Genomic DNA, 230,686 nt, shown 5'->3' with positions numbered 1-230,686 from the left:
CGACGTCTTTGATGATTTCGGAAGCCGAATTCATCAGGAACACCGCGACTTCCGCGTCCTCCATCCGATACAGCTCGAGTATCGGATAGTCACGGCCAGTCAGTTCGGCATATTCCTGCCGAATGCGATCATAGACCTCTTCGGCGTTGTACATCGCCATAGACTGCTGGTAGCAGTTATTAATGTAATCCGGTTCATTCATATAAGGACCAACCGTGATCGGGTTATTCCGATCCAACGTATCCGGGAAGCCTTGCGGCTTCTCGCCGATGAAAGCATGCACATCTTCACGATTTGCAAACGTTTGAACTCTGCGTTTCTGGTGGGAAGTGAAATATCCGTCCGAGGCTACCAGAACCGGCAAGCGCACCGCCGGATCTTCAGCCAATTTTAATGCGAGAATATTCATATCGTAAACCGCTTGCGGATCACGGCACATGACAATCGGCCATCCGGTATTTAAGGCGTAGTACAGATCCGAATGATCCCCGTGGATGTTCAAAGGACCGGAGACAGACCGGCAAACCAAGTTCATCACCATTGGGAAGCGTGTGCCGGACTGGACCGGCATTTGTTCCAACATGTACAAATAACCGTTGGCGCTTGTCGCGTTAAATACGCGACCGCCAGCAGTTGAGGCTCCATAACATATACCTGCAGATCCATGCTCTCCGTCTGCGGGAATGAGCACAATATCATGTTGGCCGTTGGATTTCATTAGATCTAGGAATTGGGCTACTTCTGTCGATGGTGAAATCGGGAAATATCCCATGACGTGATAATTAATTTGGTGGGCTGCATAAGCCGCCATCTCGTTGCCTGACTCGTATACAATGCGCTGTTCAACCTTGGCCTGCCCTAATTCCTTCTTGATATCAATGGACATAACGAGTAGTTCCACCCTTCTCCCATAAATACTCTCTAAGAGTTTACAGCTAGATTGAAGCGATGTGGCATACGGTGAATATCGGCATAACCGTCTTCTTCCCGCTCATCTGTGAGCGCTTCGGTCGGACAAGCCTGTACACATTTGAGGCAACCTTTACAGTATTGATAATCAATGCCCTGCAAAAACATCTGCGGACGCCCTTTTTTGTCAGGGAGCTCATCCCATACAAAGCAGAAATCCGGGCAAACATTATCGCAAGAAGCACAGTGAATACATTTATCTTCATGGAAATGCGGCATCATCCCTGCACGTGAAATGCTTAAATCCTTTAAAATACTATTTCCAGGATTTGAAATAACTCCGCCGATTGTCTGCGTTTCGTAGCCAAGAACTGGCGTATCGAAGCGGACGAAATCAGGCATTGTCTCTCCTTCTGGAAGCGCATACGTTTGGAACTTGACTTCGTTGTACCCACGGTCAAACGTTCGTAAGGCCGGTGCAACAGCCAACGGATACTTCTTCTCTAACGATTTACGAATAACACCTCTCATGACATCCGGATCAAGGAAATCACATAACCGGAATAATGCGCCAAGCATCGCCATGTTTACACGATTTTTCTCTTCCAGCGAAATTCCGATGGCATCGATAACTGCAATGGTGCCGCCTCTTAACTTCATCTTTTCCTTAAGCTCATCAGGCGTCTTCGTTGAGTTTACTAACACTGTACTATCTTCATAGATGCCACTGATAACGTTTACAGTCTTGGAAAGCGATTCGTGAAAAACACCTACTACATGCGGTCGTTCTACAGGTGAAGTATCCCGTATTTTCGTATCCATGTCACAAAACCTAATGTGCGCTTTCACTGCTGATCCTTTCTTCTCAGAACCATAAGAAGAAAAACTAACCCCGTTCAATCCCACCCCAACAACTCCCGCTTCCGCAAGCATCTTACCTGCCAGATTAGCGCCGAGACCGCCGATGGATTCCAGTCTTATCTCGAAAAATCCGAGATCGTTCAATTTAGGTAAAGTTACCATGCAAGGTCTCCTTTCAAAAATGAACAGCATAAAGAATAAATAGTATGAATAGTAAATCTACTTTCATTGTAACAAGAAATTGCTGGTAATCAACCTTTTTTTAGACAAGGCCTTTTTAAAGCAAGTAATCGATGATGAGCCCGCACTTTCCCAAATAATAACTTGTTTCTTCTAACCTCTCAGCTTTTGTTTCAAATTCACCCTTCTCGACATGCTCACACTCATCACAAACGTTCACATAATTTTCGTCAATCGGATTAAAGACAACACCGCAAACCTGTGAGCACGCCCGCATCCTCATCTCTCCTCGTTTTCAAATCCCTTGAATTTGTAAACGCTTGCAGTAAGTTAACTCTTATTATACAGCGGTTAATAGCGTTAAGACCATAACTCTTTAGCAAATCTTTAGCAAATCTTTAGCATCCAAAATAGGCCCCTTCTCTTGATAAGGTCTAATTATGTGAGATAATGTAGAAATAACTAAGATAATGTCGTACATATGGAAAGGATGGCACTAATTTGCTCCATTCAATCATTTCCCATGAACTGCATGGTCTCTTCTACCTCATGAGTGCTACATTAATCCATCAGGTTCTCACTCCCTTATTCATTTACAAAGAGCAGCAGCGCAACCTACTATTTGGTATTCTTCTCGTCATTCTACTCGCCTTTTATTGGAATTTTGAAGATATTGATCCCTTTATTTATTCGCTCCACTTTCTTCCATTGAGTTTGACAGCGGTCATTGTATTCGCAGGATTTATCCCTGCTGTGATGACTTGGATCAGTTTTAATATTGGCTGTATCTTTGTCCTTAATTATTATTGGGAACCGGCAATGCTAAGCAGCGCTTTTATCTTGCTCGGTAGCTATTATATTAGAAATAGAGTCAATCAACTAAACCTTAAGCTCAAAATAGCATATGCAACAGTCTTATTGGCCGTGTACGAAGTATTGTATGCACTGCTTGCGACTTACATACGATCTTACTTCTCTCTGTATGTTTTATACACCATATTGTTTACTTTTATTTCTTTATTGTTAATCATTTTTTTAGTTTTCCATGTGAAGAAGCATGAGTTTCATAGACAGCGTATTATCGCAATTGAGAAAGACCGCATGATTGGTCAGCTAGCTGCTACCATCTCGCATGAGATTCGCAATCCGTTAACCTCCACTCGCGGGTTCCTGCAGTTGTTAGAGCAGAGGGAGCTACCGCTCCATGATCAAAAGAGATATATTGAACTAGCGCTATCCGGCGTAGATCAGGCGAATACCATCATCAACGATTATTTGAACTATGCCAAACCGTCTAACGGATTGCAGGAGCAGCTGGATATTAAGGAGGAATTGGAAGCCACGCTTCGATTCATTACTCCACTTGCAACTAATCATCAGGTAGTAATCGAAATCATTCATGAGACAGATGACCCCCTATTCATCCTAGGGGAATCTAAGAAGCTTCGACAATGCTTAATGAATTTGGTTAAAAATGCTATTGAGTCCATGCCTGATGGCGGTCACATTTCCCTACGCACCTGTAAGCTGACGAGTGGCGTTCAAATTTCCATTACCGATACAGGGGTTGGCATGAGCCAGTCGCAATTAGATTCACTTGGTATGCCGTTTTATACGACCAAAGAACAAGGAACTGGACTTGGGCTTGTCGTCGTTATGAGCATCATCAAAATGATGAACGGGAAAATTTCCTTCAGCAGCGTCTTAAACCAGGGTACACAGTGCTCAATCCTTTTTCAGCAAAAATAAACAACCAAGTCCCTCCATTTAACAAGCATGATGATCTATGTTATTCTGTTAAGACAAGCGATCATCATGACTCGTGAAGGAGGGCTTTGCCATGAGTTCGGATTTCATTCAGATAAAATCGCTAGATGGCGACTTGAAAATGTCTCATAAGAAAAAGGATTATGGTTTGACCATCACGACCAAAGAACTGATTCTTCACAAGCCGCATATTAATTATTATTTTAAACTGGAGAACATCATCAGTATTGTTCCCTATAACAACCCATCACTTAAAGCCATATCTTTCGTGAACGCCCGATCGGGTAACCAAGAGACCACCCATTTATCTTCGGGCTCCGATCACTTCCGTATTTATGTTCAAGGAGCAACGGTCCATAACCGAAGCGGATTGTTTGAACTTGGCCCTATTCATATCGTCATTCCTATTTATCCAGTCATGCTTGAAGCTATCTCAGAATGCCTTACGCGCACAGGGCTGATCTCTTTATAAATACCAAAAAAGCAAAGGTTGAGAAAGATTCCCTCTCACCTTTGCTTTTTTATTTTGCTGCATTTATGCAAGCTGTTCCTTATCCATAATATACGTAAGTAATCTGGCGCAGCTCTCTTCAACCATTTCGAAAACTTCTTGGAAATTCCCCGTATAATAAGGGTCTGGTACATCTTTATTCATGCGCCCGGGTGCAAAATCCAATAGCTTGTGAATAGAGGCCCGCTTCTCAGCATCTATCGGTTCAGGAGCGAACGCAGCTAGATTCTGGACATTACTCTCATCCATTGCGATGATGTATGTAAATTGCACGAAGTCATCTGATTTTACTTGCCTCGCTTGCATGCCTTTGTAATCAATCTGATTTTTATCTAAAATGTCCCGTGTTCCTTGGTGCGGTGGATGACCAATATGCCAGTCACCTGTGCCTGCTGAATCAATGGCAATGGCATGTTCAAGACCAGCCTGTTTGACCTGATGACGGAAAACAGCCTCTGCCATGGGGGAGCGACAAATATTTCCCAAACATACGAATAAGACCTGGATCATACTTCACCAAATACAAGCTTTTTCTCACGCATCGTTAACGATCTAGCAGGGATGTCCAGTACGATTTTACCCTCTGCAATTCCCCAAATGCGTGTTGCGAATCGCTCTGCTAATTCAACCTTATGCAACGTAGCGATTACACTCATATTCCTATCTTTACATAATGACTTCAAATCCTGAAGAATGTACTCCGTGGATTTCGGGTCGAGACCAGAAACAGGCTCATCTGCAACAAGCATTTTAGGTCCAAGTATTAAGGCTTTGGCGATTGCTACACGCTGCTGTTCACCGCCACTAAGCTGGCCTACCTTCTTGTCCCCTTTATCCAGCAGGCCTACCTTTTCCAAATAATCCATGCTATCTACATGCTCATCCCTGGATGTCATGCCTGTAATAACGCGTAATGGTGCTTGAAACACTCTGCCCATCATGACATTCTTGACAGCGCTTTTATTTCGATTCAGCGCAGGCTTCTCTTCTAAGTAAGCGAAGTCCTTGCCTAATTTAAAGCGCTCCCATGGTCCGGGTTTGGAGATATCGTTGGAGTTATAGATTAACTGGCCGCTTGTCCACTTTTCTTGATGACTGATGCAGCGCAATAACGTTGTTTTGCCACTCCCGCTGCTTCCTATGACGGCAATAAATTCGCCTTGATCCACTTGAAAACTAACTTGAGAAAGCACTTGATTGTCTGGCGGATATACTTTACTTAGATTACGTACGGTAAGCATGACAATCTCTCCTTCATGTTTCCTATTGGTCCCTTTGGAAAAAATCGCCGCTCACATCAAGCAAAGGCCTGAATAGAGGGCGATTCTCGCTAACCCACGGGAAGTCATCTTTCATCTTAGTCACAAGATGTCGGTGCTTCTGAAGTTCCTGCTTCTACATTGATTTTATCGGAAATCGTATCACGAATGACCGACATGACCAGTTGTAGTAAATAATTGATGTCATCTTGTGTTTGTTTGAATTCACTTACAATTGGAATTCCGTCTAATTCATCTTGCAGAACTTCGATTTCATTCTCGATCTTTTGAACCATTTTCTCGTTCTTAAATGTCTGGAACGCAACAATCTCTTTTTGCTTCTTTTTGATGGAGCCAATTAAAACTTGAATATCCGGGTTTGTAGCGATTTGCTTCTCAGCCTTTTGATAGAACTGTACTTCATTCGAAGTAGTCAACAAAGTAGCCAGTTCTTTGGCTTTGTCCAAAATATCTTCGCGAACGATCATTTCCGTATTCGTAAATTCCTCAACTTTAAATGCATGAGGCTGGTTATCATGTTGGTGATCGCATTGGGACACTTTCCTTCACACTCCTATCTATATTAACAAACGTATTAAATGGATAATTTCAAGGGCTTATGAACAATTTCACCCTTCAAGATCCATGTTTGTGCATGTGTTACTTTTACATCGATCATTTGACCAATTAGCTCTTTGGAGCCGGTAAAATGAATCAACTTATTCGTTCGTGTGCGCCCGGCAAGTACATCAGCGTTATTTTTACTTTCGCCTTCAACGAGTACTTCAACCGTTTGTCCCAGCAATTTCTCATTGCTCGCTTTACTGTGAGCATTCACAAGCTCATTCAAACGATATAAGCGCTGTTTCTTCACTTCCATCGGAACATTATCTTCCATTCCAGCAGCAGGTGTACCTTCACGCGGCGAATAAATGAATGTAAACGCGAAGTCGAATCCTACTTCTTCGTAGAGTGACATCGTTTCATCGAATTGCTCATCTGTCTCACCAGGGAAACCAACGATAATATCGGTAGTCAAAACAACTTCCGGCATCGTTGCTTTAATTTTGCGGGCAAGCTGTAAATAATGATCTCTGGAATACTTTCTGCTCATCCGTTTCAGTACTTCGGTATTCCCCGCTTGAACGGGCAGATGAATATGTTCGACCAGATTACCGCCTTTGCCTAATACTTCGATTAAGTCGTCATCAAAATCCCTTGGATGCGAGGTTGTAAATCGAACTCGCGGAACGTCAATTTTACGAATATCATCCATCAAATTAGCAAAAGAGTAAGTAATATCTTCAAAGTCTTTGCCATAAGCATTGACATTTTGTCCAAGCAGCGTAATTTCTTGAAACCCTTGACGTGCTAGATCTCTTACTTCAGCAAGTACATCCTGCGGCCTGCGGCTTCTCTCTTTACCGCGCGTATACGGAACTATGCAGTATGTACAAAACTTATCGCATCCGAACATGATGTTCACCCAAGCACGGATTCCTTCCCGTTTCTTCGGTAAATTTTCAATGATGTCGCCTTCTTTGGACCATACTTCTACAACCATTTCTTTGTTATAAAAAGCATCCTTCAGTAAACCAGGCAAACAATGAATATTGTGTGTACCAAAAATCAAATCAACAAAAGCATGCTTCTGCATAATTCGATTTACGACAGCTTCTTCCTGTGACATGCAACCACATACACCAAGTACAAGCCCTGGCTTCTGTGCTTTGAGCGCCTTCAGGTGTCCAAGCTCGCCGAACACTTTATCCTCCGCATTTTCACGGATCGCGCAAGTATTCAACAGAATCACATCTGCTTGATACTTGTCTTCCGTCGTCTGATAACCCATTTGTTCAAGCAAGCCCCTCATAACTTCTGTATCATGCTCATTCATCTGGCATCCGTAAGTGCGAATCAAATAATATTTATCTTTGCCGAACCCCTGCATGTCCTCAGGGATATGAAAGTCATAGTGAACGGCGATATCTTCTTTTCCGCGCTTCTTAGCATCTGTCAGTGAAGGAGGCTGAAAATATTGAGAATAATCCTTATCGGATTTCACTTGGTTAGCCACTTTCGTTCCTCCTACGAGTTGCGTTGGTAAAACTTACGTAATTCACAAATAATTACGCAACTTTTATTATAACATCACATGCCTATTTAGTACAAAAGGAAATTGGCACAAAGGTGAAATTAGTCCTTGTTGAACTAGTCAAGAATCTCAGCTATATCCCCTGTTTTTACACCAGCTGCATTCCCCTCATCCGTGTCTATATGCATGTCCAAAGCAAATTGTTCGGATACACGAGCAATGACATTTTCAAAGATCAACGGCCTTTCGCCATTTACTTTGACGCGCAGCAATTGTTTATCTTGAATGCCCCAATTATCTGCGTCTGACGTGTGAAAATGGATATGTCTAGCTGCTACAATCACACCTTGATCAAGCTCTACTTCCCCTACTGGACCTATAACTCGGAGTCCTGGTGTTTGATCGATATGGCCTGATTCACGTACTGGTGGATTAATACCTAATGAAAACGCATCCGTGCGCGAAATTTCAATTTGGGTAAATGGACGCGCAGGTCCCAGAATTCTCACTTTATCCATCTTACATTTTGGTCCAACGATCGACACTGTTTCTTGGGCTGCATATTGTCCTGGCTGAGAAAGGTCTTTAAATTCTTTCAGCTCATACCCTTCTCCAAATAATATGGCAATATGCGCCTCAGATAGGTGTATATGTCTAGCAGACACTCCAACAGGAACTGTTTTCATTCTATATCATCCTTTGATTAGTATAGTTGTCAGTATTACCGCTCAGCAAAAAGGGCATACGGATTATCTCCATATGCCCTCAAGGTTAAGCCATTATTTGAATTCAGTGAGCATTTTGTTGAAGTCTGCTTCTGAAAGTTGAAGATCTTGTTTCGATAGTCCTTCTTTAGCGAAACTAGGGATTGAATTTTCATAGCTCTTTTTATCTTTGTTTTGGTAAATGATACCTGTCAACATGGAGTTTGTTTCCATGATTTTGGTCATTGCCATTACGCGATTTGTGTAGTCATAATCCGGAATTTCATCCAGATCAACAATGTTCTCTTTGAACCAGTCATACGTGTTTACTTTGTTGAAAGTTACGCATGGGCTGAAAACGTTGATCAAGGAGAAACCTTTGTGGTTCAAACCAGCTTCGATAACTGCTGTTAGCTGTTTCAAGTTACTGGAGAAAGATTGTGCTACGAACGTTGCACCAGCAGCCATAGCTACTTCTAACGGAGAAATAGCAGACTCGATTGTACCAAGCGGTGTACTTTTCGTTTTGAAGCCTTCAGCACTACGTGGAGATGCTTGGCCTTTTGTCAAACCGTAGATTTGGTTGTCCATAACGATATAAGTAACATCGATGTTACGACGAATCGCATGTACCGTGTGACCCATACCGATTGCAAAGCCGTCTCCGTCACCACCGGAAGCAATAACTGTAAGGTCGCGGTTAGCCATTTTCACACCTTGTGCGATTGGCAAAGATCTACCGTGAATACCGTGGAAACCATAAGCATTGATGTAACCGGAGATACGTCCGGAACAACCAATACCGGATACGATTGCTAAGCCTTCAGGTTCCAAACCAACATTAGCCGCTGCACGTTGAATAGCTGCTTGTACGGAGAAGTCTCCGCATCCTGGACACCAGTTTGGCTTTACATTGTTACGAAAATCTTTTAATGTTGCCATGCTAAAGTCAACTCCTTACATTTTTGTTCGATTTCTGCTGGAAGGAACGGATTACCGTTGTACTTCAGAACGTTTTTAATTTTATCTGCATGACCAACATGCAGTTTAATTTGATCAGCTAGTTGACCTGTTGCATTGTTTTCAACAACGATAACCGTTTTTGCTTTTTCAACAAGCGGTCTCAGCTGTTCAGCTGGGAACGGGTGAATCAAGCGTACAGTCGCGTGGTTCGTTTTGATGCCTTCTTTTTCAACGCGGCGTCTTGCTTCATCAATTGTACCGCCAGTGGATCCCATACCGATAATCAAAAGATCTGGGTTCTCATGAGGAGCATCTGCTTTGATGGCATCCGTTACTTGAATGTGTTTCAACTTCTCAAGACGTTTATCCATCATTCTTTGACGATTCTCTGTGCTCTCCGAAGGACGACCCGTTTGGTCATGCTCTACCCCTGTTACGTGGTGAATACCATGTTTAACGCCTGGGATAACACGTGGAGATACACCATTCTCAGTGAACTCATAACGTTTGAACAATTGATTTGCTTCTAGCTCAGGGGCTTCTGTTACCAGCGTACCGCGATCGATTACGATACGGTTGTAGTCCAGCATTTCAGCGGATTGTTTACCCAAGGAAAGCTGAAGATCTGTCATCAGAATAACTGGGCATTGGTATTTCTCAGCCAAGTTGAAAGCTTCAATTGTATCATAGAAGCACTCTTCAATTGTGCTTGGGGACAATACGATTTTCGGGATCTCACCGTGCGTACCGTATACCATTGCGTTCAAGTCAGATTGCTCTTGTTTCGTTGGAAGACCTGTACTTGGACCGCCGCGTTGTGTATCAACGATAACAACTGGAGTTTCCGTCATACCAGCCAAACCAATGGCCTCCATCATCAAGGACAGACCAGGACCAGCAGAAGCTGTCAGTGCACGTGCACCAGCATAGTTAGCGCCGATTGCCATTGTGCAAGCTGCGATTTCATCTTCTGTTTGGATAACTGTACCGCCGAATTTAGGAAGTGCTTTAATCAAATATTCCATTACCTCGGAAGCAGGTGTAATCGGATATGCAGGCATGAAACGGCAGCCAGCAGCTACAGCTCCCAGAGCGATTGCATCGTTACCGATCATGAACAATTTTTGCTTGCCGTCAGCCGGCTCTAATTGGAAGTCAGCGATTGGGCCACCAGCCAATTCAAGTACGGATTCAGCACCTTTGCGAACAGCCTCGATGTTTTTCTCAACAACAGCTGCGCCTTTACGACCGAACTCTTCTTCAACAGCTTTATTAAACACATCAAGCGGCAAACCGAGCAATGCCCACGAGGCTCCTGATGCGGCCATGTTCTTAAATAGGGATGTTCCTAGTTCTTCTGCAATTGCAGTAATTGGAACTGGAAACAGACGTGCTTTAATTCCTTCAGGTAAAACAGGGTTAAATTTGGCATCTGCAACGATTACACCATTGTCACGAAGCTCGTGAGCGTTGAAATCGATACTTTCTTGGTCAAATGCAACCAGAATGTCCAAATCATCTGAAATTGCGCGAATCGGCTTGGTGCTGATGCGAATCTTGTTATTTGTATGTCCCCCCTTAATCCGTGAAGAGAAATGACGGTACCCATACAAATAGTAACCGAGACGGTTCAATGCAGTAGAGAAGATGCGGTCAGTACTTTCGACCCCTTCACCCTGTTGACCTCCGATTTTCCAAGATAACTGACTAATCACCGTACGTCCACTCCTTTTGATTGTAGCTGCTCGAACACATGAAAAGCTAAATTGTTTAGTAAGATAAGATCATGCAATAAAAAAAACCTTTCACTTGTCAACCAAATTCTATGCCTTTATGGAGCAAAATGCAAGGGGTACCAACGATTCTAAAAGATAGAGTTTTTAGATCGAATCCATATCAATATTAGATCGATTTTCAATTTTCATTTCGGAAGATTCGCCAGCATGAAATTGCGCCAATTTCCAAACAAAAATGCTTCTACTTGCTTTTCCTTATAGTTTTTACATAATGCTTCTATTAAATTCTCGAATTGACCTGCATGTCTTAACCCTTTGATCCACTGCTCGATGCCATCAAAATCTGATCCAAAACCAATCTGTCTCTCTCCTCCCAATGAGCAGACGTGATCAATATGTTTAAGTAGACCCGCGATAGGAACAGCCAGATTCATGCTATCAACGAAGTAGGGAACGAACGTAAGGCCAATTTGTCCCTGACATTGAATGATAGCTTTGATTTGATCATCTGATAAATTTCTTGGATGGGGGCATATTTTCTGAGCATTGGAGTGAGAAGCAATAAAAGGTTTGTTATAAACCTCAACCATTTCCCAAAATGCCGCAGTCGATAAGTGTGACACATCTGCTATTATACCCATTGTTTCTAATTCTCTTAACATGAGTTTGCCTTTTCTTGTGAAGCCGCCTTTTCTAGGCTCCATTACGCCGTCTGCGGCCCAATTCGCGTAGTTCCAAGTTAACCCTACACTTCGTACACCTAAGTGGTACAGGATTCGTAAATGGGTCAAGTTGCCTGCTAAAGCATCCACACCTTCAAGTGTCAGAATTGCGCCAATTTGTTCTCCTGCCTCTACCTCATGCCAATCCTGCACATTTTGAATTAACTGCATCCCCGAATGACGTACAATTTTACTTTGAAAAATATCAACCATCTGCAAGATATGATCAAATGTGGGCTGTTGAATGGAGTCTGATAAATAAATGGCAAAACACTGCACCTTAACGCCTGCATGCTTTAATCTCGGGTAACTGACATCCAGTTCCTGATCCTCTTTACCAAAATCGAGCTTAGGGTTCACATACAGTTTCGTTAACGCATCGCAATGACCATCCATGATCTTCATCCATCCAGCCTCCTTTATTTATCGCTAAACAAGACAAAAACCTCTTATCAGAGGTTTTGGCGTAGAATAAAAAACCTGTCTACAAGGTAAACAGGCTGCAGGCATTATTATGTATGATTACGCGCATTACCTCGGCTCAACGATTAATTTAATGGCCGTCCGATCTTCCCCGTCAATCACGATATCTGTGAAGGCTGGTACACAAATTAAGTCAACTCCGCTGGGCGCCACAAATCCTCTTGCGATCGCTACTGCTTTGATGGCTTGGTTTAAGGCGCCTGCACCAATAGCTTGGAGCTCAGCTGCCCCGCGCTCACGCAACACACCTGCCAATGCACCTGCAACGGAGTTTGGGTTGGATTTTGCTGAAACTTTTAATACATCCATGAATAGTACCTCCTCGGGAATGATGGATAGTTCCATTAATCATCATATTCTCGAGGTAGCACAAACATGACTTTCTATTTCGTTCAAATTAACTAAATTTTCTGATATATATATAAACTAATCCATGAAAACTTGATCTTCATCGTAACGAATGAGCTGGATCGCTTTCGCTTGCCCAGTTTGATCATTCAACTCTATAACAACAGCATGGAAATGCCATTTCCCTTCATCTGTGACGAATCTTACCGGCAGCTGAGTTTTAAATTTCTGAAGTACAGCATTTCTCTCCACTCCCAGAATGCCATCACGTGGACCCACCATCCCTACATCTGTCACATAAGCCGTACCTTGCGGCAATACGCGGTTATCATTTGTTTGCACGTGAGTATGCGTGCCGACGACAGCAGATACCTTTCCGTCCAAATGCCACCCCATTGCAATTTTCTCAGAAGTCGCTTCAGCATGAAAATCTACAAATATAAATTTGTGCTTTTTCTTATCTGCTTCTAAGATCTCATCCACTTTCCGGAACGGACAATCGATTGGTGGCAAGAACGTGCGCCCTTGTAAATTGATGATCAGCAGCTCCTGATCCTTAACCTTTATGACCGTATGTCCCCTACCCGGAGTACCAGGTGGAAAGTTGGCTGGTCGAACCATTTTCTCATCTCGATCGATAAAATCGAAAATCTCTTTTTGATCCCATGTATGATTGCCCATTGTAAGGGCCTGAATGCCCATCTCATAGATTTCTTTCGCTATGGCTGAAGTAATCCCCTTCCCCGCAGCAGCGTTCTCTCCATTCGCTATGAACACGGCGTGAGGATGCGCTTGTTTTAAACGAGGCATGATATTTTTGAGTGCTTTTCTTCCAACGGATCCAACAATATCTCCAATAAATACAATTTTCATAACAAATTTATAGCTCCTTTATGAACGTAGATGCGCAGATGGCTAGGATACAACCTATCGTCCCGCCTATAAAATAAGGAAAAGTGGCTGTATCAGCCACTTTTCGCATTGGTTACTCTTATTTAGCGTATTCAACAGCTCGTGTTTCACGAATCACGGTAACCTTAATATGTCCTGGATAATCGAGTTCACCCTCGATTTTCTTGGTAATATCGCGGGCTAGGCGGAACGCTTCGGTATCATCCACTTTCTCAGGTTGAACCATAACACGTACTTCACGGCCTGCTTGAATGGCGTATGATTTCTCAACACCTTCAAAAGATTCCGAGATTTCTTCGAGCTTCTCTAGACGCTTAATATATGTTTCGAGCGTTTCCCTGCGTGCTCCAGGTCTCGCCGCGGATAACGCATCTGCTGCTCCGACTAACATCGCAATAACGGACGTTGCTTCTACATCGCCATGATGTGAAGCAATACTGTTAATGACGACTGGATGCTCCTTGTACTTCTTACCAATCTCAACACCGATTTCGACATGAGATCCTTCAACCTCGTGGTCAAGCGCCTTACCGATGTCATGAAGCAGCCCGGCACGTTTCGCCAAAGTTACGTCTACCCCGAGCTCCCCGGCCATCAGACCAGCCAGATAAGCTACCTCCATGGAATGCTTCAATACGTTTTGACCATAACTTGTTCTAAATTTCAGTCGACCCAAAATTTTAATCAAGTCAGGATGCAATCCGTGAACTCCAACTTCAAACGTGGCTTGCTCCCCGTATTCGCGGATACGTTCATCAACTTCTTTACGGGATTTCTCAACCATCTCTTCAATACGTGCTGGATGAATACGACCATCTGCAACAAGCTTCTCTAGGGATGTACGAGCAATTTCCCGACGAATTGGATCAAATCCAGATAAAATAACTGCTTCTGGCGTGTCATCAATAATAAGGTCAATACCCGTTAATGTTTCCAATGCACGGATATTACGTCCCTCACGACCGATAATCCGGCCTTTCATTTCTTCATTTGGCAATGAAACAACTGAAACGGTCGTTTCAGCAACATGATCTGCGGCACAACGTTGAATGGCGAGCGTGATGATTTCACGGGCTTTCTTATCGCCGTCTTCTTTGGCCTGTTGTTCGATTTCTTTAATAAGCTGTGCAGTTTCGTGTCGCACTTCCTGCTCCACATTGGTAAGAATGATGCTTTTCGCTTCTTCCATTGTAAGTCCTGAGATACGCTCTAACTCCGAAACCTGGCTTTTATAAAGCTGATCAATTTGGTTTTGTGTATCCTCGATCCGCTTCTCTTTGTTGGCAACTTGCTCTTCTTTACGCTCGAGAGATTCTAATTTTTTATCCAGCGATTCCTCTTTTTGCAACAATCGTCTTTCTTGTCGTTGAATTTCATTCCGACGCTCACGAATGTCTTTTTCAGCTTCGGACCTAAGTTTGTGTACTTCGTCCTTCGCTTCCAGAACCGTTTCTTTTTTCAGTGCTTCTGCTTCTTTCTTAGCAGCTTCTCTAATCTGCTCAGCGGCTGTTTCAGCACTGGAAATTTTCGCTTCTGCAAGAGATTTACGGATAAAATAACCAATCCCTAAGCATGCAGCTCCAACAATGAGAATGATCGCGATCCAGATGAAAGTCATCTTGTTCACCTCCTCGTTGGTTTCTCCAAGGTGTTAGCCTGGGATTCCGTTCGGTTTTTTAATCCGATTTTTAGTTGTTTGACTAGTCATACATACCCTAAGTTAAAAAGAGTATGGCTTTTAAATGAATGCGCACTGTGCGTTAGAGGCACTATAGTGCTAATAATCCATAATCAACAGTGTAAAAATTGGCGGTTTTTACATCTGTCCCCTCAAAATCAATGAAATAAGTATGATTTTGAATACATTATGAAAATATACACTGTTATTTTATCTTTTGTCGAAGAAGCTTGTCAAGCGATAGTCCATGAGAAGATCATCATGCCCAACTTTATACCCCCGTATTCGTTAATGATATTAACTATTTTCAGTAAATAATTAACAACATTAATAATCGAAGGAATCCTCAATAATCTCATAATCTTCTTCACTCGACTCGCTGCTTAACTGCCCTAAAACCTTACTCACTACAGCTCCCGTGAATCCTCTTCGCATTAGAAAGGCAGCCGTCTTTCTTTTCTTGTCCATAGGTTCCCCTGAGGTTTGCTTCCATTTCGTTTGAGCAAGTTTCATTGCTCCTGCTATTTCATCCTCTGGATTGATGTTCTCCATTGCATGTTTAACCAGCTCTTTGTCGATGCCTTTTTGCTGTAGCTCTTGACGAACAAGATTGCGACCTTTCTTTTGAGAAATGATCCGGCTGTCCGTCCACATCTTGGCAAATTCTTCATCATTAAGGTATTTTTGCAAAGCTAATTTTTCAATTACCCATTCGATAATTGATGGTTCATAGCCTGATTCTTTAAGCTTTCGTTTCAGTTCACTCGATGAATGCGGTCGCCGGCCAATAACGCGCAAAGCCTTCATATACGCATTATTCTGCTCTTCATCTTGAATGATCTTCTCTAACTCTTGTAGGTTAACGATCTCTCCTTTGGCTATCCGATGCTTAATTAGAATATCTTCGTGAACCGAAAAAGCGTACTCTTCATTTAAAAATATATTATAGCGTTGCCTCCCCCGCTTCTGTTTCTCTACTCGTGTGATGATGGAAGTCTGTTGTTCTTCCTGTTCCAAGCTATCGAGCCCCTTTCATGCACGAAAGCACCCTAACCTAAGGTTTAAGGTGCTTTCACGGTATCATATATTCGAATCTTATTCGAAAGCCGCTTCTAATTCATCGTCTTCCTCGTCAACATTGGGTCCAACAGCAACAATCAAATTGCTGTTCTCACGGATTTTTTGCTCGATCGTTTCAGCAATTGCTTTGTTATCTTTCAAAAATTGCTTAGCATTCTCACGACCTTGGCCTAAGCGCTCGCCTTCATAGGAATACCATGCTCCGCTTTTATTCACGATATCCATCTCAGTCCCGATATCAATGATACTACCTTCGCGTGAAATTCCCTCACCGTACATAATATCCACTTCCGCCTGTTTGAACGGAGGCGCTACTTTATTCTTAACGACCTTAATTCTCGTACGGTTACCGACCATGTCATTACCTTGCTTGATTGTTTCTATACGACGAACATCCAGTCGAACAGAAGAGTAGAACTTCAGTGCACGACCACCAGGAGTTGTCTCCGGGTTTCCAAACATAACGCCGACTTTCTCACGCAATTGGTTGATGAAAATCGCAATAACCTTGGATTTATTAATCGCACCTGAAAGCTTACGAAGTGCTTGAGACATCAAACGTGCTTGCAGACCCACGTGAGAGTCTCCCATCTCGCCTTCGATCTCTGCTTTAGGTACTAGTGCTGCTACAGAGTCGATAACGATAATATCTACCGCGCCGCTTCTTACAAGCGCTTCTGCGATCTCTAGAGCTTGCTCACCAGTATCTGGTTGAGAAAGCAGCAGCTCATCTATGTTAATGCCGAGCTTACTTGCATAAGAAGGATCCAAGGCGTGCTCTGCATCGATAAATGCAGCTTGTCCGCCGAACTTTTGGACTTCAGCGATAGCATGTAGAGCTACTGTTGTTTTACCTGAGGATTCAGGTCCGTATACTTCAATAATTCTTCCGCGTGGGAATCCACCTATTCCAAGAGCGATATCAAGGGCTAACGCTCCGCTTGAAATCGTTTCAACTTGCATATGCGTTGATTCTCCAAGCTTCATGATGGAGCCTTTTCCGAATTGTTTTTCAATTTGTCGTAATGCATTATCAAGTGCGGCGCGACGGTCTGTCAAAACACTCACTTCCTTCTATCATTATAGGTATATGATAACTTGTTTCGGGGTGTTTGCCAAGTACTTTTTCGAACATACATTCGACTTTTTCGCGAACAAACAAAAAACCGCAACAAAGTTATCGCTTTGTTACGGTTCTTCCGTTAACACTTCTTACATTATATGCGAAGTCTAGCTTTCTTTCAACTGTTTCCAAAGGTGGTAGAGTGCGCTCTTCGCCGACCTGTGCTTAATTGATTCCCGATTACCGGAAAGCTGCAGCGTAATCACTTGAGTTTCCGCGTTCTTTTGCGCAAAACCTATATAAACAAGTCCAACAGGCTTACCTTCAGACGAGCCAGGACCGGCTACGCCAGTAACGGAAATGCCAAAGTCACTACCAGTTGTCGTAAGCAAGTTTTCCGCTAAAATAACCGCTGTCTCGCTGCTAACAGCACCCGGAGCACCTTCGCCTTCCAGTATCTCCATAGGAACACCGAGAAGTTTGTGTTTTAGCACATTGGAATAGCAGATGATTCCCCCTAGAAAGGAGTTCGAGCTCCCGGGGATAGAAGTTATTAAATCGCTGAGCAAACCACCTGTACAGCTCTCAGCCACAGCAAGTGACATCTTGCGTTCATCCAGCATTTTCAAAACAATCGTTTCAATCGGAACGTCTTGTTCCGCATAAATATGTTGACCTAAACGGCTTCTAATTTCTTGCTCAGTCGCAAACAGCTTGCGTTCGCCCTCTTCTGCGGTATGTGCACGAGTCGTTAAACGAATCGTTACTTCGCCTTCTTTGGCATATGGAGCAATGGTTGGGTCCGTTTGAGCTTGAATCAAATCAATTAATTGATGCTCTAAATTAGATTCACCGATACCGGCAAATTTGAGCATTTTGGAATACAGCGGAACTTCATCTTTCATAATCGTGCGCAGCCAAGGAATTGCATGTTTGGTAAACATAGGCTTCATTTCTTTCGGCGGTCCAGGCAGAAGAATGAAATGAGTCCCTTCAAACGTGAATGCAACGCCTACTGCTAGTCCTGTTTCGTTATGTAATGGATCGCTTCCATCGAGCATCAACGCTTGACGCCTGTTGCTTTCTACCATATGTATCCCGCGTGTTTGAAACATTTGTGTGATCGCACTCATCGACGGCTCATGAATGATCAACTGACGGCCTACATACGCCGCTAGGACATCTTTTGTCAGGTCATCCTGCGTAGGACCTAGACCACCTGTACAAATGACGACGTCGGCTCTGGAGGCGGCTAGTTTGAAGCTTTCCAACAATCTCTGCTCATTATCACCAACTACCGTCTGGAAATAAATGTCCACGCCAATCGCCGCGCACTCCCTAGAAAGAAATTGAGCATTCGTATTTACAATTTGTCCAAGCAAGAGCTCTGTTCCAACAGCAACAATTTCTGCTTTCATCCTAGCATCCTCCTAGAATAGAAAAAAACCAATAGGTTGCCCTATTGTGTCTTTTCTGAAAAGTCTATGACATGTTTATTTTTCACAAAATACTCGATTCCTGAGTAAACCGTAATGATAGCCGCTGCCCAACTTGCTATTACATCAAAAGGGATGTGCAGAAACGTAAACGGAAAATTATTGATAAGTAGCGCTATGATGGCTGTAATCTGAGCTGCCGTTTTTGCTTTTCCCCACTTGCTAGCTGCCATCACCGTGCCCTCGAGCAGAGCAATTTGGCGAAGACCTGTTACAGCCCATTCTCTACTGATAATAACAACCACAATCCAAGCATCTACTTTATCCATTTCCACTAGTGAAACGAGAACAGCCGTAACAAGCAGCTTATCCGCTAAGGGATCAAGCAGCTTGCCTAGATTGGTTACTAAATTGCGTTTTCTGGCAATATAACCATCTAAACTATCTGTACTCGCTGCAATAATGAAAATCAATGCAGCAATAATTTGATTATACGTAATGCTAAATTCCTCAATCCGTATATGAGGGAATTTTACCTTAATCAACAGAAAAAACATGATGATCGGAACTAGTAAAATCCTCGCCACGGTGATGCGGTTGGCCAGGTTCATGCAATTACCTCCCCAGATAAGTCAAACTCATAAGAGTGGGTAATGCGAACTTTGGCGAGCTCACCGATTGTCAGCTTACCATTCGATACGAATACTTCGCCATCGATCTCAGGAGCATCAAATTGAGAACGCCCAATATACACATCACTTCTACCATCGTACCGTTCAATCAACACATCGATTTCTTGACCGATACGGCGTCCGCCGCGAATATTCGAAATTTCTCTTTGGATTTCCATGATGGCATTCGCACGATACTCTTTCACATCATCAGGCACTTGATTCGGCAAACGTGCTGCTGGTGTATCATCTTCTTTGGAATAGGCAAAAACACCAAGACGATCGAACTGAACATCACGAACAAATTGTTTCAAGTTCTCGAAATCTTCTTCCGTTTCTCCAGGGAAGCCTACAATAAGTGAAGTCCGAAGCGCAACATCCGGGATTGATTCGCGAATTTTACGAACCAACTCACGAGTATCCTTTTGACGGCCAGGTCTACGCATGCGTTTAAGAATGGAATCTTCGCTGTGTTGAAGTGGCATATCAATGTATTTACACACTTTCGGATTCGTCGCCATAACTTCAATTAACTCATCACTAAAGAAGCCGGGGTAAGCATAGTGCAGACGTACCCACTCAATTCCTTCTACTTCGCTCACTTTATTCAAAAGCGTAGGCAACATAAAGCTATCATAAATGTCTGTGCCGTAATTCGTAGAATCCTGAGCAATTAAACTAACCTCTTTCACGCCTTGTGAAGCGAGATTAGCTACTTCCGCTACAATGGAATCCATGCTTCTGCTTTTGAAACTACCTCGCATGATCGGAATACTGCAGAAGGTGCAAGCATTATCGCAACCCTCGGCGATTTTTACATACGCTGTGTATCTAGGCGTTGTAACAAGCCTTGGCAGGTCCGCATCATAGTTAAATACCGGATTCCCAACAAGAACCGGTCTTTTCCCGCGCAGAGCCTCGTCTACGATATGATTGATTTTATCAAAATCTCCCGTTCCCACGATTCCGTCAATCTCAGGCATCTCATCCAGCAGCTGCTTTTTGTAACGCTGTGTTAAGCAACCCGATACGATAAGCGCTTTAAGTTTTGCCGTTTCTTTCAGTTCTGCCATATCCAAAATTGTATTTACGGATTCTTCTTTCGCTGCATCAATGAACCCGCAAGTGTTCACGATAATGACAGTGGCATCTTCCTTGTTATCTACAAGCTGAAAACCACGACCATGTATTAATCCTGCCATAATCTCGGAATCGACCATATTCTTCTCGCATCCGAGGGTAACTACTTTAACCTTTTCTGTCATGAACGAAACAACCTCCAATAGTCCTAAAAACACTCCCTACAAGTATAATACAAGCCCTATAGGGTGTCAAAATGTAAAAACCCCCTTGCAATAGGGGGCTTTTGCTTCAATAACATGGTATGTATGCCTATTTTAAATTTACAAATTGCAAATCAAGTGGAATATCCGCCTTGCGCAGCAGAGCGATAACAGCCTGCAAATCATCACGGCTCTTGCCCGTTACCCGAATTTGATCTCCTTGCACTTGCGTTTTCACCTTAAGCTTAGAATCACGAATTAAAATGTTGATTTTTTTCGAATTTTCTTGATCAACACCTTGCTTCATGCTGATTTTCTGTCTGACAGTTGAGCTAGCAGCCGGTTCTACCTTGCTGTAATCAAGATTTTTGATCGAGATCCCGCGTTTCGTCATTTTGGCGTGCAGGATATCAAGAACATTCTGAAGCTTAAACTCGTCATCCGAAGTAACGACTAGTTGATCCTTATCTAACTTAATACTGCTTTTGCTGCCTTTAAAATCAAAGCGGGTTGCAATCTCTTTTTCCGCCTGCTGAATGGCGTTATTTAATTCCTGCATATCCACTTTGGATACAATATCAAACGAGCTTTCTGAACTCATCTTAGACCAAGCACCCTTTCCATCAAATTACAATAGCATTATAGCAAGAAGTCTAATAAAAAGAAACATCCAGCTGCCCCACGGCCTAGGATGTCTCTTGAGGAAATGATTTCATTACCCGGGAAAGCGCAGGAACTGCCAAAATGCTAGTTTTTTTGCAAGTTCAGTTGTACACGCTTAGGATTAGGCGTATCACCAACAGGAACCACGGTGCCATTCACAGTAAGTTCTAGCGCACTTGCTGCTCCTACATTCAGATAGGCGGAACTTGTCAAATCAAAGGCGTCAGTATCTCCAGCTTTGTAAAGCTTTTGTCTTAACATGTCCTTACCGCCTCCCTCTGCAAGAGCATCTACTCGAATCCAGCAGGAACCGTTTATCTTCATCTGTATGTTCAAATTCGCAGTGCCTGTAATCGTGTAGTTGTCTACACCCTTTTCATTACTGCTGAATTTAACTTGTACCGCTGGTGGCGTTGGTGTTGGTGCCGGTGTTGGGGTCGGAAGAGGCTCCACTTTACCTTCACTGGAGGCATTCGTTGAAGTTGTCGGAGTCGTTCCTGCCCCGGGATTCGTGGTATCCGTAATTCTCGGAGACTGCGTTTGAGAAGGCTTTTCTCCTGCCGGTGTTCCCTTGTAATTCTTATATGTATAATAGTACACAATTCCGAAAATGAGCAAAATGAAACAAATAAACATGACGCTTGAAGCCCAACGGCTCATTTTCTCTGTATTACGAACACTCGTTCGATTCTTGCGAATTGTTTCTACTACCGGTTTTTCAACGACTGGAGAAGGATTTGTTGTCTGGTACATATTCAGCACTTCAGTTGGATCCAGCCCTACCGCTTCTGCATAGCTTTTGATAAAAGCTCGTACATAAAAGCTTCCTGGCAGTACTTTATAGTTTCCTTCTTCAATGGCTTCAAGGTAGCGTTTACGAATTTTTGTAACTTCCTGCAAATCGTCAAGCGAAATCTTTCTTTCCAATCGTGTCTTACGTAAAATGTATCCAAGATCAGACATTATGGTCACCTCCCCACGGGAATCTCATTAGTTAATGACGTTACAAACCTTAAAATGGTTCGGACGTGTACGTAAATGAATCGTAATTGATTTCCTCATCCGGACTATTACGAAGCTCAATAATATAATCAAAGTGATTATAAGTATATTCAGATTCACGAATAAATATATCCGGATGCTCGATCACCTTCGTAGAAGGCATAGCCATGATATCCTGCAAAAGAGTATGATGCTTCTCATTAGAACGAATCGTGGAAACGATTCCGTCAATAATGAAAACATTATTAGGAGTCATCTCATCCTCGGATAATTGGCTGCGGACCGTTTGTCGAAGTAATGTGGAAGAAACGAATGTCCAACGTTTATTCGCGCATACACTTCCTGCGATAATCGATTCCGTCTTGCCAACGCGAGGCATGCCACGAAGTCCAATCACATGGTTCCCGTCCCGCTTGAACACCTCTCCAAGGAAGTCAACCAATAACCCTAATTCATCACGGGTAAAACGAAACGTTTTGCGATCATCGGAATCGCGTTCGATATAACGACCATGTCGTACAGCCAAAATATCAACGAGCTTAGGAGGACGCAATGCCGTAATAGTAATATTATCTACTTTTCTTAGCATTTTACCCATTAAGTCAATTTTTTCTTCATCATTGGTTTGAAGGAGCATACCACGCGTACGATCTTCGACACCGTTAATGGTTACAATATTAATATCCAACATCCCCATTAAGGAAGCGATATCCCCTAATAACCCGGGACGGTTCTTGTGAATCTTATACTCCATGTACCATTCTTTAACGTCCAATCCTTCCACCTCATCGCAATATCTATATCGTTCATTTTATTAGCTCTTCAAATAAATTCTACAAATTTCGCCAATTTCCTTCTATAAAAGGCATTAATTTATTTCACTTTAAGTTCAGTAAGCTCTTTTTCATTGTAGTTCAAGGGACCTTTCTGCCATGACTTGCTCGTCATTGCAAGAAGCCGGTTATCTAGAATTTGCGGCCAGTTAAGCTCAGCAGATAATGAATTAGAGACATCCATTGCAGAAATGCCTAGCGTTTTTGCTTTTTGCAGCTGCGCTTCTGTTGCGGGAGTATAGAAAATAATCCAAGTAGCAAAATGCTGTCTTGTTTGAAAAGCTAATTGTTGGAACCACTGTTCATTATTATCGAGCAAAACAATGTGGTCCGCCTCTTCCGAAGGTGCCCATGCAGAAGGAATTGGGCGATCACTTCGCGTTACCCACTCCACTGTAACATTCTGAGCCAAGAGATTTTGAATCCACTGATTCTTCAAGTTCTCAATCTGCTGAGAATCAATTTGCATCAACGCTGCCTGCTCAATGACAGTGCTCGCACTCCCGTTTACATCCAGTTGACTCTGTAATAATGTCCATTTACCCGGATTTAGGCTTTGCTGAATCACCCCATTTGCCGATGGGAACAAATCGTTGCCGATAACATATATGTAATCGTACGAGCTTGCTTTCAATTTCGTGATCACACGATCGTCCACCGCACTCAAATCGTTGACCCAATCATAGGCAATATAATTGGCATCTCTCCACTTTTGGAGCGCACTCCCTACGGACTGCTTAGCGGTTTGAGACAAGTTAACGCTCGAAAGCATCAAGACAGACAATTTCTTATCCAATAACTCCTGTTTGATAACAGGAATTCCTCGATTTCCACAGCCAGCAACAATGAAAGATAAGAGCAAAATCATAAGCATAGAACGTTTGATAATCATAAATTCGATTCCTTTCTACCTAAGAAAGCGTGCAAAAGCCTCCGAAAGAGGAGGCTCTCACATAGTACCCTATTGAATTGTAAAACGGTTATTAACCTTTGTCTACTAATTTTACCATGAGGCGGGCAAGTACACGTTTATCCTGCTCATCCCCTGCATCCCACAGCTCTTTGAGCACACGTTCCTGCTCATTTTCCGGATCAACTTTATCAGCTAGAAATTCACCAATTTGAAAAGCGAGCTTCGAGATGGTTTCCTCACTCATCCCCGCATGTCCAGCTTGACTAACACGTTCAGCCAGAAACTCTTTCCACTTGTCAAATACTTTAAGTACTGTAGCCATTGTAAGAAGCCTCCTTTGAGATATGAGAGATGGTTATTACATAAGTAATATTCGCTTCTCCCACTAGAATTATGCGTGCTTCTTACAATAGAACATTAAGTTAACCAACCACCATTAGGACTTATAATTTGACCTGTGATATAGCCGGATTCGGGGAGCGCCAAGAAATAAACGAGCGAAGCCACTTCGTAAGGCATTGCAAAGCGGCCGGCCGGAATTTCACTGGCGATCGCGTCCCGCTCCACGCTTTGAAACCCGGACATCATATCTGTCTCTACAGCGCCAGGAGCAACTGCATTCACCGTAACACCAGATGGGGCAAGCTCTTTGGCTAATGCCTTAGTGAACGCATTCAGCCCACCCTTTGCCGTTGAATAGACGACTTCACAGGATGCTCCTGAGATGCCCCAAATCGAGGATACATTAATAATTCGACCATATTTTTGGGTAATCATTGCCTTCATAAAGGTTTGCGAACAAAGAAATGCTCCCTTGAGATTAACGTCCATGACAGAATCCCACTCTTCTTCGCTTACATCTGACAACAGCCCATAATGAGCGATGCCAGCATTATTCACGATGATATCAGGAACCATTTCTTTTTGCTCCAGCTTTTCCTTCATCAACACGATTTGTTCACGAGATTTCACATCTGCAGATACGGTTAATACCTTCGCGCCATGCTTCATGCAAGTTCTGGCAACTTCGTTCGCCGCTTCATGAGAATCGCGGTAGTGGATGACTACTTTCATCCCTACCGCGGCGAAACGCTCAGCAATCGCTGCTCCAATTCCTCGGCTGGCTCCTGTAATGAGAACCGTTTGCTCACTGAATGGCTTGGAAAAGGTCACGACTCCTCACGACTTTGAACAATCGAAATAGCAAGCTTACTCCAATCAAAATGTTCCCTGAAACGTTGATTAACATCATCAAGTGTAATTTGCTCATAGACAGGCAAAATGTCAAACAAATCAATCCCTTTGAACCGGTATTTCGTAAACTCATTTGCAATCGACTCCGGAGAATTCATCATCCGTAAGAAATTCCCGATTTTCTTCTTGCGGCTGCGTTCAAAGGTAACCTCATCAAGCCCCGAGCTCTTCCGCTCTTCAACTTCTTCACGAATACGGGCAATAAGCTGATCAGGATCTTTCGTGTCCCCCCCAAGGATAGAGAAGGCATAGCCATCACTGCAATTATATTCATGGCCGAAATTATCAGAAATGAGCTGTTCATCATAAAGCGCTTGATAAATATCAGAGCTTGAGCTGAACAAAATATCCAGCATTAATTTCGTCGTTAATTCTCTGACTAGCAAATCTTTACCTTTCACAGCAGGAGCTTGCTCCTTGAAGCCAATTAAGCACTTCGGCATCGATACCGGAAGCAAGGTAACTCTGCGTGATTCCTTCACATCCAATGGCTCTTCTGGGAAAAACCTTTTGATATCACCTTGCGGTGGAAACGTTTTGGCAGATTGATTTTCCTTAACAAGTGCAATTACCTCTTCAGCATTGACCCCACCTACAACAAACAAGCTCATATTGCTCGGGTGGTAGAAGGTGTGATAGCACTCATATAAAGTTTCCTTTGTAATTTTGGAAATCGATGCTACGGTCCCCGCGATATCGATATGAATAGGATGCTTGGCGTATAAGGATTCAATTAATCCGTAATAGCTTCTCCAATCCGCATTATCTTCGTACATTTTGATCTCTTGACCGATAATCCCTTTTTCCTTCTCCACATTTTCATCTGTAAAATAAGGATTTTGCACGAAATTAATTAATGTCGTTAAATTCGTTAAATAATTGTCCGTAGACGAGAACAAATACGCTGTTCGGTCAAAGCTTGTGAATGCATTGGCTGAAGCCCCGTTTGAAGCAAAAGTGGCGAAAATATCGCCTTCGGGCTCTTCAAACATTTTGTGCTCAAGGAAATGGGCAATACCGTCGGGAACTTGAACGGACTCTTTCCCTTCAACTTGAAAATCGTTATCGATTGAACCATACTGCGTCGTGAACGTCGCATAGGTTTTCTGGAAACCTTCTTTGGGCAGAACAAACACATGAAGCCCATTATCAAGCACTTCGTGATAAATCGTTTCACCCAGGTGTGGATAAGGAATAACTTTCATGGCCTACTCTCCCTTCTGATCCCTTAAAAAGTAAATCGTATCCAATTGAACCCGCTTAGCAGCTTCAGCAATCGCTGGAATACCGATTTGTTCCACGGACTCGATTAATCCCGCTACTGTGCGCTCTTTACCAGATAAGATCGCATTAAAATCAAAAGAAATTAATTCGAAAGCGGAATCCTGGATTTCGCGAAGCTGATTTGCAATCATAGCTCGAGTCTGGCTTAGTTCAATATCATTAATATCTCCCTGCTCCATAGCCGTTAGCTGCTTGCGAATAATGTCAACCGCTTTCTCATAATTCGCCATTTCAATACCTGACTGGATCGTTAATATACCTTTGTGCCCGTCAAATCGAGAAGAAGCATAATAAGCTAGGCTCGCTTTCTCACGGACGTTAATAAACAGCTTGGAGTGCGGATATCCTCCTAGAACCCCATTATACATGAGGGCTACTGGATAAAGCTCATCACCATAGGAAATATTCGTGCGCAGTCCCATGTTCAATTTACCTTGATTAACGTCCAATCTCTCGACGATAGTCTTCACTTCGCCTGAGGCGCCCCGCGGAGCGGTAGTAACGTAACCAACATCTTTATTGCGTTCAATCTTGAATGCAGACGATACAATTCCTTCAACTTCAGCCAGCGTTGTGTTGCCAACCACATAGATATCTATCGGTTGTGATTGAAGCCACTGCCTATACTGTTCGTAAAGCTGTTGGGAATTGATACGGTCAAGATCAGCTATTTTACCTAATGGGTGAAGTCGATACGGATCGTCGCTACACATTTCCTCGATACAGCGCTCAGCCGCATACCGAATTTTATCGTTAATAACGGATTCAATACGCTTCTGAAGCGTTTGCTTCTCGGAATCTACATATTTGCTGCGAAAATGATTACCCTCTAGAGCAGGTCGTGTTAGAGTTTCTCCAACAAAATCGAGGCCTTGCTTTAAGAGTGACTGCGCAGATTTTACGAAACGGTCATTAATAATATCCATCCGCAACTGCACAATTTGATAATCGCCTCTTTTGTAAATATCAAAACCAAAACCTGCGCCATACAGATCATCCAAATACTCTCGAAATTGCTGCGTTTCCGGCCGTAATTCCGTTCCTCTGCGTAAAACAAAAGGAGTTAGTGCGGTATTTGTGACCGTATCTTCATCTAAGGGACGGCCTATGTACACGGAAATAGCAAACGTTTTGAACCGATCTGTCGGCAGCACATGCAAACGAATGTGATTCAGTGTGCTGCGCTCAAATTGTATATGCTTCAAAGGTCTGTCTCCCTTCTAAGATCGTAATAGTTCCATTATATTCCTATACGAGAAGGAGAAGCAACCAATGCCGGTCCCTTCTCCTTGTCCATTTCAAAATTATTTACAAAAAATATGCTTGCCAATATTCTTAACCTGTGGTCTGCTCCAGATCCATTTGGAAGTTGCTGTTTCTGGGTTAAAATAATAGATACACCCGCCTGTAGGATCCCAGCCGCTTAATGCATCTTTGACCGCTTTTTTCGTCGATTCGCTAGGTGTAAGCCAAATTTGACCATCTGCTACGGCAGTGAACGCACCAGGTTGAAAGATAACGCCCGAAACCGTATTGGGGAAGCTTGGGTTCTTGACACGGTTCAAAATGACTGCTGCCACTGCAACTTGTCCAACATACGGCTCTCCGCGGGCTTCACCGTTCACAGCATTAGCCATCAAGTTAATATCCTGCTCCGAAAGCCCGAGGTTATTAGATGGAACCAGATTAGCCGGCTTTTGGTCGGAAGTCACCTTCTCTGTACCACCGGTATTTCCACCGCCACCACTACCAGTGTTTCCACCTGTCGCCGGCGCTGTTGGTTTCCAATTTTTCGTGGCTTCCCAGAGCTTAAGCTTCGTTTTTGCCCCTACAATGCCATCTACTGTCATTCCAAATTCGCCTTGGAAACGTTTCACAGCCGTTAATGTCTTATACCCGTAGTCGCCGTCTATATTACCGCCATAAAAACCGATGAATTTCAAACGCCCTTGCAGTTCATTGACGTCTGCACCCGTAGCTCCATAACGTATCTCATTTTTGCTGAACGTTTCTTCTGCTGGCGGGTTGAACTTTCCTTTCAATTGGAATGCAACAACCAATACGAAAACAATACAAAAGGTTAGTACAATTAATCGTTTATTCATTCCCCTTCTCAACCTCACTTTTCAAATAAGAGCCTTTTCTTGCTTTTCTTAGCTTATTATGAGAAAGGGGGTCTTTGTTTATGCAAACAAAAACACTCTCCAGAAAGAGAGTGTCCATGTATTTGTCCTATATCGGTTATCAACTAATTCGATTGTGTTGGTATTGCTCGATTGACATCAACACCTCACGGGGTTTACTTCCCTCATAAGGACCGACAACTCCTTTGGCTTCCATGGCATCAACAAGCCTTGCTGCACGTGTATAGCCAACCCGCATACGTCTTTGAAGCAAGGAAACAGAGGCTTGTTTCGCTTCTAACACGATTTGAACGGCTTGATCATATAGCTCGTCCTCGAATTCATTTTGCTGCTCAGGCATTTCTTCAACTTGCGGCACCAATTCTTCTTGATAGTTGGCTTGTTCTTGCGTGCGTACAAACGTTACGACATGTTCAACCTCTTGGTCAGATAAAAAAGCTCCCTGTACACGTACAGGCTTGGATGCACCAACTGGTAAATAAAGCATATCGCCTCGACCTAACAGCTTCTCAGCTCCAACCATATCCAAAATGGTCCGTGAATCGACTTGTGAGGAAACACCGAACGCAATACGTGAAGGGATATTTGCTTTGATTACACCCGTGATAACATCAACGGAAGGCCGTTGTGTGGCAATAATCAAGTGAATACCTGCTGCACGAGCCATCTGAGCTAATCGGCAGATCGAATCTTCCACGTCATTAGCCGCGACCATCATCAAATCAGCCAACTCGTCTACAATAACAACGTAATATGGCAGCGGAGCTGCCGTGCCGCTCTCGGTAAGCATAGCATTGTAACCCTCAATATTTCGCGTGCCGCTCTTGGAGAATAGCTCGTATCGTTTCTCCATCTCGACAACGATCTTCTTAAGAGCTAGAGAAGCTCTGCGTGGATCTGTAACAACCGGCGCTAGAAGATGCGGTATTCCGTTGTATACATTTAACTCAACCATCTTCGGATCGATCATCAGAAACTTGACTTCGTTCGGCTTAGCTTTATATAAGATACTCGTAATGATCCCGTTGATACAAACGGATTTACCTGATCCTGTGGCACCAGCTACAAGTAAATGGGGCATTCTAGCCAAATTCCCAACGATCGGTTGTCCGGAAATATCCCTCCCGAGTACAACAGACAAGCGGGAGCTGGATTCTTGAAAAGCTGATGTTTCCATCACTTCTCGCATCGTTACAATCGAAACCTCTAGATTTGGAACCTCAATCCCAATCGCCGATTTACCCGGAATCGGAGCTTCCATCCGAATGTCCTTAGCAGCGAGCGCCAACGCGATATCGTCCGTTAAGGAAACAATTCGACTCACCTTCACCCCGACATCGGGCTGAATCTCATACCGCGTAACAGCAGGTCCTCTGACGACCTCGAGAACTTTGGCACGAACACCGAAGCTTTCCAAGGTGGCTTCCAGCTTTCTGGCATTCGCTTTGTAGTCAGACATCTCACTGCCTTTGCCAACAGCCGGCTTCGCCAATAGTTCGAGTGCCGGCATTTCATAAGGACGAGTTTGCACGACTGGCACATTATCTTGAAATTCTAAGGTAACAGGCTCATCTTCCGCAGCTGCATCACCCGTTGAAGCAGGTTTTGTCTTAGGTAGCACAGTTGTAGAAGTAGCCGAGACAGGTTTAACCGATTGTTGTGCTTCTTGAAAAACCTGCTCCTGGAAATCACGAATGATCGGTGTGACAGGCTGATCCTCCGCAGGAGTATCGGCAGCAGATCGCACTTCATTCGGTTTATAAACTACTTGTTCTGAAGCTTCTGTTTCTTCTGCATTATGTAAAAAGTCATCTTCATTCTCATCGCTTGCCGCTGTAGTTGCCTTCTTCCGGCCTTCTTTAATAGGTCGCAGCAACTCCATAATAAGCGGTGACTTCTTGCGTTTCACTGGCTGGAATACTTCTTCATCGAACTCATCGTCAACAGGGACATAAGCTGGTCTCTTTACTTTCTTATCGTTAGCACCAGATGCTGAAGCTGTAGCAACTTGCGCTGGTTGTCGCCCTTCTCGATCTTGCAGCCATTCTTTCATTCTGTCTTTGAAATTTTGTCCGACATTGCTGAATCGTCCGCGGATTACGTTCCCGATATCCACATAAGAAATGCCAGTAGCCAGAATAAAACCGATTACAAATAAGGCGTATTGGATTAATCTTGCACCCAAGTAGTCAAATAAAAAGTACAAGATACTATACAGCATGGCACCGATCATTCCGCCGCCAATGCCGTGCTCAAGCGCAGCCTTTCCTGCTTCCGTCGGATGCAGCCCTTCCAACATGGCGCTCCATGTCGACGAAATGATTTTACCTGACGTAAATCCGCCATCGGGGTACAACTGAGCAAATAAATCAATATGATTTTTTATCAGCAGTCCAAGAATAAACAGTAAAATACCTGCTTTCTTAGGCGTCACCATCTGTGGCCAGGCACGTTTGATCATGGCATATAAGGCCACATATATGAAAATAAGAGGCACCAACGAATACCATGTCCCAACAAAAAAACGGAAAAGGTAAATCAATGAGTTACCGACATGTCCTTGATGGGCAAGTGCAATGACGGAAAAAATCAAAATGAGAATTCCGTACAATTCGAATAACAAGCTTGTTTTTAAAGCCTTACCCTTCTTCTTGCGTTTCGCCACGCTTGTCACCCCCAAGTCCACATTATACCATATTTGACTTGAGGGATGATACAGGAACAACGCTTTAAGTGAGTGAAGTCCCAACGACTGGACTGTAAGAAATGATAGTTCCAGGGGCATATTGCTCTTTTAAATAATCCTGTGGGTTACAGCTGTACAGCCTAACAATACGTGCTTGAAAGCCGCTAATTGGCTCAATCTGCATCATTATTCCACCCTGGTCAATATCCATGAATTTGGGCTCATACGTATCTGCCCCTTCAAAAATCACTTCCATCGGCACAACCGAGTAATGAATCATTGTACAATGCCACCGCCCATAGCTGCTTTCTTGGATTCAATACGCTTGTTGAGTTCTCGAATGGCATCGCCGATCCCTCCGACTTGGTTGATTAAGCCGTATTTTACAGCATCCTCTCCAATCACCGTTGTCCCGATATCTCTGGTCAGCTCCCCCGTTTTAAACATTAACTCTTTAAACTTTTGTTCCGTTATATTGGAATGTTTCGTTACGAATCGTACGACACGTTCTTGCATTTTATCTAGATACTCAAAGGTTTGTGGAACACCAATAATTAACCCGTTTAACCGGATCGGATGAATCGTCATGGTCGCTGTTTCTGCAATAATGGAATAATCCGCTGAAACCGCTATGGGGACGCCAATGCTGTGCCCTCCCCCTAGAACTAACGCGATCGAAGGCTTCGAGAGGGTGGCTACCATCTCTGCTATCGCTAGCCCAGCCTCAACATCACCGCCAACTGTATTTAAGATGATCATGACGCCTTCAATTTTTGGATTCTGTTCCGCGGCGACCAATTGTGGGATGAGATGCTCATATTTCGTTGTTTTGTTCTGCGGTGGGAGAACGATATGGCCTTCCACTTGTCCGATTATCGTAAGACAAAAAATATTCGATTCACCCGAAATCGTATTGGTTTGGCCTAATTGCTGAATATTCTCGAGGATCGGATTTTTTTTCCCTTCCTCTGTCCCTGGTTCCTGCTGTTTCGTCGGTTCTGTTGATGATGCCACAATAAGTCCCCCTTCATGTTTGACTAACAATCCTTACATGCATGGATCATAATCTCCCATAGTATGAATATTCTTGGTTCCTTTCATGCATCATTTCTTCTTGAGAAGCAACTGAAAAAAGCTCCCTCCAGTGATGGAGAGAGCTTTGCTATTTGCATAGGTTCAAGTGACTGTTCGAGCCTAGACTTCCATGATAATTGGAAGGATCATTGGTCTTCTTCTGGTTTGTTCATATAAAAAGCGTCCTAGAACATCTTTTACGTTAGTTTTTAAAGATGCCCACTCATTTACATTTTCATTCATTAATTTCGTTAAAGTATTGGTAACGATTCGATTGGCTTCTTCCAAGAGGCCCTCTGATTCACGTACATAAACGAATCCACGAGAGATAATATCCGGTCCGGATAAGATTTTGCCATCTTGTTTACTGAGAGTAACGACAACTACAAGAATACCATCCTGAGACAGTAACTTACGGTCACGCAACACAATGTTGCCTACATCTCCGACGCCCAGTCCATCAATCAGAATGTTGCCGCTCTGAACCTTGGATCCTTTGCGTGCAACCCCATTTTGAATTTCTACCGTGTCACCGATATCGCACATAAAAATATCTTCTTTCGCCATACCCACAGACTCCGCAAGGATACCATGTTGACGCAGCATGCGATATTCACCGTGAATTGGAATAAAGTATTTCGGCTTCATCAAATTGAGCATAAGCTTCAATTCTTCTTGACTGCCATGACCTGATACGTGTACACCGGTTACTGAACCTGGTCCATAAATGACATTAGCGCCAATACGGAACAGTTCATCTACGGTACGACCTACATCACGTTCATTCCCTGGAATCGGCGTAGCTGCAATAATGACCGTATCACCTGGTAAAATATCAACTTTACGGTGGGTGGAACGCGCCATTCTTGTAAGTGCAGACATCGGCTCGCCTTGGCTTCCTGTGGAAAGAATGACAACCCGATCAGCAGCAAGCTTGTTCACTTCTTCAGGCTCAATCAACATGCCATCCGGAATGTTCAAGTAGCCTAATTCGCTTGCAATCGATACCACATTTACCATGCTTCGACCTATGACGGTAACTTTACGATTCGTTGCAGCCGCTGCATCAAACACCTGTTGTACACGATGAATGTTAGATGCAAAAGTTGCAATGACAACTCTCTGTTTAGCTTTACGGAACACTTCTTCAATCTCAATGCCCACACTGCGCTCTGAACCTGTGTAACCAGGTCGTTCTGCATTGGTACTGTCAGAAAGCAAGGCTAGAACGCCTTTCTTTCCGATCTCTGCCATACGGTGCAAATCGGCGTATTGATCATTAACAGGAGTTTGATCAAATTTGAAATCCCCTGTATGAACAACGACGCCTTCCGGCGTATCCAGAGCGACACCGACAGAATCAGGGATACTGTGATTGGTTTTGAAGAATGTTGCTGTAATCGTGCCTAAGGAAAGCACAGAATCCGCATTAATGAGGATTCGGTTCGTCGTACCGAGCAAGTTTGCTTCCTTCAGCTTCGCCTCAATGAGACCCATTGTAAGCTTAGTAGCATACAGTGGAACATTAAGGTGCTTAAGCACGTAAGGTAAGCCGCCGATATGATCTTCATGGCCGTGAGTTATGATAATGCCGCGTACTTTATCCCGATTCTCCGTTAAGTATCCGATATCTGGAATGACAATATCAATTCCGAGCATGTCCTGCTCAGGAAACTTCAAACCACTATCAATGACGATGATATCGTTCGCATACTGAACACAATACATATTTTTTCCGATTTCGCCCACGCCGCCAAGAGCGAAGATCAAAAGTTTATCAATATTTTTTTTGGACAAGAATATACCTCCTTCTAAGATTGGACGACGAATTTTAAATGAAAAACCGAACTAGTCACTTGCAACCATTATACATGAAAAAAAACAACAAATACAAGTTAATACCGATTACAATAGCTTCCCCAAAAAAAGAAAACCGATGCCGGAGCACCGATTCATTAGGCGTTATCATACAAAAAGTGATTGGATGAATTGTCCTTCTTGCTCGGATACGCGAACTAACGGAAGTCTCACGCCCCCTGTTTGAATGCCTTTCAGTGCAAGAGCATGCTTAATTGGTGCAGGACTCGGAACACGGAAAATACCAATAAACACAGGGTGCAGCTTACGATGAAGCTCTGCCGCTTGCTGAATGTTACCTTCTAAATAATACTTTACCATAGATTGCATTTCTTTTCCAATCACATGACTCGCAACGCTAATAATTCCATGACAACCAACGGATATTGCTGGCAGGGCATTGCTGTCGTCCCCGCTATATACTAGAAAACCAGGGGCTGCATCGTTAAGAATACGGGTTAATTGATCCGTGTTCGCACAATCCTTGGTTGCCACTATATTCGAAATGTGGGAAAGGCGAATTGTTGTTTCAGCATCCAAATTGACACCAGTACGTCCCGGTACATTATAAAGCATGATACCAACCTTTACGGATTCAGCAACTGCTTTAAAATGCTGGTACAGCCCCTCTTGTGATGGGCGGTTATAGTAAGGAGCAACGATGAGTAAAGCATCGACTCCGAGTTTCTGGGCCTTTTGGGAGAAATGGATGGTGTGTGCAGTGTCATTGCTTCCAGTGCCTGCAATGATTTTGCAACGACCTCGGGCATAACGAACGGATAGCTCGATAAGCTTCAGCTTCTCCTCTTCAGTTAATGTAGGCGCCTCACCAGTGGTCCCACAAATTACGAGGCTATCAGACTGCTGCTCTTCGATCAAATAATTGATTAGCGGTTCTACTTGGTCCCAGTTGACTTGTAATTGCTCGTCAAACGGAGTGACCATGGCTGTGATTACTCTTCCAAAATCCACCGTCTGCACCTCCTCAATCTCATATTCATTTATTTAAACCAAATTTATGATGTAATGCTTTAACTGATTTAATCATATCTTCACCTTGAACAAGCACCCAAATCGTTGTATTCGAATCGGCTGATTGCAGGATCCGTATGTCTTCTACCGTTAAAGCCTCTACAATATGCGCCATAATACCCGGCACACCGTTCATACCCCCGCCAATCACGGATACCTTTGCACATCCACTTAAAGCATGGGGTTCATAACCTTGGCTCCTAAGCAGCTTAACTGCACGCTCGGCCTCGTGATCGAATACGGTATAAACAACTGCCGAAGGATTCACACTGATAAAATCAACACTGATCTGGTTCTGCGCCATCGTTTTGAATACACGAAGCTGCAGATCAAATTGCCCCTCAACGGCGGCCACATGAATTTGCGTAATATTCGTAAAATGGGCAATCCCCGTAACAAAGCGGTCTTTCACTTGATTCAAATCATGCGGGATACTGTCTGAAGCTGTAACCAAAGTGCCTAATTCCTTCGTGAACGTGGATCGCACCCGGATCGGAATATTAGCGTGCATAGCGACTTCTACGGCACGCGGATGAATCACTTTGGCGCCATTATGCGCCATATTGCAAATTTCGGCAAAGCTCACGCGAACAAGCGGTTTAGCGTCCTCTACAATTCTTGGATCCGCTGTCATTATCCCATTCACGTCGGTGAAAATATCAACAATTTCAGCTTTCAGTGCTGCTCCTAATGCAGTCGCTGATGTATCACTACCTCCGCGTCCCAGCGTAGTCAGCTCATCCTCGCTTGTTTTACCTTGAAAACCAGTAACAATAACAACCATGTCTTGTTCCAGTAATTCTAAAATACGGTTAGGCTGCATGGCAACGATCTTAGCGTTACCGTGCACATCATTTGTCAAAATGCCAGCTTGCCCACCCGTCAAAACTGTTGACCGTATGCCTCTAGATTGCAATAAGCTGCACAAATGTACCGCAGAAATTAATTCTCCGCAGCCCATTAGCATATCGAGTTCTCGCGCTGGCAGCCCTTCCCCGTTCTTACGAACAAGGTCTATAAGCGTGTCAGTCGCATAGGGTTCGCCTTTGCGTCCCATCGCAGAAACAACAACAACTAATTTGTAATCATCAATTAGTGCATCTTGGATATGTCCAATAACGTGTTCTCTAGCTTGTGCGGTGGAAAGCGAGGTACCTCCGAATTTCTGTACAAGGATTCGCATGAGTTTCCCCCATATTCACTGCAACTTGATTGCAGTTATGCTGATTATTGTTCTATAGCAATATATTCAGCAATTTGCACAGCATTCCAAGCAGCGCCTTTGAGCAGGTTGTCAGAAACAATCCACATATTCAGTGCTCTTGGGTTGCTCAAATCGCGGCGTACGCGTCCAACAAAAGTTTCCAACTTACCCGCTGCATCTGTCGCTAATGGATATTGCTGCTCAGCAGGGTTGTCAACTAACACGATACCTGGAGCATTCGCAAGCAATGTTTTCACTTCTTCTACGTCGAAATCTTCCTTCAATTCCACGTAAACGGACTCTGAGTGACCATAAACAACAGGAACACGCACACAAGTGGCAGTCACTTCAATGGACTCGTCACCCATAATTTTTTTCGTTTCAAGAATCATTTTCATTTCTTCATTGGTAAACCCATTGTCGAGGAATTTGTCGATTTGGGGGATTGCATTAAAAGCGATTTGGTGTTTCACCGGCAAAGAGCCCACTGGCAAAATTTCCGGATTCGCATCGTTTCCTGCAAGTACCTCTTTCGATTGTCTCAACATTTCATGAATAGCTTTCGCGCCCGCTCCAGAAACAGCTTGATACGTCGACACGATGATACGGGAAATGCCATAACGATCGTATAACGGCTTCAATGTTGCAACCATCTGGATCGTGGAACAGTTCGGATTTGCAATGATACCTTTGTGCTCGTTGATTTTGTCAACATTCACTTCTGGAACAACCAGAGGTGTGTCCGGATCCATCCGGTATGCACTTGTGTTATCAATACAAATTGCGCCCGCTTTAACCGCGTGCGGAGCTAATGCTTTAGTAACGTCGCCGCCAGCGCTAAACAAGGCAATATCTACACCTTCAAAGCTATTAGGGGTAGCTTCTTGAACGGTTACATCTTGGCCTTTGAAAGGGATCTTTACACCTGCTGAGCGAGCGGAAGAAAGCAATTTTAATTCATTGATGGGGAAATTCCGTTCTTCTAATAGACGGATTATTTGTTCACCTACTGCACCTGTTGCTCCGACGACTGCAATGTTGAAAAGCTTCTGGTTGGACATGAGCTGGTCTCTCCCCTTCAAGAATTATATATGAATTAGTATTGAAATCTCTCAATAATCATGGGTTGCAACTGCTTGCCATCCAACGCAGATTCACAAGCTTCCATAATCAAGTCCATGCGAGCCACCAACGAATTTGGCTTAGCTCCAGGTGCATCTTGACCAAAAGGAACAAAATAAATGTTCTTTGTAATCAGAAGCTTAGCGATATTCATCGCATTTAGACCCAGTCCGTCATTAGTTGAAATAGCTAAAACTAGCGGACGTAAGTTCCGCATTTGCGCTTTGGCTGCCATAAGTACAGGGCTTTCTGTCATTGCATTTGCTAGCTTGCTAGTTGTATTTCCTGTGCACGGCGCAATAACCATCACATCAAGCAACTTGGATGGACCTAGTGGTTCTGCATCTACAATTGTCGAAATGATGTTGTTGCCTGTTATGTCCTTTAACTGCTGCTGCCAATCTGCCGATTTACCGAAGCGCGTGTCCGTTGTCATGATCGTATTGGATACAATCGGAATGACACGTGCACCTGCATCTACAAATCTCTGAATTTGAGGCATTACCTCTTCCAGCGTACAGTGAGAACCGGTTAACGCGTAACCGACTGTTTTCCCTTGCCAATTCATTCCACATCGCTCCTGTCTCTGAAGTCTTCCTCGATCAGCTGACTTAATGTGTTAGCCATGATGCGGCCAGCTGTTTTGGGGGCGACGATGCCAGGTAATCCGGGCGCCAGCATCGCTTTGATGCCTCTTTTTTCGGCAAATCGGAAGTCCGTTCCGCCGGGTTTAGAAGCCAAATCGATGATAAGCGCGCGATGTGGGATATTGGTAATAACTTGCGCTGTGACTATCATAGTCGGAATTGTGTTAAAAAGCAAGTCAATATTCCCCACTTCCGGATACAGATCTTCCGTATAAAAAGGCTGAAAACCCATCTCCCACGCCCTTGCGAAATGCTCTGGTCTCCTTACCCCTACCTTAACGGTAGCCCCTAAACCTTGCAGTGTTTTGGCCATGGTGAAACCCGTACGACCAAAACCTAAAACCATACATACAGAACCATGAATTGTAATATCCGTGTTCTGTATCGCCATCATCAGAGCGCCCTCAGCTGTTGGAATAGAGTTGTATATCGCGACATCGTCCCGATCAAATAACTCCACAACGCCGATGCCATGTGCGGCACAAAGTTTTTTCAAATAACTTTTGGCCATTCCCGTGTACACTTTGGCATGCTTCGGCAGCGAAGAAATATGAGCGTCCGTTAATCTCAACTCTTCGCTTGAAAAAATAGATTCCACTTGTCCCGAATCATCCGTACCTACAGCCGGCAAAATAAGAACATCAACAGTTTGAAGCAGCACGGGATCTAGTTTCGCATTGGAAACACCGCTAAATTGCCTCCCGAGATTGTCAAAACCGAATAATGTTACTGTCGCATCAAGCTCGGTAAATTTCTGAATTACTTCTAGCTGCCGGGCGTCTCCACCCATGAAAGCAACCGAAATCCCAGTAAGCATTCTTTGCTTACACCCCTTTCTCGGTCCGTTTCGATACGTTATAGTATGCGTTCGCCTAAGGATGGGTGCCACTGCTTTTTGAAACAAAAAAGAACCCCTTTTCAGAGGTCCTTCCTTCTACTTATTATCGTCCCGTGTGACCGAACCCGCCAGAGCCCCGCTCCGTTTCCGTCAACTCGTTAACTTCCACTAAATCAATCTGTGGTACAAGCTGAAAAACCATTTGTGCAATGCGTTCATTTCGCCCAATCGTGAACGCTTCCTGTCCAAGATTGATCAGCAGTACTTTCACTTCACCGCGATAATCTGCATCGATTGTTCCTGGTGAATTCAGTGTCGTAATGCCATATTTATAAGCTAATCCGCTACGTGGCCGAATCTGAGCTTCTAGCTCTGGTGGCATGCTCAATGCAAAACCAGTAGGAATGAGACGACGCTCGCCTGGAGCAAGAATAACAGGTTCGCTTACAGCAGCATGAAGATCAAATCCACTTGCAGCTGCAGACATTTTCTGAGGCAAAAGGATATCTTCCTGCCCGGAGACTCTTTTTATTTGGACATCAAACTTAGAGAGAGACAAGCTGATCCCTCCTGAAGTTGCTAATCACATCATCGGAATTCCCTACCATAGAGAGAGCGAAAGGCCTTGAGAATAACGTTTTGGTTAATGCTTGAATGTGCTCCATTTGTACACTATCAATACGCTCAAGCATCTCATCCAAACTGTAATGCTTGCCGGTCATCAGCTCATTTTTCCCAAAACGGTTCATTCGGCTGCTTGTACTTTCAAGGCTAAGAATTAAGCTGCCTTTCAGCTGTTCTTTCCCTTTTTTCAACTCGGACTCTAACATGCCCTTTACCGCAATATCATGCAGCAGCTCCATTGTGACTTTCAGTACCTCTTCTGTTTGTTTAGGGGCTGTACCTGTATATATAGTAAACATGCCGCTATCGATATGGGAAGAATGATACGAATATACCGAGTAAGCTAAGCCGCGTTTCTCACGTATTTCCTGAAATAGTCTGGAACTCATGCCCCCGCCGATCGCGTTATTGAGCAGCACCATAGGGTACAGGTTTTCCTCTTGTAGCGAGAGACCCGGCAGTGAGAGGCAGATATGATTTTGTTCTGTTTTTTTAGCATGGAAAATCAATTCACCAAGAAAGTCCGGCGCATCATAACTCGTTTCTGTACCCGTTTGTGTGAATCCCCCGAAATGCTTCTCAATCAGTTCACGAACACTGTCATCAATATTGCCAGCAATACTAAGTACTGTATTCTCCGTATTATAATGTTTCTTCATATAATTACGAAGATCATCGGACTTCATTTTGGATAAATTCTCTGCAGTACCGAGAATCGTATAGCCTAATGGATGAGTTCCATATGAAGCTTTCGCTAACAAATCATGGACCAAGTCGTCAGGTGTATCTTCGTACATAGAAATTTCTTCATAAATGACTCCCTTTTCTTTCTCCAGCTCCCCTTCATCAAAGGAAGAATTGAAGAACATATCGGAAAGCACATCCATAGCTAGCGGCAAATGCTCATCGAGTACTTTGGCATAATAGCACGTATACTCTTTGGAGGTAAATGCATTGACATTCCCGCCAATTCCATCAAATATCTCTGCAATATCTTTTGCTGAATGGCGTTCCGTTCCTTTGAACAGCATGTGTTCAATAAAGTGCGAAATGCCGTTTTGTTCTTGAGACTCATTACGTGAGCCAGTCTTCACCCAAATTCCGAACGTGACCGATCGAAAAGTAGGGATTTGTTCCATAACCACTCTCAAGCCATTATGTAAGCGATATTTGATCACTAAGTTTCCTCCTCAAAATGAAGCCCCGTAAAGTCCCATTTCCAAATTATACTTCCTCAGTCTAACAAAAATGCGCGAGCGACTCAACTTTGCTGGTTGTCCGCCTATCAGTTGACTATTTGCTTCGCTTCTTCTACCCGTTTTGAGGAAAGCAGTTCCGTTACCGTCCCCATTGTTAATCCCTTATTTTTAATCATTCGGATCATCCCTGGCAGAGCATCTCGGGAAGAAGGCGTAGGATGCATCAAAATGAGTGAGCCTGGCTCAACACTAGTGGATAGCCGCTGCAGAATGCGGTCAGCCCCGGGGTTTTTCCAATCAATCGTATCAAAAGTCCATAATACTGTCTTTAAATTCAATTCGGCAGCTACTTGAACCGTTTCTTGTTTAAAATAGCCCGAAGGCGGCGCAAAAAGTGTGTTGTTCACTCCTAACTGCTGCTTGAGCAGTTGTTCGGTTTTGGAAATTTCGTCCACAGCCTTGCTTCGGGTAACATTCCTCATATCCTTATGTGAATAAGCATGATTAGATAATTCATGACCTGCATTCTGGATGGTTTTCGCCATCTCTACATTCTTATTTAACCATGAACCATCGAGAAAAAATGTGGCGTGCACATTTTCTTTGCGAAGCGTCTCTAATATGCTCGGTAAATACTCATTACCCCACGCAACATTGATCATAAAAGAAACCATTGGCTTTTTGGGATTGCCTTTATAGATAGGGTTTGGCCCCAGATCATCTAACTGGATACTAGGAGAAACTTCTTTCATGACGTAATTGATTTTGCCAGGTGTCAACTTGTGTTCAGCAAGTTTAAACGTTTCAGCAATATCGACTTCTAGTCCGTTATAGCCGGGGATTGCTTTCCACACAGGATCTATTTTCGCATTGATAGGAGCAATTTTACGCTTTTCCGCTTCTTGTGTAATTGTATCTAATAAATTATTACTTTTAGGCGGATTAGATGGCTTTGATCCAACTGGGTCCATAGCGAAAACTGGAAGAGCTTCTTCGTCCTCCCAATCCGTCCCGAGTACATAGGGACTTTGTCCACTTTTCACGGACTGAATATAGGCACCTACATTAGGGATAGTATCTAAGGCAAGCATAATCATAGCAAAAAAACTTCCCAATAGAAGCCACTTCTTGTAGCGCATAGACTAGTCCCCCTTCTCCTCATGTCCTGAGTGTATGCAAAAAGGGACAAGAGTAGAACTGGGCATGTCCGTGTCTAGCTGAATAGCAAAAAAGAGACAGATTGATCTGACTCTTTATCCATAACTCAACCTATGAAAAAGGGACTTCACAAGTCACTCAGCCCTAAGTTTGAGCCGGGACTTGCGAAGTTAATGTAGCTTTGCGAGAAAGATTTACTCTGCCTTGTTGGTCAATCTCAGTTACCTTCACTGTGATTTGATCACCAACGTTAACGACATCTTCGACTTTTGCTACGCGTTCTGTGGAGATTTGAGAAATATGAACCAGTCCTTCTTTGCCTGGCAAAATTTCAACGAAAGCTCCGAATTTCTCTACGCGTTTTACAGTACCAAGATACGTTTCACCGACGATAACTTCACGCACAATACCTTCAATAATGGAGCGTGCTTTTTCGTTCATTGCTTGATTAGAAGAAGCAATGAAGACACGACCGTCTTGCTCGATATCAATTTTCACGCCAGTTTCTTCGATAATTTTGTTGATGATTTTACCACCAGCTCCGATAACATCACGGATTTTATCTGGGTTGATATTCATTGTCAAAATTTTCGGCGCGTATTCGGAAAGAGTTTTCTTCGGTTCTGAAATACGTGAAACCATTTTGCCTAAAATGTGCAAACGTCCTTCTTTGGCTTGCTGCAAAGATTGCTGCAGGATGCTGCGATCGATACCATCGATTTTGATATCCATTTGAAGCGCTGTAATACCTTCTGCTGTACCAGCAACTTTGAAGTCCATATCGCCAAGATGATCTTCCATCCCTTGAATATCGGACAAAATCGAGAAATGATCGCCGTCTTTAATCAGACCCATCGCGATACCAGCAACTGGTGCCTTAATTGGAACCCCAGCGTCCATAAGCGCTAATGTACTTGCACAAATACTTGCTTGGGATGTAGATCCGTTGGATTCCAACACCTCAGATACAAGACGAATCGTGTAAGGGAATTCAATTTCGTTAGGAATGATCGGCTCTAAAGCTCTCTCCCCTAGCGCACCATGTCCGATTTCACGACGACCCGGCGGACGAAGCGGTCTTGCTTCACCTACGGAGAACGGAGGGAAATTATAGTGATGCATGAATCGTTTCGTTTCTGTAAGATCCAAGCCATCTAGAATTTGAACATCGCCTAATGCACCCAATGTACAAATGCTCAACGCTTGTGTTTGTCCACGTGTGAACAAGCCTGAACCGTGTGTACGCGGCAGCAAATCAATATCGCAGTCAATCGCGCGAATTTCTTCTAATTTACGTCCATCCGGTCTTACTTTATCATGTGTGATTAAACGGCGAACTTCTTCTTTGACGATATCATAAAGAGTTTCTTTAACATCGCCTAACAACTCTGGTGTTTCAGCATATAACGCTGTAAAATGCTCCACTGCTTCTGCATTCACAATATCAATTGCCTCTTGTCTTGCATGTTTCTCGGAAATTTTGATAGCATCGACTAATCTAGCCTGCGCGAATTCGCGAACTGCTTTGTTGACTTCAGCGTCAACCGCGTGGAGTTTAACTTCCATTTTCGGCTTGCCTGCAATTTCAACCAATTCTTCAATAACAGCAACAATTTTGCGGATTTCATCATGACCGAACATAATAGCTTCGAGCACAACGTCCTCGGATACTTCATTAGCGCCTGCTTCAACCATCATAATGGCGTCTTTCGTTCCTGCGACAGTTAAATGAAGATCACTTTTCTCTGCTGTCTCACCCGTTGGGTTGATAACAAATTGACCATCCACACGTCCAACAATAACGCCACCAACAGGGCCATTGAAAGGAACATCAGAGATGGCAAGAGCAGCGGAAGTCCCGATCATTGCCGCGATTTCTGGTGGACACTCTTGATCCACGCTCATAACCATGGACACGATTTGTACATCGTTACGAAAGCCTTCTGGGAAAAGCGGACGAATCGGACGATCCGTCAAACGGCTCGCAAGAATTGCCTTTTCACTTGGGCGACCTTCACGTTTGATAAATCCGCCTGGAATTTTACCTACGGAATATAGTCTTTCTTCATAATTGACAGTCAACGGGAAGAAATCCAGGTCTTTCGGTCCGCTGGATGCTGTAACTGTACTTAGCACAACCGTGTCGCCATAGCGAACAGTAACTGCTGCGTTGGCTTGTTTGGCAAGTCGGCCCGTTTCAAGAATGAACGGTTTGCCGCCAAGTTCCATTTGTACCCTTTTCTCCATAAAATCCTCCTAAGGAAATTTCTTATTCATTATGTTTCTTGATGCGCATTCACAGAAAAGGAGGTCAATAACCTCAAACTTTAGACTCCGTATGTATTCAAAAAATTGCCTAGCACCTGAGTCATCCTCTATTTCTGCGTTGTGTCTAGTATTTCCTTCTTTTTCCGTTTTAAAAATACAAGAAAAAGCAACCTCGTTGCCACTCTCTGCGCAAGCTTTATCAAGCCCAGCAAAGGAGCAACAGGTTGCTTCTCATTGTCGGTTTTATCGACGCAAACCAAGCTTCTCGATCAAAGCACTATAACGGCTTACATCTTTGTTCTTCACGTATGCTAGAAGCTTACGGCGTTGTCCAACCATTTTAAGCAAACCACGACGGGAGTGGTGATCTTTCTTGTGTGTACGAAGGTGGTTCGTAAGGTTAACAATGTTCTCTGTAAGGATTGCTACTTGTACCTCAGGTGAACCCGTATCGGTATCATGTACCTTGTGAGTTTGAATCAGTTGTGTTTTGCGCTCTTGAGTTAATGCCATGATTGTTCATCTCCTAAATTCTATTGTATCCCCGTAAGCCTAGAAATCGCCGATGATAGCGTCTATCCAAGCTAAGGTTCATGCCAAAGGAATTGTCCTTTGGGCAACGTTAATCAGTATACCATAATCGCATAGTAGAAGTAAATGCTTGGTTCTAGATAGGCAACTATAATTTATTTTTTGCAGCTTCCGCATCGACCTTGATTTGCGCGATCAACTCGTCAATGGACGAAAATTTACGCTCTGGACGAAGGAAAGCAATGAGTTCAACTTTCATGTGTTCGCCATATATTTGCTCGGAGAAATCAAATAAATGTGCTTCAAACGATGGCTTCAATTCTCCTGTTGCGAAAGTAGGCTTTACACCAATATTCATGACGCCTCTATAGGTTTCCCCTTTGATAGAAGCTTTAATCGCATACACGCCGTTTGTAGGGATAACATAAGTCTCATCCAATTGCAGATTAGCCGTTGGAAACCCTAACAGTCTTCCGCGTTTTTCTCCATCTACCACGATGCCGCTAATGCTGTAGGGACGACCAAGAAGTCTAGTAACTGTGTCAATATCCCCTTGTTGCAATGATTCACGAATGAGTGTAGAACTAACTTTTTCGCCGTCCATTTGAAAGGGTCTCACCACTTCTACAGAAAATTTCCCATGACTCAATTCACAAAGCGAATCCGGGTTGCCTTTGCCTTGATAGCCGAAAGTAAAATCAAAACCGCAAATGACACTGTTCACACCAAGCCGATCCAATACTTGATCCACGAATAGTTCCGGGGACAGCCGCATTAGCGAAGCGTCGAAGGTAACAATGTAGGTATGATTGACACCCAGCGAGGCAAATATCTCCATCTTCTCCTTCATTGGTGTCAAGAGATCAATGTATTTATCCTGCCCCATTACCGATCTAGGATGCGGATGAAAGGTCATGATCGCCGTTGGAAGATCAAGCTTTTTGGCGGTAAGTAAGGCTCGTCCAATGACCTCTTGGTGTCCCAAATGTACACCATCAAAATCACCTATAGCCACTACCTGCTCTCCTACAAAAATGCGGGGAGCATCAAAATCAATGGGATATGATATTGGTATTATTTGCATATAAGTTCAATTCACCTATCCATTTCAACCTGTCCCTGAATGTAATGGGTTAAAGAAATACTTTTGAAGGGATCAGGATTTGGCTAGCGCTTATCCATTCAAATAGCCCTAGAAACCGTTTATCGGGAGAATAAGCACGGAGCAAGGTTTGTGAACCTGCTGCTGCACCTGTTATGCGACTCTCAGACACAGAAATCCTTTTTCCTTGCTGGGCATTGATGGCTTCTTGTTCGGAAAGCTCAACAGCAGGAATATGGGAAATGGCTTGATCCATAGGAATCATTCGGTCTTGTAACTCGCCTTGGGCTTTCAATTCTTTGATTTGCTCAAAGGTTAAACACTGTTCCTGGCGGATACTGCCTGTGGAAGTCCGAATCAATCTTCTCATAACCGCAGGATACCCTAAAGCTTTACCAATATCAACACATAAAGTTCGAATATAGGTCCCTTTTGAGCAAGAAACACGAAAATGTATTTCCGGATGCTTTTGCTGTAAATCCATATGAAGAATGTCTAACTGATGGATGGTTACTTTACGAGATTTCCGCTCAACTTCCTTACCTTCCCGGGCTAGTTCATAAAGCCGTTTCCCATCGATCTTAACGGCCGAGAACATAGGAGGAGTCTGTTCGATTTCTCCAACAAAGCGAAGCAATGCCTCGCGGACAACCGTTTCATCCAATTGTACAAGAGAAACTTCCTCCAACACGTTGCCAGTCATATCTTCCGTATCTGTTGAAAGGCCGATTCGAAGGATTGCTTCATATTCCTTCGGCAGTTCCTGTATATATTCAACCATCCGGGTTGCACGACCAATGCAAAGCGGCAGAACGCCTGTCACTTGCGGATCTAACGTTCCAGTATGGCCGATACGTTTAATTCCAAGTATACCTCTGACTTTGGCTACAACATCATGAGATGTGAAGCCTTCCGGTTTCCAAACAGGCAAAATGCCTTCTAGCGTCATATCAGCTTACTCCCTACTTCCTGAACCATTCTTGCTACAGCTTCTTCAATTGTTCCTTGGATTGTGCAGCCTGATGCACGCACATGACCGCCTCCACCAAGGGATTGAGCGATCGCTGCAACATCGACAAGTCCTGAAGAACGAAGACTTACTTTAATTACACCGGGCGCTTTCTCTTTAAATAGCATACCCACTTCGACGCCTTCTACATTACGAGGATAGTTCACGAGCCCATCTAAATCCTCACTAGACGCCCCAGTAGACTCTAGATCAGCTAAAGATACTGCGAGCCATGCTAGTTTGCGTTCATGGGCGAAGGATAGGGTTGATAACGCCTTCTGAAGAAGAACAATCTGCGAATATGTCACTCTCTCTAAAACTTGCTCTGCAATTTCGGAGCCCTGCACACCTAATGCAAGCAAAGACGCTCCAATTTGCATGACTTCCGGTGAAGTATTCGAGTAACGAAAACCGCCTGTATCAGTAAGTAACCCGGTGTAAATGCAGTTTCCAATAGCCAAATTCAAGTTCATGTTCATATGTATGGCTAAATCATACAAGATTTGAACAGTCGCGGCTGCATCATGCTTAATCAAATGACACGAGCCAAATCTATCATTGGTCGGGTGATGATCAACATTGAGCAGCAGGGCTTGTTCATCAAAAAGAGTGCTGACCCTACCTATTCTGGAGAAATCAGCACAATCAACACTTATTATGGTCTTGTAACGTCTACCCGGTATTTCTTTGCTATAATCAAGTACCTGATCGCTTCCCCATAGATAGGAGAATTTAGAAGGCATAGCGCCTTCATTTATCATGGTATATGTCTTTCCAAGCTGGCCCAGAAGCCAACCCATCGCGTATGTAGAGCTGGCGGCATCCCCATCCGGCTGGATGTGAGATACCACCAAGAAATCATCATGCTGCTCGATAAACTTAGCTGCTGCTTCCAGCTGCTGGCTGTATTCGGTGGCATGCATCATTCTGTTACTCATACATTTGGATTTCCTTCCTGGTTTAGCTTATGAAGCAAGTTCTCGATATGACTGCCGTAATCGATAGACGCATCGAACTTGAATTGCAATTCCGGGATCTTCCGTAACCGAATTCGTTTGTTAAGCTCAGAACGGATATAACCGGAACCTGCAGAAAGCGCCTTGAGAGTGGCCTCTTTCTGTTCGTCCGTACCCATAACGCTTAGAAACACACGCGCTAAGGAAAGATCATTTGTTACTTCAACACCCGTAACGGTTAGGAAACCAATTCGCGGGTCTTTTAACTCAGATTGAATGATTTGGCTTATTTCTTTCTTAACTTGCTCGCTAACTCGACCTACACGCACTCTAGCCATTTGTTATCACCTCTCGACGGACTCCATGATGAAGGCTTCGATAATGTCGCCCTCTTTAATATCATGATAACGCTCCAGAGATATACCACATTCATAACCTTGTGCAACTTCTTTTTGATCATCTTTAAATCGTTTCAAGGAATCAATTTTGCCTTCATGAACGACAATACCGCTGCGGATTAAGCGAGTTTGAGCGTTACGAGCAATTTTACCCGAGATAACCATACAACCGGCAATTGTACCTGAGCCCGTAATTTTGAACACGTTACGTACTTCAGCTTGACCAAGAACAACTTCTTTGAAGATTGGATCCAGCATGCCTTTCATTGCTTGCTCGATTTCTTCAATGACATTGTAAATGATATTATGCAGACGAATATCAACTTTCTCTTGATCTGCTGTAGCTTTAGCAGCTGACTCTGGACGAACGTTGAAACCGATAATAATCGCATTGGATGCCGAAGCAAGAATAATGTCAGACTCCGTAATCGCCCCTACACCGTTATGCAGGATTTTGACACGAACGCCTTCCACTTCAATCTTCTCAAGCGAACTTTTCAGTGCTTCAACAGACCCTTGAACGTCACCTTTGATAATGACATTCAAATCCTTGATTTCGCCATCTTTGATATGCTTGAAGAGGTCATCCAATGTTACGCGTGAATTAGCCGTCATCTCGGATTGACGCAGTGCAATGGAACGACGATCCGCGATATCTCTCGCTTTACGCTCATCTTCATACACTAAGAATGGATCTCCAGCTTGAGGAACATCCGTTAGACCTGTGATTTCGACTGGCGTAGATGGACCCGCTTCTTTCAAGCGTTTGCCCTTATCATTAACCATCGCTCTGATACGGCCGAAGTGAACGCCAGCAACGAAGCTGTCTCCTACTTTAAGCGTACCATGTTGAATCAGGACACGAGCCACTGGGCCTCTTCCTTTATCCAACTCAGCTTCAATAACCGTTCCTCTTGCACGTTTGTTCGGGTTAGCTTTGTACTCTTGTACTTCCGCCACGAGCAAGATCATCTCTAAGAGATTTTCAAGTCCGATACGTTGTTTCGCGGAAATTTCACAGAAAATTGTATCGCCGCCCCACTCCTCCGGAACCAATTCATAGGCTGTAAGCGCCTGTTTGATTTGGTCAGGATTCGCGCCTTCTTTATCAATCTTGTTCACAGCTACAATGATTGGAACGCCTGCCGCTTTAGCGTGGTTAATCGCTTCTACGGTTTGTGGCATTACACCGTCATCTGCTGCTACAACGATAATCGTAATATCCGTAACTTGTGCACCGCGGGCACGCATTGTTGTAAACGCTTCGTGACCAGGTGTATCCAAGAATGTGATCTTTTTATGGTTAACTTCAACTTGGTACGCCCCAATGTGCTGCGTAATTCCGCCAGCTTCGCCTTCGGTAACGCTTGTTTTACGAATTGCATCAAGAAGTGTCGTTTTACCATGGTCAACGTGACCCATAATCGTAACAACGGGTGGACGCTCAAGCAGATCTGCCTCATCATCCACTTCTTCAATCGTCTCGAAGTTGTCTTCTTCGACTTTAATTTTAATCTCAACTTCAACGCCGAATTCAGTTGCAATCAATTGAATAGCGTCCAGATCAAGCTCTTGGTTAATCGTCGCCATTGTTCCTAGGAACAATAGTTTTTTGATAACTTCAGAAGCATCTTTGTGGAGCAATTTGGCTGTTTCACCAACCGTCATGCTGCCGCGAACGATGATTTTCTTAGGTGTGTTATCAATTTTCTCTTTCTTAACGGTTTCTTGCTGATATCTGCCGCGGTTGTTGCCACGTTGATTGCCACGGTTATTACCGGATGGCCCACGGTTACCGCCAGAGCGGTTATCATCAAAACGCTTAGGCGTTGGTTTGGATTTCTTAGTTGTGATCACACCAGCCTTCGCTGCTGCATCATCCAATTCAGCTGCTGTTGCTCCAACATGGAACTGCGGCTTAGCTTCTTGAATAACGGGTCTTCCGCTTTGGTTATTGTTACGGTTGTCAAAAGGTTTGTTTTGACGATTAGGTCCTGTACTGCGGTTAGGGGTCGCGCCTTGCGGACGTCCACTATTTGCGCTTTGTCCGCCGCCAGTAGATGCACCTGCACCTTGGTTAGGACGAGATCCCGCATAATTGCTATTGGTGCGTGGAGCTCCGCCTTGGCCTTGACCCTGGTAGGAGCTGCCTTGACCGCTCGGACGTTGGCTGTTATACCCGCCAGGTGATCCACCACTTGGACGTCCATCGTTAGAACGGAAAGGTGGTCTGTCTCCGGAACGTTGACCTTGACCCTGTCCTTGGCCTTGATAGCCTTGGCCACTTGGACGTTGTCCGCCTTGGGAAGATCCTTGATAGCCGGAACGTTGCCCGCCTTGTGAGGAACCTTGACCGCTTGGGCGTTGTCCGCCTTGGCCTTGATAACCCGTGCGTTGTCCACCCTGACCTTGACCGCTTGGACGTTGTCCGCCTTGGGAAGAACCTTGACCACTTGGGCGTCCATCACGCTGAGGTTGGGAAGGGCGACTTGTCGTACTAGGTGTAGCTTGCGTAGTAGTTGGTTGCGGTGTCACTGCACCACTAGTTGAATTGTTGGCTGATTGTTCTGAAGAAGCAACAGGCGTATTGGAAGCCCCCGTTGCTGCACCTTTATTCTCTTGTGCTGGAGCCTGCGATGCAGGATTCTGATTCGTCGTTGATGAACTCACATTTCCTCCGTCCGTAGCTGCTCGTTTGGCAGCCGCATTAGCTTTTATATCACGGAAAAATTTCTCCACGGAACTAACCGCGTCATTTTCCATTACACTCATATGATTGTTAACAGGGATATTTAAACGTTTGAGAATGGTGATAATCTCTTTACTGCTCATATTGAGCTGTTTGGCGTATTCGTATACGCGGGTTTTATCTTTATTATCTTGTTGTTTATTGGTCAATATGTTCCACCTCCGCAGGATTTTCTTGACTTTTCTGCAGCATCTGCGCGAAGCCTCCGTCCAATACACCTATGGTGACACGCATCTCTTTACCAATGCTGCGGCCCAATTCATACTTCGATCCGATTTCCATGAGAGTCACCCCATAAAATTGGCATTTATCCTGAAATTTCTTACGTGTATTAGCCGAAGCATCCTCCGCCATAATGACAAGCTTAGCTTCTCCCGAACGAATGGCTTTAAAGACGCCTTCATCGCCGGTAACCAGCTTTCCTGCCCGCATCGCCAAACCCAATTGGTTAAAAAATTTAGGATTCATCTTCGGATTCCTCCTCTTTGGAGGAGAGAAATTCATCCTCAACCCGAATAAAATCTTGTTCCAGTTGGTCATAAATATCAGCGCTTACGGCATGCTTAAGTGCTCTATCCAAGGCTTTGCTTTTCTTTGCCAATTTAAAACAAGAAACTTTACCGCATAAGTAGGCACCGCGCCCGGATTTTTTCCCTTTAAGATCAATGAGAATGTCATCTTCAGGCGTTTTTACGATGCGGATCAATTCCCTCTTCGGCATCATTTCCTGGCAGGCCACGCATTTTCTCAGAGGGACTTTTCTCTGCTTCATTCCGATCACCCCTTGCTCCCAAACAAAAACTTAATCGATACTGACTGAATCTTGATGCATTTCTTCTGTATAAGTTTTCACTCGGCCAAATTCTTGTTCCGCTTGTGTTTCACTCTTAATGTCGATTTTCCAGCCTGTCAATTTAGCTGCAAGGCGAGCATTTTGCCCTTTGATACCAATTGCCAAAGATAGCTGATAGTCTGGAACAATGACGCGTGCCATCTTTTCATTTTCATGAATTTGGACTTCAAGAACTTTGGAAGGGCTTAGTGCATTGGCCACGTACTCTTCCACGCTTTCCATCCAACGAACAATGTCGATTTTCTCGCCGCGCAGCTCAGTTACGATCGTTTGAACGCGTAATCCTTTGGGTCCTACACAGGAACCTACAGGATCAACCTCAGCATTGCGTGAGTGAACAGCGATTTTGGAACGGAATCCTGCCTCACGAGCCACTGAACGAATTTCGACGACGCCATCAAAAATTTCAGGCACTTCGAGTTCAAATAAACGTTTAAGCAACCCCGGGTGTGTACGGGACAAAATGATTTGCGGTCCTTTAGTCGTATTCTCCACTTTGGTGATATACGCTTTGATCCGATCGCCCTGCTTAAACTTATCTGTTGGCATGAGTTCAGTTAAAGGCAGTACAGCCTCTACTTTACCTAAATCAACATAAATGTTGCGTTGATCTTGACGCTGAAGAATACCCGTAACAATATCTTCCTCTTTGTCAATAAATGCATTGTAAATTAAACCTCGCTCAGCTTCACGAATACGCTGCGTTACGACCTGTTTCGCTGTTTGAGCAGCAATTCTACCAAAATCGCGAGGCGTAACTTCAATTTCAACAATATCTTCCAGTTGATAATTAGGATTAATTTCACGCGAAGCGTGTAGCGAAATTTCCAATCTTGGATCGAGTACTTCCTCAGTTACGGTTTTGCGTGCAAATACCTTGATGAGACCCGTATGACGATTGATATCTACGCGCACGTTTTGTGCGGTGTTGAAATTACGCTTATAACTTGAAATCATCGCTGCTTCAATTGCATCGATAAGTAACTCTTTAGAGATACCCTTCTCACGTTCAATTTCCGACAGCGCTTCGATGAAATCCGTGTTCATTTGAACTGAGTCCCCCCCTTCAATAAGTAACGGTCACTAAAATACGATAGCCAAACGAGCGCTTGCTACCTTAGTAAACGGAATAGTAACTTTCTTTTTGCCAATTTCAATGATGAGATCTTGTTCGTCAAAGGATACCAATAATCCTTCAAACTCCTTGGAGTCCTCGATCTGCTCATAGGTCGTAACAAATACGTGACTGTTCACAGCCTTGTAATAATCCTGCGTCTTCTTCAATGGACGTTCAGCCCCTGGTGAAGAAACCTCCAAGAAATAAGCATCAGCAATCGGATCTTTCTCATCCAATTGAACACTAAGGTATTCACTGATACGGCCGCAATCATCTATATCAATTCCGCCTTCTTTGTCAGCGTAGACGCGAAGGAACCAATTGCTGCCCTCTTTGACATATTCAATATCCACGAGTTCAAATCCATTTTGTTCAATGAAATCCTTCAGCATGTCCTCTATGACGGATTTGATGTGTGCTTGTGTAACCACAGATAAATGTACCTCCTAAATTGACTTTCCCTAGTCACAACCCGAAAAGTCCTATATCAAAATGTAAAGAGTGGGTTTCCCCACTCTTTAATCACAAGATGATATCCTCATTATTGCCAATAAAAATTATACCATAACCAATCTTTGCATTACAATAGCAAACTTGTTAATGATTTTCACTTGACAGCTAATTTTTCAACTAAGCTATCCAATGAAATTTAGAAAAGTGACAACTGATTAGATTCCGGCATACCTCGGAAACATCCCATCGACGTTAATAGCTCAATCACGGTTTTGGAAGCTTTAGAACGATTCTGGAAATCCTCGATGGAGAGGAAATCGCCCTCGTCCTTGGCAGATGCAATATTTTTTGCTGCGTTCTCGCCAATGCCTGACATGGCCGCAAATGGTGGAATCAATGAATTGCCATCAATCGTAAATCGCGTTGCATGCGAACGATAGATATCAATCGGCTTGAAGCTGAAGCCACGAGACGTCATCTCTAGTGACATCTCCAAAATGGAGACCATGGCTTTTTCTTTTGGAAGCGCCTGAAAGCCCTTTTCCTCAATTTCAATCAAGCGTTTCAGAATAGCGTCATATCCTTGGCACAGCAGTTCAAGATCAAAGTCGGCCGCACGAACGCTAAAGTATGTCGCGTAGTACGCAATCGGATGATAAACCTTGAAATAGGCTGTACGAACAGCAGAAATAACGTAAGCAGCAGCATGCGCTTTTGGAAACATATATTCAATCCGTTCACAAGATTCAATATACCAGGCAGGCACGTTACACCGTTTCATTTCGTCTTTCCATTCATCCGTTAGCCCTTTACCTTTACGCACACTCTCTGTGATTTTAAAGGCTAAACCAGCATCCATACCTGCTTTATAAATTAAGAATAGCATGATATCATCCCGACAACCAATAACGGTCTTAATATTGCATATTCCCTTTTTAATCAACTCTTGAGCGTTACCTAACCAAACGCCCGTTCCGTGGGACAGACCAGAAATTTGCAGTAAGTCGGCAAACGAGCTTGGTTGGGTTTCTTGAAGCATCTGACGCACGAACTTCGTTCCCATTTCCGGAACGCCATAAGTGGCAACTGGAGAACGAATCTGATCCGGGGTTACATTAATTGCTTCGGTTGAGTTAAAAATACTCATCGCTTTAGAATCATTCATTGGAATGCTTGTCGGATCAATCCCCGTTAAATCTTGCAGCATCCTCATCATCGTCGGATCGTCGTGTCCGAGAATATCAAGTTTAAGCAAATTGGCATCGAATGCGTGATAGTCAAAATGTGTGGTTTTCCATTCTGAATTCTTATCATCTGCTGGGAATTGAACAGGTGTAATATCATCAACTTCCATATAATCAGGAACTACAACAATTCCCCCTGGATGTTGCCCCGTACTACGCTTAACTCCAGTACAACCAGCGGCTAACCGATTCAACTCAGCGCCCCGCCACTTCTGGCCCTGCTCTTCTTCATACTTTTTCACGAATCCGAAGGCGGTCTTCTCTGCAACAGTACCAATGGTACCGGCACGGAAAACACATTTCTCACCGAAAATTTCTTTCGTGTAATTATGGGCAATCGGCTGATATTCGCCAGAGAAGTTCAAATCGATATCGGGAACTTTATCCCCTTTAAAGCCTAGGAATGTTTCAAAGGGAATGTCATGTCCGTCTCCTTTGAGGTTTCCACCACATTCCGGGCATACCTTGTTCGGGAGATCGAATCCGCTCGGAACACTACCGTCCAGGAACCATTCACTGTGCTGACACGAGGCACAAATATAATGCGGAGGAAGCGGATTAACTTCAGAAATACCAAGCATCATGGCAACTACGGAAGATCCGACAGATCCCCTTGAACCTACAAGGTAACCATCCTTATTAGACTTTTTAACCAGTCTTTCGGAGATCAAATAGTTCGCAGAGAAACCGAATTTAATGATTGGAACAAGCTCTTTTTCCAACCGGGCAACGATAACCTCTGGGAGCTCATCGCCGTAGATACCTTTCGCTGTAGCGTAACAGGTGTTTCGAATTTCATCGTCCGCGCCTTCAATAATTGGCGTAAACAGTTTATCCGGGAAGAGCTCAATCGCTTCGAACCGATCAGCCAGTTCATTTGTACTGCGCACAACAACCTCTAGGGCCTTCTCTTCACCCAGAAATTTAAACTCTTCCAGCATCTCTTTCGTGGTGCGGAAGTGAGCATCCGGCTTCTTCATTGATTTCAGTGGGCTAAAACCGGTAATCCCATTAATGGTTATGTCACGGCATACTTTCTCACGAGGATGTAGGTAATGAACATTTCCTGTCGCAATAACCGGTTTGCCCGTTTTATAACCGATTTCACAAACGCGGCGTACGGCGTTCTCGAGATCCTCAACACTGCCAACAAGCCCTTTTTCAACCAAATGCATATTGTAGCTCACCGGTTGGATTTCCAAAATATCATAGAACTCAGAAACTTGTTCGGCTTCTTCGATCGTTTTGTTAAGAACAGCCTCAAAGAACTCCCCTTTTTCACAACCGGACGTAATGAGAAGCCCTTCTCTTAATTCGACTAACACGCTCTTCGGAATCGTAGCGCCTCTTTGTAAGTAAGTCGTATGGGATAAAGAGATAAGTTTAAATAAGTTCTTTTTGCCAACCGCGTTAAGTGCATAGATACAGCAATGGAATGGTCGCTGATTCGACAAATCTTTGCCGACGTAATCGTTTAGTTTGGCGAGACTCGTTATTTGTCGATCGTTAGCCTCATTAATTAAATGATAGAGCACAAATCCTAAGGCGATGGAGTCATCAATCGCACGGTGATGATTTTCTAAGCCTACCTTAAATTTATCGGATAATGTGTTCAAGCGATGATTCTTCATGGATGGGAACAAAAATCTGGCAAGTTCCAATGTATCTAATACAGAATTCGTAACCTCAGGCAGTCCCATACGCTTCAGATTCGCTTGAAGGAACCCCATATCGAAGCGCGCGTTATGTGCTACAAGGACGGAATCGCCAATAAAATCTATAAACTTTGGAAGCTCCTCCTCAATATCAGGCGCTCCAACTACCATGTCATCTGTAATATTCGTTAATTGCTGAATATTATAAGGGATTTTCTCATGCGGATTAATGAACGTTGCAAAACGATCGATTTCCTTACCATCTTGCATTTTAACACCGGCAAGCTCGATGATTCGGTTATTTGTAACGGATAAACCCGTAGTCTCAACGTCGAAAATAACATATGTCGCTTGCTTCAAGTCAAGATCTCGGCCATTCATGACGATGGGCACAGAGTCGTTGACTACATTAGCTTCAACGCCGTAAATCACTTTAATCCCGTGTTTTTTCGCGGCTTTTCCTGCATCAGGAAAACATTGAATATTGCTGTGGTCCGTAACTGCAATTGCTTTATGACCCCATTTAGCGGCCATTTTCACATAATGATCGATCGGGGTTAGAGCATCCATTGTGCTCATTGTAGTGTGTAGATGGAACTCAACACGCTTCTCAGCAGCATCATCCATTCGATCCTTCGGCGCCATCACTTCTGTCAAATCGTTTGGAATCATAGCAAGCTCAGGGATTTGCATGAATCGGTCATACTCAACCTTACCTCTCGCTCTGATCCAAGTTCCGTTTTGAAGTAAACTCATAATCTTCACGTCATCTTTGGTTTTCGCAAAAACTTTCATCGCCATTGAGTCCGTAAAATCCGTTAAGTTGAAAGTAAACAACGTGTTACCGTTTCTTAATTCCTTAACATCTAAGCCGAATACAGTTCCTTGAACCGTAATTTTCTTCTCTTCTTCTTGAATATCTTTCAGCGGAGTCGGTACTTCCTTAATGTCGTACCCCATGACGAGTTTCAAATCATCCGGTAAAGAGGATTCTTCTTCCTCCATGTCAATCGACATCATGATTTCTTGTGTAATCGTCTTCTCGCTTTGCTCTCGCTGCTTAGCAAACTTTTCGTATTCTGTTTCAACATCCGCAGAATTGCTTATCGCATATTTAACCGTCAATTCCGTTTGGAAAAAGTTATGGAAAAAGTCCCGAATGAATGCATCGATATTCTTTTTCTTAGCAAGCTCTAGACCAATCGCATCGAGCATGATGAGGGATAGTGTTTGCCCTTGTACTTCAAATTTGGCTTTCGCCATCCAGCCGTTAATGGATGGCACTTCGCGCTGCAGCCATTCCATGAATAGGCTCCAGTATTCATCCACCAAAGCAGCTGGCTCCGCCCCTTCAAACTTCCAAATAAAACGAATCTTCGCAATTTGCGCGAATTTTTCTTGAATCATTTTACAAAAAGAGCGGTAAATGTTCTGAGGCACTAATTCATTTTTCACCAAATAAAAAGTCCAGTCGCGATTCTTCCGACTAATTTCTACTTGATCGATATAGCCTTCTGTAAAAAATGATCGCACGATATCGGCTGGAATCTCAGCTTGCTGCATCAAAAGCTCAAAGCGATTCCGTTTATCAGCCAAATTACTCATGAACAGCCTCCCCATAAAAATACGAAGGGCAATGGATGACTTGCCTCCATTTGCCCTTATTGTAGTAATTAGTAACTGCGGCCAAATACGACCGTATGTTTAGCAGCTTCGCCGCATACCAGACATGTTGACTTCGTTTCTGTAGGTGTGAAAGGAATATTACGACTTGTCGCGCCTGTTTCTTGCTTCACTTGTTCCTCGCATGCGTTAGAACCGCACCATCCGGCTAAAGCAAAACCACGTTTCGTCTCAAGGAAGGTTTTGAATTCATCGATAGAATCCACGGCAATATAATGCTCGTCACGGAACTGCTTGGCTTTATCATACATCTGCTGATGAATCTCAGCAAGTAAATTTTGCACTTCTTCGACAAAATTCACTTGTTGAACGGTTTTCTTTTCCCCGCTTACACGGGATACAAGAACAACTTGTCCATTCTCCATGTCACGTGGTCCCAATTCAACACGAATCGGTACGCCGCGCATTTCATATTCATTGAATTTCCAGCCAGGGCTTTGATCCGCACGGTCGTCCACTTTCACTCGGACACCAGCTTTTTTAAGTTCAGTGTACAGCTCGTCTACCCGCGCGATAACTTGATCCCGCGTTTTTGGAGGGCCAATTGGAATCATGATAACTTGCGTCGGAGCGACTTTTGGCGGAAGCACTAAACCTCTGTCATCGCCATGAACCATGATCAGCGCACCGATGAGTCGAGTACTTACCCCCCATGAAGTGGTATGTGCAAATTGATGCTGATTCTCGCGATCCAAGAATTTGATATCAAAAGCAACTGCGAAATTCGTACCCAGGTAGTGAGAGGTCCCCGCTTGTACAGCTTTTCCATCTTTCATCATCGCTTCAATCGAGAACGTATCAATTGCGCCAGCAAATTTTTCAGAAGGCGTTTTTTGACCAACGATGACCGGTATAGCCAAGAAATCTTCCGCAAATTGACGGTACACGTCTAACATTTGCATGGTTTCACGGCGCGCATCCTGCTCATCCTCATGTGCCGTATGGCCTTCTTGCCATAGGAATTCCGTCGTACGCAGGAAAGGTAAAGTACGTTTCTCCCAACGCACCACATTCGCCCATTGGTTAATCAGCAAAGGCAGATCACGATAGGAGTTGATCCACTCGGAGTACATATGCCCGATCATAGTTTCGGAAGTAGGGCGAATCGCCAAACGTTCTTCCAGTTTCTCCCCGCCTGCTTCGGTCACCCATGGTAGTTCTGGATTAAAGCCCTCTACATGCTCTTTTTCCTTTTGGAAGAAACTTTCTGGAATAAATAGAGGGAAATAAGCGTTTCGGTGTCCCGTTTCTTTGAATTTGCTGTCCAACTCGCGTTGAATGTTTTCCCAAATTTCGTAGCCATCCGGTTTAAATACGATACAACCGCGAACTGGCGAGTAGCTCATCAGATCCGCTTTTTTGATCACATCTATGTACCAACGGGAGAAATCTTCCCCCTGTGGTGTAATCTCTTTAACAAACTGCTTATCGTTTGACATAAACCCTCCTAGATCATTTAGAACTATCCCTTAATTAAACGTAAAATATCATTATACGTTACGGCCACCATAAGCAGCATAAGCAGCGCAAACCCAACGAAGTGAACCATGCTCTCCCGGTTCGGATCTATTGGCTTGCCGCGAAGCGCCTCTAGCCCCATGAACAATAGTCTGCTTCCATCCAAAGCAGGGATCGGCAAAAGATTAAATATCCCAAGATATAAGCTTAGTGTAGCTGTCCAAGAGAGAAAAACAGTTATTCCCATTTGGGCAAACTGGGCAGATACCTGGGCTGTTCTTACCGGTCCTCCTAAATCGTCGAGTTTAAATTGCAGCGTCACGAGCTTCTGCAGCCCCGAAACGATTCCAATTGTTGTCCCAACAACTTGTTCATAGGTTCCACTTATTACTTCAGTAAATGAAGCAGTTCTTCGATCACCTGAAATCACAACGCCTAATTTGCCAGAACCAGCTTCCATTTCGGGTGTTACCTGAAGAGTCAATGGGTTTCCTGCGCGGTCAATCACCCAGGTCATTGGCTTCCCGGCAGATGATTGAATCGTCGTTACCAGTTTCTCGCGGTCATCGCCGATTGGCTGATTATCAATCGAAATGATAATATCGCCTTTCTGTAAACCTGCCTTCTCTCCTGCCTTACCAGCAAGAACGGAATCCAGTTTCACATTCGTGAAGACACCGGACATGATTACAACGATCAGGAATAGCACAATCGCTAAAAGAAAGTTCATTACAGGTCCCATTACGATAGCAAGGGCCCGTTGTCCTACGGTTTTCGAACCGAATTGCCGATCATATGGCGCGATCTGTGTTTCGATTCCTTTGGTTACCATCAGCGCTTCTCGGTCAATGGGATAGGTCACTCTTTCTCCATCCACATCGAGTGAAACTTGAAGCGTTCTTTCTAGATCAATTTGTTCCACAACACCCAAAATGACATTGGAGCGACGGTCTAATTGATCGAGAAAAAGGGAGGATACTTCATTTTGTTTATTTAATTTAACGGCAACGGTTTGTCCAGGGTTCACTTGAACAATTTCCGGATCCTCGCCTGCCATACGTACAAAGCCACCGATTGGCAAAATGCGAAGCGTATAGCGAGTTTCCCCTTTTTTATATGAGAAAATCTTGGGTCCAAAACCGATGGCAAACTCTCTAACTAAGATGCCTGCACGTTTTGCAAAGTAAAAATGACCCCATTCATGAATCGTTACAAGAACGAAAAACAACAAAATAACCTTCAATCCAACTTCTATGGCTGACAAGTCGTATTTCCTCCTTCATGGACAGCATGTTCTTAGATTACCATTATTGAACCGCTGAATACAAGCTATGCCCGATAAGCACAGTATACGAGCTGGGAGAATGAATTAGACGTACCTGTCACCAGAGAAAAAAAGAGCCGAGCCACACTCACTGACTTAAGCTCTTAACCCATTAAAATTGAATAGACTCCGCAAATGATCTAGCCCATAGATCCTGCTCATGAATGAGCTCCAGCGCAGGATTGGAATAAGACTCATGCTTCTGTAGAGCTGCTTCAATGATTTCTTCGATTTGTAAAAAAGTAATTTCCCCATTGAGGAAACGTGCAACAGCAATTTCATTGGCAGCATTGAAAACCGTCGGTGTCGTACCACCTTGTCTACCGCTCTCATAAGCCATTCGCAAACACGGATACCTGGTATAATCCATCTCGCGGAAATGTAGTTTGCCAATCGCAGCTAAATCTAACCGCTTAGTCGGAGTTATGTATCTATCAGGATATGTTAATGCATACTGAATCGGCACACGCATGTCCGGGTTACCCAACTGAGCAATAATGCTGTTGTCAACAAATTCAACGTAGGAGTGAATGACACTTTCCGGATGAATCAAGACATCAATTTGATCATAGGAAAGGTCGAATAACCAGTGCGCCTCAATTACCTCAAAACCTTTATTCACCATCGTGGCTGAATCAATTGTAATTTTGGCTCCCATCGACCAGTTCGGATGCTGTAAGGCTTGCTTAACTGTAACGTCCTCTAACTCTGCGCGAGTACGATCCCGAAAAGAGCCGCCGGATGCCGTTATCGTAATTTTGGAAACTTGCGATATGTTTTCACCGTTTAAACATTGATAAATCGCTGAATGCTCACTATCAATAGGCAGTACAGCCACACCTTTTTTACGTACAGCTTCCGTTACAATGTGTCCTGCACTCACTAAAGTTTCCTTGTTCGCAAGTCCGATGTGTTTACCAGCATCTATTGCAGCAAGTGTAGGTCTTAAACCTTGACTTCCTACCAATGCGGTGACAACTAAGTCAGCGTCCGTCGCAGCGGCTACTTCAATAAGCCCATCTTCCCCATGTACAACCTTCGTGCCAGCCGATATGTTCATCTGAACCTCGTCCGCCAACTCCTTCGTTGCAACGGAGACAAGTTTCGGTTTAAATTGGTTAACTTGCTCAATCAATAACTTCGTATTAAATCCGCCAGATAAAGCTTCAACTTGAAATTTCTCTGGGGCATTTTGTATGACGTCTAAGGTTTGTGTACCGATAGAACCTGTTGATCCTAAAATGGCAATCCGTTTCATGACTAAGCACCTCGCCCATGACAATTACATAGGTATTATTCCGATCACATAAACAAATGGAAACACAATTAACCAACTATCCATCCGATCCAGCACACCGCCATGACCAGGAAGTAGTGTCCCCGTATCTTTGATTCCTTTCACACGCTTATAGGCAGACTGAATCAGGTCGCCAACTTGTCCAACAACAGCAATGATAAAACCAAGCGCCAACGCTTTGCCAAACCCTAGTAGATCCGGGGCAAACCAAGCGAATATAAACGCTGCGAACATAGAGATGACAACGCCGCCAATTGCGCCTTCTATTGATTTCTTAGGGCTAATTTGGGGCCACAGAAGGTTCTTGCCTAACTTGGAGCCAACGAAATAGGCGCCCGAATCCGATGCCCAAATACAAACAAAAACTAGGATTGACCAAAACAAGCCGTGCTCTGCTAAACGTGCCGCAATCATATAATAGAAGCCAAATGCGATATAGACAACGCCTAATAAAATGACAGAAACCTGATCAATCGTGATTTTATTTTTCGAAACTACAGTTATAAATAGAAGTAAGAACATAGCAAACCAAATGATCGCACTTGTGGAAATTGGAGAAGTTATCCCAACGAATTCCCAAGGTATTGTTATGTACAAAAGTGCAACTAAACCAACGGCGCTAGTTAACTTATACTTCGTGTAGCCACTCATCTGCAAATATTCCCGATAGCCAATCATCGAGAGCAATACGATTAATCCTGCATACCAGTAACCGCCTAATACTAATAACGTAATAAAAACAAGCCCAGCAATAACGCCTGTGACAATCCTTTGCTTCAAGTTGAATCCTCCTAGATGAACAACTTCAAATCCGGCAGCAATTCGTTAAACCGCCACCGTTAGGAGAAATCGAAAGGGTCACTTACAGTCCTCCGTATCTTCTCCCACGGCGTTGGTATTCAGCGATGGCCTGCAAAAATAAAGATTCTGTAAATTCCGGCCAATAAGCCTCAGTAAACCAAAGCTCTGAATACGCCAACTGCCACAACAGAAAATTGCTAAGTCTCAACTCACCGCTCGTGCGAATTAACAAATCGGGATCTGGTAGATCTGAAGTAAGCATATACGATGAAAAACGAGTCTCGTCCAGCTCTTCGGTTTGCAGCTTGCCGCTTTGAACATCACGAATCATATCTTGCACACCAGCAATCATTTCTTTACGTCCACCATAGTTTAAGGCAAAGTTCAAAATGAGTCCTGTATTATTTTTCGTCCGTTCGATAGCTCCCTCTATAGCGTTCAACGTATAGTCAGGCAAGCCTTCTTTCCAACCCGTCATGCGGATCCGAACATTATTCTCAATTAGCTCTTCAATTTCCAAAGGAAAAAACTCTTGTGGAAGCTTCATCAAAAACTCCACTTCTTCTTTAGGTCTTTTCCAATTTTCTGTAGAAAAAGCATACATCGTCAATACTTTAACACCAATCTCATTAGCTGCCATCGTAATTTTCTTTACATTCTTCATGCCGGAATGGTGCCCGGCTACACGCGGCAAACCTCTTTGTTTTGCCCAGCGGCCATTTCCGTCCATAATGATAGCGACATGCGCTGGCACTTTGTCCAATTCAATTTCTGGTCTAGCTGTAGATGCTTGCTGATCTTTCATTCCAAACCATTGTTTAAATCGCTTGAGCACTGTTGTTCCTCCCAACTAGGGAAAGATGAAAAACCCCCAGCGACTACCCGGGGGCATATCTATCTTATACTTCCATGATTTCTTTTTCTTTAGCAGCCAAAACTTTTTCAACTTCAGCTACGAATTTATCCGTAAACTTCTGGATATCTTCCTGATGCTTACGGGACTCATCTTCCGAGATCCCAGCTTTTTCAAGCTTTTTGATCTCATCATTCGCATCGCGGCGAATATTACGAATAGCCACTTTGGCTTCTTCGCCGAATTTTTTTGTCATTTTAACAAGATCTGTACGGCGCTCTTCCGTCAATGCCGGGATCACAATTCGAATTACGATACCATCATTGGATGGTGTTAGACCCAAATCAGACTTCATGATGGCTTTCTCAATAGATGACATGGAGCTTTTGTCCCATGGTTGAATAAGCAAAGTACGTGAATCAGGAGTAGTTAAATTCGCTAGTTGATTCACAGGTGTCATTGCTCCGTAATATTCCACTTGAATACGATCCAATAAAGAAGGCGTAGCACGACCAGCACGTAGCGAAGTTAAGTCTCTTTTAAGTGCGCCGATGGCTTTATCCATCCGGTCTTCTGCGTTCTTTTTCACTGCTTGTGGCATCGATTAGACACTCCCTTTAACTGTAGTCCCAATTTTCTCGCCAAGGACCACTCGTTTAATATTCCCTTTTTCTGTAATGTTGAACACCACCAACGGGATGTTGTTATCCATACATAGGGAAGATGCGGTTGAGTCCATGACACCTAAATTATTACTGATAACTTCCATATAGGTCAACGTTTCGAATTTCTTAGCTGTTGGATCTTTGAATGGATCTGCAGAGTAAACGCCATCCACTTTATTTTTGGCCATGAGAATGACTTCTGCTTCAATTTCAGCTGCTCTTAATGCCGCTGTCGTATCTGTAGAGAAGTATGGATTCCCTGTACCAGCCGCGAAAATGACAACTCTCGATTTCTCCAGGTGACGAATTGCTTTTCTACGAATGTAGGGCTCAGCCACTTGCTGCATCGTAATAGAGGACTGTACTCGTGTAGGCACTTCGATATTTTCCAAAGCATCCTGCAGAGCCAAGGAATTCATAACGGTCGCAAGCATCCCCATGTAGTCCGCTGTCGCACGGTCCATCCCTTTTTCACTGCCGGCGATTCCACGCCATATGTTACCGCCACCAACAACGATAGCGACTTCCACGTTTAATTCAACTACGTCTTTCACTTGCTGGGCAATGGAGGTAATGACTTCTGAATCAATGCCGTACCCTTGCTGTCCTGCCAGAGCTTCGCCGCTCAATTTGAGCACTATTCTTTTATAAAAAGGTTGACCCAACTTGTATAACCTCCGTTTCCATGCATGAACAAACTTATTGGCTAAAAAAGAAGGAACACCAAGTGTTCCATCTTTTTTGAAAGAGCTATTATAGTTTAACTTGGGACATAACTTCTTCTGCAAAGTTTTCTTGTTTCTTCTCAAGGCCTTCACCAAGACCAAAACGTACGAAACGACGAATGGAGATGTTTTCGCCGATTGCAGCGATCTTCTCGTTCAACAATTGATCGATTGTTTTGTCTGGATCTTTAACGAATTGTTGCTCCATTAAGCAGAACTCTTCGTAATATTTACCGATACGTCCTTCAACCATTTTATCAATGATTTTCTCTGGTTTGCCTTCGTTAAGAGCTTGGTTGCGAAGAATTTCTTTTTCTTTTTCCAAAGCTTCTGTCGGCACTTCTTCACGACGAACATAAGTTGGGTTAGCTGCTGCGATGTGCATTGCGATATCTTTACAGAAAGTTCTGAATTGCTCTGTTTTACCTACGAAGTCAGTTTCACAGTTGATCTCTACAAGAACACCAACTTTACCTCCAGCGTGAATGTAAGATTCTACTGCGCCTTCAGTTGCGATACGACCTGCTTTGTTAGCTGCCGCGGAAAGACCTTTCTCGCGAAGCAATTCACCAGCTTTTGTGATATCACCATTTGCTTCTTCAAGCGCTTTTTTGCAATCCAACATTCCTGCGCCTGTTTTTTCACGTAATTCTTTCACTAGTGCTGCTGTAACTGCCATTGAAAGAAACCTCCCGTTTGTGGTTTAATATGTAATGCTCTTGCTTTAAAAAAAGGGTGGTGACAGGCTGTTACACCTTCCAACCACCCTTTTCCATTCCTATAAATTAAGCTGTTGTTTGTTCGCCTTGGTGTGCTTCGATAACTGCATCAGCAATTTTCGCTGTAAGCAATTTAACTGCACGAATCGCGTCATCGTTACCTGGGATCACGTAGTCGATCTCGTCCGGATCACAGTTCGTATCAACGATACCAACAATTGGGATACCCAATTTACGAGCTTCTGCAACAGCAATACGCTCTTTACGTGGATCGATAATGAATAGTGCGCTAGGCAAGGATTTCATGTTTTTGATTCCGCCCAAGAATTTCTCAAGACGCTCTTTCTCTTTGCGGAGAATGATAACTTCTTTCTTAGGTAGAACTTCGAATGTACCGTCCTCTTCCCATCTTTCAAGAGTTTTCAAACGGTCAATACGTTTTTGAATCGTTTGGAAGTTAGTAAGCGTACCACCCAACCAACGTTGGTTGATGAAGTACATTCCGCAACGTTCTGCTTCTTCAGCAACGGAATCTTGAGCTTGTTTTTTTGTTCCTACGAAAAGGATTGTTCCATTATCTTCAGATACGGATTTAACAAAGTTGTAAGCTTCCTCAACTTTTTTAACCGTTTTTTGTAGATCGATAATGTAAATTCCGTTTCTTTCTGTGAAAATGTACTTGTCCATTTTCGGGTTCCAACGACGTGTTTGGTGACCGAAATGTACGCCAGCTTCTAAAAGCTGTTTCATGGAGATAACTGCCATCCCCAATCCCTCCTCTAAAATGGTTTATTTGGTATCCGCCGCCTGTCGCATCTTTGCATAAAACTTACCAAAGTAAGCACCATTATACAAATTGACTGGCGTGAGTTTTTAACACCGTGAATAAATATACCACAACTCAAATCCCTATGCAACCTTTTGTCGATAACGTATTTTCCCGTGACAATAGGGATGTTTGAATAAAAAAAGACCTCAAAATAAAGATCAATTTGAGCGTCTACTGCTGGGAAGTTATGAGATTCGACACAACTTTCTGTAAATCCATTTGCCCTTCAAAAACGTGGAAGCCAACTTGCAATTTGGTGTTCCCACCTTGCTTTTCAAGCTCAGTTGCAAATGCCTTGCGATCGGAAATTAGACCGGATTTCAAAAGAAGCTCACTAACAGCCGTTGCATCAAGATTTGGCTGCACGTAGACAACCGTTCTAATAACTGTCTCTACTTTAGGCTGGTCTTGAGGTTTAGCCGCGGCTAGTTTGTCCGTTTCTTCTTTCACCTTTTTTTGAACAGAAGCATCCATTTCAGCTTGCGTATACATTTTAGTGCCTAAATCAAACACTTGATAGTATTTAGTGGCTTCCTCTTTCAACTTCTGAGGATCCATTTCATCAAGAGCCAAGCCAGATTTGCCCGGAACGCTTGCCCGAACTGACATCATTTGCAGCAACAATGCTCCAACAATAATCCCAGTTCCAATACCTAAAATATACGAACGATTTTTAAGCACGGGTCTGCTCCTCCTGTCGGGAAAGCTGTAGAATCAAACTAACCTCACCTTTATTCATCCCTAATTTCTTAGCGATAGCTTCAACGCCTTTACCTTGATCATGCAAAGAAAAAAGCTCAGCATATCGGCTTTTCATACTCAAACCCACATAAACCGGCTCTTCTTCCATAATAGGTGGTTCAACGACTAAAGCAGAATTCATGAAATGAGGGTCTACCGCGGCTGCCTGTTGCCCAAACGCTAAATCCACGGCAGGAACTGAAGCTAGGCTAGCTAGGTTCACTTGATCTTTGACATGCACTTTAGTCAACTCTTGCGACAGCTCATGTTTCTGCTTCTCCAAAGTTTCCAGCCTGCCTGCCAGCTTGGCAAGTTCAACCTCGTAATCTTGTTTGGTCTTCGAGAACAGGCTCAGCAGCGATTGATTCTGCTCATCCATCTCAGCGGCAAAGTGTTCTATCGTCTCCTCGATCTCCTGAACGACAGTCATCTTGCCGGAGGCTGTCACTTGTTCCTTAGGTAGGAAACGCGCATAAACAATCACAACCAGTCCTAAAAGCACGACATACATCCAAGGCTGCATAGCCACTTATGTTCACCTTTTTCTATAAATGAAATAACGCATTATAAGGATAAATCAATATGATGACCTTTGTACGGATGATTCGGTTGATGTTCAGGTTCAGAAGAGACTGCGGACGAAGTCTTTCTGTTCTTAGACTTTTTCTCTGCCATCTGCTGCTTCTGCCCACCATGGTCATTGATATCAGCTTTAGCGCTTTCTTCAAGCTTGCTGCTGTGGTGTCGATCTTTCACAGTAGATTGAGCCGCTTGATTTTCTAAGATAGTCTCATCTTGGCGCGGTTTCTGCATCAACTGATTTTGACGAATTCCCGCCTCATCGTTTTTGTGTACAGCGAACTGTAAATCGATGGCTTTAAAACTCATCGCTTACCCACCCCTTCACTCACACGTAGGCACTCATTGAAATATCTCCTTCGTGCAAACGGAACGTCATTCGATTCGTCGAATCTTTGATGAATTTCGTATAGCGCCCAATGACAATCTTAGTTCCTCCGTAAACAGTCGACAAAACCTCAACCTTCGCTTGTTCGGAATCTTCTAATGATTTTTCGATCTCAAGAATACGTTCCTTAATCGTATTTTGCTCTTCGACACCTTGCTTTTTCGTATGATTCAGCTTAACTCGCATCGCAAGTTTATCCGGAGTCAGTTGACCAGCAGCTGCTAATGAATCCAACAATGAAAGGGCTTTATCTGTTTTATCCAAATTCTCCATAAAGACCCTCAGTTGATTTCGCAAATGTATCATTTCATTACGGAGTTCCGGTAATACCCCCACTTCAATGACAGTTGTGGTTGACATGGAGTTTCCGATTGTACGCGCAGTCACACGTTCTCCCGCTTGAATGGTACCTCCAACGATGAGCCCTTTAGCTCCATTGCAGCTAACTGCTTTGCCAGCTCGAATGGTTGAATGCATGATGCTCTGTGAGACTTTCAATTCGCCTAACACTTCAACGGTAGCATCTTGAATAAAAGAGCTCTTTACATTTTTACCGGCTTTCACAAAAGCTTTATTTTGACCTACAATGCCAGCATTTATCTCAATTGAGCCATCCGCTTCAAGCTCTGCAGCTTCAACGCCTCCAGTGACGCGAATATCGCCCGCAGCACGGATTTTAAAACCAGGCAACACATTGCCGCGGACAACAACAGTACCGATAAAATCAATATTTCCAATATGATAGTCTACATCTCCATTCACTTCATAGACAGGAAATACGTTAAACTTATCTCGATCTGTTTTTACAACCATCCCATCAATCAAGGCATAAAGCCCCTTTTGTTCGGCGTCTGCAATGACATTCTTACCAATTTTAAAACGAGCTTCTTTCCCAGCTTTAGTCAAAATCGTCTCACCGGTTACTGCACGTCCGGGAGTTCCTTCAGTAGCCAAGAAACGCTGCCCGATAAGCTGTCCTTTTTTTACATTATGTAGGGATACCACTTCTTTATAGTTGACCCTGCCGTCATCCAGCTCTTGAGGTTTTTTGTCATTCTCATCAAAATCAAAAATATAAGAAATATAGCCGTTAGCACCTGGTTCTGCTTTCGTCCCTGCAGCGATAACTAGATTTTGTTGATAAAAAGACTTAGGATTTGCAGCTATTTGAGCAAGTAATGGTCGATTCAAACCATGTACAATGCGGTTTTTCTGTGCTAAGTCTTCCAATTGATCAGCTGTTACATAAAGAGTATCATCTACATTATTTATAAGTAAAAATGCTGATAATTTATCATTCGAGATGGAAATATTGATGTAATATTCTAAAGGCATGTTCCTCTCAAGCATGGAATTCCACCCTTCAACTTTAGCAAGTTTATATTATGTATCTTGAAATAGCTGATTCTTAAATCGGCTAAGTACACCCTTTAAACGAAGAATCGCTTTTGAATGTAGTTGCGAAATACGCGAAGGAGATAAGCTCATTACTTCGGCGATTTCGCTTAAAGATAGTTCCTCGAAATAAAATAACGAAACCACAGTACGTTCCTTCTCTGTTAAACGTTCAATAGCTTTAGCTAGCGACTCCTTCAGATAAAACTCATTTACTTGAAACTCCGGGTTTTTAGCTTTTTCATCAACAAGTAATGAAAGTCGTGTTTCCGAATCTTCTTCCCGAATTGGATCATCGATGGAACACACAGTAGTAATAGAAATATCTTGAAGCATCTGTTGGAAATCTTGTTCACTAACCTGCAAGTATGCGCTGATTTCGGCATCGGTCACAGAACGAAGATACTGTTGTTCAAGCTTTTGGTAGGCCTCTTCAACCTTTTTGGCCTTTTCTCTAACAGATCGCGGGACCCAATCTCCTTGCCTGAGACCATCGATGATAGAGCCACGGATTCGCCAGGATGCATAAGTTTCGAATTGTAATCCGCGGACGTAATCAAATTTCTCCACGGCATCAATTAGACCCATCACGCCATAGCTGGACAGGTCTTCTTTCGAGACGCTTTTGGGTAGTCCAATGGCTAGACGTCCTGAAACATAATCGACTAAAGGCAAGTAACTTTCAATCAGTGCCTGCTTAGCGGGAACCCAGCCATCTTCCTTCCACTGCTTCCATAAGTCGAAATTCGCTAGTTGTGATTGCTTTTGTTCGATCATGATTTACGTTTCACCATCCTTAGTCTTCTGACATTCGCCTTAGGGCACCCGCCAGTTGTTCAGGGTCCAGATTATTCTTGGTGACTAACTTAGGTGGATTCAGTGGTGAAAATTGCATGTCAGCTGATGAAGGCGTATGATTATTGCCCAAGCTAGCTTTCAACAGTTCACGTGTTTCCTCATCTTCTTCTGGAGTCGTCAAATCCAAAGTTTGACCAACAGATGAATCTGGTGTCAAATTCGCAAGTTGTATGTGTCCTGCCGCGTGTTCAGCCCCAATCATCAGACCTAACACCCATCGAAAGCCAAAGGTAAGAATAAATAAAATAAGAAAACTGTATACACTTTTTAGACAAGAAGATAGCAATAAATTATTGCCAATCGATAAGCTAAAAGTAAATAAACCTGCCAAACCTGCCACAATGAAATTTATTCGAATGGTACCAATCATCATTAAATTTCTTTCACTCCTAATTGGACGCTTCGAATGACTAGAATACCGGTTTCACTATTAAATTCTATCGTTCGACCGTAATTCGCTCCAGTATCCTCTGCACGAATTGGAATTCTGTATTTATTCAACATTTCTTTACAGGATTCAACATTTCTCGGGCCAATTCTCATCGTATCATTATTTCCAGCAAAAGCAAACATTTGAGCCCCGCCGGCAAGCTTAGCTTCAAGCTTATTAATGCTGGCCCCCAACTGCTCCATTCTGGAGATTAACTCAGGAATTGCTGTATCCGCGTATTTCGCAATGTTCAAGGAGCCTTCACGCGCAATTTCAGAGGATGGCAGCATGACATGTGCCATTCCCGCTACTTTCACTCGGCTATCATAAAGCGTGACGCCCACACATGAGCCTAAACCTGTTGTTTTTAACACGCCTGTAAGTTGTGTAACATTCAGGTCAGCCATGCCAACTTTAATCAAATTATCTTGGGTCATGAAGAATCTACTCCTAATGCCGAAAATATTTTGCCAAACGATTCCGGATCAGGAATTAGGAAGAAATGTCCTTGTACTTCATTTTCCCCTTCCAAAAATTTGGTGTCGATGAGGAGCGCCTGATCACCCATTTGACCAAATTGCAATAAACCATAGCTTAATATCGCACCTGCCATATCAATCGCTAATGCTGGGACTGTAGGCTGCATGTTCAAGTTAGTAAAATCAGCAAGAGAAGATAGATAAGACCCGGCAAGAATGTTGCCTATTTCGTTTAAAGCAGATAACTCTAGCTCGGAATACTCTTCTTGATCTTCAATTTTCAAGCCAATCAGATCCCGCAGTATATTCTTGGCAGCATCTAAATTGAGAATAAAGAACATATTTCCCGGAGCATCCCCATCTACCCGTAAGAAAATGGCCAGAACAACCGTCTCAGCCCCGCCAACACTATCACAAATTTCTTCAAAAGGAAGCATCCTGACTTTGGGCACAAGCATATCGATCGGTTTATCCAATAGCGTAGATAGGGCGGTAGCAGCATGCCCCGCGCCTATATTGCCAACTTCCTTGAGAACATCCATTTGAAAATCTGCCAACTGACTAAAAACGTCCACAAGCTAGTCCTCTAATCTTTCTAACTGTAGAATTTCATCGCGGTTTAAAACCTGCTCTAAATTAAGCAGTACTAGCAATCTTTCCTCACCGACACGCGCAATTCCATCCAGATACTTCGCTTTAATGCCGCCAACAACTTCTGGTGGAGTATCAATGTTATCGGTATCAAGGTCAATAACGTCATTGGCTGAATCTACGATTAAGCCGACTTCAAACTCACCTGCTGATACGATGATAATACGAGAAGCATCTGAAGTTGCTTGCTCTTCAAGTCCAAAACGTGAGCGCAAATTGATAATCGGAATGACCACACCACGAAGATTGATCACACCTTTAACAAATTCAGGCGCTTTCGGAACACGTGTCATTGGCTGCATTCTTTCAATCGTTCTGACTTTCTCGACTTCCACGCCATACTCTTCCGATCCAAGTGCGAAGACGATTACTTTTTTTTCTTCTCCCATTGTAATATCCTCCTTAGAATTATGTAGTTATTTAATCAATGCGTTTGGATCAATAATCAAAGCTACTTGCCCATCTCCAAGAATCGTAGCACCCGAGATCGCAAACAGACCTGTTAAATATTTGCCTAGTGTTTTGAGAACAATCTCTTGCTGCCCGATAAATTCATCAACCATCAGTGCCACTTGCTTGTCCCCTTTACGAACAACAACAATCTCAGTTTCCTCTTCAAGATCCTCATTGAAATCCGGCACTTCGAACAATGTGCTCAAAGATACGAGAGGAATAACTGACTTGCGGTAATCCACCATCTTGTTGCCATGGATGTTGCGAATTTGACTCTTTTGAATCGCTGAAGTTTCCACGATAGAGGATAAAGGAATAGCATACTTCTCACTGCCAAGTCGAACCAACATGGCTGAAATAATAGAAAGTGTTAGTGGGAGCTGAACAGAGAATTTACTGCCTACGCCAGGCTTCGAGTCGACTTGTACATGTCCGCCAAGCATTTGAATCTTGGTTTTCACAACATCAAGTCCCACGCCGCGACCAGAGATGTCTGAAATTTTTTCGGCCGTACTAAAGCCAGAAGCGAACAGTAGGTTGTAAACTTCCTTATCCGTCAACTTTGCAGCTTGTTCAGCAGTTACAAGTCCATTTTTAAGAGCCGTTTTTAATACTTTCTCTCTATAAATGCCTCTTCCATCTTCTTCAATCTCGATAAATACATGATTTCCGCTATGGAAGGCACGAAGTTGGATGGTTCCATGTTCACTTTTCCCTGCGGCTACACGGTCACTGATTGACTCAATACCATGATCTACAGCATTACGCAGTAAGTGGACAAGTGGGTCACCAATCTCGTCAATAACAGTACGGTCTAATTCGGTTTCCGCACCAGTGATCACTAAATCTACTTTCTTATCTAGTGATTTCGCCAAATCCCTTATCATCCTCGGGAAGCGATTGAATACGGAATCAACAGGCACCATGCGAAGTTTTAGAACAATATTTTGCAAGTCGCTGCTTACTCTAGACATGTGTTCAACAGTTTCTGTTAGATCATTGCGCTTAACCTCACTAGCCAGCTGTTCCAAACGTACACGATCAATCAGCAATTCGCTAAAAAGATTCATCAATGCGTCTAGCCGCTCTATGTCGACACGAATCGTACGGCTTGCAACTGGGGCGCCGCCAGCAGCCGGCTTTGATGCTGCAGGTTCTACTGCATTCTGTGTGCTCGCTACAGAAACTGCTGGATTTGGCACCTCAACGGCTGCTACAGCAGCAGCGATTTCTTGTCTTGCTGCCTCAACTTCACTCCGAGGAGTAGATAATTCAACCAAAGACTCAGAGTCTACCGTAATAATTACAGCTGATTCAATCTCTGAAACGCTAAGAATCTCTTTTTCTAGCGTTGCCTGGTCAACTTGCGATATAAAATAGAGCGAGAATGAGCGGTCAAATTTCTCTTGCTCGATCTCTTGCACAGATGGCGTCGCTTTGACGATCTCACCCATTCTCTCCAATGCATCAAACACCATATAGGCGCGCGCGGCTTTCAAAACACAGTTCTCATTGACGTTAACTTCTATGTAGAAAACAAGAAAACCCGCATCAATTGATTGCTGTAGGATTGAAAATTGAAATTCATCTACTTCTATGCCTTTAGCAGGTTCCTTATCTGCCGCAGCAACTGTTGCTGAAGCTGTTTTGTACTCACCAGTCACAATGGACCGCAGTGATACCACAATTGGAGTAACATCAGCTTTTCCAGTACCGCCCTGAATAATGTCTTCTACCATGGATTCTAGAGAATCTAAACTTTTAAAAATACAATCAAAAATGAACGAATTCATTTCGATTTTACTGTTGCGGACCATATCCAGAACGTTTTCCATTTCATGTGTGAGAGAAGCAATATCCTCAAATCCCATTGTTGCAGACATGCCCTTCAACGTATGTGCAGAACGAAAAATATTATGTACAATGCTAATATCTTGAGGGTTGCTTTCTAAACTTAGTAAGTTCTCATTCAAAGATTGCAAGTGTTCTTTCGACTCATCGATAAACATGGATAAATATTGACTAAGTTCCAAAACCACACACCTCCAATAGGATCTTCAAGTAACTTGCTTGCATTGTTCCATCAATTAAGGAAGTACACATTGCGTCAGGCGGGCAGCAATATTTTGCTGTGGGAGTACATGCATAGCCGCCTGAATCTCTACAGCAGCCCGAGGCATACCATAAACTACACACGTTTCTTCAGACTCGGCAATGGTTGTCTCCACACCCGACTGCCTCAAGGAAAGCATACCTCTGGCTCCATCGCTACCCATCCCCGTCATTAGGACGATGTGCCTCTTCAACTCCTTCAGGCCAAGCAAGGACTCAAACATGACATCCACCGAAGGACGGTGGCCAGAACGAGGATCTTCTTTTGTAAGTCTAATCTTGTATGTTTTGTTAACATCTTTGTATACAATCATATGCCAACCTCCCGGCGCTACATAAGCAGTTGCTGTTTTGAGCACATCACCCTCCGCTGCCTCAACAACTTGGATCTGAGAGATGTCATTCAAACGCTGTGCTAATGACTTCGTGAAATTAGGCGGCATATGTTGAACAATAAGGATTGGAGCAGGAAAACCTGCCGGAATATTCGAGATCACTTGGTGTAAGGCTCGTGGTCCTCCGGTTGAAGTTCCAATTGCAACAAGATGCTCAAAATTCGGTGAACTTTCCACTAATGATTTCTTCGAATCTAATTGCTTTGATGTACCGACTTTGTGAAGTTGAAGCGGTGCTAAATTGCTTCTCGGCGTCACGGACGGCTGCTGAATGGGCTGAAATGATCTCAACTTGGTTCGAACAGCCATTTGCAGCTTTTCGTGCAGTAGCTGCTTTACTTTATATAAGTCCAAAGAGATGGAACCCGATGGCTTTCGAATAAAGTCGACAGCACCCCATTCAAGCGCTTTAATCGTTTCTGACGCCCCTTCCTCGGTTAAGGAGCTTATCATGATCACCGGAGTTGGCTGCTCAGCCATAATGCGTTGCAGCGCATCCAGACCGTTCATCACGGGCATTTCTACATCCATTGTGACTGCATCAGGTCGTAAAAGCTTCACTTGATCAATAGCTTCTTGTCCGTTTTTGGCTGTTCCAATGATGTTATACTGAGGATTATCTGAAATCAGATCGCTTATTATTTTTCGCATAAAGACGGAGTCGTCTACAACCAGTATGTTATAAAGTGCCATGCTGTTTACCTCCCTTTATGTGCTAATTCGACATAACTCGCGAAAATCCTATTTCAAAAGTTTCATCATTTTATTCAAAAAGCCCTTGACACCGGAAGAAGGAATATCAACGAGGCGATAACCTTTGATATAATCGTCTACTAGTGACTGGAGACTCCTAGCCGCGACTGAATTCGGAAAAGCAACCGTAAAAGGAACTTGCTTTTTGACAGCTTTTGACACTGACGCATCGTCTTCTACAAAGCCTAATGTAGGAATCTGAATTCCTAAAAATTGTTTAGCTACTAAAGCGATTTTGTCAGCTGTTTGCTTGCCTTCCTTCCAATCTGTTACTCGATTAATAATTAATTTAAAGGACACATCGTGTCCCATCGAATTAACCATTTTGATGATCGCATAAGCATCAGTAATGGAGGTTGGCTCTGGAGTCGTTACAACGAAAGTTTCCTCAGCTGCTAGGATGAACTTCAAAGTTTCTTTAGACAATCCAGCACCTGTGTCAAAAATGATGAAATCCACATAACCGTTAAGCTGCATCACTTGCTCAGCAAAGTAGTCAAGCTCAGCTTCCGTTAAACGAAGCAAATCATTGAAACCTGAGCCGCCTGCGATGAAATCCAAATCATTTGAACCCTTCTGGATGATCTCCCAAATGGTTTTTTCCTTTTTCAACAAGTGATACAAATTGTACTTAGAGGAAATGCCCATCAGCACATCAATATTGGCAAGCCCTATGTCGGCATCAAAAACAAGAACCTTATAACCTTGGGACTGAAGCGCTAAAGCAAAGTTAAGCGTAACATTCGATTTCCCTACGCCGCCCTTCCCGCTAGTCACGGTAATAATCCTGGTAGTTTTTGTGCCTTTATCATTCTGAATTTGAACCAGGTTCCGCAACCCTTCTGCTTGATCCTTCATGCTCTAGGTTCCTCCAATAACAAATCAATGATTTGCCACTCGTTCAATTCCGTGATGTCATCAGGAACGCTTTGACCATTGGTCACATACGAAATTTGAAGAGAGAACTCATGAACAATATTAACAATAGCTCCGTAAGAATCCGTTTCATCCATTTTGGTGAAAATGACTTTATCCAGCTTAAATTTGTTAAAGTTGTTCGTGATTGCCTTCATGTCTCTATATTTCGTTGTTAGACTAAGGACTAGAATGGTCTCACTATTTCCTTGTGTCTTGAGCAAGGAATTGAGCTCCGAGACGTACATTTCATTACGGAAATTGCGGCCGGCTGTATCCATGAAAATAACATCACAATCTGCTAAGTTTTGAAATGCTTTTACTAAATCTTGCGGGGAAAACACAACTTCTAATGGAACGTTCAAAATGGTGGCATACGTTTTTAATTGTTCAATAGCCGCAATTCGGTAAGTGTCTGATGTGATAAAACCAACCTTGCGTTGATACTTGAGCACTTGTTCAGCAGCCAACTTGGCAATTGTTGTCGTCTTACCGACTCCGGTCGGGCCTACAAAATGAACAACACGCGTATTCAGTGAAATTTTCTTACCTTGTTCCGACTGAAAAACCTGACCAAGTTTAGCTTTAACTATTTGTATGGCACTCTCATCTGTAACTGGCTCATCCGCAAGCTGAAAGTCAGCAACAGTTTCATCTATTATTTGACGAATTAGCTTTGGATCAACTTCTTGATCGTTTAAGCGCTGCTCAAGCTTTTGTAAAGGCTCAGGTAACGCGAACACGTCCGAGGCTTGTGTTAGCTTCTTCATCATCTCTTTCATCTGTTTGAGTTCCTCAATAAGGTGCTCATCCTTTTGATAGCTAAACTTATTCGGCGCATTAACAGATGCCGGTGTATATGCTTGTTGCGACGATTGAGTTAAAGTTGTTTGCGCATCCACACCATATTTTGCTGCAATAGGTCCATTCACTGCTGAAACATTCGCGAGCACATCCGGGACATCCGGAAAATCAGATTGATGAGATTGAGACTTTGTTGCATACGCTTGAGAAATTATCGGCTGCTGCTTTTGTGGTTGAAGCTGAGGTGCAACCTTCGGTGCCGTTGGAGCTGCATTCGAACTGGTATTATCAATCGCTGCTATGACCTCAATCTTTTTCTTTCCAAACATACCCAGAAATCCACCTGTACGAATTTCTTTGGTATTAAGAATCACCGCATCTTTCCCTAGATCCGTGCGAATTTTCTGGAGTGCATCAGGCATGGAATCAACAACGTATCTTTTTACTCTCATAAATTGACTACCCCCATGCTCTGAATTTCCACGCTAGGCTCTAATTCGCTGTACGATAAAACGGGAATATCTTGCAGTGTTCTTTCAAGCAATTGTCTCAAATACATCCGAATCGTTGGCGATGTTAAAATGACAGGTTGTTGTCCTGATTGAATTAATTTGCTTACTTGTTCACTTACGCGATGATAAATAATTTGAGATGAGGATGGATCAAGGGCTAAATAACTTCCCTGATCTGACTGCTGCACAGAATCAGCAATTTTCTTTTCCACTGACGGACCTACTGTAATCACCTTCAACGAATCTCCTAATGAAGTGAATTGCTGCGTAATTTGTCTAGATAAGGATTGTCTGACGTATTCCGTCAAGATCTCGGGATCCTTCGTATAAGAACCATAATCGGCAAGTGTTTCCAAAATAGTAACCAAGTCGCGAACGGATATTTTCTCCTTAAGCAGCTTAGCCAACACCTTTTGAACGTCGCCAATCGACAAAACGGAAGGAATGAGATCATCAACAAGTGCAGGATAGGATTCGCGAACATTATCAATGAGAGCTTTCGTTTCTTGGCGTCCAAGAAGCTCATGTGTATGTTTCTTAATAACTTCTGTCAGATGAGTGGCCACTACAGATGGAGGATCAACAACCGTGTATCCTGACAACTCGGCTCGTTCTTTGGTCATTTCATCAATCCAGATCGCAGGTAACCCAAAAGCAGGTTCTGTTGTCTCAATACCAGCAATTGAATCATCATCGATTCCTGGGCTCATTGCCAGATAGTGATTAAGGAGTAGTTCGCCACGTGCCACTGTATTGCCTTTAATTTTGATGATATACTCATTCGGACGTAACTGAATATTGTCTCGTATCCGAATAACAGGTACGACTACGCCTAATTCAAGTGCACATTGCCTACGAATCAATATAATCCGATCAAGTAGATCTCCGCCTTGCTGTGTATCCGCGAGTGGAATTAAGCCGTAACCAAACTCGAACTCAATGGGATCGACTTGAAGTAAGGAGATAACACTTTCGGGACTGCGAACTTCCTCAATTTGTTGCTCTTCCACCAATTGTTCTTCTTTGAAAGCTTCTCGTTCCAAGTTTTTTTGCATTTTGTAACCAGCAAAAACCAACAATCCAGCAATCGGAAAAGTCGTAAACCAATGAATTGGTGTGAAAATCCCTAACATCACTAAAGTACCTGCAACAATATAAAGAAGTTTAGGCTGTGCAGTTAATTGTTTGGTAACATCATGGCCTAAGTTCCCTTCAGAAGATGCTCTTGTAACGATAATACCAGCAGCCGTTGAAATCAGTAGTGCAGGAATTTGGGAAACTAATCCATCCCCAATCGTCAGAATCGAGAAGGTTTGAAGGGCTTCCGAGAAATCCATGCCTTTCATCGTCATCCCAATAATAAAGCCACCAATTAAATTGATGACCAAGATGACAATACCAGCAATAGCATCCCCTTTTACGAATTTACTGGCACCATCCATGGCACCATAAAAATCTGCTTCTCGTTCAATCTTTTGCCTACGTTCGCGGGCTTGTACTTCGTTAATCAAACCGGCATTTAAATCGGCATCGATACTCATTTGTTTACCTGGCATCGCATCGAGCGTAAATCTCGCCGCAACCTCGGCAACGCGCTCAGAACCTTTGGTAATTACGATGAATTGAACCAAGACAAGGATAAGGAATACGACAAATCCCACTACGATATTTCCTTGCGCTACGAAAGAACCAAAAGTTCTGACCACGTCGCCTGCTTCTGCATGAGACAAAATGTTTCGAGTTGTAGAAACGTTTAATGCTAACCGAAACAACGTTGTAATCAGTAATAAGGATGGGAAAATTGAGAATTGCAAGGCTTCTTGCGTGTTCATGGCTACCAAGATAATCATTAAAGCAATAGAGATATTAATGATTAGAAGAAAATCCAACAAAGGGATTGGAACTGGTACAATCATCATTAAAACAATACCAATAATACCTATAAGAACGAACAAATCCTTGACTCTCATTAGATTGTACCTCCCTTCTTATTAATTCGTCTTGCCCTTCATTTTATATACATACGCCAACACTTCTGCGACAGCTTGGAACAGCTCAGCCGGAATCGAGTCTCCTATTTCCACCTGTGCAAAGATCGCACGAGCAAGCGGTTTATTTTCCATCGTGATAATACCGTTGGTCTTGGCAACTTCTTTAATTTTCAATGCTACGTAGTCAGCGCCTTTCGCAATAACGGTAGGGGCTTGCATATTGGTGGAGTCATATTTCAGAGCAACTGCAAAGTGAGTTGGGTTCGTAATAATGACATCCGCTTTGGGAACTTCCTGCATCATTCGCTGCATCGCCATCTGACGCTGCTTGGCACGTATCTTTCCTTTAATGAGGGGATCTCCCTCACTTTTTTTGTACTCATCTTTAATGTCCTGCTTGGACATTCTAAGACTTTTCTCATGTTCATATTTTTGATAAATATAGTCAAAAATGGCAAGTACAATGAGAACTGCCCCTATTTTTATACCCAGCTTTAAAGTAACCGCCGCTATGAACGAGAACGTGCTTTCCAACGGGGCATGGCCCAAGCCCAATAGTCTAGCCTTTTCTCCCATTAATGTCGTGTAAACCACATAGCCGATAATTGTCATTTTCAAAGTAGACTTCAAAAATTCCATTACGGTCCGCAAAGAGAAAATCCGTTTAAATCCTTCTATAGGATTAATCTTGTTGAATTTCATCAGCAAGGGCTCACCGATAAACATAAACCCGACCTGCGCATAGTTCCCAATAATCGCGATGATCATTACTAGAAGGAAAATAGGACCTAAAATAAAAAATCCTTGCTTGAGCAGTTCAGCGAAAAGCGCATGAACATTGCTATCCGTTACATCCATCGTCAGTTGATTCTCATACACATTTCGAAAAATGTTAATTATTTTCTCTTTCATGTACCCGCCAAACATTAGAAAAGACATGAATGAAAGGAGTAAGATAAGTGCAGCGGGTAAGTCCATACTTTTTGCAACTTGCCCTTTTTTGCGTGCATCCTGCCTTTTCTTCGCCGTAGCTGGCTCTGTCTTTTCCCCAGCAAACCATTGTAAATCAAGCTGCAAACGACGTTGTTGGGACACGGCTTTCCTCCTACTTAGGGAGATGGTTGCTGTGTTCCGCTAATAATTTGGAGCAACTTCTCCATGTTATCGAAAATGGTTGAGAACAAATATTGGAATTGTGATATTAATTCCGGGAATAAAACAACAAGTAGGAATAAGCCCAGAATCATTTTTAGCGGTGCACCGATAACAAAAATGTTAAATTGAGGAGCAACCCTCGTTAATAGCCCTAGACCTAAATCTGTCAAAAAAAGCGCTGCTATAATTGGAGCAGCAAGTTGAAACGATAGATAAAACATTTTGGCCAAAGAATGAAACAAGAAATCAGAAATTTCGCCGTTATAGATGCGAGCAAAGAGCTGATTGTCCAATGGAACCCATTTGTAACTATCCATAATTGCTCTAAGGAGATAATGATGCCCGTCAAATGAAAGAAATAGCAGGACGGCTATCATATATTTGAGGTTGCCTAACATAGGCGCTGAGTGCCCTGTTAGAGGGTCAATTACACTTGACATGCTGTAACCAATTTGCATATCCATAAAAGAACCGGCGGTTTGAACGACCGTAAAAAAAATATAGGCAAGAAAACCAAGTAAAATGCCTATCAGCATTTCACGAATGATCAAAAGAACATATTCACCATCCATGGGAATTGGCTTATCCAACCCCATGCTTGCAAAAATAAGGAATGAGATGAATACGGAGAGACCGATTTTGAACATCATGGGTACATTTCTTGAAGATAAGATCGGCACCACGACAAAGAACGATGTAATTCGACAAAAGATAAGCAAAAAAATAGGAATTGCCTGAAAAACTAATGTCATCGCGCTCACAACCTATCCAACGAATTTGTAAAGGTTGTTGAGTAAATTGAACGTAAAATCAACCAATGTGTTCATGATCCACGGCCCAAAGACGAGGATAGACAGCAATACAGCGACGATTTTTGGAACAAAAGCTAGAGTTTGTTCCTGGATCTGGGTTGTCGCTTGAAAAACACTTATAATCAGACCTACTACTAGTCCGATGATAAGCATGGGAGCACTTGCTTTTAACACCGTATAAACAGCTTCACCAGCAATTCGTATTACAAATTCCGAACCCATTTAGGAAACCTCCGTTATCTTGATCCTCAACTATAGCTTAGGAGTAATGATCTCACCACAAGATACCAGCCATCTACCAAGATAAAAAGTAGAATCTTAAACGGTAATGAAATCATAACAGGCGGCAGCATCATCATCCCCATTGCCATCAAGGTACTGGAAACTACCATGTCAATGACCAGGAACGGAATGAATATCATAAATCCCATTTGGAAAGCAGACTTCAACTCACTTATCGCATAAGCTGGAACTAATGAAGTTAGCGGAATATCTTCTACGCCAGTAGGTGCCTTTGCTTTGGTGTAATCTAAAAATAACTTTAAATCCTTCTGACGCGTATGCTTGAACATAAATTTCTTCATTGGCAATGAAGCCTTCTCGAAAGCCTGGGTTTGATTGATCTCACCCTTCATATATGGCTGAAGAGCTACTTGATTAACTTCTCCTAAAGTTGGAGACATGATAAAGAAGGTTAAAAACAGAGCGAGTCCGATTAGAACCTGGTTAGGTGGCATCTGCTGGGTTCCTAGTGAAGTACGGACGAAACCGAGCACAATGACGATTCGTGTAAAACTAGTCATTAAAATGAGAAAAGATGGTGCGAGACTCAAAACGGTTAACAGCAGCAATAGCGTTACTGTGTTGGAAGACCCTCCGGCAGTCCCTCCAGTCCCAATGTTTACGTTCAAACCTGGAATTGGATTGTTTGGATCGGTCTCCGCAGCTGATGCTGTCAAAGAGAGTAGAAACACAGAAACCAACACAATGAGAAGTGTAAGAACTATTTTATTTCGTTTCATTCATCATTCAACCGATCTTTTTGTTTTTGATCAGAAAGCCATTCTTCCACATTGCGATTACGATTCGTTACACGCTGCAGCTTATCATGAAATACTTGCTGGAACGTTGAAGTAATTTCTACTTCTTCTTCGATGTCTTTTTTTCTAATTGGCAGTTTACTGATCCACTTGCTAACAGTTCCGAATCCCATTCGATCATCCTGAGAAGAAATCAAAAGCTCGGTGATGTATGCTACTTCATCGGCGTCATTGATTTTATCCAGTAGTTGGATGTTATCTCCGACGCCAACCACGAAGAGCGAATGTCCAATTTCAACGATTTGAATTGATTTATTTTGGCCTAGGGGAACTCCACCTAAAGATCGAATTGAGTTCCCAAACATTGTTCCTTTATTTTTCTTCGCTACGTATCTAATAAGCACATAGAAAAGAAGAATAATTAAAATCAAGAAAAATATGACCTTAAAAATCATGCCAAACGTCCCCGTTGGATCGGTACTCGGATAATCCGATGTTGGAAGTCCTTGCCCGGGTTCTGTTTCAGCAAAACCAACGGACCTTGTATACAACATAGCGGTTAAACTAAGTAATCCTGTTAGCAGTCTTTTCGAGCGGAGTCTTCTCATATCCACATTCCTTTCGGTGTATGTAAGACTCGACCGAATGAAGACGGCTTAACCTAGAGTCTTTTTAATAGCTTCAATAACACGGTCTGCTTGGAAAGGCTTCACGATAAAGTCCTTCGCACCAGCTTGAATTGCATCAATTACCATAGCTTGTTGCCCCATCGCCGAACACATGATCACTTTAGCGCTAGGTTCAATTTTTTTAATTTCTTTCAAAGCTTGAATGCCATCCATCTCAGGCATTGTGATATCCATTGTAATCAGATCCGGTTTCAACTCTTTGTATTTTTCGATAGCTTGTGCTCCATCATTCGCTTCTCCACAAACCTCGTAACCATTTTTTGTCAAAATATCACGAATCATCATTCTCATAAATGCAGCATCATCAACAATTAGAATACGGTTAGCCATGAATAAAGTCCCCCTAGAATTAAATTATTGTAACTTCTGAATTCGTTCCCATTGGTTCACAATGTCCGTTACACGAACTCCGAAGTTTTCATCGATGACAACGACTTCGCCTTTGGCAATGAGCTTATTGTTTACTAAGATGTCTACCGGTTCACCTGCTAGCTTATCCAACTCAATAATCGATCCCTGGGAGAGTTCCAAGATGTCTTTAATCACCTTGTGCGTTCTGCCTAATTCTACAGTTACCTTCAGTGGTATATCTAGTAGTAAATTCAGGTTCGTATCATCCGCATGCCCTAAAGCACCAGATTGTAAATTTCCAAACTGCACAGGTTGGACATTGACATTGCGATTTGGCATCCCGCCGTATGCAGCAGGTGGCTGCTGATACACGGGTTGCTGAGGCGGATACATAGGCTGCCCCATTGGCGGCTGCATTGGTGGCTGCATAGGCTGTTGGTACATTGGTTGTTCATACACAGGCTGCTGTTGTTGATACATAGGTTGCTCATACACTGGTTGAGCAGCTGCAGGGGGCGGTGAATGTACTTCCTGCGTAGGCACTGGTGAAGGCGCCGGCGCTTGTGCAGCAGGTGCAACTTCCATAGAAGAATCAGAATCGCCACCCATGAGGATCGACACCATTTCTTTGGCGAAAGGAACAGGTAATAATTGCATGATATTAGAATCAATAAGGTCACCAATGATAAGTCGGAACGATATCTTTATAAATACGTCCTCGTCAGGTAGTTTTCCTTCTCCTTTCGACAAATTTAATATGTCGATTCCTGGAGGTGAGATATTGACAAATCGATTAAATATGGTAGACATCGATGTTGCCGAAGATCCCATCATTTGATTCATCGCTTCTTGCACCGCACTAATGTGAATTTCGCTAAGATGTTCATCTCCGCCAGTTCCGTCTCCACCCATCATCAAGTCAGCAATAACTTGGGCATCGCGCGTTTTGATCACTAACAGGTTAATGCCATCGAAGCCATCCACATAGTTGACATGAACAGCTACATGCGGTTTTGGAAATTGCTCTTGCAATTCATCTTTACTGATAATCGATACTTTCGGCGTCGTGATGTCGACTTTTTTTCCAAGCAAGGTAGAAAGAGCTGTAGCTGCACTACCAAACGTGATGTTACCAATTTCACCTAGTGCGTCTTGTTCTAATGAAGATAAAAAATCTTCAACTTGAGGAGACCCATGAAAAGAAGAGGCTGAACTATCGTCCGAAGACTGTCTCAACAAAGCATCGATCTCTTCCTGGGACAAATAATCTCTATTATTCGTCATAATCTTCTTCTCCTTCATTTACGATATCTGTAATTTGAACAGCCATCTTTCCTTTTAAGGTACCAGGGCTACCGAGATATTTCAGCTTCTCGCCCACTTTGACTTGAAGCGATTCTTCGACGGATTTTTGCAGAGGGATAACATCGCCGACCGTTAAGCCTAAGAAATCTCGAATTGAAATTTCGGACGAACCCAATTCTGCAATGAGGGGCAGCTTGGTTTTTTCCAAGCGGGATTGAAGTGCTTCCACTTCTTCAGGTGCTCTCGTCTTCTTCTGTGAAACGAACCAATGATGCACAGAAAGTCGAGGCATAATTGGCTCGATAACCACATGCGGAATGCATAAATTAATCATCCCTGTCGTATCACCAATTTTGGTGCTCAATGAGATCAGTGCGATCGTTTCATTGGGGGAAACAATCTGCATAAACTGTGGATTTGTTTCAAGTGCCTCTAATCTAGGCTGAATATCAATAACTGTTTTCCATGCCTCTTGCAGGCTGTCGAAAGCCCGGCTAAAAATACGTTCCATTACAATCGTTTCAATCTCAGTTAAAGCATTAATCTTCGTAGGGGTTGTACCCGCACCACCTAACAAACGATCTAACATAGCAAATGCAACATTGGGATGAACCTCAAGCACCATCCGACCCTCTAAAGGCTCCGCTTCAAAGATGTTCAAAATGGTCATTTTCGGGATCGAACGAATAAATTCATCGTAAGGCAATTGTTCAACCTGAACCACACTAATTTGTACAAACGTACGGAGCTGCGCTGAGAAATATGTTGTTAGGAACCGCGCAAAGTTTTCGTGAATTCGAGTCAAGCTTCGAATATGATCCTTAGAGAAGCGCACAGCCCTTTTAAAGTCATAAGCCCTTACTTTCTTCTGCGTCTCTTCTTTTTTAAGTTCATCCGCATCCATTTCGCCAGAGGACAATGCCGCCAACAAGGCATCGATCTCATTTTGCGACAAAACATCAACCATTAGAGTCACCTCCTTTTAGCAAAATCAATAGCGAATTTATTGAAGCACTTTATCAGTTATCCAAATTTGTTTTATCTTACCTTCGTGAAGCAATGGGTTTAATTTGTTCATTAACGTAGCCGTTAAATTATCTGACCCTTTACTTCCTTCGATTTGTTCCTTCGTTAGATCTCCAAGCGTTTGAACAATCGTCCCTTTCACTGCGGAGTCCAACAAGCTGTCAAATTCAGCCTTACTTTTTGAGTTTTCTAGTTCAAAAGCGAAACTAATTTTAATGAAATTTTGGCTACCTGATAAATTGGTCAAAATATCTTTGATGATTGCCGTGTTTGCCTTAACTGCTTCAGCAGATGGTGCTTTCGTCGGTTTAACACTAGCTACAGCATCTTGTGCTTGTACCGCAGGATCTTTGGATTGATTATTCTTCTCCATAAAATTCCACAAAACGAATGCAGCGGTCAAAATTAAAGTGATTGCAATTAAAATCGATACAATTAGTATAAAAATTTTATTCTTAAACAATTACGAACCCTCCGCATCCTTTGACATAATCGTCGCTCGAACTGAGCCAATTTCCTGCATGTAGGTCCGCACTAAGCTTACCACAACCTCTGCCTTCTCAAGAACTGTGATTTTCTTGCCTGTAGTCAAGGTAATCATGGTGTCTGGCGTCTCTTCAATCAATTCAATCAAAATCGCATTAAGGATGATGGCTTTACCGTTTAAACGAGTGAGAGAAATCATGCTTCTCCTCCTGCATCAGGATAAGGGGAGACTAGCTCCCCTCTGTCATTTCAATGAAAATTAATGTTTAAGATTAACGACCTCTTGAAGCACTTCATCTGACGTTGTGATAATACGGGAATTAGCTTGGAAACCACGTTGAGCAATAATCATCTCTGTGAACTCACCAGTTAAATCAACGTTAGACATTTCTAATTGGCCAGAAATCAGTGTTCCTGTCCCGGTTTCTGTATTACCAGGGGCATCAATTACAATCGCACCCTCCGGATTAGCATTCGCTGTCATACGGTACAGATTGCCGCCAATTTTCTCTAGGCCAGATGGATTCACAACTTTAATAACACCAATCTTTTGGCCAGTTGCTACTGTTGCACCTGTGGAGTCAACACCGATGATATCACCGTTTTGAGAAATGGAGAAGGATACGATATCTTCTGGAATCACGATTGGACCAGCACCTTCAGCGCCCATAACATGTAGGCCTTCAGCATTCACAAGGTTTCTAGTAGGGTCTAATGTAAAATTTCCAGATCTCGTCAAATATGGAGCATCTGTTTGTTCAGTAGTTCCAACTGCAAAAAATCCATCGCCATTAATACGTAAATCGGTAGGAACATTCGTCGTCATCGCGCTACCAGCTGTATGTATGGTGTCAATTGAAGCCAAGCTTACTCCTAAACCAACTTGCTGCGCATTCACACCGCCACGGTTCTCGTCAGCAGCACTTACGCCGGAAACAGTTTGGCTAAGGATATCTTTGAACATAACGCGGCTGCCTTTAAATCCGATGGTGTTTACATTTGCGATATTATTACCGATAACATCTAATTTCGTTTGAAAACCACGCATACCTGAAACACCAGAGTACAAAGATCTTAACATCTTACTAGCCTCCTAATCGGATTAAAATAACGTATTTCATGAGCTGCTTCCTTCGATCCACAGCTCCAGGCTTCCTGTAAGGTCGAGCCCTTTTATGAAGATATAATAATTGCACTGTCTATCTGTGTAAAAACATGTTCATTCATCGCGTTTCCATCAAGCGCCGTAACAACAGTTCGGTTAGGAACATTGACAATCAATGCATTTCCGCCTAAAACCATTAGGGCATCCTTAGCACCTTTTGCTGCTACCTTATCAATTGCTTTGCTAAGACTATCTAGTTGTTCCGGCTTCAGTTGAATGCCTCTCTCTTTCAGCCTAACTTCTGCATGATGACTGAAACGAACAAATTGCTCCTGAAGAAGCTTCTGAAATGTAGGATTACCGGATGTGGATACCGGTTGCTGTACAGGTGTTCGTCTCGTAGACGCAGGAGAAACCGCATTAGGATAAAGCTGCCCTATGGATATTCTCTCTGTCATTTGGTTTCTCCGACATCCTCAATTTTCTTGAGTTTATCCAGAGAAATTTCAACTCCCTTCACATTGGCAAATTGATTTCCGTCTTTGAACGTAATGGAATCAACAACGCCTGACTTTTCGACAGTCGCTCCAGTAGAGTCCATTTCATCCCAAGTGATCGATTTGCCAATCAAACCTGAAACAAATCCTAGTGATTGACGCATTAGTTTCATTTCACCAGCCATATTGGTCAACTGCTCAACGGAAGTGAACTGAGCCATCTGGGCAATGAACTCTTTATCTTGTAATGGTTGTGTTGGATCTTGATTCTGAAGCTGGGTAATTAGGATTTTCAGGAAATCATCTTTACCTAATGTATTGTTGTCTTTTTCTTTCGTTTTAGCATTTTTACCTGTATTGATTAAATCTGAAACGTTACCTACGATGGGATTAGCAGCCATACTTTCACCTCCAACTGCATCAATTCGACTTACTATTAGGCAGTTACGTCAAAGGAATTGCCATGAATAGCCGGTTTAACTTGTGCCACGGCATCAATTTCTTGATCGAAATCCACTGATTCGACCTCAAAGCTGCCGGAATTGTTCTTATTTTGTCGTTGAGACTGACCAAAAGTTTGCTGTTGACGATGTTCCTGAAACATACTGGATTGCATGTTTTGGCTTTGTGTAACTTCAAGCTTTTCAACTTGCAAACCTTGTGTTAGAAGTGCTTGTCTCAGCTGTGGCAGCTGATTTTCCAGCATCTGCTTAGCTGCTGCGGATTCGGCTGCAAACTGTGCAATTAGCTGACCATCATGCATCGATATTTTCACATCGATATGTCCCAGATTTTTAGGAAACAACGATAACTTAGCTTCTGAGAACCCGTCAGCAAGAGTGATCTTCATGTTTTTCAGCACATGTTCAGTCATTTCTTCAGCGAAATTAGCAGCATTCATCATTGGAGCAACTGTTTTATCAACAACCGTCTGCGACTGCTGCGTTCTTTGCAAATCAGCGATCGTAACAACTGAGTTAGTAGTAATTTCAGAATCTGTTGGCAGATCTACAAGATTTGGCACCGTATCTCCTGATGTAGAAGATGCATCCACCTGCGCGGTTAGAAAACCGCTTTTTAGAGCAAGAAGCTCCAATTTTGACTTTGCAGGTTGTACGATAGTCACGGAGTTCATATCAAAGTTCTGATCTATTGTTTTTTTACTGCTTAACTTGTGATGATTTGGTTTATCAGTGGAATTGACTTCCTTCTTACTCCCATTCATCAAACCTTCCATTGCTTCAGTAGCCTTCTCTTTAGCAGCAACATCCAAAGTTTGGCCCTTCAAACTTGCCATCAACTCGGGTAGTAATGGTTGGATGACGTTCTGAAGATCTTGATTCAGAAACTTCACAATCGGGTTGTCAGGCTGCTGCTTTGACAAAGATGCTAATGCTAGCAACGTATTTTGAGCTTGCAGGTTTGAGACGTCCGTAGTTGTTTGAAGTTGTAATGCACTTGGGAGAGTAACCAATGGAGTTGGTTGTGCTCCGCTTAGCGTTTGCAGAAGTTGCTCTGCTTCTTCAAACCATTGCTGAACCTTTGGATCCTGCAATAACTGCTCAGCAAGTGTTGGATTACTATTCATAGCCTCCAAAACGACTTCAGAAAGTGGCTGCTCTTCTGTCTTTACATCCTGTACAGCAGCTCCTTGCATAGGTGCTACCAAACTCTGAAGCATTTGGAGCAACATGCTTAGGGAAAGTGCTTGATCAGCAGAATTTGCTTCAGCATTCTCAGTGTTATCTTGAGATAATTGACCATCCAAGACTTGATTGAAGCCGTCTTTAGAAGTTGTTCCTTTCGCACCCGCCTTATTCGTCGAAGTGGAAGCAGGGTTTGCAGTAGGTGTTGTCTGCATTTGTACATCCATCTTAATTATTCACCTCCCTCCTAAGATCAACATCAGTTACTGAACAAGTTTAGCTGAAATTGAAGCAGCAATTTCCTTATTCGCATCAGACAATGCTGACATCACTTTGGAACGGGAAGCATTATCCATGCCACTTAAGATGGCTAATACTTTCTCGGGATTTGATTTATTCATTTCAATTAACACGTTTGAAGCACTTTTGGGAGTCATATTAGCAAATGTTTGACCCAAATCCGATTTACTGACAGATGTCGTTGCTTTTGCTGTGCTTGCCCCATTCGTTGCTAATCTTTCTTGTAAAGCGGCAATCTCTTTATCTCTTACAGGAATAATATCTTTAAGTCCCATCGATGCTTCGGCCGCTTTAGTAGCATCCATTTTCTCCAGGATAGCCCCGCGGCTGTCCGCTTTCATCATGGAGAAGATAAGCACCATTTCTTTCGGCGTAAGAGCTTCAATGATTGGAGCCGCTTTACTCGGTGTCATTTTTGCATACATATTGGCAAGCTGGGTAATTTGATTCGCATACTCTTCTTCTGTTTGCGTCTTGTCTTTCAACTTTTCTTCAAGATCAGTTATCTTAGCTCCTGCTTCTTTGAGTGATTGATCCTTCAGCTCAGTTGTTGTTTCAGCCTTCTGCAAAGCGGACTGAAGTTCTGCCAATTTGGCATTTAACTTCGTAATCTCATCATCCTTGGTTTTGATGCTTTGTTCAGGAGTTGTCTCTTTAGCAGATCCGCTCACAACACTTTTTTCTTTGGGTGCAGGAACAATGGCTCCAACCACCGGAGTGTTATGCAACGCTTTCTGGATACTGCTCTTGATATCATAATCAAAGATTGACAGCAACACGAAAAGCAAGACAGCCGTAAACACAAAGGGGATGACAAACCATATCAGAAACCGTTCCAGCGCACTATAAGATGCACCTTCAATGCTTGTATCGGCCATCTCCTTGTTCCTCCTTTACCTTCCTCAATACGAGAGTCGTTTGAACCGGTTTGTGGCCATTTCATCCAGAGCATCTTGCTCTTTTTTGGCGACAAAGGATTGAAATTGGCCGAATGCCTTCTCCCTAGCTTTCGACCACACCTTCTCATCGATCATTCTTTCCGAAAGATGTTCCTGCTTCTTGAGCACGATATGCTTAGCTTGCTGAACATCTTGATGTTTACGTGCAATTTGCTGGTCTACATGATTCATATAAGTCTGCAGCATAAGCATCTTAGCTATAGATACTGAATCGCAAGAGGCTGTCACCATTTCCTGATGCAGGTTCTCTTTTTGTTCAAACAATCCATGTAAATTCGTTTCTTCGTTCCGTAGTTGACCCATTGCCTCAGATAAAATCCATTCTGCCTGTGTTCGTTCATTGTTTTTCAAATCGACAATTTGCTGGAAAGAATAACGAAATTGCATTTAGGACCCTCATCCCTTATAAAATTCGTGAATCAAACGTTCTTGAGCTTCTTCATAGGTTAGCTTTTCACTTGTTTTTTGCTTTGTGAAATCCCATATGGCTTCAATATGATCCATTGCAACATCAATATTAGGATTAGAACCTTTTTGGTACGCCCCAATATTGATTAGGTCTTCCGAATCTTTATATATAGAGAGAAGTCGCTTTAAGTGATCAGCAGCTTCCATGTGTTCAGAAGGCACAATTTCTTTCATTACACGGCTTACGCTGGACAAGACGTCAATGGCAGGGTAATGACCTTTGTTGGCAATGCTGCGGTTTAGGACAATGTGTCCATCGAGAATCCCTCGCACTGCATCAGCAATTGGCTCGTTCATATCATCGCCGTCGACTAGCACCGTATAAAATGCAGTAATGGATCCTTTCGGCCCAGTACCTGATCGCTCTAATAGACGCGGTAGCATGGCAAAAACCGAAGGTGTATAGCCTCTCGTTGCTGGAGGTTCCCCTACAGCAAGGCCAACCTCACGCTGTGCCATTGCAAACCTAGTGACAGAATCCATCATCATCATCACATTCAGGCCGCGATCTCGAAAATATTCAGCGATACTTGTCGCAATCATTGCTCCTTTGATGCGAATAAGCGCAGGCTGATCAGATGTTGCAACGATCACTACTGACCTTGCTAGTCCTTCAGGACCTAGATCTCTTTCAATAAAATCCAAGACCTCTCTGCCCCGTTCACCGATAAGTGCAATGACGTTAACATCTGCAGATGTATTACGGGCAATCATTCCCATCAGCGTACTTTTTCCAACACCAGACCCTGCAAAAATACCAACGCGCTGACCTTTACCAATTGTCAATAATCCATCAATGCATCGAACACCAACAGAGATTGGATTCAGCACTCGCGGGCGAGTTAGCGGGTTACCCGGCGCATTATTCGTAGAATATTGCGCCATTCTTGAAGGAAGAAACGACCCATCTAGTGGTTGTCCTAATCCGTCTAATACTTTACCAAGAAGCTCATGGCCTACTTGAACAGTAAGTGGTTTCCCTGTACCTACAACATCACATCCAGGTCCGATAGAATCCAAATCGCCAAGCGGCATCAACACCACTTTATTGCTGCGAAAACCAACGACTTCCGCTTTTAATGGCTTATTGGATTTATGCGGGTAGATGTAACAAAGGTCGCCAATGCTCACATCTGGCCCTTCTGATTCAACCGTCAATCCGATCACTTGTGTTACTTTTCCATTAACACGAATGGGATCGATGGTATGCAAGTGCTCTATGTATTTATCAGCTTTTGGTAGTGCACTGTTCATAATCCTGTACCCTCACTTTGAGTGGCCAACTGTTGCAGTGCAGATTTGATCTCTTTCAACTGTGTATCGATTCGGGCATCAATGCTTCCAAAAGAAGAACGAATCACGCATCCGCGATCTTGTACGGTAGTATCAGGAATAATCTGTAATTCAGCCTGCGAGTCTATAGATGTTAGCAACTCTTCTCGGGCATCCTGAATGTAAGCGAATTGCGAAGGTGCTACACATAAAGCAATGATCCCTTTTTCGCGCCTACGCGACAGAACGGTTTGAATCAACTCAACGACCCATTCTGGATTTAAAGTTAACTGTTTACCTATGACTTTTTCTGCTATCGATGTGCTTAGTTCTATCAAAAATGGCTCGGATTCCTGAATGATCTGTTGTTTAAGTTTGTATGATTGCTCTAGAATACCTTGAGCTTCCGTTAGCATTTCACTGTATTCCTGTCTAAGCGCTTCTTCAGCTTGAGCGATCCCTTGTTGGTAGCCTTCTTCATAACCAGCCTGTCTGGATAGGGCGATATGCTCTTCATCTTCTGCACGGCGTGTTTGCCACCAGCTATTAATTTCTTCCTGCGTTTGTTCTCGAAGTGCCGTGCATTCCTGCATGGCCTGATGGATTTGCTCATTAGCAAAAGCTTCGGCATCTTGAAGAATTTGATCTTTCAAATTCGTTGCTTCGGTTAATTCCTGTTGTTGTTCAGGAGTTAGCTGATTACTTGCATCAAGATTTTCGTTCAGGAATTGAAAGGGTGAGATCGTTTCGACCAATTTCTTATCATCTACAGCGTAATAAGCAAATGATTTAATGATATTAGACAATAATATCGTCTCCTCCACCACGTGCAATGATGATTTCACCTGATTCCTCTAGGCGGCGGATTGTTGCAACAATTCTCGTTTGTGCTTCTTCAACGTCACGCAAACGGACAGGACCCATAAATTCCATTTCTTCCTTGAACGTATCTGCCATCCGTTTGGACATGTTTTTGAATAGAACATCACGAACTTCTTCGCTTGCAACTTTGAGTGCCAGTTGTAGATCGGCATTTTCAATATCACGGATAATTCGCTGAATAGAGCGATTATCAATATTAACAATATCTTCGAAGACAAACATCCGTTTCTTAATTTCTTCAGCCAATTCAGGATCTTGAATTTCAAGAGAATCAAGAATGGTCCGCTCTGTCCCTCTATCAACACCATTCAAAATTTGAACGATAGATGCAATACCACCAGCATTTGTGTAGTCTTGTGTAACTGTAGAAGAAAGTTTTTGCTCCAGTACACGTTCTACCTGGCTGATCACTTCTGGAGAAGTACTGTCCATCAATGCGATACGCTTAGCTACATCTGCTTGTTTTTCTTGTGGCAATGAAGACAAGATGATAGAAGCTTGATCTGCTTGCAAATAAGACAAAACTAATGCAATGGTTTGCGAATTCTCGTTTTGAATAAAGTTAAGAATTTGAGCAGGGTCTGCTTTTCTAGCAAAATCAAAAGGTCTCACCTGCAGAGTCGCTGTCAGACGGTTGATGATATCGAGTGCTTTCTGAGAACCAAGGGCCTTCTCCAAGATATCTTTGGCGTAAGCAATACCGCCTTGAGAAATGAACTCTTGTGCAAGGCAAATCTGATGAAACTCAGAAAGAATCGCTTCTTTTTCGAAAGAATCTACTTTCCTTACATTCGCAATCTCTAGTGTTAACTGCTCAATCTCTTCTTCTCTTAAATGTTTAAATATTTGAGCAGACACCTCAGGGCCTAAACTGATCAAAAGAATGGCTGCCTTTTGTCGTCCGGTTAACCCGTTTAGAGCAGCTTTGGCCATACAAGTGCACCTCTATTCGTCTACTAACCAAGTCCGAAGCAGATTGACAAAGTCTTCTGGTCGCTTTTTCGCAAGAGTTTCTAACTGCTTACGTACTTGATTGTCATTAGTAACATTTTCAATATCAATCGTTGGAAGTTCAGCTTTACTTGATGCAATGTTCAGATCTTGTTCCAGTAATTGCTGTGCAGCTTTTCTGCGTTTTCTAATTGCAAATCCAGCAATCGCACCAATAGCAAGCGCCGCTAGTGCCAATCCAGCGTAAGTTAAGTACGTTGTTGTTTTGGAAGCTAGTGTATCCGTAGGGCGTGCAAAAGAATGTGCAAGAACTGTAACTTTTTTCTGTAATTCATCGTCTGTATATGTAGCCTTGTTATCTGCTAGTGCGGTCCTAACAATACTAACCAAAGCGGTTTGCACAGCAGTTTTAGTTTCAGCAGTCAAAGAAGTCGGATCATCTTTAACCGGTGGTTCAATTCCGACATTAATACTTAGATCTTTTACTATGTACGGTGTCGCAACAATGTCATTCGTAATCCGATTCACTTCGTAATTTACTGTCTTCGTGTTTTTCTCTGTATTCGATTTCCCTGAGTTTGACGCTCCTGGGTAACCAGGTACATCCGTCGTGCCAGTACCAGGAACGCCGCCAGTATCTGCACCATTATTTTGGTAAGACTCACTAGCTTCCTGCAAGGAAATTTCCAAGCCCTTTTGATCCACTTGATTTGGCGCGGAGACGAGCTGTTCTTTACTCTTCTTTTGATCAAAGTTCATGGTAGAGAATACACTCACATTTACTTTGTCTCGTCCAAACATAGTTCCCAGCATGTTCGTAATATTTCTCTGCAGATCTTTTTGAAACTTATCGTTAATGTCGGACTGACTAGTCACTAAGCTCGAAGAGGACTGGCCTCCTGATTTGGAAGAAACTAAGCTTTGCCCGTACTGATCTGAGATGGTGATATTCTCAACAGGAAGATTTTTGATACTGTGTGAAACCAAGTTATAGATGGTATCAATTTTACCTTGATCGAGTATGTAGCCTTGTTTCATTTGAAGAACAACGGATGCTGTAGCTTTCTCTTCCTGCTGTTGCAAGAAAGGTCCATCTTCCGGAAGTGAAATAAGAACCTTTGAACCTGAGATGGCTTGATTGGAATTAATAAGCTGCTGCAACTCACCTTGAATCGCGTTCAAATATTTCACTTTAAATTCGTTATCTGTGATACCAAATGAACTACTGTTGCTAAAAGCACCGAATCCTAGAGAACCATTCTTATTTAATCCTTGTGACTCAACACCGAGTTTCACATTTGCAACTTCACTTGTCGGCACTTCGATGCTTTTACCATCAGCACTAAGCTTGTATGGAATCTTAGCTGTATCTAGATAACCCTTGATTGCAGCCGCATCACTAGGTTGAAGTTCGGTAAATGCTAAGGAATATTCCGTCTTAGATAAATTAACACTTATAATTGCAGCAGTCAGAATTAGAAGGACAACCGTTGCAATAAATGTTATTTTCGTTGTTCTACTATATCGATTCCAATACTGTTTTACTTTTCCCCAGTACTGGAGGAGATTCTCATTCACTCCGTCACCCCATCGAATCAAAGTTTTAGCAGCATCTCGTTAATTACAGCTGCATTCTCATCATTTCTTGGTAAGCTTCAAGGACTTTATTTCTAACCTGCACCGTAAGTTCCAGGCCTAACGATGCTTTCTCGGAAGCAATTGTGAGCTGATGGACGTCTGAAAGCTCTCCTTTAATGAAACTTTGATTAAGTTGATCAACTTGTTGTTGTTGGTTATTTAAATTCGTCATCGCTTCATTTAGAAAAGAGCCGAATTGTTTACCAAGGTCTGCAGCACCTTCACCTGAATTGTCTTTGGGTTGAGCTGAGCTCATGATATTTAATGGACTATAACTAATTTTGTCAATCATGCTGCAACCTCCCGTTTCATTATCTACCGATCTCTAATGCCTTTGAAATCATTGATTTGCTTGCATTTAGCGCGGTTACATTGGCTTCATAAGATCTTGTGGCCGAAATCATATCAACCATCTCTTTAAGCACGTCAACATTGGGCATGTAAACGAACCCACTTGCGTCTGCATCAGGATGTGAAGGGTTATATACTTGTTTAAGCGGCGACTGATCCTCGAAGATTTTGTTAACGCGTACTCCTTCGCCTGTACCATCTGCCATAGCCGACTGCAAAGACTGCGCGAAACTCGGTTGTGACTTCGTTTCAAATGCAACTAACTTCCTCGTGTAGGGAACCCATTTCCCGTCTACAAATTTAGCACGCGTTGTATCCGCATTAGCAATATTGGATGAGACGACATCCATTCTTAAACGTTGTGCAGTCAGTGCTGATGAACTGATGTCAAATCCGTTAGTGAGCCTCATTTGTTATTACTTCCCCCCTAATACTGTGCGCATTTTTTTGAATTCACTGTTCATTTGCTGAATCATTGTATTGTATTTCAGTTGGTTTTTAGCCATTAAAGACATTTCATAGTCCATATCGACATTATTCAAGTTATTGTTAATCGCTGTCGATTCATCGGTTTTAATTTCTGAATTCGGTAAATTTCTCGATTTGCCTATAAAGAAATGCTTAGGGTTTGTCCGATAACCTTCTATAGAGGGCGTTGATGAATTCATTTCACCTTGCAATAGCTCTTCAAACAATACATCTGACCGTTTAAAGTAAGGTGTGTCCACATTGGCGACGTTGTTCGCTACCACTTTTTGTCTAAGTGTCGAAGCATCGAGCGAACGCTCCATCAAGTTCCAACTGGGTTTGTCCAACAAAGACATACACGTTACCCCCTTTCAATAGTGTATTCGACATTATACTTCCACAGAGAAAGTATGTATTCCTTCTTATTTCGACATTATTTTCACAAAATAAATAGAAAAAGTTTCCTGTTGTAGAAATTTGTAAGTTCATTACCTTTCTAATCATCTAAGATATTAGCTTAAGTTACAATAAGAAAAAAGCCCTATCTTTTTATCAGACAGGGCTTTTCAATAGTACCAACTATAGTTTCGTCTTGATCTGTTCGATGCTTTGTATTAATTGTTCATTTAAAATTCGGATATAAGTGCCCTTCATACCAAGCGAGCGTGTCTCTATAACTCCGGCACTTTCCAGCTTACGAAGTGCATTCACGATAACAGAACGCGTAATTCCTACGCGATCAGCGATTTTACTCGCGACCAAAAGCCCTTCTTTTCCATCCAATTCCTCGAAAATATGCTCTACAGCTTCCATTTCGCTAAAGGATAAAGACCCTATTGCTACTTGAACGACAGCTTTACTTCTTGCTTCTTCTTCGATTTCTTCCGCTCTTTCTCTCAAGATCTCCATAGCGATTACTGTCGAACCATATTCAGCTAATATTAAGTCATCATCAATAAATAAGCTTTCATTGCGGCTTAAAATTAATGTTCCTAACCGATCGCCACCACCAATAATGGGCACCAGCGTCGTGTGCGTATAAGGGAACATGTCTTTCATTTGCTCCGTATAGTAAAAATAGGGGCTGCTTTGTTCTGAAGTCGATGTCGTTTCCTCTATCTTCAATAGAAGATTATTGGATTCAGATGGAAATCTACGTTCAAGCAAAATCGCCTGATTCATTTCAGTTGAAATGGGATCATTCGTTGTTGCATAACCTAGAATCTTCCCTTTACGGCTAACAACATAAATATTTGCGATTACAATATCACGAAGAACTTCTGCCATATCCATAAAGCTAACCGCATTCCCTGCTTCCTTTTGCAGCAATCGATTTAGCCTTCTTGTTTTGTTTAATAAACTCATGTAACTGCCTCCTACTTACGTAACCCTGCAATCGTTCATTATAAAATGTATTGACTCAAGTCTCTATTTTGAACTATTCCGCTAAGCTTTTCGCGTACATATTCCGGATTGATTACGAAAGATTCCAATGTAATTTCAGGCGCTTCAAAGGAAAGATCCTCAAGTAATTTCTCCAAGATCGTATGCAAACGACGTGCTCCGATATTTTCCGTATTCTGATTGACTTCTACCGCGATTCGAGCTATTTCATGAATAGCTTCCTCAGCGAATTCAACTGTTATACCTTCCGTTTGTAACAAAGCCGTGTACTGTTTCGTTAGTGCATTCTTAGGTTCCTTCAAAATAGAAACAAAATCTTCAAGCGTTAAATCACTCAATTCTACACGAATAGGAAAACGCCCCTGAAGCTCCGGGATCAAATCTGAGGGCTTTGCAATATGGAAAGCCCCAGCACCAATGAATAAGACATAATCCGTCTTCACGGGTCCATATTTGGTCACAACGGTAGAACCTTCAACGATAGGGAGAATATCGCGCTGTACACCTTCACGGGAAATATCCGGACCATTTCCTCCGCGGGAACTGCTGGCTACTTTGTCGATTTCATCGATAAATATGATGCCCGACTGCTCAGCGCGATGAATAGACTCTTGGATAACATCGTCCATGTCAATCAATTTCTGTGCTTCTTCTTGTGTTAGAACTTTTCTTGCTTCCTTCACAGGAAGCTTGCGCTTCTTCATTTTTTTGGGCATCAGACTACCAAACATTTCCTGCATATTCATGCCGGCTTGCTCGTTTCCTTGTCCCGCAAGCATATCCAACATGGAAGGTGAAGAGTCTTCCACTTCAATTTCAACAATCTCGCCTTCTAATTTACCACTAGTCAATTGATCTGCGATTTGGGCCCTTCTAGTCGCTAGATTTGGATCAGGCGCACTCTCTTCCTGCTCGGGTTGATTCTGGCCTCCAAACAACATTTCAAACGGATTGCGCTGCGATTTCGTGCGCAATGGACTCGGCGCCAATAAAGAAACAATTCGCTCATTAGCTAACATCTCTGCACGGTCTTTCACAGCTTCCATGCGTTCCGATTTAACCATACGAATAGAGGTTTCAATTAAATCTCTTACCATGGATTCAACGTCACGACCGACATAACCTACTTCTGTGAATTTGGTTGCTTCTACTTTAATAAAAGGTGCTCCAACCAATTTAGCTAATCTGCGGGCAATCTCAGTCTTACCTACACCTGTTGGTCCAATCATCAGAATATTTTTGGGAACAATCTCATCCCGCATGGCTTCATCCACCAGATTTCTCCGATAACGATTCCGCAAAGCAATAGCAACTGATTTCTTTGCTTTCTTTTGACCTACAATGTATCGATCTAATTCCTGTACAATTTGTTTAGGTGTTAGGGAGCTGTTTGCCATTCGGGTACCCTCCTAAAAAAGTGCGTATCAATTCTGATTTACTCGATTTCTTCGACAATAATGTTATGATTCGTGAACACGCAAATTTCAGCAGCTGTTGTAAGTGCAGCATGTGCAATCTCTTTGGCACTTAGTGCTGGTGCATGACGATGTAAGGCCCTTCCAGCCGCCAATGCGAAACTGCCGCCAGAACCAATCGCCAGAATGCCATCATCCGGTTCAATAATTTCCCCATTGCCTGAAAGAAGCAATAAACCAGTAGCATCCATAACAATCATCATCGCTTCTAAACGACGTAATACGCGATCTTGACGCCAATCCTTCGTGAGTTCGACGGCTGCACGCTGTAAATTACCATGATGTTCTTCTAGCTTGCCTTCAAACTTTTCAAAAAGGGTAATCGCGTCGGCTACTGATCCTGCAAAACCTGCGATAACTTTCCCTCTATGTAAACGCCTCACCTTTTTGGCACTGCTCTTCATAATCATACTGTTGCCAAAAGTGACCTGACCATCTCCGGCAATTGCGCCTTTTCCTTGATGACGAATGGCAAAAATAGTTGTCGCATGAAATTGCGCTTGACTAGCATCCATCTCTTCTCACCCCTCCAATGGAATCATACACCGTGTAAACAAAATCTTGACTTGGTTTCGACCTAATAAAAAGAGATAAACCTCTAGCGAGGTCAATTTCACAAATTAGACCGCATCTAGAGGTACATGTATGAGAAAACGAATGAATAATAATTCAAAACATTATTATAGTAACACACTGAATAGTGACATTACAACCTATTCAGTTATTGTTTTCGAAAAATTCTGAATACTCTCGATTGCCCGATTAGCGAGCTTCTCGTATTTTTCTTTTTTGTTCCGAATTCGTTCCGGAAGTTGTGGAAGTAATCCGAAATTGGCATTCATCGGCTGAAAGTGTTTAAAGTCAGCTGTCGTAATGTAATGAGCCATGCTGCCTAATGTTGTTTCCTCAGGAAGCACCAAGCAAGGTTGCCCTTTTGCTAATCGACCTGCATTAAGCCCAGCAATTAAACCTGATGCAGCAGATTCCACATAACCTTCAACACCTGTCATTTGTCCTGCAAAAAACAGATTCTCACGATGCTTGTACTGGTAAGTCGGCTCAAGAAGCTTCGGTGAATTGATAAAAGTATTGCGATGCATCACACCATAACGGACGAACTCTGCTTGTTCCAAACCAGGAATCAAAGACAGGACACGTTTTTGCTCGCCCCATTTTAAATGGGTTTGGAAACCAACCAAGTTATATAATGTTCCCGCGGCATTATCTTGACGAAGCTGTACGACGGCGTGTGGCAGCTTTCCAGTGTGCGGGTTAATCAGACCCACAGGCTTCATTGGCCCGAACAACACCGTCTGCTTACCGCGTTTGGCCATTACCTCTAAGGGCATGCAGCCTTCGAAATAGATCTCTTTTTCGAATTCCTTAAGTTCTGCTACTTCTGCCGTTATTAAGGCTTCGTAGAAAACATTGAATTCCTCTTCTGTCATCGGACAATTGAGGTAGGCTGCCTCACCTTTGTCATAACGAGAAGCTAGGTAAACTTTATTCATATCAATGGAATCTTTCTCTATAATCGGTGCTGCTGCATCATAGAAGTATAAGTATTCCTCACCCATCAGTCCTTTAAGTTGGCTAGACAAATCTGGCGAAGTTAACGGACCGGAGGCTACCACGGTGATGCCTTCCGGCAAAACTTGAACTTCCTCGTTAATAACCTCAATTAGCGGGTGGTTCCGCAGTGTTTGTGTAACAGCTTGTGAGAACCCATCACGGTCAACGGCTAACGCTCCACCTGCCGGCACAGCATGCTGGTCTGCGCAAGAGAGAATCAAGGAGTCCATTCGTCTCATCTCTTCTTTCAATACGCCAACTGCATTCGTCAAACCATTGGATCTAAGGGAGTTACTGCATACCAGCTCTGCAAACTGATCTGTTATGTGAGCTGGAGTTTTACGGACATTACGCATTTCGTATAAAGTAACAGGGACACCTTGACGTGCAATCTGCCAAGCTGCTTCACTCCCAGCGAGTCCTGCTCCGATGACTGTTACTCTTGGGTATTCTGGCAAAATCGGACACCTCTAATCTTTCATATCGTCGTTCTGATCTTCATTTACTTCTTCTTTATGGTCGCATTTCGTACATTGAATACTGATGCCATTCTTACTTCTTTTCTCGATCATCATCGAGCTGCAAACTGGACAAGGCTTATTAACCGGTTTATCCCATGAGACAAAATCGCAAGTTGGATATTGATCACAGCCGTAGAATACTCTGCCCTTCTTACTTCTGCGTTCTACAATCTTACCTGTATGGCAGCTTGGGCATGTGACGCCGATATCTTTAATGATCGGCTTCGTATTACGGCATTCCGGGAATCCGGAGCATGCCAAGAACTTACCGAAGCGTCCCATTTTATAAACAAGATGCTTACCGCATTTCTCGCAGATCTCATCAGATACTTCATCCTGAATTTCAATTTCCTTCATTTCTTCTTCGGCAAATTCAAGCCGTTTCTCAAAGGAAGTATAGAAAGTATCCAGGACTCTTACCCAATCCTCTTTACCTTCTTCTACAAAGTCAAGTTCCTCTTCCATATGGGCTGTGAACTCAACATCGAGAATTTCTGGAAAGAACTCTTGCATTAGTTGAATGACAAGCTCGCCTAACTCAGTAGGAACGAATTTTTTCTCTTCGATCGCAACGTAACCACGCTTCTGTATCGTTTCTAGCGTCGGTGCATACGTGCTTGGCCGGCCTATGCCCATTTCCTCGAGAGCTCTCACTAAACGGGCTTCCGTATACCGTGGAGGCGGTTGAGTAAAGTGTTGCTTGGGGTCAATGCTTTGTTTGTCTAAAACATCGCCTTTGGATAACGGCGGAAGCAATTTATCTTCTTCTGTCGTTCCATCATCATTACTTTCAACGTAAACCTTCATAAAGCCGGCAAACTTCATTTTGGAGCCATTCGCCCGGAATACCGTTTCACCTGCGGTCAAATCGATAGTCATCGTATCCAAGATGGCGGATGACATTTGACTTGCAACAAAACGATCCCATACGAGTTTGTAGAGACGATATTGATCTCTGCTAAGGAATTCTTTCAATTGTTCAGGTTCACGGAGCACTGAGGTAGGCCTGATTCCTTCATGCGCATCTTGTGCGTTTGCATTCTTTTTCGTGTAGACACGGGGTGTTTCTGGATAGAATGCTGCACCGTATTTCGTCTGAATAAACTCTCTAGCTTCTTCTTGGGCGACAGGTGAAATCCGTGTTGAATCCGTACGCATGTACGTAATTAAACCAACCGTACCTTCTTTCCCCAAGTCTATTCCTTCATATAACTGCTGCGCCACTGACATCGTCTTGGACGCCCGGAAGTTCAATTTACGTGCCGCTTCTTGCTGCATGGAGCTCGTAATGAATGGAGGAGACGGGTTACGCCCACGCTCTTTCTCTTTCACTTCTTTGACGGTAAACTTCCCGTTGCCCATTGCGGCCAAAATCTCGTTAACATCCTCTTGCGAGTGCAGTTCTTTCTTCTCGCCGTTAATGCTGTGGTACTTCGCTTCGAACCCTGCTTTTCCCGCATCCAACAGAGCTGTAATGGACCAGTACTCTTCAGGTTCAAAGGCTTTGATTTCATTCTCTCGATCTTGAATCAGTTTAACCGCGACCGACTGTACACGGCCTGCCGATAAACCTTTCTTCACTTTTTTCCAAAGTAAAGGGCTTATTTTATAACCTACAAGTCGATCCAATATCCGTCTAGCCTGCTGTGCGTTAACAAGATCCTGATTGATGCGGCGAGGTGTTTTGAAAGCATCCTTCACAGCATCTTTCGTAATTTCATTAAATACAACACGGCACAGCTCATCTGCACCAACATCCAAATAATGCGCTAAATGCCAGGCAATCGCTTCACCCTCACGATCCGGGTCAGCTGCGAGATATATTTTTTTCACTTTTTTACTAGCATCTTTTAACTCTTTTAATATAGAACCTTTACCACGGATAGTTATGTATTTAGGCTCAAAGTTACGATCTACTTCAACGCCAATTTGGCTTTTCGGAAGGTCGCGAATATGACCCATCGAGGCTTTTACGATAAATTTGCTGCCTAAATACTTGCCGATGGTTTTGGCTTTAGCTGGTGACTCAACAATCACTAATGAATCTGCCATGATCGTCCTTCCTCCCCTCTTAATTTCAAGGTTAAGTCTATTGGCGAGAAGAAAAACTCCTTGAATAGCCTATGCTTGGATGTAGGTAGAACCTGGAAGCTGTTTAATCGCCTTTTTCAATAGTAAAGATAACAGAACTCCATGCAAATGTCCAAACGTAAATTGTCCGTCCTCCATTAGGGCATCAATCGAAATGGGTTCATTCGACAACTTACGAAAAATTTCGCCTTCCTCATCCGAAAGCGAAAATAATGTCAGCGGCTTGTTTAAAGCACGCTTTTCATCGGAACTGATCATATAGTTGTAATCGTCTACAATCTCTTCCACACGTGTAACTAATTTAGCGCCATCCTTTAAAAGCCTATGAACACCACTGCTTACACGGGAATTAATGGGTCCCGGAATAGCGAATACATCCCGTGACTCCTCGAGAGCAAACTCTACTGTTATCAGCGATCCGCTGTCCTCAGCTGCCTCAACAACTGTGACTCCTAATGACAATCCCGCTATAATGCGGTTCCGCTGCGGAAACATACCAGGCTTCATCCCTATACCAATAGGATACTCAGAAATGATAACTCCTTCTTGCTCAATATTTCGAAATAATAAAGCATTCTCACGTGGGTAGATCTGATTGATAGCGCAACCAAGAACAGCTACCGTCTTTGACTTTCCTTGTAAAGCGCCGATATGAGCTTTACTGTCAATTCCTCTAGCTAGCCCGCTGACGATACCGAATCCGGCTCGCGAAAGAGCAGCTGCCCATTCCTCTGCAATCTTTTTCCCATAAAGCGTTGGGGTACGGGTACCTACCATTCCTAGGAGTCGTCCATTCAGTATGGCAGAATTACCTTTTACATATAAAACCCAAGGGGGCTGCGCAATTTCTTTCAATATTTGAGGGTATTCGTCATCCAAAATCGTAAGAATTTGAATGGATTGCTTCATATATAATTGAAGCTTCTCCTCAATGAATGTATGAGTAAATCGCGAGGCAATTCGTTCTGCTACGGAAGCACGAATACCTTGAGCAGCAATTTCCGCTGCGGAGAGTTCAAACAAAACTTGCATGTCTGGGAAACGGTTAACGAGCTGAAGCATGGTTTTCCAGCCGACCCCTTCAAGTTCATGAAGGCCAAATAAAATGATTCGATTATCCATAAGTATATACACTCCTTACTCGAATGACAAATCTTTGCAAAGCTAGAAAAACAAAAAACCTCCCAAATCCCTGATTAAGGGAGATGGAAGGTTGCTTACCTTCGAAAAGATGAGACTATTTTTTTGTGATAACTTTGTCAAGCATGCCTTTTTCTTCAAGCACGCTAACAAGCGTTGAACCCATTTCAGATGGAGTAGCCGCTACGCGGATTCCGCATCTTTCCATAGTTGCCACTTTCTCAGCTGCAGTACCTTTACCACCGGAAATGATCGCACCAGCATGGCCCATACGTTTTCCTGGAGGCGCAGTTTTACCGCCGATGAAACCAACAACTGGTTTCGTCATGTTTGCAGCAACCCACTCAGCCGCTTCTTCTTCTGCTGTTCCACCGATCTCACCGATCATGATGACAGCATAAGTGTCCGGATCTTCATTGAAACGTTTGAGGATATCGATAAACTCAGAACCTTTTACAGGGTCTCCACCGATACCAACAGCAGAAGATTGTCCAATACCGCGAGTTGTCAATTGGTGAACCGCTTCATATGTTAGAGTTCCGGAACGGGAAACAACACCTACGTGACCTGGTGTATGGATGTAACCTGGCATGATACCGATTTTGCACTCGCCTGGTGTGATTACGCCTGGGCAGTTAGGTCCGATTAGAACCGTTCTCTTGCCTTCCATGTAACGCTTCACGTTAACCATGTCAAGAACCGGAATACCTTCTGTGATACAGATAACGAGATCAAGATCAGCGTCAACGGCTTCGATGATGGATTCTGCTGCAAAAGCAGGAGGTACATAAATAACAGATGCTGTTGCACCAGTTGCATTTTTAGCTTCGATTACTGTGTTATAAACTGGAAGTTGAACTAGCTCACCGTTTTCCAGTGTGATGTCTACTTTTGTTCCGCCTTTACCTGGGGTTACGCCACCAACCATTTGTGTGCCGTATTCAAGACCGCCTTTGGTATGAAACAAACCCGTAGCGCCGGTAATCCCTTGAGTAATGACTTTTGTATGTTTATTGACCAAAATACTCATGATCTTTTGTTCACATCCCCTATATTATTTAAAAACCGCACGGGTTTCATTTATTTCACAAGTGCAACGATTTTTTGAGCACCGTCTGCCATGGAGTCAGCCGCAACAATGTTCAAGCCGGATTCGTTAAGAATCTTTTTACCAAGTTCCACGTTTGTTCCTTCAAGACGAACAACAAGCGGACGGGACAGACCAAGTTCTCTAGCCGCAGCAACAACACCGTCAGCAATTACGTCACAACGCATGATACCGCCGAAGATGTTTACGAAAATCCCTTTAACTTGCTCATCGGACAGGATGATTTTGAATGCTTCTGTCACTTTCTCTTTCGTAGCACCGCCCCCTACGTCAAGGAAGTTAGCAGGGTCTCCGCCGTAGTGCTTGATGATGTCCATAGTAGCCATCGCAAGTCCTGCGCCGTTAACCATACAACCGATATTACCGTCAAGAGCAATGTAGCTCAGATCATATTTGGAAGCTTGAATTTCTTTCGCATCTTCCTCTTCAAGGTCGCGAAGTTCAACGATGTCTTTATGACGGAATAGAGCGTTAGAATCGAAGTTCAATTTAGCATCAAGAGCCATAACGTCGCCGGAACCAGTAACAACCAATGGGTTGATTTCAGCGATGGAGCAATCTTTTTCTACGAACGCTTTGTAAAGCGCAAGCATGAATTTAACTGCTTTGTTAACCAGTTCGTTAGGAATGTTGATTGAGTAGGCAAGTCTACGAGCTTGGAAAGATTGAAGACCAATCGCAGGATCTACTACTTCTTTGAAAATTTTCTCAGGAGAATGCTCAGCAACCTCCTCAATTTCCGTACCGCCCTCTTCAGAAGCCATCAAAACGACGCTGCCTGTAGCACGGTCAACAACAACACCAACATAATATTCTTTTTTAATGTCACAACCTTCTTCGATCAAAAGGCGTTTAACTTCTTTACCTTCAGGACCTGTTTGGTGAGTGACAAGCACTTTGCCAAGAATTTCGCTAGCATATGTACGAACTTCGTCGAGGTTTTTAGCTACCTTAACGCCGCCTGCTTTACCGCGACCTCCGGCATGAATTTGCGCCTTAACTACGACGACGGATGTTCCGAGTTCTTTTGCAGCTGCAACAGCTTCATCTACGGTGAAAGCAACTTTCCCGTTAGGAACGCTGACTCCGTACTGTCTCAGGACTTCTTTGCCTTGGTACTCATGGATATTCATTTCCTAAAATCCTCCTATCAGTATGGACTTTCTATACGTGCTATACAGAGGAAAAAGTGTAATTTCCTATGTGTGTTGTGCACGAAATAAATCTTGCTGCCGGAATTAGTATCACACTTCTTCACAAGCCCTAACCATTGTATCACTAATTTTCGACAGTTTCCTTATTTTTTTCGTTAATTCATTCAAATTTTCCTTTCACGCTGAAAAACTTTAGCTATCACTTACAGCCTTCAAACGCCCTAATCTGTGATTAAATGACAAAAATGTTCATAAAAAAAACGTATTTCTCATAACTTGAAAAATACGTCTACCTCTTTATTTGTCAATAATGTGGCGTCGTCGGAGTATTCATTCGCGGTTCGCGCTCCGCTTGTTTAATAAACCTCATCTCATTTCCTGTAAAACTGCAGACAAGACACTGAATCATCGGCTCTTCCTCAGGAATTGCATCAGGATCATTGAATTCCGTTATATTGCCGGAAAGAGCATCCTTCAGAAACGACTGCGCATAGCTGGTAATTACGTTAAATTTGATACGATTAGAACGGCAGTTTGGACAAAAATACGGCTTCTCCTGCATATCATCACCTCATCTACCAGTATGTGCATATTGACTTTATTTAAAACGTTCAAAATCCAATTATAGATTGCGAAAATTTTCCATTTTATATACAATAGAGGGAATTAAACGGATCAATAAGGAAGCACCTTTTATCCTCATGAACAGTAGTTCAATCTGCTGCTCTATTAAGGAGAGGAAGGTGTTTTATTGTATGTACGGCAAAGTTTGGAGCGCCTGCTTGCATGGAATTGAAGGAAGAACAATCGAAGTTGAGGTAGACATCTCAAGCGGTTTACCTCAAATGAATTTGGTGGGGCTTCCGGACTCCGCCATCCGGGAATCTGTGGAGAGGGTTCGTACCTCTATCAAAAATTGCGGTTTTACTTTCCCGATGGATCGTATCACAGTGAATCTAGCACCAGCAGACTTGCGTAAAGAGGGTTCCTCTTTCGATCTAGCAATTGCTGTTGCCATTCTACTAACAACAGGCCAGGTAAGCAGTGAATCCTTGCAGATGACCTTATTTTTGGGGGAACTAGCATTGGACGGGTCACTCCGACCTATTCCAGGCGTGTTATCTATGACGCATGCTGCGAAAAAGTTAGGCATCAACCGAGTCTGCGTCCCTCTCTCCAATGCCTCTGAAGCTGCACTAATTGACGGCGTGGAAGTTTGCGGAATAACAAATCTCTCAGATTTTAAGAATTGGAACCGGCATTCTCATCAAGAATATCTATTTAATTCTAATACGATTAGCCAGAATGAATATTCGACAAATTCCTTGATTACTCGTCATGATATCGAAGATTATGCAGATGTAAATGGGCAGCATCAAGTCAAACGGGCGCTGATGATAGCTGCTGCAGGCATGCATAATATTCTTTTAATCGGCCCGCCCGGAACCGGCAAAACCATGCTTGTAAAACGCATGCCTTCCATTTTACCACCTATGTCGGATCATGAATCACTTGAGGTCACCAAAATATACAGCGCCTCAGGCAAGCTCATAGACCGGTCCTCGCTGATGCGCACTCGATCATTTCGAGCTCCGCATCACACCATCTCAGCCGCAGGGCTGGTCGGAGGGGGAACCCTACCGAAACCAGGCGAAGTCAGCCTAGCTCACCGAGGAATTCTATTTCTGGACGAGCTTCCAGAGTTTACACGAAATGCACTGGAGGTCCTTAGACAGCCACTGGAGGAGCGCTACGTTACAATAGCTAGGGCACGAGCCGTCTACACATTTCCTTCTCAGTTTATCTTAGCTGCTGCTATGAATCCTTGCCCTTGCGGTTATTATGGAGCAGAAAACGAAGCAAATGCCTGTATCTGCTCATACGCGAAAATCGTTCAGTACCGTTCCAAAATATCCGGCCCCCTGCTCGATCGTATCGATCTTCATGTTGAGGTGCCTAAACCTAGCTATGCTCAGCTAAAGGAACATACGATAAATAATCCTTTATCTTCGAAGGAAATGCTGGAGCGAGTATTAATTGCTCATCAGCGACAGCTGGAGCGCTATGCAGGTACTGGCATTCAGCATAATAATGAATTAAGTGGTAACCGAATGAGGCAAATTTGCCATTTAACTGCTGAAGGCGAGCAGCTGTTGAGTGCATCCTTTGAGGCGCTTGGGCTGAGTGCTAGAGCCCATGACCGGATTCTCCGCTTAGCTCTGACGATTGCAGATTTAGAGGAGAGTGATCGTATTCTGTCTCATCACCTAGCAGAGGCCATCCAATATCGGAATCTCGATAAGCAGCAAAAAGAGCAGGAAGGATGACGCAAATAAGAGCCTTTGCCCCGTTCGTCTTTTCTACGATCGGGCTCAAAAGGCTCCTTGGATATGTTCAATTTGAGGCGCTGCTCCGTCCAAGGATATTTCGACGGCAATGACATCAAAGCGAACGGAGTTCTCATATTTTTGAAAGCGATGCAGGTAAAATTGAGCTGTTTCTCTTACTTTCAATTGCTTACGGATATCAACGGATTCTTTGGCGAGCCCAAAGCGACCAGTAGTACGTCTTGTTCTGACCTCAATAAATACGAGTGTACCTGCTTGCTCTGCAATGATATCCAGTTCTCCCGTGCGGCAGCGCCAGTTCCGTTCTAAGATCCGATAGTCATTATTGCTTAAAAATGCTTCCGCTGCATCTTCGCCAAGTTTACCGAGCTGCTTTCTGTTATCTTTCTCTTGTCCCTTCATTACCTGTCCCTCTGGGACCGCATCCGGTTATCTGATCGATAGATAAAGCTTAGCACTTCAGCCACTAACTGATATAGCTCAGGAGGAATTTCCTGATCTAGGTCCAGCTTGGATAATACTTCAACTAATGAAGAATCTTCTTGAACAGGAATTCCGTTATCCTTGGCTTTTTGTAGTATAGCTTCAGCTACGTGCCCTTTACCTTTGGCAATTAGGGTAGGAGCTTTCTGTGCTTCAGGCGAGTAACGAAGTGCCACTGCCTTTTTGATCGGCGTGGGTTCAGGTGTTCCAGCTGTATTCCTTTGCTTGGTCATGCCCGAAAATCTACCCCCTTGTACGTTTGTGGGAGGTAAAGCGAGCGAAGATCTGCTCGACCATCTTTAACGCCTTTCACTTTCCCTTCATCTTCGTTTATTACAGGCTGTGGATAAGGTGAACACTTCAATGAAATAAACTGATACCCCGCCTTGTTCATCGCCGATGTTATTTCTTCCTTGGACTCTTCCATCATAGGCGTTAATGCCGGATGATCATTATGGATCGTCAATGAAACAATCTTATTTACGACATGAACATCGACTAATGTATTTCCCATGACTTTCATTTGTAGATCGAATAACAAGCGACAGTTGCTTGCATCTACTTCTCCGCGTTTGCCTTTGCGGGACTGTATATGAATCGCTGCAGATTGCTGACCTGTTCCATCCATAAAAGGAACAAATAAGGTCATATGGGCAAACATGGCGGATTTGTCGCCAGTCAACATCAGCTGTTGACCCGTGATTTGCCCAACCGCTTGCTGCGCCGCCTCTCGAAGAGGCGCTGGCGTATCATCCGAGGCTGTGAGCTGCATAAGCAGGCTCTTCAATGTCTCAGCAGCAGCAGGCTTAGCCGTATCATCCTGCTGGGAAGCCATGGCGATCAGGCTCGGCTGCTGATCGTCCTTCTGAAGTCGGCCGCGTTGCATGACCTCTCCGCGCTCATCCAGCTTCGCTGCCAGATGAGCCTCATGCTCAACGCCGACGGCTTTGAGCATCTTGCTGATCCAGTTAGGCTCTGGATCAGCCTCTAGCGCCTGAGGCGCGCTGCTGCGCGCCTCTAGCGGCTCCGCCGCCTTCTGCTTCGCAGGCGGCTGCTGTACGGGCGAACCCGCCACCGGCGGTTCACCTTCTCTCGATGGCTCAGCGCTGCGCGCCTGAGCCTCTGGCACCGCCGCCGGCTGCGGCGGGGCGGCGGCAAGCTCCACGCCCGCTGCTGCAGCTGCGGGCGGAGCGGTTACGACAGCGGCCACAGACGCGCTGCCCGGTGTAGCTGACGGCGGCCCTGCGGGAGCCGCCGTGCCGCCTGCGCCAGCCTGCGAAGCAGCTGGCGAAGCCGCAGCCGCGGCCGGCGCCTCCGGCGGCCGCGCGGGCCAGACAGCTGCGGCGGAAGCCCGCAGCTCTTTCAACAGCGCGACGACCTGCTTCGCGGTGTCGGCAGCGGGATGTTGCGGCTCCTGCTCGAGCAAAATCGCAGCCTGCTGCTCTAGCTGTTCCAGCACCTTCCCGACGGGAGGACCGGAAGTAACTTGTCTCAAAGCCCCTACCGTCTCCTGTGTAAGGGGCAATCCCTTTTTATGGGCTAGAACAGCAGCTTGCGCCCATTGTTCCTTATTCACGCCTTCAGGCACGCTCTTCATCAAAGTTTCAAAAGCTTTCACAGTTTCCTTGGATACAGGAACGCCTTCTTGTTGCATGTGCTGAACCATTTGCCGATTGCCTGCCGTATCCTTAACTGAGAAGGCCTTAAGGAGATCACCGAGAGAATCTTCTGTAATCTGTACACCCGATGCCGTCAACGGCTTTAACAGAACTTGTCCGCCGCTTGATTCCGGTTGAACCTGCAGGTAAGTCACATCTCCTTGCTTAAGAGGAGTTTCCAGCTTGGCTCTGACCTGTACGCCACTTATATTAAGTAGTGCTTCTTGATCGCTTAACAGTTGAAGAACGATGCCTTTCACAACTTGACCTACTTTTAATTCAAGCACCTTGCTATCCGAAGCGGTTAAATCACCCACCAAGCTGCGAATTAATCCACTGATGTTCATCCCGTTCACCTCAAGTCTTTCTAACACTTATGTATATTTATCGGCTGTTTCTCGCTATTTCTTAATAAGATGAAATCAGATGAAGTCCAGCTCCAATTGTTCAGACTGCGGCTGCGATTCTTTCTCTTCCAGCTGCGCCATCACTTTGCGAATAAATAATTTACGGTGGAGAGCCGTCGGACCATAACGCAAAAGCATCTCTCTATGGTGCTTTGTCGCATAACCTTTATGTACCGCAAGTCCGTACTCGGGATATTGTTCATCCCAATCTGCGCACATCCGATCTCTCGTCACCTTGGCGATAATCGACGCTGCTGCAATAGATTGACTGAGCGCATCCCCATGTATAATAGCCGTTTGTGGAATATCCAAATCTACGATTTCGGCGTCCACAAGCAAATAATCCGGCACCTGGCTTAACTGCTCGACGGCCTGCTTCATAGCCAACCTTGCTGCTTGCTTAATATTAATAGCTTCAATCTTATCAACATCAACGATGCCAACCCCTACAGCTAAGGCTTCATTCCTAATTTGTTCATAGAGGGCATCCCGTTTTTTCTCAGAGAGTTTCTTGGAATCATTTACCCCTTCTAATACATATCCTTGAGGAAGAATCACGGCAGCCGCAACGACATCACCGAATAAACAACCTCTTCCTACTTCATCGATCCCGGCAACAAGGCTGAATCCTTGCTCCCAAACTTCTTTTTCGTGCTCCAGCAATGACTTTCGCCCCTTTCCATCTCATCATTATAAGGGATTGCCGCTTCGTCAAGCTATACCCATTTTCTTCAGCAAAAAAACCACTTCCGGTCCCGCTTTTATCAGCTAGGTCCGAAGTGGCTATTTAAGTTCATACGATTACTGAGGCTTTTCCAAAGAAATACGCCCCATTTTACCTGCTCGTAGATCACGGATGATAATCAAGGAAGCTTTATCTAGATCCACTTTACCACCACTTACGATGGCTCCGCGCTTCCGACCGATTGCTTCCATCACCTTGACCACTTCGTGCACATTCTCCATATCCTCCGGAAGATCGGTTACTCCGAATCGCTCTTGAAGAGCTGCACCATAATGTTCAACCATGTAGCGAACAACAAAAAGCGCAATTTCATCTAAATGTAACAATTCTTCTTTAATCGCACCGGTCGCTGCAAGACGCTGACCAACCAATTGATCCTCAAATTTCGGCCACAAAATTCCAGGCGTATCCAGCAAGTCCATTTCAGTTCCGACTTTAATCCACTGTTGACCTTTGGTAACGCCCGGTTTATCGCCGGTTGCTGCGATTTTTTTACCCGCCAACTGATTGATGAGCGTTGATTTCCCAACATTCGGAATACCGACGATGAGCGCCCTTACAGCACGAGGATTAATCCCTTTGCTAAGCTGACGTTCAATTTTATGTGCCCACAGCTGTTTTACGCGCGGTAAAATTTCTTTGGTCGCAGTGCCAGTAGCAGCATCAATTGGCAAAGCAGGCAGTCCTTGATCTGCAAAATACTTAACCCACTGAGCTGTCACTTGAGGATCCGCCAAATCGTTCTTATTCAAAAGGACCAACCGAGGTTTGCCCTTCAAAATTTCATCTACCATCGGGTTCCGGCTGGAGAGCGGTACGCGGGCATCCAAGAGCTCAATGACGACATCAATTAGCTTCAGCTTATCTTCAATCTGTCTTCGAGCTTTGGTCATGTGACCGGGAAACCATTGAATGGTCATTCTATTTCACCTCAAAAATGTATAAAACTAATTTTGTTCAGCGGCCAAAAAATGACTTCTGCACGGCCAACGACTTTTTCGAATGGAACGAAGCCTACACTTTTAGCACGGCTATCTTTCGAGTTCGGTCGGTTATCCCCCATTGCAAAAAGCTCCCCATCTGGTACTTTCGTTTCTGGGAAATCAGACAATGTATTATACGCATGTCCTTCTTTGTTCGCTTGTTCGATGGCTTCCTTGATAAATGGCTGATCGATCTCTTGACCATTAATAAAAACTTTATCACCTGTTACCTTAACGGTTTCCCCTGGGAGTGCGATAACACGCTTAATGTAATCTTTCCCCTCAGGTGCATGGAAAACGATAACTTCTCCCCGTTTCGGGGCGCGAATGTCATAAACAATTTTATTGACAATGAGTCGTTCACCGGTAGAAAAATTCGGACGCATGGAATCACCGTCGACTATGAAAGGTGAGAACAGGAACCAGCGAATGATAATAACGAGCACTCCCGCGATTACTAACGCTTTGATCCATTCCCATGTTTCGCTTTTTGCTGTTTTTGCAGGTTTTACAGATGTTGTTTCCGCGGTCGTTACTGAGCTTACTCTAGGCTGATCTTGCTCATTCTGTTCCATCACTGATTGCCTCTTTTCCAGTTTTGGTTATATGTATTAGACTGCCCTACAAAAATGAAAAGGAGACTTGCCTAAACAAGCCCCCCGTTTTCTTATCGAATTTCTTTGATTCTTGCTGCTTTACCACGAAGACCACGCAGATAATAAAGTTTCGCACGACGAACTTTACCACGGCGAGCCACTTCAATCTTCTCAATCTTCGGAGAATGGAATGGGAAAGTTCTTTCCACACCCACACCGTAAGAAATTTTACGAACTGTAAACGTTTCGCTGATTCCACCGCCGTGGCGTTTAATAACAACACCTTCGAACAGCTGAATACGCTCACGTGTACCCTCGATAACTTTTACGTGTACTTTAAGTGTGTCTCCTGGACGGAAATTAGGAATATCCGTACGGAGTTGCTCTTTCGTAATCTCTTGAATAAGATTCATAGTTGACTCCCTCCTTCCACACAGGTGTTCATTCCGCTTATCTACATTGTATGTCTTAGCTGTTATGCGTAGAGGACCACCAGACTCGAACTGTTGAAAAATTCACAACAGAATATATATTATCATAGACGGAAAGGAAATTCAATAGAGAAGTTTTTGGGGGCTACTTCATTTGTTTTTCTCTTTCCATTCCATGATCCAAACCTTTTCTTCTTTGGACAAATCTCTTCCTTCCAGCAAGTCAGGGCGGCGCTCAAGGGTACGGAGGATGGATTCCTTACGGCGCCAGCGCTTCACGTTCTCATGATGTCCTGATAAAAGCATGTCAGGCACTTCCCATTCCCTGAACTTAGCTGGCCTCGTATAATGCGGGTACTCCAGCAGGCCAGTGGAGAACGAATCCGTCACCGCTGACATCTCATTGCCCAGCACACCAGGCAGCAGCCTTACTACGCTGTCTATAACGACCATAGCAGGCAATTCTCCGCCAGTTAATACATAATCACCTATTGACAGCTCATCGGTCACTAGGTACTGCCTAATCCGTTCATCGTAGCCCTCATAGTGACCGCAAATAAACACGAGATGCTCTTCGTTCGAGAGTTCTTCGGCAATTTTCTGCGAGTAAGGCGTACCCTGCGGACACATAAGAATGACCCGCGGCTTCGCTGGTTCTTGCTCAGCCCCTTGATGCTTAGGCAAATCCTCCACTGCAGCAAATATCGGCTCTGGCTTTAGGACCATTCCTCCGCCACCGCCGTACGGATAATCATCGACCGTATTATGTTTGTTATTGGAGTACTCCCGAAAATTCACGGTGTTTAGACTAACAATTCCCTTGTCACGAGCTTTCCCCAAAATACTCGACGAAAATACCCCATCAAACATTTCTGGAAACAAGGTCAATACATCGATTCTCATTCCATTAGTCCTTCCATCAAATGAATCCGGATTGTTTTATCAGCAATGTCCACATCCAGGATCACATCATCAATCACAGGAAGCAGCAACTGTTTGCCCTTGGGCAAGTCCACAACCCAAACGTCATTGGCGCCGGGCGTCAAAACTTCAGAAACAAGCCCTAGTTCTTGGCCTTCCTCCGTTACGACCTTACAGCCAATAATCTCATGGTAATAGTATTCTCCCTCTTCCAAGGGTTGTTGATTCTTAGCTTCGATTTTTAGCAGTGAACCTTTGTATTTCTCAACCTCATTAATATTGCTGAACTGCGCAAATTGGACGATAAATACATTTTTATGTAAGCGGGAGGTTTGAACCGTCACCGACGTTTGCTTATTTTGAGGATCAACAATGATTAATGTATTCCCTTTGTCAAAACGTTCTGGAAAATCTGTTTCTGGAACTATTTTCAATTCCCCACGAATCCCGTGGGTATTTGCGATTAAACCAACAGTTATTAGTTTCTCGGTCATTTGCGCTTGCCCAACCTCCACTATAATTTACCTTTCAAGACCATATAAGAAAAAGGCTAGGAACTGAATCCTAACCTAGTTTCTTATGAAACGATTTCAACGGCTACCCGCTTCGTTTCTTTCACTGCTGCTGACGTGACGACTGTACGGAGCGATTTCGCAATCTTGCCCTGCTTCCCGATCACTTTACCGACATCGTCGGGGTGAACAGACAGCCTGTACTCAATTTTGTCATCCTTCTCCACGACAGTGACACGTACTTCTTCCGGATGATCAACAAGAGCCTTAGCAATAACGGTGATAAGATCCTTCATGAACCCACCCTCCGAAAGATAACAGATTACTTCTGCAATTTCAGCTCGTGAAACTTAGTCATCAAACCTGCTTTGGAGAACAGGCTGCGAACTGTATCGGACGGTTGAGCGCCAGTTTGAAGCCATTTCAGCGCTTTTTCCTCATCAAGGGTTACAGCTGCTGGTTCTGCGATCGGGTTATAAGTTCCGATTTCTTCGATAAAACGACCATCACGCGGGGAACGGGAATCCGAAACCACCACACGGTAGAAAGGAGCTTTATGAGCGCCTACACGTTTAAGACGAATACGTACTGCCATGAAAAATCACCTCCTACTTAGAATAAAAAGCATTATTTAAAAGGGGAATTTAAATCCCTTGCCTAACTTCTTCATGCCTTTGGCGCCTTTGGGCCCCATCATGCCTGAAAACTGCTTCATCATTTTGCGCATATCATCGAACTGCTTAATGAAACGGTTGACCTCTTGAACCGAGTTACCACTGCCTAGTGCAATCCGTTTGCGACGGTTTGCATTAAGGAGTTCAGGCTTGCGTTTCTCTTCCTTGGTCATCGACTTCACAATCGCTTCAACACGCGCCATCTGTTTGTCGTCGACTTTCATATCTTTCATGCCTTTGATCTTGTTGGCGCCTGGCAGCATCTCCAGAATCTGATCCAGCGGCCCCATCTTCTTCACTTGCTCCATTTGGTCAAGGAAATCCTCGAAAGTGAATTCGGCGTTGCGCATTTTGCGCTCCATTTCTTTCGCCTTATCCATATCAATACCGGCTTGGGCTTTCTCAATCAAAGTAAGCATATCGCCCATGCCAAGAATTCTTGACGCCATACGATCCGGGAAGAATGGTTCCAGCGCGTCCATCTTCTCGCCGCTTGCTACGAACTTAATCGGGCAACCTGTAACCGCCTTGACAGATAACGCCGCGCCACCGCGGGTATCGCCATCCAATTTGGTTAGTACGACACCTGTGAGTTCCAACTGCTGATGGAAACTCTCAGCTACGTTGACAGCATCCTGACCCGTCATAGCATCGACAACAAGCAAGATTTCATCAGGTTCAACAACGGAACGAATATTTTTCAATTCATCCATCAAGTTCTCATCAATGTGCAGACGACCCGCAGTATCAATGATCACATAATCATTGCCGTTATCTTTCGCATGTTGAAGTCCTGCTTTTGCAATTTCAACAGGGCTTACTTGATCTCCTAGTGAAAAAACAGGCACTTTTAACTGATCACCAAGAACTTCTAACTGTTTGATTGCCGCAGGACGATAAATGTCACACGCAACCAACAGCGGTCTATGATTCTGCTTAAGGAGCAACTTGGCCAGTTTACCGGACGTTGTTGTTTTACCTGCCCCTTGTAAGCCCGCCATCATAATGACAGTCGGCGGACGATTGGAGCGAGCAAGCTTGCTCTGTGTGCCACCCATTAATGCTGTGAGCTCTTTGTTAACAATATCGATAACGACCATGCCTGGTGTAAAGGACTTCAGTACATCTTGTCCGATAGCTTGTTCTTTCACCTTAGCAATAAAGTCTTTCACCACTTTAAAGTTAACGTCCGCTTCAAGCAGAGCGAGTCTAACCTCGCGAAGCGCTTCGCCTACATCTTCTTCCGTCAGCTTACCTTTGCTTCTCAGCTTGCCGAATACGTTCTGTAATCGGTTTGCTAATCCTTCAAATGCCATGCGCTTCACCTCCTGCTTGGACTTCTTAATCGATCCCTATCATTGTATCAAAAAGCTCTGTCATTTTCCTCTTTAGCTCTGGTTCGCAGCTATCTAGCATGTGATCCAGCCCTGTGCGCAGCTTCATACGTTGTTCATGCTTATGTAACAGATGCAGTTTAGCTTCATATTCCTGTAAAGTTAACTCTGCTCGTTTTATATGTTCATACACCGCTTGGCGGCTTATTTCGAAATTCTCGGCGATCTCTCCGAGCGAGTAATCATCATGAAAATACAATTGAAGGAACGTTCTCTGCTTCTCGGTTAAAAGTGGTTCATAGAAATCAAATAGCAGATTAATGCGATTTGTTTTCGCAAGCATTTGATCGACAGTCATGAATCCACCTCCGTAAAGGTTGCACCCTTGACACCAGCACAACAGAACCTATCATACTGAATTCCAGGATGAATGTCAAGCGTTTTACCTTGTCAGTTCTTAAACAAAAAAATCCCCCTCTATCCGACTAGCGGCAGAGGAGAATTTCTCCCATTATTCTTCTTTTTGTTCGCCAATCCATTTGCCAAATAAGGCATGAACGAACTGCTCGGAATCGAATGGCTGAAGGTCATCCATTTTCTCTCCGAGACCGACAAACTTCACTGGCAGCGATAATTCCTGACGAATCGCCACAACGATACCACCTTTGGCTGTCCCATCAAGTTTGGAGAGCACTAATCCGGTCAGACCGGTTTTGTCACCGAATAGCTTAGCCTGGCTGAGCGCATTCTGACCGGTCGTTGCGTCAAGCACAAGTATGACCTCATGAGGAGCATCTGGCACCTCGCGCTGAATAACACGGTAAATTTTATTCAGCTCTTCCATCAGATTAACTTTATTTTGCAGGCGACCTGCTGTGTCACAGAGCAAAATATCCACGCCGCGGGTTTTGGCTGCTTGCACAGCATCATACATAACCGCAGCAGGGTCAGCTCCCGATTGCTGCTTAATGACGTCAACGCCTACACGCTCACCCCAAGTCTCCAGCTGTTCAATCGCTCCGGCACGGAACGTGTCGCCAGCAGCCATGAGCACTTTCTTCCCTTGGGATTTGAACATGTGTGCCATTTTACCGATCGTTGTCGTCTTCCCAACCCCATTGACACCAACAAACAAGATAACCGATAAACCATTAGGGTTTAAATTCAAACCTGCATCGGCGTCACCCTTCAGAAGCTCGATCAATTTTTCGGAAAGAATTGGCTGCAGTTCTGCGGGATCTTCAATTTTGCGTTTTTTCACTTCTGCACGAAGCTGATCAATGAGCTTAAGAACTGTGTTAACACCTACGTCCGCGCCAATCAGAATTTCTTCCAGTTCCTCGTAGAAATCTTCATCAATCTTTTTGCGGCGGCTAAATAAGTCATCGACACGCTCCACGAACACATCTCTCGTTTTCGATAGTCCCTCTTTGAACTTATTTGTTACCGCTTCGGCCTTGCTCGAAATGCTTTCTTTTAACCGTTTAAAAAAACTCATAGTTCCTCCCAAGGATAAACAACTTCGTCGTCCCATTGGGACGAGCGCGTTTGTCAAGATTTAAAAATAACATCACTTATTAAGATGCTGACATTTCCGCTTCCTCATCTTCCAATCGAACAGAAACTAGTTTGGAAACGCCGCCCTCTTGCATGGTTACACCATACAGCACATCGGCCTCTTCCATCGTCCCTTTGCGGTGGGTAACGACGATAAACTGCGTCATTTCCGAGAACTCGCGCAAATATTCCGCAAAACGTGATACGTTCGCTTCGTCCAAGGCAGCTTCTACTTCATCCAATACGCAGAAAGGAACAGGCTTCACCCGAATGATCGAGAACAACAACGCGATCGCTGTAAGCGCGCGCTCTCCCCCCGACAAGAGCTGAAGATTTTGCAGCTTTTTGCCTGGAGGCTGGGCGACGATCTCAATCCCCGTATCCAGCATATTTTCCGGCTCGGACAGGATCAAATCTGCACGTCCCCCACCGAACAGTTTGGAAAAAACAACGCCAAAATGTGAACGAATCGCATCAAAGGTTGTTTTGAAGCGCTTGGACATCTCTTGATCCATCTCGCGAATTACTTGATAAAGCGTAGTTTTGGCTTCAATCAAATCATCTTTCTGCGTGCTCAAAAACTCATAACGCTCAGAGATTCTGGCATATTCCTCGATCGCACCGAGATTGACATCACCAAGCGAAGCAATTTCGCGTTTGATCTCACGTACCTTGATCTGCGTACCCTGGATATCCTCTGGAACCGGATAGCGTTCTTTGGCCAACTCATAGCTAAGTTCGTATTCTTCGCCAAGCTTTTTCAGCAAGTTTTCCAGCTCAACATCCAGACGAGTTACGCGCACTTCCGTTTGATGCAAGCTTTCTTCAACTTGCTTTAACTGTACGCGCTGTGCCCGTGTTTCATTCTCTCCCTGCTCAAGCTTATGTAACCATTCGGTTCGCTCCGCACGTTTGAAATCAATGCTCTCTGTACACTGCTGCTTCTTGAGTTTGAGATCATTAAGCAATTCAACTTGCAGGACGGTTTCCTGTTCAAGTGTGCTCATGTCCTGTTCTAGTTGCTGCAAAAGCCCGCGATTCATCTCCATCTCTCGATCCGACTCGCTAAGATCCTGCTGCAACCTCCGCTGCTGATCCTGAAGGGACTGCTTCTCTTGGGAAATTGAAGCCACCTTCACTTTGAGATCCGTCAGTTGGCCTTGCAGCTCTTCTTTCTCGGATTCGCTGGCTTTTCGCGAATTTTCAGCATCACGAATCGCTTGCTGCAAAGAAGCTTCTTCTTGCTGCAACTCCGCAAGCGCTGCTTCGGACTCCGTCTTCCTGCGTCCAAGATCCGCTTGCTCATCAAGCAAGGCTCCCCTGTCTTGACTATCCAGGGAAAGCTGCTCCTCCACCGTACGGCTCTCCGCTTCGAGTGGATTCAGTTCCGCGCGGATTTGCTGCTCCTCAATACGCTTGTGCTCGCCTTGCTGGCGAAGCTGCTCGACGGCCATCATCTCATCCGTAATTTCACGCTTCATGACACTGGTCTGACTGCGCAAACCGCTGAGCTGCTGCTCAGAATGTTTGATTTCATTATCCAACTCTTCGATTTGGCGTTGACGGCCTAGCAGATTTGTCGTCTTCTTCTGCAAACTCCCCCCTGTCATTGATCCGCCGGGATTAACTACATCCCCTTCTAGTGTCACAACCCGATAGCGATATTGTGCTTTTGCAGCTATATGATTTGCATCTTCTAACGTTTGGGCAACAACTACATTTCCGAGGAGACTAGAGAAAATGTTCTGATAAGTAGAATCGAATGAAACCAAATCTACAGCGATACCTACAAAGCCTTTTGCCGATCTGAGAGAGCTGATCTCGTTGTCCGAAATCGAACGCCCGCGGATAACATTCATCGGCAAGAACGTTGCCCGTCCCATTTGACGGCGCTTCAAGAAAGAAATCGCTTCACGCCCATCGGCTTCGGTTTCGACTACGATATTTTGTAAAGCCCCGCCTAAAGCGGTTTCAATCGCGATCTCCACATCAGCCGGCACTTTCACGAGCTCGGCAACAGCACCGCGAATCCCCCGCAAATCCTTGCGGCTTTTCGCTTTAAGCACCTCTTTAACACCTTGCATAAAGCCATCGTAATCGTTGGCCATTTCTTTCATGGTGTCGCGGCGTGACGTCAGCGCATCCAGCTTCTGTTCCCATTTACGGACCATACCTAAGGCATCATCAAGTAAGCCCTGCTTATTTTTCAAGCTTTGGGTCAGCTGGACATACTGCTGTCTGATGTCTTCGATTGCTTTAACCGTTGTTTCAAGTTTTGCCGTTAATTCTTGCTTGCGAACGGTGATTTTCTCGCGCTGATCCGCCCATTTCTGGCGCTCATCATCAAGCCTCTCCAGCCTGCGTCCGATGCTTTCCGTTTGCTGCTCAGCATAACGAATTTCGTTCCGAGCTTGCGCCATCCGGTTTAGCGTCTCTAACAGTTCACCCTTTAGTTGATCTTCTGGCGAAGAGCTAATTCCGCCGTTAACCCCAAGCAGACGTTGTTCTTCAGCGGTCAGCTTAGCTTGAAACTCAAACAATTGGGCACCAATCTGAATGATTTTCTCACGCTGTTCGCTAAGTTCCGCTTCCTTGTCTATTTTGCGCTGTTCCTGCAAGGCAATCGTGCTGCTAAGCTGCTGCTGATTAGCCATGTAATTTCTCTTACGCTCTTTGAGTACTTCGCCGTGCCCCTCGCACTTCTCGAACTCCTCGCTCAGAACAAGCAAGCTTTCCTGAAGCTTTTCTAGCTCCTCTTCCAACCTGCGTGTTTCCCACCGGTGCTTCTCCAAATGCGCATCATGTTGATTCACAATGGTTGAAAGCTCTGTTTGCTCCTTCACCAGCTTCTCCAGCTTCTGCGAAGCTTCATTCCATGATAGATATATCTGATCAATCTGATGAACATACATCGCAATTTCGCTACTTTTGAGCGTTTCGCGCAGCTCCTTGTAGCGAATCGCTTTCTCCGACTGCTCTCGCAACGGTTCGATCTGGTCCTCTAACTCTGAAACCAAATCATGAATCCTGAGCAAGTTTTGTTCTGTATCACTTAATTTCTTTTCTGCTTCCTTTTTGCGTGATTTATATTTAACAATCCCCGAAGCCTCTTCAAAAATGCCTCGACGATCCTCCGATTTCGTACTTAAAATTTCTTCAATACGTCCTTGTCCGATAATGGAATAGGCTTCTTTCCCGATTCCCGTATCCATGAACAATTCCGTTATATCTTTCAGGCGGCAGGGCTGCTTATTAATTAAATATTCGCTTTCCCCACTCCTATGTACGCGGCGAGTAACCGTTACTTCATTGAAATCAAGCGGAAGCGATTGTGACGTGTTATCCAGTGTCAACGATACTTCCCCATAATTGACAGCCCTACGCGCATCACTGCCCGCAAAAATAACATCTTCCATTTTACCGCCACGCAAAGACTTCGCGCTTTGTTCCCCCAGTACCCACCTGATACCATCGGAAATATTACTTTTCCCGCTCCCATTCGGACCTACAACCGCGGTGATACCGCGCACAAATTCCAGCTCCGTCCGGTCTGCGAAAGACTTAAACCCGGATAATTCAATCCGTTTTAAAAACATGGTCTCACCTCAGAAATTATTGTAACATATCCCTTCTAAAAATAAGAGAAAAAAACAAAAAAGGCAGCCGCAGCTGCCTCTTTGTGCTATATGACTTACCGCTGAACGGTCACATTCAATTTCAACAAAGCTTGCGCAGCAGCCTGCTGCTCAGCTTCTTTCTTGGAACGTCCAGCTCCGGTTCCTAGAAGGTCGGTATCCATGTGTACTTCAGCTACAAACTCACGCTCATGAGCAGGTCCTCGCTCATTCACGATCCGGTATTCCAGAGAACCCATTCCGTGGTGCTGAGTATGCTCTTGCAGCTGAGTCTTGTAATCAATAACGAGCAACTTACCTTCACTGGAGATATTGGCAAATACATATTTCTTCAAGAAACCTTTTACAACATCTATGCCTTGATCCAAATATAAAGCACCAATGAAGGATTCAAAAACATCAGCAAGAAGAGCTGGGCGGTTCCGTCCGCCGGTCAATTCTTCCCCTTTACCAAGTAACACAAAAGCACCAAAATCCAAATCTTCAGCAAACGTAACGAGTGACGGCTCACAAACAATCGATGCTCGCAGCTTCGTCAATTCGCCCTCCGAACGCCCAGGATAAGAATCATATAAAAATTCCGAAACGGTTAATTCTAATACGGCGTCTCCTAAAAATTCGAGACGCTCGTTATCTTTATGTCCAGCAATACGATGCTCATTTACATAGGAAGAATGGGTAAAAGCTTGCTTCAACAGCTCTGATTTTCGAAATGTGATGCCAATCCGCTGCTGTAATTCCTTAACATTGCGGTTCATTGCTTAATTCACCACCCAGAGAGAATGCTATTTCGTTATCTTTCTTCGCAGGCAGGCAAATTATGCTTGGAACCTTTTCATAATAATCGTTGCATTGTGACCGCCAAAACCAAATGAATTGGACATCGCAATATCAACCTTTGCTTGTCGTGCATGGTTCGGTACATAATCCAGATCACATTCCGGATCTTGGTTTACCAGATTAATCGTAGGCGCAATCAAACTGTTAGCGATTGTCAGGCCACAGATTACGGCTTCAACGCCTCCGGCAGCCCCGAGCAGATGTCCCGTCATCGATTTCGTTGAACTAACCGCTACTTTGTAGGCATGATCACCGAACGCTTTTTTGATCGCTGTTGTTTCTGACTTATCACCAACTGGTGTTGATGTTCCGTGTGCATTAATGTAATTGATCTCGTCTGGCGCAATGCCAGCATCCTTGATCGCTTTCACCATACAACGTGCTGCTCCATCCGGATCTGGATCTGTCATGTGATAAGCGTCACCGCTCATCCCATAGCCGATTACTTCCGCATAAATGCGCGCCCCGCGCTGCTCAGCATGTTCGAGGGATTCCAGAATCAGAACGCCTGATCCTTCGCCCATAACGAAACCGTCACGATCCGTATCAAACGGACGGCTTGCCAAATGCGGCTCATCATTACGAGTGGACATCGCGCGCAGCGCACAGAAACCAGCCACACCAATCGGCGTAATCGTCGCCTCTGCTCCGCCGCAGATCATAACGTCTGCGTCACCGCGTTGAATCATTTTAAAGGAATCACCAATGGAATGCGTCCCTGTCGCACAAGCTGTAACTGCTGTGGAGTTCGGCCCTTTGGCCCCTGTAACCATCGAGATGTGACCCGAGGCCATATTCGCAATCATCATTGGGATAAAGAACGGAGAAACACGTTTTGGACCTTTTTCCAAAAGTATTCGATGCTGCTCTTCCCAAGTGTTCAAACCGCCAATTCCAGAGCCAACGGAAACCCCAACGCGTTCAGGATCCGTATCTTCCTTCAAGTTCAAGTTCGCGTCCTTCAGAGCGTTCAGCGCGCCTGCTACGGCGAATTGTACGAAACGGTCCATCCGGCGGGATTCTTTACGATCCACATATTCCTCAATATTAAAATCTTTCACTTCTGCTGCAATGCGTGTTGGGTATTCGCTTACATCAAAATTCTCGATCAAGCTGACACCGGACTTACCGGACGTCAAATTACCCCAGAACGTATCCAAATCTTGACCAAGGGCAGTAACTACGCCCATACCTGTAATTACAACTCTTTTCATCTGTACCACCTTCTATGTAGTGAATCTTCATTTTTTTATTGGGTGAGAATGGAGAGAAGTCCCGTCTTGATTAGAAACGGGACTCTGTAGACTATTACGTATGAGATTTTATGTAATTCGTAACTTCTCCTACTGTCGTAATCTTCTCAGCATCTTCATCTGAAATTTCTAAATCGAACTCATCTTCTAATTCCATTACTAATTCAACTACATCGAGAGAATCAGCACCAAGATCTTCTTTGAAAGATGCTTCGAGGGTGACTTCAGCTTCATCAACCCCTAGACGATCGACTACAATTCGTTTAACACGATCCAATACGTCGGACATCCGGTTCACCTCCTCTTTGGTATTATACGAGAATCTTTGACAGATTGCCAGTAGGCAATTTGGAGAATCTCTTTTTGGAGAATCTTACATGTACATGCCGCCATCCACATGAAGTGTTTGGCCTGTCATGTAGGATGCATCGTCGGATGCCAGGAAGCGAACAACCTTCGCGATTTCCTCTGGTTGACCTAGGCGTTCCAACGGAATTTGCTTTAACATTTGCTCACGCATCTCGGCCGACAACTTGTCAGTCATGTCGGTTTCGATAAAACCTGGCGCCACCGCATTCACGGTAATGCCCCGAGTGGAAAGCTCCCTCGCCGTAGCTTTGGTTAAACCAATAACACCGGCTTTGGCTGCTACGTAGTTGGCCTGACCCGGGTTGCCGAGTACGCCAACTACAGAAGATATATTAATTATTCGACCAAATCTTTGCTTCATCATAGGACGTGTAACAGCTTTAACACAGTTAAACACACCTTTTAGATTTGTAGCAATGACTTGATCAAACTCTTCTTCCTTCATTCGCATGATTAGATTGTCTCTTGTGATACCTGCATTATTCACAAGAATATCAATCTTACCAAACTTTTCAATGGTTTGCTTAACTAATTCCTCAGCCTCCTGGTAGCTGCTCACGTCAGCACGCAGTTTAATGGCTTTGCGCCCCATCGCTTCAATCGCTGCTACTACTTCTCCAGCAGCGGCTTCACTTCCTGCATAATTCACAGCAACATCTGCGCCATGCTCAGCCAAATGCAAAGCAATCGCACGGCCGATCCCTCGGGATGCCCCGGTTACCAGTGCTACTTTACCTGTTAGCATCTTCTTGCACCTCCTGCAAATACTTCTCCAAAGCCTCTTGGCCGCCAATCGAAACGGTTTTGACCGTTTTATCGACCTTTTTGATCAGACCGGCAAGCACCGTTCCTGATCCCAACTCAATAAACGTATCTACACCTTCGCTGATCAAGTAGGCAATTGTGTCCTCCCATAATACAGGGGAGTAAACCTGCTCAACAAGCAAACCGCGGATATCGGCTGGAGACGTAACAGGACGTGCCGTAACGTTGGCAACAACGGGAACGGCTGCCTCGCTCATCTCGACGGATGCGAGCACTTCAGCAAGACGCTCCGAAGCCGGCTTCATGAGCGAAGAGTGGAAAGGTCCGCTCACCTCGAGCGATATGGCCCGCTTCGCGCCAGCTTCCTTGCAGCGTTCAACAACCGCTTGCACGCCTTCTTTACTGCCCGAGACGACGATCTGTCCCGGGCAGTTCACATTGGCGAGCTCCACGACGGAGCCGCCGCTTGTGATGGCCTTGCACAGCTCCGCAAGCGCTTCGCGCTCGGCTCCTAGCACGGCCGCCATCGCGCCCAGGCCGCCAGGGACGGCCTGTTCCATGAACTCGCCGCGGGCCCGCACCGTGCGGACCGCGTCTTCGAAAGCGAGCACGCCGGCTGCGACGAGCGCGCTGTATTCACCCAGACTATGCCCAGCGACATAGTCTGGCGTTATGCCCGCAGCCTTGAATGCTTCCAGACAAGCGATGCTTGTTGTCAGCAAGGCAGGCTGCGTGTGGTATGTGATCTTTAATTGGTCCTCTGGACCTTGGAAGATCAGATCAGACAATGAAAAGCCCAGCGCTTCATCTGCGCGGTCAAAATAAGCTTTGGCAGCCGGATGATTCGTGTATAGATCATGACCCATCCCTACTGACTGCGAGCCTTGGCCAGGAAAAACAAATGCAATTTTACCCATACGAGAATAGGCTCCCCTTTGGCAATAGATTTTAAATAAATGAATTAAATGGCCTGGGCTACCAAACGAGCGCGGTTGCGCCCCAAGTTAGACCTCCGCCAAAACCAACAAGCACGAGACGGTCGCCTTCCGTTAATCTCCCTTGTTCTGCTGCTTCTGCAAGCGCTACAGGGATGGAGGCTGCCGACATATTTCCGTATTTATCAAGATTAATCATACATTTATCTGCTGTCATTTCCAGTCGGTTTAAGGAAGCCTGAATAATCCTCATGTTCGCTTGATGCGGGACTAGTAAATCAATATCCGATTTGTCCCAACCTGCTTTTTGCAGAACTTCATCTGCTGCATTCCCCATAATCCGCACAGCGAATTTGAAAACTTCAGCTCCAGCCATGTAAATGTAATGCATACGCTGATCGATCGATGTTTGTGACGCAGGATTGCGTGATCCCCCGCCCTCAATTTTCAGAAGTGGTCCACCTGTGCCATCAGCACCAAGTTCAAAAGACTTGAAGCCTCTCTCTTCAGGCACTTCGCCTATCACAACAGCTCCTGCACCGTCACCGAACAGAATGCACGTATTCCGGTCTGTATAATCTGTGATCTTGGATAAACAATCTGCACCAATCACTAGGGCATATTTATAAGTTCCGGTTGCAATGAAATTGGAAGCATTAGCTAGTCCATATACGAAGCCAGAGCATGCTGCAGATAAATCAAATGCCGCTGCTTTTTTGGCGCCTAGCTTCTCTTGAAGTATGCAAGCCGTTGATGGGAATGACATATCCGGCGTAATGGTGGAAACGATAATTAAGTCAAGTTGGTCCGCAGTAATGCCGGCGTTGGCTAGTGCGATCCAAGCTGCTTCGTAACAAAGATCGGACGTTGCTTGTCCTTCAGCTGCGATCCGTCTTTCACGGATGCCTGTTCTCGTTACGATCCATTCATCGTTCGTCTCCACCATCGTTTCCAATTCTTGATTCGTTAATATACGATCAGGTACATATTTACCTGTACCAAGTACCCCAACTGGTATTAGGTTCATGTTGTTATATCTCTCTTCCCATGGCTTATTTCGGCAGATATCGTGCCAACCAAATCATTTTGCAGAGCTATTCTGGCTTGACGAACTGCATTTTTTATGGCATTTGCATCGGAGGAACCATGGCTCTTCAGGACCAATCCATCTATCCCTAAGAATGGTGCCGCCCCATGCTCGTTATAGTCCATCTTTTTACGGAATTGGGTCAGACCCGGCTTCAAGACGGCTGCTGCAAGCTTGGTAAACACCGACTTCGTAAACTCTTGCTTTAGTACTGAAAAAATGGTGGACACAGCGCCCTCCAGCGTTTTCAGCATAATATTCCCAGCAAACCCGTCGCATACGATAACATCGCATTTGGCGCGCAGAACTTGAGAAGATTCGACATTTCCCACAAAATGAATAGGCCCTTGCTCCATTAAAGGATATGCTGTTTTGGTTAATTCATTCCCTTTGGCAGCCTCGGTTCCTACGTTGAGAAGGCCTACTCGCGGCTTAGCAATGCCATGCACTTTGGAGCGGTAAATACTGCCCATAATCGCGTATTGAAGCAATTGCTCCGGCGTAGCATCCATATTCGCGCCCAAGTCCAGGGCAAGTACACCATTGCCATCCATTGTCGGAATCATCGGTGCCAGAGCTGGACGCTCAATGCCTGGGATTCTCCCAACCACGAGCAACCCTGTCGTCATCAAAGCACCTGTGTTCCCTGCGGAGATCATGGCTTCCGCTTCTTTCTCACGTACTAGTCTACCCGCCACAACCATGGAGGCGTCTTTTTTGCGTCGCACTGCTTTCACAGGCTCATCTTCCGCTTCAATGACTTCCTCCGTGTGACGGATACTTATATTTGCCGGCCTCTCTGTGAGGTGAGCTTCAATTGCGGCGCTGTTACCGACCAAAATGATATGTACGTCCTTCCACTCTTTGGCCGCTGCTAGCGCACCCTCCACTACAATCTTAGGGGCATTATCGCCGCCCATGGCATCAATCGCGATCCGCATGCAGCTTGTCCTCCCTCTCTAGATGTTGCTCTTTCTTCGAATGAAAGATCACGAAATTACCTCGGAACACAGCCTCATCGCCTACATAGGAAGACACTTCAACTCTTGCTTTCCCTTTGGAAACGGAACGCACATAGGCTTTGGCGATACATTTCTCTCCTAGCTTTACAGAACGTATAAACCGGATATCTGCTGAGGCTGTCAAGGCGATCGGATCGTCGATAACGGCAACGGCGAGGGAGTTTGCTTGTGAGAATATATGATGTCCTCTTGCAATTTTGGTTCTTGAGAAAACATGATCTTCTTTAATTTCAAAAATCGAAATACCGCTTTGATCCAGCTGTAAATCGATCACTTCACCAATGACTTCATCAATGGACAGTGAACGCACTTGATCGTACGTTTTGACCGCCATGTGCTTCATGCGTTCCCGCAGCTCAGGAATACCTAGTTCCAATCGGTCTAACCGGACGGTTTGGATACTAACCTGAAACGTTCGCATCAGTTCCTCGTCAGTCATAAAAGGGTTTACCTCAATTGCCTGAAGCAATTGCTGCTGCCTTTGTCGTTTAGGAAGGCGTTCGATGGCTAGCACCACCTTATCTCGTGAGATCTCATCTTATTACCAGATACTAAACTGTAGTATATTAAATTTAGAAACAAAAAGAAAGCAAAAAAAATAGCACCTCACACTAGGATGAAGTACTATGCTTATTCTTATGCTTTTACGATCTCTCTACCTTTGTAAGTTCCGCAAGACTTGCACACGCGGTGTGCCAGCTTCAGTTCTCCACATTGTTCACATTTCACCATGCCTGGAACTTCCAATTTAAAGTGAGTACGGCGCTTGTCGCGACGAGTTTTGGACGTTCTCCTTTGAGGTACTGCCATATTCAAAACACCTCCTTCATCGAATTTCGGGCGTTGCCTTATTCTTTGTTAAAAAAGTCCGCGAGACCTGCAAGCCTAGGATCAATTTTCTCCTGCTTACAGCCGCAATCCTTAAGATTGCGATTTTCTCCACACACGGGACAGAGACCTTTGCACGCTTCGTCACAAAGTGGTATGTACGGTATACCGACCACTACATTTTCTACAACGTACGGCTCTAAATCGACTTTATCTCCAACTACCAAATGAATGTCCTCGTCAAGATCCGGGTCTTCTTCCTCTGGCTTTTGCATGAAGACTTCCTCAAAAGGAAGTTCGATTGTTTGATTAGTGTGCGTTAAGCATCGTGAACAGCTTAACTCCAAGTCTAGCGTTAACGTTCCGTTAACTTTTGCTACTCCATCTTCATGCGATGCAAGAAGATCGACACGTACAGGACCATGACTAAGAACTTCTTGACGCCCTTCAAAAGGAGCCGTCAAATTCATCTCTTCTGTCATATGGACCGGGTGTCCTTTAAGAGAAAGCTCTCTAAAGCGAATCTGCATGTTATTCACCCCAAACAAACAAAGATTATTATATCCATTTTGAATGCCTTTTGTCAATTATTAATCTATTTACTTTCATTCCTAAGAGCTTACTTTGGAGGCAGCGCGGCTAGATATTTAAGGGCATCATCCATCGTGCCGATCTCAACAATTTTCATCTTCGTCTTAATTTGATTAGCTCTTTGGACGGCATCTGAATAATTCGTTACTTTGGTCCCGTCTTTGTACGTCACATCTTTGGGTGCAAAGAAAAAGTCCGCCTTTTCTCGATCCGCGGCTATGATCTTATGTTGAATGCCTCCGATTGGACCCACGGTGCCATCTGTTTCAATAGTCCCCGTTCCTGCAATACGGTACCCCTTCGTGATATCCTCTGGAACCAGTTGATTATAAATTTCTAACGAGAACATCAAACCAGCCGAAGGACCTCCGATTTCTCCTGCTTTAATGGAGACCTGTTGATCTTCTTGGTCTGCTTTGACCGCCTGCATATCAGCCGGAACAACGCCAATACCAGCGCGAGGTTCACCTGTTTCCCCTTCTTGGAGAGGAAGCGCTGCTAGCGCCAGTGACGCCTGCTGTTCCACCTTATTCCTAGCATATGTAACGGCGATGGATTCCCCGGCTTTCTTCCCTTTTAGCGCATCAAGTAAATCCTGGGCTACTTTCACATCTTTCTCCCCAGCCTTCAGCAGCACATCACCTGGTTTGAGCACCTTTTCTCCCGATAAGCCTGGCAATGTCTGCAACACCATAACGCCCTCATGATTAATGTGAAAAGGAACCTTCGCATGTGTGTATGCTGCTTGAATGGCACTCGCTTGCGAGGTTAGCATGACATATTCTTGACGCTGTGTATATTCTTGCTCAGACTCACCTTTACGCAAAACACTTGTTTTGGGCTGAATTTCTTCATAAGGATGTACAAGACCAATTAAATAATTAACCATATTGGCATCGGCTACACGTACTGTCGTGAGCATCAACGTTCCCTTTTCCGAATCAGAGCCTCTAGGTATTGTCACCATCGGTTTAATTTCTTCCGCTGTTCCCGGCATAAAAATAAAGAATGGCAAACGTACAAAAAACAACAAGTAAATAATCACAATTCCGACAAGAGCTGAAACTAAATATCGCCTCGTCGACGATCTTCTCGGATATTGATAGGAATCATTAGACCACGTGCGAATTCGATTCTCTTCTTCGTTTTCCATGCAGGTTCCCCTTCCTGATGCCTACTACAAGCAATGGCTCCCTTCAGCCGGACAAGAATGAAAGCTTGGTCTAAACCTCTGTCTTTTTGCGTACAAATGAAGCATGTTAAAGGATGAGGTGAAACCATGCAGCCTTCAAAAGTAAGCTACACTCCCAAGCTGACGACGCTGGTACTGGGTTCTCTGGCTGCCCTTGTAGTTGTGTCTATCATACTTTTCCCTGACAAAGCGTTTCAATCTTCGCTCGAGGGACTTACGATTTGGTGGAAACTCGTCTTTCCGGCACTGCTGCCTTTTCTCATTATGGTCGAGCTGTTGATTGGATTTGGCGTCATTCAAGGGACAGGCGTTCTGCTAGACCCGCTAATGAGAGTGATATTCCGTTTGCCTGGAGTGAGCGGTTGGGCGTTAGCCTCAGGTCTTATTGTAGGATTTCCTAGCGGAGCCAAAATTACTGCCACCCTCAGCGAAAAAAAACTCATCTCACGAGATGAGACTGAACGATTAACAGCGCTATCCCACCTGTGCAGCCCTTTGTTCTTAATAATGGTTGTGGGCATCGGATTTCTGAACAGCGCGAAGCTTGGTCTTGTACTTGCCATCGTCCATTACACAGCCGCCATTATCACAGGCTTTTTGATGAGATTGTCCAAAGCACCTCAGCAGCTTTCAGATGCTCAAAAGAGCTCTGATCACAAGTCGTCAGGCTCTATTTGGAAACTAGCCCTCTCAACCATGCGACAAGCCTACCTGCACGATGGTCGTGCGTTCGGCAAGCTCCTAGGCGATGCAGTCCTTTCTTCAGTTCAAACGTTAATGCTGATCGGCGGATATATGATGATCTTTTCCGTATTGATTAATGTCATTTCCATTACCCATCTTACCGAGACCCTTAAACCGCTATTTTCCTTCTTCTTACGCTTTTTGAATGTCCACACGGATACCTCACCACAATGGATTATGGGATTGATGGAGATTCATCTCGGAGCCTATTCTTGGAGCCAAGTCCAAGGTGTCTCCTTACTTCCACAAATGGCGCTTATCAGCGCATTTCTTGGCTGGGGAGGCTTGTCTGCTCATGCGCAAGTTGCTGGGTTTCACCAAAAAACAGAGGCTCGGTACCGTTTTTTCTTCCAGTCCCGTATTTTGCACGCTGTGCTTTCCTTTGTAGGTACCATCCTACTTTGGAAACCTGTACAGTTCCTACTAATAGATGCAGAACTAGATACAGAACCAAGCTTTCTCTGGTTGGATCAAACATCAAACACGAACACACTATTCGCTTCTCAGCTGAACGGCGGCTCGATATGGGCTTTATGGGGGGTTACACTTTTTCAATTCCTTCTTTTGATCATCGCTATGCTAATCCTATCTACCTTTATAAGCACTTTTCGAAAAAGAGCCCAATAAATGGCTTCTAGCTCTGTTTTAAGCTCTTGGGAATTTATTTTGAAGCGCTTCTTCCACTTCGGGAGGAACTAAATCTACAACAGGCCCATGAAACCTTGCAATTTCTTTGACGATACTGGAGCTCAAGTAGGAATACTTGGGCTTCGAAGTCATGAAGAAAGTCTCCACATCCGAGTTAAGCTTGTGATTCGTTGACGCCATCTGAAGCTCGTATTCAAAATCAGAAACAGCCCGAAGACCGCGCACAATCAGGCGCACATTGCGATGCTTCATATAATTCACCATCAAGTCTCTGAACCCATCCACCTCTACATTCGGCAGATCCTTCGTCACCCTGCGGATAAGCTCCATTCTCTCTTCCAAAGTGAACAGAGGGTTCTTGGACGTGTTATTCAGTACGGCAACAATGAGCTTATCAAACACCTTCGCTGCTCTATGTATAATATCAAGGTGGCCATATGTCACCGGGTCAAAACTTCCCGGATATACAGCTACAGTAATGCCGTGTTCTTGTTTCATCATGCTGTCATCTCCTCTCAAAAGCCTATTCATCCCCTACAGATTGCTTGTAAATCGTAACAGCGGTATCTCCATAGTCCGCTCTTCTTTGTTGCTTGAATCCGCCTATGACGTCGTCAAGGACATCCTTCGCATCATGCTCTACGACAATCGTGGTATTCGCTTCAACGATAGCTTGTACTTCCATCGCGTTAATCAGATCCACGATCACTTTCATTTTATACGGCGGGTCTAGAAAAACCAATTGGAACTGCTGCTCCCTTTTAGCTAACGCCTTCAGCGCCCGAGCGGCATCTGTCCGGTAAATCTCGGCTTGATCCTTGAGACCGGCCACTTGCAGATTATGCTGAACCGTATCGATGCTCTTCTTCTCGATATCAATGAAGACCGCTTTCTCCATCCCGCGGCTCAGAGCCTCGATGCCTAGCCCGCCCGTGCCTGCGAACAAGTCTAGAACCTGTCCTCCATCAAAATAGGGACCGATCATACTGAAGATCGCTTCTTTCACTTTATCCGTTGTTGGTCGTGTGCTGATACCGGGTACCGCCTTTAACGACCTGCCTTTGGCAGTGCCTGAAATCACTCTCATCTTGCGCTTTTCCCCTTCTGACTGGTTCATTCTTTTGCTATCGTACCACAAGCCCTATTCTGACACAAAAATTTTGTGCCTGCCATGTATAAATTTCCTGTAAAACGGTCATCCTTGAACTATCGACATCAGAGAATGTCGTAGACAACCGCGGAGAAGACTTACGTTTCCCCATAAGCTCTTCGTCCGGTTTCTCCTCTCCCATGAGACGGCCTGTAAAAGGGCCGTCGTATTAATTTTATAGTACAGTTTAATAAATAATGAGTGATACAGGCTCTATAAAGCCTTCAAAGGTACCGATAAGGTACCAAATGAAAAGAATTAAATCTAACTACAACTAAATTAACCAACAATAAGCCCTGGGATGTTACCCTTGGGCCTTTGTTTTGTTTCTTCATTATAATAATAATAAATTTATTTTCCTTCCTACCCTGCCAACAATTTTCAAGTATAGATAGCTGAACAAGAATTCATCAGTTCTCAGTAGCTGCTGCGCTGTCTTTATTAAACTCGCTCCTCGTTAGATTAATCTCCTTGCTTTAAAAATAGGCTCCACCCTTTCAGAGACATTGAGGACGTATTCTTAGTAGTATGACCTTAGCGGAGGCATTTCATAAGCGCTAGTTCCGTAACTGGAACATGTTCGTAGCCAAGAGATTGACTTTGATATGCAGCTCAAGATCTGGAATATCTTCATTGACGGCCATACCTTTGCGATACCAGACTTCATTCAAGGAGTAAATGTCAACGGATCGTTTCTTCCCAACTTCATAGGTTTTTGTAATTTCATCAACGACGTTCTTCTTAATCAACATATTCATTTCATTCAGCCCGAGCGGTTTCTTCTGCTCTCGAATGGAGGCGTCCATGCTAATGTCTAGTTTAACGATTCGTTTACCGTTCTTATATGCGGCTGTTTTCTTTACCTTATTGTTCTTTAGAGCTGCGGTTCCAACAAATGTGCCTTGACCGTCCTTGATGGGGAGAATACCGCGTAATGTTCTCTCCTTTAACCATTTCACTCCACTTGCTTCTTTACGGTTGAATCTGGCTTGGCTCTTTCCGTTCTTTAAAGCGACAAGGCCATTCACAGTAGGCAGCGTAAACGGCTTACCGTCTTTATCCCAGCTCTCGGAGAGTTGTAAATGATCAAGCAGCGTCGTCTCGAACGGTTCCCTTGAAGATCGAATAACCTTCTGATAATTCAACGGCTCAAATGAGGATTGCATCTGCTTATATAAGAGATTTGGTTGGTAGTATATTGTGTTAATAGAGGAGCTTCCAGTGATCGGCTTTGTGTTCAGCATCTTTCTGAGGTCTTCATTCGTTGCAAATACCCAGGGTGTATAGCGTTGATCGCGTGTTCGCATCAAGTCATCATGAATATCTAAGATCCCCTTGGCAAGCATGCGATCACTAAATATAAATACTTTCGTCTGTGTAAAATCCATTCGCATCTGGCTCTCCTTCAGCAGATCGAACACCGCCATCCCAATGCTTTCGCCTTCGCCTACTCCAACAACAATCGGATTTGGGATGTTTCCGCTTCCTTCTTGCTTCGCCATGGACGCGAGATCATTGATTTGAGCATAGATTTTATATTTTCCGTCGATGTAATCGATGCCGATCATATTAACGAAATTGAAGTATTGAATGTTCTTTCCGTCCCAGCATCCACAAAGGAATAACATGATGCAGCCGATCAAAGTCGATTTCCAGGCCCTCTTCATGACTTTCCGTCCTTCATCCTCGTATCATCCTGCAAATGGAGGTTCTGCGCACGCTTTTTCATTTTATTCGCTGGTTTCTTAAGCAGTGCCCCTATGAGATCTGCCCAAGATGGCGGTGAAAGCGGAGAGAGGTACGGGATCCCGAACGATTTGAGATCGGATAAATAGGCGATGGTGATGAAGATAGACATGAAGAACCCGAACATCCCGAGAATAGATGTGATGATCATAATGACGATGCGTGCGATAGATACGATGCCGCTCAGCGTCGGATTGACCAACGTGTAGCCGGATATTACCGTGGTCGCAGCCACGACAGTTACGGTAGGGGACGTAATGCCGGCTCGTATGGCGGCATCACCTATGATGATACCGCCGACGACGGTAACCGTTGGGCCTACTGATTTCGGGAGCCGCAGTCCTGCTTCTTTAAACAACTCAAACAAGATGAGCACGACAATCGCCTCGAGTGGAAGTGAAACCGGAAGTCCAATGCGATTTGTTGCGATTGTAGCTAACAAAGGCAGTGGAACCTGCTCGAAATTGAATCCGATCAGCGCGATGTAGAATCCGGGCAGGAACAACGCCAAATACCACCCAAACATTCGGATCAGTCGTTGAAAAGAACTGATCACCGCACGGTAATAGCCGTCTTCCGGTGATTTCATAAGCGATGTAAGCGTAATGGGAGCGATAATGGCAAGTGGCGAACCATTAAGCAAAACTACGAAACGGCCGCCCATCAAGTACTCAGCGGCAAAATCGGGCCGCCCGGTATTGTCGATAAGCGGTACCACCGACTTGGTCTTATCCGATATGGCTTCTTCCAGCTGAGAGCTCGTAATGAGCGCATCGATGTGGATTTTCTGCAATCTTGCTCGAGCCTCATCGACAGCCTCCTTATTTGCAATATCTTGGATGTAGAGCAAACATATCTCGGTCTGACTCCGGACACCAATTGTAAAAGATTCCACTTTGAGTGTCGGAGTTAACAGTCGCTTGCGGATTAGCGCTACATTGGTCTTGATGCTTTCGGTAAATCCATCGCGCGCTCCCTTGGAGGACGTTTCCGTGACGGACTCTTCCGGGTCTCTTTGAGGTGGGTCTGCGACATAGTGCAGGTAACAGAAAGCCGTTTCCATATCGAAGAGAAGTAAGTTGCCACTAAACACAAAGGACGATAGCTCGTTCTTCCAATTCGATGTTAAAGTAACGGGGTGCTGCCGCCAAATGTCTGCACTGCATGTGCTCACTTCATTGATTTGCTCCCGATTAGACATGCCTTGGCAGAAAATGAACAGAAAGCCGCCAATTGGTTCGAGCTTAACATCGCCGCAGTCCTCAAATAACTGCAGTATGTCACTTTCGCTTATTTTAGCCATTTTGCTTCACCGCCTTCTTATTCTTTCCTGCCCAAATACAAATTAAGAGCACGAAGCTAGTGACACCGCAAAACAGACTGGAACTCGTATAATAGGTTTTTACATGATCGTGGAACTTTATATCCGACAGCTTAAGCTGATTGATTACAAAAAGAAACAAAGAAATCAGAATGAGCAAAATTTCGGGATGCCTCCATTTTTTCACCCACAACGTGTGAATGATATAGATCGCCAGCGAAATTCGTATAAACGCACCGGCTAACCATTGATAAATGGACAAAAAGTCGGTTTGACTTAGCATGCTTCCGATGGACGCCATGCGCCACTGCTCGTACGCTGGGTATCGAAGTTTCTCGGCTTCGAACGGACCGAACATGGCGATTATGCCTGACAATGGTCCAAACGTCAGCTCAATCAACATAAGAACAACCAACATCATATTCATGAGAGACAGCTTGCCCTTAACATTGTCCTTTAGGAAGAACACGAGAAAGATCTCCGTAATGCCCGATGTTGTGTACCAAGCGCCATGTGTGATAGATTGCGCTGAATTTTTGAAGATTGGAAACATGTAGCTGTAATCTTTATATTGAAAGTTTACTGCCATGATATAAAAGCCGAATAGAACGATCCAGGGTAGCAGAATGCCATTGGTGATTGCAATTGCGGCCAGTCCCTTTCTTGCCGTGTAATAACTGATGCCGATGAGACATATGCCGACTACCCATGTTGGGGTATAGGTCAAGTATGATGTATTTGACCACACGATCGTATCCCGTATGCTGATGCTAGCCTGAGTTAAGAAGTATAAGGTGAACAGAACCGTGAAAATAAGCCACACCAGTGAATTTGTTTTCTCTTTCACCCAGGTGGAAAGCGAAGAAGGGATATGTTTGTACATATATACATACAGCAGGCCAAGAAGTAAGGAAGGTACAACGGCGGCCAAGACAGAGATCCATGCGTCACGGTTCGCGGTATCTAGCAATATGGGAATCAGGATGACATGGTTGGAGATTCCGATATATGTAATCAGCAGCATAGACAACTGGAAGGGTGTGATTTTTCCGTTCAAACCAATCAGCTCCCTCTTACGATGGCAGTATACTTAAATTTTCCAATTACACATATTTTATGCATATAAAATAGACTTCCATTTAGTAAACATAGGTAATTACAAGTCCAGCATCTGAGACAGCGTTTTGTGCCCACTCCGGAATCGACATACTTGCAGTTTTTTCAAGAGCGTTGATTTTTTCTATGTGTGCCTCTGCAGTTTTGAACATTTGCTAGCGGCCCGATTGTTTAGAATAATTCCATCTACGAGGAAAGCAGCGTTGTGAACGCCACCGTCGCTGACGGATCGGTAGAAGTCGATTTCAGCACTTCCGGATCATCTGCTTCCTATCATGGGCAAGCATTTTCAGATACCGTCATTGTCGTGCAGAATGTGAATACAATTTCATTTGATTATTGGTTTAATACCGTCGGTAGGAAGGGACTCCCTCCTTCTTAAGAAATTGATCTCTGCCTCAACACCTATGCCATGTATGTAGTTCTGATGCGATAGGAAACGGCACTTATGCTTTGAAACTATTTCCAAGCATTGCTAACAACGCTTTTAGAAATGTTAAACGAAATATATAATTTATAATTTTTAATTTTCAATGCATAAGAATACCTTCCACTCCAAATGATATGATTACACCAACAAAAGGAGTGATTTTTTCCATGGCAAACAACAGCACATTAGTGGTTCCTCAAGCAAAAGCAGCTTTAAATCAAATGAAATATGAAGTAGCTCAACAATTAGGAATTCCTCTATCACCAGATGGTTACAATGGGAATCTCGCAACTCGCGACGCAGGCTCTATTGGTGGAAGTATTACAAAAAGATTGGTACAAATGGCTGAACAACAGCTCCAAGGCTTTCAACGTTAAGCTTTTGATTTAAAAGCAAGCATGCAAAAAAAGACTTCTAGCCACCTAGCCTCCTCCAGGTGTAATGAAGTCTTTTTATTTTGAAACCGAATAACAGAAAGCGGGAGATCATACGGAATGACACAAAAGGGCAACCACGAATCTACAGATATAACAAATGACCTTAATCAGAATATAACAACGGATATTTCACATACAACGGATGAAGTTACGGATATAAATGATCGAATCAAAGCAGAAACAACACCCGAGACATGTCGTGCAAGTATAGATGGGGATTAATTGAGTAAGCATAGTAGCCATTGCTGGTTTTTGAGTATTTTGTTGGAATTAGTTAGCATAGTCATTTTTCTAGCTATTGGTTGTGGACTATTAGGATGGGTAGAGCAACAACTTATATATTCTCATTTTAAATTATAATTGAAGATTACTTTCTATGTTATCTGCCGCGGGTGGTTTCAATCTAAAGAGAACAAAAAGCTACCACGAACTCTTACCACTCTTCTTTCAATAGCAGCCGTTTGTCTACTTATTTTCCCATTCATTTTATATAAAAAAGGTGCCCCTCGCCATTTTTTATGGCTTTTGGGACACTCTCTTTTAATCGCTACTACTACCTCCACTGTCACTTCCGCCTCCGTTGGAGGACTCATTGTGATTGTGATGATGATTATGGTGGTGATTATGGTTATGATGATTTCTGTTAGGATCATCTGAAGAATTATTAGCAAAGAAATTGGAACTATCATTGTGAGATTGGGTAAATTACTTCCTCTATGCCTGCCTTTGCTGACCATACCAGTTAAGCTAAAAAGAATGACCATGATGACAACAATTACAATTAAACTCATCAAATCAGTCCCTTCAATATCTTGTTACAAATATTTCTATTCTTCACAATAATTAAAAGTCCTCTAAAGCTCATCTTTCCGTAATTCCAATTCAATCTTAATCGGCTACCCCAGATAATTTCCCTTCAGACTCAAACTCTAGCATTACGAACAATCTCTGACATCATTTCTGCATTAGGATAGTCTACATCCCTATAAAGTTCGATTACTCTCTCCGCATCAAAATCAACTCGTTGTATCGATGTTTTCAATTTACCTTTTTCAACTTCAATCAGACCATAAGAAGCTTTAGTGACTCCATCAAACGGAAGCCCAACGCTTCCAACATTCATTAGAACCTTACCATTCAAGTGTCTTATATAAGCTTTATGGATGTGTGCATACACATATATCTGCGCATCTTGTGAGCTCATCAGGCTGTTCTGCAATCCAGCGTCATCGACGTTTGGCAGGACTATTTCAAATAAGCTACCCGGTGTTGCATGGAAGGCGTTTATTCGAATTCCATTGACCTCACAATTAATTGATGTTGGGAGTGTTTCTAAATAGGCAATATCAGATGGTTCAAGTTTCGAAAAGGTCCAGTCACGCTCGACGTTCATTAATTCGATCACTTTTTGCGGAACCTCCCCTTCACGAACGCCACGGACCACCCACTCGTCTGCATTGCCTTTAATCACTTCAGTATTTAAAGATCGAATTAATTCTAAAGAGCGTTTTGGTTCAGGTCCTCGGTAACAAAGATCGCCTAATACATAAATTTTATCTATTTCATTTTGCTTGATATCGTTTAAAACCGCTTCAAGAGCGACTGCATTGCCATGTATATCTGAAATAAAAGCTAATTTCATTCGATTTGACCCCCACAGTAATAATGGTTAAATTTTACCATTCCTTACTTTGCATGTCCACGAGAGCTAACCGTTTGTGATCAACAAAAAAAAACCACCTCACGGTGGGGTTAAATCAGCTAATGCTTAACGATTGCGCCGCAGCAATACTACGCCGCTAATTCTTGATGTGTCCTTCTGATACACCACTCTAAAACCGATATCTGCATCCAACAAACAGGCAAACGCATTATTCAACAGCCTACCAGGAGCTAACGCAAACGTACAAGGCGAGGCATTTCCGATTACACGAGAGGCGGTAATTCTGCGCGCAGAACCTGGACGAAGCGGATTTCTCGTCCAAGTAATCAAAACGAAATCAGTGTTACGAACTGCTTTTGCTCGAGCCATTGTCTTCACCTCTTTATCTTTAGGTACTCTACATTTAATGCGAAGACCGGAGGATTCGAACTAAACGCTTACCTAAAAAGGTCAAATAAAAATAGCCCCGTGAGAATAATTCCTCATGGAGCTAGTAGACTAGCATCTCGAAAACTCATATGCTATAATAGTCAAACGAGAACATATATTCTCCTTTTTTCGCATTTATCTTACAGTCAGAAAAGAAGGTATCCAAATCCAATGCAAGATCCTACAATTTTTGAACGTCTACGAGACAAATATGCCGATGAAGACAGGGCGAAGCTTGTTATGCTGCAGCTAAGAACGTTATTAGAACAAAAGAAAAAGAAAAAATGGTACCAGAAGCTGAAATTGCCAACGAAAACACAACCAACAAGCTGGAAAGAGTAATCACCCCATAAAAAAGAGACTTTCCACCAGTAGCCCTGACTACCTAGGAAAGCCTCTCTCCTTTTGTTATTTACCCCTTTTTTTCGAATAATACAACACACCTAGATAGTGCGCCCCTGTAAATAGAGTTAGAATTCCAAAGAAAATCAAGAATCCGCCCTGACGATCACGGAAAAACAACTGCAGGACGAACAACGCCAGCGAGATTTCACTCCAAAGAAGCGTTCTTTTTTTGAGCTGGGTCAAGTCCGCAGTGGATTTGCTAATTTTGCGAAGATTCATGAATGTAAGACCTGCAAGTACAATGACTCCAATAATAATCACGAGAATGTAACCTGAACTGCCCGACATGTGACTCCCCCTATTTGCGATGTTCAACTTTATCTTCTTTTAATAGTAAGATATTATATCTAAGATACATGGAATGATGCTAGATGTCTATTTGAAAAAGAAGAGAAGGAGTCTTATATGTCTACAATTATATATAAATCAATAGAAGCGTCGGATATTCCGGCTTTAATGGAAATTTACAACTATTTCGTAATGAATTCGACCGCTTCTTTTCATACGGAACCTGTTGAAATTACCGAGTTTACAGAAAGTGTTATTCATCCGAACCCGCGGTTTCAAACTTTTGTTATCACGTTGGATGGAGAACTCCAAGGCTACGTTCAAGTAATGCCTCACAAAAAAAAGCAAGCTTATGCCACTACAGGAGAAGTGACGATCTATTTGCAGCCTGGATGCGTAGGCAAAGGGCTCGGTACTGCCGCCATTCAATATATTGAAGTGTTCGCGAAAGAACAAGGTTTTCATTCCTTAATTTCTACGATTTGCGCGGATAACAAACCTAGTATTCAGATGTTTTCGAAAAATGGCTATACCCAGTGCGCTCACTTTCGCGAGGTTGGCTTCAAATGGGGCAAATTCCTTGATATCGTAACTTATCAGAAAATCATTTGAAATTCTAAGGCGTTAGCAACTGCCAATTCAAGCCTCCATCTTTCGTTTTCCACACATTTCGGGCATTCCATAGCCAGCCGCTGCTTGATGTAAGGAAACTAATCTGCAAACTCGAATCAACCGGCTGGAAGGCGGCGGGAAACTCATGCATACTCCATGCTTTTCCGCCGTCGCTGGTCCGAAGCAGCTGTCGTTCTTGCTCTTGAGCATGATTCTGCTGATTCGACTGCAGCAGTACGAAACCATGTCTTGGATCTACAAAAGACAGTGCCTTCGGCACAAGAGATGTCGATACTTTCCCTGCTTCATCCCATGATTCCCCATCTGTCATGTGGTAAAACGTTACAACTGCCCTATTTTTTTCACTTGGACTTGGGAATGAGCTCGAGCCAACGAACCAGCCCTCTATGGATGAAAGAAATGTAACCACGCCTTCGCTTGGCAAAGGGATACGATTTGACGCTAACCAAGTGATTCCCCCATCTTGCGTACGAAGCAGTACCAGATCTTTGTCGTTGCGAATGGCTAGCAGTCCGTTCTGGCGATCAAAGAACTGGAAGAACACGATTTCCTTGTCTTCCTCAATTACCGGTAGATCCTGTGCAATAACTTCCCATGTTTGACCTCCGTCCGCGGTTAAGCTAAGTTCCGATTTTCGGTCTTTAGATGCATTTGTCAGCAGCCAGCCTGTTTGGGAATCAAGAAAGGAAAGCGTGCTTGGCACCGATAAACTGGCTACCCTTCTCAGGGCCTTCCAAGTCATCCCGCCATCGCCAGTTTGCATGAGCGAAGCTTTTCCGTTTCCAGACGTAATGCCATAGCCTTGCAGCTCATCCACAAATGTAATGGCTTCGATCGGGACATTCTGCTTATCTGCATTTTCATCATGTACTTGTATATTCTCTCCCGGAATGACAGAGAGTCCACTAATTTGCTTGTCTGGTTTGTTCGATTGGGTACCTGTTGGCAGAGTCGAGGCTTTTTCATGAAAACAGCCTACGCACAGCACAAAAACTATCAAAATCACTAATTTTCTGTTGTTCATCAGGGCTATCATGTCCTAATCCTCGCTCCTTTCACGTGTACCGGTTTAAGTATATGTAATGACGGTCTACGACTGAAAATAGTTCATGTCCATGGTTTCCAATAGATGTTATTCCTTTATTTCACAGGATAGACTGTCCCTTCATTACAAAAGCTAGAGCATATCATAATGCTCGGAGGGATTGCCATGACCACCAAGTGGGTGTGCTCCGCTGCCATCGTTTGCCTGCTAGCTGCTGGATGCGGTGTGCCTAAAAGCAAGTCATATCAGGATCAGCACTCAGTGCAAAATGCACATGTCGATGAGCAAGAAGCAACAATAGAGTCCATTCTCGATGACAGCGTGTTTGATTTTGAACCTATTCCGAGCCCAAGGAACATAGAAGCACTAACACCAACACCTGTGGCAACACCTCTGACTGCGACTGCGGTTCCACCTAAATCTGCGCCAACGGTTGTTGCGCCCAGCCCGTCGCCAAGAACTAATCCAAAGAAAGCCGCGCATCCTGAAGGATCCAGCTCTAAGAAGCCCTCCGTTCCCGTTCAAAAAAATTCAGGCCAAGTTCGAATTTCTCAGAAAAAGCTTACGCTTTCGCAACTCGTAGTCAAATACCCGGACACCTTCAAGCTGCGCGGATCTAGTCAGGAGAAGAAGATCGCGCTAACCTTCGATGATGGACCTGACACGCGGTTTACACCTAAGGTGCTTGATGCTCTTAAAGCTAGCCAAGTAAAGGCAACCTTTTTCGTGCTTGGCTCACAGGCCAGTACCCACCCTGATATGGTTAGACGAATTGTTCGTGAAGGCCATGTCATTGGTAATCATTCTTATAGCCATGCGAATTTGCCGAAATTATCGGTAGACAAATTCCAAAACCAGATTATGAACACGGAAAATGTGTTGCAAGGCTTAATCGGCTACGCGCCTAAGCTTATCCGCCCGCCCTACGGAGCAATTAATGAGGAGCAGGTCAGATGGGTCGCTGACCACCATTATTTGATCGTGAATTGGAATGTCGATTCCCTTGATTGGAAATCTCTGAATTCGGAGCAGGTGCTAAGTAATATTATGCAGCAAACGAAGCCTGGCTCTATCATCCTGCAGCACTCTGGTGGAGCTGAAAGCCAGGATTTGTCAGGGACGGTTCAGGCCATTGGACCGTTAATCGCGAAGCTTAAGGCAGCCGGCTATACCTTTGTCACCGTACCTGAACTGCTTCACGTAGCCAAAAGCAAATAAACCGAGAAACGCACCCATATGGTGCGCTTCCGGCTGTTTCTTCCGCCAAAAAAAAGTCACGGAACGAGGTTCCATGACTTTTTTAATGTTCTACTGGCGCGGCGGCTGCCGACGACTTGCATTCCGCACAATAGCCAAATATCTCAAACCGATGACTTTGAATTTCAAAGTTCTTCGGCAAATCCTCAACTAGCTTCATCGGGCAAAATTCGAACGTCACCGTCTTCTCGCAGCCCACACAGATCATATGATGATGATGGTGAGATAAGCAGCTCGCTTTAAATTTCAAACCGTCAGCCAAATGAAACTGCTCCAGCACGCCCATCTCACTCAACAATCGAAGATTACGATACACGGTATCGAAACTCACACCAGGATATTTGGTTTTCATGTATTCATAAACGTCTTTCGGCGATAAATAACTTCCAGATTCCGTAAATAATGTTGCCAAACTCCTGCGCTGCTCTGTAATTCTCCAGCCCTGCTGAGCCATGGCTTTCAGCATCTCGTCAATCGTATGTGTATGAGTGCCCACTTGCATTACTCCTCTGTCATGAATTGTTCTACTAACATAGTGCAGCAAATTGGCATCCTACGTCAAGTAGCTGACCATCCATGTTTCGACAATCTTGTCCAATTCGCCTCTCACTCATTATAACACATAATAGTAATAATTATGATTAATAACTGTTTACCACAATAAAAAGAATCCACAGCATTATACATGCTGGGATTCTTCATTAAACTGCGCTTATGATTCGGAATCACTGCCCGGCATGGATTCCAACCTCAGCAATGCATCCCGTACGGCATCTCTAGAGAAATTTTCCCCAATGAATACGGCAACATCAGGCACTTCGCCTTTTGGCGTAATTTTGACGAAATCCATTTCCCTGTACGCATACTGAAATAAGAAACGGCTTAAAGTATCAGAGAAGCTAAGAATGCCTTTAGCACGATACACCTCTTGGGGGAGCTTGCTGACAAACTCTTCGAAAGCGTTACTATCGACTGCACGTTCAAAAAAATGCGTATACGCCATCACATGACTGTGAGAATGATGATGGTGGCTACCGTGTTCGTGAGCATGATTATGTTCTTCGTGTGATGTGTGATTATCTGATTCTTGATCATGTGAAACATGCTCGTCAGTCAAATGGGGTGTAGCGTATCCCTCTTCTTCGAGCATTTCAATAAGTCTCATATCAATTTGACTAAAAACTGTGAAGTGAATGGAGGCATATGGATTCCATTCGCGCACAAGTGCATCCACTTCCTCGAGTGCCGTTCCTGTCAACAGATCTGTCTTATTCAGAAGAAGCACGTTGGCACACCGGATTTGTTCCTTCATGAGGCGATATGTTTTACCCCTGCTTGTCCGGTTAAGCTCCAGCAATTGCGGAGCATCTACAACCGTGATGACTGCTTTGAGTTCCACTGGAATGATAAGCGAAGCATCGGTTACTTCATCAATGATTTCCATGGGATTCGCGATACCTGTTGATTCTATGAAAATCAAGTCAGGCTGTTCCCCGGTTACCAGCTCGTGAAGAGCTGTTGCCAGGTCGCCTCGGCTCGAGCAGCAGATACAGCCGCCCAGCAACTCGGACATTGGCACTTCATTTGCAACCAACTGCCCGTCCAAATTCACTTCACCGATCTCATTCATGATGACGGCTGGCTTTCGCCCCGCTTCGGTAAAATGATCAATCGCTTTGGTTAATAAGGTCGTTTTCCCGCTTCCAAGGAAACCGGATAATACATAAACGGTAACTCTTTTCTGTGCCATCATCGCCATGACTACCTCCGCTCCTGAATAACTTCGAAGTTCGTAGATAGAATCGGCCATTTCCCTACATGTTGGACGAGAAACGGAAACAGCTTAACCCACAACAAACTGTTCGTCGGGTCAATTGGCTTCAGCGGAAGCTCTAAGCGGTCATATAGAATACTCGCAGCCTCTTGAGCGAGCGCCAAAGCCAAATCTACTTGCGTAGATAATTCTACGGTTGCCAAACGAGGGAGATAGTGCTGGCTAATGGATTCAGACAATCGATGCTCGGATAAGTTGCTTGAAGCCATTATTTCTGCCATTCCCGATTTGACCAAACGAGCAATTTCTGCATCGAAAGCATGAGGAATACAATAAATTTCTAGCGCCAAGGCCGCTATATAAATCTCTTTTATGAGTTCATCTTCTTTATCTTGCGTTATAACCGGATCCTGTAAATAAGCGGCAACGGCCGGCTTTAGGGTATCCCAACTATTTTCGATGCTTTTCATCGTAAACTGCAGCATAGCTGCAGCTAGTTCAGCCGGTGTAATTTGTTTTTTTTCAGCATCTTGCATGGTAGATTACTCCTCTTTTCTCTCGTTGCTTTTAAAATGGATGATTAACTCAATAATTTCGGAACGGCTCCCTAGACGAACCGGCGGCCCCCACGTACCAAAGCCTGAGGAAACGATGGCATGCAGATTCCCCTTCTTTAAGTAGCCCCAATCAAGCTCAAAAAGCCTTCTTGTGATCAGGTAATTCGGGCTAATTTGTCCCCTGTGCGTGTGTCCTGAAAGCATGACATCAGCGCCCGCGGCTTCCGCTTTATCTAAATGATAGGGCTGATGGTCCATGACAATAATAGGCTGACCTGGATCAGTCCCCTCCAATAGGGACGCAAGTGCTCTTCGCCCTTCGGCCGTTCGTTCGGCCGCCTTGTCTTTTCGGCCCACGAGATACAAGCGATCTTGGATATGCACAGTTTCATCCATGAGTACACGAATACCGATTTTGTCCATCTGTTCTTTGAAGGCAGGAATGTGGCCACCAATGTATTCATGATTGCCTAATACGGCATAAATGCCAAGCGGAGCTTGCAGTTCTCGCATCGTTGTACCCATATCATAGCGGATAAACGGGCGAATATCATCATCAATAACGTCCCCTGGCAGGAGTATCAAGTCCGGCTTCAAGCCATTGACATGCTTCACCAGCTTTCGCAAATGACGATTACCCACTATTGATCCCAAATGAATGTCAGAAGCCACGGCGATGCGTAGCTGCTCCCAGTCGCCTGCTTGTTTGGGAATCGTAATCTCATACTTTCTTACAATAGGGCTTCGCGCATTATAGGAACCACGAATCATGACGAGAACAATGATCCCTACATCTATCCACCCAAGGATAGGCGTAAATGTAGCAGCAGGTACAGATGCCAGATGGAGCACTCCTGCGGCCAAGTCCGTCAACGGCAGCAGCAGAAAACCGAACTGCATAAGGGCAAACCAGTAAGAACCGACAACTTTCAATACCATTTTCATTCCAGCAGGCAATACTTTGGAACCAGCCCATGCTAGTAAATACGACAAGGCAACAATCCAGAAAACAACCCAGTATATGCCGGGATGAAACCAAGAACCCAACTGGTTCGTTAGAAAGACCTGACCGTGCCAGCCGATGTAACCGTTCAACCCGAAAATAATAGCAAATACAAGCGTGATGCTTAGAACCATACGTATTCTCATTTTACCTCTCCCATTCTCTCAATCCGCCTACAGCAGCAGGCTTAACGGTTCTATGCATAGCTCATCATCATTGCGCACGTTGCCCACCCTGCTAGACACGGGGTACGCATACATGTCATCAGACGGGTACGGCTTCAGTAGCTGGCGCAGCACATCCGTGTTCGTTATGCTGCGGTCCAGCCAAACCGCTTCTGCCTCTCGCGGTAAAATGACTGGCATACGCTCATGAATATCAATCATCATTTCGTTCGCTTCCGTAGTAATCACGGTGCAAGTGGATATTCGGGTGCCATCCGGAGATGTCCAGGTGTCATACAGCCCCGCCATGCTGAAGACCTCTTTGCTGCGCAGCATAATCCGCATCGGTTGCTTCTGCTTCCCCGTTCCCTTCCAGTCATAGAAGGAATCTGCCGGAATCAAGCAGCGTTTGCGCTCAAAGGGTTTGCGGAACGCAGGCTTGTCCGCAAGCGTCTCCGACCTTGCATTCAGCATCGTATAGCCTAGCTTCTCGTCCTTCGCCCATTCCGGAACGAGCCCCCAGCGCAGCTCGCCTAGCTTATTTTTCTCACCGTCGTGCACGATCGCCATGATTTGCTGGCCGGGTGCCACATTGTATTTGGGGCTGTATCTCGCAGGATATTTGTAATAAATATCATACCGCAGCATCAGCTCCTCTATTGTCACGGTTATTGTATAACGTCCGCACATGGCCGCACATCCTTTGCCTTGATATTTCCTAGCGAGAGTCTTCGCTTCCCTCTTCCCTGTCTAACGTTTCAATCTCTCTCCTCCATTATGTGAAAAAGAGATACTCACGTCAATTCGCGCAGCCCGCGGAGGGTTTCTCCAGCGGGCTGCGCGTTGCGTCATATCTTCTTTGTGTACGTCATGGACTAAGTTTTGAGTTCGTCACCTTTTTTGTACATGCTTGTGACGAAGTGATCAATGTATCTGGCCGTTCGCACGCTCATTTCAGCTCGCATGTAGTCTTTCGCAATAATCAGCGTGTCTTCATGCCCGCGGCAAACATAGCGGTAGTGAATGGCCCGGTCATTCTTCTCTTCTTCAAATATTTGAATGCTTCTGTGCATCATTTTCGCTTTGGTTTCACTTACATCAGCTAGAATTTGGGCCGCAAGCGCGTGGGCAGCGCGTGAATAGAGCTGTCTAAGCGTTTCGGCAGACCTTTCGATCTCGACGGCCTTTCTTTTGATCATCCCGTGCATCAAAGGCAGCAGCACGTAATCTCGCATAATGCCAATGTCCTCCGCTGTAGGACGATTCGCCGGAACAGCTTTGTCGCTGCGCAAATTCTGCAGCGCTTCCCGGTGCTGCGGCAGCATCATCCTGCTGGATTCCCATAAACCGTTCTTTTCCAGTTTCTTACTCATTTATAGTGCCCCCCGATTTTGAGCGCTCTGTTCTGTGCTTGACCGGCTGTCGTAAGTGAAGAAGCCCGCACAATCGCTGCATTGCCGAATCGGTCCTTGAGGCTGTCTGTTACTTTCTCAAGCGCCCTCGCCTTGACCTGATCCTCAAAAAGCGTAAGCTGATAAGTATCATCGTCAACGAATTGACTTAGCATCACACCAGCACGGCGGACGGGCATCGTGTCCCAGAACTTGTAGAACAGCTGCTTAACGGCTTGAAAAACGGTTCGTGTATGATTCGTAGGGTCAGGCATCTTCATTTGGCGTGAAAAGCCTGTCGGGGCGTCAAATGGGCTGCACATACAGCTTACGGTAACAATGGACGCCATATATCCCTTGCGCCGGCAATCGCGGCACACCTCCTCAGTAAGCTCGAGCAGGATCGTATCCACCTCAGTAGATTCCGCATAGTCCCTAGGAAGAGTCATCATATGGCCTATAGACTTCGGAGGCGTGTCAAACGTTCCGGGCGTAACCGGACTATCATCCAGCCCATTCGCTGTTCGCCACATCACTTCCGCGTGAATGTCTGATTGCTTGCCGAAGCGCGCACGAAATTTGTCCTTGAGCAGCGGCAGCGGCGTTTTTGCCACATCACCGATCGTATACATGCCCAGTCTGGCGAAATGCGCAGTCATCCGTGAACCGACACCGAACATTTTACTTACAGGCTGCGCCCATAAGTACTCCTCTACGGCGGACGGGCGCAGCGTGAAAATGCCGCTCTCATTCTTTTTAGCCCAAATATCGGTTGCGATCTTCGCCAGTATTTTATTCGAGCTAATTCCTATGCGGACCTTCACGCCCGTTTGCTGCAGCACCTTGCGCTGAATCGCCATCGCAATCGTATCTGGGTCCCCGAAAATAGGCAAGCTTGCCGTAATGTCTAGAAACTGCTCATCAATACTGAAAACCTCTACGAGATCGGTAAATTCTTCGTATATTTTAGTAATCATAAGTGAAACATCAATGTAATGCTGCATGCGCGGGCGCATAACGACCAGTTCCGGGCATTTCTTGAGTGCCTCCCCTAGTCGCTCGGCTGTGGAAACGCCATAGGATTTGGCAATGGGACAAGCTGCTAGAATGATGCCAGAACGCAAAGCAGGGTCTCCGGCGACCGCAACCGGTTTATCCCTGACCCCCGGATGATCCGCCTTCTCTACACTTGCGTAGAAGCTCTGGCAATCCGCTAGGAATATCGTCCGTTCCTTTCCTTTGCTCACCGTAATCCCCCCCGCATATTCATCAGCGTAGTCATCAGTTCTGCTTTAACTAAGCTGCGAAGCATCGTGAAGTGATGGATGTAGCCTCGGACTTTGTACTCGACATTAATACCTAATGCATTCATTTCGGTATGAATCACTTTAATATCTCTTTTCTTCATAACGCTCTTAATGCTTTGCAATTGAGGATAAATGGCGGTCTCCACCTCTCTGAGGTAAAAAAGAATATGATTGTACACAATTTTATCCTTATAAACCTTGAGTTCCTCCATATCCCTTGCCAACATATCGAGTAAAATGGGCAGCAGCGTATATTCCTTAATAATTTGAACATCCTCTTCTGTCTCAATTCTTGCATGAACACTCATATTTTCCACCACCATATGCGAACATATATTCGTGTTACTTATTATATACCGAACACGTATTCGTTATGCAAGTGGTTTTTTCAAAAAGTAAAAAAATACCACCTGACCAGGTCGTTTAGACCCTGCAGGCGGCATTTTTTGTCTGGCTTATCGAAACATGGACCACAGTTTAATTAAGTGAAACGTGTTGGAGGGATCGATATTTTGGGAAAGAATGAACTCCAAAATCTGATTCGCCTGGAAGTTGGTCAGATTCTCCCCGAGAATGCCAGAGACAATCCCGATGAGCTGTGCGACCTTCATACGATTTTGCAAATCAGCCTTCGTAACGCTTTGCAGCAGCATGATGAGGCGTTCCTTAATCACTGGGTTTCTTATTTTGAACTTGACTCGCTCAATCAACGCAGGATCGATGCCGTACAGCTGATAACTCATGTTCGTACCTCCGATGTCCCGTCATGCTTTATACATATGAGGGAACGAACACAAACTTGCTACATATAAATAGCGATCAAAATAACACATATGCAATTTAGCGCAACAAGCAGCGGCATGCCAATAACGAATGAGGTATGCTTCGTCTTATGCCGCCAAACCCGCATGCCAAGCCAACCGCCGATCCCGCCACCAAGTGCAGCAAACATAAACAGCCGCTTCTCCGGGACTCTGCGGCCGCCTTTTTTGGCTTGCCCCTTGTCGTGCCCCATTTCTATGAAGGTAACGATATTCATCAGCAGTAAATATACAAGAAAATAAGTCAAATGATGGCACCCTCGTTTCCAAAATAATAATAGGACTACTATTATCTTAAAATCGAATAGGGGCGTGGTCAAATATTAATTTTAAAAATTAAAGCAGCGTAAGCTCCACAACTGTCGCTCTCTTATCCGGCAGCGGATAGCTGGAGTGCTCCGGTCTACCGAAACTAATGAACGCATCCTCCGGATACTGAGCAGCATTCCAAGGACGGCTTAAGAAGACCTCGGAACCATCCGACAGCAGTCTGGCTTTCTTCACCTTACCAGCCAATCCATTCAAGTTAATGGGACCTACACTTTCTTCGAACAAGTGAGCATACAGCAAATTGCCCTTTTGCGTGTACCTGCCCCACTCCGGCTTCGGCCAATCGGCTTGCCCGCAGCCGTAAATACTGTTCCCATTTTTCTGAACCCAGTCGCCAATCTCTGACAAAATATCCAATGACTCCTTCGGAATCTCGCCAAGCGCATTAGGCCCGACATTCAAGAGCAAATTACCATTTTTGCTGACGCACTCTACCAGTTTTCGAATGACGGTAGTCGGGGATTTATACTGGAAATCCTGAGCTGCATAGCCCCAGTTATTATTCAGCGTGATACAAGCCTCCCATGGAATGGGATTACCCTCGTGATCCGTCACACCTTGCGGTGGAATAATTTGTTCCGGTGAAGCAAAGTCGCCCGAATAGCTGAGTGGATTGTTCGTATAAATACTTCCGCCCTCTTCGCCGCTCGCGTCCAATCGGTTGTCTACAATGACGTGCGGCTGCAGAGACCGAATCATCGCCATAAGCTCTGGTGCTTTCCAGGTCTCCCCCTTCATCTGATCATAGGAGAAATCAAACCACATGATGTCCAGCTTGCCATAATTCGTGAGCAGTTCTTTGACTTGCCCATGCATATAGGCCAAATACCGGTCGAACGTCTCTGGATTTCTAACATAGCTCTCGTGATCCCGCATCGGATGGTGACGATCTCCATAAGCCGGGTAATCCTCATGATACCAGTCGATTAACGAATAATAGAGCCCCACCTTCAAGCCTTCCGCCCGAAATGCCTCAATAAATTCCCGCACTAAATCTCGCCCGGCCTTGGTGTTCGTTGATTTATATTCTGTGAGAGCGCTATCAAATAAGCAAAAACCATCATGATGTTTTGCCGTCAATACCGCATATTTCATACCCGCTTGCTTGGCTGCCCGCGCCCACGCTTTAGGATCATAGCGAACAGGATCGAATTCATCGAAATAGGGTTGATAGGCCTCTACCGAAATGCGCTCCGCATTGCGCACCCATTCTCCCCTAGCTGGAATAGCATACAGTCCCCAGTGAATGAACATACCGAATCGATCCTGCAAAAACCACTGAGTGCGCTCTGTTCGTTCTTGAATAATCGGATTTGTCATTTCCTACACACCTTTCGCTATTAAATGTTATGCGCTCCCATGATCCTCTTTCGAGCGGTGAGCCCACTAAGCCTCTACGTTTATTCTACTAAGACTGCTCAGCAATAGACAGATACGAAACTAACCTCAATTAGGATAGAATTAACATTCTGCCCGCAAAAAAAAACGCTAGGATCGCGACTGACAATAATCATCAGTCTATCCTAGCGTTTTGTTTCATGATAAGCACTTCTGATAGATTAATCTAGCACTTCACTATCAAAAATATGAGCACGCTCCAAGTAAGCTCTCAAAGGCAGGAAGGAAGCACCCGTCCAGAACGATGAATCGCCGACGAGCTCAGCAGCATCATCACGCGCCTGCTCCATGACTTCGAAGTCCGCCATCATGTCGGCCACGCGGAACTCCGGAAGCCCGCTCTGCTTCGTGCCGAAGAAATCGCCCGGCCCGCGCAGCTCCAGATCGCGCCTGGCAATCTCGAAGCCGTCGGAGGTTTCGGTCATCGCCTTCATGCGTTCCTTGCCGACCTCGGTCTTCGGGTCGGCGATGAGCACGCAGAAGGACTGGTGCTCGCCGCGTCCCACCCGCCCACGCAGCTGATGCAGCTGTGACAGGCCGAAGCGGTCGGCGTCGTAGATGACCATCAGCGTGGCGTTCGGCACGTCCACGCCAACCTCGATGACCGTGGTCGACACCAGTGTCTCCATGGTCCCTTCCTTGAATGCGCGCATGATCGCTTCCTTCTCCTGCGCGCTCATGCGACCGTGCAGCAGGCCGATCCGCATATGCGGAAAATGCTGCTGCAGCTGAATATGGACGTCGATGGCATTCTGCACGTCCAGCTTGTCCGACTCTTCGATGAGCGGACAAATCACATACGCTTGCCGCCCTGCCGTCACTTCGCGCTGGATGAAACCAAGCACACGCTCCAGCATAGCATGCTGGACGGCATACGTCTTGATCGGCTTACGCCCTTTGGGCAGCTCCCGCAGCGTCGACACGTCCATGTCGCCGAAAGCGGTAATCGCCAGCGTTCGCGGAATGGGTGTCGCCGTCATCGTCAGCACGTCGGGGTTCATCCCCTTGCGCCGCAAAATGCTGCGCTGGTTCACCCCGAAACGGTGCTGCTCATCCGTCACAACCAGCCCTAGCTGACGGAAGTAGACGTCCTCTTGAATAAGCGCGTGCGTTCCGACCAGCACATCAATCATGCCCATCTGCAACGAAGCGAGCAGATCCCGCCGCTTACGGTCCGTCGAGCTGCCTGTCAGCAGCGCAACCTGCAGCCCGTAGGGCTCAAACAAGCGGTCCAGCGAGCGCTTATGCTGCTCCGCCAGGATCTCCGTCGGCACCATCAGCGCGCCTTGGTAGCCGGCCTTGAACGTCGCGTAGAGGCCTATAGCCGCGACGATCGTCTTCCCTGCACCGACATCGCCTTGCAGCAGCCGGTTCATACTGTACGGCTCCTGCATATCGTGCAGGATCTCGCCCACGACCTTCTTCTGCGACTCCGTCAGCTGGAAGGGCAGCGCGCGCACGAAGGCGCGCACAGCAGGCAGGTCGACCTGCTGCTTCAACCCGTCCGCGCGGCTGCGCGTCACGGCGCGGTAAGCCTGCAGCTTGAGCTGGAACAGGAACAGCTCCTCATACACCATGCGCCGGCGCGCCTGCTTGCCTTCCTCCACACCGCTCGGCGTGTGGATGACAGCCAGCGCCTTGCTGCGCGGCATGAACCCGTACCTGCCGGTAATCCCGGCCGGCAGCACTTCACTGACCATGGCGCTGTACTGTGTCAGCGCCTGCTGAATGACTTTACGCATCCACTTTTGCGTAATCGTGCCTGCAACCGAATAGACCGGCTGAATGGTGCCGGTATTCGAATCACCTTGTCCGGGGAACTCGGAGTCGGACACGCTCATTTGCCTCCGCTTGCCATCCCATTTGCCGGTTAGAATAATCTCCTGCTGCGGCCGCAAGCGATCTTTCAAAAAGTGACGGTTGAACCACACCGCCGTCAGGAGAAAGTCATCGACCATCACCTTGCAGGAAAGTCGAGACTTGCCGCTGTAACGCTGCAGCACCGGCTCCCCGATGATATAACCTTTCACTGTGACACGGTCGCCGTCTTTCACGCTGGCGATATCACGCACTGTGTAATCCTCATACCGGAATGGCACATACTCCAGTAAATCCATAACCGTAAAAATGCCCATGGCGTTTAGCTCAAGTACTTTTTGAGCGCCGACTCCATGGACTTCGCGTACTACAACTTGATTTAAATCCATCGCTTACACCGCACTAACGAACGCTGCGATAGTACCGGGTCCAGCGTGTGCGCCAATGACAGGGCCCAGTGTAATATAGTCAACCTGCTGCACCTCAAATTGCTGGGTAATGACTTCTCGCAACAGCTGAGCGCCTTCCAAATTGTTGGCATGGGCAATATGTATAGACGGAATACGGCGATTCGGCACATCAGCGGCGAGCAGCTCTAGAATACGCGCGATCGCTTTCTTTTGACCCCGAACCTTATCAACAGCCGCCACTTCACCCTCACCATCTATCGAGAGGATTGGCTTAATATTGAGCAAAGAACCAAACAATGCCGACGCTTTGCCGATTCTTCCGCCCTTTTGCAGAAATTCAAGTGTATCTACGAGGAAGTATATGTAAAAGTTCTCTCTGATCATTTTTACTTGCTCTATAATTTCTGCCGCGCTTTTTCCAGCTTTGGCTGCTTTCGCAGCAGCGACAACCAAGGCGCCAATACCGTAAGACGCAGAGCGGGAATCAACCACATGAACTTTGCCGGTAGACTCCTCCAGCATCGTGGAGGCCAGCAAGGCCGACTGGTACGTTCCGCTCAGCGCAGAAGATAAATGAATTGAAATAATTTCCGTATTCGGCTCTTCCAGCAAACTCTGATATAAGCCAAGAAACTCCGCAGGAGACGGTTGTGAAGTTCTAGGAAAATGAGATGACGAGGTCAGCTTAGGATAAAACTCCTCGGATCGCAGCGTCACCGCATCTAAAAATTGCTCATCTCCAAAATGAATCTTAAGCGGCACCATCTCAATGTTAAGCTCTTGTCTAAGTGCCAAAGGTATGTCGGCCGTGCTGTCCGTTACAATACGAATATGTGTCAACAGGGCTCACTCCATTTCCCAAATTTAATCCACCGAGGGGAGGATCGTTTATTCTACAGAGAACAGGTACGCGTACAAAGGCTGCCCGCCAGGGTGAAGCTCAACTTCAACTTCGGGATGAGCCGTCTGAATGAAGGCCTCAAGTTCTTCCGTCTCTGCGCTCACCGCATCTTCTCCGGTGAGGATGGTCACGATCTCGCTGCCTTCATCAATCATTTCTTCGAGCAGCTTTTTACAAGCATCCATCAAACTTGGCTGTGAAGACACAATCCGGCCATCTTGAATGCCGATAAAATGCCCTTCCTTAATGTCAATACCGTCCATGTTCGTATCACGCACCGCGTAAGTCACTTGCCCGGATTTCACACGGCGAAGTGATTCGTTCATCGCTTCCGTATTCGTTTGGGCATCTGCTTTCTCTTGGAACGCCAGAATGGCTGCAAGACCTTGGGGAATGGATTTGGATGGAATCACGATCAAAGTTTTGTCGACTAGATCAGCTGCTTGCTGCGCTGCGAGGATGATGTTGGAGTTGTTCGGAAGCACATAGACCGTTCCCGCATCAATGCTGTTAACCGCATTCACGATATCCTCTGTGCTTGGATTCATGGTCTGTCCGCCGGACAATACGACATCGACGCCTACACTGGACAAAATCTCTGTAATGCCCTTGCCCGAAGCGACTGCAACGAAACCATACAGCTTGCCTGGTGCTGCCGCTGTTACAGCAGTCGGAGCAGGAGCCTCGTAACCTTCCGTAGTCATCTCTTCCAATATATGTGAATGCTGATCGCGCATATTTTCAATTTTGATACGACTCAGTGCACCGTAATTCATCGCTTGATTCATGACTTCGCCTGGATATTCGGCATGAATATGCACCTTCACCAGTTCCTCATCGGCAACGACAAGCAAAGAATCTCCCAGTTTGCTAAGCTGCTCCCGGAACCTGCCTTCATCGAAAACAAGCCCTGTCACCTTGCCTGGTTCAATCGTTAGCATAAATTCCGTACAATACCCGAATTCGATATCTTCAGTAGCCAAGTGCGCCTGCGCCGGAAGATGGGAGTGGACTTCTTTGGCCAGATTCAAGCCCGGAACTACGGAAACTGTATCGAGCCTTGTATCCATCGTCGCGTAATCTTCCTCTACCTGAAGCAGACCCCCGTTTAACGCTGTGACAAAGCCTTCATACACGCAAACAAGCCCTTGACCGCCTGCATCTACCACCCCAACCTGCTTGAGCACAGCAAGCTGCTCAGGCGTTCTAGCGAGGGCTTCGTTCGCCTTGCTCAAAACTTCCTGCATAAGATCGAGCAAATCGCCGCCGCGTCTATACTGTGTGGCATGTTTGGCCGCTTCTTTGGATACTGTCAGAATTGTGCCTTCTACCGGCTTCACGACAGCCTTATACGCTGTCTCTACCCCTTGCTGCAACGCAGCCGCGAATTGCTGTGCATTCACATTCTCTAGATCGTGCACATGCTTCGCGAACCCGCGAAACAGCTGTGATAAAATAACCCCAGAGTTACCCCGGGCGCCCATCAGTAACCCTTTGGACAATGCATCAGCTGCTTTCCCAATATGAGGGGATGGCTTCTTTTTCAGTTCCTCACAACCAGCGGTGAGTGTTAAATTCATGTTGGTGCCGGTATCTCCGTCGGGTACAGGGAAAACGTTCAATCCATTAACCTTGTCTACATTTCTGCGAAGGTTATCCGCACCCGCCAAGACCATGGCAGTGAAGTCATTTCCATTTATTGAAATAAAGCGCTTACTCAAAGTGATTCCCCTTCCTGGTTATCGGGCTTTTATTTGGCTACACGAACGCCTTGAACAAAAATGTTCACATCGTCCACATGAAGCCCTACGACATCGTTCAAAATATATTTGACTTTTGTTTGGACATTGCCGGCAACTACGGATATTTTGGTTCCATAGCTGACAATAATATAAAGATCAATCTCGAGTCGCCCGTTCTCCCGACGAACTTCGACACCGCGGCTTAAATTGTCCCGTCCTAGCAGTTCTGCTATGCCGTCTTTTAATTGCTTTCTAGTGGCCATGCCAACAAGTCCATAACAATCTAACGCAGCGGATCCCGCCAGAGTTGAAATCACTTCATTGGTAATATACACTTTTCCAAACTCAGTTGTGAGTTCAATTGGCATTATTTAACAACTCCTTCATGTTTCCCACTTTAGCAACTAACTATGTAAGTATTCCCATTCCTGCTTTGCTTCAGCAAAGTCGACGCCAAATCGTCAATTACTATGTATTCGGAAAGGTGGGCTAATCTTCATTGTACTATAACATACTTCATAAATAAACGGCAAAAAAGAAGGTAATTCGTTGACTCTGCTCCTTTTGCTATGCTATTATATTTAAGTGTGTTTTTGCTGGTTATTATAAGAATCACAAGAAGCAAAGTCTAAATTTGAGGAAAGCTGTCATGTCAAGCTTAGGCTTGCCACCCAGGCTGCTTTGTATACTGCCGAAGGAGGTGTCAAACATGTCCCGCAAATGTTTCGTTACAGGTAAAAGTCCTAAATCAGGAAACCACGTGTCCCACGCTAACAATAAAAATAAGCGTACTTGGGGAGTTAACGTTCAAAAGGTTCGCATCCTCGTTGATGGTAAACCAAAACGGGTTTACGTAAGTGCTCGTGCGTTGAAGTCCGGTAAAGTGGCTCGCGTTTAATTTTCGGATACTTATACTTTATGTAAAAAGACAAAAAGCACCTTCCGGTGCTTTTTTTGCATTTCTGGGGAATTGGACTTCGTATGTGTTAGCCAACTTAGTTTTTGCTAAACGTATTAAGTACAGCTTTCACGAATCCACCCAAAAATTTTGGTAGCTTGATTGTGTAGAACTTCATTCTCTACCCCTCCTTAGAGTTTAGCCAGTAAACGGACGCATGCCGAAGACTGACTTCGACTTCGTGAGCACTAACATCATTACAACAGTATATGCCCCGGTCGTGAAAAAGTACCTTCTATTTTACTTTCTCCGATCTATTCAATTCCAGAAAGCAAAAAAAGCTACAAGAGCGCATCGCTCTTGTAACTATATGTATGCAGCTAGGGTGCAGTTATACCCATCTGCGTGTATAGCGCATAAATTAAGGTGAAAATGAAATACAAGACCACGGCAATCACGATAAACCAAATCCGAAACCCGAGCCCCTCAAACCGACGGAAGAAACGCATCCCCAGATACAACGCACCGAGCGAAAAAATATACTTCGTGAAATCGTGTATGTTAGAAAAACACGCAAGAAGCACGGCGCAAACTAGACTGTACAGAAACAGCCAGAGAAATCTCATCGTCCCGCTCCCCTCTACCCCCGAATTCGTTTAATTGCATCGGCGCGGTCGGACTGACCAAATACAGCGTTGCCTGCGACGAGCACATCGGCTCCCGCTTCGATCACCTGGCGAGCTGTCACTTCGTTGATACCGCCGTCCACCTCAATGTGAAGACCGCTCAGTCCCTTAGCGTTCGCTTGATCGCGCAGTGCGCGGATTTTGCTCAGCATGCCGGGAATGAACGCTTGTCCGCCAAAGCCAGGATTGACGGTCATTATAAGAACAAGATCCAGATGCTCATCGAGCACGTGTTCAATCAGCGAAATCGGGGTTGCAGGGTTAAGGACAACCCCTGCTTTGACGCCGCTTTGCTTAATCAGATGAAGCGTCCGGTGCAGATGCGTACAAGCCTCTACATGGACAGAAATGAGGTCTGCGCCCGCTTTAACAAAGTCAGGAATATAGCGATCAGGCTCCTCTATCATTAAATGGACGTCCAGCGGCAGCTTCGTCACCGGACGTATGGCTTCAACAACAAGTGGTCCAATCGTAATATTGGGCACGAAATGGCCATCCATGACATCCACATGGATCCAATCTGCTCCGCCAAGCTCCGCGTCTTTAATCTCTTCACCAAGCTTGGCGAAGTTAGCTGATAAAATAGAAGGTGCTATATGTACCATTCGTTCCTAATACCTCCTCTTCCGATCCTTGATTTCCCCTAAAAATAACAAGTAATGATCATAACGCGAAGCGGCAATCGTTCCTTCGGCCACCGCATCACGAACCTTGCAATCCGGCTCATGCAGATGCAAACAGCCCCTAAACCGACAGCCCTCTGCTACCTCAGCGAATTCTTTGAAGCAGCTGCTAAGCCCTTCTGCTTCGACTTCCATGAAATCCAACTGGCTGAATCCCGGCGTATCTGCGACGAGACCGCCATTGTTCAGCGGAAGCAGCTCAACATGGCGGGTGGTATGCTTTCCTCTGCCCAAACGTTGAGAAATCTCATTCGTCTCCAAATTACGGCCGCTAATCATTTCATTCAGCAAAGAGGACTTGCCTACACCGGATTGCCCCGCAAAAACGCTGACCGCGCCTTCGAGATGTTGCAGAATCGATTCCACACCCACTCTCAGGCGAGAACTCGTCTTCAGCACGGTATAGCCGATCCCCTCATACAGCTTCGTAATCCGGTCCAACTCCGCAACCGTCATTTCTTTAGGTGCTGCAGGATTATTGTGATCTGACAATAAATCACTTTTGGTGAAGCAAAGTACAACTTCGATGCCTGTATGTTCAATATGAACAAGAAATTTATCTAGCAGCTGCAAATTCAGAACAGGCTCTGTCACTGAGAATACAAGTACAACCACGTTCACATTGGCAATCGGAGGACGAATCAGCTCCGAAGAGCGGGGCAGGATTTCAGTAACAGTCCCTTCCCCATTCTCTGTCTCCTCAAACATGACCCGATCACCGACAAGAGGCGTTATTTTCCTGTTCTTAAACACGCCTCTACCGCGGCAAGTAATCGTATTAACATCCTGGAGCTCCGCCCCTTCGGGCAGAACATAGTAATAACCGCTCAAAGCTTTAACAATCATTCCTTGCGGCATTAATTTGTGCCTCCAGTAGGTGGTTTTGAGGCAGCGCCACCTGATTGACCTTGCCCATTGCCGCCCACCGGAATAGCCGGCCCGTTGTTTTGCTGTTTAGGCGATGACGAAGGCGAGACGCTAGGACTCGGCGAGACGTTCTTGCCGTTCTTTTGATCTAAATAATCTTGATAGGTACGTGTAATGGAATTAACCAAGTTGTCTCCTTCTTTAATCAAGATTACGGCTTTCTTATCCGGAGAAACAATGACTTTGACATCCAGGTTTTGAGGCTTCGATACTTTTTCCGTTTTGTATTCGAAGTTCTCATACTGCGCATCGCTAACGATAATTTTAAACTCGGAATCCTTGCCCTCCGTCGTCGGCTTTACCGGGACACTGACAGTCAGTTGTCCAGCATCTTCCGGCAATCCATCGCTAATAATCAAAGAGATTTCGGAGCCAACGGAGACATCGGTGTTCTTATCAAATGGAAATTGCTTGATTACCTTCCCTTTGGCAACCTTGTAGCTTTTCTCGCGTGTAATGCCGTTCGCAGGAAGCTTAAGGTTCAGCTTGGTGATTTGCGCCTTCGCTTCAGCCTCCGTCATGCCGACGAGATCCGGCATTTTGAAGGTTTCCTTTGCTTTGCTTACAACGAAAGTAATCGCTGCTTTATCCAGCTCAAATTCTTCCCCGACTAGAGGTGTCTGCTTCAGGATTGTGTCTGGCGGATCATCCGTCGTCGTTTGCGTGAACGTAATCTGAGTATCATCAATACCAAGCGCTTCCAGCTTCAGTTTGGCGTCTTTGAGCTGCTGGCCGATATAGCTTTCCATCTTGATCTTAGGAGCGCCTTTACTAACATACAGCGTCACCTTGGTGCCAACGTTCATTCGCATGCCGCTCGGGTTTTGACGGATAACCGTATCCTTAGGCGCTTTGCTCTCCTGATCATATTCTACCGTAAACCCGAGCTTAGCGGTGGTCAGTTCGGCTTCCGCCTGCGTTAATGTCTTGTTCACCACGTCCGGAACCTGGACCGTTTCAATGGTGAACATCCCTTTCACATATCCGATTGCGTACCACATAGCGCCAAGAATCATCAGCAAAATGACAATCCATACAAGCGGCTTAATCCAACCCTTCCCCTTCTTGGGAACAGGCTCCTCGCGCCAAGATGGCTTCTCAGGTTCATCGTCGTCATCGAAGCTCGCAAGCTGATCCGCACGAATGGCTGGCATAACCAAGGTACGCTCCTCGTCCATTCCATCGGCATCCCAAAAAGCCACTTTGGCTTCATTCCGGCGATCCGGGTGCAAGCACGTATCAAGATCCGCCATCATCAGCTTCGCAGACTGGTAGCGTTCATCGGGCTTTTTGCGCATGGCTTTCAGAATAATGTTTTCCACGCTCTGCGGAATGAGAGGATTTACTTTACGAGGATCTTCCACATCTTCCTGCAAATGCTTCAAAGCCACGGAAATCGGGCTTTCGCCAAGAAAAGGCAGGCGGCCCGTCAGCATTTGATACATCACGATACCGAGGGAATACAAATCGGATTTTTCGCCGGTATTCGTACCTTTCGCATGCTCCGGCGAGAAATAATGCACAGAACCGACAACAGCTCCCGTTTGCGTTATCGTGGAAGACGTTGCAGCCCGTGCGATACCGAAATCCGTCACTTTGACACGGCCGTTTTTGCCGATCAAAATATTGTGCGGCTTAATATCCCGATGAATAATTTCATTATGATGAGCGTGATCGAGCGCATCTGCAATTTGGCTGGCGTAATGAACAGCGTCTTCCACCTGCAGTGGTGCTCTCTCCTTAATTAAATCATTCAAAGTAGTGCCTTCTATGTATTCCATGACAATGTAATGCACATCTTCTTCTTGTCCCACGTCATAAATACTGACGACATTAGGATGAGAAAGGGAAGCGGCTGCTTGAGCTTCTCTGCGGAAACGACGAATGAACTCTTCGTCATGCACATACTGCTGTCGCAGTACTTTTACAGCCACTTTACGATTTAATAAAAGATCATGCCCTTTATAAACTAAAGCCATGCCGCCTCCGCCAATACGGTCTAGAATTTCATAGCGGCCCCCAAGCTTTCTACCGATCAATTCCCATCACCCCTTTTTTCGTCCGAATCAGAATCGTGCGCAAGTAAAACAACCGTTACGTTATCGTCTCCACCTTCATCCAGCGCGCTTTGAATCAATTGTTCCGCAGCAGCATCCAGCTCAGCATGCGATTTGATGATGCGTAAGATATCGCCGGAATCCACTAATCCGCTTAAACCGTCAGAGCAGATCAGAATCGTATCCCCAGGCCGCCACGAATACTCGTATAAGTCCACCTCTACGCTAGGCTCTGTGCCCAGCGCTCGCGTAATCCAATTACGACGGGGATGATGATCGGCTTCTTCAAGGGTTATCTGACCGTTCTTCACAAGCTCATACACCAGGGAATGGTCTTCTGTTAGCTGAGTAATCGACTCCCCGGCAACTTTGTACGCACGGCTGTCACCGATGTGACCGATGATCAGCAGCTCTTGGGAAGCGATCACGGCGACAACTGTCGTGCCCATGCCATGATAACTTTCTTGTCCAGAGGCAAATTCATAAATCTTCTCGTTCGCCTTCTCGATCGCTTCCTTCAGCACTTGCTTACAAGCGTCAACGGGCATTCCCCAATGGATGGTTTGCAGTTCATTACTGATCATATCAATTGCCATTTGGCTGGCAATATCGCCAGCCTGGTGTCCCCCCATACCATCAGCGACAATAGCCAAAGAAAGGCCATTCAGCTCATGCTGTATGGCGGCGCGGTCCTCATTCACTAAACGGACTTTACCGATATCGGTGCGGCTTACCATCTTCATCCTGATTTCACCTCATGACTTGCTCTCCATATGCTTCGCGCGCAGTTGTCCGCATGCAGCAGCGATGTCACTACCTTGTTCACGGCGTATGGTGGCATTAATTTTGGCCTTCTCAAGAATACGTTGGAAGGTGAAAATATCGTCTCTAGGCGTACGTTTGAAATCCCGTTCGGCCACGAAATTCACAGGAATCAGGTTCACGTGGCTAAGCGGCATATCCTTCAACACTTGCGCCAGTTCTTCTGCATGTTCAGCCTGATCATTCACTTCCCCCATGAGGGCATATTCGAACGTGATGCGTCTGCCAGTTTTGGCAATGTAATACTTACAAGCTTCGATCAAATCAACGAAAGGAAACCTGCGATTGACCGGCATCAGTTTCGAGCGGAGCGTATCATTCGGAGCATGAATAGAAATCGCCAAGTTGACTTGTAGATTCTCATCTGCGAACTTGTAAATATTTGGCACAATTCCGCTTGTCGAAACCGTGATATGACGCTGCCCAATGTTCAAGCCCTTCGGATGAATCATCACGCGCAAGAAATTCATCGTCGCTTCATAATTCTCAAATGGCTCGCCGATTCCCATGATCACGATGGAAGAAATACGCTCCCCCGACTCGTCCAGCAGCTTCTGAGCTTTAACGACCTGAGCCACAATTTCCCCGGGTCTCAAATCCCGCTTAAGACCGCCTAGTGTAGACGCGCAAAAGGTACAGCCAACCCGGCACCCTACTTGCGTAGTAACGCAAATGCTGTTGCCGTAGTTATGCTTCATGACGACGGTTTCGATCGCATTCTTATCTTCAAGCTCAAATAAGAACTTGACGGTGCCGTCCTGCGACTGGTACTTTGCGATCTCGGACAACGTTACGAATTCAAACTGATCCTTCAGTTTGTCGCGCAGCGCCTTCGGCAAGTTGGACATCTCGTCGAAGCTGAACACACGCTTAATATACAGCCAGTCAAAAATTTGCCCAGCTCGAAATGAGGACTCGCCGTTTTCTTTCACCCAGCTCTGCCACTCATCCCAATTTAAATCATATACAAATGGTTTTTCTTTCAAATACGGTTTATTAGACACTATTTATCACAACCTGTTGTTATTTGTTCCATCATTATTGCTAATCCTGTTTATTTTATCACAAAGCGGGAACGAACACACATCCCCCTCTTGGAGTTAAGCACGTTTGCGCAGACGCGCAATGAAAAAGCCGTCCGAATGAAACTGCTGCGGCAAAATTTGCACCATCCCGGCGGCAGCAGCCGTAGGATCAACGCTCGCGAAAGTTTCCGCCGGCAGCGGCGCGAGCTCAAAATCGCGATGCTCCGCGAGGAAACGCTCCACCATGCCAGCGTTCTCCGCATGCTCAATTGTACACGTGCTGTATACCAGCACGCCGCCAGGCCTCAGCAGCCGGTGTACCCGGCTTAAGATCGCGTACTGCAGCTCACTGATCGCATCAATCTCAGCTTCCTGCTTCGCCCACTTCAAATCAGGCTTGCGGCGAATAACGCCTAAGCCTGAGCACGGCGCGTCGAGCAGGATGCGGTCAAACGACTCCGCCGCAAAATGCTCATCCAGCTTCGCAGCATCCATCACAAGCGTCTGAATCGACGACAGTCCCAGACGCTCCGCTTGATCTGCGATCAGCTTCTGCTTGTGCTCATGCAGGTCACAAGCCCAAATCTTACCGCTATCATCCATCTTCTCCGCGATGTGAGCGGTCTTGCCGCCAGGGGCGGCGCAGCAGTCCAGCACCGTCATGCCTGGACGCGGCTCCAGAGCTTCGGCGACGAGCATCGAGCTCTCGTCTTGAATCGAGAAGTCCCCCTGCAGGAAGCCGGGGGACAAAGCCATGTTCCCGGCCCCCTGCACAAGGATGCCAGCCGGGGCCAGCTTTGACGCTTCCGCGCTGAGGCCGCTGCCCTGGAGCTGCTCCAGCAGCTCCAGACGGCTGCGACGCCTCGCGTTCGCGCGAATGCTCACGTGCGGCGGCTCATTGTTCGCCGCACAGATCTGTTCCGTCAGCTCTGGTCCCAGCTGACGGATCCATCTGCGCACGAGCCACTCCGGATGGGAGTGGCCCAGCGCGATGCGCTTCACGTCGCCGAGCGCAGCCGGAAGCGTAAGCTCAGCCTTGCCGCGGATGATTGCGCGCAGCACGCCGTTGACCATGCCCGAGATCCCCTGATGGCCTCGGCGCTTCGCGATATTGACCGCTTCGCTGACGACCGCATGGTCGGGGATGCGGTCCAAATAGTGCAGCTGGTAGAAACTCAGCCGCAACAAGCATCTGACCCATGGCTCCAGCTTCGCGAGCCCTTTGCTCACAAAACGTTCCAAAAAGAAATCAATCGTATTTTTACGTCCGATGGTTCCATACACAAGTTCAGTCGCCAGCCCCGCATCGGCCCGTTCAAGAGCATGCTTCTGCAAAACCTGATTAAGCAGAAGATTGCTGTACGATTGATTCTCTTCAACCCGAATCAATACATCCAGCGCCGCTTCGCGGGCAGAATGCTTAACAGCGCTGCTCTTCGCAGCGCCGCCGGAGGATTTTGATGACAAGGGCTTGCGAGCCCCTTGTGTTTGGTTAGATCCATGTTGCGGACGGTTTGGTTTTTGCGTTGACAAATCGAATACCTCATTTTTGTTAAGTTATGGCTGATCTTCGCCCACACGGCCGAATGTCGTACCTACTGCGATTTGCACGCCGCGAATAAATTCCGAAACGGGCATCGCCTTTTTGCCAGCAGGTTGAATTTGGGTCAGCCATAGCGTACCTTCGCCGGTCATCACTTCAATACCGTGCTCGCTGCTGCCAAGAACCGTTCCGGGAGCAGGAGCCTCTGCGAAACTGCGGCTTGTTGTTTCCTTCGGATTCGCGCTCTCCCAAACCTTCATGACTTCCCCATTCCAGAGGGTGTATGCCCCAGGGAAAGGATTCAGACCGCGCACTTGATTCCAAATCTCCACCGCCGAACGCGACCAGTCAATCAGCTCGTCCTCCCTGCGGATATTCGGGGAATAGATCGCATCAGCCTCATTTTGCGGGACAGCCTGAATGCGTCCTGCCAATAAATCCGGCAAAGTCCGTTTCAACAGCTCACTGCCGGCGATGCTTAGCTTTTCAAACAAAGTCCCCGTCGTGTCGGTATCCTCAATTGGAAGCTCTACACGGGAAATCATGTCGCCCGTATCCAGCCCAACGGCCATATACATAATCGTGACGCCTGTCGTTGCTTCGCCGCGCAGCACAGCATGATGAATCGGTGCTCCGCCGCGATACTTAGGCAGCAATGACGCATGAATGTTAATGCAGCCATATTTCGGCAGATCAAGCACGGCCTTGGGCAAAATCTGACCATAAGCAGCCGTCACAATCAGATCAGGCTTGAGCTGGCGCAGAAGCTCCACCGAATCCGCTTGACGCAGCTTCTCGGGCTGAAGCACCGGAATGCCGTGCTTCTCCGCTTCCACCTTCACCGGCGGCGGCGTCAGGACGCGCTTGCGCCCTTTCGGCCGATCCGGCTGCGTGACAACTGTCGTCACGTTATAGCCTTCCTCCAGGAGAGCCTGCAGGGAAGGTACTGCAAAATCCGGTGTACCCATGAAAATGATATTCACTCAGAATCTTCCTCTTCATCGCTAGTGTATGTTTTGGTTGCCAGGTCCGTAAACAGAATCCCGTTCAAGTGATCAATTTCATGGAAAATGCAGCGAGCGAGCAGCTCAGTGCCTGTAACTTCTATTGGATTTCCGTTGCGATCTTGGCCTTTGGCCGTTACATTCATAGCACGCGTGACATCACCGCGAAGACCAGGGATACTTAAGCAGCCTTCGGGTCCGTGTTGTTCGCCGCTGGAAGAAACGATTTCTGGGTTGACCATTTCGATCAATCCGCCATGCTCTTCGCCGCAGTCCATCACAATGACGCGTTTGAGAATACCGATTTGCGGAGCAGCAAGGCCTACGCCTTCTGCCTCATACATCGTGTCTGCCATATCATCGAGCAATTTATGCAGATTGGAATTAAATTTGGTCACTGTGATCGCCTTTTCCCGCAGCACGGGATCTGGATCTTTGACAATAATACGAATAGCCATAACGTGCACCTACCTTTGAGTCTTCTCTATTTGGGATTCCTTACATCAAATATTGCGGGTCAACATCCACACTGATCAGCAGCTTTTCCTTGGATGAGCGCTCTTCAAACCACGCCACCGTTCGGCCAATAATCTCTGCCGCCTGATCTTCCCCACGATATTTTACCACGCATTGGAATCGATATCTATCTTTGATTCGGGAAATAGGCGATGCGACTGGGCCCAGCACGTCCATTTGGAAAGTGTTGTCATCAGAAACCGCATCTGAAAACAGGTCAATTTGTTTCGCCCGATACTCCTGCGCGATCTCTTTAAGCCTCGTGACGAAAGCTTCCGCGAAGCGTACCAAAAGCGGTACCTGTTCATGTGAAAAAGTAACCAAAATCAATCGCTGATAAGGCGGATAGCCTAAATTTGCGCGAACATCCAGCTCATGGTTGGCAAAAGCAATAAAGTCATGCTGACTTGCGTATTGTACGCTATAATGCTCAGGCGTGTAAGTCTGGACGAACACTTCCCCTTGCTTTTCATGCCGGCCTGCACGCCCAGCTACCTGTGTTAAAAGCTGAAACGTTCGCTCCGCTGAACGGAAATCCGGAATATTCAGCACGGTATCCGCAGCAATAACCCCAACTAGGGTCACATCAGGAAAATCAAGCCCTTTGGCGACCATCTGCGTCCCCAGCAGCACATCCGCCTGTTTCTCGCGAAACATCGTCAGCCACTTTTCGTGCGAACCCTTCTCTGTCGTCGTATCGACATCCATTCGAATGACGCGAATGCCTGGAAATATTTTACCCAGTTCCTCTTCGACACGCTGCGTGCCTGTGCCAAAATGGCGAATATGCTTGGATTGACAGCTAGGACACTCGGTTACCTCGCGCTCCGCATAGCCGCAATAATGACAGCGCAGCATACGCGAGCTCTGATGGTACGTAAGTGAAATATCGCAATGCGGACATGTGGAGACGTACCCGCAGGTACGGCACATGACGAAAGTCGCGTACCCTCGCCGGTTCAGCAGCAAAACAATCTGTTCTTTCTTGTGTAACCGATCTTCAATCGCTTTATACAGCGCCGTGCTAAACATCGAGCGATTTCCGCTTTTCAGTTCCTCCCGCATATCGATAATCGCGACAGGCGGCATTGGCCTGCTGGCCACCCGTTCTTTCATCGTGAGCAGTCTGTAAGAAGGCTCAGCCCGATCCCGGCGCCGCCTCGTTCTCTCCAAGCTCTCCAGCGAAGGTGTCGCTGAACCGAGCACAACGACTGATCCTTGCATGCTTGCACGCTTAACTGCCACATCGCGAGTATGATATTTGGGACTCTCTTCCTGCTTATAAGAAGACTCATGTTCCTCATCAATAATAATAAGTCCTATTTTCGTAAAAGGAGCAAAAATCGCGGAACGAGCGCCAATAACCACTTTCACTTGCTTGCGCATAATTTTGCGCCATTCATCGTATCGTTCCCCGTTCGATAACCGGCTGTGCAGAACAGCAACGAGATCGCCGAATCGCCCCTTAAATCGTTCGACCATTTGCGGTGTCAACGAAATTTCGGGTACGAGCACGATCGCTTCTTTCCCCATATCCAAGCATTGCTGGATGGATTGCAAATAAACTTCCGTTTTACCGCTGCCTGTGACGCCATGCAAAAGAAAGACCTCATGGCGCTCCTCAGCGACAGCATCCCGAATTTCCGCGAAAACGCGGCTCTGCTCCTCCGTTAACGGAAGCGGCTTCGTCCTCACAAAAGCACGACCCGCATAAGGGTCGCGCATAACTTCGACTTCGCGCAGCTGAATCCATCCGCGATCGGCTAAGCTTTTGACCGTTGAAGCACCTACTTCCACAATTTCCATCAGCTCAGTTAGCCGAATGGCGTGGGGATGCTCCATCAAGTAGCGCAGCACTTCTTGCTGCTTGTTAGCTCTCGCTGGCAGCTCAGAAAGCGCCTGTTCTAACCCGCTGCCATCAACTGGAGGAAATACCGTTAACGCCTTCTTCGTGCTCATACGGTCTTTAACAACCTGTACTTCCGTCAAAATGCCCGCACCAAGCAATTGCTTGATGAGGGCACCGTCTGCCGCAAAACGCTCCAGCAATGCGTCCATTGGAACGGACCCTTTGGACTTAACGTAAGCAACAATCGCCTGCAAATCCGGCATGTCCAGCAAGGACTGTTCACCGGACTCTTCTCCTACCCCAATCGCCCGCTCATACTTCGCTTTGAGTGCAGCAGGCAGCATAGCTTGGAGAGCTGTGACTTCGTGACATAAATACATGTGGCTAATCCATCTGCCAAGCCTCACAAGCTCATCTGTCAAAGGAGGCACCAAATCCAGGACGTTCTGTATGGGTTTAATCCGTTTCACATCAAGCTGCGTGTTCTCGTGCAATTCCACAACGAAACCTTGCAGCACCCGAGGCCCAAAAGGTACGCCTACACGGCTCCCCACCTCGACCCACTTCCTTAGAGCCGAGGGGACTTCATAATCGAACGCACGGTTCGTTTGTTTCGCAGGAACATCCACAATAACCTTGGCGTACATCAGGATTCCCTCGTCTTAGCCGGTAAACGATCCGCTGTTAATTCGAGCAGTCTGCGTGCTACATCTTTCTTACTCAGGATAGGCAGTGCTTCTACGAGTCCGTTTCGGTCAAAAATGCGCACCACATTCGTATCTCCGCTAAAGCCCGCGCCTTCCTGCGATACATCGTTCCCAACAATAAGATCACAGTTTTTACGGGTCAGCTTGTCCATCGCATGCTCGTCAAGCCGTTCCGTTTCCGCAGCAAAGCCGATGACGAACTGATGCTTTTTCAGCGTACCCAGTTCCTGTAAAATATCTGGATTTTTAATCAACTCGAGCGTCATTGAATCCGCTTTTTTCTTGATTTTTTGATCAGCAATAACAGATGAGCGGTAGTCAGCGACCGCAGCCGCTTTGATCACCACATGGCTTTCCTCAAAACGGGATAAGACGGCCTCTCTCATATCCAGCGCGGACTGAACAGGAACCAGCTCAACACCGGCAGGCACAGGTAATGCGCTTGGACCCGAGATCAGAGTCACCTTGGCTCCCATACGTACAGCTTCCTCAGCGATCGCATAGCCCATTTTGCCGGAAGAATCATTCGTAATATAACGAACGGGGTCAATGCGTTCTACAGTGCCTCCAGCCGTCACAAGCACGCGCTGCCCTTCAAGACGGCGAACTTCTCCCTTAAAATGCCGCTCTACCGCAGCAAAAATCTCCTCCGGCTCCGCAAGCCGGCCTTTGCCAACATACCCGCACGCAAGCTGTCCTTCGCCCGGCTCAATGAAGCGCACACCACGGCTAAGCAAAGTCTGCATGTTCATCTGTACAGCTTGATTCTCGTACATATGCACGTTCATCGCAGGCGCAATCCAGATCGGTGCAGTCGTTGCCAGCAGCGTTGTGCTAAGCATATCATCGCCTAGCCCTAACGCTATTTTGGCGATCGTATTCGCTGTTGCTGGCGCAACAAGCACGAGATCAGCGCTATCCGCCAAGTTAATATGGGAAACAACAGAAGGATCTTTCTCATCAAAGGTATCCACAAATACATGATGACGAGACAGAACTTGAAACGTTAGCGGCGCCACGAATTGAACAGCGGATTCTGTCATAATGACGCGCACCACTGCTCCCGCTTGAGTCAGCTTGCTCGTGAGCGCAGCCGCTTTATAGGCAGCAATCCCTCCGCACACGCCTAGTACAATTGTTTTACCCTGCAAAGCACTCATGGGTATCCCCCTATCTATCTGCTATTCTGAGAAAAAAATAACAACCACAAAGGGTTGTTGGGTAAGCGATTTATTTCTCTTTCTCGTTCTCTGTCGGCTCGATTTTCTCATAGCCAATGTAGTGGCCATAAAGCTCTTCAAGCGCCACACCAACATGCTTATGAGCTTTTTGGCCTTTCAAATCTGATTTTGCGCCGTCGCGAAGAGATCTCGCTCTTTTGGATGCAGCGACAACGAGCGAATACTTGCTGTCTACGATATCTAGCAATTTATCAATTGAAGGATATAACATATTATTTCACCTCATCTATCCACTGTACGATTTTGGGATACACACGCTCTTTTTTGCAATGTTCAGCCGTGAGAATCGCTTGTATTTTGGAGCAAGCTGTTTCCACATGATCATTCACAATTGCATAGTCGTAGTGTTCCATTAAACGGATTTCGTCAATCGCTATCGACATGCGACTGCGAATCACTTCGTCTGTTTCTGTACCACGCGTTACAATTCGATTCTCAAGCTCATCCAGCGAAGGAGGCAGCAAGAAAATAAACACGCCTTCAGAAAACTTTTGCTTCACCTGCAAAGCACCCTGAACTTCAATCTCCAGGATGACATCTTTGCCGGAGCGCAGCGTTTCTTCAACAAAACGTCTCGGCGTCCCGTAGAAATTACCTACGTATTCGGCCCATTCCAACACTTCATCGGAATCAATCATCTGTTGGAATTGCTCCCGTGTTTTGAAGAAATAGTTGACACCGTCTACTTCCCCTTGTCTCGGAGATCGGGTTGTAGCCGATACGGAATATACAATATCCGGAGAGCACTTGCGCAGCGCGGCGCACACGGTACCTTTGCCGACACCAGAAGGGCCGGATAAAACAATCAGAATACCTCTCTCACGCTCAAGAGTGTTCGTATTACTCGTCATGATCATCGTCCTTGTTGGAAAGTCTATGCGCTACCGTCTCTGGTTGTACTGCCGACAAAATCACATGATCGCTGTCCGTGATAATAACGGCACGGGTTCTTCTACCATATGTAGCGTCAATCAGCATGTGACGATCACGCGCCTCTTGAATGATCCTCTTGATCGGAGCCGATTCCGGACTCACAATCGAGATAATGCGGTTCGCCGATACGATGTTGCCGAACCCGATATTGATTAATTTGATAGCCATTTAGGGCTTCCTCCTCGCGAAGCTTCATGCCGCTTCACTCGATATTCTGTATTTGCTCGCGCATCTTTTCAAGCTCTGCCTTCATTGCAATAACTCTAGCCGTAGGCTCCGAGTGATTCGACTTAGATCCGATCGTGTTCACTTCCCGATTCATTTCTTGAATCAAGAAGTCCAGCTTTCGTCCGGCAGGCTCTTTCTCTGAAAGCAATTGATCACATTGCCCAAAATGACTCTTCAGACGAGTCAATTCCTCATCTACGTTAGACCGGTCTGCGAAAATAGCAATTTCTGTCGCCAGCCTCATCTCATCCACAGGTGTCTGATCCTGGAGGAGAGACTGAATTCTATTAGAGAGCTTAGCCGCATAATCTTGCACGACGCCAGGCGCTAAAGCTTCCAGTTCCGTATGGATCCGTTTCAGCTCAGCCAGACGCTCACGAATGTCCTGTTCCAGAAATGCTCCTTCTCGCATCCGCATATCGGATAATTTGGCAACGGCCTCCTGCAAGCAGGCGCACAACTCCTGTTCGATCTCATCGTCAGGCTCCTTGCGAAGCTCTTTCATCTGAATGAGATCAGGAAGTCTTAATAAATCCTTGAGACCGACCTGCTCGGCATACCCGTAGCGTCCCTTCAACTCCTCAGCAGCCTGCAAATAAGCATCTGCCAAAGCGAAATCAACCGTCACGCTCTTGGTGGAAGCCGCTTCACGTTCCGCTGTAACGAAGACGTCAACGCGCCCTCTCCTCACAGCTTGCAGCACCGTTTTCTTCAAAGCGTCTTCAAAGACCGCCCATTCCTTAGGCATTCGAATCGACACTTCACTATACCTATGATTGACCGATTTCACATCGATAAACACGTTGTATCCCGCAAAAGAACGATTCGCTTGTCCGAATCCGGTCATACTGCAAATCATCCTCATCACATCCATTACCCTATTTTAATTCATTTTGAAAGTGGGTACAAGTGGAAATCATGACGATTCGACTTTTCCCACACATACTTTGTCAGGTCAACACACATCTCGTACGCTAGAAAAGGGGTCATCAGATAGATGCCATTAAAGTAAGGCATAGCCGCATCCAGCAGCTCTTTGGCTATCTCCACGCCCATCGCACGGCCCTCTGGACCCTTGAGTCCGCTCATGCGCGTTCTAACTTCATCCGACAATCGGATGCCTGGCACTTCATTATGCAAATACTCCGCGTTTCCTCCGCTCGCAAGCGGTGCAATCCCGATGAAGATCGGTATATTCAGATGCTTGGTCGCTTCATAAATTTGTTCAATGAGCTTAGCGTCGTACACTGGCTGCGTCATAATGTAATCGGCGCCGGCTTCGATTTTGCGTTCCAAACGCTGAACCGCTTTATCCAAATGCTTGACATTCGGGTTAAAAGCAGCCCCCACCACGAAGTTCGCCTTCTGCTTCAGCGGCTTGCCGGAGAACGCAATCCCTTCGTTCAGCTGTTTAATCATCCGGATAATCTCAAAGGATGTCAGGTCGTAAACCGAGCTGGACCCAGGAAGATCGCCGAATTTGGCGGGATCGCCGGTCACGGCCAGCACATGGTCAATGCCCAGCGCGTGAAGCCCCATGAGATGGGACTGCGTCCCAATCATGTTGCGGTCGCGGCACGCGATATGAATCAGCGGACGCGCGCCAAGCTTATCCTGCACGAGGTAACCGAGTGCCAGGTTGCTCATGCGCGTCACCGCGAGTGAATTGTCGGCCATCGTAATGGCGTCGACGTGCGCATCCTGCAGGGCCTTCGAGCCCTGCATAAATTTGTCGATGTCGAGATCCCGCGGGGGATCCAGCTCGACAATAACGGTTTTGCGCTGCTTCACGATGTCCAGCAGCGAAGGTTTGCCTGCTGGCGGCGCAGGCTTCGCCGGAGCTGGCTCTAGCACGCGCACAGCGCGCGCGGGAGCCGCCGTCCCCGGCGCTGCCGGCACGTAGCCCTGCAGCGCCTTCGCGACTGCGGCGATATGCTCCGGCGTGGTGCCGCAGCAGCCGCCGATGATGCGCGCGCCGAGATCGGCGAAGCGCAGCGCGCTTTCGGCGAAGTACTGTGGCGTCGCCGCATACGTGTACTGCCCGTCGACATAGTCGGGCAGTCCCGCGTTCGGGAACGCGGAGAACGGCACGCCGGCCAGCGGGGTCAGTTTCTCCATCGAGCGGAGAATCCCGTTCGGGCCGACGCGGCAGTTGAAGCCGATGACGTCAGCGCCTTCGCCCTGCAGGCGCAGAAACGCCTCCTGCAGCGGAACGCCGTCCTGCGTGCTCCCGGTTCCTTCGTTCGCGAACTGACAAATGACTGGCAGATCGCTCATGCTGCGAATGATGCGCAGTGCCAGCTGAAGCTCTTCCAAGTCATAGAAAGTTTCGAGCATGAGCCCATCCACAGGTGAATCCAGAAGAATGGAGATTTGCTCGCGCAGCGATTCTTCGACATCGGCAGTACGAACATTTTTGCGTTTGCCAGCACGGATCGAACCTATTGCTCCAACAACATAAGCATCATCTCCGACAACCTTCCGAGCAAGCTCTACACCTGCACGGTTAATCGCTTCAACATCTCCTTCTAACCCATACTTAGATAATTTTTCACGGTTAGCCGAAAAGGTATTCGTTTCAATAAGACGAGCACCTGCCTCAAAATAGCGGCGGTGCACATCAGCGACCGTTTCCGGTCTGAGCAGATTCAGTTCTTCATAAGAAATGCCTACCGGAAATCCCATCTGATATAAATAAGTCCCCATCGCGCCGTCACCAGTCAAAATTTCCCGCTGCAGCGCCGCTCGAAGATCCAGTTTCATCATAATCTCCCCGCTTACTAAAAAAATGTAGTTATAATGTATCACAAATGATGGGAGATATTAAGATAAACCTTTATCAATCATTCTGATATCGTGCTAGTCCAGCGTCCCCTGATACACTTCTTCGGCAGGCCCCGTCATATAGACGTGATTATCTTCTTCATTCCATTCAATGAACAGATCTCCGCCTTTCAGCGAAACCGTAGCCTGACGGTCGGTAAGCCCATTAAGAACAGAAGATACCAGCGTCGCACAAGCACCAGTCCCGCAAGCAAGCGTAGGACCTGCGCCCCGCTCCCAAACGCGCATATCCGTGAACGCGCGATTCTTCACCGTAGCGAATTCCACATTGATTTTACGCGGGAACATAGGGTGTACTTCAAGCTTAGGTCCCCATACGGCAAGGTCGAAATTGACGGCATCATCCACATAAATGACACAGTGCGGATTCCCCATCGAAACAGCTGTAAATCGAAACTCTCTTCCGTCCACTTCGATCGGATGATTGATGACTTTGGCCTCATCTACCGTTGTAGGAACTTCGAGTCCTTGCAAAATCGGCTGCCCCATATCCACTCGGACCGTCGCGACTTTCCCATCTTGCACATTCAGTTGGACCTTTTGTACGCCTGCTCCCAAGGTTTCAACAGTAATCTCCGTTGCGTCGGTGAGCTTGTGATCGTAAACATATTTAGACACACAACGAATCGCATTACCGCATTGCTCAGCTTCAGACCCGTCGGAGTTAATAATGCGCATTTTAAAATCTGCCTTCTCGGAAGGAAGAATGTATACTAAGCCGTCAGCGCCAATCCCAAAGAAGCGATTGCACAACCGGATCGCAAGCTGATCCACACCGGCAGGAAGTTCCTTTTCACCAGCTATGACAATAAAATCGTTGCCTAAACCATGCAATTTTGTGAATTTCATTGTAATCAGCACTCCAAATGTGTGTTTTAGCCAATATCATAGCGCAAAAATGCATGCATGCATAGTCCTTTCTGCTGATTTTTGCTCCGTTAAATAAGAAAAGGCCATCCCAATGGTCTTAAAGACCACAGAGACAGCCGCACATCTAAACTTATCTGAAACTTGCCTTGGATGACGTATAAGCAGCGGGACGAGAACCTTTTGTACGCTTCGGTGAGAGCACGCTGCCCAGCCCCATGAGAAAGGTCGGGATGCCTGCGGCGATCAGAACGAGAATCCAGTCCTTCCAGCCCAGAGGAACGGTTTTGAAGATCGGTTGAAGAGCTTCCACATACATAACGGCGAGCATCAATATGAGTGAGGATAATACCGCAAGGACAAGGTAACGATTTTGTAACGGATTGCGATGAAAAATCGAACGGGAGCTGCGGCAATCGAACACATGGATCAGCTGAGCCATGACCAGCGTAGCGAATGCGACGCTTTGAGCTTTCAATAAGGTTGCGGCATCCGAAGGATCAGCCCGCAGTACGAGCCAGAAGGCCGCCAAGGTGCAAACACCGATAAGAATTCCGCGGGAAATAATTTTCCAGCCGAGCCGTCTGGCGAAGATGTTCTCCTTCGACGAGCGGGGCTTATGCTGCATCAAGTCCTTCTCAGCTTGGTCAACGCCAAGCGCCATCGCCGGAAGGCCGTCCGTCACCAGATTCACCCACAGAATTTGGATCGGTACCAGCGGCAAAGGAAGACCTGCCATCATCGCGATAAACATCGTCATAATCTCGCCGACATTGGAGGCAAGCAAATACCGGATGAATTTGCGGATATTTTCGTAAATCCCCCGTCCTTCTTCAATCGCTGCGACAATCGTGGAGAAATTATCGTCGCTGAGAATCAAGGAAGAAGCTTCCTTCGAAACGTCCGTCCCCGTGATCCCCATCGCGATTCCGATATCCGCTGCTTTAATCGCCGGAGCATCATTCACTCCGTCACCCGTCATAGCGACAACATGTCCTTTGCGCTGCAAGGCTTTGACAATACGCAGCTTATGCTCAGGGGATACCCTTGCATACACGTAAGTATCATTAACCTTGGCTTCCAGATCCTCGTCCGACATCGAAGCGAGCTGCTGCCCGCTCAAGCTAACTCCATTGCCTTGAATCATGCCGAGTTGTTTGGCAATCGCCTCTGCCGTCGTCTGATGGTCGCCGGTAATCATAACCGTTTTAATGCCTGCTTTGCGGCATTTGGAGATGGCTTCACGCACTTCTTTACGAGGCGGGTCAATCATGCCGGTCAGCCCGATGAAGATCAAACCATTTTCCACCGTTTCATAATCATCATAGCGATCAGTGCTTTTTAGCTCTTTATAGGCGATGCCGAGCACCCGAAGGGCGGATCTTGCCATGCCTTCATTGGCCGCCATTACTTTTTGTTTCAGTGTAGACGTAAATGGAATGACTTTGCCATCCCATAGAATGTAGCTGCAGTGCTGGAGCAGAACGTCAGGAGCTCCCTTGGTACATGCCATGCGCCCATTTTCCGAAGTCACGAGAACTGACATTCGTTTGCGCTCAGAGTCAAAAGGGAACTCAGCGATCCGTTTATACTTATCCCTAAGCGATTCTTGCGTAATACCGCTCTTCGCGCTCAGGACAACTAGCGCTCCTTCGGTCGGATCCCCTTTGATATTCCAGACAGAGACGACATTCTCTTTGGCATCCTTGCCTTTCTTCCGTTTCAACTCCTGCTTTTCTTCATATAAGGTTGCGTTATTACAAAGCACAGACACATGAAGCAGCCTGCTTAATGAAGGGTTTTTGAGCACATCCGCACATTGACCGCCAATTTGAATGTCACCAACCGGTGTATAGCCGTCCCCTGTCACTTCCAGCACATCGCCGCCAACCCATAAGTGTGTAACGGTCATTTTGTTCTGAGTGAGTGTTCCTGTTTTATCGGAGCAAATGACCGAAGCGCATCCTAATGTTTCAACAGAAGGCAGCTTTCTTACAATCGCTTTGCGTTTAATCATTCGCTGTACGCCAAGCGCCAGTGCAATAGTCACAATAGCAGGCAAGCCTTCTGGAATTGCAGCAACGGCCAAACTCACTCCTGCCAAGAACATGGCATAAGGCTGTTGTCCATGCATAATACCGGCAACAACGACGAGAACGGTTAACGCGATTGCAACAATAATCAGTATCTTCCCGAGCTGTTCTAGACGGTGCTGAAGCGGCGTTTCCATGGATTCCGTATTTTGAATCAAATCTGCGATTTTACCCATTTCCGTATTCATTCCGATTCGAACGACAATGGCTTTGGCCGTGCCTCTTGAAACCATCGTGCCCATAAACCCTAGATTCCGCTGATCCCCGAGCGGTACTTCGTCATGCGCAATAGCTGCAGTTTGCTTACTGACTGCCACAGACTCGCCTGTTAGCGCTGATTCCTCGATATAGACGCCATTCGTCTCCAGGAAACGCACATCGGCTGGAACCCGGTCCCCGCTTTCGAGTAAAATGATGTCGCCAGGCACCAAATCACGAGCCGGTATTTGATGAACGGCGCCTTCTCTCCACACGTTCGCATTCGGAGCAGACAGTTCTTTAAGTGCGCGGAGCGAACGTTCGGCGCGGAATTCTTGGGTAAAGCCAAGGATGCCGTTCATGACAATGATGACAACGATCGTGATCGCATCTAAATATTCGCCCAGCAAGCCGGAGATCAGAGTCGCCCCTAATAACACCAGCACCATGAAATCTTTGAATTGATTCAATAGCAGCGTAATCGGAGAGACGCGATGCCCTTCAGTCAGCTCATTGCGACCTGCTTCTCCCTGCCGCTTCCAGGCTTCTTCCCAGGGCAACCCTTGCTGCGTGTCCACCTGCTGTAACTGCAGGACTTCTTCCGATGTCAACTGGTACCACTTATTCTGACTCATTCGCCCTTCTCCCTCCCACTTCCCACTTGATCTTGCCTCTCACTCATACGTAAATGTATTCAGACAAGCCGGAAAATATCCCTGAAATCATCTTTCCCGGTGGCTAAGACTTAAGTTTTTGTGAAAAGTATGGCATCATAGAGATTAGCAAAGTTTTCACCTAGAATGGAGTTGTATGTATCATGGCTTTAGACGGACTAGTCCTGCACGCGATTGTTCATGAATTACAAGCGTGTGTAGGAGGCCGCATTAATAAAATTCACCAGCCCAGCGAGAATGACGTCATCCTGCAAATCCGAGCGCAAGGGCAAAATCTCAAGCTTCTTCTTTCAGCGAATCCCACCTTCCCACGGGTCCAGCTCACGGAGCAAAATTCTTTAAATCCGATGGATGCCCCTATGTTCTGCATGCTCCTTCGCAAGCACTGTGAGAACGGGGTTATTGAAGCCGTGGAACAAATCGGCATGGAACGTGTCGTCCGGTTGCAAATCCGTCACCGAGATGAACTAGGCGATATGAGCACCAAAGAAATCCTTGTGGAGATTATGGGACGGCATAGCAACATCATTCTACTGGATCCGGCAACGGACACCATTTTGGACGGTATTCATCACGTAACCCCTGCCATCTCCTCCTATCGGGTTGTCATGCCAGGAAGCAAGTACGTCACACCGCCTGCGCAAGATAAGCAAAATCCGCTTAACGTGAATAGGGCAGCTTTCCTTGAGACGATGGCTCAAATGCCTGAGGAAGAGTCCCCCAGTTCGGATAAGCCCGAACAAAGGCTAGTCGCTGCATTCAGCGGGTTAAGCCCATTAATTTCCAAAGAGATCGTATTTCGCAGCCGCACGGGCTATGAAAGCGAACAAACGGTCGATATGGACGCTTTATGGCATGCTTTTGACAAAGTAATGTCGGCAGTACGTCAGCACCACTACGAACCTGTCATTACCGAGCAGACAAGTACCGGCAAATTGTTCTTCGCCATGACACCGCTAACGCATATCATAGGCACGTCCACAACGTACCCAACGCCTAGTGCATGCCTGGAGATGTTTTATGGAGACAAAGCCGAAAGAGATACGGTCAAACAGCGCGTAGCGGATTTGCTCCGTTTTCTACATAATGAATCCAATAAAAATGTCAAAAAACTGGAGAAACTCCAAGAAACCGTCGACGATTCCAAGGATGCCGACAAATTTCGAATACTTGGCGAGCTGCTGACAGCTTCCCTGCATGCCGTTAACAAAGGGGATCGCGAGCTTGAGACGATCAACTACTATGATGAAGATCAGGCTCTGATTAAAATTCCACTGGACCCGCTGTTGAGTCCATCAGAAAATGCGCAGCGCTATTTTAAAAAATACACAAAAATGAAAAACAGTACCGCTATTGTCGAGGAACAAATCGAACAAACACATCAGGAAATTACGTATTTGAACTCCTTGCTGCAACAGCTAGGCGTAGCTTCCTTGACCGATATCGAGGAAATCCGCGATGAGCTCATGGAACAGGGCTATATACGCGACCGCAACAAAAAACAGCGGAAAAAGAAGAAAAAAGATAAGCCCGCCTTGGCGTGCTATATGTCTAGCGAACAAATTCCGATATACGTCGGCAAAAACAATACGCAAAACGAATTTTTAACAAACCGGTTTGCTTCTTCATCCGATACTTGGCTGCATACGAAAGATATTCCCGGCTCTCATGTCGTGATCCGAAGCGATAGCTATTCGGAGACTACGCTGCGAGAGGCGGCGCAATTAGCCGCTTACTTCAGTCAAGCCAAGCATTCCAGTCAAGTTCCTGTTGACTACACAACGATCAAACATGTCCATAAACCGAATGGCTCCAAGCCTGGATTCGTCATCTACGTGAATCAGAAAACGCTGTTTGTGACGCCGGATGAACAGGAAATCAAACAAATGAAAGTAACTGTAAAATAGAGAAAGAACCTAGCGCAGCTTTCCTGCACTAGGTTCTTTTTGTTTGTTGTTACTCTGCTTCCAGCTTTCTAGCCAAATTAAGAAGATACGCTTTCACCTGATTCTGCAAATCAGGCCGTTGAAGGGCAAGCTCGATGGTCGCTTCAATATATCCGAATTTGTCGCCAACGTCGTAGCGATTCGCCTGCATCAGATAGGCGGCCATTCGCTGCTCTCGATTAAGAACACGGAGGGCATCCGTTAATTGAATTTCTCCGCCGCGGCCGGGCTCTTGCCGTTCCAGGATGCCAAATATTTCAGGCATAATGAGGTAGCGGCCGATCACCGCTAAATTCGAAGGCGCTTGGTTGCGATCAGGTTTCTCGACCAAATCTTCAATCAAACGATAGCTGCCGTAGCTCGACGCTGGGGATACGATCCCATATTTACTCACATCTTCCCAAGGCACTTCTTGTACAGCGATAACAGACGTTTCCGTCTGTTCATAAATATCCAACATCTGTTTGAGTCCAGGTCGAGAAGACTGCAGAATGTCATCGCCTAAAAGCACGGCAAACGGCTCATCACCAATAAATTTGCGTGCGCAAAGGATCGCATGACCGAGGCCTAAGGGCTGCTTTTGCCTAATATAATGGACATCAGCCAGATTAGAGACAGACTGTACAATGTTCAACAATTGTGTGCTGCCCTTTTCTTCGAGCATCATTTCAAGTTCAACGGATTTATCAAAATGATCTTCAATTGCACGCTTATTGCGGCCTGTTACAATGATGATATCCTCAATCCCAGATTCAATAGCTTCTTCCACGATATATTGGATGGCAGGCTTGTCTACAATAGGCAGCATTTCTTTCGGCTGCGCTTTCGTAGCTGGCAGGAATCGCGTCCCTAAACCAGCCGCGGGAATAATGGCTTTACGAATCTTTCTCATTAACGCAGCTCCTTCTAGGTATGTAGGCCTTGCAAAACTTCAATCCCTATTCGTTTGGAGCCGATAGGCGCATGAAATACAACTCCGCCCCGTTCGCCGTGAAAATCTGAACCGGCTGTGATGAGCAGCCCTGCACGCTGAGCAAGTTCAAGATATCTCGCTTCATCTTCCGGTGTGTGGTCAGAATGGTACACCTCAATGCCGTCTAATCCTTGCTGCGTAATAGCCTCAACGAGAGCATCGTCATGGTAGATGCCCGGATGAGCAAGAACGGCCTTGCCACCGGCTTCATGAATCCACTGGATGGCCGTTTCCGGTTTGATCCGCGGCGGGTTAGCATAAGCGGCAGCTCCTGTCCCCAAATACTTGTCAAAGGCCTCACTAATGGAGGAAACATAACCTTTGTTCAGAAGCACGGCAGCAATATGAGGTCTTCCGACGGTATCACCCTTACGCTTAATATTCGCGACTTCTTTGAGCACGTCATCCATCGTAATCTCCATGCCTAACTGCTGCAAACGCTCAATAATCATGTCATTGCGAGTATTTCGAGTGTCGCGCAAAGATGCCAGTCTTTCCAGAAACCGAGCATCCTCGATTTGAATATAGTACCCCAGCACATGGATGTCCTGACCGCCCTCGACGGTCGAGATCTCGACTCCGGGCACAACTTCAATCCCGAGTTTCAATCCCTCTGCAAGCGCTTCAGCCACACCGGAAACCGTATCATGATCCGTGATGGCAATTGCCGCCAGACCGGCGTCGCGGGCCATTTGCACATTAGCAGCAGGCCGCTGCGTCCCGTCTGAAGCCGTTGTATGTGTATGTAAATCCGCTTCCATTTTGGCTGTCATTTCTGCTTCCCCCTCTTCCTCTTTTTAATCGCCAGATACCGCACATGTTAGAGAAAACGGCTCAATTCTTCTTGCCGTAAAAAGGTCATAAAACTTACCGCGGATATTGGAAGCAGTGTGGAATTTAAATAGATCGCATAGAAGCTGCGTTCAAACCTGATATTCTCAATCGTTTTCACTTTAAACAGCCCCAAGGTCACTTCATGCTTAACCGAAGACTGCGATAGGATGGAAATGCCAAGCCCAGCTTCAACGGCTGATTTGATAGCGCCAGTACTGCCTAGTTCCATCACAATCTTCATCGTGGAACAATCCATGTTGCAGCGGGCGAATTCCTCTTCCATTACCCTTCTAGTCCCCGAGCCTTGCTCACGAAGCACGAATGGATATTTCAACACTTCTTCAAGTGTAACAACCTCCATGTCTGCTAAGGGATGATCCGCTGGTACAATTAACTTAAGCTCATCGCTTAAAATCGCTTCGGTATGGACATCCGGATGATGAATTGGAGCCTCGACAAGCCCGAAATTGAGCTGATGACCAAGAACCTCATCCAGAATCTGTGTGGTGTTCATCACCTTCATGGAAACGGAGATGTTCGGATAGTCTTTGCTGAAGGGGCCAAGCAGACGAGGCAAAATGTATTCGCCCATTGTCAAGCTTGCGCCAAGTTGCAGCCGCCCTTCAATCATTTTGGTGAATTTGGACATCGCAACATCCGTCTCCCGGATCAGCTCAATGCTATTCTTAGCAAACGGCATCAGTGCTCTGCCCGCCTCAGATAGCTCAATCTTCTTGGTGCTGCGGTGAAATAACTTCACGCCGAAGTAGTCCTCAAGGGATTGAACCTGCATGGTGACGGCAGGCTGGGTCATATGGAGCGCTCCGGCGGCATGTGAGAAACTTCCTTTTTCCGCAACGGTATAAAAAATGTGGAGTTGATGAAAATTAAGTGCCATAAAAACCCGCCTCTCTATGCTACCATTATATGAAATTGCACGCGCACAGTCCATCGGACATAAAAAAGAGCATGCCGCGATGGACACGCTCTTGATCCAGCTATTATCCAGTTATCGGCGCTTGCGGCTATTCTTGATCAACGTCATGCGCCGTGAATGCCTAAGCCAAGAATAATATGATTTCAAATCGCGGAGCTCCATGGTTTCGGACATTCTCCCGAGGAAGGTGACAATGATCATCTTATGCAGCGGATTGCCCACCAGATCCGTTTCGTTCTCCAAGTGAGAAAACTCAGCAACGACGACAAGGTCATCATCAATCAGATAAACATCTTCTTCATTTCGATAATAAGGGACGATGTTATCATTTTTAAGCTTTTCCCATAGAAAAGCACAGATTTCCTCCAGTGAGTTGTTTTCGCTGGAAACACGATCGGTCCATCTCAGCTTCGCATGATTCGTGATCACGACATCCGCCACTTTCTTGTCACCCAGCTGCACGAAGAATGGTTCATAAGTACTCCATCTCCCCATTACTTTGTCTTTCATGATCACACCCCCTTTCCTAGAAAAATGAGTCCGCGTACCTATTCCCTGACTGTATGTAAGTTATAGTTTACTTGATTATAACTTTTTTTCCCATGTAAGAATATATAAAATTATTAATAAATATTTGTGAATTCCTGAAAAAATGCTCAATTATCTAAAAATTCAAAAAATAAAAAAAGCTTCTTCCGAAGCTTTCGTTTTGCACTACAGCCTCAAAGGGTGTAAAATCTAGTTTTGTCCGGCACATCACTACTGTATTCGGTTTTGATTTCATTGCGATAAGACTTTTCTACTTTTTTGACGTATGGCAGCTTAAGTAAGCTGCGAGTCGTCTCTTCAACTTTGCTTGCATGTATATAAAGAACTGCATAATTCATTTTCTTGGATATGTAATGAAGTGAACCGAATCTTTCCAAGTTTCTGGCGGCCTTGATATCGTTAACCCAAATGATTAACCCGCTACGCTCAATCATCATGATTGCAACCTCTTTTCAATAATCCTAGTATGGAGTGATACCCTTACATGAAGCCTTCTAACACCATTGTCCGCGTGTACCGCGGGAACATAACAGAAAGTATTCACCGCGTTCATCTCGCGGTAGTTAATACCCACGGCTCGCTGCTGCACGAGGCAGGCGAACCACAGCTCCTAACCTTCGCCCGTTCGACGGCGAAGCTCATTCAAGCGCTGCCGGTCATCGAATCCGGCGCGGCTGATCATTTCGGCCTCGAAGATGCCGAAATTGCTTTGTGCTGCGCTTCCCATAACGGGGAAGCTGAGCACGTGAGCGCTGCCCAAGGCATCTTGGGCAAGCTCGGTTTCCATCACGAGCACCTGCAGTGCGGTGCTCATGAGCCCTACCACGCGCCGACCGCGCAGGCCATGCGCGAACGGGGTGAAGCGCCGACCACGCTGCATAACAACTGCTCGGGCAAGCATTCAGGCATGCTGGCGCTTTGTGCGCATCTCAGCGCATCGCCGGATACATACATGAGCCTGCAGCATCCTGTGCAGCAGCTCATGCTGGACGCGGTATGCGCCATGTCCGGCATCCCGAAATCGCAGATGGAGCTCGGGATCGACGGCTGCGGAGTGCCCGTATTCGGCATGCCAATCAACCATCTCGCGCTTGCTTTCGCCCGGCTTGGAAGCCCGGAAGGGCTGCCCGAGGTCCGTGCAAACGCTTGCCAGAGAATTGTCGCCGCGGTGCGAAAATATCCTCAATACCTAGCAGGCAGCGATCGCTTCGATACGCAATTAATCGAAGTGACGCAGGGCCGAATCATCGGCAAAATGGGTGCTGAGGGCATTTTCGCACTAACGGTCCCTGAGAAGGGGTTGGGCTTTGTGCTGAAGATTGAAGACGGTAATCAGCGAGCGCTCTATCCTGCTGTCGTTGAAGCGCTGAAGCAGTTAGATCTGCTCTCGGCATCCGAAGTCAGCCAGCTTGCTGCTTTTCACACGCCTGCCGTTCATAACTGGCAAGGAACCGAGGTCGGAATCATCCGCCCCGATTTCCAGTTGTAACATAGATTAACCGCAATTGCCGCTGCAGCTTCCACCCGAGGAACATCCTTTGCCGGTTGGCAGCGGGTTATTGCTGGGAACTTTGATAGAATCAGATACGGCGTGAGCGATCGTCGTGGACACGGTGAACAATAAATCGTCCAAGCGATCCTCCGCTTCTTTGAATCTGCGAACAGCCTCAACCAGGTGCAACTTGTCCTGAACCTCGTTCACAGCAGCCAAAGCTTCGTGATAGCTCGGGTGATAATGACCGAAACGCTCGCATTCTTCGAAAGCATCTTTCTTTCTTGCAAAGACGGCTTTAAGCTCTTTCACTTCCGCACTGTTCTCAACAGCGTTCTTCCAATATAAATAATCTGCCACTTCAGCAGAGGAATTAATCATGTCACCCATGTCATAGGCCTGCATAAGAACGGCCGACATATCAATCGTTTCTGTTTCCATTGTCTGTAACATACCTATGTTCAACTTCCTTCCTCTTAAAGAGTATCTGACATCTCTTACTATACCACAGTTCCTCAAGAGTTTCTTCCTTTTCTCTATACACCCTCGTCATTAATGCCCGGCAAAATCAATTTCATTTCCTCCCAGTCCTCACCAGACCATGCAATCTCTTGTAATTCTTCTAGTCCTTCCAGGATCCAGCCTGAGCGTTCTTCGCGCAAAGTTCGGGGAATTATGAAGCGGCTCTGCCCCTCTTTGCGCAGCTGCAAGCAGCTCTTCCATTCAATGGCCTTACGAATCATTTCTTTACGCGTGGAACCATGGTATGAGCGAAAATCTCGCAGCCAACTTAACGGGATATCCCCCATATCCGGGTACAAGTCATTTCTTTCTGGCAGCTCGGTGTCCATCTCATAAAGCTGTATGGAATCTCTGGAATAACATAAACCCGGCGTCAGATTTCCAGGTACATTCCCAACCTTGCTTTCCGGATCATTTACTTCTTTACGGCTGCTTTTGGGGTTATACCCCATATTCTCTAAAAACTTGGTAAGCTGAGCCAATTGTGCTTTGGGCACGATAAAATCAGCAGCGCCGACACGTTCCCGAAGAAATGGCTGGCATTTCTCGTTTCTGAGCAGGCTATCTGCGATTTCGTCCGATCGGCAGCGAAGCAGCGTTACCTCTTCAAAATGCACTTTGCCGGTCTGCTCCCCCCATTGCCGCAGAGTTACAGTTATTGGCTCTGGAATTTCATAATAAGCATTCTCTTGCAGCAGCGAGATCATTTCTTCACTACTTTGCCCCAATTCCCAAGCACGATTAAAACCTTCTTTTGTCATGCGATAAGTACGAACATGATCCGTCTGCTTGAGGTCGGCGAACGCCGCGATCTCCCACTCCATTCGAAGCGATGCATCTGGAAGCAGCAGTATTTCAAAATCAGGCTGCACATAAAACGAAGGAACCGCCGATTGTTTTTCCAATTGACTTGCCTGATCATCGCTGGATTCACTCTTGGGATCCCCTTCGCCCTTCGGTGAAATCAACCATCGAAACCAAACACTGCCTTCTTTATCGGCAGCAAGTTCTACAAAACGAAAGTTGGACAGCGGCGCAATCCAGCTAGAAAAAAGAGCATGTGTAAGAGAATCAGCCTCTTTCATCTGACCATTATCAGTGCAGCTCTCCATAATCGCTCCCACTATGGTGTCTACGCCAACCCATTGCAATGTTTCTGCCCTCTCCATCCACGCTATGCCATGCTGAAGCCAGACAGGTGCCGGAAGCTGTAATTGACGCCAAACGCCGTAAAGCGCCTTCTGCTGCCTCTCATAAGGTGCATCAAGCCATGCTAGGAAGGCGTCCTTGCACAACACTAGCTGATCGTCATTCCCCGAAATGAACCCCATTCGAATAGCCATTTCTAGCATCAGTACCGCACCATCATCGTAAATATCTCTGAATGCGTAGGTAATTCCCGCGGCACGCAGCAATCCATCCGGAAGAATGAGGTGCTGAGTGAGCTTTAAGATCTGCTTTTTATGTAACGTCCCTTTATTGGTTAGAGGAAGTGAAGGCTGCTGCGAACAGGCCGCAATAAAGTGAAAGAGCTGCTGGGCAAGACCTCTAGGATGCGCGTTTGCTTCTTCCTGATGTGAACCATTCATTTGGATAACCCCCGCTGGCAGCGGCTCTAACGTGCTTTCATCCGAAATAGTCTTACGTTCTACGGAAGGAAAAAGCAGTCCCTGCCAGGCGTCAAAAGTATCCTCAGGCAGCACAAAAAGCTGCTCCCCCCAGGCTTTGCGGAATGCGGCAATAATGCCTGCCCGTCTAAGGCCCACCAGCCCAATGGCGACTTGTGCGCCAGCCATACGGAGGCCCGCTTGCTTTTCAAGCGCAACGCTCGTGAACGATTCACAACCGAATGCGGAAAGAATAAGACGGAGCGTATTTTTCTCATCCACTGACAGATGGGACAACAGCCGTAGGAGATATTTTCGGTCAGTTAGCAGATCAGACAACGAAACTCCTTCCTTGATATAAGAAGAGCACCAAGCTTGGCTAGAAATAAGCCCCTTCAGGGCTTCCGGCATTCGATTTACTACATGCTCATATCTCATGCTGTTCTCCTTTTCGATCTTTCGTTTCAGGACTCCAACGCGTAATGCAGTATTCATAACCTTGCTCCACCAAAAACAGTTGACGCTTCATAGCAAAGTCCTGCTCTTTCGTATCCTCGCTGATGATTGAATAAAATACGGCTGCATTCGCGCCGCTGCTCTTCGGACGAAGAATCCGTCCCAGCCGCTGCGCCTCCTCTTGGCGCGATCCATAGCTGCCAGATACCTGGATAGCTACCGCGGCATCCGGTAAATCGACGGCAAAATTAGCCACCTTGGAGACAATCAGCAGCGGCAGCTGCCCCTTTTTAAATTGATCATAGAGTTCCTCTCTATGTTCATACGCCATAGAACCGCTGATCATCGGCGCGCCGGTGTGAGCCGAGATCTGTTCTAACTGATCAATATATTGGCCAATAATTAATGTTGGTTCATTGACATGGAGCTGCAGCAAGTGGTCAATCACCTGTTGTTTGGCCCTATTTTCGCCAGCAATCCTGAATTGCTGCCTGGCGCCAGAGGCTCCGTATAGGTCGCGATCGCTCTGGGTTAGCAGAACACGCACTTCCTGGCAGGTAACCTTAGCAATCCAGCCTTGCGACTCGAGCTCCTTCCATGCCATATCAAACTTCTTAGGCCCTACTAGGGAGAAAACATCTTCCTCTCGGCCATCTTCCCTGATAAGAGTAGCGGTCAAACCGAGTCTGCGGGTCGCCTGAATGTCCGCCGTAGCCCGAAAAACAGGAGCTGGCAGAAGGTGCACCTCATCATAAATGATGAGCCCCCATTCTCTTTCGCTGAACAAACGCATATGTGCGAAGTCATCTTCCTTTTTGCCACGATGTGTTAGAATTTGATACGTTGCTATAGTGACTGGCCGTACGTCCTTCGTTGTTCCGTTATATTCGCCGACCTGATCTTCTGCAAGCCCTGTTTTGCTCAAAATCTCCCGCTTCCACTGCTTTACAGATGTGACATTCGACGTAAGAATCAACGTCGCACAGTTGCATCTCGCCATTGCGGCAATGCCAATCACGGTTTTACCTGCTCCGCAAGGCAGCACAAGAACGCCGCTCCCCCCTTCTCCGATGCGATGAAAGGCATCAACGGCACTCTTCTGATAGTCGCGCAGTTGAAAAGGCTCTTCGACTGTTTCTTCATCGCGCAGCTGAATAGGAAGAAATTCACCGCTCCGGTATGCCGCCAAATCTTCAACCGGATAGCCGAGCTTGATCAATTCCTGCTTCAACACGCCGCGATAAGCCGGAGAAATAGCAATAGCCCGCTCGCCGCGGGTATCTTCTAAATATTTTTTCAGCGAATCATACGCACGAATTTCTTTCAATATGACCGTATCATCACTGACGAGATAGAGTTCGTTGCCGACGTTTTCCATCCGTAAAATCCCATATCGGTTCGCATATTTACGAATTCCGCTGAGCACAGAGGAAGGAACACCAAATTTCGCATTTTGCTGCAAGCAAGCCGACATTTGTTCGATTGGCATACCTGCAGCCGTTGCATTCCACAGCGATAACGGCGTAATCCGATACATGTGGAGATGCTCCGGGCTTTTGATGAGGTCCGCGAAACGGGATAGAACCCCTCGAACCGACTCAAATTCAGGATGATGCGTTTCCAATAAGACAGACAAATCGCTTTGTACGATCAGAGGACGGGTAGGATCTACTTTCATTGGTTGCCATCTCCTTTCTCTCTAGTATGAAAGGAAAGAGCTGGATTTAAACCTAGTTGGCCTGTCCGTTTTATTCATGAACAAGCATAACGGGCAGCCCGGCGACGATCGCTAGACTACCCGTTTGATAACCTCTATTCAACGCGAATTGCTTTCTCCTGTGCAAGCAAGCAGAGCTCTGCTGCTTTGAACGTGTGAGCCTGCGTCATCGCATTCTCCGTCCGATTGATACAATCAAGGATCAATTGGCCAAAGAAAGGAAAGCCTACTTGTCCATGAAGACTGTAGTGTTTCTCGCCTTGCTGATTGACCAGATACAACTGATCTCCTTGCGGGTCACGCGCGATGTCAATATATTTACGAAGCTCAATATATCCTTCTGTTCCCAGAATCAACGTGCGACCGTCGCCCCATGTCCCAAGACCGCTCGGTGTCAGCCAGTCTACACGGAAATAGTTCGTTGCCCCGTTATCCCCAACAAGTGTAGCGTCACCGAAATCCTCCAGCTCCGGATAATCCTTCGCATGGTAGTTCGCCACTTTACTGCTTACAACGGTAGCATCCTTACATCCCGCGTAATACAGAAATTGTTCAATTTGATGAGAGCCAATATCACACAGAATGCCGCCATACTTGTCTTTTTTGAAAAACCAATCCGGCCGTCCTGCAGCACCCAGTCGATGCGGTCCAAGTCCAATCACCTGTACAACGCGCCCGATAGCGCCTTCTTCAATCAGCTGTCCAGCAAACACAGCGCTTTCTACGTGCAGACGTTCACTGAAGTAAACCGCATATTTACGGCCAGTCTCTTCTACCTTTGCTTTGGCAGCGGCAAGCTGATCCAGCGAGGTGAATGGCGTTTTGTCCGTAAAGTAGTCTTTGCCGTGCTCCATCGCCCGAATGCCTAGTGGTCCGCGTTCGGATGGAACTGCAGCCGCAGCGATCAGCTTAACTTCAGCGTCATCAAAAATTTCTTGCTCCGAAGAGGCTGCTTTCGCTTGCGGGTATTTCTCAATGAAAGCCGCTACTTTCGCAGGATCTTGGTCATAGACCCATTTCAGTTCTGCTCCAGCTTCCAATAAACCATTACACATGCCATAGATATGACCATGATCTAAGGCAATAGCTGCGAAGACGAACTCCCCTTTTTGCACGACGATGTTCGGCTTACCTTTTGGTGCATAATTCATTCCATCGCTTTTTTGCATATCCGAATTCCTCCACGATCTTACCCCTGTATCGACAAGGCCAAATTATTTATCTTGAAGCGGAAACATCAAACGTCTTATACCCAGCTTCTTTATTGACAGTGGAATTCTTGATTTTGTCCTGCAAATGTTGTTCGAAAAGCTCCTCGTCAATCGGCAGATCAACCCAGTTGTCTGTCCATGTGGATAACAGCATTGCATTGGAAAGCATTAAGCCTTTGATGCCTTCTTCCCCTGGAGCAACAAGCGGTGTGCCGTGCAGGATGGCATCTACGAAGTTTTGTGTAATCCCCATGTGACTTGTTTCTTTGCCTTCGATTGGGATATCGATTTTCCAGCATTCTGGTTGTCCGAATCCGCCTTTGAACGTTTCGTTAAATTCTCTTTCGGAAACGCGCAAACGCCAGAATGTCAGCTTGCCATCTTCAATGACAATTTTGCCACGGTCACCGGAAATCTCAAAACGGTTCGTTCCCGGAGCTTCTCCAGTTGTTGTAACGAACAATCCTGTTGCGCCGTTCTCGTACTCAACGAATGCCGTTACATCATCTTCAACCTCGATATTGCGGTGCTTCCCGAAGTAACAGAATGCGCGAACACGCTTCGGCATCATGTCAATCGTCCACTGCCACAAATCAAGCTGATGCGGATCCTGGTTAATAAGAACTCCGCCGCCTTCACCAGCCCATGTTGCGCGCCAGCCGCCTGAATCATAGTAGCTTTGGGATCTGTACCAGTTGGTAATGATCCAGTTTGTTCTGCGGATTTCGCCAAGCTCACCGGACTCCACTAGATCTTTTAACTTTTTATATAAAGGGTTTGTACGTTGGTTGTACATCATGCTGAATACTTTGCCTGACTCTTTAGCAGCCTCATTCATTTGACGAACTTGTTTGGTATAAACGCCTGCCGGTTTCTCGCACAAGACATGGAGTCCAGCTTTAAAAGCTTTTATCGCTACTTCGGGATGGTCATAGTGTGGAGTCGCAATCAGTACACTATCAATGACGCCCGAGTTCAGGAATGCATCAAGATTGTCGAATAATTGGATGTCCGGACTTAGGTTTTCTTTCGCCCATTCCAAACGATCTGCTCTGAATTCACATATAGCTGTTAACTCAGCGCCTTTTACTTCGTTCTTCACCAAATATTTGGCATGTCCAGTTCCCATATTGCCCAGACCGATAATACCAATCCTAACTTTCTCCATATGTACTCACCTTTTTCTTGTCAGATTCAATATTGAACACGTTATCAATGTAGCATATTTAAGCACTCCGCATCTTGTCGCAGATTGACTACCTTATTGCGAACTTTGACAGATACACGGCAAAAGCAAGCAAAAAGGACCGGTTTCCCGGTCCGAATTACTCAGAATATTCCTTTTATCTAGCTCCAACCGGCGTTTTGTCAGAGGAAATTTTGCCAAGTGCCTGGCCGGCTTCATCTTCAAAGCTGCCGCGCACCGCCAAATCTCCAATCGCTACGATACCGACGAGCTCCCCGTTCTCAACAACCGGCAGCCGTCGGACTTGATTTTTCGCCATTATTTTGGCCGCTTCTTCAACGGAAGTATTCGGATCTATCGTTGCAACATCCTTCGTTATCACTTGCTCAACGGCCGTAGAACCTGAATGCTTTTCGGCATATCCGCGAACAGCCAAATCTCGGTCGGTAACAACACCTATGAGCTTTTTACCGTCAACAACGGCAACGAATCCGATATCGTGCTGTTTCATTTTCAATGCAATTTCATAGACATTATCCTGCAAAGTTACTGTCACGCAATCTTTACTCATAATCTGCCGAACTGTTTTATCAGCCATGTCCACGATCCCTCCCTAGAGTTGTCTTACAGACATAGCATTCTCCAAAGGGGGGACGGCATTCATGCCATATAATCCAAAGCCATTCCTAGGAGCAAATTAGCCGCGTTCAGCATGGACTTCTCATCGATATCAAATTTGGGATGATGATGCGGATGAATAATGCCCGCTTCCACATTGCCTGCCCCTACAAACATGTAACAGCCTGGACGATGGTGCAAATAATAAGAGAAGTCTTCTCCGGCCATAATAAGTGGAGATTCATGCGTAGCTTCTGCCCCAAATAATGCGGCTCCTACCTTAAAGAATCGCCCAGCTTCGTTCGCATCATTAACTACCGTTGGATAGCCCAGCTTGTAATCAATTTCGTAAGCAGCTCCAAACATTTCGCAAGTGGACTGCACCATCCGCTCGATGCGCTGCTTGACATCTTGTCTAAGCTCTGCGTTAAAAGTCCTAACGGTCCCGCTTAACACACTCGTTTCTGCAATGACATTGAAGCTCGTCCCTCCGTGAAAGGAACCGATGCTTACGACACAAGGCTCAATCGGATCTACCTGACGGCTTACTATCGATTGCAGATTCACTACTAATTGCGAGGCAACGTAGATGCTGTCAATGGTTTGATGAGGCAATCCGCCGTGACCGCCTTTACCTTGAATCTGGATCGTAAATTCGTCGGGAGCAGCCATCAATGGACCCGCTTTGGAGTAAACGTTGCCTACTGGGAATGGTGTCCACAAATGTACGCCAAACACAGCATCAACGCCTTCAAGCGCCCCATCTTGAATCATGGAATCTGCGCCGCCAGGGGTAATTTCTTCAGCGTGCTGGAATAGGAAAACCAGATTTCCTTTTAGTTCAGCCCGGTGCTTACTTGCTACTTTCGCGATACCGAGCAGTGTTGATGTGTGAGCATCATGTCCGCAAGCATGCATGACCCCTTTGGTGAGCGATGCGTATGTGCAGTCTTTCTCATCTTGAATAGGAAGAGCATCCATATCAGCTCGCAGAGCAACGGTTGGCCCGTCTCCACTACCGCGGAGCAATCCCACAACTCCGTTGCCGCCAACACCTTGGCGGACTTCAATATCCCAACTGCGAAGGTGAGTCGCTACGAAATCAGCCGTCTGGTATTCATGGAAGGAGAGCTCAGGGTTTTGATGCAGATAGCGCCTCCAGCCAACCATTTCTTCATAAATGGCTTGTAAGTCCGCTTGAAAATCAATCATAGATAAATCCTCCGCTCATCCTTATATCTAGGTATTTCATATTTGCCTTAGTGATTGAACCTATTCTACCAAATTAATGCTCCAGTTTCATCTCCAAAGTGCCATCAAATATTAGAAATTAGACGAACCTATCGACTTGCAGAACCTTTGGAAACATACTATCATGAATAAAGAATGCATACGTACAATATGGAGGCGTTATAAGTGATTATTGAAGCAACTGGCTTAAAAGGCTTAAAAAGCGATCTGGCTCACCTAGATGAAGTAACGACGAAGCTTGGTTTCGTGCGCTGGCAGTGGGAATACACTCGTGCTACTTATGATTTCAAAATGGAAGATAAAGCAAGTAATTCCGTGTACTTCTTACGTGTCAATGCACGTGTTGAATCCGGCAAACTGGAATCTCCTTATGCCATTTTGTTCCTTGAGGATGCTTACATAGGTAGAGAAACATTCCCGCATGGTTTGGACTACGATTCGCCAATTCCTGAATCCGTGCTCAAACTTTCCAAACAAAAATTGGATCAGCTGAAGCAATTGTTGGCGGACTAGGCGAGGATACAGCATGAATCCACCTCGAAGAGGAACGCCGGATTTTCTGCTGCTTCTATTAACGTTTGTACTTGTTTGCTTCGGTCTGGCCATGGTCTTCAGTGCAAGCTCGATGACAAGTGCCTATTATGGAGATCCATGGGCATTCACGAAAAAGCAGCTAATTGCAGTCGGGATTGGAACCATCGGCATGCTCTTTTGCATGAATCTCCATTATACGAAGCTCAAAAAGCTTGTAATCCCTGCGTTCTTCTTTATCGTGATTGCCTTGATCTTCGTTATCTTCACGACCAAAGCTAACGGGGCCAGCAGCTGGTATACGCTTGGTAAATTCGGCATTCAGCCGACAGAGTTCGCCAAGTTGATTGTCATCCTGTATTTGGCTTCATTAATCAGCAACAAGGACGAGAAATTCCGCAATTTCAAAAAGGGACTGCTCCCTGCCTTAATTGTTGTTGGCTTCGTCTGTTTCTTGATCATGCTCCAGCCGGACTTTGGTTCATGCATGATTCTTTTTATTTGCTCGGCTATTGTGATTATGGTCGGCGGCTCAAATTTGAAACACATCTTCTTGCTGGGGACAAGCTTACTGACCCTTGGTGCAATCGGTATAGCCCTTTACATGTTAAAAGGCGGTGCCAAGGGCACTAACTATCGAATTGACCGTTTGACTTCGTTTTTGGATCCTTTTTCAGACCCCCAAGGCTCCGGGCATCAAGTTGTCCAATCCTTGTACGCATTCGGACATGGCGGCTTACGCGGGGCTGGCTTTGGACAAGGCATCCAGAAACTGCACTACTTACCTGAGGCCCATAACGATTTTATTTTCGCCATTATCGGTGAGGAGTTAGGATTCATAGGAAGCTCTCTATTTATTCTTGTTTTCATTTTCTTCATTTGGCGGGGCATCCTTATTGCTGTACGCAGTCCGGATATGTTCGGCATGCTTGCTGGGGTAGGTATCATGGTGATGTTCGGCTTTCAAGCTTTTGTTAATATTGGAGGCGTTACAGGAACCATCCCTCTAACCGGGGTAACCCTTCCCTTCATTTCAGCTGGGGGATCTTCTATGATGGTCTCTCTGATCAGTATGGGTATTATACTTAGCATATCTCGGGAACAAACACGCAAAGAAGAACCAACTACCAAAAAAAGACCCTAATCGACAGGAAACTCGATTGGGTCTTTTTTTTATTTTACACGATTAGGATCGTCTAGAGCTTCTTCTTCTCTGAAAGCAACGCCTTCTACTTTAACGTTCACTTCAACCACATTTAAGCCCGTCATATTTTCTACAGCTTCCCGAACATTCTCTTGGAGATCCCTGCATACATCCTGAATACGGGAACCGTAATTGACAATAACGCGTAAATCGATGGCCGCTTCCACTTGGCCTACCTCTACCGAGACGCCTCGTTGCACGTTTTTACCGCTCAAGCGCTTTGCTAAGCCTTCTGAAATGCCACCTGACATTCCTGCTATGCCAGCTGTTTCGAGAGCTGCAAGACCTGCTATAGTGGATACTACATCATCAGAAATACGAATTAAGCCGGTTTGATTGTCTTCGGACATATGGATCAACTCCTAATATAGGGTTCTTTGAATGGATTGCCAAACTTCTCCACTCTGGTATAAATCTATTGTAATAAGTTCAATAGATGAAAGCAAGAACTGCTGCAAATGTCTAAATCGAATTTACTTTATCGGGCAAAGTGGGTATAGTAAATAGAAGTAAAAAAGTTCCAATATTTCAAGAGTCGGAGGGTGTACATTGAAAGGTAAATTGTTTTATGCGGGTTTAATCATTTCTTTTGTATTGACAGGGATCGCGCACTACGCACATCTGGATACAACCCTGCAATTCGTCATTGCCTGTATCGCGATTATTTTTGTCGCCGGGTTCCTAGGCAAAGCGACTGAAAGCGTGGCCCATTATGCTGGCGAACGGGTTGGCGGATTCCTTAACGCCACGTTTGGTAACGCAGCCGAGCTAATCATTGCCATCTTCCTTGTGAAGGACGGCTTGTACGATATCGTTAAGGCCAGCCTTACAGGGGCCATCATCGGGAATCTTTTGCTAGTGCTCGGGCTCAGTATTTTTGCGGGTGGACTCAAATTCAAAGAACAGTCGTTTAACGTAAAACTGGCTTCCCACAACTCGTCCTTGATGATTCTAGGCGTCGTGGCGCTTTTCATTCCTGCGATTTTCACAGGAGGTTTAACGACGAAAGAGACATCAACGATGAGCATGATCGTAGCGATTTTACTTATAGTCGCGTACTTGCTCTGGCTTCTGTTCTCCATGGTGACACATAAAAGTGTGCTTTCTGATGCAGCCATTGAGCACGGAGAGGCTGCTTGGTCCAAATCAACGTCCATTCTCTTCCTAGTTATATCCACCGTCATGGTTGCTTTCACGAGTGAGTGGCTGGTCGGCACCTTAGAGGAAGTTACTCATAAATTTGGATTCTCTGAGCTCTTTGTCGGGGCATTCCTCGTAGCGATTATCGGGAACGCAGCTGAGCACAGCGCCGCCGTCATGATGGCGATGAAAAATAAAATGGGCGCAGCCGTTGAAATTGCCATCGGCAGCTCCTTGCAAATTGCGCTATTCGTAGCTCCAGTGCTAGTGCTGGTCAGTTTCTTCATGAGTGGCACGCCTATGAATATCGTATTTACGACCTATGAGATAGCAGCCATCGGGGTAGCCGTCTTCATAACCAAGTCGATCACGCAGGACGGCTCGACCAATTGGTATGAAGGTCTCCTGCTGCTCTTTGTCTACGTCATCCTAGGCGTCGTATTCTTCCTCGTCTAAGGTTCAATCAACGTCGTCTACATAGGCTTAACAAAAAAAGTAACCCGCATGATGGGTTACTTTTTGTTATTCAGCGCTTCATATAGCTGAGCAAGGTTACGTTCAAGCTTATTGAGAATTTGCTTGCCTGGCATTTCGGAGATAAGTCCCGCACGAATGGCAAAATCAATTTCTCTAGACAGACCGTACATTTGCGTATCTAGAACCTCTTCATACAACGGGCATTGACGTGTTGTCAAATTTTCCATTTGTACTTCGATCAGCTTTTCGATTTTATCTGCATCTTCTTGAAGAAGATTAAGCGCTTTTTGATTCATGTCCAACAACAGATCAGATGAAGACATTCCACTTCCCCCTATACGCATAGTCATCCGTCCTTATATGTATCTATATTAAGCGAAATTGCTCCAATATACAAGAGAAGGTACCCTCAGAGATTCTGAGAGTACCTTCTTTAGGCATTAAACTAGTCTTCTACAACGTTAACCCCTAGATCATGCTTAGCGAAAACTTCAGCCATTGCAACTTTCGCTTCTTGCTCATCCGGACCATGAACATGCAAATCATATTTGCTGGAGCTAAGAAGAGTTGTAAACAACCCCAAAATGCTTTTCACATCGATATACTTATTATCATATTGGAGAACGATGGATGATCTAAATTTATTAGCTGTTTGTGAAATTTCAACAATTGCGGCGTTATTAGCACTTGGCATGTTACATTCCTCCATTTATTTGCATATGAGTTGGTCGCCTTGCTTTCTATATGATAACTTGGATAGGTGACAAAGTGCAACTAGAAAATTTCCTACATTCTCCAACACGTTTTTATTTCGATTTGGCTGCCAGCGCCCGCTTCACACCATTCCCAATAAAAATTAAGACGATTAAAATACCGAGCAGAAAGAGAAGTCTTCCTTTATATTTGTGAAAATGAAATAAATCATGGGCAATCATGGACTCTAAAAAAACGATCGGAAGTTTCCCAATTAGAGTGCCCCATAGAAATTGAGTGAACCGTATTCTAGTGAGTCCAGCAGCAAAGTTAATTGCCGAAGAGGGTAAAATCGGGATCAATCTGCCTAATAGCACATAGATAAATCCACGCTGTTCCATGCGGCGGCTGAACTGAGTAACAAGCGGAAATCGTTCTAGCTTCTTCTCGACCCAAGCATGTCCATAGTAACGAGCAAAATAAAAAGAGGCAATTGCTCCTAAGCAAGACATGATATAGTTTACGAAAAATCCTACTTTAATCCCAAAAATCGCAACATTCGTCCCGGCTACTAGTACAAACGGAATAAACGGGAAAAAGGTTTGGGCAAATATCAAAGCCATGCCGATGATTTTACCGGGCCAACCAAGGTCCTTCAAATGATCAGACAGCTGCCTCATATTGCTGTGAGCAAGTTTAATGCCTATGGGGTTATAGAAGAAAAAATAAACCAAAAAAACGACTAAAACTAAAATAATTAGAATTGAAAGAATCCGCTTTCTGTTAGCCACTGACAAATTTCGACCATCCTTCCCTTAACCAAACTATTGTAACATGTTACCGTTAGTTCAGGAAGAGAAAAGTAGGGCAAAATATACGCGTCAGAAGCTAGTCTGCCCATTTTTTGCAACGTTATGACAAAGCAAAAACCACCTGTCTATAGACAAGTGGTTTTTGCCGAGGCTAACCGACTTTAATTTGGTTGCGCCCACTATTTTTAGCTTGATACAGCGCCATATCTGCGCGATAGAACAAGGACTCAACGCTAATCTTATCCTCTTCCCAGTTCCAATCCGATACCCCGCAGGAAACCGTAACTTGCGGATTGGTTTCCTGAAGGACTCTTGTACGTATGCGCTCTGCAATGCGAATAGTCTGATCCTTGGCAACTTGAGGCAAGTAAACGGCGAGTTCTTCTCCACCCCATCTAGCTGCAATGTCGCTCTCTCGAATGCAGGTCTTAATAATTTGGCTCACTTGAATCAATATTTTATCACCAATTTGATGGCCATGGGTATCATTAATACGCTTGAAATTGTCGATATCTACAACGATTAGCGAGCCACAGAAGTCTTTCTTTTGCAACAAATTCGCTTGCTCATCCAAATAGTGACGAGCATAAAGACCCGTTAAATTGTCCGTGATAACCATCCGTTTCACTTCCGCATGCAGAGAGGCGTTCGTCATAGCCAAACCAATATGTCCGGACAGCACTTGCAGCAATTTATAGTTATCATAAGAAAAGAAATTCGGCTTGCTATGCGCCACCAGAATAACACCCTCTACATGGCCATTCACTAAGATTGGCGATCCAATGAGCGATCTGGCATTGCTTAACTGCATGATCTTCGATTTCACCTTGTTGGTTGCCAGATAGTCCGAAATGATGACTGGTTCTTTCGTCCTGTAGATTTGACCTGAGAAGCCTTGCTCCATCGTAAAAGTCTCGTGGAACAGCGCAGGCAAATTCGTGGCTTGTAGAATTAGTTTGTCCGAATCTTTATTCGTTTGCAAAATGCAGCTGAAATCGGCGTCAAAGATACTTAAAATCTCACTGGATGCCGAGTTAAAAATTTCGTTCAGCCGCAAGCTCTGATTAAGCTGTTTGGTGATTTCATTAATTAAGCGAAGCTCGTTAATCATGACATTTGACTGCTCATACAGCTTCGCATTTTCAAATGCTGAACCTGCCGTATCCGCGAGCAATGAGATAAATTGCAGGTCGGTGGCAGTAATTAAATCATGCTCAAATTGCATATATAAGACTCCATACACGCCCTGCTTACCAGATAACGGCGCCGCTACTTTCCCCGTACTTGGCCCTTCACTGCCCTTAGTCGGTTCAAACACCACAGTGCTTTCCATAAAGGCACGCGTACAAATATCATTCTCGATACTTTGAAAATTCAAGGGCTTGACAGACAGATTCGTTGATTCATTATCTTGAGAAAGCAGCAGATCTACTTGAATATGAGGGTATACGCGGTACATGCATTCAATTGCCTCCGTCAGCACGGAGTCAACATCAATTTTGGCATGCAGCTTCTTAGACGCCTCAAATAAAATGTCATGCTTTTTAAAATCAAGCTCTCTTTGTTGATTTTGCAGCAGCAGTTGGTCGTATCTGCGACGATCCTCAATGCTTTGTACACAACTATGAAATGAAAAGGATAAGGTGTAAAGCAATTGGACTAGCTCGTCAGGCTCTGCAAGAAAATGGGAGAATAGTCCCAGGTAGGCAATGGGTTGTTTTTGCGGGTCCAAGACTGGAATGGCGGCAGCAAAAATGGAGTTCTGCCTTGATATATTCATTTCTTCGCCAGTCATTACATGTAATTGGGGAATATCTAAACTCCTGGCTAGAGGATTGTCCTCTCGCTCAGCATAGCTCCAAGACATGCCTGTTTGCGAGTATTCATCCATAAACGGGGCTTTATTTAAACAGGCATTAATGACACGAAGATCCTTATTTACGCACAACAGTGCGGTCTGGTACGGTAGCATCGCTTGCCCAAATTGATAAACCCAATATTCAAACGCATCCTGCAGCGCTTGATCAGAATTGAATTCTCCATAGGAAAAGTTGCTAGAAAGAACAAGTCCTTGCCGAAGAAACTCTTCGAAGTGCTCTGCTTGACTATGTTGTTTCATACTACGAAGTCGTTCACTCATAGGCTCTCCTCACTAACAAACTATAGTCCTTTAGATCCAGGCTAAATGTTACCTCATTTATCATACTATTTTTCGACTGTTAATGCACGATATTTTCGATTTGTTCTGAAGGATTGAGACTTGACACTTGCTCCGCTTTTTAATAAAATTAGAAGTCGAGTAACAACATGATTTCGGTGAATGCCATTTGTGATCACCCTCACTGCTTTTGCTCCTGCCAAGACAGCGGCTGAACTACTCTTGTCAGGGAATCACATTATGATTCGTAAGCAAAACCAGGCACTTGTCTTCACCCTGACATCTAGATGCTATCTACTAAACTATTTGTTAAAAAGAAGGAGTTTTTCCTAAATGTCACGTTATACAGGACCTAAGTTCAAATTAAGCCGCCGCGTTGGTATCTCTTTAAGTGGTAACGGCAAAGACATGAAACGCCCATTCCCTCCAGGTCAACACGGCCCAGGACAACGTAAAAAAATGAGCGGCTACGGCGTTCAATTAAATGAAAAACAAAAACTTCGCCACATGTACGGCTTGAACGAGAAGCAATTCCGCAACTTGTTCGATAAAGCTTCCAAACTTAAAGGTATCTCCGGTGAGAACTTCATGATCTTGCTTGAAAGCCGTTTGGATAACTTGGTTTACCGTCTTGGTCTTTCCAACTCTCGTGCAGGCGCACGTCAACTCGTTTCCCACGGTCACGTAACTGTAAACGGCAAAAAAGTAGATATCGCTTCTTACATCGTATCTACAGGTGACGTTATCGCGCTTCGCGAAAGAAGCAAAGGTCTTTCCGCAGTGAAAGAAGCTATTGCTAACCGTAACCACTTGCCAACTTACCTTGAGTTCAATGATGCAGCAGTAGAAGGCAAATACATCCGTTTGCCAGAGCGCGCTGAGCTTCCTCAAGAAATTGACGAGAAACAAATCGTCGAGTTCTACAGCCGTTAATACATGTAAACCCCTCAGGGATTTCCCTAAGGGGTTTTTTTTATGTCTACTTAAATTGTGCCAGATAGTAATTCTTTTTGCCGCGGCGAATAACGATGTAAGACTCTCCGAGCCTGCCCAGATCTTTGGCAACCGCATCAAGCTCGGTTATTTTGACGCCATTAACCGTCACCGCTCCGCTTTCAATGTCTTGACGAGCTTGGCGTTTGGATGGTGCGGCCCCTACAGAAATAAGCAGATCCACAAGTGCCATATCCTCTTGCTCCAATGTCGAAGACGAAACATCCTTAAAGGCTTCTTCGATCTCAGTGCGAGATAGTTCTTGGATGTTGCCACTGAATAATGCCGCCGTAATATTAAGCGCGCTTTCCAGAGCGTCTCCCCCATGCACGAGCTTCGTTACTTCACGAGCAAGCAATTTCTGCGCTTCTCTCTTCTCAGGCTGTGTCTGGACTTCGACTTCTAGCTGCTCAATTTCCTCATGGCTGATAAACGTGAAATACTTAAGGAAACGAATAACATCGTTGTCCGCCGTGCCTAACCAGAATTGGTAGAACTGGTAAGGGGATGTTTTGTTTGCATCCAGCCAAATGGCTCCGCCTTCTGTTTTGCCAAACTTTTGTCCATCGCTTTTGGTCACAAGCGGTAATGTTACGCCGTAAGCTCTGCTCTCAGTCGTTTTGCCAATAAGTTCAAGCCCAGCTGTGATGTTGCCCCACTGGTCACTTCCACCAATCTGCAAGGAACAATTTTTGGTTTCGTTCAGCTTCAAGAAATCGTAGGATTGTAGGATCATGTAACTGAATTCAGTAAAAGAAATACCTTTTGTGATCCTTGAATCAACGGAATCCTTGGCAAGCATGTAGTTCACCGTAAAGTTTTTACCTACATCGCGCAGGAATTCAATGACATTCAAAGACCCGAGCCAATCATAGTTGTTGACTAGTTCCGCGCTATTTGGGATATCCGATGAAAAGTCCAAAAATCTAGATAGCTGACCTTTAATACTTTGAGACCATGCTTCCACGGTTTCTGGCCCGTTCAGGGTTCTCTCGTTGGCTTTGCCGCTAGGGTCACCAATCAACCCAGTGCCTCCCCCTACGAGCGCTAGAGGAACGTGACCTGCTAATTGAAAACGACGCAATGTTAAAATAGGCAGTAAACTGCCGATGTGCAAGCTATCCGCTGTCGGATCAAACCCGCAGTACAACACGACTCGCTCTTCGCTTAACTTCTTGTCCAAGCCCTCGCGGTCCGTAATTTGATGAAGCAATCCACGAAACTCCAAATCCTTCAAAATCGACATGTTCATCCATCTCCTTTTTTCATGTGGGCATACAAAAAAAGCCTTCTTATCCACAAGGGACGAGAAGACTTGACTCGCGGTACCACCCTAATTAAAACAGCAGTTACGTACATCTATAGGAGAATTATCCGTGTACGGCTAACTATTTTCACTCAAGAACCTGTAACGGGGCTTAATCGGTAAATACTACTAATGCAGCTTCTGTTGCTGCAGGTTCCCATCTACTGCTCCAGACCGTAATTCACTAACCTGCAGGTACCGGTTCGCACCCTCCACCGGCTCTCTGAAAGCATCCACAAGCTACCTACTGCTGATCTATCTACGCATTTGATACAATTTATATCATAGATTTCCGGTAATTGTCAAACCATGTAACCACCTTTCTTCAGCACATCATTACCGCTAGCAGGGCAATTATGGTATACTATTAGGGTTCATGTAAGGAGGATATTGGAACTTATGCGCAATTTTTTCGCCAAAATTAATCGCCCTTGGGTAAGAACGACATTCAAAGTAATAGGAATTACATTAAAATGGACGCTCATTTCTGCCTTTTTAGCAGGAATCGTGGGCGGCTCCGCAGCATTTGGATATGTCAGTGCACTGGTTAAAAAAGATCCTGTCCGCAGCGAAGAAGCCATTCGCCAGCAGATGCAAGAAAACGCCGTAACCGGCTTTGCTTACTTCAATGACGACTCCGTCATTGGACAATTGCGAACCGAAGAGGACCGGCGTCTCGCTCAATTGGATGATATTCCGCAAATTTTGTTAGATGCTGTTCTTTCAATTGAAGACAAGGACTTCAAAAAGCATCACGGAATTGATTTCCGCGGACTTTATCGGGCAGTCACACAGAAGCTGCTGAATGAAGAAGTCCAAACAGGCGGAAGTACGATTACGCAGCAACTCGCCAGACGGGTATTCTTAACACTGGATCGAGATGATGGCCGTAAGGCAAGAGAACTGCTGCTCGCCTTGCGGATGGAACGCCTTATGTCCAAAGATGAGATATTGCTCGCTTATCTGAACAAAATCCCTTACGGAAACGGCTCCACAGGTTACAACCTATACGGGATTAAAGCTGCTGCCAAAGGTCTGTTCGACATTGATGATCTGAGCAAGCTTAACGTAGCCCAAGCTGCCTATCTAGCTGGACTGCCGCAATCCCCTTCTCAGTACTCCGCATTTACAAGTAAACCGGAGTTTGATGAAGATGGCTTCAAAAAGGCTGTCGTAAGGCAACAGCTTGTGCTGAAACGGATGCTCGAAGAAGAAAAAATAACGAATGAACAATATCAAGCTGCTCTCAAATTTGATCTTAAAGCGTCAATGCCTTCTGCTGCTCAAAAAGCTTATACCACTTATCCGTATCTGATGATTGAGACGGAAAAGGAAGCAGCCGAGATTTTGCTGAAAATTCAAAAGCCAGACCTTGATCCAACCAAAAATCAAGCGGCTTATAGTGAAGCTTTGAAGGGCATACATACACAGCTGCTGCGCGGTGGTTATCAAATTTACACAACGATCGACAAAACGATTTATGATTCCATGCACGAAATCTCGAGCAACGATAAAAACTTTGCACCAAATGATGAGAAAAAGGGCATTGAACAAGTTGGCGCGATCATGATCGACTCCAAGTCAGGCGCCATCAAGGGGATGATTGAAGGACGGAACTTCTTCGACGAACAGCTGAATCACGCTACACAAGCGTATAGACAGCCTGGTTCAACGATGAAGCCCATCGCCGCATACATTCCAGCCTTAGAAAAAGGAGCCATTCAACCGGCAAGTATTGTGGATGACATTCCGATTATTCTTAAGGACGGCGTCAAAGGTTTCCATCTGCCAGAGAACTGGGATCACAAGTTCCACGGGTTAATGACAGCCAGGAAAGCATTGAATCAGTCTTACAATATCCCTGCCATTGATATCTTTTTGAATAAAGTCGGTATTAATGACGCCTGGGATTTTGCGAAAAAGCTGGGTATCACCTCGATTCAAAAAGAAGATTATTACGCACAAACTGGGGTAATCGGCGGACTAAGCCGCGGTACCTCCGTCAGAGAACTGACTGGAGCCTATGCTTCTATCCCGAACAAAGGACAGTACAATGAAACATTCATGATTCGTGAAATTAAAGATTCGAACGGTCAAACGATTTATTCTCATGATCAAAAGCCATCACAGGTCTACTCCCCACAAAGTGCGTATCTGATTACGGATATGATGAAAACGGTGATTAGCCAGGGTACGGCTACTGATTTAATGAAAAAGTATAAATCTTACGGCAAGATCGAGATTTCTGGTAAAACCGGCTCTACACAAGATGATGCCGATGCATGGTTCATGGGTTTTACACCAGATATTACAGTCGGTGTTTGGATCGGCTATGATCAACCAATCAATAAGCTATCCGCCAAAACGCTGCAAACGAATCACGCCAAAGATGTTTGGGCCTTAATCATGAACAAGACCATTGAACAGAAACCTGATCTCTTCCCTACCAAAACGTTCGCCAAACCTGATGGTATCGTATCAGCTACCGTTTCCAGCTTGTCTGGCAAGCTGCCAAGCGAATTAACGACAAGCTCGAATCTTCAAGTGACCGATATTTTCAACAAGAAATACGTGCCAACGGAAGTCGACAATGTCATGGTGCGGATGAAAATCAGCTCCTATAACGGTTTGAACTACATGGCACAGGATCAAACACCGATAGATTTCGTTCAAGAAAAAACGGTTATCAAACGCCAAAAATCGATTTCCCAACTGCTCAAAGAGGTCCAAGAGGCTATGAGCAAACTTCCTGAGAAGAGCAGAAAGCCAATCGATAATTACAAACCGACCGATTATGATGATGATGCTCCTTCCGAAGCCGATCCTAGGGTCGATGACGGCAAAGAGCCATCGGCTCCAACGAACATAACAGCAACGAAGTCCGGAGAAATGGTCTCCATCACATTCCAGCCAAGTGCGAATCCGGATATAGTCGGTTACCGTATTTATCGTTCGGATAACCGCGGCAAGTTCCAGCTATTAGGCGGCAAGGTTGTTTTGGCTGGAGCGGATGCGAAGTTTGTTGATACGATTCCTGCAGCAAGCTTAATGGGCTACTACGTAACTGCTGTCGATGTTGCCGGAAAAGAATCAGTACCAAGTCGATCAGCTTATACAGACGGAAGCTCACTTGATTCCCTATTTGTCCCATCTGAAGATGGGACAGAAATCCCAGGTTCAAGTAAACCTCCTGGCGCAACCGAACCGCCATCCACAACAGTGAAGGATGCACCAGGTGCACCAACCGGTCTCAAGGCCAAAGCAGACGGAGCTGGCATTGCGCTCTCTTGGAAAGCAAATGCAGTGAAAGAGAAAGTTAAGAAATATAACGTCTACTATAGCAATAAGGAAAAAGGCACCTATACCAAGCTCGGCTCGGTAGACGGCGGCACAGAATTTCATTATTATGCAGCAGCTTACAATGGCTTCTACAAAGTAACGGCTGTCAATGACTCAGGTGAGTCCAAAGCATCTGCTTCCATTGCCTATAATGACTAAAAAAAGAACCTAGTGATGATTATCATCGCTAGGTTCTTTGTCTATACGTGAATTCGACTCAGCTAGAGTCTCAAGTTAAAAAGGCTGTATTAGTTGTCATTCTTAACCTACTAATACAGCCTTTGATGGTATCCTTAGTCTTCAATCGTTGATAAGTCACCAGTTGGGAGGTTGAGCTCCCAAGCTTTTAGGACGCGACGCATAATTTTGCCGCTGCGCGTCTTCGGCAGCTTGTCTTTGAATTCAATTTCACGAGGAGCCGCATGGGCGGAAAGCCCTTCTTTTACAAACTTGGAAATGTCTGCTTTCAACTCATCGGATGGTGTGAACCCTTCACGCAGCGCGATAAATGCTTTGATGATTTCGCCGCGCATCGGATCTGGTTTCCCAATTACCCCTGCTTCAGCAACCGCAGGATGCTCAACAAGCTTGCTCTCAACTTCGAATGGACCCACCCGCTCGCCGGCTGTGTTGATCACATCATCAACGCGGCCTTGGAACCAGAAGTACCCTTCTTCATCTTGATAAGCCGAATCACCAGATACGTACCAGCCTGTCAATCTGAAATATTCTTCATATTTGGACGGATTGTTCCAAATCTTGCGCATCATTGATGGCCAAGGCGTCTTGATCGCCAGGTTACCCATCCGGTTTGGAGGCAAGACATTTCCTGCATCGTCAATAATAGCCGCTTCAACGCCCGGAATCGGACGTCCCATGGAACCAGGCTTAATCGTCATGGATGGATAGTTACAGATGAGCTGTCCACCCGTTTCGGTCATCCACCATGTGTCATGAATCCGTTGGTTGTACACTTTGAGTCCCCAACGAACGACTTCCGGGTTCAATGGCTCACCAACGCTCAACACATGGCGAAGCGATGAAAGATCGAAACCGGATACAACATCATCGCCTGCGCCCATCAACATGCGGAAGGCTGTCGGTGCGCTGTACCAAACGGTTACTTTATATTTTTGCAGCGTATTGTACCAATCCTGAGGACTAAAACGTCCTCCACGGATTACATTCGTCGCCCCATTCAACCATGGAGCAAAAATACCGTAAGAGGTTCCTGTTACCCAGCCTGGATCAGCTGTACACCAGTATATATCGTCTTCTTGGAGATCTAGTACGATTTTGCCAGTATAGTAATGTTGAATCATTGCATTCTGTACGTGAAAAACACCTTTCGGCTTGCCTGTTGAACCCGATGTATAGTGAATAATGAGTCCATCCTCACGGTCCAACCACTCGATTTCAAGTTCCGAAGAAGCCGTTTCCATCTCTTTGTAGAAATCAATATGGCCTTCTGCAGGCTCCACATTTTCACCTACAACGATGATGTGCTTCAGGTTAGGAAGTTCACTCGAAGGAACCCGGGAAAGCAAGCTTGGCGTCGTCACGATCGCAACAGCTTCACTGTCTTCCAGACGATCTTTCACAGCAGTTTCCATAAAAGCCTCAAACAAAGGCCCTACAACAGCCCCTACTTTCAGCGTTCCAAGCAACGCATAGTACAGCTCAGGCGTACGTGGCATGAAAATAAATACACGCTCACCTTTGCCGATGCCAAGACCACGGAGCACATTACCGAACTGATTGGATCTGTCTTTCATCTGCCCAAATGTTACGGCTTCTTCTCTTTGGTTGTCGCTGTAATACAGAGCAACTTTATCCTTCCTCGACGATTCCGCATGACGATCAATGGCTTCATAAGCCATGTTCACTTTGCCAGTTTCGTACCAGGAGAAGCTCTTTTCGATGTCTTTCCAGTCAAAATTTGAGTGTGTTTCCTCATAATTTTTCATGTTAGGATTAGTAGCTACCGCTGCAACGAGTTCAACTTTCATTTGATCCATGTACGTAAAACCCTCCTCACGAGATAAACCGCTTTCATTTTACTGATGTTTTCGAGCAAAATGTGATCGATTTTTGACATATTCTATTATATCACACGGAGAATTTTTCGCCTACGCCTAAGTTCAGCTTTTATTTCCAAAAAAAATTTGGTATAAAGGGACTATGACCTAACAGAAAAGGAATCACTCATCATGCTGTTTTTCAAAAGGAGAGCTAAGGTTATGCAGCATACCAAAATATATCACTCATCTCGCTTGCGCACAGCTCCCGATCAACCAGAAATTATGATAGAAGGTCCTGTTTCTGCTGACAGCTTGCAAAATCTCACGATGCACAGCAAATTAGATGCCTTCCGCAGACCTAAGGAACAACTGGAAGCACTAATTGAAATTGCGGAATTACCGGAAGGCCGAATCATCATTGCCAGAGACGGCGCCACCATTGTCGGTTATGTCACCTTCCATTATCCAGACGAAATTGAGCGGTGGTCACAAGGCCATATGCAGGATTTAATAGAGCTCGGTGCTATAGAAGTTGCGGATGACTATCGCACCATGGGGCTCGGCAAACGGATGATACGCCTCGCTTTCGAGGATGAACAGATGGAGAATGTCATATGTTTCACCACGGAGTATTATTGGCATTGGGACTTGGAAAATAGCAAGCTCACCGTCTGGGAGTACCGTCAAATGATGGAAAAGTTGATGAAAAGCGTCGATATGATCTGGTTCGCAACGGATGATCCTGAGATCTGTTCGCACCCAGCCAATTGTTTGATGGTTCGTATAGGCAAGCAAGTTCCTATATCTTCCATAGAACAGTTTGATCGCATTCGTTTTCAACAGCGATTCATGTACTAAGATAGACTAATCTTTGGATTTCTAAGGCTTCAAAGCAAGCATGTTAGCTCATTCGGGGGAATGTGGGATATGAACAAGAAGACATCAAATCCTGTCTTTATCTATGATGACGAAGAAATTCATTATAAATTCAATGAGAATCATCCTTTTAATCAAGACCGTCTAGTGATGACGGTCGATTTGCTTCGCAAAGCCGGTGCACTCCCAGACAACGCGCTATGGACGCCACGCGTCGCTACTGACAGCGAGCTGCTGCGGGTTCACGCACCGGCTTACATCGAAGCAGTGAAAGCGCTTAGCGCTTCCGTGCCAGAGGAACGATGGGTCAAAGAAGCGTCACGCTTCGGACTTGACACCGATGATACGCCCTTCTTCCCCGGGATGCATGACATCACGGCGAAGATCGTTGGCGGCTCTATTACCGCTGCTGACCTGGTAATGTCAGGCCAAGCCCCGCACGCCCTTCATCTAGGCGGCGGGCTGCATCACGCGCTACAGAGCAAGGGCGCAGGCTTCTGCGTCTACAACGACGCTTCAGCGGCGATTGCGCACGCCAAAGAGACGTACGGCGCAAAAGTGCTGTACGTCGACACGGACGTGCATCATGGGGATGGCGTGCAGTGGAGCTTCTACGCCGATCCCCAGGTATGCACACTGTCTATTCATGAGACGGGGAAATTTCTATTCCCCGGCACAGGAGCCGTGAACGAACGCGGAGAAGGCGACGCGTTCGGAACAAGCATTAACATCCCGATGGAACCTTACACCGAGGATGAGTCGTGGCTGGAATGCTTCGGCGAGGTGCTGACCGAGACGATTGCCCGCTTCCAGCCGGACGTCATTATCTCGCAGCATGGGTGCGATGCCCATGCTTTCGACCCACTCGCACATGTGCACTGCTCCATGCGCGTGTACAAGGCTATGCCCGAGCTCATCCACTCCCTTGCGCACCAATGGTGCGAAGGGCGGTGGGTTGCGCTCGGAGGCGGTGGGTACGACATCTGGCGTGTCGTACCACGGGCTTGGAGCCTGCTCTGGCTCGTGATGAGCGAGCAGGCCATTGTGCCCCAGCTGGCGGTGCAGCCGCAGCTGAAGCTTCCCCAGGCGTGGCTGGACGCCTGGCAGAGCAAGAGCCCGGTCCAGCTCGTGGATACGTGGCTGGACCCTGTGGATGCTTGGGCGCCGATTCCGAGGCGCCAGGTCATTACAGAAAAGAACCGGCAAACGAAGGATCTTTCAATGATGTATTTGAAATAGGATAAAGACAAAAAAGAGTTAAGCAAGTTGCACCTGCTTAACTCTTTTTTCATACTTACTTGTACAACTCCGGCCTTCCTGGCTAGAAACTTTCAAATAGAAGACTAAAGGACACTATTTAAGCCAGATAGGCTGCTTTCAGGTCCGTAGAATCCTGAGAATAGAGGAACCGAGTTCCCTCTGACTGGCCAAATCACAGGTTTCTGGGCAAACAGAGTACCATAGTTCCCGATAACGTTATCCGCTGGCAGCCCCATTAAACTCAGCTCCATTTCGCTGGTTTGTTGTTCAGCTCTGCTGTTCAGCTCTGTTGTTCAGCTCTGTCGTTCAGCCTTGTCGCTCAGCTTACTCCTCCAGCCTCACTTATCTACAGCTGCTTCACAATATCCTCAACCATTTTATAAGAATTCTCGGATGCTTGAACCGTGAATTCCGCAAAATTCACATGAGCAGAACCATCTGCTTTATCAGACATCGAGCGAAGCACGACGTATGGAATGGCGTTCATGGAACAAACTTGTGCAACGGATGCCCCTTCCATTTCCACACAAACACCGCCAAGCTCCTGATTAAGGCCAGCTACTACTTCACGGTTAGCAATGAACTGGTCGCCGGAGAGTACTCTCCCCTTCTTAACTTTACCTGTAAAAAGCTTTTCTCCAGAAGCAACCGCCAAATCCACCAGCTTGCTATCTGCTTCAAAAATGGATTTCGCCTCATAAGGAATGATGCCCCGTGCAAATCCAAGCGGTGTAACATCCATATCATGCTGCATGCATTCACTGGAAACGACTAGATCCCCGATATTCAGTTCGGGATCCAATGCGCCTGCAACACCTGTGAATATAACAGCTTCAACGCCAAATTTATCAATTAAAATTTGAGTGGTTACGGCAGCATTAACTTTCCCAACGCCGGTGCGGCATACGACGACTTCTTTTCCGAAATACGTCCCTTCTCTGAAGGTAATTCCTGCTTTCACCGTTTCACGCACATTCGACATATGCGCAACAAGCAGTTCAATTTCTTCATTCATCGCACCGATCAGTGCGAGTTTATTCCATGTCATATCATCAGTCCTCATTTCAATTATGTATAAAGGAGAAAACCTCTAAGTGGCGTCATCCTCGAAAGGAAGAACTCGCTTAGAGGCTTAAGTTCACTAGGCTTGTGTAACAGAGTTACGGTTAATCACTTCATGCGGCAAAATAACCTGCATATTATCCGTTGATTCTTTGTTCATCAACTTTGTCAGAAGACGCATCGACACGGCTCCGATATCATACATCGGTTGAGCGACTGTCGTAAGCGTCGGTCTTACCATGGAAGCCATGCGAATATTATCTACACTGATTACGGCGATATCTTGCGGTACTTTGAGTCCGCTATCCTGAATCGTGTGAATGGCGCCAATCGCCATTTCGTCTGTTGCCGAGAATATTGCTGTTGGGCGAGGTGAAAGTTCCAAGAAATATTTGACAGCGTCGACACTGGATTCATATCGATAGTTCCCGATACGAACGTACTCGTCACGAAGTTCAATTCCTGCTGCATCCAGCGCTTTCTTGTACCCTTGATAACGCGCGAAGCCATTAGCTGGATCATGTAAAGTTCCGGAAATCATAGCAATGTCGCGATGTCCCGCTGTGATTAACACATTAACAGCATCGAATGCGGCTTTCTCATGATCAATATCTACGGAAGGCATCGTTTGAGCCTCATCCTTCGTTCCACACAATACAACGGGAACGGAAGAGGTGCGGAAAGCTTGAATGTGATCTTCTGTCACAACGCCACCCATGAAGAGCAAGCCATCGACTTGTTTTTCCAAAAGCGTGTTAATGACTCGAATTTCTTTTTCCTTCTTCTTATCCGCATTACACAAAATAATATTGTAATGATACATATTCGCAATATCTTCAATTCCGCGTGCAACTTCTGCGAAAATTGAGTTGGAAATATCGGGAATGACGACACCAACGGTTGTCGTTTTCTTGCTTGCCAAACCTCTTGCCACCGCATTAGGGCGGTAACCGAGACGTTCAATGGCTTCAAATACCTTCTTACGCGTTTGCGGCTTTACGTTCGGATTGTTGTTTACAACCCTGGAAACGGTTGCCATGGATACGCCTGCTTCTCTAGCTACATCATAAATGGTTACGGTCACGGTTACTCTCTCCATTTTCAAAAGTATTCTGCGAGCCTAGTATATTACCGTTATGATACGACAAATTAATCCATCTTGCAATGAAAAATGAAAATACTTTGAAAATAATTTCATTTTGTTTTCAAAAGCTGCACAAATATGTACAAAAGCCAATCCGTGAGGGATTGGCCGCATGCTGCTTATGTCGAAATTGCGCTCTGTGTGATTTGGGATAACCTTTTGCGAATTTCTTCGGTCCACGGCTCATCACCAAGCGATTGTGCCAGCAGTAAGATGTCCAGAAGCTCATTTATGCGTTCTTCTACAATCTTTTCCATAGAATCATTCATATGTTCTTTCTCCGTTACCTTCAGCAGCAAGAAAGCCACTTCCGATAGCTCATGAAAAAATAGCTGCTGTTTCTCAGGCTTACTCCCCAGCTTGCCGATTAATCCGGTAAGCTCGGGTTTAACATGAGGAACAACTTCACTGCGTCCACAAGCCTCACATGAATAAATAGGTACATTTTCAATATCGACTTTACTTTGATAAATAACCGTACGCAGACGAAGGTTCATCGTGCGTCCGCACTTACAAAACTTTTGCATTCTAACACTCCTTCACTGACAGGCGGCATGAACATGAATTTCTTGTAATAAAGATATTCTACGATTCTATACGATTTCCTGCCGAAAGAAGAGTAGTAGTTTTTGCCACCAATGGAAGCGTCCTGTTACTTTTCCTGATGGGTATGATATTGCACGAGCTCGTCCACAAAACGCTTGGAAAATGCCGGTAGATCTGGCGGACGACGCCCTGAAATGATATTGCGGTCGACCACAACTTCTTCATCAACCCAAGTAGCTCCTGCATTTTCGAGGTCATCGCGAATGCCTGGTGTAGAGGTCATTGTGTAGCCGTTTACGATTTTCGCTGAGATCAGCACCCAGCCGGCATGGCAAATTTGAGCAATTGGCTTCACCGCGGCATGAAACTCCTGTGTAAGGCGGAGCACATCTGGATAACGGCGCAATTTATCAGGAGCCCAACCCCCTGGCACATAAAGACCGATATAATCTGAAGACTGAACTTCATCAAAAGCATAATCTGTTGTGATCGGCACGCCATATTTGCCGTGATAAACCGTCTTCGCTTTTGGCCCGACGATATCTACGACAACACCAGCTTCACGCAAACGTAAAACGGGGTACCACATCTCCAAATCTTCAAACTCTTCATCAACAAATGCTAATACTTTCGTATCCTTCAATTCCATGCTAAGTACCTCCTACAATTGATTCTGTTTGTTCGGTTTGTGCTAACAGTTCTATAATTTCATCACTAGTTTTGCAAACTAAAATTTCACTTACCAATTGTTTGCACTTCTTAGCGTCACTGCTTAATAAACGGTGTTTGACTTGTAAAAGAGTTTGCACAGATATACTCAGCTCTTCAATGCCGAGACCTAACCAAATAGGAAGCGCGCGGACGTCGCCCGCCATTTCACCGCAGACGCCAACAGGAATACCTACACTTTTGCCTGCATCAATAACATGTTTAAGAAGTCTGATAACGGCCGGATGATAAGGATTGTATAAGTGCGCAATAGTTTCGTTCATCCTGTCTACAGCAAGCACATATTGAACGAGATCGTTTGTGCCGATACTCATGAAATTCACTTCGCTAGCAAGAACGTCTGCAATAAGAGCTGCTGCAGGTACTTCTATTGTTAATCCTACTTCAATTTGCGCATTGTAAGGAACCCCTTGGGCACTGAGCTCTGCTTTCGCTTTCTCGAGAAGGGCTTTGGCTTGACGCACCTCACCCAGCGAAGTAACCATTGGGTACATGATTTTCACGTTTCCAAAATGACTTGCCCTAAGGATTGCCTTTAACTGTGTCATAAAAAGATCTTTACGATCCAGTGAGATCCGAATGGCTCTGTATCCAAGGAACGGATTATCTTCTTTGGGAAGCGGCATGTAATCCAGCTTTTTGTCTCCGCCAATATCCAAGGTTCGGATCACGATAGGACGACCTTTTAATTGCTTGGCTGCATGAAGATACACTTCAAACTGTTCATCCTCGCCAGGCAGTGAATCGCGGTCCATATATAAATATTCCGTGCGGAACAAGCCGACCCCGGAAGCCCCGTTACGTAGAACCTGATCGATCTCCATGACCGAGTTAATGTTGGCATGCAGATTCACATAGCTGTTGTCCAAAGTAACAGGCGCAACATCCGCGATTTCCTGTAAACTTTCTTTGAATTCAAGCCAATTTTTTTTGCGAGCCTGGTAACGCTCAATCGTGATCTTATCCGGATTGATATACAGGGTGCCCTCTTGGCCGTCAATGATCAAGAAATCACCGTTTTGAATAGGGCGTAAAAGCTTCCCTTCCAAACCTAAAACATAAGGAACAGACATGGCTCTGGCCATGATAGATACATGCGAATGCGTGCCTCCTAGAATGGTTAGAAGCCCTAGCACTTTAGTTGGATCCAAATGGGCCAATTGCGAAGGAGTAAGCTCTTTGGCAACCAAAATATACGGATGATCAATAGGCGGAACCGTAGAGCTGGTATCCCCAAGCAAATGCTTCAGAAGCCTGTTGCCCACATCTTTAATATCAAGCGCCCGCTCCTTCATGTACTCATCGTCGATCATATTGAACATACCGACAAATTTATCAATGACTTCTTTCACAGCAACTTCGGCGGCTTTGTACTGAAGCTCAATGATCCCCTGAATTTCATTCATAAAGATGGGATCTTCCAAAATCGCCAAATGGGCATCAAAAATATACGCCTGATCTTGCCCGACAACTTCCTTAATTTCCTGCTTAATTAACTCTAATTCATCCTTAGAAGAGCGGATGCCGTCATACAACCGCTCAAATTCATAAGCCAAATCTGTCACATCGATCATTTTCTCAGGAAAATCCCACTCCCACGTAGGAATGACAAAAGCCTGACCCATTGCTATGCCTGAAGACGCGCCTATCCCTCTGATCATCCGTTCATCCCCCCCGTAGATTTAGTAGGCTTTAAGACGACGGACATCACAGAACCTTGGCCTTTTTTTACAGATTTGAACGGAGCAAAGCTCCAAGACTTAACAAGATCCGGATTTGTAATAATCATCGGTGTCGCCAAAGATGAAGCAAACTTTTTAACTTTATTATAATTAAATTTAACTAGAAGCTGCCCCGGTTCTACACGATCGCCTTCTTTTACCACGGCATTAAAGCATTTCCCCGGTAAACTTGACGTATCGATACCAATGTGCAGCAAGACCTCTAATCCTTCATCCGTCACAATGCCAAGTGCATGCATGGTCGGATAAATATGCATAATGGTACCTGCAACAGGCGAGACCAGCTCTCCTTTTTCAGGAATAAAAGCTACGCCGTTCCCCACCAAGCGCGAGGCAAATATGCGGTCAGGCACTTCCTCAATAGGAATCATGCGCCCTTGCATCGGCGAAGTAAACAGTACCACATGAATGTCTTTGCGCAGTACTTTCATAATCTCTTCACGAATTAGCTCTGAGAATGTTCCGAACACGACCTGAACATTGCCTCCTCCAAGACGGATGACGCCTGCAGCTCCTAAATGTCGTAATGCCGTGATGTCAATCAATCGATCATTAACAAGCGTAAGGCGCAATCTGGTAATGCAGGCTTCAATCTTCTTAATATTGTCTTTCCCACCTAGCGCTTGCAAAATTAAAGGTGAGCGATACGGAATATCGCCTGCCCACTCTTCAAGTGAAGAACCTTCTTCCCTGCCTGGCGTTGGGATTTGGAACCTTCTGATCGCCCAGCGAAACATGAAGTAATACACCAGTCCATACACGATCCCAATCGGGATTAGAAGCAGACCATTATGCGATAAATGCAAATTAATAACGTAATCTATGGCCCCTGCTGAGTATGAAAAACCATGTTGAATATGCAACTCATAGGCTAACCACATGGCCACACCGGATAAAATAGCGTGAATAATGAACAAATAAGGTGCAACAAACAGAAAAGCAAACTCAATTGGCTCCGTGACACCTGTCAAAAAAGAGGCTAGCGCCGCTGTTAGAAATGTCGCCTTAATCTTGGGCTTCAAATCCTCGCGCGCTTCCCCGATAATGGCAAATGCAATGGCAGGAAGAGCGAACATCATAATCGGGTAGAGTCCGGCCATGTACATCCCAGCCGAAGGATCACCGGCAAAAAAGCGCGGTAAATCCCCATAAGCCATTTGCCCTGATGGCGTTTTGTAAGCTCCCACTTGAAACCAAAAAAAGTTATTCAAAATATGGTGCAGTCCTGACGGTACTAACAATCGATGCGCGATACCGTAAACAAATGCACCAAACCCTCCAAGTCCGAGCAGCCAATTCGAAAGCTTGCTCATCCCATCTTCCAAAAATGGTCCTATCACAATCATGATATAGGACACAATGAGCGTGCACATCCCCATTATGAGCGGCACCATCCGAGGACCACCGAAAAATTGTATGTATTCAGGCAGCTTGACCTCTTTACAGCGATGATAAATAATGGCTGCAAGCAAGCCGATTAAGATCCCGCCCGGTACACCCAATTGAAAATGCGGCCCAAGCGAATGTTCAATGAGCCTCGTAAACATAAAATAGCCCAGCATGGCAGATAGTCCGGCAATTCCGGCACTTTCTGTAAGTCCAAGCGCCACGCCAACAGCGAATATGATGGGTATATAGTCAAAGACCGTATTCCCTGCTAACAGCAGCATATCCCCAAAGCCGGATGCGTGAATCCCATCCCAAGGTAAATTCCCCAGACTAAGCAGCACAGCAGCAATAGGAAGCGCAATGGTGGGCAGCATTAATGAGCGGCCGAGCTGTTGTAAGTTCCCCATCCAGTTCAAACGTATGCTACCTCCTAAAAGTTTTGCAATAACAAAACTAACATCGTAAGCCAAAGCCTAGTGTTCTCGAAAAAACTTACATGGTGAGCATAAACCTCTCTTATCAAATCGTATAGCTTGTTTGACTGTTTGTCAAAACAAAATAAGCAGGTCGAGGATCGACCCGCTTATGAATGTCGTTACGTTTGAAGTAATTAGTGGGAGGAGTTATTTCCGTATTGCTGTCCCATGCCCGTGCTGCTGATACTTTGGTTATACGGTTGCGCGAATTGCTGTTGGTAGCTTTGAAACCCTAATTGTCCTTGTTGCCCCTGCTGCTGATAGCCTTGTTGTGTATTTTGCTGAGCTGCATAACTGGGTTGGTAGGATTGGATAGAAGGCGTAGAAGAGTCACTACGTAAATAGGCATCATGACCTTGTTGGTTTCCGCGATAATTGGCCGTATGGTAGGCATTAGGCGAAACATAGGTTTGACCACTAGGCTGCAGATTCATTTGTGAAGAACTAGTATACTGGCTGGACGGTTGGCTGTAAGAATAGGTGGACGGTTGAAATTGACTAGTAGCCATTTGATTGCTCTGGTTATTCATCCCATTGTAGGTAGAATAAGCGCTTTGGAAGCTTGATGGTTGGTAGTGCGAAGGCATGGAAGAATCGCTGCGCAAATAATTGTCATGGCCAGGTTGGTTCCCCCGATAATTCGCCATGTGAAAAGACTCTGTGGTAGCATTGCCTTGATTGTAGCCTTGACTGTTGCTTTGATTGTTGCTTTGACTGTTGCCTTGATTGTTACTTTGAATATAGCCTTGATTGTTGCCTTGACTATAGCTTTGAGTATAGCTGTTCGAAGCTGGTTGCGTGTAAGACTGGACATAACCAACAGGTTGATACTGCTGCTTCTGATAACCCTGATACTGGGATGCGCTGCTTTGGTAACCTTGTGAAGCTTGATTACTTTGGGACGCTTGCATACCTTGGGAAGAGTTTCCGAACGACGAGGTACTGTTGTTGTTGAAATTGTTATACATGTGTAAATCCTCCTCTATACTTCTAGTTTTTGGACACCTTTTTGGAGCCTCTTTTATTCTCTCCGCTCTTCTGTATTTTATTTATTTTTATTTTGTGAGACCGGCATTGGGTTTCATATCAGATAACATACTTTCTATACACATAAGTTGACTAATAGGAATTAAATATGCCATAATTTCTTAGTACCCCACACTCTTTACAAGGAGGAATACGGATATGGCCTATGACATTATTATTATTGGAGCCGGACCTGCTGGAGCAAGTGCAGCCTTATTTTCAGCCAAAGCAGGCAAATCAACACTTGTTATTGACAATGATCAAAGCGTGACAAAACGCGCATGGGTTGAGAATCATTACGGTGTAGACGGTATCTCAGGTCCTGACCTAGTAGAAATCGGAAAGAAACAAGCCACGAAATTCGGTGCCGAATTCGTTCAAGGAAAAGCTACACAATTGAATCAAGCTGGCGAAGGCTTTCAAGTAACGACAGAAAATGGTACATATGAAGGTAAGTATGTCATTCTTGCCACAGGATTATCCGTTGACCTTGCAGAAGCCTCCGGCATTCAGACAAAACCTGGTACAGAGCCTCGTATCAAAACCGTTGTCGATGCCGATGCGCAAGGTAACACCAACCTCAAAGGTGTATGGGCAGCTGGCACTATAGCCGGTGTTTCCATGCACACCATTGTCACTTCCGGAGATGGCGCCAAAGTGGCTATTAACGTGATCAGTGAACTGAATGGCTCACGTTACGTCGATCACGACGTATTAAAAGCATAAGCTTTATCGTAAATAAAACCGCTTCTCTCTCACCATAACGGTCAGAGAAAAGCGGTTTTTTATGTTTCAGCAGCTATTTAGTTGTTTCGCGGATTGAGAACGGCGTCCTCAACTTTAATACAACGATCCATAATGACTTCTAAGCCTGCCTCACTTGCGATGCGGGCTGCTTCTTCATTCACGATCTCAAGTTGAAGCCAAAAGACTTTTGCTTTGATTTTGACTGCTTCCTCTGCAACTGGAACGACTTGATCTGCACGGCGGAATACATTGACGATATCCACAGGCTCTGGAATGTCGGATAACGAAGCGTAGCATTTCTCACCCAAAATTTCTGTCGCATTTGGATTGACTGGGATGATCCGATATCCCCTGCTTTGCATCGCAGCAGCCACCATATAAGACGTGCGATCAGGTTTATCGGATAAACCTACGACCGCAATATTGCCTGCATTCGCGAGAATTTCCTTAATATGCTCTCTAGACGGATTTTCAAAAGTCATGAGTGATACCTCCTATTTTTTCAAGTAAGTGAGGCCTTGCTTCCCCATTGCGGTCCAACTATCGATAAACTGTGCTTTGTTTACTTGCAGCTGCTTCTTACCGCTTAATGGATCATTCAAGTATACATTATTCTCATCATATCCGACCAATAATACAGCATGCTCCGCATAAGTCGTTTGAAGCGGTCCTAACGACGTGTCCCAAGTCACCCATTTATAGGGAATATTAAAATCAATTGTCGTCCAAGTAATGACCGGATAACCGCTCGCTATCTGCTGTTCATATAGCTCGAAGGACTCACCTGTAATATCGATCGCTTCAGGGATGTAGGACTTTAGCTGTGGAAAAAGACCGGCATGGTAAATTCCGAAGCCTCTTTGCTTCCGGGTAACATCACCTACAAAGCCTATGTTCGGGTTTCCCCAGTAAGCAGGCGACCCATCCGCATTAAGCTTGATAGGCGTATTATCTTTAGGCATCTCGGCAGCAAGTTCCATCTTACTTTTGGTAATGCCATAGTAATGGAGCAGCATCGTTAAACTCGTTATTTCACAACCCGCTGGAAGTTCAGGCAGTTGAGCAAAAACAGGAGCATCAATCATTGCTGATTTTTTTGTCTGGATCGTCGGTTGCGGCGAAGAAACCTCCGCTGCTTGAACAGGCGCGGCTGGCTTAGCCATGGGCACTATAGGGTTGGTTGCAAATAAAGCCGGTTCTTTTCCTGTGGCTTTGGCATACAGCAGTACAGCAAAAACACTGCTGGCAAACACAAGTCCTGCAACGAGGAAAAATCCAAACGTCACCTTTAGCCCCTGCCAAATAATCCTCATGCTGACTCACCCGATCCTTGTTTGTGGAATGAAATTACTCCTTCACAAGTTCAACCTGAGCACCGATAGAACGCAAATGGTCAAAATACTGCGGATAAGATTTGGCCACGTGATGAGCATCACGAATTGTCAAACCTTTCTCGGAACGAAGACCAACGACGGTTAAAGCCATAATGACGCGATGATCGAAGTGAGCATTGATCTCGACACCGCCAGCAACTCCTTGCGGCTTGCCGTGGACGATGATTTCACTTTGACGTTCTTCCACGTCAGCACCTGCTTTACGCAGCTCGTTCAAGTAATCAGTGATTCGGTCGCACTCTTTATAACGCAAATTCTCGACATTGTAGAAACGAGATGTACCTTCTGCAAAAACAGCTGCCGCAACCATGGCTAATACAGCGTCTGTAAAGTGATCGCCATCAAACTCCCCTGCGATCAGTTTTTGGTTGCCGCGAACATGTACAACTCCGTTATCATGCGTTAAATTAACACCCATAGCTGTTAAAACATCGACACAAGCTTTCTCACCTTGCTTGCTATTTTCTTCTAGACGAAGAACTCGCACATCCGAGTTTGTAACTGCCGCTGCTGCCAGAATGGCCGCAGAACCTGGATAATCCCCTTGAATGACGTACTCTTTGGCTTGATAGGATTGTCCACCAGGAATGCGATAGTGCATCAAATCTTCGCTTGCATGAACAACAATGCCAGCTTGCTCAAGCACTTCGAGCGTTTGACCCACAATAATTTTGGATTTCAAGTCATGAAGCACTTCTATCTCACTATCCTCTTCAAGAAGAGGTGTCATGAATAAGAGAGAGCTAAGGAACTGCGAGCTAACATTTCCGGAAACCGTAAGTTTACCGCCGCGGGGTTTGCCCCCTTTAATTGTTATCGGCAAACGACCGTTAGAATGTTGTACTTCCACGCCCATTTGCTGCAAAGTTTCAATTAAGTCGTCATGCGGACGCTTACCTAATGATTCAGGGTAGGTGTTAACGAAGGTTACCTCCGGGCAAAAGGCTGCTGTAGACATTAAGAAACGCAGAACCGCCCCAGCATTTCCGACGTTCAACTCAGACACGTGTTTAGGATTCTTACCGAAGCCTGTGATGACAATCTTTTCGTCATCTTCTTCAATGACAGCACCTAAATCTTGTACACAGCGTCTCATAGCATCACTATCTTCACTGTGAGCTGGGTAATAAATCGTGCTTGTTCCATTCGCAAGGGCACCAATTAGCAAATAACGAGTAGTGTAGTTTTTGGAGGAAAGCGCGTTAATTTCTCCTTGTAGGCTAGCAGTAGGTTTCACAATGGCTTTCATGTGGTTAATATCTCCTTCGCATGTGTTTATATGTAATATCCGATGAAAGTTAATAGAATTCCACCGGTATAACTGAGCATTGTATAGATCATCCAAGCTTTCCATAGCCCTGCGCGGAGCTGTTTCATGCTTTCCAAATTTAAAGTAGAAAATGTAGTGAAAGCTCCCATAAAGCCTGTACCAATCAATAGTTTCCAATCGTCATAGGCATGGTATTTCATAAGAATTCCTAGTAAAAAACAGCCCAAAAGATTTATTGTCAGTGTACCATACGGGATTGAACTTGGGAACCTTATCGACATGTATGTGCCAAGTCTAAATCGGCTGATCGCCCCAAAAAATCCTCCAATACTTACTAAACATATCGGCCATATCCAAGTATTCATGAAAGTTGCTCCCCCCGATGTGAAAGCAGTGCGAAGCGGATCCCCACCCAAGTACAAGCAAGTCCTCCCCACAAACTGCCAAGCACATAACTAAGAGCGATGAACGGATGTCCTTGGTGAAACATATATACCGTCTCGTAACTGAACGTAGAGAATGTAGTAAAAGAACCGATAAAACCTGTCGTAATTGGTAATTGAAGCTTCGCAGGTATCGGGAGCCTGTCCGTAAATGTAATAAAACCAAGCAATAAACAGCCAAGTAAATTGCAGATAAAAGTACCCCAAGGAAAAAGTGGCGCCGCAGTAGGATTCCATAAAGCGGAGAGCCCAAAGCGCGCGAGTGCGCCGATAATACCAGCTAAACCTATAGATAACATATGATTAACTCCAGTGCTGCGCGAGGTTTGACATCTTGTCTTAATGTTTCTATCATTACTTGTGATGGGTCTTCAACCCAGCATTTCAAAAACAAGGAGGTCCTACGATGGATACGATTTTACCATCCGCCGTCAAAGATAGACTAAGCCGTGGCGAGAAGTTGGCAATCATTGACGTTCGGGAAGACGAAGAAGTAGCTGAAGGCATGATTGCAGGAGCCATTCATATTCCGCTGGGCCAACTGCCGGAGCGATTAAGCGAGATCCCGCAGTCTGACGAAGTGATTCTAGTATGCCGCAGCGGCAATCGCAGCGGACGAGCGCTTGGCTTTTTGGAAGCACAAGGGTATAAAGGACTTAAGAACATGACTGGTGGCATGTTGGAGTGGGAGGACTAAGCTTAAGGCTTGTCCCTCCTCTTAAAGATTAGCTTGCCGAATAATCAAATCTACAATTTGGTCTGTCGTTAGCTCAGTTGTGTCAATCGTGGTATGAGCGAAATCGTATGCTGACTTTCTCTGTTCAAGCAGGGTGTGAACGCGCTCTTCCAAGTTCCCCTGCAATAAAGGACGACTTATATCGGTGCTCACGCGATGAATGATTGCCTCAGGTGAAGCTTTCAAAGCCACAACAAAGCCATTACGGAGCATGCATATTCTATTCTCCTCTGCTAAGACAGCACCCCCGCCTGTTGCCACAATTTGCCCTTTATGAGCTAATAAACTTTCAAGCGTTCTACTCTCTAATGAACGAAAATGCGCTTCCCCATATTGACGAAACAAATCCGCAATGCTCGTCTGTTGCTCTTCTTCAAGCACGGCATCCGAATCTTGAAAATTCCATCCTAGACGCTCAGCGAGCTTCTTCCCGACGGTTGATTTGCCTGTCCCCATGAAACCTACAATTACAAGATTGCTTGTTGTCACTTTAATCCCCTTTTCTCATATGCTGTTCATACAAACTTTCCCAACATCATACCATAGCCGAATAGTCATGAATACAATCCATTTGAAAATCATATAGTAGTGTGAATAAATTCCAACACAAACAGTTAAGATTTTAAGAGAAACCTAATGCCGACAAGGAGAGATGAAGTTTTGAACCCAACTGTTGCCTATTCCAACCACACGCAAGGCAAACTGGAGCAAATCTTACACCCGAGCTATGTTTTGTGCAAAGAGGATGTTGTTTGGATCTTGGAGTTTATTAAGAAAAAAGTGGCTGAAGAAGACCCTCACGTGCAAGGTCTTGCTCAACCACGATTGTTAAAAAATTTCCGTTATTTTGCCGAAGTCTCCTTGATGCTCATTCACAGACGGAACGGCTTCGATCAAGAAGCCGATCGTTTAAAAATGTGGCTGCGCGAAGCGGCATACGGTTTACAGGGAGAGGCGTAGCGCCCCTGCCCTCTTAGTTTTCCATCCAGTTGAAATGGAAGGAACCTTCTTTGTCCACACGTTGGAACGTGTGTGCGCCGAAATAATCACGCTGCGCTTGCAGCAGGTTAGCCGGCAATCTTTCTGTACGGTAGCTGTCGTAGTAAGCAAGTGCCGAAGCGAAAGAAGGAACCGCGATACCGCGAGTTACAGCCTCTGCAACAACTTGTCTCCACGATTGTTGATAGTTTTCTACCACATCTGTGAAGTAAGAATCGAGCAGAAGGTTTTTCAACCCCGGATTGCGGTCATACGCATCTTTAATATTTTGAAGGAATCTAGCACGAATAATGCAGCCGCCGCGGAAGATCATCGCGATGTTGCCATATTTCAGGTCCCATTTATATTCATCAGAAGCTGCTCTCATTTGAGCAAAACCTTGTGCATAAGAGCAAATTTTACTTGCATATAGCGCTTGACGCACAGCTTCAATAAATGCTTTACGATCGCCTGTGTAGGCTGGAGCATCAGGTCCTTTGAGCACTTTGCTAGCTGCTACGCGTTCTTCCTTCATCGCGGAGATGAAACGGGAGAATACGGATTCCGTAATGATGGAAAGCGGTACGCCAAGATCCAGGGAACTCTGACTGGTCCATTTTCCTGTTCCTTTTTGACCAGCGGAATCCAGGATAACGTCAACCATTGGTTTGCCTGTTTCAGGGTCGTATTTCGTGAAAATGTCTCGTGTAATTTCGATTAAGTAGCTGTCAAGCTCGCCATTGTTCCACTCTGTGAAAATCTCATGAAGCTCTTCTGTGCTTACATTCAGAACATCTTTCAAGAGTTGGTAAGCTTCACAGATCAGCTGCATGTCGCCATACTCGATACCGTTGTGCACCATTTTTACATAGTGTCCAGCACCGTCTGGTCCGATGTAAGTACAGCAAGCGTCGTCGCCAACTTTGGCAGCAATAGCTGTAAGGATAGGCTCAACCAATTTATAAGCGGATTCTTGACCACCTGGCATAATCGACGGGCCTTTAAGGGCGCCTTCTTCGCCGCCGGAAACACCAGTTCCAACGAAACGAATACCATGTGCTTCCAATTCTTTGTTACGGCGCTGCGTATCTGGGAAGAATGCATTGCCTCCATCGATCAGGATATCTCCCTTTTCAAGATGCGGCAGCAATTGGTTGATCGTATCGTCTGTTGGACCGCCTGCTTTGACCATGATCAAAATTTTGCGCGGAACTTCCAAGGATTGTACGAATTCTTCAATAGTGTATGTACCAACTAGCTGTTTGCCTGCTGCTTCTTGAAGAAGCTCTTTTGTTTTCTCGGCAGAACGGTTAAATACGGATACAGTGAAACCTCTGCTCTCGATGTTTAACGCTAAGTTTTTCCCCATTACCGCTAATCCAACTACACCAATTTGTTGTTTAGACACGTCTCTCATACACCCTTCCGATATATAAATATTTAAATCGTCATCGCGCCAAAACCGCCGTCTACTCTTAAAACAGAGCCTGTAACAAAGCTAGAAGCTTGTTCAGAAGCAAGGAACACAGCAGCACCCTGTAGCTCAGATGCCTCACCGAATCGGTTCATCGGCGTGTGACGCATAATGGACTCGATACGCTCAGGCGACAAAATCTTACGATTCTGCTCAGCTGGGAAGAAACCAGGAATGATCGCATTCACACGCACTCGGCTCGGAGCGAATTCGCGGGCCATGTTCTGTGTGATGTTATTAACAGCTGCTTTAGAAGCGGAGTAAGTGAATACACGTGATAGAGGTGGATCTGAGGACACCGACGAAATATTGATAATGCTTCCGCCTTCGCCACGTTCAATCATATATTTCCCAAACACCTGGCAAGCTAGTACGACGCTTTTTAAATTAACCTCCATAATAGAATCCCATTCTTCCATGGAAATGTCAAAGAAAGGCGTAGCACTATTTTTCCCTGGGCAGTTCATCAGAATGTCAGCACGGCCAGACCAAGCGATAACTTCCTTAAGCACAAGCTCTAAATCTTCACGTTTCGTTGCATCTGCTTGAAAAGTTTGAGCTTCGCCGCCGATCGCTTCGATCTCCTGACGAACCTGATCGCTTTTCTCTTGATTGCGTCCGACAATAGCAACTTTTGCGCCGTGACCGGCGAGTGCAATCGCCATTGAACCTCCAAGTGTACTGTTACCACCGATAATTACTGCTGTTTTCCCTGTAAGATCGAATAAATTCATTTGTCTTCATCCCCTCTAGCATTTTGCTTGCTTAAGCTATTTATGATTGAGGGCTCCGAAGGTGCTGACCTTGAAAGGCGGTTATCGCGTCGAATTGATCTTTTAACTGATGATATACGCTTGTATAAATAGATGTCAATTGTTGATATACGCGATAGTTGCTTTCATTCACCTCGTGAGCCGTTCCAACCTGAATCCAGTTGTGTGCATGAGCCAAATCATCAATCTCGCCCATCGCAAGTAAACCAAGCAGTGCAGCGCCAATTCCAGAGCTTTCGATAGAGTCCGGCACCGTAACGGAAGTACCCAACATGTCCGTCATCATCTGGCGCCAGAATTCGGATCTGGCGAAACCGCCCGAAGCTCGAATCACCTGTGCCGGCCCCATAATCCGCTCAAGCGACGTTGCGACAGCTTGGATCGAAAACATAACGCCTTCCAGTGCCGCGCGAATCATATGCTTCTTCTCATGGCTAAGGGAAAGCCCAAAGTATACCCCGCGTGCGTTAGCGTTCCAGTACGGAGCGCGTTCCCCTGAAAGCAGCGGCAGGAACAACAGTCCGTCAGAGCCCGCTTTCACTTCGGAAGCCAG

235 protein-coding genes and 1 other annotated feature (2 of these 236 cut by a window edge) are annotated in these 230,686 nt (G+C 45.3%); of the genes, 23 read left to right on the top strand and 212 right to left on the bottom strand.

All coding sequences use genetic code 11. The features are described 5' to 3' along the window. The 3 genes from AC58UW_RS05975 to AC58UW_RS05965 all read right to left on the bottom strand — a co-directional run. Positions 1 to 886, bottom strand: partial view of a thiamine pyrophosphate-dependent enzyme gene (locus AC58UW_RS05975; RefSeq protein ID WP_497419759.1) — the beginning only. It extends 1,418 nt beyond the left edge of the window; 886 of the gene's 2,304 nt are visible here — the first part of the coding sequence; it begins with the start codon at positions 884 to 886; its stop codon lies beyond the left edge, outside the window. Between the two features lie 35 nt (positions 887 to 921). Beyond that, the gene (locus AC58UW_RS05970) at positions 922 to 1,932 is read right to left on the bottom strand and encodes a 2-oxoacid:acceptor oxidoreductase family protein (protein WP_497419758.1); all 1,011 of its coding nucleotides are present in this window, start codon (positions 1,930 to 1,932) and stop codon (positions 922 to 924) included. 115 nt (positions 1,933 to 2,047) lie between these two features. Next, positions 2,048 to 2,227, bottom strand: a complete 180-nt coding sequence (locus AC58UW_RS05965; protein WP_497419757.1) for a hypothetical protein — start codon at positions 2,225 to 2,227, stop codon at positions 2,048 to 2,050. A gap of 272 nt (positions 2,228 to 2,499) precedes the next feature. Between AC58UW_RS05965 and AC58UW_RS05960 the strand changes: the two genes are divergently transcribed. Continuing rightward, positions 2,500 to 3,699 (top strand): ATP-binding protein, encoded by a 1,200-nt coding sequence (locus AC58UW_RS05960; RefSeq protein WP_497419756.1) that lies wholly within the window; start codon positions 2,500 to 2,502, stop codon positions 3,697 to 3,699. A 91-nt stretch (positions 3,700 to 3,790) separates the two neighbouring features. Further along, a complete protein-coding gene (locus tag AC58UW_RS05955; protein WP_497419755.1) occupies positions 3,791 to 4,189 on the top strand; it encodes a hypothetical protein in 399 nt (132 codons plus the stop codon). A gap of 63 nt (positions 4,190 to 4,252) precedes the next feature. Here the strand turns inward: AC58UW_RS05955 and AC58UW_RS05950 are convergent, their stop codons facing one another. From AC58UW_RS05950 to AC58UW_RS05435, 104 genes are all read right to left on the bottom strand, one after another. Further along, the gene (locus tag AC58UW_RS05950; protein ID WP_497419754.1) at positions 4,253 to 4,738 is read right to left on the bottom strand and encodes a low molecular weight protein-tyrosine-phosphatase; all 486 of its coding nucleotides are present in this window, start codon (positions 4,736 to 4,738) and stop codon (positions 4,253 to 4,255) included. Continuing rightward, complete coding sequence (locus tag AC58UW_RS05945; protein ID WP_497419753.1) at positions 4,735 to 5,469, bottom strand: phosphonate ABC transporter ATP-binding protein; 735 nt, start codon at positions 5,467 to 5,469, stop codon at positions 4,735 to 4,737. Before AC58UW_RS05945 ends, AC58UW_RS05950 begins: the two co-directional genes overlap by 4 nt. Positions 5,470 to 5,585: 116 nt before the next feature. After that, positions 5,586 to 5,975, bottom strand: a complete 390-nt coding sequence (locus AC58UW_RS05940) for a YlbF/YmcA family competence regulator (protein WP_497419999.1) — start codon at positions 5,973 to 5,975, stop codon at positions 5,586 to 5,588. A 107-nt stretch (positions 5,976 to 6,082) separates the two neighbouring features. Beyond that, a complete protein-coding gene (gene miaB / locus AC58UW_RS05935) occupies positions 6,083 to 7,564 on the bottom strand; it encodes a tRNA (N6-isopentenyl adenosine(37)-C2)-methylthiotransferase MiaB (RefSeq protein ID WP_497419752.1) in 1,482 nt (493 codons plus the stop codon). Between the two features lie 134 nt (positions 7,565 to 7,698). Further along, positions 7,699 to 8,268 carry a phosphate propanoyltransferase gene (gene pduL, locus AC58UW_RS05930; RefSeq protein WP_497419751.1) on the bottom strand — a complete coding sequence of 190 codons (570 nt, stop codon included), beginning with the start codon at positions 8,266 to 8,268 and terminating at the stop codon, positions 7,699 to 7,701. A gap of 93 nt (positions 8,269 to 8,361) precedes the next feature. Beyond that, positions 8,362 to 9,228, bottom strand: a complete 867-nt coding sequence (locus AC58UW_RS05925; RefSeq protein WP_161405784.1) for a 2-oxoacid:ferredoxin oxidoreductase subunit beta — start codon at positions 9,226 to 9,228, stop codon at positions 8,362 to 8,364. Continuing rightward, on the bottom strand, positions 9,216 to 10,964 hold the full coding sequence (locus AC58UW_RS05920; protein ID WP_497419750.1) for a 2-oxoacid:acceptor oxidoreductase subunit alpha: 1,749 nt from the start codon (positions 10,962 to 10,964) through the stop codon (positions 9,216 to 9,218). The genes AC58UW_RS05925 and AC58UW_RS05920 overlap by 13 nt, the downstream gene beginning before the upstream one ends. Positions 10,965 to 11,170: 206 nt before the next feature. Next, the gene (locus AC58UW_RS05915) at positions 11,171 to 12,112 is read right to left on the bottom strand and encodes a dipeptidase (protein ID WP_497419749.1); all 942 of its coding nucleotides are present in this window, start codon (positions 12,110 to 12,112) and stop codon (positions 11,171 to 11,173) included. Between the two features lie 126 nt (positions 12,113 to 12,238). Continuing rightward, positions 12,239 to 12,499, bottom strand: coding sequence for a stage V sporulation protein S (locus AC58UW_RS05910; protein ID WP_028558349.1), 261 nt, complete (start codon positions 12,497 to 12,499; stop codon positions 12,239 to 12,241). 117 nt (positions 12,500 to 12,616) lie between these two features. Then, on the bottom strand, positions 12,617 to 13,411 hold the full coding sequence (locus AC58UW_RS05905) for a TIGR00282 family metallophosphoesterase (protein ID WP_497419748.1): 795 nt from the start codon (positions 13,409 to 13,411) through the stop codon (positions 12,617 to 12,619). Between the two features lie 118 nt (positions 13,412 to 13,529). Further along, complete coding sequence (gene rny / locus AC58UW_RS05900; protein WP_161405788.1) at positions 13,530 to 15,068, bottom strand: ribonuclease Y; 1,539 nt, start codon at positions 15,066 to 15,068, stop codon at positions 13,530 to 13,532. Between the two features lie 387 nt (positions 15,069 to 15,455). Then, the gene (locus AC58UW_RS05895; protein ID WP_497419747.1) at positions 15,456 to 16,145 is read right to left on the bottom strand and encodes a regulatory protein RecX; all 690 of its coding nucleotides are present in this window, start codon (positions 16,143 to 16,145) and stop codon (positions 15,456 to 15,458) included. A 78-nt stretch (positions 16,146 to 16,223) separates the two neighbouring features. Continuing rightward, positions 16,224 to 17,267 (bottom strand): recombinase RecA, encoded by a 1,044-nt coding sequence (recA, locus tag AC58UW_RS05890; RefSeq protein ID WP_497419746.1) that lies wholly within the window; start codon positions 17,265 to 17,267, stop codon positions 16,224 to 16,226. A 171-nt stretch (positions 17,268 to 17,438) separates the two neighbouring features. Further along, positions 17,439 to 18,689 carry a competence/damage-inducible protein A gene (locus tag AC58UW_RS05885; RefSeq protein ID WP_497419745.1) on the bottom strand — a complete coding sequence of 417 codons (1,251 nt, stop codon included), beginning with the start codon at positions 18,687 to 18,689 and terminating at the stop codon, positions 17,439 to 17,441. Between the two features lie 41 nt (positions 18,690 to 18,730). After that, a complete protein-coding gene (gene pgsA, locus AC58UW_RS05880; RefSeq protein ID WP_497419744.1) occupies positions 18,731 to 19,318 on the bottom strand; it encodes a CDP-diacylglycerol--glycerol-3-phosphate 3-phosphatidyltransferase in 588 nt (195 codons plus the stop codon). Next, positions 19,315 to 20,643 carry a 30S ribosomal protein S12 methylthiotransferase RimO gene (gene rimO / locus AC58UW_RS05875; protein ID WP_497419743.1) on the bottom strand — a complete coding sequence of 443 codons (1,329 nt, stop codon included), beginning with the start codon at positions 20,641 to 20,643 and terminating at the stop codon, positions 19,315 to 19,317. Before rimO ends, pgsA begins: the two co-directional genes overlap by 4 nt. Before the next feature lie 127 nt (positions 20,644 to 20,770). Continuing rightward, positions 20,771 to 21,262 carry a YajQ family cyclic di-GMP-binding protein gene (locus AC58UW_RS05870; RefSeq protein ID WP_145656345.1) on the bottom strand — a complete coding sequence of 164 codons (492 nt, stop codon included), beginning with the start codon at positions 21,260 to 21,262 and terminating at the stop codon, positions 20,771 to 20,773. A 146-nt stretch (positions 21,263 to 21,408) separates the two neighbouring features. Continuing rightward, on the bottom strand, positions 21,409 to 22,287 hold the full coding sequence (locus AC58UW_RS05865; protein WP_497419742.1) for a helix-turn-helix domain-containing protein: 879 nt from the start codon (positions 22,285 to 22,287) through the stop codon (positions 21,409 to 21,411). Positions 22,288 to 22,336: 49 nt separating this feature from the next. Continuing rightward, positions 22,337 to 23,080, bottom strand: a complete 744-nt coding sequence (locus AC58UW_RS05860; protein ID WP_497419998.1) for a DUF3388 domain-containing protein — start codon at positions 23,078 to 23,080, stop codon at positions 22,337 to 22,339. A gap of 119 nt (positions 23,081 to 23,199) precedes the next feature. After that, a complete protein-coding gene (locus AC58UW_RS05855) occupies positions 23,200 to 24,051 on the bottom strand; it encodes a hypothetical protein (protein WP_497419741.1) in 852 nt (283 codons plus the stop codon). A gap of 91 nt (positions 24,052 to 24,142) precedes the next feature. Continuing rightward, the gene (locus AC58UW_RS05850) at positions 24,143 to 24,394 is read right to left on the bottom strand and encodes a DUF3243 domain-containing protein (RefSeq protein ID WP_497419740.1); all 252 of its coding nucleotides are present in this window, start codon (positions 24,392 to 24,394) and stop codon (positions 24,143 to 24,145) included. A 95-nt stretch (positions 24,395 to 24,489) separates the two neighbouring features. Further along, on the bottom strand, positions 24,490 to 25,245 hold the full coding sequence (gene ymfI, locus AC58UW_RS05845; RefSeq protein WP_497419739.1) for an elongation factor P 5-aminopentanone reductase: 756 nt from the start codon (positions 25,243 to 25,245) through the stop codon (positions 24,490 to 24,492). Further along, entirely contained in the window at positions 25,242 to 26,531 is a 1,290-nt protein-coding gene (yfmH, locus tag AC58UW_RS05840; RefSeq protein ID WP_497419738.1) for an EF-P 5-aminopentanol modification-associated protein YfmH, read from the bottom strand. The genes ymfI and yfmH overlap by 4 nt, the downstream gene beginning before the upstream one ends. Positions 26,532 to 26,534: 3 nt before the next feature. Next, positions 26,535 to 27,815, bottom strand: a complete 1,281-nt coding sequence (gene yfmF, locus AC58UW_RS05835; protein WP_497419737.1) for an EF-P 5-aminopentanol modification-associated protein YfmF — start codon at positions 27,813 to 27,815, stop codon at positions 26,535 to 26,537. Positions 27,816 to 27,914: 99 nt separating this feature from the next. Then, the gene (gene sleB, locus AC58UW_RS05830; RefSeq protein WP_497419736.1) at positions 27,915 to 28,715 is read right to left on the bottom strand and encodes a spore cortex-lytic enzyme; all 801 of its coding nucleotides are present in this window, start codon (positions 28,713 to 28,715) and stop codon (positions 27,915 to 27,917) included. Positions 28,716 to 28,854: 139 nt separating this feature from the next. Continuing rightward, on the bottom strand, positions 28,855 to 31,419 hold the full coding sequence (locus AC58UW_RS05825) for a DNA translocase FtsK (protein WP_497419735.1): 2,565 nt from the start codon (positions 31,417 to 31,419) through the stop codon (positions 28,855 to 28,857). A gap of 64 nt (positions 31,420 to 31,483) precedes the next feature. Continuing rightward, complete coding sequence (locus tag AC58UW_RS05820) at positions 31,484 to 31,720, bottom strand: YlzJ-like family protein (RefSeq protein ID WP_497419734.1); 237 nt, start codon at positions 31,718 to 31,720, stop codon at positions 31,484 to 31,486. After that, positions 31,717 to 32,457 (bottom strand): ClpP family protease, encoded by a 741-nt coding sequence (locus AC58UW_RS05815; protein WP_497419997.1) that lies wholly within the window; start codon positions 32,455 to 32,457, stop codon positions 31,717 to 31,719. Before AC58UW_RS05815 ends, AC58UW_RS05820 begins: the two co-directional genes overlap by 4 nt. Before the next feature lie 177 nt (positions 32,458 to 32,634). Beyond that, entirely contained in the window at positions 32,635 to 34,311 is a 1,677-nt protein-coding gene (locus AC58UW_RS05810; protein ID WP_171685943.1) for a ribonuclease J, read from the bottom strand. 168 nt (positions 34,312 to 34,479) lie between these two features. Then, positions 34,480 to 35,343, bottom strand: a complete 864-nt coding sequence (gene dapA, locus AC58UW_RS05805) for a 4-hydroxy-tetrahydrodipicolinate synthase (RefSeq protein ID WP_497419733.1) — start codon at positions 35,341 to 35,343, stop codon at positions 34,480 to 34,482. 25 nt (positions 35,344 to 35,368) lie between these two features. Next, positions 35,369 to 36,586, bottom strand: coding sequence for an aspartate kinase (gene dapG, locus AC58UW_RS05800; RefSeq protein WP_497419732.1), 1,218 nt, complete (start codon positions 36,584 to 36,586; stop codon positions 35,369 to 35,371). Between the two features lie 44 nt (positions 36,587 to 36,630). Continuing rightward, complete coding sequence (locus tag AC58UW_RS05795; RefSeq protein WP_497419731.1) at positions 36,631 to 37,668, bottom strand: aspartate-semialdehyde dehydrogenase; 1,038 nt, start codon at positions 37,666 to 37,668, stop codon at positions 36,631 to 36,633. 35 nt (positions 37,669 to 37,703) lie between these two features. After that, the gene (locus AC58UW_RS05790; protein ID WP_127450986.1) at positions 37,704 to 38,297 is read right to left on the bottom strand and encodes a dipicolinate synthase subunit B; all 594 of its coding nucleotides are present in this window, start codon (positions 38,295 to 38,297) and stop codon (positions 37,704 to 37,706) included. Continuing rightward, positions 38,294 to 39,193 (bottom strand): dipicolinate synthase subunit DpsA, encoded by a 900-nt coding sequence (gene dpsA / locus AC58UW_RS05785; protein ID WP_497419730.1) that lies wholly within the window; start codon positions 39,191 to 39,193, stop codon positions 38,294 to 38,296. The genes AC58UW_RS05790 and dpsA overlap by 4 nt, the downstream gene beginning before the upstream one ends. Positions 39,194 to 39,317: 124 nt before the next feature. Then, a complete protein-coding gene (gene dut, locus AC58UW_RS05780; RefSeq protein ID WP_497419729.1) occupies positions 39,318 to 39,773 on the bottom strand; it encodes a dUTP diphosphatase in 456 nt (151 codons plus the stop codon). Beyond that, a complete protein-coding gene (locus AC58UW_RS05775; protein ID WP_497419728.1) occupies positions 39,760 to 41,016 on the bottom strand; it encodes a M16 family metallopeptidase in 1,257 nt (418 codons plus the stop codon). The genes dut and AC58UW_RS05775 overlap by 14 nt, the downstream gene beginning before the upstream one ends. A gap of 107 nt (positions 41,017 to 41,123) precedes the next feature. Further along, entirely contained in the window at positions 41,124 to 42,176 is a 1,053-nt protein-coding gene (locus AC58UW_RS05770; protein ID WP_497419727.1) for a polysaccharide deacetylase family protein, read from the bottom strand. Positions 42,177 to 42,339: 163 nt separating this feature from the next. Next, complete coding sequence (gene pnp, locus AC58UW_RS05765; RefSeq protein WP_497419726.1) at positions 42,340 to 44,442, bottom strand: polyribonucleotide nucleotidyltransferase; 2,103 nt, start codon at positions 44,440 to 44,442, stop codon at positions 42,340 to 42,342. Positions 44,443 to 44,706: 264 nt separating this feature from the next. Beyond that, positions 44,707 to 44,976: a 30S ribosomal protein S15 gene (gene rpsO / locus AC58UW_RS05760; protein ID WP_029195252.1), complete on the bottom strand. Its 270-nt coding sequence runs from the start codon at positions 44,974 to 44,976 to the stop codon at positions 44,707 to 44,709. Between the two features lie 166 nt (positions 44,977 to 45,142). Further along, positions 45,143 to 46,078 carry a bifunctional riboflavin kinase/FAD synthetase gene (locus AC58UW_RS05755; protein ID WP_497419725.1) on the bottom strand — a complete coding sequence of 312 codons (936 nt, stop codon included), beginning with the start codon at positions 46,076 to 46,078 and terminating at the stop codon, positions 45,143 to 45,145. A gap of 49 nt (positions 46,079 to 46,127) precedes the next feature. After that, positions 46,128 to 47,045 carry a tRNA pseudouridine(55) synthase TruB gene (gene truB / locus AC58UW_RS05750; protein ID WP_497419724.1) on the bottom strand — a complete coding sequence of 306 codons (918 nt, stop codon included), beginning with the start codon at positions 47,043 to 47,045 and terminating at the stop codon, positions 46,128 to 46,130. Continuing rightward, positions 47,042 to 48,043, bottom strand: a complete 1,002-nt coding sequence (locus tag AC58UW_RS05745) for a DHH family phosphoesterase (RefSeq protein ID WP_497419723.1) — start codon at positions 48,041 to 48,043, stop codon at positions 47,042 to 47,044. Before AC58UW_RS05745 ends, truB begins: the two co-directional genes overlap by 4 nt. Beyond that, complete coding sequence (rbfA, locus tag AC58UW_RS05740) at positions 48,040 to 48,399, bottom strand: 30S ribosome-binding factor RbfA (protein WP_497419722.1); 360 nt, start codon at positions 48,397 to 48,399, stop codon at positions 48,040 to 48,042. Before rbfA ends, AC58UW_RS05745 begins: the two co-directional genes overlap by 4 nt. 6 nt (positions 48,400 to 48,405) lie before the next feature. Then, positions 48,406 to 51,357 carry a translation initiation factor IF-2 gene (infB, locus tag AC58UW_RS05735; RefSeq protein ID WP_497419721.1) on the bottom strand — a complete coding sequence of 984 codons (2,952 nt, stop codon included), beginning with the start codon at positions 51,355 to 51,357 and terminating at the stop codon, positions 48,406 to 48,408. Next, positions 51,347 to 51,676 (bottom strand): L7Ae/L30e/S12e/Gadd45 family ribosomal protein, encoded by a 330-nt coding sequence (locus AC58UW_RS05730; RefSeq protein ID WP_497419720.1) that lies wholly within the window; start codon positions 51,674 to 51,676, stop codon positions 51,347 to 51,349. The genes infB and AC58UW_RS05730 overlap by 11 nt, the downstream gene beginning before the upstream one ends. Next, positions 51,666 to 51,980, bottom strand: coding sequence for an RNase P modulator RnpM (rnpM, locus tag AC58UW_RS05725; RefSeq protein ID WP_497419719.1), 315 nt, complete (start codon positions 51,978 to 51,980; stop codon positions 51,666 to 51,668). Before rnpM ends, AC58UW_RS05730 begins: the two co-directional genes overlap by 11 nt. A 30-nt stretch (positions 51,981 to 52,010) precedes the next feature. Further along, on the bottom strand, positions 52,011 to 53,108 hold the full coding sequence (nusA, locus tag AC58UW_RS05720; protein WP_157321183.1) for a transcription termination factor NusA: 1,098 nt from the start codon (positions 53,106 to 53,108) through the stop codon (positions 52,011 to 52,013). Positions 53,109 to 53,144: 36 nt separating this feature from the next. Continuing rightward, positions 53,145 to 53,609: a ribosome maturation factor RimP gene (gene rimP / locus AC58UW_RS05715; protein WP_328803399.1), complete on the bottom strand. Its 465-nt coding sequence runs from the start codon at positions 53,607 to 53,609 to the stop codon at positions 53,145 to 53,147. A 218-nt stretch (positions 53,610 to 53,827) separates the two neighbouring features. Continuing rightward, positions 53,828 to 58,135, bottom strand: coding sequence for a PolC-type DNA polymerase III (locus AC58UW_RS05710; protein ID WP_497419718.1), 4,308 nt, complete (start codon positions 58,133 to 58,135; stop codon positions 53,828 to 53,830). A gap of 68 nt (positions 58,136 to 58,203) precedes the next feature. Then, on the bottom strand, positions 58,204 to 59,652 hold the full coding sequence (gene proS, locus AC58UW_RS05705; protein WP_497419717.1) for a proline--tRNA ligase: 1,449 nt from the start codon (positions 59,650 to 59,652) through the stop codon (positions 58,204 to 58,206). Between the two features lie 23 nt (positions 59,653 to 59,675). Continuing rightward, the gene (rseP, locus tag AC58UW_RS05700; protein ID WP_497419716.1) at positions 59,676 to 60,935 is read right to left on the bottom strand and encodes an RIP metalloprotease RseP; all 1,260 of its coding nucleotides are present in this window, start codon (positions 60,933 to 60,935) and stop codon (positions 59,676 to 59,678) included. Positions 60,936 to 61,107: 172 nt separating this feature from the next. Continuing rightward, positions 61,108 to 62,253, bottom strand: coding sequence for a 1-deoxy-D-xylulose-5-phosphate reductoisomerase (locus tag AC58UW_RS05695; RefSeq protein WP_497419715.1), 1,146 nt, complete (start codon positions 62,251 to 62,253; stop codon positions 61,108 to 61,110). A gap of 24 nt (positions 62,254 to 62,277) precedes the next feature. Then, positions 62,278 to 63,072, bottom strand: a complete 795-nt coding sequence (locus tag AC58UW_RS05690; RefSeq protein ID WP_497419714.1) for a phosphatidate cytidylyltransferase — start codon at positions 63,070 to 63,072, stop codon at positions 62,278 to 62,280. An 82-nt stretch (positions 63,073 to 63,154) separates the two neighbouring features. Beyond that, the gene (uppS, locus tag AC58UW_RS05685; protein ID WP_497419996.1) at positions 63,155 to 63,898 is read right to left on the bottom strand and encodes an undecaprenyl pyrophosphate synthase; all 744 of its coding nucleotides are present in this window, start codon (positions 63,896 to 63,898) and stop codon (positions 63,155 to 63,157) included. A gap of 94 nt (positions 63,899 to 63,992) precedes the next feature. Then, positions 63,993 to 64,547, bottom strand: a complete 555-nt coding sequence (gene frr, locus AC58UW_RS05680) for a ribosome recycling factor (protein ID WP_157321196.1) — start codon at positions 64,545 to 64,547, stop codon at positions 63,993 to 63,995. A 3-nt stretch (positions 64,548 to 64,550) separates the two neighbouring features. Then, on the bottom strand, positions 64,551 to 65,276 hold the full coding sequence (gene pyrH, locus AC58UW_RS05675) for a UMP kinase (protein ID WP_145656416.1): 726 nt from the start codon (positions 65,274 to 65,276) through the stop codon (positions 64,551 to 64,553). An 88-nt stretch (positions 65,277 to 65,364) separates the two neighbouring features. Continuing rightward, positions 65,365 to 66,015 carry a translation elongation factor Ts gene (gene tsf, locus AC58UW_RS05670; protein ID WP_497419713.1) on the bottom strand — a complete coding sequence of 217 codons (651 nt, stop codon included), beginning with the start codon at positions 66,013 to 66,015 and terminating at the stop codon, positions 65,365 to 65,367. A gap of 106 nt (positions 66,016 to 66,121) precedes the next feature. Further along, positions 66,122 to 66,820, bottom strand: a complete 699-nt coding sequence (gene rpsB, locus AC58UW_RS05665; RefSeq protein ID WP_127451023.1) for a 30S ribosomal protein S2 — start codon at positions 66,818 to 66,820, stop codon at positions 66,122 to 66,124. 235 nt (positions 66,821 to 67,055) lie between these two features. Beyond that, a complete protein-coding gene (locus AC58UW_RS05660) occupies positions 67,056 to 67,565 on the bottom strand; it encodes a hypothetical protein (RefSeq protein WP_497419712.1) in 510 nt (169 codons plus the stop codon). Further along, positions 67,558 to 68,148 (bottom strand): hypothetical protein, encoded by a 591-nt coding sequence (locus tag AC58UW_RS05655; protein WP_497419711.1) that lies wholly within the window; start codon positions 68,146 to 68,148, stop codon positions 67,558 to 67,560. Before AC58UW_RS05655 ends, AC58UW_RS05660 begins: the two co-directional genes overlap by 8 nt. A gap of 41 nt (positions 68,149 to 68,189) precedes the next feature. After that, on the bottom strand, positions 68,190 to 68,513 hold the full coding sequence (locus AC58UW_RS05650) for a hypothetical protein (RefSeq protein ID WP_497419710.1): 324 nt from the start codon (positions 68,511 to 68,513) through the stop codon (positions 68,190 to 68,192). A gap of 19 nt (positions 68,514 to 68,532) precedes the next feature. Further along, positions 68,533 to 69,942 (bottom strand): flagellar assembly protein A, encoded by a 1,410-nt coding sequence (locus AC58UW_RS05645; protein ID WP_497419709.1) that lies wholly within the window; start codon positions 69,940 to 69,942, stop codon positions 68,533 to 68,535. A gap of 33 nt (positions 69,943 to 69,975) precedes the next feature. Beyond that, the gene (locus AC58UW_RS05640; RefSeq protein ID WP_497419708.1) at positions 69,976 to 70,764 is read right to left on the bottom strand and encodes a FliA/WhiG family RNA polymerase sigma factor; all 789 of its coding nucleotides are present in this window, start codon (positions 70,762 to 70,764) and stop codon (positions 69,976 to 69,978) included. A 19-nt stretch (positions 70,765 to 70,783) separates the two neighbouring features. Beyond that, positions 70,784 to 71,218 (bottom strand): hypothetical protein, encoded by a 435-nt coding sequence (locus tag AC58UW_RS05635; RefSeq protein ID WP_497419707.1) that lies wholly within the window; start codon positions 71,216 to 71,218, stop codon positions 70,784 to 70,786. Continuing rightward, positions 71,218 to 71,712: a chemotaxis protein CheD gene (locus AC58UW_RS05630; protein WP_497419706.1), complete on the bottom strand. Its 495-nt coding sequence runs from the start codon at positions 71,710 to 71,712 to the stop codon at positions 71,218 to 71,220. Before AC58UW_RS05630 ends, AC58UW_RS05635 begins: the two co-directional genes overlap by 1 nt. After that, positions 71,709 to 72,296 (bottom strand): chemotaxis protein CheC, encoded by a 588-nt coding sequence (locus AC58UW_RS05625; protein WP_497419995.1) that lies wholly within the window; start codon positions 72,294 to 72,296, stop codon positions 71,709 to 71,711. The genes AC58UW_RS05630 and AC58UW_RS05625 overlap by 4 nt, the downstream gene beginning before the upstream one ends. Positions 72,297 to 72,332: 36 nt before the next feature. Further along, positions 72,333 to 72,794 carry a chemotaxis protein CheW gene (locus AC58UW_RS05620; RefSeq protein WP_497419705.1) on the bottom strand — a complete coding sequence of 154 codons (462 nt, stop codon included), beginning with the start codon at positions 72,792 to 72,794 and terminating at the stop codon, positions 72,333 to 72,335. A 27-nt stretch (positions 72,795 to 72,821) separates the two neighbouring features. Further along, positions 72,822 to 74,891 (bottom strand): chemotaxis protein CheW, encoded by a 2,070-nt coding sequence (locus AC58UW_RS05615; protein ID WP_497419704.1) that lies wholly within the window; start codon positions 74,889 to 74,891, stop codon positions 72,822 to 72,824. A gap of 54 nt (positions 74,892 to 74,945) precedes the next feature. Continuing rightward, positions 74,946 to 76,058, bottom strand: coding sequence for a protein-glutamate methylesterase/protein-glutamine glutaminase (locus tag AC58UW_RS05610; protein WP_497419703.1), 1,113 nt, complete (start codon positions 76,056 to 76,058; stop codon positions 74,946 to 74,948). A gap of 48 nt (positions 76,059 to 76,106) precedes the next feature. Then, positions 76,107 to 76,976, bottom strand: a complete 870-nt coding sequence (locus tag AC58UW_RS05605; protein WP_497419702.1) for a MinD/ParA family protein — start codon at positions 76,974 to 76,976, stop codon at positions 76,107 to 76,109. Beyond that, positions 76,973 to 78,289, bottom strand: a complete 1,317-nt coding sequence (gene flhF, locus AC58UW_RS05600; RefSeq protein ID WP_497419701.1) for a flagellar biosynthesis GTPase FlhF — start codon at positions 78,287 to 78,289, stop codon at positions 76,973 to 76,975. The genes AC58UW_RS05605 and flhF overlap by 4 nt, the downstream gene beginning before the upstream one ends. After that, positions 78,286 to 80,319 (bottom strand): flagellar biosynthesis protein FlhA, encoded by a 2,034-nt coding sequence (gene flhA, locus AC58UW_RS05595; protein WP_497419700.1) that lies wholly within the window; start codon positions 80,317 to 80,319, stop codon positions 78,286 to 78,288. The genes flhF and flhA overlap by 4 nt, the downstream gene beginning before the upstream one ends. A 21-nt stretch (positions 80,320 to 80,340) precedes the next feature. Beyond that, positions 80,341 to 81,435 carry a flagellar biosynthesis protein FlhB gene (gene flhB, locus AC58UW_RS05590; protein ID WP_497419699.1) on the bottom strand — a complete coding sequence of 365 codons (1,095 nt, stop codon included), beginning with the start codon at positions 81,433 to 81,435 and terminating at the stop codon, positions 80,341 to 80,343. 14 nt (positions 81,436 to 81,449) lie between these two features. Next, positions 81,450 to 82,247, bottom strand: coding sequence for a flagellar biosynthetic protein FliR (gene fliR, locus AC58UW_RS05585; protein ID WP_497419698.1), 798 nt, complete (start codon positions 82,245 to 82,247; stop codon positions 81,450 to 81,452). Positions 82,248 to 82,259: 12 nt separating this feature from the next. Beyond that, on the bottom strand, positions 82,260 to 82,529 hold the full coding sequence (gene fliQ, locus AC58UW_RS05580) for a flagellar biosynthesis protein FliQ (RefSeq protein ID WP_497419697.1): 270 nt from the start codon (positions 82,527 to 82,529) through the stop codon (positions 82,260 to 82,262). Between the two features lie 26 nt (positions 82,530 to 82,555). Then, positions 82,556 to 83,329 (bottom strand): flagellar type III secretion system pore protein FliP, encoded by a 774-nt coding sequence (fliP, locus tag AC58UW_RS05575; RefSeq protein ID WP_497419696.1) that lies wholly within the window; start codon positions 83,327 to 83,329, stop codon positions 82,556 to 82,558. Continuing rightward, complete coding sequence (locus AC58UW_RS05570) at positions 83,326 to 83,955, bottom strand: flagellar biosynthetic protein FliO (protein ID WP_497419695.1); 630 nt, start codon at positions 83,953 to 83,955, stop codon at positions 83,326 to 83,328. The genes fliP and AC58UW_RS05570 overlap by 4 nt, the downstream gene beginning before the upstream one ends. A gap of 48 nt (positions 83,956 to 84,003) precedes the next feature. Further along, positions 84,004 to 84,366, bottom strand: coding sequence for a response regulator (locus tag AC58UW_RS05565; protein WP_127451060.1), 363 nt, complete (start codon positions 84,364 to 84,366; stop codon positions 84,004 to 84,006). 24 nt (positions 84,367 to 84,390) lie between these two features. Then, positions 84,391 to 85,671 carry a flagellar motor switch phosphatase FliY gene (fliY, locus tag AC58UW_RS05560; RefSeq protein WP_497419694.1) on the bottom strand — a complete coding sequence of 427 codons (1,281 nt, stop codon included), beginning with the start codon at positions 85,669 to 85,671 and terminating at the stop codon, positions 84,391 to 84,393. Further along, positions 85,661 to 86,659, bottom strand: coding sequence for a flagellar motor switch protein FliM (fliM, locus tag AC58UW_RS05555; protein WP_127451064.1), 999 nt, complete (start codon positions 86,657 to 86,659; stop codon positions 85,661 to 85,663). The genes fliY and fliM overlap by 11 nt, the downstream gene beginning before the upstream one ends. Positions 86,660 to 86,695: 36 nt before the next feature. Next, positions 86,696 to 87,181, bottom strand: coding sequence for a flagellar basal body-associated FliL family protein (locus AC58UW_RS05550; RefSeq protein WP_497419693.1), 486 nt, complete (start codon positions 87,179 to 87,181; stop codon positions 86,696 to 86,698). Then, positions 87,182 to 87,403, bottom strand: coding sequence for a flagellar FlbD family protein (locus AC58UW_RS05545; protein WP_497419692.1), 222 nt, complete (start codon positions 87,401 to 87,403; stop codon positions 87,182 to 87,184). 60 nt (positions 87,404 to 87,463) lie between these two features. Further along, positions 87,464 to 88,285, bottom strand: a complete 822-nt coding sequence (flgG, locus tag AC58UW_RS05540; protein WP_497419691.1) for a flagellar basal body rod protein FlgG — start codon at positions 88,283 to 88,285, stop codon at positions 87,464 to 87,466. Positions 88,286 to 88,377: 92 nt separating this feature from the next. Then, the gene (locus AC58UW_RS05535) at positions 88,378 to 88,767 is read right to left on the bottom strand and encodes a TIGR02530 family flagellar biosynthesis protein (RefSeq protein WP_497419690.1); all 390 of its coding nucleotides are present in this window, start codon (positions 88,765 to 88,767) and stop codon (positions 88,378 to 88,380) included. Then, on the bottom strand, positions 88,764 to 89,207 hold the full coding sequence (locus AC58UW_RS05530) for a flagellar hook capping FlgD N-terminal domain-containing protein (protein ID WP_497419689.1): 444 nt from the start codon (positions 89,205 to 89,207) through the stop codon (positions 88,764 to 88,766). The genes AC58UW_RS05535 and AC58UW_RS05530 overlap by 4 nt, the downstream gene beginning before the upstream one ends. A gap of 35 nt (positions 89,208 to 89,242) precedes the next feature. Continuing rightward, a complete protein-coding gene (locus AC58UW_RS05525) occupies positions 89,243 to 90,679 on the bottom strand; it encodes a flagellar hook-length control protein FliK (RefSeq protein WP_497419688.1) in 1,437 nt (478 codons plus the stop codon). 36 nt (positions 90,680 to 90,715) lie between these two features. After that, positions 90,716 to 91,630, bottom strand: a complete 915-nt coding sequence (locus AC58UW_RS05520; protein WP_497419687.1) for a MotE family protein — start codon at positions 91,628 to 91,630, stop codon at positions 90,716 to 90,718. 24 nt (positions 91,631 to 91,654) lie between these two features. Continuing rightward, complete coding sequence (fliJ, locus tag AC58UW_RS05515) at positions 91,655 to 92,098, bottom strand: flagellar export protein FliJ (protein WP_497419686.1); 444 nt, start codon at positions 92,096 to 92,098, stop codon at positions 91,655 to 91,657. Between the two features lie 9 nt (positions 92,099 to 92,107). Next, positions 92,108 to 93,433, bottom strand: coding sequence for a flagellar protein export ATPase FliI (gene fliI, locus AC58UW_RS05510; protein WP_497419685.1), 1,326 nt, complete (start codon positions 93,431 to 93,433; stop codon positions 92,108 to 92,110). Beyond that, on the bottom strand, positions 93,430 to 94,257 hold the full coding sequence (locus AC58UW_RS05505; RefSeq protein ID WP_497419684.1) for a FliH/SctL family protein: 828 nt from the start codon (positions 94,255 to 94,257) through the stop codon (positions 93,430 to 93,432). The genes fliI and AC58UW_RS05505 overlap by 4 nt, the downstream gene beginning before the upstream one ends. Then, positions 94,250 to 95,266, bottom strand: a complete 1,017-nt coding sequence (gene fliG, locus AC58UW_RS05500; RefSeq protein ID WP_497419683.1) for a flagellar motor switch protein FliG — start codon at positions 95,264 to 95,266, stop codon at positions 94,250 to 94,252. The genes AC58UW_RS05505 and fliG overlap by 8 nt, the downstream gene beginning before the upstream one ends. Positions 95,267 to 95,278: 12 nt before the next feature. Then, on the bottom strand, positions 95,279 to 96,862 hold the full coding sequence (gene fliF / locus AC58UW_RS05495; RefSeq protein ID WP_497419682.1) for a flagellar basal-body MS-ring/collar protein FliF: 1,584 nt from the start codon (positions 96,860 to 96,862) through the stop codon (positions 95,279 to 95,281). Positions 96,863 to 96,905: 43 nt separating this feature from the next. After that, on the bottom strand, positions 96,906 to 97,214 hold the full coding sequence (gene fliE, locus AC58UW_RS05490) for a flagellar hook-basal body complex protein FliE (protein ID WP_497419681.1): 309 nt from the start codon (positions 97,212 to 97,214) through the stop codon (positions 96,906 to 96,908). A 19-nt stretch (positions 97,215 to 97,233) separates the two neighbouring features. After that, a complete protein-coding gene (flgC, locus tag AC58UW_RS05485; RefSeq protein ID WP_497419680.1) occupies positions 97,234 to 97,683 on the bottom strand; it encodes a flagellar basal body rod protein FlgC in 450 nt (149 codons plus the stop codon). A gap of 6 nt (positions 97,684 to 97,689) precedes the next feature. After that, positions 97,690 to 98,097, bottom strand: a complete 408-nt coding sequence (gene flgB, locus AC58UW_RS05480; RefSeq protein WP_497419679.1) for a flagellar basal body rod protein FlgB — start codon at positions 98,095 to 98,097, stop codon at positions 97,690 to 97,692. Between the two features lie 223 nt (positions 98,098 to 98,320). Then, complete coding sequence (gene codY / locus AC58UW_RS05475; protein ID WP_497419678.1) at positions 98,321 to 99,106, bottom strand: GTP-sensing pleiotropic transcriptional regulator CodY; 786 nt, start codon at positions 99,104 to 99,106, stop codon at positions 98,321 to 98,323. Between the two features lie 38 nt (positions 99,107 to 99,144). After that, a complete protein-coding gene (gene hslU / locus AC58UW_RS05470; RefSeq protein ID WP_497419677.1) occupies positions 99,145 to 100,542 on the bottom strand; it encodes an ATP-dependent protease ATPase subunit HslU in 1,398 nt (465 codons plus the stop codon). Positions 100,543 to 100,580: 38 nt separating this feature from the next. After that, complete coding sequence (gene hslV, locus AC58UW_RS05465; RefSeq protein ID WP_497419676.1) at positions 100,581 to 101,135, bottom strand: ATP-dependent protease subunit HslV; 555 nt, start codon at positions 101,133 to 101,135, stop codon at positions 100,581 to 100,583. 198 nt (positions 101,136 to 101,333) lie between these two features. Then, entirely contained in the window at positions 101,334 to 102,650 is a 1,317-nt protein-coding gene (gene trmFO, locus AC58UW_RS05460; protein ID WP_497419675.1) for an FADH(2)-oxidizing methylenetetrahydrofolate--tRNA-(uracil(54)-C(5))-methyltransferase TrmFO, read from the bottom strand. 12 nt (positions 102,651 to 102,662) lie between these two features. Further along, a complete protein-coding gene (gene topA, locus AC58UW_RS05455; protein WP_497419674.1) occupies positions 102,663 to 104,765 on the bottom strand; it encodes a type I DNA topoisomerase in 2,103 nt (700 codons plus the stop codon). A 69-nt stretch (positions 104,766 to 104,834) separates the two neighbouring features. After that, a complete protein-coding gene (dprA, locus tag AC58UW_RS05450) occupies positions 104,835 to 105,926 on the bottom strand; it encodes a DNA-processing protein DprA (RefSeq protein WP_497419673.1) in 1,092 nt (363 codons plus the stop codon). A 115-nt stretch (positions 105,927 to 106,041) separates the two neighbouring features. Next, a complete protein-coding gene (gene sucD, locus AC58UW_RS05445; protein ID WP_497419672.1) occupies positions 106,042 to 106,974 on the bottom strand; it encodes a succinate--CoA ligase subunit alpha in 933 nt (310 codons plus the stop codon). Positions 106,975 to 107,024: 50 nt separating this feature from the next. Further along, positions 107,025 to 108,185, bottom strand: a complete 1,161-nt coding sequence (sucC, locus tag AC58UW_RS05440; protein WP_145656506.1) for an ADP-forming succinate--CoA ligase subunit beta — start codon at positions 108,183 to 108,185, stop codon at positions 107,025 to 107,027. Between the two features lie 325 nt (positions 108,186 to 108,510). After that, a complete protein-coding gene (locus tag AC58UW_RS05435) occupies positions 108,511 to 108,768 on the bottom strand; it encodes a hypothetical protein (RefSeq protein WP_497419671.1) in 258 nt (85 codons plus the stop codon). 193 nt (positions 108,769 to 108,961) lie between these two features. Here AC58UW_RS05435 and AC58UW_RS05430 point away from each other — a divergent pair, with 193 nt between their 5' ends. Beyond that, a complete protein-coding gene (locus tag AC58UW_RS05430) occupies positions 108,962 to 110,533 on the top strand; it encodes a YifB family Mg chelatase-like AAA ATPase (protein WP_497419670.1) in 1,572 nt (523 codons plus the stop codon). A gap of 45 nt (positions 110,534 to 110,578) precedes the next feature. Here the strand turns inward: AC58UW_RS05430 and AC58UW_RS05425 are convergent, their stop codons facing one another. The 26 genes from AC58UW_RS05425 to AC58UW_RS05300 all read right to left on the bottom strand — a co-directional run bounded on the left by AC58UW_RS05425 (position 110,579) and on the right by AC58UW_RS05300 (position 133,333). Beyond that, positions 110,579 to 110,956, bottom strand: a complete 378-nt coding sequence (locus tag AC58UW_RS05425) for a YraN family protein (protein ID WP_497419669.1) — start codon at positions 110,954 to 110,956, stop codon at positions 110,579 to 110,581. Further along, positions 110,956 to 111,270, bottom strand: a complete 315-nt coding sequence (locus AC58UW_RS05420; RefSeq protein WP_497419668.1) for an EscU/YscU/HrcU family type III secretion system export apparatus switch protein — start codon at positions 111,268 to 111,270, stop codon at positions 110,956 to 110,958. The genes AC58UW_RS05425 and AC58UW_RS05420 overlap by 1 nt, the downstream gene beginning before the upstream one ends. Further along, the gene (locus AC58UW_RS05415) at positions 111,267 to 113,069 is read right to left on the bottom strand and encodes a TP0910 N-terminal domain-containing protein (protein ID WP_497419667.1); all 1,803 of its coding nucleotides are present in this window, start codon (positions 113,067 to 113,069) and stop codon (positions 111,267 to 111,269) included. Before AC58UW_RS05415 ends, AC58UW_RS05420 begins: the two co-directional genes overlap by 4 nt. Before the next feature lie 48 nt (positions 113,070 to 113,117). Then, positions 113,118 to 113,765: a ribonuclease HII gene (gene rnhB, locus AC58UW_RS05410; protein ID WP_497419666.1), complete on the bottom strand. Its 648-nt coding sequence runs from the start codon at positions 113,763 to 113,765 to the stop codon at positions 113,118 to 113,120. A gap of 138 nt (positions 113,766 to 113,903) precedes the next feature. After that, on the bottom strand, positions 113,904 to 114,767 hold the full coding sequence (gene ylqF / locus AC58UW_RS05405) for a ribosome biogenesis GTPase YlqF (RefSeq protein WP_497419665.1): 864 nt from the start codon (positions 114,765 to 114,767) through the stop codon (positions 113,904 to 113,906). Positions 114,768 to 114,778: 11 nt separating this feature from the next. Continuing rightward, a complete protein-coding gene (gene lepB / locus AC58UW_RS05400) occupies positions 114,779 to 115,405 on the bottom strand; it encodes a signal peptidase I (RefSeq protein ID WP_497419664.1) in 627 nt (208 codons plus the stop codon). 92 nt (positions 115,406 to 115,497) lie between these two features. After that, the gene (gene rplS / locus AC58UW_RS05395) at positions 115,498 to 115,839 is read right to left on the bottom strand and encodes a 50S ribosomal protein L19 (RefSeq protein ID WP_127458434.1); all 342 of its coding nucleotides are present in this window, start codon (positions 115,837 to 115,839) and stop codon (positions 115,498 to 115,500) included. A gap of 168 nt (positions 115,840 to 116,007) precedes the next feature. Then, positions 116,008 to 116,760 (bottom strand): tRNA (guanosine(37)-N1)-methyltransferase TrmD, encoded by a 753-nt coding sequence (trmD, locus tag AC58UW_RS05390; protein WP_497419663.1) that lies wholly within the window; start codon positions 116,758 to 116,760, stop codon positions 116,008 to 116,010. Next, entirely contained in the window at positions 116,757 to 117,272 is a 516-nt protein-coding gene (gene rimM / locus AC58UW_RS05385) for a ribosome maturation factor RimM (RefSeq protein ID WP_497419662.1), read from the bottom strand. The genes trmD and rimM overlap by 4 nt, the downstream gene beginning before the upstream one ends. An 83-nt stretch (positions 117,273 to 117,355) precedes the next feature. After that, complete coding sequence (locus tag AC58UW_RS05380) at positions 117,356 to 117,586, bottom strand: KH domain-containing protein (RefSeq protein ID WP_163942413.1); 231 nt, start codon at positions 117,584 to 117,586, stop codon at positions 117,356 to 117,358. Between the two features lie 26 nt (positions 117,587 to 117,612). Further along, entirely contained in the window at positions 117,613 to 117,885 is a 273-nt protein-coding gene (rpsP, locus tag AC58UW_RS05375; RefSeq protein WP_029195333.1) for a 30S ribosomal protein S16, read from the bottom strand. A gap of 36 nt (positions 117,886 to 117,921) precedes the next feature. Further along, on the bottom strand, positions 117,922 to 119,280 hold the full coding sequence (gene ffh, locus AC58UW_RS05370; protein ID WP_497419661.1) for a signal recognition particle protein: 1,359 nt from the start codon (positions 119,278 to 119,280) through the stop codon (positions 117,922 to 117,924). A 25-nt stretch (positions 119,281 to 119,305) separates the two neighbouring features. Then, complete coding sequence (locus AC58UW_RS05365; protein WP_497419660.1) at positions 119,306 to 119,656, bottom strand: putative DNA-binding protein; 351 nt, start codon at positions 119,654 to 119,656, stop codon at positions 119,306 to 119,308. Positions 119,657 to 119,809: 153 nt separating this feature from the next. After that, on the bottom strand, positions 119,810 to 120,796 hold the full coding sequence (ftsY, locus tag AC58UW_RS05360; protein ID WP_497419659.1) for a signal recognition particle-docking protein FtsY: 987 nt from the start codon (positions 120,794 to 120,796) through the stop codon (positions 119,810 to 119,812). Positions 120,797 to 120,875: 79 nt separating this feature from the next. Then, positions 120,876 to 124,451 carry a chromosome segregation protein SMC gene (gene smc, locus AC58UW_RS05355; protein WP_497419658.1) on the bottom strand — a complete coding sequence of 1,192 codons (3,576 nt, stop codon included), beginning with the start codon at positions 124,449 to 124,451 and terminating at the stop codon, positions 120,876 to 120,878. A 95-nt stretch (positions 124,452 to 124,546) separates the two neighbouring features. Next, positions 124,547 to 125,248 (bottom strand): ribonuclease III, encoded by a 702-nt coding sequence (gene rnc / locus AC58UW_RS05350; RefSeq protein WP_497419657.1) that lies wholly within the window; start codon positions 125,246 to 125,248, stop codon positions 124,547 to 124,549. Positions 125,249 to 125,308: 60 nt separating this feature from the next. Then, entirely contained in the window at positions 125,309 to 126,544 is a 1,236-nt protein-coding gene (fabF, locus tag AC58UW_RS05345) for a beta-ketoacyl-ACP synthase II (RefSeq protein ID WP_497419656.1), read from the bottom strand. A gap of 94 nt (positions 126,545 to 126,638) precedes the next feature. Continuing rightward, complete coding sequence (gene acpP / locus AC58UW_RS05340; RefSeq protein ID WP_028558238.1) at positions 126,639 to 126,872, bottom strand: acyl carrier protein; 234 nt, start codon at positions 126,870 to 126,872, stop codon at positions 126,639 to 126,641. A gap of 84 nt (positions 126,873 to 126,956) precedes the next feature. Then, positions 126,957 to 127,697, bottom strand: coding sequence for a 3-oxoacyl-[acyl-carrier-protein] reductase (gene fabG, locus AC58UW_RS05335; protein WP_497419655.1), 741 nt, complete (start codon positions 127,695 to 127,697; stop codon positions 126,957 to 126,959). Continuing rightward, positions 127,684 to 128,634 carry an ACP S-malonyltransferase gene (gene fabD / locus AC58UW_RS05330; RefSeq protein ID WP_497419654.1) on the bottom strand — a complete coding sequence of 317 codons (951 nt, stop codon included), beginning with the start codon at positions 128,632 to 128,634 and terminating at the stop codon, positions 127,684 to 127,686. Before fabD ends, fabG begins: the two co-directional genes overlap by 14 nt. 58 nt (positions 128,635 to 128,692) lie before the next feature. After that, positions 128,693 to 129,679, bottom strand: a complete 987-nt coding sequence (locus AC58UW_RS05325) for a beta-ketoacyl-ACP synthase III (protein WP_497419653.1) — start codon at positions 129,677 to 129,679, stop codon at positions 128,693 to 128,695. Beyond that, positions 129,676 to 130,680, bottom strand: coding sequence for a phosphate acyltransferase PlsX (gene plsX, locus AC58UW_RS05320; RefSeq protein WP_497419652.1), 1,005 nt, complete (start codon positions 130,678 to 130,680; stop codon positions 129,676 to 129,678). Before plsX ends, AC58UW_RS05325 begins: the two co-directional genes overlap by 4 nt. Then, complete coding sequence (gene fapR, locus AC58UW_RS05315) at positions 130,664 to 131,278, bottom strand: transcription factor FapR (RefSeq protein ID WP_497419651.1); 615 nt, start codon at positions 131,276 to 131,278, stop codon at positions 130,664 to 130,666. The genes plsX and fapR overlap by 17 nt, the downstream gene beginning before the upstream one ends. A gap of 119 nt (positions 131,279 to 131,397) precedes the next feature. Continuing rightward, the gene (gene rpmF, locus AC58UW_RS05310; protein ID WP_029195321.1) at positions 131,398 to 131,571 is read right to left on the bottom strand and encodes a 50S ribosomal protein L32; all 174 of its coding nucleotides are present in this window, start codon (positions 131,569 to 131,571) and stop codon (positions 131,398 to 131,400) included. 38 nt (positions 131,572 to 131,609) lie between these two features. Continuing rightward, positions 131,610 to 132,119, bottom strand: a complete 510-nt coding sequence (locus AC58UW_RS05305) for a YceD family protein (protein WP_497419650.1) — start codon at positions 132,117 to 132,119, stop codon at positions 131,610 to 131,612. An 89-nt stretch (positions 132,120 to 132,208) separates the two neighbouring features. Further along, positions 132,209 to 133,333 (bottom strand): SepM family pheromone-processing serine protease, encoded by a 1,125-nt coding sequence (locus tag AC58UW_RS05300; protein ID WP_497419649.1) that lies wholly within the window; start codon positions 133,331 to 133,333, stop codon positions 132,209 to 132,211. A gap of 126 nt (positions 133,334 to 133,459) precedes the next feature. On the opposite strand from AC58UW_RS05300, the gene AC58UW_RS05295 reads away from it, so the two are divergent. Continuing rightward, the gene (locus AC58UW_RS05295) at positions 133,460 to 134,743 is read left to right on the top strand and encodes a nucleoside recognition domain-containing protein (protein ID WP_497419648.1); all 1,284 of its coding nucleotides are present in this window, start codon (positions 133,460 to 133,462) and stop codon (positions 134,741 to 134,743) included. An 18-nt stretch (positions 134,744 to 134,761) separates the two neighbouring features. Here the strand turns inward: AC58UW_RS05295 and coaD are convergent, their stop codons facing one another. The 5 genes from coaD to AC58UW_RS05270 all read right to left on the bottom strand — a co-directional run bounded on the left by coaD (position 134,762) and on the right by AC58UW_RS05270 (position 140,038). After that, the gene (coaD, locus tag AC58UW_RS05290) at positions 134,762 to 135,265 is read right to left on the bottom strand and encodes a pantetheine-phosphate adenylyltransferase (protein WP_497419647.1); all 504 of its coding nucleotides are present in this window, start codon (positions 135,263 to 135,265) and stop codon (positions 134,762 to 134,764) included. A gap of 22 nt (positions 135,266 to 135,287) precedes the next feature. Next, the gene (gene rsmD / locus AC58UW_RS05285; protein WP_497419646.1) at positions 135,288 to 135,851 is read right to left on the bottom strand and encodes a 16S rRNA (guanine(966)-N(2))-methyltransferase RsmD; all 564 of its coding nucleotides are present in this window, start codon (positions 135,849 to 135,851) and stop codon (positions 135,288 to 135,290) included. Between the two features lie 620 nt (positions 135,852 to 136,471). Beyond that, on the bottom strand, positions 136,472 to 137,581 hold the full coding sequence (locus AC58UW_RS05280; RefSeq protein ID WP_497419645.1) for a Ger(x)C family spore germination protein: 1,110 nt from the start codon (positions 137,579 to 137,581) through the stop codon (positions 136,472 to 136,474). Beyond that, on the bottom strand, positions 137,578 to 138,963 hold the full coding sequence (locus AC58UW_RS05275; RefSeq protein ID WP_497419644.1) for a spore germination protein: 1,386 nt from the start codon (positions 138,961 to 138,963) through the stop codon (positions 137,578 to 137,580). Before AC58UW_RS05275 ends, AC58UW_RS05280 begins: the two co-directional genes overlap by 4 nt. Then, the gene (locus tag AC58UW_RS05270) at positions 138,956 to 140,038 is read right to left on the bottom strand and encodes a GerAB/ArcD/ProY family transporter (protein ID WP_497419643.1); all 1,083 of its coding nucleotides are present in this window, start codon (positions 140,036 to 140,038) and stop codon (positions 138,956 to 138,958) included. The genes AC58UW_RS05275 and AC58UW_RS05270 overlap by 8 nt, the downstream gene beginning before the upstream one ends. 264 nt (positions 140,039 to 140,302) lie before the next feature. On the opposite strand from AC58UW_RS05270, the gene AC58UW_RS05265 reads away from it, so the two are divergent. The 3 genes from AC58UW_RS05265 (at position 140,303) to AC58UW_RS05255 (ending at position 141,186) form a co-directional block, all read left to right on the top strand. Next, entirely contained in the window at positions 140,303 to 140,479 is a 177-nt protein-coding gene (locus AC58UW_RS05265; protein WP_497419642.1) for a hypothetical protein, read from the top strand. 215 nt (positions 140,480 to 140,694) lie between these two features. Beyond that, positions 140,695 to 140,904 carry an alpha/beta-type small acid-soluble spore protein gene (locus AC58UW_RS05260; protein ID WP_127450781.1) on the top strand — a complete coding sequence of 70 codons (210 nt, stop codon included), beginning with the start codon at positions 140,695 to 140,697 and terminating at the stop codon, positions 140,902 to 140,904. Positions 140,905 to 141,021: 117 nt separating this feature from the next. Next, positions 141,022 to 141,186 (top strand): hypothetical protein, encoded by a 165-nt coding sequence (locus AC58UW_RS05255; RefSeq protein ID WP_497419641.1) that lies wholly within the window; start codon positions 141,022 to 141,024, stop codon positions 141,184 to 141,186. 176 nt (positions 141,187 to 141,362) lie between these two features. On the opposite strand, the gene AC58UW_RS05250 is transcribed toward AC58UW_RS05255, so the two are convergent. From AC58UW_RS05250 to AC58UW_RS05240, 3 genes are all read right to left on the bottom strand, one after another. Continuing rightward, entirely contained in the window at positions 141,363 to 141,755 is a 393-nt protein-coding gene (locus AC58UW_RS05250; protein ID WP_497419640.1) for a hypothetical protein, read from the bottom strand. A gap of 131 nt (positions 141,756 to 141,886) precedes the next feature. Then, positions 141,887 to 142,606 carry a metallophosphoesterase family protein gene (locus AC58UW_RS05245; RefSeq protein ID WP_497419639.1) on the bottom strand — a complete coding sequence of 240 codons (720 nt, stop codon included), beginning with the start codon at positions 142,604 to 142,606 and terminating at the stop codon, positions 141,887 to 141,889. 126 nt (positions 142,607 to 142,732) lie between these two features. Further along, entirely contained in the window at positions 142,733 to 142,996 is a 264-nt protein-coding gene (locus tag AC58UW_RS05240; protein ID WP_497419638.1) for a hypothetical protein, read from the bottom strand. A 231-nt stretch (positions 142,997 to 143,227) separates the two neighbouring features. Between AC58UW_RS05240 and AC58UW_RS05235 the strand changes: the two genes are divergently transcribed. Next, positions 143,228 to 143,398 carry a hypothetical protein gene (locus tag AC58UW_RS05235; RefSeq protein ID WP_161405894.1) on the top strand — a complete coding sequence of 57 codons (171 nt, stop codon included), beginning with the start codon at positions 143,228 to 143,230 and terminating at the stop codon, positions 143,396 to 143,398. 66 nt (positions 143,399 to 143,464) lie between these two features. On the opposite strand, the gene AC58UW_RS05230 is transcribed toward AC58UW_RS05235, so the two are convergent. Further along, entirely contained in the window at positions 143,465 to 143,749 is a 285-nt protein-coding gene (locus AC58UW_RS05230; protein ID WP_497419637.1) for a hypothetical protein, read from the bottom strand. A gap of 117 nt (positions 143,750 to 143,866) precedes the next feature. On the opposite strand from AC58UW_RS05230, the gene AC58UW_RS05225 reads away from it, so the two are divergent. Continuing rightward, on the top strand, positions 143,867 to 144,361 hold the full coding sequence (locus AC58UW_RS05225; protein WP_497419636.1) for a GNAT family N-acetyltransferase: 495 nt from the start codon (positions 143,867 to 143,869) through the stop codon (positions 144,359 to 144,361). A 4-nt stretch (positions 144,362 to 144,365) separates the two neighbouring features. Here AC58UW_RS05225 and AC58UW_RS05220 read toward each other — a convergent pair whose 3' ends face one another. After that, positions 144,366 to 145,406 (bottom strand): WD40/YVTN/BNR-like repeat-containing protein, encoded by a 1,041-nt coding sequence (locus AC58UW_RS05220; RefSeq protein ID WP_497419635.1) that lies wholly within the window; start codon positions 145,404 to 145,406, stop codon positions 144,366 to 144,368. A gap of 186 nt (positions 145,407 to 145,592) precedes the next feature. Between AC58UW_RS05220 and AC58UW_RS05215 the strand changes: the two genes are divergently transcribed. Then, entirely contained in the window at positions 145,593 to 146,645 is a 1,053-nt protein-coding gene (locus tag AC58UW_RS05215) for a polysaccharide deacetylase family protein (RefSeq protein WP_497419634.1), read from the top strand. An 82-nt stretch (positions 146,646 to 146,727) separates the two neighbouring features. On the opposite strand, the gene AC58UW_RS05210 is transcribed toward AC58UW_RS05215, so the two are convergent. The 15 genes from AC58UW_RS05210 to AC58UW_RS05140 form a co-directional block, all read right to left on the bottom strand. Then, positions 146,728 to 147,186 (bottom strand): Fur family transcriptional regulator, encoded by a 459-nt coding sequence (locus AC58UW_RS05210; protein WP_497419633.1) that lies wholly within the window; start codon positions 147,184 to 147,186, stop codon positions 146,728 to 146,730. A gap of 210 nt (positions 147,187 to 147,396) precedes the next feature. Next, complete coding sequence (locus AC58UW_RS05205) at positions 147,397 to 148,443, bottom strand: CobW family GTP-binding protein (RefSeq protein WP_497419632.1); 1,047 nt, start codon at positions 148,441 to 148,443, stop codon at positions 147,397 to 147,399. A gap of 2 nt (positions 148,444 to 148,445) precedes the next feature. Then, complete coding sequence (locus tag AC58UW_RS05200; RefSeq protein ID WP_497419631.1) at positions 148,446 to 148,994, bottom strand: hypothetical protein; 549 nt, start codon at positions 148,992 to 148,994, stop codon at positions 148,446 to 148,448. 6 nt (positions 148,995 to 149,000) lie between these two features. Further along, entirely contained in the window at positions 149,001 to 150,164 is a 1,164-nt protein-coding gene (locus tag AC58UW_RS05195) for a metallophosphoesterase (RefSeq protein WP_497419630.1), read from the bottom strand. 27 nt (positions 150,165 to 150,191) lie between these two features. Further along, on the bottom strand, positions 150,192 to 150,872 hold the full coding sequence (locus AC58UW_RS05190; protein ID WP_497419629.1) for an SOS response-associated peptidase: 681 nt from the start codon (positions 150,870 to 150,872) through the stop codon (positions 150,192 to 150,194). Between the two features lie 185 nt (positions 150,873 to 151,057). Continuing rightward, positions 151,058 to 151,555: a YhjD family protein gene (locus tag AC58UW_RS05185; protein WP_497419628.1), complete on the bottom strand. Its 498-nt coding sequence runs from the start codon at positions 151,553 to 151,555 to the stop codon at positions 151,058 to 151,060. Further along, complete coding sequence (locus AC58UW_RS05180) at positions 151,552 to 152,820, bottom strand: DNA polymerase IV (protein WP_497419627.1); 1,269 nt, start codon at positions 152,818 to 152,820, stop codon at positions 151,552 to 151,554. Before AC58UW_RS05180 ends, AC58UW_RS05185 begins: the two co-directional genes overlap by 4 nt. Next, positions 152,817 to 153,188: a YhjD family protein gene (locus AC58UW_RS05175; RefSeq protein WP_127452234.1), complete on the bottom strand. Its 372-nt coding sequence runs from the start codon at positions 153,186 to 153,188 to the stop codon at positions 152,817 to 152,819. Before AC58UW_RS05175 ends, AC58UW_RS05180 begins: the two co-directional genes overlap by 4 nt. 147 nt (positions 153,189 to 153,335) lie before the next feature. Next, complete coding sequence (locus AC58UW_RS05170; RefSeq protein WP_497419626.1) at positions 153,336 to 153,623, bottom strand: stage VI sporulation protein F; 288 nt, start codon at positions 153,621 to 153,623, stop codon at positions 153,336 to 153,338. A 59-nt stretch (positions 153,624 to 153,682) separates the two neighbouring features. After that, entirely contained in the window at positions 153,683 to 153,949 is a 267-nt protein-coding gene (locus AC58UW_RS05165) for a DUF1294 domain-containing protein (protein WP_127452230.1), read from the bottom strand. 88 nt (positions 153,950 to 154,037) lie between these two features. Further along, on the bottom strand, positions 154,038 to 155,351 hold the full coding sequence (locus AC58UW_RS05160; protein ID WP_497419625.1) for an alpha-L-fucosidase: 1,314 nt from the start codon (positions 155,349 to 155,351) through the stop codon (positions 154,038 to 154,040). Positions 155,352 to 155,590: 239 nt separating this feature from the next. Next, positions 155,591 to 157,636, bottom strand: coding sequence for an ATP-dependent DNA helicase RecG (gene recG, locus AC58UW_RS05155; RefSeq protein WP_497419624.1), 2,046 nt, complete (start codon positions 157,634 to 157,636; stop codon positions 155,591 to 155,593). A 3-nt stretch (positions 157,637 to 157,639) separates the two neighbouring features. Continuing rightward, positions 157,640 to 158,497: a DegV family protein gene (locus AC58UW_RS05150; RefSeq protein WP_497419623.1), complete on the bottom strand. Its 858-nt coding sequence runs from the start codon at positions 158,495 to 158,497 to the stop codon at positions 157,640 to 157,642. A 48-nt stretch (positions 158,498 to 158,545) separates the two neighbouring features. Next, complete coding sequence (locus AC58UW_RS05145) at positions 158,546 to 160,279, bottom strand: DAK2 domain-containing protein (protein ID WP_497419622.1); 1,734 nt, start codon at positions 160,277 to 160,279, stop codon at positions 158,546 to 158,548. A gap of 29 nt (positions 160,280 to 160,308) precedes the next feature. Next, positions 160,309 to 160,668: an Asp23/Gls24 family envelope stress response protein gene (locus AC58UW_RS05140; RefSeq protein WP_127452220.1), complete on the bottom strand. Its 360-nt coding sequence runs from the start codon at positions 160,666 to 160,668 to the stop codon at positions 160,309 to 160,311. A 341-nt stretch (positions 160,669 to 161,009) separates the two neighbouring features. Between AC58UW_RS05140 and rpmB the strand changes: the two genes are divergently transcribed. Beyond that, entirely contained in the window at positions 161,010 to 161,198 is a 189-nt protein-coding gene (gene rpmB, locus AC58UW_RS05135; RefSeq protein ID WP_127452218.1) for a 50S ribosomal protein L28, read from the top strand. A 97-nt stretch (positions 161,199 to 161,295) separates the two neighbouring features. Here the strand turns inward: rpmB and spoVM are convergent, their stop codons facing one another. From spoVM to AC58UW_RS05040, 19 genes are all read right to left on the bottom strand, one after another. Beyond that, on the bottom strand, positions 161,296 to 161,376 hold the full coding sequence (gene spoVM / locus AC58UW_RS05130) for a stage V sporulation protein SpoVM (protein ID WP_014652194.1): 81 nt from the start codon (positions 161,374 to 161,376) through the stop codon (positions 161,296 to 161,298). Positions 161,377 to 161,578: 202 nt separating this feature from the next. Beyond that, complete coding sequence (locus tag AC58UW_RS05125) at positions 161,579 to 161,824, bottom strand: hypothetical protein (RefSeq protein WP_497419621.1); 246 nt, start codon at positions 161,822 to 161,824, stop codon at positions 161,579 to 161,581. Between the two features lie 14 nt (positions 161,825 to 161,838). After that, positions 161,839 to 162,489: a ribulose-phosphate 3-epimerase gene (gene rpe / locus AC58UW_RS05120; protein ID WP_497419620.1), complete on the bottom strand. Its 651-nt coding sequence runs from the start codon at positions 162,487 to 162,489 to the stop codon at positions 161,839 to 161,841. A 6-nt stretch (positions 162,490 to 162,495) separates the two neighbouring features. Continuing rightward, positions 162,496 to 163,425, bottom strand: a complete 930-nt coding sequence (rsgA, locus tag AC58UW_RS05115) for a ribosome small subunit-dependent GTPase A (protein ID WP_497419619.1) — start codon at positions 163,423 to 163,425, stop codon at positions 162,496 to 162,498. After that, positions 163,425 to 165,533 (bottom strand): Stk1 family PASTA domain-containing Ser/Thr kinase, encoded by a 2,109-nt coding sequence (gene pknB / locus AC58UW_RS05110; protein ID WP_497419618.1) that lies wholly within the window; start codon positions 165,531 to 165,533, stop codon positions 163,425 to 163,427. Before pknB ends, rsgA begins: the two co-directional genes overlap by 1 nt. Further along, on the bottom strand, positions 165,530 to 166,294 hold the full coding sequence (locus AC58UW_RS05105; RefSeq protein ID WP_497419617.1) for a Stp1/IreP family PP2C-type Ser/Thr phosphatase: 765 nt from the start codon (positions 166,292 to 166,294) through the stop codon (positions 165,530 to 165,532). The genes pknB and AC58UW_RS05105 overlap by 4 nt, the downstream gene beginning before the upstream one ends. 12 nt (positions 166,295 to 166,306) lie before the next feature. After that, entirely contained in the window at positions 166,307 to 167,377 is a 1,071-nt protein-coding gene (gene rlmN, locus AC58UW_RS05100) for a dual-specificity RNA methyltransferase RlmN (protein WP_497419616.1), read from the bottom strand. Positions 167,378 to 167,473: 96 nt separating this feature from the next. After that, complete coding sequence (rsmB, locus tag AC58UW_RS05095; RefSeq protein ID WP_497419615.1) at positions 167,474 to 168,931, bottom strand: 16S rRNA (cytosine(967)-C(5))-methyltransferase RsmB; 1,458 nt, start codon at positions 168,929 to 168,931, stop codon at positions 167,474 to 167,476. A gap of 24 nt (positions 168,932 to 168,955) precedes the next feature. Next, on the bottom strand, positions 168,956 to 169,909 hold the full coding sequence (gene fmt / locus AC58UW_RS05090) for a methionyl-tRNA formyltransferase (protein ID WP_497419994.1): 954 nt from the start codon (positions 169,907 to 169,909) through the stop codon (positions 168,956 to 168,958). A gap of 11 nt (positions 169,910 to 169,920) precedes the next feature. Beyond that, positions 169,921 to 170,403, bottom strand: coding sequence for a peptide deformylase (def, locus tag AC58UW_RS05085; RefSeq protein WP_127452205.1), 483 nt, complete (start codon positions 170,401 to 170,403; stop codon positions 169,921 to 169,923). A 40-nt stretch (positions 170,404 to 170,443) separates the two neighbouring features. Continuing rightward, positions 170,444 to 172,957 carry a primosomal protein N' gene (gene priA / locus AC58UW_RS05080; RefSeq protein ID WP_497419614.1) on the bottom strand — a complete coding sequence of 838 codons (2,514 nt, stop codon included), beginning with the start codon at positions 172,955 to 172,957 and terminating at the stop codon, positions 170,444 to 170,446. Beyond that, a complete protein-coding gene (gene coaBC, locus AC58UW_RS05075) occupies positions 172,957 to 174,177 on the bottom strand; it encodes a bifunctional phosphopantothenoylcysteine decarboxylase/phosphopantothenate--cysteine ligase CoaBC (RefSeq protein WP_497419613.1) in 1,221 nt (406 codons plus the stop codon). Before coaBC ends, priA begins: the two co-directional genes overlap by 1 nt. 70 nt (positions 174,178 to 174,247) lie before the next feature. Further along, the gene (gene rpoZ, locus AC58UW_RS05070; RefSeq protein ID WP_497368592.1) at positions 174,248 to 174,469 is read right to left on the bottom strand and encodes a DNA-directed RNA polymerase subunit omega; all 222 of its coding nucleotides are present in this window, start codon (positions 174,467 to 174,469) and stop codon (positions 174,248 to 174,250) included. A gap of 1 nt (position 174,470) precedes the next feature. Continuing rightward, a complete protein-coding gene (gmk, locus tag AC58UW_RS05065) occupies positions 174,471 to 175,109 on the bottom strand; it encodes a guanylate kinase (protein WP_127452198.1) in 639 nt (212 codons plus the stop codon). Beyond that, positions 175,099 to 175,359: an extracellular matrix/biofilm regulator RemA gene (gene remA, locus AC58UW_RS05060; RefSeq protein WP_009672664.1), complete on the bottom strand. Its 261-nt coding sequence runs from the start codon at positions 175,357 to 175,359 to the stop codon at positions 175,099 to 175,101. Before remA ends, gmk begins: the two co-directional genes overlap by 11 nt. 34 nt (positions 175,360 to 175,393) lie before the next feature. After that, positions 175,394 to 176,278: a YicC/YloC family endoribonuclease gene (locus AC58UW_RS05055; RefSeq protein WP_497419612.1), complete on the bottom strand. Its 885-nt coding sequence runs from the start codon at positions 176,276 to 176,278 to the stop codon at positions 175,394 to 175,396. 29 nt (positions 176,279 to 176,307) lie between these two features. After that, positions 176,308 to 178,182 carry a bifunctional homocysteine S-methyltransferase/methylenetetrahydrofolate reductase gene (locus AC58UW_RS05050; RefSeq protein WP_497419993.1) on the bottom strand — a complete coding sequence of 625 codons (1,875 nt, stop codon included), beginning with the start codon at positions 178,180 to 178,182 and terminating at the stop codon, positions 176,308 to 176,310. 96 nt (positions 178,183 to 178,278) lie between these two features. Further along, positions 178,279 to 179,112, bottom strand: coding sequence for a diaminopimelate epimerase (gene dapF, locus AC58UW_RS05045; RefSeq protein WP_497419611.1), 834 nt, complete (start codon positions 179,110 to 179,112; stop codon positions 178,279 to 178,281). A 151-nt stretch (positions 179,113 to 179,263) separates the two neighbouring features. Further along, positions 179,264 to 182,056, bottom strand: coding sequence for a calcium-translocating P-type ATPase, SERCA-type (locus AC58UW_RS05040; RefSeq protein WP_497419610.1), 2,793 nt, complete (start codon positions 182,054 to 182,056; stop codon positions 179,264 to 179,266). A 182-nt stretch (positions 182,057 to 182,238) separates the two neighbouring features. Here AC58UW_RS05040 and AC58UW_RS05035 point away from each other — a divergent pair, with 182 nt between their 5' ends. Continuing rightward, complete coding sequence (locus AC58UW_RS05035; protein ID WP_497419609.1) at positions 182,239 to 184,002, top strand: Rqc2 family fibronectin-binding protein; 1,764 nt, start codon at positions 182,239 to 182,241, stop codon at positions 184,000 to 184,002. A gap of 49 nt (positions 184,003 to 184,051) precedes the next feature. On the opposite strand, the gene galU is transcribed toward AC58UW_RS05035, so the two are convergent. The 5 genes from galU to AC58UW_RS05010 all read right to left on the bottom strand — a co-directional run bounded on the left by galU (position 184,052) and on the right by AC58UW_RS05010 (position 187,771). Continuing rightward, positions 184,052 to 184,933 (bottom strand): UTP--glucose-1-phosphate uridylyltransferase GalU, encoded by an 882-nt coding sequence (gene galU / locus AC58UW_RS05030; protein WP_497419608.1) that lies wholly within the window; start codon positions 184,931 to 184,933, stop codon positions 184,052 to 184,054. A 14-nt stretch (positions 184,934 to 184,947) separates the two neighbouring features. After that, positions 184,948 to 185,787: a PHP domain-containing protein gene (locus AC58UW_RS05025; RefSeq protein WP_497419607.1), complete on the bottom strand. Its 840-nt coding sequence runs from the start codon at positions 185,785 to 185,787 to the stop codon at positions 184,948 to 184,950. Positions 185,788 to 185,834: 47 nt separating this feature from the next. Then, positions 185,835 to 186,746, bottom strand: coding sequence for a selenium metabolism-associated LysR family transcriptional regulator (locus tag AC58UW_RS05020; RefSeq protein WP_497419606.1), 912 nt, complete (start codon positions 186,744 to 186,746; stop codon positions 185,835 to 185,837). Positions 186,747 to 186,857: 111 nt separating this feature from the next. Further along, complete coding sequence (locus AC58UW_RS05015) at positions 186,858 to 187,295, bottom strand: hypothetical protein (RefSeq protein WP_497419605.1); 438 nt, start codon at positions 187,293 to 187,295, stop codon at positions 186,858 to 186,860. Between the two features lie 212 nt (positions 187,296 to 187,507). Then, positions 187,508 to 187,771 carry a YlbG family protein gene (locus AC58UW_RS05010; protein ID WP_028558190.1) on the bottom strand — a complete coding sequence of 88 codons (264 nt, stop codon included), beginning with the start codon at positions 187,769 to 187,771 and terminating at the stop codon, positions 187,508 to 187,510. A 47-nt stretch (positions 187,772 to 187,818) separates the two neighbouring features. On the opposite strand from AC58UW_RS05010, the gene AC58UW_RS05005 reads away from it, so the two are divergent. Next, positions 187,819 to 188,823 carry an asparaginase gene (locus AC58UW_RS05005; protein WP_497419604.1) on the top strand — a complete coding sequence of 335 codons (1,005 nt, stop codon included), beginning with the start codon at positions 187,819 to 187,821 and terminating at the stop codon, positions 188,821 to 188,823. A gap of 6 nt (positions 188,824 to 188,829) precedes the next feature. Here AC58UW_RS05005 and AC58UW_RS05000 read toward each other — a convergent pair whose 3' ends face one another. From AC58UW_RS05000 to AC58UW_RS04970, 7 genes are all read right to left on the bottom strand, one after another. Then, on the bottom strand, positions 188,830 to 189,267 hold the full coding sequence (locus tag AC58UW_RS05000) for a YlbF/YmcA family competence regulator (RefSeq protein ID WP_497419603.1): 438 nt from the start codon (positions 189,265 to 189,267) through the stop codon (positions 188,830 to 188,832). 95 nt (positions 189,268 to 189,362) lie between these two features. Then, positions 189,363 to 191,393, bottom strand: coding sequence for a helicase-associated domain-containing protein (locus AC58UW_RS04995; RefSeq protein ID WP_497419602.1), 2,031 nt, complete (start codon positions 191,391 to 191,393; stop codon positions 189,363 to 189,365). Next, positions 191,383 to 193,089, bottom strand: coding sequence for a DNA repair helicase XPB (locus AC58UW_RS04990; RefSeq protein WP_497419601.1), 1,707 nt, complete (start codon positions 193,087 to 193,089; stop codon positions 191,383 to 191,385). Before AC58UW_RS04990 ends, AC58UW_RS04995 begins: the two co-directional genes overlap by 11 nt. Positions 193,090 to 193,223: 134 nt before the next feature. Then, positions 193,224 to 194,297, bottom strand: coding sequence for a Gfo/Idh/MocA family protein (locus AC58UW_RS04985; RefSeq protein ID WP_497419600.1), 1,074 nt, complete (start codon positions 194,295 to 194,297; stop codon positions 193,224 to 193,226). A 49-nt stretch (positions 194,298 to 194,346) separates the two neighbouring features. Further along, complete coding sequence (locus AC58UW_RS04980) at positions 194,347 to 195,507, bottom strand: Gfo/Idh/MocA family protein (protein WP_497419599.1); 1,161 nt, start codon at positions 195,505 to 195,507, stop codon at positions 194,347 to 194,349. Between the two features lie 175 nt (positions 195,508 to 195,682). After that, positions 195,683 to 196,123: a CBS domain-containing protein gene (locus tag AC58UW_RS04975; protein ID WP_497419598.1), complete on the bottom strand. Its 441-nt coding sequence runs from the start codon at positions 196,121 to 196,123 to the stop codon at positions 195,683 to 195,685. A gap of 62 nt (positions 196,124 to 196,185) precedes the next feature. Beyond that, positions 196,186 to 197,355, bottom strand: coding sequence for a M20 family metallopeptidase (locus AC58UW_RS04970; RefSeq protein WP_497419597.1), 1,170 nt, complete (start codon positions 197,353 to 197,355; stop codon positions 196,186 to 196,188). A 204-nt stretch (positions 197,356 to 197,559) separates the two neighbouring features. Between AC58UW_RS04970 and AC58UW_RS04965 the strand changes: the two genes are divergently transcribed. Next, on the top strand, positions 197,560 to 197,907 hold the full coding sequence (locus AC58UW_RS04965) for a YugN family protein (protein WP_497419596.1): 348 nt from the start codon (positions 197,560 to 197,562) through the stop codon (positions 197,905 to 197,907). Positions 197,908 to 197,920: 13 nt separating this feature from the next. Continuing rightward, the gene (gene ftsW / locus AC58UW_RS04960) at positions 197,921 to 199,069 is read left to right on the top strand and encodes a putative lipid II flippase FtsW (protein WP_497419595.1); all 1,149 of its coding nucleotides are present in this window, start codon (positions 197,921 to 197,923) and stop codon (positions 199,067 to 199,069) included. Positions 199,070 to 199,098: 29 nt separating this feature from the next. Here ftsW and AC58UW_RS04955 read toward each other — a convergent pair whose 3' ends face one another. Then, complete coding sequence (locus AC58UW_RS04955) at positions 199,099 to 199,479, bottom strand: Asp23/Gls24 family envelope stress response protein (protein WP_497419594.1); 381 nt, start codon at positions 199,477 to 199,479, stop codon at positions 199,099 to 199,101. A 199-nt stretch (positions 199,480 to 199,678) separates the two neighbouring features. On the opposite strand from AC58UW_RS04955, the gene cax reads away from it, so the two are divergent. Then, complete coding sequence (gene cax / locus AC58UW_RS04950) at positions 199,679 to 200,725, top strand: calcium/proton exchanger (protein ID WP_497419593.1); 1,047 nt, start codon at positions 199,679 to 199,681, stop codon at positions 200,723 to 200,725. 56 nt (positions 200,726 to 200,781) lie between these two features. Here the strand turns inward: cax and AC58UW_RS04945 are convergent, their stop codons facing one another. The 4 genes from AC58UW_RS04945 to AC58UW_RS04930 all read right to left on the bottom strand — a co-directional run bounded on the left by AC58UW_RS04945 (position 200,782) and on the right by AC58UW_RS04930 (position 204,370). Continuing rightward, positions 200,782 to 201,069, bottom strand: coding sequence for an Fpa/YlaN family protein (locus tag AC58UW_RS04945; RefSeq protein ID WP_028558177.1), 288 nt, complete (start codon positions 201,067 to 201,069; stop codon positions 200,782 to 200,784). 122 nt (positions 201,070 to 201,191) lie between these two features. Next, on the bottom strand, positions 201,192 to 201,440 hold the full coding sequence (locus AC58UW_RS04940; protein ID WP_127452161.1) for an HPr family phosphocarrier protein: 249 nt from the start codon (positions 201,438 to 201,440) through the stop codon (positions 201,192 to 201,194). A 112-nt stretch (positions 201,441 to 201,552) separates the two neighbouring features. Beyond that, positions 201,553 to 202,119 carry a TVP38/TMEM64 family protein gene (locus AC58UW_RS04935; RefSeq protein ID WP_497419592.1) on the bottom strand — a complete coding sequence of 189 codons (567 nt, stop codon included), beginning with the start codon at positions 202,117 to 202,119 and terminating at the stop codon, positions 201,553 to 201,555. 283 nt (positions 202,120 to 202,402) lie between these two features. Then, complete coding sequence (locus AC58UW_RS04930) at positions 202,403 to 204,370, bottom strand: sensor domain-containing diguanylate cyclase (protein ID WP_497419591.1); 1,968 nt, start codon at positions 204,368 to 204,370, stop codon at positions 202,403 to 202,405. Between the two features lie 372 nt (positions 204,371 to 204,742). Here AC58UW_RS04930 and rpsD point away from each other — a divergent pair, with 372 nt between their 5' ends. Further along, entirely contained in the window at positions 204,743 to 205,342 is a 600-nt protein-coding gene (gene rpsD, locus AC58UW_RS04925) for a 30S ribosomal protein S4 (protein WP_145656736.1), read from the top strand. Positions 205,343 to 205,388: 46 nt separating this feature from the next. Here the strand turns inward: rpsD and tyrS are convergent, their stop codons facing one another. Beyond that, positions 205,389 to 206,648 (bottom strand): tyrosine--tRNA ligase, encoded by a 1,260-nt coding sequence (gene tyrS, locus AC58UW_RS04920; RefSeq protein ID WP_497419590.1) that lies wholly within the window; start codon positions 206,646 to 206,648, stop codon positions 205,389 to 205,391. Between the two features lie 52 nt (positions 206,649 to 206,700). Beyond that, positions 206,701 to 206,979, bottom strand: a binding site (T-box leader). Between the two features lie 128 nt (positions 206,980 to 207,107). Between tyrS and AC58UW_RS04915 the strand changes: the two genes are divergently transcribed. Continuing rightward, positions 207,108 to 210,206: a transglycosylase domain-containing protein gene (locus tag AC58UW_RS04915; RefSeq protein WP_497419589.1), complete on the top strand. Its 3,099-nt coding sequence runs from the start codon at positions 207,108 to 207,110 to the stop codon at positions 210,204 to 210,206. 134 nt (positions 210,207 to 210,340) lie between these two features. Here the strand turns inward: AC58UW_RS04915 and acsA are convergent, their stop codons facing one another. After that, a complete protein-coding gene (gene acsA / locus AC58UW_RS04910; RefSeq protein WP_497419588.1) occupies positions 210,341 to 212,065 on the bottom strand; it encodes an acetate--CoA ligase in 1,725 nt (574 codons plus the stop codon). Positions 212,066 to 212,287: 222 nt separating this feature from the next. On the opposite strand from acsA, the gene AC58UW_RS04905 reads away from it, so the two are divergent. Together AC58UW_RS04905 and AC58UW_RS04900 are read left to right on the top strand one after the other, a co-directional pair. Continuing rightward, positions 212,288 to 212,926 (top strand): GNAT family N-acetyltransferase, encoded by a 639-nt coding sequence (locus AC58UW_RS04905; protein ID WP_497419587.1) that lies wholly within the window; start codon positions 212,288 to 212,290, stop codon positions 212,924 to 212,926. Between the two features lie 69 nt (positions 212,927 to 212,995). Further along, entirely contained in the window at positions 212,996 to 214,183 is a 1,188-nt protein-coding gene (locus tag AC58UW_RS04900; protein ID WP_497419586.1) for an acetoin utilization protein AcuC, read from the top strand. A 367-nt stretch (positions 214,184 to 214,550) separates the two neighbouring features. Here AC58UW_RS04900 and AC58UW_RS04895 read toward each other — a convergent pair whose 3' ends face one another. The 7 genes from AC58UW_RS04895 to AC58UW_RS04865 all read right to left on the bottom strand — a co-directional run bounded on the left by AC58UW_RS04895 (position 214,551) and on the right by AC58UW_RS04865 (position 222,260). After that, positions 214,551 to 215,252: a 5'-methylthioadenosine/adenosylhomocysteine nucleosidase gene (locus AC58UW_RS04895; RefSeq protein WP_497419585.1), complete on the bottom strand. Its 702-nt coding sequence runs from the start codon at positions 215,250 to 215,252 to the stop codon at positions 214,551 to 214,553. A gap of 93 nt (positions 215,253 to 215,345) precedes the next feature. Further along, complete coding sequence (gene ccpA / locus AC58UW_RS04890; RefSeq protein WP_497419584.1) at positions 215,346 to 216,350, bottom strand: catabolite control protein A; 1,005 nt, start codon at positions 216,348 to 216,350, stop codon at positions 215,346 to 215,348. Positions 216,351 to 216,529: 179 nt separating this feature from the next. Next, on the bottom strand, positions 216,530 to 216,937 hold the full coding sequence (locus AC58UW_RS04885; protein ID WP_127452144.1) for a hypothetical protein: 408 nt from the start codon (positions 216,935 to 216,937) through the stop codon (positions 216,530 to 216,532). Positions 216,938 to 217,062: 125 nt separating this feature from the next. Then, a complete protein-coding gene (locus AC58UW_RS04880; protein WP_497419583.1) occupies positions 217,063 to 217,605 on the bottom strand; it encodes a type 1 glutamine amidotransferase domain-containing protein in 543 nt (180 codons plus the stop codon). A gap of 1 nt (position 217,606) precedes the next feature. After that, a complete protein-coding gene (gene ptsP / locus AC58UW_RS04875) occupies positions 217,607 to 219,346 on the bottom strand; it encodes a phosphoenolpyruvate--protein phosphotransferase (protein WP_497419582.1) in 1,740 nt (579 codons plus the stop codon). Further along, positions 219,343 to 221,232, bottom strand: coding sequence for a glucose PTS transporter subunit IIA (locus AC58UW_RS04870; protein WP_497419581.1), 1,890 nt, complete (start codon positions 221,230 to 221,232; stop codon positions 219,343 to 219,345). Before AC58UW_RS04870 ends, ptsP begins: the two co-directional genes overlap by 4 nt. Positions 221,233 to 221,426: 194 nt before the next feature. Then, positions 221,427 to 222,260 (bottom strand): hypothetical protein, encoded by an 834-nt coding sequence (locus AC58UW_RS04865; RefSeq protein ID WP_497419580.1) that lies wholly within the window; start codon positions 222,258 to 222,260, stop codon positions 221,427 to 221,429. 217 nt (positions 222,261 to 222,477) lie between these two features. Between AC58UW_RS04865 and AC58UW_RS04860 the strand changes: the two genes are divergently transcribed. Further along, positions 222,478 to 223,044 (top strand): FAD-dependent oxidoreductase, encoded by a 567-nt coding sequence (locus tag AC58UW_RS04860; protein ID WP_497419579.1) that lies wholly within the window; start codon positions 222,478 to 222,480, stop codon positions 223,042 to 223,044. A 77-nt stretch (positions 223,045 to 223,121) separates the two neighbouring features. On the opposite strand, the gene AC58UW_RS04855 is transcribed toward AC58UW_RS04860, so the two are convergent. Genes AC58UW_RS04855 through crcB (AC58UW_RS04835) form a run of 5 tightly spaced genes read right to left on the bottom strand, consistent with a single transcriptional unit; the run spans position 223,122 to position 226,471 of the window. Beyond that, positions 223,122 to 223,547: a CoA-binding protein gene (locus AC58UW_RS04855; protein ID WP_497419578.1), complete on the bottom strand. Its 426-nt coding sequence runs from the start codon at positions 223,545 to 223,547 to the stop codon at positions 223,122 to 223,124. A 12-nt stretch (positions 223,548 to 223,559) separates the two neighbouring features. Next, entirely contained in the window at positions 223,560 to 224,378 is an 819-nt protein-coding gene (locus AC58UW_RS04850; protein WP_497419577.1) for a C39 family peptidase, read from the bottom strand. A gap of 34 nt (positions 224,379 to 224,412) precedes the next feature. Next, positions 224,413 to 225,708, bottom strand: coding sequence for a 3-phosphoshikimate 1-carboxyvinyltransferase (gene aroA, locus AC58UW_RS04845; protein ID WP_497419576.1), 1,296 nt, complete (start codon positions 225,706 to 225,708; stop codon positions 224,413 to 224,415). Positions 225,709 to 225,734: 26 nt separating this feature from the next. Beyond that, the gene (crcB, locus tag AC58UW_RS04840; protein WP_497419575.1) at positions 225,735 to 226,094 is read right to left on the bottom strand and encodes a fluoride efflux transporter CrcB; all 360 of its coding nucleotides are present in this window, start codon (positions 226,092 to 226,094) and stop codon (positions 225,735 to 225,737) included. Beyond that, complete coding sequence (gene crcB / locus AC58UW_RS04835; RefSeq protein WP_497419574.1) at positions 226,091 to 226,471, bottom strand: fluoride efflux transporter CrcB; 381 nt, start codon at positions 226,469 to 226,471, stop codon at positions 226,091 to 226,093. The genes crcB (AC58UW_RS04840) and crcB (AC58UW_RS04835) overlap by 4 nt, the downstream gene beginning before the upstream one ends. A 107-nt stretch (positions 226,472 to 226,578) precedes the next feature. Here crcB (AC58UW_RS04835) and AC58UW_RS04830 point away from each other — a divergent pair, with 107 nt between their 5' ends. Further along, positions 226,579 to 226,869, top strand: a complete 291-nt coding sequence (locus AC58UW_RS04830; protein ID WP_497419573.1) for a rhodanese-like domain-containing protein — start codon at positions 226,579 to 226,581, stop codon at positions 226,867 to 226,869. A 21-nt stretch (positions 226,870 to 226,890) separates the two neighbouring features. Here the strand turns inward: AC58UW_RS04830 and AC58UW_RS04825 are convergent, their stop codons facing one another. After that, positions 226,891 to 227,397: a shikimate kinase gene (locus AC58UW_RS04825; protein ID WP_497419572.1), complete on the bottom strand. Its 507-nt coding sequence runs from the start codon at positions 227,395 to 227,397 to the stop codon at positions 226,891 to 226,893. A gap of 147 nt (positions 227,398 to 227,544) precedes the next feature. Here AC58UW_RS04825 and AC58UW_RS04820 point away from each other — a divergent pair, with 147 nt between their 5' ends. Further along, positions 227,545 to 227,868: a hypothetical protein gene (locus AC58UW_RS04820; protein ID WP_497419571.1), complete on the top strand. Its 324-nt coding sequence runs from the start codon at positions 227,545 to 227,547 to the stop codon at positions 227,866 to 227,868. Between the two features lie 13 nt (positions 227,869 to 227,881). Here AC58UW_RS04820 and gnd read toward each other — a convergent pair whose 3' ends face one another. The 3 genes in view from gnd to gntK are tightly spaced (at most 40 nt apart) and all read right to left on the bottom strand, a layout consistent with a single transcriptional unit that may run on beyond the window. Continuing rightward, positions 227,882 to 229,294: an NADP-dependent phosphogluconate dehydrogenase gene (gene gnd, locus AC58UW_RS04815; RefSeq protein WP_497419570.1), complete on the bottom strand. Its 1,413-nt coding sequence runs from the start codon at positions 229,292 to 229,294 to the stop codon at positions 227,882 to 227,884. A 32-nt stretch (positions 229,295 to 229,326) separates the two neighbouring features. Then, positions 229,327 to 230,094: an SDR family oxidoreductase gene (locus tag AC58UW_RS04810; protein WP_497419569.1), complete on the bottom strand. Its 768-nt coding sequence runs from the start codon at positions 230,092 to 230,094 to the stop codon at positions 229,327 to 229,329. A gap of 40 nt (positions 230,095 to 230,134) precedes the next feature. Continuing rightward, positions 230,135 to 230,686, bottom strand: the end of a protein-coding gene (gene gntK / locus AC58UW_RS04805) for a gluconokinase (RefSeq protein ID WP_497419568.1). 1,020 nt of this gene lie beyond the right edge of the window; only the last 552 of its 1,572 coding nucleotides appear in the window; its start codon lies off the right edge, out of view; it ends in the stop codon at positions 230,135 to 230,137.

This window comes from Paenibacillus sp. J22R160 (genome assembly GCF_059692135.1).
This window is presented reverse-complemented; position numbering and strand designations above follow the sequence as displayed.

Excerpts from the sequence above, each read along its gene's own strand:
- AC58UW_RS05970 (WP_497419758.1), bottom strand. The coding sequence starts at position 1,932 with ATGGTAACTTTACCTAAATTGAACGATCTCGGATTTTTCGAGATAAGA.
- AC58UW_RS05965 (WP_497419757.1), bottom strand. The coding sequence starts at position 2,227 with ATGCGGGCGTGCTCACAGGTTTGCGGTGTTGTCTTTAATCCGATTGAC.
- AC58UW_RS05960 (WP_497419756.1), top strand. The coding sequence starts at position 2,500 with ATGAGTGCTACATTAATCCATCAGGTTCTCACTCCCTTATTCATTTAC.
- AC58UW_RS05955 (WP_497419755.1), top strand. The coding sequence starts at position 3,791 with ATGAGTTCGGATTTCATTCAGATAAAATCGCTAGATGGCGACTTGAAA.
- AC58UW_RS05950 (WP_497419754.1), bottom strand. The coding sequence starts at position 4,738 with ATGATCCAGGTCTTATTCGTATGTTTGGGAAATATTTGTCGCTCCCCC.
- AC58UW_RS05945 (WP_497419753.1), bottom strand. The coding sequence starts at position 5,469 with ATGCTTACCGTACGTAATCTAAGTAAAGTATATCCGCCAGACAATCAA.
- AC58UW_RS05940 (WP_497419999.1), bottom strand. The coding sequence starts at position 5,975 with ATGATCGTTCGCGAAGATATTTTGGACAAAGCCAAAGAACTGGCTACT.
- pduL (WP_497419751.1), bottom strand. The coding sequence starts at position 8,268 with ATGAAAACAGTTCCTGTTGGAGTGTCTGCTAGACATATACACCTATCT.
- AC58UW_RS05925 (WP_161405784.1), bottom strand. The coding sequence starts at position 9,228 with ATGGCAACATTAAAAGATTTTCGTAACAATGTAAAGCCAAACTGGTGT.
- AC58UW_RS05915 (WP_497419749.1), bottom strand. The coding sequence starts at position 12,112 with ATGAAGATCATGGATGGTCATTGCGATGCGTTAACGAAACTGTATGTG.
- AC58UW_RS05910 (WP_028558349.1), bottom strand. The coding sequence starts at position 12,499 with ATGGATGTATTAAAAGTTTCAGCAAAATCCAACCCAAACTCCGTTGCA.
- AC58UW_RS05905 (WP_497419748.1), bottom strand. The coding sequence starts at position 13,411 with ATGAAAATTGTATTTATTGGAGATATTGTTGGATCCGTTGGAAGAAAA.
- rny (WP_161405788.1), bottom strand. The coding sequence starts at position 15,068 with ATGACTTTCATCTGGATCGCGATCATTCTCATTGTTGGAGCTGCATGC.
- AC58UW_RS05885 (WP_497419745.1), bottom strand. The coding sequence starts at position 18,689 with ATGAAAGCAGAAATTGTTGCTGTTGGAACAGAGCTCTTGCTTGGACAA.
- pgsA (WP_497419744.1), bottom strand. The coding sequence starts at position 19,318 with ATGAACCTGGCCAACCGCATCACCGTGGCGAGGATTTTACTAGTTCCG.
- rimO (WP_497419743.1), bottom strand. The coding sequence starts at position 20,643 with ATGACAGAAAAGGTTAAAGTAGTTACCCTCGGATGCGAGAAGAATATG.
- AC58UW_RS05870 (WP_145656345.1), bottom strand. The coding sequence starts at position 21,262 with ATGAGTTCAGAAAGCTCGTTTGATATTGTATCCAAAGTGGATATGCAG.
- AC58UW_RS05865 (WP_497419742.1), bottom strand. The coding sequence starts at position 22,287 with ATGTCTGATCTTGGATACATTTTACGTAAGACACGATTGGAAAGAAAG.
- AC58UW_RS05860 (WP_497419998.1), bottom strand. The coding sequence starts at position 23,080 with ATGGAGTATAAGATTCACAAGAACCGTCCCGGGTTATTAGGGGATATC.
- AC58UW_RS05855 (WP_497419741.1), bottom strand. The coding sequence starts at position 24,051 with ATGATTATCAAACGTTCTATGCTTATGATTTTGCTCTTATCTTTCATT.
- AC58UW_RS05850 (WP_497419740.1), bottom strand. The coding sequence starts at position 24,394 with ATGGCTACAGTACTTAAAGTATTTGACAAGTGGAAAGAGTTTCTGGCT.
- yfmH (WP_497419738.1), bottom strand. The coding sequence starts at position 26,531 with ATGAAAGTTATTCCTTATCCACACCTGGGTGAAACGATTTATCACGAA.
- sleB (WP_497419736.1), bottom strand. The coding sequence starts at position 28,715 with ATGAATAAACGATTAATTGTACTAACCTTTTGTATTGTTTTCGTATTG.
- AC58UW_RS05820 (WP_497419734.1), bottom strand. The coding sequence starts at position 31,720 with ATGATTCATTACTCGGTTGTGCCGATGGAAGTGATTTTTGAAGGGGCA.
- dapG (WP_497419732.1), bottom strand. The coding sequence starts at position 36,586 with ATGCGAATCCTTGTACAGAAATTCGGAGGTACCTCGCTTTCCACCGCA.
- AC58UW_RS05795 (WP_497419731.1), bottom strand. The coding sequence starts at position 37,668 with ATGTCCAACCAGAAGCTTTTCAACATTGCAGTCGTCGGAGCAACAGGT.
- AC58UW_RS05790 (WP_127450986.1), bottom strand. The coding sequence starts at position 38,297 with ATGAATTGGCAAGGGAAAACAGTCGGTTACGCGTTAACCGGTTCTCAC.
- dpsA (WP_497419730.1), bottom strand. The coding sequence starts at position 39,193 with ATGCTTACTGGGATTTCGGTTGCTTTCATGGGTGGAGACGCCCGGCAG.
- AC58UW_RS05770 (WP_497419727.1), bottom strand. The coding sequence starts at position 42,176 with ATGCGCTACAAGAAGTGGCTTCTATTGGGAAGTTTTTTTGCTATGATT.
- pnp (WP_497419726.1), bottom strand. The coding sequence starts at position 44,442 with ATGGAGAAAAGGGTACAAATGGAACTTGGCGGCAAACCGTTCATTCTT.
- rpsO (WP_029195252.1), bottom strand. The coding sequence starts at position 44,976 with ATGGCATTAACTCAAGAGCGCAAAACACAACTGATTCAAACTCACAAG.
- AC58UW_RS05755 (WP_497419725.1), bottom strand. The coding sequence starts at position 46,078 with ATGCAAATAATACCAATATCATATCCCATTGATTTTGATGCTCCCCGC.
- truB (WP_497419724.1), bottom strand. The coding sequence starts at position 47,045 with ATGACGCTAGAAGGCATTTTGCCTGTTTGGAAACCGGAAGGCTTCACA.
- AC58UW_RS05745 (WP_497419723.1), bottom strand. The coding sequence starts at position 48,043 with ATGAGTAACAGAATGATGCATGCCACCGAATACAGCCAGCAGCTGGAA.
- rbfA (WP_497419722.1), bottom strand. The coding sequence starts at position 48,399 with ATGGCTAGAGTGCGTGTAGGTCGAGTTAGCGAGCAAGTTAAGAAAGAA.
- AC58UW_RS05730 (WP_497419720.1), bottom strand. The coding sequence starts at position 51,676 with ATGAATCCTAAATTTTTTAACCAATTGGGTTTGGCGATGCGGGCAGGA.
- rnpM (WP_497419719.1), bottom strand. The coding sequence starts at position 51,980 with ATGAAGCAGAGAAAAGTCCCTCTGAGAAAATGCGTGGCCTGCCAGGAA.
- nusA (WP_157321183.1), bottom strand. The coding sequence starts at position 53,108 with ATGAACACGGATTTCATCGAAGCGCTGTCGGAAATTGAACGTGAGAAG.
- AC58UW_RS05710 (WP_497419718.1), bottom strand. The coding sequence starts at position 58,135 with ATGAGTAATTTGGCTGATAAACGGAATCGCTTTGAGCTTTTGATGCAG.
- proS (WP_497419717.1), bottom strand. The coding sequence starts at position 59,652 with ATGTCAAACGATAAGCAGTTTGTTAAAGAGATTACACCACAGGGGGAA.
- AC58UW_RS05695 (WP_497419715.1), bottom strand. The coding sequence starts at position 62,253 with ATGAAACGGATTGCCATTTTAGGATCAACAGGTTCTATCGGTACACAA.
- uppS (WP_497419996.1), bottom strand. The coding sequence starts at position 63,898 with ATGAAAGATCAGCAAGCATCTACAGCTAGACCAGAAATTGAATTGGAC.
- frr (WP_157321196.1), bottom strand. The coding sequence starts at position 64,547 with ATGCCACAAGCAGTGAAAAAGAACGCAGAAGACCGGATGGATAAAGCC.
- tsf (WP_497419713.1), bottom strand. The coding sequence starts at position 66,015 with ATGGCAGTTACAGCAGCACTAGTGAAAGAATTACGTGAAAAAACAGGC.
- rpsB (WP_127451023.1), bottom strand. The coding sequence starts at position 66,820 with ATGGCAGTTATCTCCATGAAACAGCTTTTAGAAGCTGGCGTACATTTC.
- AC58UW_RS05655 (WP_497419711.1), bottom strand. The coding sequence starts at position 68,148 with ATGCAGCCTTGGATGTATGTCGTGCTTTTAGGACTGGTTGTGATTGTT.
- AC58UW_RS05650 (WP_497419710.1), bottom strand. The coding sequence starts at position 68,513 with ATGAGTTTTAAAGCCATCGATTTACAGTTCGCTGTACACAAAAACGAT.
- AC58UW_RS05645 (WP_497419709.1), bottom strand. The coding sequence starts at position 69,942 with ATGCTTGAGAGGAACATGCCTTTAGAATATTACATCAATATTTCCATC.
- AC58UW_RS05640 (WP_497419708.1), bottom strand. The coding sequence starts at position 70,764 with ATGATCGAACAAAAGCAATCACAACTAGCGAATTTCGACTTATGGAAG.
- AC58UW_RS05635 (WP_497419707.1), bottom strand. The coding sequence starts at position 71,218 with ATGATGATTGGTACCATTCGAATAAATTTCATTGTGGCAGGTTTGGCA.
- AC58UW_RS05630 (WP_497419706.1), bottom strand. The coding sequence starts at position 71,712 with ATGACCCAAGATAATTTGATTAAAGTTGGCATGGCTGACCTGAATGTT.
- AC58UW_RS05625 (WP_497419995.1), bottom strand. The coding sequence starts at position 72,296 with ATGGATGTTCTCAAGGAAGTTGGCAATATAGGCGCGGGGCATGCTGCT.
- AC58UW_RS05620 (WP_497419705.1), bottom strand. The coding sequence starts at position 72,794 with ATGGGAGAAGAAAAAAAAGTAATCGTCTTCGCACTTGGATCGGAAGAG.
- AC58UW_RS05610 (WP_497419703.1), bottom strand. The coding sequence starts at position 76,058 with ATGGCACTTTATAACATACTGGTTGTAGACGACTCCGTCTTTATGCGA.
- AC58UW_RS05605 (WP_497419702.1), bottom strand. The coding sequence starts at position 76,976 with ATGAAGGATCAAGCAGAAGGGTTGCGGAACCTGGTTCAAATTCAGAAT.
- flhF (WP_497419701.1), bottom strand. The coding sequence starts at position 78,289 with ATGAGAGTAAAAAGATACGTTGTTGATTCCATGCCTGATGCACTCCAG.
- flhA (WP_497419700.1), bottom strand. The coding sequence starts at position 80,319 with ATGAGAGTCAAGGATTTGTTCGTTCTTATAGGTATTATTGGTATTGTT.
- fliR (WP_497419698.1), bottom strand. The coding sequence starts at position 82,247 with ATGACATTAGTTTTTCAGGCAATTCCTATTTTTTTGCTTATCTTTTGT.
- fliQ (WP_497419697.1), bottom strand. The coding sequence starts at position 82,529 with ATGGGTTCGGAATTTGTAATACGAATTGCTGGTGAAGCTGTTTATACG.
- fliP (WP_497419696.1), bottom strand. The coding sequence starts at position 83,329 with ATGAAACGAAATAAAATAGTTCTTACACTTCTCATTGTGTTGGTTTCT.
- AC58UW_RS05570 (WP_497419695.1), bottom strand. The coding sequence starts at position 83,955 with ATGAGAAGACTCCGCTCGAAAAGACTGCTAACAGGATTACTTAGTTTA.
- AC58UW_RS05565 (WP_127451060.1), bottom strand. The coding sequence starts at position 84,366 with ATGGCTAACCGTATTCTAATTGTTGATGATGCTGCATTTATGAGAATG.
- fliY (WP_497419694.1), bottom strand. The coding sequence starts at position 85,671 with ATGACGAATAATAGAGATTATTTGTCCCAGGAAGAGATCGATGCTTTG.
- fliM (WP_127451064.1), bottom strand. The coding sequence starts at position 86,659 with ATGGTTGATGTTTTGTCGCAAAATGAGATCGATGCCTTGTTGGCGGCA.
- AC58UW_RS05545 (WP_497419692.1), bottom strand. The coding sequence starts at position 87,403 with ATGATTTCTCTCACTCGTTTAAACGGTAAAGCCATCATCCTTAATGCG.
- flgG (WP_497419691.1), bottom strand. The coding sequence starts at position 88,285 with ATGTTAAGATCTTTGTACTCTGGTGTTTCAGGTATGCGTGGTTTTCAA.
- AC58UW_RS05535 (WP_497419690.1), bottom strand. The coding sequence starts at position 88,767 with ATGACAGAGAGAATATCCATAGGGCAGCTTTATCCTAATGCGGTTTCT.
- AC58UW_RS05530 (WP_497419689.1), bottom strand. The coding sequence starts at position 89,207 with ATGGCTGCTAATCCCATCGTAGGTAACGTTTCAGATTTAATCAATACA.
- AC58UW_RS05525 (WP_497419688.1), bottom strand. The coding sequence starts at position 90,679 with ATGGATGTACAAATGCAGACAACACCTACTGCAAACCCTGCTTCCACT.
- AC58UW_RS05520 (WP_497419687.1), bottom strand. The coding sequence starts at position 91,630 with ATGGCCGATACAAGCATTGAAGGTGCATCTTATAGTGCGCTGGAACGG.
- fliJ (WP_497419686.1), bottom strand. The coding sequence starts at position 92,098 with ATGCAATTTCGTTATTCTTTCCAGCAAATTGTCGATTTGAAAAACAAT.
- fliI (WP_497419685.1), bottom strand. The coding sequence starts at position 93,433 with ATGAACAGTGCACTACCAAAAGCTGATAAATACATAGAGCACTTGCAT.
- fliG (WP_497419683.1), bottom strand. The coding sequence starts at position 95,266 with ATGGCCAAAGCTGCTCTAAACGGGTTAACCGGACGACAAAAGGCAGCC.
- fliE (WP_497419681.1), bottom strand. The coding sequence starts at position 97,214 with ATGATTGACAAAATTAGTTATAGTCCATTAAATATCATGAGCTCAGCT.
- flgC (WP_497419680.1), bottom strand. The coding sequence starts at position 97,683 with ATGAGGCTCACTAACGGATTTGACATCAGTTCATCAGCACTGACTGCA.
- flgB (WP_497419679.1), bottom strand. The coding sequence starts at position 98,097 with ATGTCTTTGTTGGACAAACCCAGTTGGAACTTGATGGAGCGTTCGCTC.
- codY (WP_497419678.1), bottom strand. The coding sequence starts at position 99,106 with ATGAGTTTATTAAACAAAACAAGAAGGCTAAATCGATTGCTGCAAAAG.
- hslU (WP_497419677.1), bottom strand. The coding sequence starts at position 100,542 with ATGGCAAACAGCTCCCTAACACCTAAACAAATTGTACAGGAATTAGAT.
- hslV (WP_497419676.1), bottom strand. The coding sequence starts at position 101,135 with ATGGATGCTAGTCAAGCGCAATTTCATGCGACAACTATTTTTGCCATT.
- topA (WP_497419674.1), bottom strand. The coding sequence starts at position 104,765 with ATGGCAGATTCATTAGTGATTGTTGAGTCACCAGCTAAAGCCAAAACC.
- dprA (WP_497419673.1), bottom strand. The coding sequence starts at position 105,926 with ATGGATAATCGAATCATTTTATTTGGCCTTCATGAACTTGAAGGGGTC.
- sucD (WP_497419672.1), bottom strand. The coding sequence starts at position 106,974 with ATGAGTATTTTGGTCAATAAACATACAAAAGTCATTACTCAAGGGATT.
- sucC (WP_145656506.1), bottom strand. The coding sequence starts at position 108,185 with ATGAATATCCATGAGTACCAAGGCAAAGAAGTCCTGAGACAGTACGGA.
- AC58UW_RS05435 (WP_497419671.1), bottom strand. The coding sequence starts at position 108,768 with ATGCAGGAGAAGCCGTATTTTTGTCCAAACTGCCGTTCTAATCGTATC.
- AC58UW_RS05430 (WP_497419670.1), top strand. The coding sequence starts at position 108,962 with ATGTACGGCAAAGTTTGGAGCGCCTGCTTGCATGGAATTGAAGGAAGA.
- AC58UW_RS05425 (WP_497419669.1), bottom strand. The coding sequence starts at position 110,956 with ATGAAGGGACAAGAGAAAGATAACAGAAAGCAGCTCGGTAAACTTGGC.
- AC58UW_RS05420 (WP_497419668.1), bottom strand. The coding sequence starts at position 111,270 with ATGACCAAGCAAAGGAATACAGCTGGAACACCTGAACCCACGCCGATC.
- ylqF (WP_497419665.1), bottom strand. The coding sequence starts at position 114,767 with ATGACCATTCAATGGTTTCCCGGTCACATGACCAAAGCTCGAAGACAG.
- lepB (WP_497419664.1), bottom strand. The coding sequence starts at position 115,405 with ATGGAACAGAATGAGCAAGATCAGCCTAGAGTAAGCTCAGTAACGACC.
- rplS (WP_127458434.1), bottom strand. The coding sequence starts at position 115,839 with ATGAATCTTATTCAAGAGATTACGAAAGAGCAACTCCGTACGGATATT.
- trmD (WP_497419663.1), bottom strand. The coding sequence starts at position 116,760 with ATGAGAATCGATGTATTGACCTTGTTTCCAGAAATGTTTGATGGGGTA.
- rimM (WP_497419662.1), bottom strand. The coding sequence starts at position 117,272 with ATGACCGAGAAACTAATAACTGTTGGTTTAATCGCAAATACCCACGGG.
- AC58UW_RS05380 (WP_163942413.1), bottom strand. The coding sequence starts at position 117,586 with ATGAAGGATCTTATCACCGTTATTGCTAAGGCTCTTGTTGATCATCCG.
- rpsP (WP_029195333.1), bottom strand. The coding sequence starts at position 117,885 with ATGGCAGTACGTATTCGTCTTAAACGTGTAGGCGCTCATAAAGCTCCT.
- ffh (WP_497419661.1), bottom strand. The coding sequence starts at position 119,280 with ATGGCATTTGAAGGATTAGCAAACCGATTACAGAACGTATTCGGCAAG.
- AC58UW_RS05365 (WP_497419660.1), bottom strand. The coding sequence starts at position 119,656 with ATGACTGTCGATCAAATGCTTGCGAAAACAAATCGCATTAATCTGCTA.
- ftsY (WP_497419659.1), bottom strand. The coding sequence starts at position 120,796 with ATGAGTTTTTTTAAACGGTTAAAAGAAAGCATTTCGAGCAAGGCCGAA.
- smc (WP_497419658.1), bottom strand. The coding sequence starts at position 124,451 with ATGTTTTTAAAACGGATTGAATTATCCGGGTTTAAGTCTTTCGCAGAC.
- rnc (WP_497419657.1), bottom strand. The coding sequence starts at position 125,248 with ATGAACCGCAATGTTAAGGAATTACAGCAGCGGATTGGCATCACATTT.
- fabF (WP_497419656.1), bottom strand. The coding sequence starts at position 126,544 with ATGAAAAGAGTTGTAATTACAGGTATGGGCGTAGTTACTGCCCTTGGT.
- acpP (WP_028558238.1), bottom strand. The coding sequence starts at position 126,872 with ATGTCCGACGTATTGGATCGTGTTAAACGAATTGTAGTCGATCGTCTA.
- fabG (WP_497419655.1), bottom strand. The coding sequence starts at position 127,697 with ATGCTAACAGGTAAAGTAGCACTGGTAACCGGGGCATCCCGAGGGATC.
- fabD (WP_497419654.1), bottom strand. The coding sequence starts at position 128,634 with ATGGGTAAAATTGCATTTGTTTTTCCTGGCCAAGGCTCGCAGTCAGTA.
- AC58UW_RS05325 (WP_497419653.1), bottom strand. The coding sequence starts at position 129,679 with ATGAACCTAATACCAGTTGGGGTACTTGGTACAGGTAAATATGTACCT.
- plsX (WP_497419652.1), bottom strand. The coding sequence starts at position 130,680 with ATGCGGATCGCGATTGATGCCATGGGCGGCGATAATGCCCCTAAGATT.
- rpmF (WP_029195321.1), bottom strand. The coding sequence starts at position 131,571 with ATGGCAGTACCTCAAAGGAGAACGTCCAAAACTCGTCGCGACAAGCGC.
- AC58UW_RS05305 (WP_497419650.1), bottom strand. The coding sequence starts at position 132,119 with ATGCAGATTCGCTTTAGAGAGCTTTCTCTTAAAGGACACCCGGTCCAT.
- AC58UW_RS05300 (WP_497419649.1), bottom strand. The coding sequence starts at position 133,333 with ATGGAAAACGAAGAAGAGAATCGAATTCGCACGTGGTCTAATGATTCC.
- AC58UW_RS05295 (WP_497419648.1), top strand. The coding sequence starts at position 133,460 with ATGCAGCCTTCAAAAGTAAGCTACACTCCCAAGCTGACGACGCTGGTA.
- coaD (WP_497419647.1), bottom strand. The coding sequence starts at position 135,265 with ATGATGAAACAAGAACACGGCATTACTGTAGCTGTATATCCGGGAAGT.
- rsmD (WP_497419646.1), bottom strand. The coding sequence starts at position 135,851 with ATGAGAGTGATTTCAGGCACTGCCAAAGGCAGGTCGTTAAAGGCGGTA.
- AC58UW_RS05280 (WP_497419645.1), bottom strand. The coding sequence starts at position 137,581 with ATGAAGAGGGCCTGGAAATCGACTTTGATCGGCTGCATCATGTTATTC.
- AC58UW_RS05275 (WP_497419644.1), bottom strand. The coding sequence starts at position 138,963 with ATGGCTAAAATAAGCGAAAGTGACATACTGCAGTTATTTGAGGACTGC.
- AC58UW_RS05260 (WP_127450781.1), top strand. The coding sequence starts at position 140,695 with ATGGCAAACAACAGCACATTAGTGGTTCCTCAAGCAAAAGCAGCTTTA.
- AC58UW_RS05255 (WP_497419641.1), top strand. The coding sequence starts at position 141,022 with ATGACACAAAAGGGCAACCACGAATCTACAGATATAACAAATGACCTT.
- AC58UW_RS05250 (WP_497419640.1), bottom strand. The coding sequence starts at position 141,755 with ATGAGTTTAATTGTAATTGTTGTCATCATGGTCATTCTTTTTAGCTTA.
- AC58UW_RS05245 (WP_497419639.1), bottom strand. The coding sequence starts at position 142,606 with ATGAAATTAGCTTTTATTTCAGATATACATGGCAATGCAGTCGCTCTT.
- AC58UW_RS05240 (WP_497419638.1), bottom strand. The coding sequence starts at position 142,996 with ATGGCTCGAGCAAAAGCAGTTCGTAACACTGATTTCGTTTTGATTACT.
- AC58UW_RS05235 (WP_161405894.1), top strand. The coding sequence starts at position 143,228 with ATGCAAGATCCTACAATTTTTGAACGTCTACGAGACAAATATGCCGAT.
- AC58UW_RS05230 (WP_497419637.1), bottom strand. The coding sequence starts at position 143,749 with ATGTCGGGCAGTTCAGGTTACATTCTCGTGATTATTATTGGAGTCATT.
- AC58UW_RS05225 (WP_497419636.1), top strand. The coding sequence starts at position 143,867 with ATGTCTACAATTATATATAAATCAATAGAAGCGTCGGATATTCCGGCT.
- AC58UW_RS05220 (WP_497419635.1), bottom strand. The coding sequence starts at position 145,406 with ATGAACAACAGAAAATTAGTGATTTTGATAGTTTTTGTGCTGTGCGTA.
- AC58UW_RS05215 (WP_497419634.1), top strand. The coding sequence starts at position 145,593 with ATGACCACCAAGTGGGTGTGCTCCGCTGCCATCGTTTGCCTGCTAGCT.
- AC58UW_RS05210 (WP_497419633.1), bottom strand. The coding sequence starts at position 147,186 with ATGCAAGTGGGCACTCATACACATACGATTGACGAGATGCTGAAAGCC.
- AC58UW_RS05205 (WP_497419632.1), bottom strand. The coding sequence starts at position 148,443 with ATGGCGATGATGGCACAGAAAAGAGTTACCGTTTATGTATTATCCGGT.
- AC58UW_RS05200 (WP_497419631.1), bottom strand. The coding sequence starts at position 148,994 with ATGCAAGATGCTGAAAAAAAACAAATTACACCGGCTGAACTAGCTGCA.
- AC58UW_RS05195 (WP_497419630.1), bottom strand. The coding sequence starts at position 150,164 with ATGAGAATACGTATGGTTCTAAGCATCACGCTTGTATTTGCTATTATT.
- AC58UW_RS05190 (WP_497419629.1), bottom strand. The coding sequence starts at position 150,872 with ATGTGCGGACGTTATACAATAACCGTGACAATAGAGGAGCTGATGCTG.
- AC58UW_RS05185 (WP_497419628.1), bottom strand. The coding sequence starts at position 151,555 with ATGAGTAAGAAACTGGAAAAGAACGGTTTATGGGAATCCAGCAGGATG.
- AC58UW_RS05175 (WP_127452234.1), bottom strand. The coding sequence starts at position 153,188 with ATGAGTGTTCATGCAAGAATTGAGACAGAAGAGGATGTTCAAATTATT.
- AC58UW_RS05170 (WP_497419626.1), bottom strand. The coding sequence starts at position 153,623 with ATGAGTTATCAGCTGTACGGCATCGATCCTGCGTTGATTGAGCGAGTC.
- AC58UW_RS05160 (WP_497419625.1), bottom strand. The coding sequence starts at position 155,351 with ATGACAAATCCGATTATTCAAGAACGAACAGAGCGCACTCAGTGGTTT.
- recG (WP_497419624.1), bottom strand. The coding sequence starts at position 157,636 with ATGGATTTAAATCAAGTTGTAGTACGCGAAGTCCATGGAGTCGGCGCT.
- AC58UW_RS05140 (WP_127452220.1), bottom strand. The coding sequence starts at position 160,668 with ATGCCAATTGAACTCACAACTGAGTTTGGAAAAGTGTATATTACCAAT.
- rpmB (WP_127452218.1), top strand. The coding sequence starts at position 161,010 with ATGTCCCGCAAATGTTTCGTTACAGGTAAAAGTCCTAAATCAGGAAAC.
- spoVM (WP_014652194.1), bottom strand. The coding sequence starts at position 161,376 with ATGAAGTTCTACACAATCAAGCTACCAAAATTTTTGGGTGGATTCGTG.
- AC58UW_RS05125 (WP_497419621.1), bottom strand. The coding sequence starts at position 161,824 with ATGAGATTTCTCTGGCTGTTTCTGTACAGTCTAGTTTGCGCCGTGCTT.
- rpe (WP_497419620.1), bottom strand. The coding sequence starts at position 162,489 with ATGGTACATATAGCACCTTCTATTTTATCAGCTAACTTCGCCAAGCTT.
- rsgA (WP_497419619.1), bottom strand. The coding sequence starts at position 163,425 with ATGCCGCAAGGAATGATTGTTAAAGCTTTGAGCGGTTATTACTATGTT.
- AC58UW_RS05105 (WP_497419617.1), bottom strand. The coding sequence starts at position 166,294 with ATGAAGATGGTAAGCCGCACCGATATCGGTAAAGTCCGTTTAGTGAAT.
- fmt (WP_497419994.1), bottom strand. The coding sequence starts at position 169,909 with ATGGGTACACCGGATTTTGCAGTACCTTCCCTGCAGGCTCTCCTGGAG.
- def (WP_127452205.1), bottom strand. The coding sequence starts at position 170,403 with ATGGCTATTCGTATTATTGTCAAAGATCCAGATCCCGTGCTGCGGGAA.
- priA (WP_497419614.1), bottom strand. The coding sequence starts at position 172,957 with ATGTACGCCAAGGTTATTGTGGATGTTCCTGCGAAACAAACGAACCGT.
- coaBC (WP_497419613.1), bottom strand. The coding sequence starts at position 174,177 with ATGAGTGCTTTGCAGGGTAAAACAATTGTACTAGGCGTGTGCGGAGGG.
- rpoZ (WP_497368592.1), bottom strand. The coding sequence starts at position 174,469 with ATGTTATATCCTTCAATTGATAAATTGCTAGATATCGTAGACAGCAAG.
- gmk (WP_127452198.1), bottom strand. The coding sequence starts at position 175,109 with ATGACGAGTAATACGAACACTCTTGAGCGTGAGAGAGGTATTCTGATT.
- remA (WP_009672664.1), bottom strand. The coding sequence starts at position 175,359 with ATGGCTATCAAATTAATCAATATCGGGTTCGGCAACATCGTATCGGCG.
- AC58UW_RS05055 (WP_497419612.1), bottom strand. The coding sequence starts at position 176,278 with ATGATTTGCAGTATGACCGGATTCGGACAAGCGAATCGTTCTTTTGCG.
- AC58UW_RS05050 (WP_497419993.1), bottom strand. The coding sequence starts at position 178,182 with ATGAAACTGGATCTTCGAGCGGCGCTGCAGCGGGAAATTTTGACTGGT.
- dapF (WP_497419611.1), bottom strand. The coding sequence starts at position 179,112 with ATGAAATTCACAAAATTGCATGGTTTAGGCAACGATTTTATTGTCATA.
- AC58UW_RS05040 (WP_497419610.1), bottom strand. The coding sequence starts at position 182,056 with ATGAGTCAGAATAAGTGGTACCAGTTGACATCGGAAGAAGTCCTGCAG.
- AC58UW_RS05035 (WP_497419609.1), top strand. The coding sequence starts at position 182,239 with ATGGCTTTAGACGGACTAGTCCTGCACGCGATTGTTCATGAATTACAA.
- galU (WP_497419608.1), bottom strand. The coding sequence starts at position 184,933 with ATGAGAAAGATTCGTAAAGCCATTATTCCCGCGGCTGGTTTAGGGACG.
- AC58UW_RS05025 (WP_497419607.1), bottom strand. The coding sequence starts at position 185,787 with ATGACAGCCAAAATGGAAGCGGATTTACATACACATACAACGGCTTCA.
- AC58UW_RS05020 (WP_497419606.1), bottom strand. The coding sequence starts at position 186,746 with ATGGCACTTAATTTTCATCAACTCCACATTTTTTATACCGTTGCGGAA.
- AC58UW_RS05015 (WP_497419605.1), bottom strand. The coding sequence starts at position 187,295 with ATGAAAGACAAAGTAATGGGGAGATGGAGTACTTATGAACCATTCTTC.
- AC58UW_RS05010 (WP_028558190.1), bottom strand. The coding sequence starts at position 187,771 with ATGATGATTGAGCGTAGCGGGTTAATCATTTGGGTTAACGATATCAAG.
- AC58UW_RS05005 (WP_497419604.1), top strand. The coding sequence starts at position 187,819 with ATGAAGCCTTCTAACACCATTGTCCGCGTGTACCGCGGGAACATAACA.
- AC58UW_RS05000 (WP_497419603.1), bottom strand. The coding sequence starts at position 189,267 with ATGGAAACAGAAACGATTGATATGTCGGCCGTTCTTATGCAGGCCTAT.
- AC58UW_RS04995 (WP_497419602.1), bottom strand. The coding sequence starts at position 191,393 with ATGAGATATGAGCATGTAGTAAATCGAATGCCGGAAGCCCTGAAGGGG.
- AC58UW_RS04990 (WP_497419601.1), bottom strand. The coding sequence starts at position 193,089 with ATGAAAGTAGATCCTACCCGTCCTCTGATCGTACAAAGCGATTTGTCT.
- AC58UW_RS04985 (WP_497419600.1), bottom strand. The coding sequence starts at position 194,297 with ATGCAAAAAAGCGATGGAATGAATTATGCACCAAAAGGTAAGCCGAAC.
- AC58UW_RS04980 (WP_497419599.1), bottom strand. The coding sequence starts at position 195,507 with ATGGAGAAAGTTAGGATTGGTATTATCGGTCTGGGCAATATGGGAACT.
- AC58UW_RS04975 (WP_497419598.1), bottom strand. The coding sequence starts at position 196,123 with ATGGCTGATAAAACAGTTCGGCAGATTATGAGTAAAGATTGCGTGACA.
- AC58UW_RS04970 (WP_497419597.1), bottom strand. The coding sequence starts at position 197,355 with ATGATTGATTTTCAAGCGGACTTACAAGCCATTTATGAAGAAATGGTT.
- ftsW (WP_497419595.1), top strand. The coding sequence starts at position 197,921 with ATGAATCCACCTCGAAGAGGAACGCCGGATTTTCTGCTGCTTCTATTA.
- AC58UW_RS04955 (WP_497419594.1), bottom strand. The coding sequence starts at position 199,479 with ATGTCCGAAGACAATCAAACCGGCTTAATTCGTATTTCTGATGATGTA.
- AC58UW_RS04945 (WP_028558177.1), bottom strand. The coding sequence starts at position 201,069 with ATGTCTTCATCTGATCTGTTGTTGGACATGAATCAAAAAGCGCTTAAT.
- AC58UW_RS04940 (WP_127452161.1), bottom strand. The coding sequence starts at position 201,440 with ATGCCAAGTGCTAATAACGCCGCAATTGTTGAAATTTCACAAACAGCT.
- AC58UW_RS04935 (WP_497419592.1), bottom strand. The coding sequence starts at position 202,119 with ATGAGGCAGCTGTCTGATCATTTGAAGGACCTTGGTTGGCCCGGTAAA.
- AC58UW_RS04930 (WP_497419591.1), bottom strand. The coding sequence starts at position 204,370 with ATGAAACAACATAGTCAAGCAGAGCACTTCGAAGAGTTTCTTCGGCAA.
- rpsD (WP_145656736.1), top strand. The coding sequence starts at position 204,743 with ATGTCACGTTATACAGGACCTAAGTTCAAATTAAGCCGCCGCGTTGGT.
- tyrS (WP_497419590.1), bottom strand. The coding sequence starts at position 206,648 with ATGTCGATTTTGAAGGATTTGGAGTTTCGTGGATTGCTTCATCAAATT.
- AC58UW_RS04915 (WP_497419589.1), top strand. The coding sequence starts at position 207,108 with ATGCGCAATTTTTTCGCCAAAATTAATCGCCCTTGGGTAAGAACGACA.
- acsA (WP_497419588.1), bottom strand. The coding sequence starts at position 212,065 with ATGGATCAAATGAAAGTTGAACTCGTTGCAGCGGTAGCTACTAATCCT.
- AC58UW_RS04905 (WP_497419587.1), top strand. The coding sequence starts at position 212,288 with ATGCAGCATACCAAAATATATCACTCATCTCGCTTGCGCACAGCTCCC.
- AC58UW_RS04900 (WP_497419586.1), top strand. The coding sequence starts at position 212,996 with ATGAACAAGAAGACATCAAATCCTGTCTTTATCTATGATGACGAAGAA.
- AC58UW_RS04895 (WP_497419585.1), bottom strand. The coding sequence starts at position 215,252 with ATGACATGGAATAAACTCGCACTGATCGGTGCGATGAATGAAGAAATT.
- AC58UW_RS04885 (WP_127452144.1), bottom strand. The coding sequence starts at position 216,937 with ATGCAAAAGTTTTGTAAGTGCGGACGCACGATGAACCTTCGTCTGCGT.
- AC58UW_RS04880 (WP_497419583.1), bottom strand. The coding sequence starts at position 217,605 with ATGGAATTGAAGGATACGAAAGTATTAGCATTTGTTGATGAAGAGTTT.
- ptsP (WP_497419582.1), bottom strand. The coding sequence starts at position 219,346 with ATGATCAGAGGGATAGGCGCGTCTTCAGGCATAGCAATGGGTCAGGCT.
- AC58UW_RS04865 (WP_497419580.1), bottom strand. The coding sequence starts at position 222,260 with ATGTATAACAATTTCAACAACAACAGTACCTCGTCGTTCGGAAACTCT.
- AC58UW_RS04860 (WP_497419579.1), top strand. The coding sequence starts at position 222,478 with ATGGCCTATGACATTATTATTATTGGAGCCGGACCTGCTGGAGCAAGT.
- AC58UW_RS04855 (WP_497419578.1), bottom strand. The coding sequence starts at position 223,547 with ATGACTTTTGAAAATCCGTCTAGAGAGCATATTAAGGAAATTCTCGCG.
- AC58UW_RS04850 (WP_497419577.1), bottom strand. The coding sequence starts at position 224,378 with ATGAGGATTATTTGGCAGGGGCTAAAGGTGACGTTTGGATTTTTCCTC.
- aroA (WP_497419576.1), bottom strand. The coding sequence starts at position 225,708 with ATGAAAGCCATTGTGAAACCTACTGCTAGCCTACAAGGAGAAATTAAC.
- crcB (WP_497419575.1), bottom strand. The coding sequence starts at position 226,094 with ATGAATACTTGGATATGGCCGATATGTTTAGTAAGTATTGGAGGATTT.
- crcB (WP_497419574.1), bottom strand. The coding sequence starts at position 226,471 with ATGTTATCTATAGGTTTAGCTGGTATTATCGGCGCACTCGCGCGCTTT.
- AC58UW_RS04830 (WP_497419573.1), top strand. The coding sequence starts at position 226,579 with ATGGATACGATTTTACCATCCGCCGTCAAAGATAGACTAAGCCGTGGC.
- AC58UW_RS04820 (WP_497419571.1), top strand. The coding sequence starts at position 227,545 with ATGCCGACAAGGAGAGATGAAGTTTTGAACCCAACTGTTGCCTATTCC.
- AC58UW_RS04810 (WP_497419569.1), bottom strand. The coding sequence starts at position 230,094 with ATGAATTTATTCGATCTTACAGGGAAAACAGCAGTAATTATCGGTGGT.